Annotated in this window: 200 protein-coding genes, 6 tRNA genes and 1 riboswitch (2 of these 207 only partly in view); of the genes, 112 read left to right on the top strand and 94 right to left on the bottom strand. The window is 29.4% G+C overall.

The window, feature by feature from the left end:
* Positions 1 to 1,363 carry the 5' portion of a M28 family metallopeptidase gene (locus tag VJY38_RS04305; protein WP_353679436.1) on the bottom strand. The gene continues 224 nt to the left of window position 1, outside the view, so 1,363 of the gene's 1,587 nt are visible here — the first part of the coding sequence; its start codon is at positions 1,361 to 1,363; its stop codon lies off the left edge, out of view.
* 134 nt (positions 1,364 to 1,497) lie between these two features.
* Between VJY38_RS04305 and VJY38_RS04300 the strand changes: the two genes are divergently transcribed.
* Positions 1,498 to 1,899 carry a PEGA domain-containing protein gene (locus VJY38_RS04300; RefSeq protein ID WP_353679435.1) on the top strand — a complete coding sequence of 134 codons (402 nt, stop codon included), beginning with the start codon at positions 1,498 to 1,500 and terminating at the stop codon, positions 1,897 to 1,899.
* 34 nt (positions 1,900 to 1,933) lie between these two features.
* Here VJY38_RS04300 and VJY38_RS04295 read toward each other — a convergent pair whose 3' ends face one another.
* Complete coding sequence (locus VJY38_RS04295; RefSeq protein ID WP_353679434.1) at positions 1,934 to 2,827, bottom strand: carbohydrate kinase family protein; 894 nt, start codon at positions 2,825 to 2,827, stop codon at positions 1,934 to 1,936.
* Positions 2,828 to 2,899: 72 nt separating this feature from the next.
* On the opposite strand from VJY38_RS04295, the gene VJY38_RS04290 reads away from it, so the two are divergent.
* From VJY38_RS04290 to VJY38_RS04235, 12 genes are all read left to right on the top strand, one after another.
* Positions 2,900 to 4,735 (top strand): HAMP domain-containing sensor histidine kinase, encoded by a 1,836-nt coding sequence (locus tag VJY38_RS04290; RefSeq protein ID WP_353679433.1) that lies wholly within the window; start codon positions 2,900 to 2,902, stop codon positions 4,733 to 4,735.
* Positions 4,736 to 6,064 (top strand): sigma-54-dependent transcriptional regulator, encoded by a 1,329-nt coding sequence (locus VJY38_RS04285; RefSeq protein WP_353679432.1) that lies wholly within the window; start codon positions 4,736 to 4,738, stop codon positions 6,062 to 6,064.
* Between the two features lie 148 nt (positions 6,065 to 6,212).
* Complete coding sequence (locus VJY38_RS04280) at positions 6,213 to 6,986, top strand: MotA/TolQ/ExbB proton channel family protein (RefSeq protein ID WP_353679431.1); 774 nt, start codon at positions 6,213 to 6,215, stop codon at positions 6,984 to 6,986.
* Between the two features lie 9 nt (positions 6,987 to 6,995).
* Positions 6,996 to 7,460, top strand: a complete 465-nt coding sequence (locus VJY38_RS04275; protein WP_353679430.1) for an ExbD/TolR family protein — start codon at positions 6,996 to 6,998, stop codon at positions 7,458 to 7,460.
* 100 nt (positions 7,461 to 7,560) lie between these two features.
* Positions 7,561 to 7,965 carry an ExbD/TolR family protein gene (locus tag VJY38_RS04270; RefSeq protein ID WP_434968558.1) on the top strand — a complete coding sequence of 135 codons (405 nt, stop codon included), beginning with the start codon at positions 7,561 to 7,563 and terminating at the stop codon, positions 7,963 to 7,965.
* A gap of 12 nt (positions 7,966 to 7,977) precedes the next feature.
* The gene (locus tag VJY38_RS04265; protein WP_353679428.1) at positions 7,978 to 8,721 is read left to right on the top strand and encodes an energy transducer TonB; all 744 of its coding nucleotides are present in this window, start codon (positions 7,978 to 7,980) and stop codon (positions 8,719 to 8,721) included.
* Position 8,722: 1 nt separating this feature from the next.
* Positions 8,723 to 8,914: a hypothetical protein gene (locus tag VJY38_RS04260; RefSeq protein ID WP_353679427.1), complete on the top strand. Its 192-nt coding sequence runs from the start codon at positions 8,723 to 8,725 to the stop codon at positions 8,912 to 8,914.
* Positions 8,907 to 9,764, top strand: a complete 858-nt coding sequence (locus tag VJY38_RS04255; RefSeq protein ID WP_353679426.1) for a PstS family phosphate ABC transporter substrate-binding protein — start codon at positions 8,907 to 8,909, stop codon at positions 9,762 to 9,764. The genes VJY38_RS04260 and VJY38_RS04255 overlap by 8 nt, the downstream gene beginning before the upstream one ends.
* Positions 9,765 to 9,778: 14 nt before the next feature.
* Positions 9,779 to 11,167, top strand: coding sequence for a tetratricopeptide repeat protein (locus VJY38_RS04250; RefSeq protein WP_353679425.1), 1,389 nt, complete (start codon positions 9,779 to 9,781; stop codon positions 11,165 to 11,167).
* A 139-nt stretch (positions 11,168 to 11,306) separates the two neighbouring features.
* Positions 11,307 to 11,882 carry an inorganic diphosphatase gene (locus VJY38_RS04245; RefSeq protein WP_353679424.1) on the top strand — a complete coding sequence of 192 codons (576 nt, stop codon included), beginning with the start codon at positions 11,307 to 11,309 and terminating at the stop codon, positions 11,880 to 11,882.
* 60 nt (positions 11,883 to 11,942) lie between these two features.
* On the top strand, positions 11,943 to 12,317 hold the full coding sequence (locus VJY38_RS04240; RefSeq protein WP_353679423.1) for a hypothetical protein: 375 nt from the start codon (positions 11,943 to 11,945) through the stop codon (positions 12,315 to 12,317).
* 71 nt (positions 12,318 to 12,388) lie between these two features.
* The gene (locus tag VJY38_RS04235; protein WP_353679422.1) at positions 12,389 to 12,586 is read left to right on the top strand and encodes a hypothetical protein; all 198 of its coding nucleotides are present in this window, start codon (positions 12,389 to 12,391) and stop codon (positions 12,584 to 12,586) included.
* A 99-nt stretch (positions 12,587 to 12,685) separates the two neighbouring features.
* Here VJY38_RS04235 and VJY38_RS04230 read toward each other — a convergent pair whose 3' ends face one another.
* Complete coding sequence (locus VJY38_RS04230) at positions 12,686 to 14,095, bottom strand: APC family permease (protein ID WP_353679421.1); 1,410 nt, start codon at positions 14,093 to 14,095, stop codon at positions 12,686 to 12,688.
* Positions 14,096 to 14,311: 216 nt separating this feature from the next.
* On the opposite strand from VJY38_RS04230, the gene VJY38_RS04225 reads away from it, so the two are divergent.
* Together VJY38_RS04225 and VJY38_RS04220 are read left to right on the top strand one after the other, a co-directional pair.
* A complete protein-coding gene (locus VJY38_RS04225; protein ID WP_353679420.1) occupies positions 14,312 to 16,552 on the top strand; it encodes an inorganic phosphate transporter in 2,241 nt (746 codons plus the stop codon).
* A gap of 5 nt (positions 16,553 to 16,557) precedes the next feature.
* Positions 16,558 to 18,063, top strand: coding sequence for a dicarboxylate/amino acid:cation symporter (locus tag VJY38_RS04220; protein WP_353679419.1), 1,506 nt, complete (start codon positions 16,558 to 16,560; stop codon positions 18,061 to 18,063).
* A 6-nt stretch (positions 18,064 to 18,069) separates the two neighbouring features.
* Here the strand turns inward: VJY38_RS04220 and VJY38_RS04215 are convergent, their stop codons facing one another.
* The 8 genes from VJY38_RS04215 to VJY38_RS04180 form a co-directional block, all read right to left on the bottom strand.
* On the bottom strand, positions 18,070 to 18,792 hold the full coding sequence (locus VJY38_RS04215; RefSeq protein ID WP_353679418.1) for a DUF3108 domain-containing protein: 723 nt from the start codon (positions 18,790 to 18,792) through the stop codon (positions 18,070 to 18,072).
* A 110-nt stretch (positions 18,793 to 18,902) separates the two neighbouring features.
* Positions 18,903 to 19,940 carry a glycosyltransferase family 9 protein gene (locus VJY38_RS04210; protein WP_353679417.1) on the bottom strand — a complete coding sequence of 346 codons (1,038 nt, stop codon included), beginning with the start codon at positions 19,938 to 19,940 and terminating at the stop codon, positions 18,903 to 18,905.
* Positions 19,937 to 20,545, bottom strand: a complete 609-nt coding sequence (locus VJY38_RS04205) for a DNA-3-methyladenine glycosylase (RefSeq protein WP_353679416.1) — start codon at positions 20,543 to 20,545, stop codon at positions 19,937 to 19,939. Before VJY38_RS04205 ends, VJY38_RS04210 begins: the two co-directional genes overlap by 4 nt.
* 237 nt (positions 20,546 to 20,782) lie before the next feature.
* Positions 20,783 to 21,439 (bottom strand): tetratricopeptide repeat protein, encoded by a 657-nt coding sequence (locus VJY38_RS04200; protein ID WP_353679415.1) that lies wholly within the window; start codon positions 21,437 to 21,439, stop codon positions 20,783 to 20,785.
* The gene (locus VJY38_RS04195) at positions 21,440 to 22,909 is read right to left on the bottom strand and encodes a cellulose synthase family protein (RefSeq protein ID WP_353679414.1); all 1,470 of its coding nucleotides are present in this window, start codon (positions 22,907 to 22,909) and stop codon (positions 21,440 to 21,442) included.
* Between the two features lie 17 nt (positions 22,910 to 22,926).
* Positions 22,927 to 23,430 carry an LptE family protein gene (locus tag VJY38_RS04190; protein ID WP_353679413.1) on the bottom strand — a complete coding sequence of 168 codons (504 nt, stop codon included), beginning with the start codon at positions 23,428 to 23,430 and terminating at the stop codon, positions 22,927 to 22,929.
* Entirely contained in the window at positions 23,420 to 24,517 is a 1,098-nt protein-coding gene (locus VJY38_RS04185; RefSeq protein WP_353679412.1) for a sigma-54 interaction domain-containing protein, read from the bottom strand. The genes VJY38_RS04190 and VJY38_RS04185 overlap by 11 nt, the downstream gene beginning before the upstream one ends.
* Before the next feature lie 80 nt (positions 24,518 to 24,597).
* Positions 24,598 to 25,368, bottom strand: a complete 771-nt coding sequence (locus tag VJY38_RS04180) for an MBL fold metallo-hydrolase (protein WP_353679411.1) — start codon at positions 25,366 to 25,368, stop codon at positions 24,598 to 24,600.
* A 150-nt stretch (positions 25,369 to 25,518) separates the two neighbouring features.
* On the opposite strand from VJY38_RS04180, the gene VJY38_RS04175 reads away from it, so the two are divergent.
* On the top strand, positions 25,519 to 25,935 hold the full coding sequence (locus VJY38_RS04175) for an ATP-binding protein (protein ID WP_353679410.1): 417 nt from the start codon (positions 25,519 to 25,521) through the stop codon (positions 25,933 to 25,935).
* A gap of 6 nt (positions 25,936 to 25,941) precedes the next feature.
* Positions 25,942 to 27,492, top strand: a complete 1,551-nt coding sequence (locus VJY38_RS04170; RefSeq protein WP_353679409.1) for a tetratricopeptide repeat protein — start codon at positions 25,942 to 25,944, stop codon at positions 27,490 to 27,492.
* On the opposite strand, the gene VJY38_RS04165 is transcribed toward VJY38_RS04170, so the two are convergent.
* On the bottom strand, positions 27,489 to 28,571 hold the full coding sequence (locus tag VJY38_RS04165; RefSeq protein ID WP_353679408.1) for a PP2C family protein-serine/threonine phosphatase: 1,083 nt from the start codon (positions 28,569 to 28,571) through the stop codon (positions 27,489 to 27,491). The two genes, VJY38_RS04170 and VJY38_RS04165, sit on opposite strands and share 4 nt — an antisense overlap.
* A 130-nt stretch (positions 28,572 to 28,701) precedes the next feature.
* On the opposite strand from VJY38_RS04165, the gene VJY38_RS04160 reads away from it, so the two are divergent.
* From VJY38_RS04160 to VJY38_RS04140, 5 genes are read left to right on the top strand one after another with little or no spacing between them, the layout of a single operon-like run.
* Positions 28,702 to 29,457 (top strand): cytochrome c biogenesis protein, encoded by a 756-nt coding sequence (locus VJY38_RS04160; RefSeq protein ID WP_353679938.1) that lies wholly within the window; start codon positions 28,702 to 28,704, stop codon positions 29,455 to 29,457.
* 8 nt (positions 29,458 to 29,465) lie between these two features.
* Positions 29,466 to 29,615 carry a CcmD family protein gene (locus VJY38_RS04155; protein WP_353679407.1) on the top strand — a complete coding sequence of 50 codons (150 nt, stop codon included), beginning with the start codon at positions 29,466 to 29,468 and terminating at the stop codon, positions 29,613 to 29,615.
* Between the two features lie 4 nt (positions 29,616 to 29,619).
* Positions 29,620 to 30,009 (top strand): cytochrome c maturation protein CcmE domain-containing protein, encoded by a 390-nt coding sequence (locus VJY38_RS04150; protein ID WP_353679406.1) that lies wholly within the window; start codon positions 29,620 to 29,622, stop codon positions 30,007 to 30,009.
* Between the two features lie 18 nt (positions 30,010 to 30,027).
* On the top strand, positions 30,028 to 32,415 hold the full coding sequence (locus VJY38_RS04145; protein ID WP_353679405.1) for a heme lyase CcmF/NrfE family subunit: 2,388 nt from the start codon (positions 30,028 to 30,030) through the stop codon (positions 32,413 to 32,415).
* On the top strand, positions 32,415 to 33,074 hold the full coding sequence (locus VJY38_RS04140; RefSeq protein WP_353679404.1) for an SPOR domain-containing protein: 660 nt from the start codon (positions 32,415 to 32,417) through the stop codon (positions 33,072 to 33,074). The genes VJY38_RS04145 and VJY38_RS04140 overlap by 1 nt, the downstream gene beginning before the upstream one ends.
* 4 nt (positions 33,075 to 33,078) lie before the next feature.
* Here VJY38_RS04140 and VJY38_RS04135 read toward each other — a convergent pair whose 3' ends face one another.
* The 11 genes from VJY38_RS04135 to VJY38_RS04085 form a co-directional block, all read right to left on the bottom strand.
* Positions 33,079 to 33,612, bottom strand: coding sequence for an LOG family protein (locus VJY38_RS04135; protein ID WP_353679403.1), 534 nt, complete (start codon positions 33,610 to 33,612; stop codon positions 33,079 to 33,081).
* The gene (locus tag VJY38_RS04130; RefSeq protein WP_353679402.1) at positions 33,612 to 34,430 is read right to left on the bottom strand and encodes a phospholipase C/P1 nuclease family protein; all 819 of its coding nucleotides are present in this window, start codon (positions 34,428 to 34,430) and stop codon (positions 33,612 to 33,614) included. The genes VJY38_RS04135 and VJY38_RS04130 overlap by 1 nt, the downstream gene beginning before the upstream one ends.
* 2 nt (positions 34,431 to 34,432) lie before the next feature.
* Positions 34,433 to 34,852 carry a secondary thiamine-phosphate synthase enzyme YjbQ gene (locus VJY38_RS04125; protein WP_353679401.1) on the bottom strand — a complete coding sequence of 140 codons (420 nt, stop codon included), beginning with the start codon at positions 34,850 to 34,852 and terminating at the stop codon, positions 34,433 to 34,435.
* A gap of 135 nt (positions 34,853 to 34,987) precedes the next feature.
* Complete coding sequence (locus tag VJY38_RS04120) at positions 34,988 to 35,266, bottom strand: hypothetical protein (protein WP_353679400.1); 279 nt, start codon at positions 35,264 to 35,266, stop codon at positions 34,988 to 34,990.
* Between the two features lie 25 nt (positions 35,267 to 35,291).
* Positions 35,292 to 36,119, bottom strand: a complete 828-nt coding sequence (locus VJY38_RS04115) for a M48 family metalloprotease (protein ID WP_353679399.1) — start codon at positions 36,117 to 36,119, stop codon at positions 35,292 to 35,294.
* A 10-nt stretch (positions 36,120 to 36,129) separates the two neighbouring features.
* Positions 36,130 to 37,137, bottom strand: coding sequence for a FecCD family ABC transporter permease (locus VJY38_RS04110; RefSeq protein WP_353679398.1), 1,008 nt, complete (start codon positions 37,135 to 37,137; stop codon positions 36,130 to 36,132).
* On the bottom strand, positions 37,116 to 38,099 hold the full coding sequence (gene obgE, locus VJY38_RS04105; protein WP_353679397.1) for a GTPase ObgE: 984 nt from the start codon (positions 38,097 to 38,099) through the stop codon (positions 37,116 to 37,118). Before obgE ends, VJY38_RS04110 begins: the two co-directional genes overlap by 22 nt.
* Positions 38,100 to 38,101: 2 nt before the next feature.
* A complete protein-coding gene (locus tag VJY38_RS04100; protein ID WP_353679396.1) occupies positions 38,102 to 39,754 on the bottom strand; it encodes a DUF8457 domain-containing protein in 1,653 nt (550 codons plus the stop codon).
* 121 nt (positions 39,755 to 39,875) lie between these two features.
* Entirely contained in the window at positions 39,876 to 40,643 is a 768-nt protein-coding gene (locus tag VJY38_RS04095) for a succinate dehydrogenase/fumarate reductase iron-sulfur subunit (protein ID WP_353679395.1), read from the bottom strand.
* 23 nt (positions 40,644 to 40,666) lie between these two features.
* Positions 40,667 to 42,574, bottom strand: a complete 1,908-nt coding sequence (locus VJY38_RS04090; RefSeq protein WP_353679937.1) for a fumarate reductase/succinate dehydrogenase flavoprotein subunit — start codon at positions 42,572 to 42,574, stop codon at positions 40,667 to 40,669.
* Positions 42,575 to 42,576: 2 nt separating this feature from the next.
* Positions 42,577 to 43,245 (bottom strand): succinate dehydrogenase cytochrome b subunit, encoded by a 669-nt coding sequence (locus tag VJY38_RS04085; protein WP_353679394.1) that lies wholly within the window; start codon positions 43,243 to 43,245, stop codon positions 42,577 to 42,579.
* 203 nt (positions 43,246 to 43,448) lie between these two features.
* A riboswitch (cobalamin riboswitch) is annotated at positions 43,449 to 43,644 on the top strand.
* Between the two features lie 116 nt (positions 43,645 to 43,760).
* Here VJY38_RS04085 and VJY38_RS04080 point away from each other — a divergent pair.
* Complete coding sequence (locus tag VJY38_RS04080) at positions 43,761 to 45,683, top strand: TonB-dependent receptor plug domain-containing protein (RefSeq protein ID WP_353679393.1); 1,923 nt, start codon at positions 43,761 to 43,763, stop codon at positions 45,681 to 45,683.
* A gap of 51 nt (positions 45,684 to 45,734) precedes the next feature.
* Here VJY38_RS04080 and VJY38_RS04075 read toward each other — a convergent pair whose 3' ends face one another.
* On the bottom strand, positions 45,735 to 46,310 hold the full coding sequence (locus VJY38_RS04075) for a pseudouridine synthase (RefSeq protein ID WP_353679392.1): 576 nt from the start codon (positions 46,308 to 46,310) through the stop codon (positions 45,735 to 45,737).
* Between the two features lie 119 nt (positions 46,311 to 46,429).
* Here VJY38_RS04075 and VJY38_RS04070 point away from each other — a divergent pair, with 119 nt between their 5' ends.
* From VJY38_RS04070 to VJY38_RS04020, 11 genes are all read left to right on the top strand, one after another.
* Complete coding sequence (locus VJY38_RS04070; protein ID WP_353679391.1) at positions 46,430 to 47,941, top strand: cytochrome c3 family protein; 1,512 nt, start codon at positions 46,430 to 46,432, stop codon at positions 47,939 to 47,941.
* 169 nt (positions 47,942 to 48,110) lie between these two features.
* On the top strand, positions 48,111 to 49,157 hold the full coding sequence (locus VJY38_RS04065; protein ID WP_353679390.1) for a S1 family peptidase: 1,047 nt from the start codon (positions 48,111 to 48,113) through the stop codon (positions 49,155 to 49,157).
* A 39-nt stretch (positions 49,158 to 49,196) separates the two neighbouring features.
* Positions 49,197 to 49,706 (top strand): DinB family protein, encoded by a 510-nt coding sequence (locus VJY38_RS04060; RefSeq protein ID WP_353679389.1) that lies wholly within the window; start codon positions 49,197 to 49,199, stop codon positions 49,704 to 49,706.
* 116 nt (positions 49,707 to 49,822) lie between these two features.
* The gene (locus VJY38_RS04055; protein ID WP_353679388.1) at positions 49,823 to 50,197 is read left to right on the top strand and encodes a DUF2752 domain-containing protein; all 375 of its coding nucleotides are present in this window, start codon (positions 49,823 to 49,825) and stop codon (positions 50,195 to 50,197) included.
* Positions 50,194 to 50,544, top strand: coding sequence for a TM2 domain-containing protein (locus tag VJY38_RS04050; RefSeq protein WP_353679387.1), 351 nt, complete (start codon positions 50,194 to 50,196; stop codon positions 50,542 to 50,544). The genes VJY38_RS04055 and VJY38_RS04050 overlap by 4 nt, the downstream gene beginning before the upstream one ends.
* A 150-nt stretch (positions 50,545 to 50,694) precedes the next feature.
* Positions 50,695 to 50,907, top strand: coding sequence for a cold-shock protein (locus VJY38_RS04045; RefSeq protein ID WP_353679386.1), 213 nt, complete (start codon positions 50,695 to 50,697; stop codon positions 50,905 to 50,907).
* A 264-nt stretch (positions 50,908 to 51,171) separates the two neighbouring features.
* Positions 51,172 to 52,029, top strand: a complete 858-nt coding sequence (epsC, locus tag VJY38_RS04040; protein ID WP_353679385.1) for a serine O-acetyltransferase EpsC — start codon at positions 51,172 to 51,174, stop codon at positions 52,027 to 52,029.
* Between the two features lie 12 nt (positions 52,030 to 52,041).
* Positions 52,042 to 52,953 carry a cysteine synthase A gene (cysK, locus tag VJY38_RS04035; protein WP_353679384.1) on the top strand — a complete coding sequence of 304 codons (912 nt, stop codon included), beginning with the start codon at positions 52,042 to 52,044 and terminating at the stop codon, positions 52,951 to 52,953.
* A gap of 94 nt (positions 52,954 to 53,047) precedes the next feature.
* The gene (locus VJY38_RS04030; RefSeq protein WP_353679383.1) at positions 53,048 to 53,170 is read left to right on the top strand and encodes a hypothetical protein; all 123 of its coding nucleotides are present in this window, start codon (positions 53,048 to 53,050) and stop codon (positions 53,168 to 53,170) included.
* A 93-nt stretch (positions 53,171 to 53,263) separates the two neighbouring features.
* Complete coding sequence (locus VJY38_RS04025) at positions 53,264 to 55,045, top strand: KUP/HAK/KT family potassium transporter (protein WP_353679936.1); 1,782 nt, start codon at positions 53,264 to 53,266, stop codon at positions 55,043 to 55,045.
* A 121-nt stretch (positions 55,046 to 55,166) separates the two neighbouring features.
* The gene (locus VJY38_RS04020; RefSeq protein ID WP_353679382.1) at positions 55,167 to 55,619 is read left to right on the top strand and encodes a hypothetical protein; all 453 of its coding nucleotides are present in this window, start codon (positions 55,167 to 55,169) and stop codon (positions 55,617 to 55,619) included.
* Here the strand turns inward: VJY38_RS04020 and VJY38_RS04015 are convergent.
* Positions 55,612 to 56,430: an SDR family oxidoreductase gene (locus VJY38_RS04015; RefSeq protein WP_353679381.1), complete on the bottom strand. Its 819-nt coding sequence runs from the start codon at positions 56,428 to 56,430 to the stop codon at positions 55,612 to 55,614. The genes VJY38_RS04020 and VJY38_RS04015 overlap by 8 nt on opposite strands.
* A 408-nt stretch (positions 56,431 to 56,838) precedes the next feature.
* Here VJY38_RS04015 and VJY38_RS04010 point away from each other — a divergent pair, with 408 nt between their 5' ends.
* Positions 56,839 to 57,345: a sigma factor-like helix-turn-helix DNA-binding protein gene (locus tag VJY38_RS04010; RefSeq protein WP_353679380.1), complete on the top strand. Its 507-nt coding sequence runs from the start codon at positions 56,839 to 56,841 to the stop codon at positions 57,343 to 57,345.
* The gene (locus VJY38_RS04005; protein ID WP_353679379.1) at positions 57,336 to 57,812 is read left to right on the top strand and encodes an anti-sigma factor; all 477 of its coding nucleotides are present in this window, start codon (positions 57,336 to 57,338) and stop codon (positions 57,810 to 57,812) included. Before VJY38_RS04010 ends, VJY38_RS04005 begins: the two co-directional genes overlap by 10 nt.
* Positions 57,813 to 58,167: 355 nt before the next feature.
* On the opposite strand, the gene VJY38_RS04000 is transcribed toward VJY38_RS04005, so the two are convergent.
* A complete protein-coding gene (locus tag VJY38_RS04000; protein WP_353679378.1) occupies positions 58,168 to 58,653 on the bottom strand; it encodes a YybH family protein in 486 nt (161 codons plus the stop codon).
* A 130-nt stretch (positions 58,654 to 58,783) separates the two neighbouring features.
* On the opposite strand from VJY38_RS04000, the gene VJY38_RS03995 reads away from it, so the two are divergent.
* On the top strand, positions 58,784 to 59,242 hold the full coding sequence (locus tag VJY38_RS03995) for an NYN domain-containing protein (protein ID WP_353679377.1): 459 nt from the start codon (positions 58,784 to 58,786) through the stop codon (positions 59,240 to 59,242).
* A gap of 4 nt (positions 59,243 to 59,246) precedes the next feature.
* Here the strand turns inward: VJY38_RS03995 and VJY38_RS03990 are convergent, their stop codons facing one another.
* A complete protein-coding gene (locus VJY38_RS03990) occupies positions 59,247 to 60,548 on the bottom strand; it encodes an SUMF1/EgtB/PvdO family nonheme iron enzyme (protein ID WP_353679376.1) in 1,302 nt (433 codons plus the stop codon).
* A 109-nt stretch (positions 60,549 to 60,657) separates the two neighbouring features.
* Between VJY38_RS03990 and priA the strand changes: the two genes are divergently transcribed.
* The gene (gene priA / locus VJY38_RS03985) at positions 60,658 to 63,120 is read left to right on the top strand and encodes a primosomal protein N' (RefSeq protein WP_353679375.1); all 2,463 of its coding nucleotides are present in this window, start codon (positions 60,658 to 60,660) and stop codon (positions 63,118 to 63,120) included.
* A gap of 58 nt (positions 63,121 to 63,178) precedes the next feature.
* Here priA and VJY38_RS03980 read toward each other — a convergent pair whose 3' ends face one another.
* On the bottom strand, positions 63,179 to 64,003 hold the full coding sequence (locus VJY38_RS03980; protein ID WP_353679374.1) for a YIP1 family protein: 825 nt from the start codon (positions 64,001 to 64,003) through the stop codon (positions 63,179 to 63,181).
* 210 nt (positions 64,004 to 64,213) lie between these two features.
* Between VJY38_RS03980 and VJY38_RS03975 the strand changes: the two genes are divergently transcribed.
* From VJY38_RS03975 to VJY38_RS03945, 7 genes are all read left to right on the top strand, one after another.
* Complete coding sequence (locus VJY38_RS03975) at positions 64,214 to 65,155, top strand: CPBP family glutamic-type intramembrane protease (protein ID WP_353679373.1); 942 nt, start codon at positions 64,214 to 64,216, stop codon at positions 65,153 to 65,155.
* Entirely contained in the window at positions 65,152 to 65,514 is a 363-nt protein-coding gene (locus VJY38_RS03970; RefSeq protein ID WP_353679372.1) for a putative signal transducing protein, read from the top strand. The genes VJY38_RS03975 and VJY38_RS03970 overlap by 4 nt, the downstream gene beginning before the upstream one ends.
* Complete coding sequence (locus tag VJY38_RS03965) at positions 65,498 to 66,328, top strand: phosphatidate cytidylyltransferase (RefSeq protein ID WP_353679371.1); 831 nt, start codon at positions 65,498 to 65,500, stop codon at positions 66,326 to 66,328. The genes VJY38_RS03970 and VJY38_RS03965 overlap by 17 nt, the downstream gene beginning before the upstream one ends.
* Positions 66,329 to 66,359: 31 nt before the next feature.
* The gene (locus tag VJY38_RS03960) at positions 66,360 to 67,436 is read left to right on the top strand and encodes an alpha/beta hydrolase family protein (RefSeq protein ID WP_353679370.1); all 1,077 of its coding nucleotides are present in this window, start codon (positions 66,360 to 66,362) and stop codon (positions 67,434 to 67,436) included.
* Positions 67,437 to 67,925: 489 nt separating this feature from the next.
* Positions 67,926 to 72,488: a glutamate synthase large subunit gene (gene gltB, locus VJY38_RS03955; protein WP_353679369.1), complete on the top strand. Its 4,563-nt coding sequence runs from the start codon at positions 67,926 to 67,928 to the stop codon at positions 72,486 to 72,488.
* Entirely contained in the window at positions 72,481 to 73,911 is a 1,431-nt protein-coding gene (locus VJY38_RS03950; RefSeq protein ID WP_353679368.1) for a glutamate synthase subunit beta, read from the top strand. Before gltB ends, VJY38_RS03950 begins: the two co-directional genes overlap by 8 nt.
* A gap of 199 nt (positions 73,912 to 74,110) precedes the next feature.
* On the top strand, positions 74,111 to 80,347 hold the full coding sequence (locus tag VJY38_RS03945; RefSeq protein ID WP_353679367.1) for a lamin tail domain-containing protein: 6,237 nt from the start codon (positions 74,111 to 74,113) through the stop codon (positions 80,345 to 80,347).
* A gap of 41 nt (positions 80,348 to 80,388) precedes the next feature.
* Here the strand turns inward: VJY38_RS03945 and VJY38_RS03940 are convergent, their stop codons facing one another.
* The 17 genes from VJY38_RS03940 to VJY38_RS03860 all read right to left on the bottom strand — a co-directional run bounded on the left by VJY38_RS03940 (position 80,389) and on the right by VJY38_RS03860 (position 100,740).
* Positions 80,389 to 80,802, bottom strand: coding sequence for an acyl-CoA thioesterase (locus VJY38_RS03940; protein ID WP_353679366.1), 414 nt, complete (start codon positions 80,800 to 80,802; stop codon positions 80,389 to 80,391).
* 20 nt (positions 80,803 to 80,822) lie between these two features.
* Positions 80,823 to 83,609 carry a tetratricopeptide repeat protein gene (locus VJY38_RS03935; RefSeq protein ID WP_353679365.1) on the bottom strand — a complete coding sequence of 929 codons (2,787 nt, stop codon included), beginning with the start codon at positions 83,607 to 83,609 and terminating at the stop codon, positions 80,823 to 80,825.
* Positions 83,610 to 83,817: 208 nt separating this feature from the next.
* Positions 83,818 to 86,160, bottom strand: a complete 2,343-nt coding sequence (locus VJY38_RS03930) for a hybrid sensor histidine kinase/response regulator (protein WP_353679364.1) — start codon at positions 86,158 to 86,160, stop codon at positions 83,818 to 83,820.
* Positions 86,161 to 86,168: 8 nt separating this feature from the next.
* Entirely contained in the window at positions 86,169 to 88,115 is a 1,947-nt protein-coding gene (locus VJY38_RS03925) for a response regulator (RefSeq protein ID WP_353679363.1), read from the bottom strand.
* 23 nt (positions 88,116 to 88,138) lie between these two features.
* Complete coding sequence (locus VJY38_RS03920; protein WP_353679362.1) at positions 88,139 to 88,570, bottom strand: response regulator; 432 nt, start codon at positions 88,568 to 88,570, stop codon at positions 88,139 to 88,141.
* The gene (locus VJY38_RS03915) at positions 88,545 to 90,146 is read right to left on the bottom strand and encodes an ATP-binding protein (protein WP_353679361.1); all 1,602 of its coding nucleotides are present in this window, start codon (positions 90,144 to 90,146) and stop codon (positions 88,545 to 88,547) included. The genes VJY38_RS03920 and VJY38_RS03915 overlap by 26 nt, the downstream gene beginning before the upstream one ends.
* Positions 90,147 to 90,152: 6 nt before the next feature.
* Positions 90,153 to 90,743, bottom strand: coding sequence for a hypothetical protein (locus VJY38_RS03910; RefSeq protein ID WP_353679360.1), 591 nt, complete (start codon positions 90,741 to 90,743; stop codon positions 90,153 to 90,155).
* Positions 90,722 to 91,144 carry an ATP-binding protein gene (locus VJY38_RS03905; RefSeq protein ID WP_353679359.1) on the bottom strand — a complete coding sequence of 141 codons (423 nt, stop codon included), beginning with the start codon at positions 91,142 to 91,144 and terminating at the stop codon, positions 90,722 to 90,724. The genes VJY38_RS03910 and VJY38_RS03905 overlap by 22 nt, the downstream gene beginning before the upstream one ends.
* Positions 91,134 to 91,505: an STAS domain-containing protein gene (locus VJY38_RS03900; RefSeq protein ID WP_353679358.1), complete on the bottom strand. Its 372-nt coding sequence runs from the start codon at positions 91,503 to 91,505 to the stop codon at positions 91,134 to 91,136. Before VJY38_RS03900 ends, VJY38_RS03905 begins: the two co-directional genes overlap by 11 nt.
* Positions 91,502 to 91,906, bottom strand: a complete 405-nt coding sequence (locus tag VJY38_RS03895; protein WP_353679357.1) for an STAS domain-containing protein — start codon at positions 91,904 to 91,906, stop codon at positions 91,502 to 91,504. The genes VJY38_RS03900 and VJY38_RS03895 overlap by 4 nt, the downstream gene beginning before the upstream one ends.
* Positions 91,907 to 92,099: 193 nt before the next feature.
* Complete coding sequence (locus tag VJY38_RS03890; protein WP_353679356.1) at positions 92,100 to 93,599, bottom strand: MBOAT family O-acyltransferase; 1,500 nt, start codon at positions 93,597 to 93,599, stop codon at positions 92,100 to 92,102.
* Between the two features lie 12 nt (positions 93,600 to 93,611).
* On the bottom strand, positions 93,612 to 93,845 hold the full coding sequence (locus VJY38_RS03885; protein WP_353679355.1) for an acyl carrier protein: 234 nt from the start codon (positions 93,843 to 93,845) through the stop codon (positions 93,612 to 93,614).
* On the bottom strand, positions 93,845 to 95,578 hold the full coding sequence (locus tag VJY38_RS03880) for an AMP-binding protein (protein WP_353679354.1): 1,734 nt from the start codon (positions 95,576 to 95,578) through the stop codon (positions 93,845 to 93,847). Before VJY38_RS03880 ends, VJY38_RS03885 begins: the two co-directional genes overlap by 1 nt.
* Before the next feature lie 11 nt (positions 95,579 to 95,589).
* Complete coding sequence (locus VJY38_RS03875; RefSeq protein WP_353679353.1) at positions 95,590 to 96,981, bottom strand: SGNH/GDSL hydrolase family protein; 1,392 nt, start codon at positions 96,979 to 96,981, stop codon at positions 95,590 to 95,592.
* A gap of 17 nt (positions 96,982 to 96,998) precedes the next feature.
* Complete coding sequence (locus tag VJY38_RS03870; protein WP_353679352.1) at positions 96,999 to 97,709, bottom strand: GDSL-type esterase/lipase family protein; 711 nt, start codon at positions 97,707 to 97,709, stop codon at positions 96,999 to 97,001.
* Between the two features lie 25 nt (positions 97,710 to 97,734).
* Positions 97,735 to 99,396: a hypothetical protein gene (locus VJY38_RS03865; RefSeq protein ID WP_353679351.1), complete on the bottom strand. Its 1,662-nt coding sequence runs from the start codon at positions 99,394 to 99,396 to the stop codon at positions 97,735 to 97,737.
* 87 nt (positions 99,397 to 99,483) lie between these two features.
* Entirely contained in the window at positions 99,484 to 100,740 is a 1,257-nt protein-coding gene (locus tag VJY38_RS03860) for a toxin-antitoxin system YwqK family antitoxin (protein ID WP_353679350.1), read from the bottom strand.
* Positions 100,741 to 100,837: 97 nt separating this feature from the next.
* On the opposite strand from VJY38_RS03860, the gene VJY38_RS03855 reads away from it, so the two are divergent.
* Positions 100,838 to 101,665 carry a peptidoglycan DD-metalloendopeptidase family protein gene (locus tag VJY38_RS03855; protein ID WP_353679349.1) on the top strand — a complete coding sequence of 276 codons (828 nt, stop codon included), beginning with the start codon at positions 100,838 to 100,840 and terminating at the stop codon, positions 101,663 to 101,665.
* 13 nt (positions 101,666 to 101,678) lie between these two features.
* Here the strand turns inward: VJY38_RS03855 and VJY38_RS03850 are convergent, their stop codons facing one another.
* Entirely contained in the window at positions 101,679 to 102,323 is a 645-nt protein-coding gene (locus VJY38_RS03850; RefSeq protein ID WP_353679348.1) for an HAD family hydrolase, read from the bottom strand.
* A gap of 157 nt (positions 102,324 to 102,480) precedes the next feature.
* Here VJY38_RS03850 and VJY38_RS03845 point away from each other — a divergent pair, with 157 nt between their 5' ends.
* From VJY38_RS03845 to VJY38_RS03815, 7 genes are all read left to right on the top strand, one after another.
* Entirely contained in the window at positions 102,481 to 105,564 is a 3,084-nt protein-coding gene (locus tag VJY38_RS03845; RefSeq protein ID WP_353679347.1) for a ligand-binding sensor domain-containing protein, read from the top strand.
* Positions 105,565 to 105,650: 86 nt separating this feature from the next.
* Complete coding sequence (locus VJY38_RS03840) at positions 105,651 to 107,249, top strand: sodium:solute symporter family protein (RefSeq protein ID WP_353679346.1); 1,599 nt, start codon at positions 105,651 to 105,653, stop codon at positions 107,247 to 107,249.
* Complete coding sequence (locus tag VJY38_RS03835) at positions 107,246 to 107,545, top strand: hypothetical protein (protein ID WP_353679345.1); 300 nt, start codon at positions 107,246 to 107,248, stop codon at positions 107,543 to 107,545. The genes VJY38_RS03840 and VJY38_RS03835 overlap by 4 nt, the downstream gene beginning before the upstream one ends.
* A 346-nt stretch (positions 107,546 to 107,891) precedes the next feature.
* Complete coding sequence (locus tag VJY38_RS03830; protein WP_353679344.1) at positions 107,892 to 111,119, top strand: alpha-mannosidase; 3,228 nt, start codon at positions 107,892 to 107,894, stop codon at positions 111,117 to 111,119.
* Between the two features lie 25 nt (positions 111,120 to 111,144).
* On the top strand, positions 111,145 to 112,794 hold the full coding sequence (locus tag VJY38_RS03825; RefSeq protein ID WP_353679343.1) for an amidase: 1,650 nt from the start codon (positions 111,145 to 111,147) through the stop codon (positions 112,792 to 112,794).
* 139 nt (positions 112,795 to 112,933) lie between these two features.
* Positions 112,934 to 113,683, top strand: a complete 750-nt coding sequence (locus VJY38_RS03820) for a cytidylate kinase-like family protein (RefSeq protein WP_353679342.1) — start codon at positions 112,934 to 112,936, stop codon at positions 113,681 to 113,683.
* Between the two features lie 74 nt (positions 113,684 to 113,757).
* A complete protein-coding gene (locus tag VJY38_RS03815) occupies positions 113,758 to 114,222 on the top strand; it encodes a YbhB/YbcL family Raf kinase inhibitor-like protein (protein ID WP_353679341.1) in 465 nt (154 codons plus the stop codon).
* Between the two features lie 10 nt (positions 114,223 to 114,232).
* Here VJY38_RS03815 and rfbA read toward each other — a convergent pair whose 3' ends face one another.
* The 5 genes from rfbA to sucC all read right to left on the bottom strand — a co-directional run bounded on the left by rfbA (position 114,233) and on the right by sucC (position 119,186).
* Entirely contained in the window at positions 114,233 to 115,096 is an 864-nt protein-coding gene (gene rfbA, locus VJY38_RS03810) for a glucose-1-phosphate thymidylyltransferase RfbA (protein ID WP_353679340.1), read from the bottom strand.
* A gap of 45 nt (positions 115,097 to 115,141) precedes the next feature.
* Positions 115,142 to 116,161, bottom strand: a complete 1,020-nt coding sequence (gene cydB, locus VJY38_RS03805) for a cytochrome d ubiquinol oxidase subunit II (RefSeq protein WP_353679339.1) — start codon at positions 116,159 to 116,161, stop codon at positions 115,142 to 115,144.
* The gene (locus VJY38_RS03800) at positions 116,158 to 117,492 is read right to left on the bottom strand and encodes a cytochrome ubiquinol oxidase subunit I (RefSeq protein ID WP_353679338.1); all 1,335 of its coding nucleotides are present in this window, start codon (positions 117,490 to 117,492) and stop codon (positions 116,158 to 116,160) included. The genes cydB and VJY38_RS03800 overlap by 4 nt, the downstream gene beginning before the upstream one ends.
* Positions 117,493 to 117,534: 42 nt before the next feature.
* On the bottom strand, positions 117,535 to 117,906 hold the full coding sequence (locus VJY38_RS03795; protein ID WP_353679337.1) for a hypothetical protein: 372 nt from the start codon (positions 117,904 to 117,906) through the stop codon (positions 117,535 to 117,537).
* 62 nt (positions 117,907 to 117,968) lie between these two features.
* A complete protein-coding gene (gene sucC, locus VJY38_RS03790) occupies positions 117,969 to 119,186 on the bottom strand; it encodes an ADP-forming succinate--CoA ligase subunit beta (RefSeq protein WP_353679336.1) in 1,218 nt (405 codons plus the stop codon).
* A 126-nt stretch (positions 119,187 to 119,312) separates the two neighbouring features.
* Here sucC and VJY38_RS03785 point away from each other — a divergent pair, with 126 nt between their 5' ends.
* Positions 119,313 to 119,570: a hypothetical protein gene (locus tag VJY38_RS03785; RefSeq protein ID WP_353679335.1), complete on the top strand. Its 258-nt coding sequence runs from the start codon at positions 119,313 to 119,315 to the stop codon at positions 119,568 to 119,570.
* A 200-nt stretch (positions 119,571 to 119,770) separates the two neighbouring features.
* The gene (locus tag VJY38_RS03780; protein WP_353679334.1) at positions 119,771 to 120,400 is read left to right on the top strand and encodes a YceI family protein; all 630 of its coding nucleotides are present in this window, start codon (positions 119,771 to 119,773) and stop codon (positions 120,398 to 120,400) included.
* Between the two features lie 208 nt (positions 120,401 to 120,608).
* Here VJY38_RS03780 and VJY38_RS03775 read toward each other — a convergent pair whose 3' ends face one another.
* The 9 genes from VJY38_RS03775 to VJY38_RS03735 form a co-directional block, all read right to left on the bottom strand.
* On the bottom strand, positions 120,609 to 121,772 hold the full coding sequence (locus tag VJY38_RS03775) for an HD domain-containing phosphohydrolase (protein ID WP_353679333.1): 1,164 nt from the start codon (positions 121,770 to 121,772) through the stop codon (positions 120,609 to 120,611).
* On the bottom strand, positions 121,741 to 122,922 hold the full coding sequence (locus VJY38_RS03770; protein WP_353679332.1) for an HDOD domain-containing protein: 1,182 nt from the start codon (positions 122,920 to 122,922) through the stop codon (positions 121,741 to 121,743). The genes VJY38_RS03775 and VJY38_RS03770 overlap by 32 nt, the downstream gene beginning before the upstream one ends.
* On the bottom strand, positions 122,912 to 124,513 hold the full coding sequence (locus VJY38_RS03765) for a two-component system sensor histidine kinase NtrB (RefSeq protein WP_353679331.1): 1,602 nt from the start codon (positions 124,511 to 124,513) through the stop codon (positions 122,912 to 122,914). The genes VJY38_RS03770 and VJY38_RS03765 overlap by 11 nt, the downstream gene beginning before the upstream one ends.
* A 224-nt stretch (positions 124,514 to 124,737) precedes the next feature.
* Positions 124,738 to 125,904 carry an HDOD domain-containing protein gene (locus VJY38_RS03760; RefSeq protein ID WP_353679330.1) on the bottom strand — a complete coding sequence of 389 codons (1,167 nt, stop codon included), beginning with the start codon at positions 125,902 to 125,904 and terminating at the stop codon, positions 124,738 to 124,740.
* 198 nt (positions 125,905 to 126,102) lie between these two features.
* A complete protein-coding gene (locus VJY38_RS03755) occupies positions 126,103 to 126,762 on the bottom strand; it encodes a LolA family protein (protein ID WP_353679329.1) in 660 nt (219 codons plus the stop codon).
* Between the two features lie 9 nt (positions 126,763 to 126,771).
* On the bottom strand, positions 126,772 to 127,608 hold the full coding sequence (locus VJY38_RS03750; RefSeq protein ID WP_353679328.1) for an ABC transporter permease: 837 nt from the start codon (positions 127,606 to 127,608) through the stop codon (positions 126,772 to 126,774).
* Positions 127,605 to 128,528 (bottom strand): ABC transporter ATP-binding protein, encoded by a 924-nt coding sequence (locus VJY38_RS03745; RefSeq protein WP_353679327.1) that lies wholly within the window; start codon positions 128,526 to 128,528, stop codon positions 127,605 to 127,607. Before VJY38_RS03745 ends, VJY38_RS03750 begins: the two co-directional genes overlap by 4 nt.
* 16 nt (positions 128,529 to 128,544) lie before the next feature.
* Positions 128,545 to 130,341: an MFS transporter gene (locus VJY38_RS03740; RefSeq protein WP_353679326.1), complete on the bottom strand. Its 1,797-nt coding sequence runs from the start codon at positions 130,339 to 130,341 to the stop codon at positions 128,545 to 128,547.
* The gene (locus VJY38_RS03735; RefSeq protein WP_353679325.1) at positions 130,338 to 131,258 is read right to left on the bottom strand and encodes an N-acetylglucosamine kinase; all 921 of its coding nucleotides are present in this window, start codon (positions 131,256 to 131,258) and stop codon (positions 130,338 to 130,340) included. Before VJY38_RS03735 ends, VJY38_RS03740 begins: the two co-directional genes overlap by 4 nt.
* A 232-nt stretch (positions 131,259 to 131,490) precedes the next feature.
* On the opposite strand from VJY38_RS03735, the gene VJY38_RS03730 reads away from it, so the two are divergent.
* The 10 genes from VJY38_RS03730 (at position 131,491) to VJY38_RS03685 (ending at position 145,267) form a co-directional block, all read left to right on the top strand.
* Complete coding sequence (locus VJY38_RS03730; RefSeq protein ID WP_353679324.1) at positions 131,491 to 131,964, top strand: aminoacyl-tRNA deacylase; 474 nt, start codon at positions 131,491 to 131,493, stop codon at positions 131,962 to 131,964.
* A 27-nt stretch (positions 131,965 to 131,991) separates the two neighbouring features.
* The gene (locus VJY38_RS03725; RefSeq protein ID WP_353679323.1) at positions 131,992 to 132,429 is read left to right on the top strand and encodes a lipocalin-like domain-containing protein; all 438 of its coding nucleotides are present in this window, start codon (positions 131,992 to 131,994) and stop codon (positions 132,427 to 132,429) included.
* 157 nt (positions 132,430 to 132,586) lie between these two features.
* Entirely contained in the window at positions 132,587 to 135,952 is a 3,366-nt protein-coding gene (mfd, locus tag VJY38_RS03720) for a transcription-repair coupling factor (protein ID WP_353679322.1), read from the top strand.
* Positions 135,953 to 136,125: 173 nt separating this feature from the next.
* Positions 136,126 to 137,070 (top strand): serine hydrolase domain-containing protein, encoded by a 945-nt coding sequence (locus tag VJY38_RS03715; RefSeq protein WP_353679321.1) that lies wholly within the window; start codon positions 136,126 to 136,128, stop codon positions 137,068 to 137,070.
* The gene (locus VJY38_RS03710) at positions 137,070 to 138,206 is read left to right on the top strand and encodes a sensor histidine kinase (RefSeq protein WP_353679320.1); all 1,137 of its coding nucleotides are present in this window, start codon (positions 137,070 to 137,072) and stop codon (positions 138,204 to 138,206) included. The genes VJY38_RS03715 and VJY38_RS03710 overlap by 1 nt, the downstream gene beginning before the upstream one ends.
* Positions 138,190 to 139,242, top strand: a complete 1,053-nt coding sequence (locus VJY38_RS03705) for a histidine kinase (protein ID WP_353679319.1) — start codon at positions 138,190 to 138,192, stop codon at positions 139,240 to 139,242. The genes VJY38_RS03710 and VJY38_RS03705 overlap by 17 nt, the downstream gene beginning before the upstream one ends.
* Complete coding sequence (locus tag VJY38_RS03700; protein ID WP_353679318.1) at positions 139,243 to 140,040, top strand: LytR/AlgR family response regulator transcription factor; 798 nt, start codon at positions 139,243 to 139,245, stop codon at positions 140,038 to 140,040.
* Between the two features lie 151 nt (positions 140,041 to 140,191).
* Complete coding sequence (locus VJY38_RS03695) at positions 140,192 to 143,767, top strand: pectinesterase family protein (RefSeq protein ID WP_353679317.1); 3,576 nt, start codon at positions 140,192 to 140,194, stop codon at positions 143,765 to 143,767.
* A gap of 85 nt (positions 143,768 to 143,852) precedes the next feature.
* On the top strand, positions 143,853 to 144,809 hold the full coding sequence (locus VJY38_RS03690; RefSeq protein ID WP_353679316.1) for an alpha/beta hydrolase fold domain-containing protein: 957 nt from the start codon (positions 143,853 to 143,855) through the stop codon (positions 144,807 to 144,809).
* 83 nt (positions 144,810 to 144,892) lie between these two features.
* Positions 144,893 to 145,267: a hypothetical protein gene (locus VJY38_RS03685; RefSeq protein WP_353679315.1), complete on the top strand. Its 375-nt coding sequence runs from the start codon at positions 144,893 to 144,895 to the stop codon at positions 145,265 to 145,267.
* Here the strand turns inward: VJY38_RS03685 and VJY38_RS03680 are convergent.
* The 17 genes from VJY38_RS03680 to VJY38_RS03600 form a co-directional block, all read right to left on the bottom strand.
* Positions 145,264 to 145,764, bottom strand: coding sequence for a hypothetical protein (locus tag VJY38_RS03680; RefSeq protein WP_353679314.1), 501 nt, complete (start codon positions 145,762 to 145,764; stop codon positions 145,264 to 145,266). The genes VJY38_RS03685 and VJY38_RS03680 overlap by 4 nt on opposite strands.
* Positions 145,765 to 145,863: 99 nt before the next feature.
* Positions 145,864 to 146,256 carry a M67 family metallopeptidase gene (locus tag VJY38_RS03675; RefSeq protein WP_353679313.1) on the bottom strand — a complete coding sequence of 131 codons (393 nt, stop codon included), beginning with the start codon at positions 146,254 to 146,256 and terminating at the stop codon, positions 145,864 to 145,866.
* Positions 146,257 to 146,258: 2 nt separating this feature from the next.
* On the bottom strand, positions 146,259 to 146,486 hold the full coding sequence (locus VJY38_RS03670) for a sulfurtransferase TusA family protein (protein WP_353679312.1): 228 nt from the start codon (positions 146,484 to 146,486) through the stop codon (positions 146,259 to 146,261).
* A complete protein-coding gene (locus tag VJY38_RS03665; protein ID WP_353679311.1) occupies positions 146,483 to 146,962 on the bottom strand; it encodes a DsrE/DsrF/DrsH-like family protein in 480 nt (159 codons plus the stop codon). Before VJY38_RS03665 ends, VJY38_RS03670 begins: the two co-directional genes overlap by 4 nt.
* Positions 146,963 to 146,973: 11 nt before the next feature.
* Positions 146,974 to 147,777 carry a HesA/MoeB/ThiF family protein gene (locus tag VJY38_RS03660; RefSeq protein WP_353679310.1) on the bottom strand — a complete coding sequence of 268 codons (804 nt, stop codon included), beginning with the start codon at positions 147,775 to 147,777 and terminating at the stop codon, positions 146,974 to 146,976.
* A gap of 14 nt (positions 147,778 to 147,791) precedes the next feature.
* A complete protein-coding gene (locus tag VJY38_RS03655) occupies positions 147,792 to 149,027 on the bottom strand; it encodes an O-acetylhomoserine aminocarboxypropyltransferase/cysteine synthase family protein (protein WP_353679309.1) in 1,236 nt (411 codons plus the stop codon).
* On the bottom strand, positions 149,017 to 149,235 hold the full coding sequence (gene thiS / locus VJY38_RS03650; protein WP_353679308.1) for a sulfur carrier protein ThiS: 219 nt from the start codon (positions 149,233 to 149,235) through the stop codon (positions 149,017 to 149,019). The genes VJY38_RS03655 and thiS overlap by 11 nt, the downstream gene beginning before the upstream one ends.
* Positions 149,236 to 149,250: 15 nt before the next feature.
* Positions 149,251 to 150,174, bottom strand: a complete 924-nt coding sequence (gene cysK / locus VJY38_RS03645) for a cysteine synthase A (RefSeq protein WP_353679307.1) — start codon at positions 150,172 to 150,174, stop codon at positions 149,251 to 149,253.
* A gap of 11 nt (positions 150,175 to 150,185) precedes the next feature.
* The gene (locus VJY38_RS03640) at positions 150,186 to 150,422 is read right to left on the bottom strand and encodes a sulfurtransferase TusA family protein (protein WP_353679306.1); all 237 of its coding nucleotides are present in this window, start codon (positions 150,420 to 150,422) and stop codon (positions 150,186 to 150,188) included.
* Positions 150,415 to 152,631, bottom strand: coding sequence for a nitrite/sulfite reductase (locus tag VJY38_RS03635; RefSeq protein ID WP_353679305.1), 2,217 nt, complete (start codon positions 152,629 to 152,631; stop codon positions 150,415 to 150,417). Before VJY38_RS03635 ends, VJY38_RS03640 begins: the two co-directional genes overlap by 8 nt.
* On the bottom strand, positions 152,628 to 153,980 hold the full coding sequence (gene cobA / locus VJY38_RS03630) for a uroporphyrinogen-III C-methyltransferase (protein WP_353679304.1): 1,353 nt from the start codon (positions 153,978 to 153,980) through the stop codon (positions 152,628 to 152,630). The genes VJY38_RS03635 and cobA overlap by 4 nt, the downstream gene beginning before the upstream one ends.
* A 20-nt stretch (positions 153,981 to 154,000) precedes the next feature.
* Positions 154,001 to 155,353 (bottom strand): sulfate adenylyltransferase subunit 1, encoded by a 1,353-nt coding sequence (locus VJY38_RS03625; RefSeq protein WP_353679303.1) that lies wholly within the window; start codon positions 155,351 to 155,353, stop codon positions 154,001 to 154,003.
* Between the two features lie 115 nt (positions 155,354 to 155,468).
* On the bottom strand, positions 155,469 to 156,350 hold the full coding sequence (gene cysD / locus VJY38_RS03620; RefSeq protein ID WP_353679302.1) for a sulfate adenylyltransferase subunit CysD: 882 nt from the start codon (positions 156,348 to 156,350) through the stop codon (positions 155,469 to 155,471).
* A gap of 11 nt (positions 156,351 to 156,361) precedes the next feature.
* Positions 156,362 to 157,063, bottom strand: coding sequence for a phosphoadenylyl-sulfate reductase (locus VJY38_RS03615; RefSeq protein ID WP_353679301.1), 702 nt, complete (start codon positions 157,061 to 157,063; stop codon positions 156,362 to 156,364).
* Positions 157,064 to 157,070: 7 nt separating this feature from the next.
* Complete coding sequence (locus VJY38_RS03610) at positions 157,071 to 157,301, bottom strand: DUF2061 domain-containing protein (protein WP_321535888.1); 231 nt, start codon at positions 157,299 to 157,301, stop codon at positions 157,071 to 157,073.
* Positions 157,302 to 157,977: 676 nt separating this feature from the next.
* A complete protein-coding gene (locus VJY38_RS03605; protein WP_353679300.1) occupies positions 157,978 to 158,409 on the bottom strand; it encodes a copper chaperone PCu(A)C in 432 nt (143 codons plus the stop codon).
* Between the two features lie 90 nt (positions 158,410 to 158,499).
* Entirely contained in the window at positions 158,500 to 159,099 is a 600-nt protein-coding gene (locus VJY38_RS03600; protein WP_353679299.1) for an SCO family protein, read from the bottom strand.
* Positions 159,100 to 159,391: 292 nt separating this feature from the next.
* Between VJY38_RS03600 and VJY38_RS03595 the strand changes: the two genes are divergently transcribed.
* From VJY38_RS03595 to VJY38_RS03575, 5 genes are all read left to right on the top strand, one after another.
* A complete protein-coding gene (locus VJY38_RS03595) occupies positions 159,392 to 160,285 on the top strand; it encodes a cation diffusion facilitator family transporter (protein WP_353679298.1) in 894 nt (297 codons plus the stop codon).
* 85 nt (positions 160,286 to 160,370) lie between these two features.
* Positions 160,371 to 163,043: a pyruvate dehydrogenase (acetyl-transferring), homodimeric type gene (gene aceE / locus VJY38_RS03590; protein ID WP_353679297.1), complete on the top strand. Its 2,673-nt coding sequence runs from the start codon at positions 160,371 to 160,373 to the stop codon at positions 163,041 to 163,043.
* A 30-nt stretch (positions 163,044 to 163,073) separates the two neighbouring features.
* Positions 163,074 to 164,396, top strand: a complete 1,323-nt coding sequence (locus tag VJY38_RS03585; protein ID WP_353679296.1) for a 2-oxo acid dehydrogenase subunit E2 — start codon at positions 163,074 to 163,076, stop codon at positions 164,394 to 164,396.
* Between the two features lie 138 nt (positions 164,397 to 164,534).
* Entirely contained in the window at positions 164,535 to 165,950 is a 1,416-nt protein-coding gene (lpdA, locus tag VJY38_RS03580) for a dihydrolipoyl dehydrogenase (RefSeq protein ID WP_353679295.1), read from the top strand.
* Positions 165,951 to 165,983: 33 nt separating this feature from the next.
* A complete protein-coding gene (locus VJY38_RS03575) occupies positions 165,984 to 167,150 on the top strand; it encodes a tetratricopeptide repeat protein (protein WP_353679294.1) in 1,167 nt (388 codons plus the stop codon).
* Position 167,151: 1 nt separating this feature from the next.
* On the opposite strand, the gene porQ is transcribed toward VJY38_RS03575, so the two are convergent.
* Positions 167,152 to 168,081, bottom strand: a complete 930-nt coding sequence (gene porQ / locus VJY38_RS03570; protein WP_353679293.1) for a type IX secretion system protein PorQ — start codon at positions 168,079 to 168,081, stop codon at positions 167,152 to 167,154.
* A 156-nt stretch (positions 168,082 to 168,237) separates the two neighbouring features.
* On the opposite strand from porQ, the gene htpX reads away from it, so the two are divergent.
* From htpX to VJY38_RS03535, 7 genes are all read left to right on the top strand, one after another.
* Positions 168,238 to 169,092, top strand: a complete 855-nt coding sequence (gene htpX, locus VJY38_RS03565) for a zinc metalloprotease HtpX (RefSeq protein ID WP_353679292.1) — start codon at positions 168,238 to 168,240, stop codon at positions 169,090 to 169,092.
* A 46-nt stretch (positions 169,093 to 169,138) separates the two neighbouring features.
* Positions 169,139 to 169,723, top strand: coding sequence for a hypothetical protein (locus tag VJY38_RS03560; RefSeq protein ID WP_353679291.1), 585 nt, complete (start codon positions 169,139 to 169,141; stop codon positions 169,721 to 169,723).
* Positions 169,724 to 169,791: 68 nt separating this feature from the next.
* Positions 169,792 to 170,565, top strand: coding sequence for an outer membrane protein assembly factor BamD (locus VJY38_RS03555; protein ID WP_353679290.1), 774 nt, complete (start codon positions 169,792 to 169,794; stop codon positions 170,563 to 170,565).
* On the top strand, positions 170,540 to 171,016 hold the full coding sequence (locus VJY38_RS03550; RefSeq protein ID WP_353679289.1) for an acyl-CoA thioesterase: 477 nt from the start codon (positions 170,540 to 170,542) through the stop codon (positions 171,014 to 171,016). The genes VJY38_RS03555 and VJY38_RS03550 overlap by 26 nt, the downstream gene beginning before the upstream one ends.
* Entirely contained in the window at positions 171,006 to 173,087 is a 2,082-nt protein-coding gene (locus tag VJY38_RS03545; RefSeq protein WP_353679288.1) for an FG-GAP repeat domain-containing protein, read from the top strand. Before VJY38_RS03550 ends, VJY38_RS03545 begins: the two co-directional genes overlap by 11 nt.
* On the top strand, positions 173,087 to 174,721 hold the full coding sequence (locus VJY38_RS03540) for an MXAN_6640 family putative metalloprotease (RefSeq protein ID WP_353679287.1): 1,635 nt from the start codon (positions 173,087 to 173,089) through the stop codon (positions 174,719 to 174,721). Before VJY38_RS03545 ends, VJY38_RS03540 begins: the two co-directional genes overlap by 1 nt.
* Positions 174,714 to 175,352, top strand: coding sequence for an ABC transporter ATP-binding protein (locus tag VJY38_RS03535; protein WP_353679286.1), 639 nt, complete (start codon positions 174,714 to 174,716; stop codon positions 175,350 to 175,352). The genes VJY38_RS03540 and VJY38_RS03535 overlap by 8 nt, the downstream gene beginning before the upstream one ends.
* A gap of 41 nt (positions 175,353 to 175,393) precedes the next feature.
* On the opposite strand, the gene VJY38_RS03530 is transcribed toward VJY38_RS03535, so the two are convergent.
* Genes VJY38_RS03530 through metH form a run of 6 tightly spaced genes read right to left on the bottom strand, consistent with a single transcriptional unit; the run spans position 175,394 to position 184,208 of the window.
* Positions 175,394 to 175,858, bottom strand: coding sequence for a NanQ anomerase/TabA/YiaL family protein (locus VJY38_RS03530; RefSeq protein WP_353679285.1), 465 nt, complete (start codon positions 175,856 to 175,858; stop codon positions 175,394 to 175,396).
* Positions 175,859 to 175,900: 42 nt separating this feature from the next.
* A complete protein-coding gene (locus tag VJY38_RS03525) occupies positions 175,901 to 176,440 on the bottom strand; it encodes an outer membrane protein (RefSeq protein WP_353679284.1) in 540 nt (179 codons plus the stop codon).
* Positions 176,441 to 176,459: 19 nt separating this feature from the next.
* Complete coding sequence (locus VJY38_RS03520; RefSeq protein ID WP_353679283.1) at positions 176,460 to 178,322, bottom strand: CocE/NonD family hydrolase; 1,863 nt, start codon at positions 178,320 to 178,322, stop codon at positions 176,460 to 176,462.
* A complete protein-coding gene (locus VJY38_RS03515) occupies positions 178,319 to 179,065 on the bottom strand; it encodes a nucleotidyltransferase family protein (RefSeq protein ID WP_353679282.1) in 747 nt (248 codons plus the stop codon). Before VJY38_RS03515 ends, VJY38_RS03520 begins: the two co-directional genes overlap by 4 nt.
* Positions 179,062 to 180,507, bottom strand: a complete 1,446-nt coding sequence (locus VJY38_RS03510) for a RapZ C-terminal domain-containing protein (RefSeq protein WP_353679281.1) — start codon at positions 180,505 to 180,507, stop codon at positions 179,062 to 179,064. Before VJY38_RS03510 ends, VJY38_RS03515 begins: the two co-directional genes overlap by 4 nt.
* Positions 180,507 to 184,208: a methionine synthase gene (gene metH / locus VJY38_RS03505; RefSeq protein WP_353679280.1), complete on the bottom strand. Its 3,702-nt coding sequence runs from the start codon at positions 184,206 to 184,208 to the stop codon at positions 180,507 to 180,509. The genes VJY38_RS03510 and metH overlap by 1 nt, the downstream gene beginning before the upstream one ends.
* Positions 184,209 to 184,317: 109 nt before the next feature.
* Between metH and rfaD the strand changes: the two genes are divergently transcribed.
* Genes rfaD through VJY38_RS03490 form a run of 3 tightly spaced genes read left to right on the top strand, consistent with a single transcriptional unit; the run spans position 184,318 to position 186,164 of the window.
* A complete protein-coding gene (gene rfaD / locus VJY38_RS03500; protein WP_353679279.1) occupies positions 184,318 to 185,301 on the top strand; it encodes an ADP-glyceromanno-heptose 6-epimerase in 984 nt (327 codons plus the stop codon).
* 23 nt (positions 185,302 to 185,324) lie between these two features.
* A complete protein-coding gene (locus VJY38_RS03495; RefSeq protein WP_353679278.1) occupies positions 185,325 to 185,672 on the top strand; it encodes a four helix bundle protein in 348 nt (115 codons plus the stop codon).
* 33 nt (positions 185,673 to 185,705) lie between these two features.
* Complete coding sequence (locus tag VJY38_RS03490; protein WP_353679277.1) at positions 185,706 to 186,164, top strand: NUDIX hydrolase; 459 nt, start codon at positions 185,706 to 185,708, stop codon at positions 186,162 to 186,164.
* Positions 186,165 to 186,210: 46 nt separating this feature from the next.
* On the opposite strand, the gene VJY38_RS03485 is transcribed toward VJY38_RS03490, so the two are convergent.
* Positions 186,211 to 187,008 carry an alpha/beta fold hydrolase gene (locus VJY38_RS03485; RefSeq protein ID WP_353679276.1) on the bottom strand — a complete coding sequence of 266 codons (798 nt, stop codon included), beginning with the start codon at positions 187,006 to 187,008 and terminating at the stop codon, positions 186,211 to 186,213.
* Positions 187,009 to 187,072: 64 nt separating this feature from the next.
* On the opposite strand from VJY38_RS03485, the gene VJY38_RS03480 reads away from it, so the two are divergent.
* From VJY38_RS03480 to VJY38_RS03460, 5 genes are all read left to right on the top strand, one after another.
* On the top strand, positions 187,073 to 189,508 hold the full coding sequence (locus tag VJY38_RS03480; RefSeq protein ID WP_353679275.1) for a sigma 54-interacting transcriptional regulator: 2,436 nt from the start codon (positions 187,073 to 187,075) through the stop codon (positions 189,506 to 189,508).
* A gap of 155 nt (positions 189,509 to 189,663) precedes the next feature.
* Positions 189,664 to 190,680, top strand: a complete 1,017-nt coding sequence (locus tag VJY38_RS03475; protein ID WP_353679274.1) for a hypothetical protein — start codon at positions 189,664 to 189,666, stop codon at positions 190,678 to 190,680.
* Positions 190,681 to 190,715: 35 nt separating this feature from the next.
* A complete protein-coding gene (locus VJY38_RS03470) occupies positions 190,716 to 191,636 on the top strand; it encodes a hypothetical protein (RefSeq protein WP_353679273.1) in 921 nt (306 codons plus the stop codon).
* Between the two features lie 88 nt (positions 191,637 to 191,724).
* A complete protein-coding gene (locus tag VJY38_RS03465; RefSeq protein WP_353679272.1) occupies positions 191,725 to 193,617 on the top strand; it encodes a hypothetical protein in 1,893 nt (630 codons plus the stop codon).
* An 11-nt stretch (positions 193,618 to 193,628) separates the two neighbouring features.
* Complete coding sequence (locus tag VJY38_RS03460) at positions 193,629 to 194,312, top strand: FecR family protein (RefSeq protein ID WP_353679271.1); 684 nt, start codon at positions 193,629 to 193,631, stop codon at positions 194,310 to 194,312.
* A 238-nt stretch (positions 194,313 to 194,550) separates the two neighbouring features.
* On the opposite strand, the gene VJY38_RS03455 is transcribed toward VJY38_RS03460, so the two are convergent.
* The 4 genes from VJY38_RS03455 to VJY38_RS03440 all read right to left on the bottom strand — a co-directional run bounded on the left by VJY38_RS03455 (position 194,551) and on the right by VJY38_RS03440 (position 195,697).
* On the bottom strand, positions 194,551 to 194,856 hold the full coding sequence (locus tag VJY38_RS03455) for a GIY-YIG nuclease family protein (protein ID WP_353679935.1): 306 nt from the start codon (positions 194,854 to 194,856) through the stop codon (positions 194,551 to 194,553).
* Between the two features lie 20 nt (positions 194,857 to 194,876).
* A tRNA-Cys gene (locus tag VJY38_RS03450) sits at positions 194,877 to 194,950 on the bottom strand.
* A gap of 69 nt (positions 194,951 to 195,019) precedes the next feature.
* Positions 195,020 to 195,092 (bottom strand) — tRNA-Gly (locus VJY38_RS03445).
* An 83-nt stretch (positions 195,093 to 195,175) separates the two neighbouring features.
* Positions 195,176 to 195,697, bottom strand: a complete 522-nt coding sequence (locus tag VJY38_RS03440; RefSeq protein ID WP_353679270.1) for a DUF2179 domain-containing protein — start codon at positions 195,695 to 195,697, stop codon at positions 195,176 to 195,178.
* A 69-nt stretch (positions 195,698 to 195,766) separates the two neighbouring features.
* On the opposite strand from VJY38_RS03440, the gene VJY38_RS03435 reads away from it, so the two are divergent.
* The 7 genes from VJY38_RS03435 (at position 195,767) to VJY38_RS03405 (ending at position 200,411) form a co-directional block, all read left to right on the top strand.
* Positions 195,767 to 196,405, top strand: a complete 639-nt coding sequence (locus VJY38_RS03435) for a protein-L-isoaspartate(D-aspartate) O-methyltransferase (protein ID WP_353679269.1) — start codon at positions 195,767 to 195,769, stop codon at positions 196,403 to 196,405.
* Entirely contained in the window at positions 196,390 to 197,322 is a 933-nt protein-coding gene (miaA, locus tag VJY38_RS03430) for a tRNA (adenosine(37)-N6)-dimethylallyltransferase MiaA (RefSeq protein WP_353679268.1), read from the top strand. Before VJY38_RS03435 ends, miaA begins: the two co-directional genes overlap by 16 nt.
* Before the next feature lie 100 nt (positions 197,323 to 197,422).
* Positions 197,423 to 198,524, top strand: a protein-coding gene (gene prfB / locus VJY38_RS03425) for a peptide chain release factor 2 (protein WP_353679267.1) whose coding sequence is annotated in 2 segments (ribosomal slippage) — positions 197,423 to 197,491 and positions 197,493 to 198,524 — 1,101 coding nt in all. Because the reading frame shifts where the segments join, the coding sequence is not laid out codon by codon here.
* Positions 198,525 to 198,556: 32 nt separating this feature from the next.
* Positions 198,557 to 198,874, top strand: coding sequence for a Crp/Fnr family transcriptional regulator (locus VJY38_RS03420; RefSeq protein WP_353679266.1), 318 nt, complete (start codon positions 198,557 to 198,559; stop codon positions 198,872 to 198,874).
* Between the two features lie 12 nt (positions 198,875 to 198,886).
* Positions 198,887 to 199,300 (top strand): secondary thiamine-phosphate synthase enzyme YjbQ, encoded by a 414-nt coding sequence (locus VJY38_RS03415; protein ID WP_353679265.1) that lies wholly within the window; start codon positions 198,887 to 198,889, stop codon positions 199,298 to 199,300.
* A gap of 3 nt (positions 199,301 to 199,303) precedes the next feature.
* A complete protein-coding gene (locus VJY38_RS03410) occupies positions 199,304 to 200,080 on the top strand; it encodes a glycosyltransferase family 2 protein (protein ID WP_353679264.1) in 777 nt (258 codons plus the stop codon).
* Positions 200,052 to 200,411 carry an MGMT family protein gene (locus tag VJY38_RS03405; protein WP_353679263.1) on the top strand — a complete coding sequence of 120 codons (360 nt, stop codon included), beginning with the start codon at positions 200,052 to 200,054 and terminating at the stop codon, positions 200,409 to 200,411. The genes VJY38_RS03410 and VJY38_RS03405 overlap by 29 nt, the downstream gene beginning before the upstream one ends.
* On the opposite strand, the gene VJY38_RS03400 is transcribed toward VJY38_RS03405, so the two are convergent.
* Complete coding sequence (locus VJY38_RS03400) at positions 200,388 to 201,284, bottom strand: toast rack family protein (RefSeq protein ID WP_353679262.1); 897 nt, start codon at positions 201,282 to 201,284, stop codon at positions 200,388 to 200,390. The two genes, VJY38_RS03405 and VJY38_RS03400, sit on opposite strands and share 24 nt — an antisense overlap.
* 11 nt (positions 201,285 to 201,295) lie before the next feature.
* The gene (locus VJY38_RS03395; RefSeq protein ID WP_353679261.1) at positions 201,296 to 201,724 is read right to left on the bottom strand and encodes a PspC domain-containing protein; all 429 of its coding nucleotides are present in this window, start codon (positions 201,722 to 201,724) and stop codon (positions 201,296 to 201,298) included.
* Between the two features lie 109 nt (positions 201,725 to 201,833).
* On the opposite strand from VJY38_RS03395, the gene VJY38_RS03390 reads away from it, so the two are divergent.
* The 9 genes from VJY38_RS03390 to VJY38_RS03350 all read left to right on the top strand — a co-directional run bounded on the left by VJY38_RS03390 (position 201,834) and on the right by VJY38_RS03350 (position 217,357).
* Positions 201,834 to 203,477: an NAD+ synthase gene (locus tag VJY38_RS03390; RefSeq protein ID WP_353679260.1), complete on the top strand. Its 1,644-nt coding sequence runs from the start codon at positions 201,834 to 201,836 to the stop codon at positions 203,475 to 203,477.
* A 35-nt stretch (positions 203,478 to 203,512) separates the two neighbouring features.
* The gene (locus VJY38_RS03385) at positions 203,513 to 205,267 is read left to right on the top strand and encodes a protein-disulfide reductase DsbD family protein (protein WP_353679259.1); all 1,755 of its coding nucleotides are present in this window, start codon (positions 203,513 to 203,515) and stop codon (positions 205,265 to 205,267) included.
* Positions 205,268 to 205,346: 79 nt separating this feature from the next.
* Positions 205,347 to 207,188, top strand: coding sequence for a 2-oxoacid:acceptor oxidoreductase subunit alpha (locus VJY38_RS03380; RefSeq protein ID WP_353679258.1), 1,842 nt, complete (start codon positions 205,347 to 205,349; stop codon positions 207,186 to 207,188).
* Entirely contained in the window at positions 207,178 to 208,218 is a 1,041-nt protein-coding gene (locus VJY38_RS03375) for a 2-oxoacid:ferredoxin oxidoreductase subunit beta (RefSeq protein ID WP_353679257.1), read from the top strand. The genes VJY38_RS03380 and VJY38_RS03375 overlap by 11 nt, the downstream gene beginning before the upstream one ends.
* A gap of 106 nt (positions 208,219 to 208,324) precedes the next feature.
* On the top strand, positions 208,325 to 209,311 hold the full coding sequence (locus VJY38_RS03370) for a DHH family phosphoesterase (RefSeq protein WP_353679256.1): 987 nt from the start codon (positions 208,325 to 208,327) through the stop codon (positions 209,309 to 209,311).
* 2 nt (positions 209,312 to 209,313) lie between these two features.
* Complete coding sequence (locus tag VJY38_RS03365; protein WP_353679255.1) at positions 209,314 to 210,810, top strand: leucyl aminopeptidase; 1,497 nt, start codon at positions 209,314 to 209,316, stop codon at positions 210,808 to 210,810.
* A 148-nt stretch (positions 210,811 to 210,958) separates the two neighbouring features.
* Positions 210,959 to 213,121 carry an Ig-like domain-containing protein gene (locus VJY38_RS03360; RefSeq protein WP_353679254.1) on the top strand — a complete coding sequence of 721 codons (2,163 nt, stop codon included), beginning with the start codon at positions 210,959 to 210,961 and terminating at the stop codon, positions 213,119 to 213,121.
* A gap of 160 nt (positions 213,122 to 213,281) precedes the next feature.
* A complete protein-coding gene (locus VJY38_RS03355) occupies positions 213,282 to 215,867 on the top strand; it encodes a M14 family metallopeptidase (RefSeq protein ID WP_353679253.1) in 2,586 nt (861 codons plus the stop codon).
* Between the two features lie 38 nt (positions 215,868 to 215,905).
* Positions 215,906 to 217,357 (top strand): cyclic nucleotide-binding domain-containing protein, encoded by a 1,452-nt coding sequence (locus VJY38_RS03350; RefSeq protein ID WP_353679252.1) that lies wholly within the window; start codon positions 215,906 to 215,908, stop codon positions 217,355 to 217,357.
* A 25-nt stretch (positions 217,358 to 217,382) separates the two neighbouring features.
* Here VJY38_RS03350 and VJY38_RS03345 read toward each other — a convergent pair whose 3' ends face one another.
* Genes VJY38_RS03345 through VJY38_RS03335 form a run of 3 tightly spaced genes read right to left on the bottom strand, consistent with a single transcriptional unit; the run spans position 217,383 to position 220,491 of the window.
* Positions 217,383 to 218,063, bottom strand: coding sequence for an ABC transporter ATP-binding protein (locus VJY38_RS03345; protein WP_353679251.1), 681 nt, complete (start codon positions 218,061 to 218,063; stop codon positions 217,383 to 217,385).
* A 1-nt stretch (position 218,064) separates the two neighbouring features.
* A complete protein-coding gene (locus tag VJY38_RS03340) occupies positions 218,065 to 219,294 on the bottom strand; it encodes an FtsX-like permease family protein (RefSeq protein ID WP_353679250.1) in 1,230 nt (409 codons plus the stop codon).
* Positions 219,295 to 219,297: 3 nt separating this feature from the next.
* A complete protein-coding gene (locus VJY38_RS03335; RefSeq protein ID WP_353679249.1) occupies positions 219,298 to 220,491 on the bottom strand; it encodes an ABC transporter permease in 1,194 nt (397 codons plus the stop codon).
* Positions 220,492 to 220,725: 234 nt separating this feature from the next.
* On the opposite strand from VJY38_RS03335, the gene VJY38_RS03330 reads away from it, so the two are divergent.
* From VJY38_RS03330 to pstA, 11 genes are all read left to right on the top strand, one after another.
* Positions 220,726 to 220,803 (top strand) — tRNA-Pro (locus VJY38_RS03330).
* Positions 220,804 to 220,862: 59 nt separating this feature from the next.
* Positions 220,863 to 220,939 (top strand) — tRNA-Arg (locus VJY38_RS03325).
* A 35-nt stretch (positions 220,940 to 220,974) separates the two neighbouring features.
* Positions 220,975 to 221,050 (top strand) — tRNA-His (locus VJY38_RS03320).
* 14 nt (positions 221,051 to 221,064) lie between these two features.
* Positions 221,065 to 221,136 (top strand) — tRNA-Glu (locus tag VJY38_RS03315).
* 574 nt (positions 221,137 to 221,710) lie between these two features.
* The gene (locus VJY38_RS03310) at positions 221,711 to 222,502 is read left to right on the top strand and encodes a lysophospholipid acyltransferase family protein (protein ID WP_353679248.1); all 792 of its coding nucleotides are present in this window, start codon (positions 221,711 to 221,713) and stop codon (positions 222,500 to 222,502) included.
* Between the two features lie 209 nt (positions 222,503 to 222,711).
* Positions 222,712 to 225,501, top strand: a complete 2,790-nt coding sequence (locus tag VJY38_RS03305) for a TonB-dependent receptor (protein ID WP_353679247.1) — start codon at positions 222,712 to 222,714, stop codon at positions 225,499 to 225,501.
* A gap of 11 nt (positions 225,502 to 225,512) precedes the next feature.
* Positions 225,513 to 227,153 carry a beta-helix domain-containing protein gene (locus VJY38_RS03300; RefSeq protein ID WP_353679246.1) on the top strand — a complete coding sequence of 547 codons (1,641 nt, stop codon included), beginning with the start codon at positions 225,513 to 225,515 and terminating at the stop codon, positions 227,151 to 227,153.
* A 171-nt stretch (positions 227,154 to 227,324) separates the two neighbouring features.
* The gene (locus tag VJY38_RS03295; RefSeq protein WP_353679245.1) at positions 227,325 to 228,359 is read left to right on the top strand and encodes a hypothetical protein; all 1,035 of its coding nucleotides are present in this window, start codon (positions 227,325 to 227,327) and stop codon (positions 228,357 to 228,359) included.
* A 23-nt stretch (positions 228,360 to 228,382) separates the two neighbouring features.
* Positions 228,383 to 229,438, top strand: coding sequence for a phosphate ABC transporter substrate-binding protein PstS (pstS, locus tag VJY38_RS03290; protein ID WP_353679244.1), 1,056 nt, complete (start codon positions 228,383 to 228,385; stop codon positions 229,436 to 229,438).
* Positions 229,439 to 229,440: 2 nt separating this feature from the next.
* Positions 229,441 to 230,436, top strand: a complete 996-nt coding sequence (pstC, locus tag VJY38_RS03285) for a phosphate ABC transporter permease subunit PstC (protein ID WP_353679243.1) — start codon at positions 229,441 to 229,443, stop codon at positions 230,434 to 230,436.
* Positions 230,421 to 230,686, top strand: the 5' portion of a protein-coding gene (gene pstA, locus VJY38_RS03280) for a phosphate ABC transporter permease PstA (RefSeq protein ID WP_353679242.1). The gene runs 601 nt beyond the window's last position; the window shows 266 of its 867 coding nt (coding positions 1–266); the start codon lies at positions 230,421 to 230,423; its stop codon lies off the right edge, out of view. Before pstC ends, pstA begins: the two co-directional genes overlap by 16 nt.

Here is a 230,686-nt window from a genome sequence, read left to right as displayed (position 1 = left end):
AAAAATTATAATGATCGGAACGGAAATAACCGCCGCTTTCAGGATTGGGATCTGGTTTTACTATTTTGCCAAGTTTCTGTGCTTCCTCTTTAATGTAATTATCGAGTTCTGTTTGTCCATATCCTAAAATAGATATGTCTTTAGTACGACCAAAAATATTTAAGCCATCAAGATTGATAGCAGCAATAATTTTATTAAGCGGAATAATTGGATTTTTGACATAATACTCTGAACCAAGCAGTCCCTGTTCTTCTGCAGCAAGAGAAAGAATTGCAATTGATCTTTTAGGTTTGGGATTTAATTTTGAAAATGCTTCTGCAATCTGTAAAATACCAGCCACACCACTTGCATTATCTCTTGCACCGTTAAAAATATTATCACCTTTTAATGATTGATCGTAACCTAAGTGGTCCCAGTGAGCCATATAGAAAATATATTCATCAGATAATTCAGTACCAGGGAGAACTCCAAGTACATTTCTGGTTTTAATGTGTTCAATTTTATTTTTGATTGTAAAAGATGTTGTTAATCCTAAAGATTTTGCTTTGAAATTTCTGCTTGCAGCTTTTTTTAATTCATCATCTAAATTTAAGCCTGCCAGATTAAAAATTTGTTTTGCTTTTTCAAATGTAATCCAGCCTTCAAATTTGCAGCGTGAAAAGTTTTTATCTTTTTCTTCAATGAAATATTGAGGTCCTACTCTTCCATTCTTTACAACTTCCCAGGGATAACTTGCAGCATCTGTTTCGTGAATAATGAAAACTCCAGCAGCTCCCTGACGAGCAGCTTCTTCATATTTATATGTCCATCGACCATAGTATGTCATTGCTTTTCCATTAAACAAAGTAGTATCTTTTGTTGCAAAGCCCGGATCGTTAACCATTACGATTACTATCTTATCTTTCACATCAATATCTTTAAAATCATTCCAGTTATATTCAGGGGCATTAATTCCATAACCTGCAAATATTATTTCTGTTGGTTCTATTTTAATTTCTTCTGCTACTCTCCTTGTTATTGCTACAAAATCATCAGCATATTTAAGTTCCACTTTACCATTTCTACCCTGAATGTTTATTTTAGGATTGACTGATGGAGTTAATTCTACAAGATTAATTTCTTGTATAAATTTTTTCCCATCTGCAGGTTTTAATCCAATTTTCTTGTATTGTTCAATTAAATAATTTATTGTTTTTTCTTCACCTTCGTGACCGGGAGAGCGACCCAGAAATTCATCAGAAGCTAATACTTTGATATGATTTACAAGATTATTTTCGTTGATTAAATTTCTTGCATCTTCGAAATTATTTTGTGAACATGCAATAATGAAAAATAATAATGAAAGTATACTTTTGAGTTTCATAATATTTATCATCCATTTTATTTTTGTAAAAGTTAATATATGAGAACAGGTATAGATTTCAAAGGATTGTAATTATTTTTAATGACAATTAATTATTTGTGAATTATATTCGATAATAAAACAAAAAAGGTTTGATGATGAGAAAATTTCTTTATTATTCGGTTATATTAATTATTGCTTTATTAATAGAATCATGTGCGACTGTAATCAATACTACGACACAAAATATCGAAATAAAAACAAATCCATCAAATGCCAAAATTATTATTGATGGGAAAAAGTTTGGTACAACTCCACAATTAGTAAATCTTGAACGAGGTTCTAATCATGTTATTAAACTTGAACTTGAAGGATATGATACTTATGAAACTCAAATCACAAGAAAAATTTCTATCTGGTTCTGGGGAAACGCATTCAATGGATTTTTACCGGGAATGCTGATCGATATGTTCACAGGCTCAATGTATAATTTATTACCTGAAGCTATAAATGTTGAATTACAACAGCTCAAAACTGAACCAGCTAAGAAAAGATAATTAACTTTATTACAGACAGAATTTGTTCATTAAGTTAATAACTTGAAAATATTTTTCTATATTTATCATAAATTGAATCTTCAACTGGAATTGCTCCTTCAATCATACATATTTCTGTAGCGAATTCATTTGCTAATTTATTAATAGAATTAATATCCATATCTACTAAATAACCAATGCAAAGAATTGCAGCGAATGCATCTCCAGCTCCAACTGTATCAACAATATTTTTTGTTTCTGTTTTGTATTTGCTCATTGCTTTTTTATTATAAAGTATTGCACCATCACTTCCAAGTGTTATACTCAACAAATCGATATTAAATTTATTCGCTATTATTTCTATTGCAATATTATCATTAGTGTTTATATCAAGGATTTTTTTAATTTTTTCGAACTCTTGATAATTAATCTTTACAACATTACTTGCGGTAAGTGCTTCTAATATCATTTCTTCTGTAAAGAAATCATGACGTAAATTCAGATCGCAAAAATATTTTATATGTCTTCCCAAAAGTGATTTGATTGTTTTTCTTGATATTTCGCTGCGTTGAGAAAGTGTTCCGAAGTATAAAATATCTGTGTTGTGTTCTATTACTTCTAAAGCTTTTTCGTTTAATGTAAGATAATCATAGGAGCATTCAGAAGAAATTGTGAAATGAGGAATTTTATTTTCATCTAAATAAACTTGTACTGTGCCTGTAGGATGTTTTTCATCAACTATAATTAAATCTGTATTGAAACCTATCGAATTAAGATAATTCAATATTTCTTTTCCATTATCATCACTACCAACACTTGAAATAAAATTAGCTTTACCAAGAATTTTCCAGATGTGATAAATAAAATTAAAAGGTGCACCACCAAGACGTTTTTTATCTGGATAAATATCATATAAAATTTCTCCAATGGCGGTAACATTTAGCATCATGAAATTAAAATCTATGTTTTATTATGTTGAGTTTTTAACTAATTTAATTTAGTAAAATTACTTGTTTCTACAATGATTAAACTTTATACATCCAGTTTACGTGCAAAAATATTTTTAGGATTTACTGTAATCTTACTTATTATGTTTCTGGCTGCGATCTGGAGCATATATAATTTTTATAGACTGAATGAGTCTATAAATCTAACAATGCAAGAAAATTATTCGAGCATAATAGCTGCTGATAATATTGGCAAAGCTTTAGATGATCAACTGCATGGATTAACTTTAATGTACAACCAGAATTTTGAAGAAGGCGAAAAGTTATTCGAAAAAAGTAAAGAGGATTTTTTTTACTGGTATGATAAAGCACGTAAATCTGCCTATACACAAGAAGAAAAAAATATTCTTGATTCTTTAAATTATGAATACGATAACTTTCTTAAATATTTATATAACAATATAGATTATAAAATTTATATCAATAAAAAGGGAAAAGCTTTCAATATAGAATTTGTAACCATTGTTAATCAAATAAAGGATATAAAGAAAAAAAGTAATAAGATTCTGGAAATAAACCATCAGCTTCTAAATAAAGCAGTTGACAATACAAAAACAATTACACAAACAGCTACTTTTTTTATTGTTGTGATACTATTGGGGGCAATATTTATCAGCATTGTTTTTAGCACGAAATTCTCGAATTATGTTGTACGACCTTTAAACAAATTACGTAAATCTGTAGAACACATAAGCGAAGGAAATTTCAACGAGAAAATTGAAATTGATGAAAATAGTGATGAGATTAATAGTCTTGCAGAAGAATTTAATAAAATGAGCGAGAAACTTCAGAAGTATGAACAACTTAATCTAAGTAAAATATTGTTTGAAAAGAAAAAATCAGAATTAGTTATTGAAAGTATGAATGAACCAGTTTTAATGGTAGATGAAAATTTGAATGTACTTCTTACTAATAAATCATTTAATGAAATTTTTAAGGATGTATTAAATGACAAATCAAAATTAAATAAACTCTTGAATTTATCTGGTTTAGAGAATAAAGCAGAAAATCAGGATCAGGATATATATCATGATAAGGAAATTGTTGTAGTAAAAGACAAAGATGGTTCCCGTAAATATTTTAAAATGATTGAAGCTTCGCTTAACATTCCGGAAAAAGAAATGAAGGGAACTGTTTATGTATTTAATGATATTACAAAATATCAAGAACTTGATAAGATGAAATCTGAATTTGTTGCAAAAGTATCTCACGAACTTAAGACTCCTTTAACTTCAATGGGAATGGCAATTGGAATTATTGAAGATGGGGTTGCGGGAGAACTAACTGATAAACAAAAAGAACTTATAACTTCGATTAAAGAAGATTATGAAAGATTAAATAAATTGGTTTATGAAATTTTAGAACTAACAAAGCTCGAAGCAAATAGAAATAGAATAAAGTTTGAAAATTTTGAAGCAAGGAAATTATTAGAACATGTTTTTAAGAAATTTGAACCCATTGCTAAAGAAAAAAATATCGAACTTAAGGTTTCTGATTTTTCTGAAGGCGCTATGATTAAAGGAAGTTATGATCATATGATAAGTGCAATTGAAAATCTTATTTATAATTCAATAAAATTTACCCCTAATAATGGGAAAATTTCTGTAGAACAAAAAGTAGAGAATGGAAAAATAAACATAATAATATCTGATACTGGAATAGGAATTAGTCCTGAAAATCTTAAGAAAATTTTTGATAAATTCATTCAAATTGATGATATATCTCCCGGTAGTTTAGGCTTGGGATTATCGATAGCTAAAGAAATAATAGAAATACATGATGGAGAAATTAAAGCCTTCAGTCAATTAGGTAAAGGAAGCACTTTTCAAATAATAATACCGGCTGCATAAATGAATAAAGGAAGAATTTTAGTTATTGATGATGAACCGAATATACTTAAGATGATAGAACTTTCATTAAGTTCTGCAGGATACATACCAGAAGTATATCTGAATGCTGAAGACGGAATTAATAGAGCAAAAGAAGTCTTTTTTGATTTATCATTTGTTGACTTAAAGATGCAACCCATTAATGGCATTCAAGTTTTAGAAGCTCTAAAAAAAATTTCTCCCGATACAACAATAGTTCTTATGACAGCATATGGTTCAATCGAAACGGCTGTAGAAGCAATTAAAAAAGGTGCATACGATTATATTACAAAACCTTTTACCCATAAGGAATTTTTACATATTGTTGATAGAGTTTTTGAACATCATAAAATGTCCCGTAAAATTGAAGGTTTTAAAAGCTATTTGGAAGAAGATTATGAAAGCAATGAAATTATTACGAATACAGAGTCAGTTAAAGAAACATTAAAAATTGCACAGGAAGTTGCTGATAGCGATATACCTATTCTTATTGAAGGTGAAAGTGGAACAGGTAAAGAAATATTAGCTAAGTATATTCATTCTAAAAGTTCACGCAGATCAAATCCATTTGTTGCTGTTAATTGTTCTGCAATCCCAGAGAATCTTTTTGAAAGCGAAATGTTTGGTCATGTTAAGGGGGCTTTTACAAATGCATTGAAAGATAGAATAGGAAGAATAGAATTTGCAGATACAGGAACTTTATTTTTTGATGAAGTTGGAGATATACCAAAATTAATGCAGGTTAAATTGCTCAGGTTTCTTCAAAGTATGGAATATGAAAGAGTTGGTGAAAGTATAACACGTAAAGCCGATGTAAGAATTATTTCTGCAACAAATAAAAAAGTTGATGAAGAATTAAAATCGGGAAACTTAAGAGAAGATTTCTATTACCGTATTGCAGGAGTAAAATTATATTTACCCCCATTAAGAGAAAGAAAAGGGGATATTCCTCTTCTTCTTAACTATTTTTTGAAAAAATATTCAAAATCAAAAGAATATAAAATAAATAATGAGTTAATTGATTATCTGGTTGAATATGACTGGCCTGGTAACATTCGAGAGTTTGAAACTCTTGTTAAGAGACTTATAGTATTTGCTAAAGATAATGTTTTAAGGATAGAATACTTACCAGTAGAAATATTAAATTTTATACCTCAAAAGCAAAAAAAGGAAATTCTTACAATAGAAGAATTAGAAAAACAGCATATTAAGGATGTCTTAAAAATTGCTTCTAGTATGAAAGAAGCAGCTCAAATATTGGGAATTTCCGAGACAACCCTCTGGCGAAAAAAGAAATTATATAATCTCTAAGCCTTCATTTCAAATTGAAATTTCAGATCCTTTCAAAATGAAATCCTTTGTTAATTAATTTCAATAATAAATTAAAAAAACAATGATTTTTCTTTAGGCATGAATGTTGAACTTTATGTTCAAACATTAAATATAGGAGTGATAATAAATGAAACAATCTGCATTTATTGTAATACTTTTTATAATTGCTTTAGCAATTTCAGTATCAATTTATGAATATGGTTTAGGTAACGCAGCAAATTTTAAAGATGGAAGCAATCGAGAAGTCCCACAAAATTTAATGGGACAAGTTTATACAGGTGGTCCCCTGGTTGCACTTTTAATTACGCTATCAATTATGGATTTTGCGATTATTATTGAAAGAATGCTATCCCTGAGAAAGGCTGCTGGTAGAAGAAGTGTTCCAAAATTTTTCAAAGAAGTTTTAGAAAAAGTAAGGGCAGGAGATTTAACCGAAGCAATACAATTGTGTGATGAACAAAGAGGATCTGTAGCTAATGTTATTAAAGTTGCTCTAACAAGATATTATGAACTTACATCTGAAAAAACAATAACAGATTCAGAAAAACAACTAATTGAAGTTCAACGCTCTATTGAAGAAGCATTAATGTTAGAAACTCCTTTACTTGAAAAAAATCTAATAGCTCTTTCAACTATTGCATCAATAGCAACTATGGTTGGATTATTAGGTACAGTTATCGGGATGATTCGTTCATTTAGAGCATTAGCACATGCCGGAGCTCCAGATGCTATTCAATTGGCAACGGGAATTTCGGAAGCTTTGATTAATACTGCAGGAGGTTTATTCGTTGCAATTTTAGGGATAGTAGCTTACAACTTTTTCGTAAATAAAGTAGATAATTTTACTTATCAGATAGATGAGGCAACATATAATATAATGCAAGTATTTAAAGCGAAATGAGGTTAAATTATGCCACGAATAAAGAAAGGAAGAATTCCTGTAAAAATAGATATGACTCCTATGGTTGATGTTGCATTTTTACTATTAACTTTTTTTATGCTTACAACTCAATTTAGACCACCTGAAGAAGTTGAAATACAATTGCCATTATCTCACTCAGAAATTAAGTTGCCAGAATCAAATACAATGACACTTATCATTAGCGATAGTTCAAAAATATATCTTGGTTTTGATTCTGCTTATATGATGGAAAATATGTTTGGACAGCAAAATCGCAATCGTCAGGCTGTGGAAGTAAATCTGGAAACTTTGCCAGACCTATTAATAAAAGCAAGAATTTCAAATCCTAAGTTGAGAACTATTGTTAAAGGAGATGCAAATGCTGAATATGGAATAGTTTCAGATATAATGGATATATTGAAAAAAACTCAGATAACACGATTTGCTATGGTCACAAATTTTAAAACAAATTAAAGGAGATAACATGGCAGGAGTTGATGTAGGCGGAGGTGAAAGTAGCAAGAAAAAGCACGGGAAGAAAAAGTCTAAGAAAAGAATAAGCATAAGAATAGATATGACGCCAATGGTTGATGTTGCTTTTTTATTACTAACTTTTTTTATGCTTACTACTGTTTTTAGAAAACCACAAACATTGGAATTAAACTTACCACCTAAAGATGTTGATGTAAAAATAGCAGAGTCAAATTTAATGACTTTAAGAGTAGATGAAAACATGAATATTTATTGGAATATGGGAATTGAAGTTCCCAGGAAAATTAAGTTCGAAGATTTAAGAAAATTTCTTATCGAAAAAGCAAAAGAAAATCCAAAACTTGTTGTTCTAATTAAAATAGACAGGAAAAGTAAATACCATGCAATGATAGATATAATTGATGAATTAAATCTTGCAAACCTTACACGATTTTCTTTGGCACCAATGACGGAAATAGATAAAAAAGAAATGGCAAGAGCGTCTTAAAGGAGATTGGTTATGACAAATACAATTTCAGTCAAAAACAATATTTATGGTGCATTTGAATTAAAAAAATTATATCCAAGGAATTTTTCTATTGGTTTAATTATAGCTGTTGTTCTTCATATAATAATAATTACGTCTTACTATTTTTATCTTTCAATGAGTAAAGAAGAAGAAAATGTACCTACAGTTAGAATATTAAAATATAGCGAGTTGGGTCCACCACCTTCGATAACAAATGATGTACCTCAACAAATATCTGTAGTCCCTGGTTCAACAGCCGCTCCAACGGTTGGTATTCCTGTCCCCGTTCCAGAAGACGAAGCTCCACCAGAACAAACAATTGCAACACAACAAGAATTAAGTCAACAATCTTCACCTGCATTAACAGAAGGACTTGGAACTGGAGTAACACAGATAACTCAAGATATCAAAATAGAAGAAGAAAAAGAGGAAGAGCCCGATATAAATGCTTTTGTAGCAGTAGAAAAATTACCAGAAATGGTAGTTTCTGCACAACCCGTATATCCCGATATAGCACGAAGAGCAGGCATAACAGGTAAAGTTTATGTAAAAGTTTTGATCGATAAAGAAGGGAAACCTAAAAAAGCAGTTATAATAAAATCTGATGCAGAAGTTTTTAATGAAGCAGCAATTGAAGCCGCTATGAAATGTGCATTTACTCCTGCTTTACAGAATAATAAACCTGTATCTGTGTGGATAGTCATACCATATAAATTTACTCTACAAGGTCAATAAAATGAATAATGTTTTTACTTATATTTCGTATTCAATGGGTACACTCTTCATAGTTTTGGGATTAGCAATAATATTTACAAATATTGCTCCTAATTACTTGCCTGAACAATTTAAAATTATGATGGGAATAGTTTTGTTGATGTATGGTGTATTTAGATTGGTTTCTACAAAATTGAGAAATAAAAATGGTTAATGTTTCACTTAAATATGGATTAATTTTATTATTGTTAATTGGCTGTGAAAAAGAACCTAATGAAACTCCAACTAAAGGATATTTGAAATGTTATGTTGATGAATCTCTTTTTAATTTAATTAAAGAGGAAGCTGAATTATTTATGAGTTTGTATCCAGACACAAAAATAGATCTTGTTTCTGTTAAAGCAAGAGAAGGGATAGTTGCACTGCTGAATAAAGAGACAGAAATATTTATTGGTTCGCGTCAATTTAATGATGAAGAAAAAAAGTTTATTGAAAAAACAAAATTTGATGTTGAGTTATACAAGTTTTGTTATGATGGTATTGCGATTATAAGTAATAAAAACTCACATTTAGATAAAATTTATTTGCCAGATTTGAAAGAGATTTTAAATTCTCCAACCCCAAGAATGAAAATTGTAATGCCCGATAAAAATTCAGGAGTATATGAATACATAACAACAAATTTAGTTAAGGAAGAATATTTAAAAAATGTTGAAATAGTCCCCGGTGAATATGATGTTATTAAAAAAGTTATTAATTCTCAAAATACTATTGGTTTTGTTGGATTGAATACTCTAAAAGGAATCGATAATATAAAGATTTTGAAAGTTGGAGTATGGGATAATAATATTAATGGTATTAATTATTATTTACCATATAATGCTTATTTAGTAAATGGCACATACCCACTTTATCGTACAACATATATTTTACTTAGTGAAGTTGGATTAGGTGTAGCTTCAGGTTTCACTTCATTTCTTACTGGCAATGATGGACAAAAATTGGTTATGAAAAATGATCTTGGTCCTGCAACAGTTCCTGTTAAGTTAATTCAAATAAATTAATTCTGGTGAAAAAGATGTTGAGATATAACATTTTTATTTCTTTCTTATTTTTTGCTTACTTTAACTTGAATGCACAGGATGCTTTATCGGATGCACAAAAGCTTATTGAAAAAAAACAATATGAAGAAGCATTTTTAATAGCAAAAAATTTATTGAATAAAGATTCTGCAAACACAGCATTAAAAATTTTAATACAGCTGCAATATGCAAATTATATCAATAAAGATGTTTATGAAAATCTCGGTGATGCTTATTCGAAACTGAACATTAATGAATTAGCATTAACGAATTATGAAAAGGCAGAAGCGATTGATTCATTAAATGTTCAACTTAAATTTAAAATTGCAGAATTGTTTTATAAAGAAAAAAGATTTAAAGAAGCTATTAACAAATATTTAAAAATAATTCTAATTGAGCCCAAGAATGCTAAAGCATATTTAGCAGTAGCTACAATTTTCTACCAGGCTAAATTTTATACGGATGCCTTTATAATGTTCGAAAAGTATTTGAGTTTAGAAAAATCATTAGATGCATATCAAAAAATTATTACTGCTTTGCTTGAAATTAAAAACTATGAAAAGGCTTATAACTATGCATTACAAGCTTTAAATTATTATCCAAATGACGATGCAATAAAGAAAAACTTGGCTTTGGCTTCGTATGCTCTGAAAAAATATGATGAATCAGCTAAATATTATATGTCTTTGCCTGATTCTTTAATGAGAATAGATGATTATGAAAATGCAGCTCGTTCTCTCGCTCAAATTAAGCAGGATTCTTTGGCAATTAGATATTTTGAAAAAGTAATCGAATTAGATAGCACACGTTCTAATGTTTACTTGGAATTGGCTAATGTTTCTTTTAGAAATCATAATTATTCACAAGCAGTTAAGTACTACAAAGCAATAACTAATTACGACGAGAAAAATGAATTTGCTTATCGATTCCTGGGATTTTCTTATTACCAGTTAAAAGATTATGAAGAAGCTCGCAAGACATTATTAAAAGCATCGGCTTTAAATGATACTATTGTCAATACTTATTTTTATTTGGCACAAACATATAAAAATTTAGACTCTCTTAATCAAGCTGTAGAACAATATAAGAAAGTTATAATGCTGGCTAATGATAAAGAAAAAATGTATAAGGATCAGTTATTAGAAGCAAATTATTTTATAGGTCAAAGGGCATTTTTAAATAAAAATTATGCAGTGGCTATTCAATATCTACAAAAAGTACTTGAATTTAAACCAAATGATGTGGGTACACTTGAGATGCTTGGATTAAGTTATCATCAACTTGGTAAAATTGAAAACGCAATACGAATTTATAAAAGAGTAAAACAACTGAATCCAAATAGTGAAGTTGCAAAAAAAGGTCTAAGAATGTTAAGTGCAGATTAAAACTAATTTAAGAGATGTAAATGAACGATAAAAGTATTAAAAAGCCTCCCAAATTTGGATTGGAATTATTGAAACTGTTGTTTATTATGTTGATACTTTTAGTTATACTATATTTAGTAAAAATAATTTTATAGTGAAAATGAAAAATCAGAAAGATAAATTTTCTTTTACACCAACACATTTCAATCCATGGCATCATGTTGAGTTTGGAGATGATGCCCCTGAGTTTGTCAATGCAATAATTGAAATACCACAGGGCTCAAAAGGTAAATATGAACTTGATAAGAAAAGTGGTTTATTGAAATTAGATAGAGTTCTTTTCTCCGCAGTTTATTATCCAGCAAATTATGGATTTATTCCTCAAACAATAAGTGATGATGGCGATCCACTGGATATTCTTGTTTTATCTTCAATTGATGTAGACCCTCTTTGTATCATTGAAGCAAAAGTAATTGGACTGATGAGAATGGTTGATGATAATGAAAAAGATGATAAAATAATATCAGTTGCAAAAAATGATATATCACTTAATTACATTAATGAATTAAAAGATCTGCCACCACATACAACCATTCAGCTAAAAAGATTTTTTGAAGATTATAAAAAACTCGAACACAAACATGTAATAGTTGAAAAGTTTTTTGGTAAAAAAGAAGCATACAAAATAGTTAACAATTCTATTGCACGATATAGAGAAGAATTTAAAATAAAGTAAAATTTATTGAAGGTTAGTTTTTAGTGACCTAATAAGATTAAAATAAAAATGTCACTGGGTGTGAAAACAAAAATTTATAATAAGTTTTTACAAATTGTAGTGTGCATAGTTATTTCTCTAATCCAGATCTTTAGTGTTGAATTAAATATTCAGAGAAATCATTATTTTCAAGTTACCAATAATTCGAAGGAATTTTGTAACAGAACTAACAATGAATTAGATACAAAAATAGTTCTAAATGCAAAAGATGAAGTTGTTAAGATTTTAGATAATATTTCTCATAAAACAAAATTAACAAACTTTATAAATTCTTCTTTAGAAAATTTATTTTCTGAAATTAGAACCATTGCAATCCTCTGTAATCAACCTTTTCTTTCATCTTATCTTCTTGAACAATCTGAATTAATTTTACGAGCCCCGCCTTTCACCTTTTAATTACTTACTTCTTAATAAAAAATAATTGTATTTCTGCTGATTAATTTCTCAATTAAAACAAAGGGGAAGCAATGAAAATTTATTCTTTATTACCTAATTTTTTGAAAGGGAATGCATTATATTCTTATAGCAAAACATATATTTCAAGAAGAACATTAATAATATTACTTACGATTAAATTAATTATGAAAATTTATTTATTTCTTTTAGGTCTTTATTTAATTGTCAAATTTGGAGAGTTTATAACTGTAATTATTTTAGGTAAGTAATAAATTTTACAATAAAAAAATTATTAACTGTTCAAATCATTCGCAGGAAATTTCTGAACGCATATGAAAGTAAACTGAGTATTAATATTTATATTAATCTCAAGTATTTTTTGATTTGTATTTCCAGAATAAATAAAATGGGATTCCGCTTGATATTAAAACTAATCCCATCATTGCATCATCTGTATCAGATATTATAGAATTTATAAGGAAAAGTAGAGCTGCTACAACAAAGATTATAGGAGTAAATGGATAACCCCAAATTTTGTATGGTCTTTTTTCGTCTGGCATTTTCTTTCTTAATACAATTACACCATAAGCACCTAACATATAAAATAACCAGGATGCAAACATTACGTAATCAGTGATAGTATCAAAAGAGCCTGATAGAACAAGCATACATGACCATATTCCCTGTATTACTAATGCAATATGTGGAGTCCCAAAAGTAGGATGGACTTTACCCAAACTTTTGAAAAATAATTCAGCTCTTGCCATTGCAAAAGGCACACGTGCAGTTGCAAGAATACTTCCATTAAGTGCACCGAATGTTGAAATAATTACAATCAATGAAATTATTGAGCCACCTTTAGTGCCAAATATTTTTTCTGCTGCTGTTGCTGCTACCAGAGGAGATTTTGCCATTTCATTTATTGGAAGTACATAAAGATAGGCAATGTTTATAAGAACATAGACAAAGATTACTATTAAAACACCGAACAATAAACCCAGTGGAACATTTCGTTGTGCATTTTTCACTTCACCTGAGACAAATGTTAAATTGTTCCATGCATCATAAGCCCAGAATGCTCCTGCAAAGGCAAGTCCAATTAAACTAAAAAGATTTTTTGAAGTTGATTCTGGTAAGGTAAAATTTGAATACACATTTGAGAAACTACCATTGCCATATAGAAATAAAAGAAATGCAAATATGATTATTACAAAAATTTTTATATAAGTTAGAATTGTTTGAACAGCTCCACCAAATATTACACCTGCATAGTTTATAGAAGTCAAAATTATTATTGAAAAAATTGCAACAGATTTAGTACCAAAATCCACAAATGGATAAATCTTTCCAACTAAAGGAAAGTAGAAATAAAAATTCTGCCATGCTTCTGGAAGTTGAAATAATTTTATGAAATAACCAATATATTCAGCAAATACATATGCAATTGCAGCCTGGCTACCTGTTTGTATTACAGATAATATTGACCAACCATAAATATAAGCAGTAAAATCTCCATACATTTTTCTAAAATAAACATATTGACCACCAGTAGCCTCTATCATTCCAGAAATTTCTGCATTAACAAATGCACCAATTAAAGTTATTAGACCAGCTGCTATCCATATTAAAATTAATAATTCTGGAGAACCTAATTGTTCTGCCATTGTTGCTGGTTTTCTAAAAATTCCAGAACCAATCATCGAGCCAGCAACAATCATTATTGATGCTGTAAGACTGAGTCCTCGTACTAATTCTGTCTTTCTGCTTTTCGAAGCCATAATTTTAGAAGTTTATCTAAAAAGATAATTGAATGATAATGAAATCTCAAATTTGTTTTTTAATTTGTTAAGAAATAATTCGGATTTGATAAAAAATTTATTTTCATTTTGGACAGTGATTAACTTTTGTTAGATTTCCATAAAAAAATTTTTGGTACTAACCTTTTTTAACCTCAATAAGAATATGATGTTCATATTTTTTATGGAGATATATTAGTGGAAACATATCTATTCTTTCTGTTCATATTAATAATTCTTGCTATTTCAGATTTAATGGTAGGTGTTGCCAATGATGCTGTAAATTTTATTAACTCAGCAGTTGGTTCTAAAGTATCTACAAGAAAAGTTATCCTTTCTTTTGCAACTGTTGGAATTTTATTTGGTGCTCTATTTTCTAGTGGAATGATGGAAGTTGCAAGAAAGGGGATTTTTAATCCTTCAATGTTTACTTTCCCCAATTTAATGATTGTGTTTTTAGCAGTAATGTTTGTCGATGTTCTATTTCTTGATTTTTATAATACATTTGGATTACCTACTTCAACTACTGTTTCGATGGTTTCTTCTCTGTTTGGTGCAAGTGTATTTATGTCACTAATTAAAATTCATGAAGCTAATAGTAGTATAGATAATATTGTGAATTATATTAATGTCGTTAAGGTTACTGGTATCTTTTCGGCTATTTTTCTTTCAGTTTTAATTTCATTTACTGCAGGCTCAATAATTCAATTTCTTTCAAGATTGATTTTTACATTTAACTACGAAAAAAGATTAAAACGTTATGGTGCTATCTGGGGTTCTCTGGCGTTAACTTCTATTGTTTATTTTATTTTTGTTAAAGGAATTAAAGGAGCATCCTTTCTCTCTGATGATATAATAAAATGGGTTCTACAAAATTCAATTATTGTGCTTACAATTAGTTTTGTTTTTTGGGCATTAATACTTGAGATGGTTATATTATTTACTAATATAAATATTCTTAAACCAATTGTATTAATAGGTACATCATCTTTAGCTTTGTCTTTTGCTGCAAATGATCTTGTTAATTTTATTGGCGTACCACTTGCTGGATTGAGTTCTTATAAATTAGCATCTAATAGCACAAATCCTTTTACTATGACAATGGAAGGCTTATTAGAACCAGCTAAAACAAATCCATTGCTTTTATTAGCTGCTGGTTTAATAATGGCTTTAACTATCTGGAAAAGTAAAAAAGCACAAACTGTTACAAGAACTGAAATTAATCTCGGTCGACAATTCGACGGTTATGAAAAATTTGATTCATCACCAATAGCTCGCTCGATTGTAAGAGTTAGTTTTTTGTTTGGTAAAAAAGTAAAAAGTATAATTCCTAAAAAGATTTATAAAAAAATTGATAAAAGATTTGATTCAGATAATGTTGAATATACTGGGCATAATAAAAAAGAGAAACCTGCTTTCGATTTGATTCGTGCTACTGTTAATTTAATGGTATCAAGTTGTTTAATCTCTTTAGGCACTGCATATACATTACCACTTTCAACAACCTATGTTACATTTATGGTTGCAATGGGGACTTCCTTTGCAGATAGATCTTGGGGTAGAGAAAGTGCTGTTTATCGTGTTAGTGGTGTTATTACTGTAATAGCTGGATGGGTATTGACAGCTTTTATTGCTTTTTTAATGGCAGGTATTTTAACATTGATTTTTTATTATGGTAAACTTGCTGCTGTAATAGGAACAAGTATTTTAACAATTTACATATTTATTAGAACTGCTTTGATTCATAAAGAGGCTGATAAGAAAATTCAAAAGAAAGAACTGGTATTCAGTGGTGATGGAGTTGCATTAATACCAGAATCAATACTCGAAGATGTTATGCATTGTTTAAATCAAACAATTAATATTTACGAAGATATTTATTCTGGTCTTACTAATGAAAAAAGAAAACAATTGAAAAAAGCAATTAAAGAATCTCAAGAACTTGAAGAGCATAGTGAACTTGTAATAAGAAAGTTACTCAATTCTATTCATTATTTAGAAAATGGTTATGATGAAGATATAGATTTTGGTAAGGCTATTTCATCTTTTAGAGAAATTTCTAATTCTTTAATTGAGATTTCTGAAATATCTTTTAATCACGTTGATAATAATCACTCTGGCTTTGTAAAAGAACAAAAAGAAGATTTTAAACATCTAAGAAATAACTTAATTGATTTGATAAATACTGCAACAAAAAAAATTAATAAAGAAGATTCACGAAAAATAGATGATATCGAAGATAATGTTAAGGATATCAAAAAGTTCATAAAAAAGATAAGTAAAAATCAGCTTTCTCTCTTAAAAAATGGAACTGTGAAACCTCGTACAAATCTTCTCTTCTTGAATTTATTATTCAAAACTGAAAACATAGCTGATAATGTATTAACTATCATGAATTTTAGTAGATTTATAACTGAATCAAAGAAAATGATTAAGTAATATTAATGAAGATAAAATTTCCAAAACTCCATAACCAGATTGTTATTGGATTAATACTTGGAGCTATATTTGGCTCACTCTTTAAGGTTAATACTCATCGACTTGAAATCAAGTATATTCAAAATGGTGAACAAACAATTTTAGTAGCAGAAAACTGGGTTAATTTAATTTTCGTTGTTGATAATGACTCAATAAAATTCAATCCCAATCAACAACTTGAGATAATCAATTATTTTAATAAGATAAAGGAGAGAAATCCTGTTGTTGTTTTAGAAAAATTTTATTCTGTTGAAGAAAACAAGTATGAAGAATTCAAAAAGTGCGAAAATATTTTATCGATTAATAAGCAGCAAACTATTGCTCAATCGATTAAATGGATAGGAGAAATTTTTATAAAATTACTAAATATGATTGCAGTTCCTTTGGTTTTAGCATCTTTAATAGTTGGAGCTGCAAGTTTAGGAGATATAAAAAAGTTTGCACGCATAGGTGCAAAAACTATAATATTATATATACTAACAACTATCATTGCAATCACACTTGGTTTAATAGCTGCAAATATAATTCGTCCTGGTGAAATCATGGGGACGCAAACAAAACAAAGATTAATGTCGATTTATGATTATGATATAAAATCAAAAATACATGCTGATCTGGATTTTAGTTTATCAAAAATGCTTACCGATATAGTTCCGAGAAATCCAGTATATGCAATAGCAAATTCAGAGATGCTCCAGATTGTTTTTTTTGCTGTAATCTTTGGTATGGCACTTACTCTAATAAAGAAAGAAAAAGCAGAATCTGTAGTTAATTTTTTTGATGGTTTAAGTGAAGTGATGATTAAGCTTGTAGATATAGTAATGATGATAGCTCCTATTGGAGTTTTTGCTCTTATATCGGCAACAGTTTCAGAATTTGGTTTTGATATTTTGCAAACTTTGATATGGTATTCTATAACAGTTTTATTAGGATTGATTATTCATGCATTTGGTATATATTCGATTATCTTAAAATCATTTTCAAAAATTAGCATCAAAGATTTTTATAAAAACATTAAACGTGTTCAAATTGTTGCTTTTACAACCAGCTCGAGTGCTGCTACTTTACCTGTTAATATGGAAGTATGTCAGGATAATCTTAAAATCTCAAAAAGCATTACAAGTTTTGTATTGCCACTTGGTGCAACAATAAATATGGATGGTACTGCATTATATCAAGGTGTGGCTTCAGTTTTTATTGCACAGGTTTTTGGTATGGATTTATCAATTGTTCAGCAATTAACAATAATTTTTACAGCAGTTCTTGCATCAATAGGAACAGCACCAATTCCAGGAGTAGGAATTATAATGTTAATTGTTATTTTGAAATCTGTAGGAATTCCTGAAGAAGGAATTGCACTTATTATGGGAGTAGATAGAATACTGGATATGTGCAGAACTGTGGTTAATGTAACTGGTGATGCAGTGGTCGCTTCGGTTGTGGCAACATCTGAAAAAGAAATTAATATTTAATGAATATTATTTTACTTTTGATATCAATTTACCATTCAAACCTTCGTATGCAATTAATTCTGCATCAATAGAACCAATCAAAACTTTTGTCTTTACTTTCACTGGCACTTTAAGTTCATCGTCTGTTAACCAGACAATAATTGAACCTTCACTTTTGAATAAACCTCCTTCTTTAACTATGGGTTCGAGTATTAAACACTTAAATGTCCCTGCAGAAACACTCACAACTTCTCTTCCACGAAAAACTACTTCCAGGGGATATACTTTATCTTTATAAAAATTTTCAAGAAGTATTTTATCATTAACTTTCATTTTAGAGTAATCGAAAGTACGTGCGAGATAAAATGCAGATACAATATCATTAACATACTTGGGAATATCATATGTCCCTTCAGTTGTAATTGCTTTCCCTTTTCTTTGGTCAAAAAAAGCAGAAAAATCTCTTGAGTATTTTCCCTCTCGAATATGTTGCTCAAATCGCCAGGGGAAAATACCTTCTACATCAATGTAGGTTTCGTATCTATCTCGTACCTTGTAAAATAAATCAAAAGTAGGTACCGAGCTAACTTTGAATACTACATTATATACATCTCTACCAGCAATTTTAATTATTTTAGGAATTGAGAATTCTGCAACTCCAGCTGTAATAAATCCATATTTAACATCAAATATTAATTTTTCTCCCTGTCGAAAAGCTTTATTTTCAATTTTTCTAAAACTTTCATTCAAAAAAAATCCACTGGAAAAGATTAACAATAGAATTATAAAGGGATATAAAAAATGAAATCCCAAATATTTTTTATCTAAAACAACTTTTAGTTTTTTTAAAGTGAGTAATATCATTTCTCTTTTTCTATATCTGTAAGAATATTTTTAACTGATTTGAAAACCTCGTTAATATCAATAGTGTTCATACAATTTATTTTTTCTGACATTTTATTTGATTCATGACAGTTAATTTTTGGTTTAAAAATTATTTTTCGATTAGTATAAGGTCCCCATCTTTCTTCGGAACATTCTGTGATGTTGGGATAAAAACCAATCACAAATTTTCCAAGAGCAGAAGCAATATGTATTGGTCCAGTCGAATTTGCGATTAATAATTTACATTGATCAATAAGTGCAATAAGTTCTGACAATTCTAACTCGCCTGAAATGTTTTTTGTTTTCTCGTTTACAACAAGTGACTGGCATAGTTCCTTTTCATTTATATTTCCTGTGATTAAAATCTCAACATCAAGTTCATCAGAAATTTTTTTTACTAATTCTTTCATTTTGTTAATTGGCAAATCTACCGAACTTCCACCACTACCAGGATGAATGATTATTATACTTTTTTTAATGTTAACATTTTTATTTGCTAAAAATATCTTAATCTTTTCTTGACTTTCTTTTGCTGGATATAAATTAAAAGTAACATTATCACGATTTATTTTTTCATCTATTCCAATTTTTTTAAGAAGGTGAACATTATATTCAAGTTCATGAAATTTTGCATCTTTGCGATGTTCATAAAGTTTTTTATTAAACAAAAAAGAATACCATCTATAACCAGTTCCAATTCTAATTTTAATTCCAGAAAAAAATAAAATTAGTGCAATACGAAATGTAGGATGGGCAACAATGCATGTATCATATTTATTTTTAAGTTGTTTTATGTTTTCAAAGATCAGTGGTTTACCTTTGTTCTCTTTTAAAGTTATAATATTATCAATGCAGGGATTATTTTGTGCAAGAGCTTTTGTATACTCACGAAGTAAAAAACTGATTTTTGAATTTGGATAATGTTTTTTAATAATTGAACATAATGGAAGAGTGAGAACAACATCTCCAATTCGATCTGTACGAACAATAAGAATATTTTCTGGTTCATTCATGTTTTAGATACAAAAGGATTATCTTTAATAAAATAACGCCATGGTAAATCTACAGATTTTTTTATTCCTATCCTTTTAGAAACTCCAATTTGTTCATCTTTTAATATTGGTTGTTCTAAAATGTAGATTTCATTTTCTGTAAGTAGAATTCCATTTTCTTTTCTACCAATATTAAATGCTTGACAAATTTTTGCAGGACCATTTGTTAGATTAATTAATTCTTTATGAGTTATATTTTTTTTGCCATAGCGATTCATCGCCATAATGTCAATTCCTTGAAGTGGTTCTAATGCACGAAGAAGAACTGCAGTGCCTTCGTCTGGTTGACCTGTAACAACATTAGAACAAAAGTGCATTCCATAAGTAAAATAAACATAGAGCTTTCCTCCACCTTGAAACATAATTTCATTTCGTTTGGTTTTGCCATTAAATGAATGGGCTGCTTCATCAATCCTGCCATCATAAGCTTCTACTTCAACAATTTTTCCGATTAAGTATTTTTTATTAATTCTTCGAACAAATAATTTCCCCAATAATTCTTTTGCAACTGTATGAACATCTCTTATATAAAATTGTACTGGAAGCTTCGGATAGATATTTATCATAGTTTACAGAAAAATTATTGTGAGTTGTAAAAATATATGTTTACAAACTAATGTGAAAAATTATCTGATTTAAAAGAAAAAATATCAAATTCAATTCTCGATGAATCATTATTCAATTAAATATTTATGTTACTTTAATTTTTAGGTTAGTCATTAATTTCTATATTTATTTTTGAAAATTAGAACAAAAGTTGAGTATGAACTTAAGGTAATGTTATTACTTTTTTTGTAAGACTTTCAAACTAAGCCAGTGTCAATTATTTCGCTTATTTCTTTAATCTTGTTTTTATAATAATCAGTTTTTTCGGGATGAATTTTTATTAGTTCTTTATAGATAGAAATTGCTTCTTTATAATTTTTTTGTGATTCATAAATTTTTGCAAGTGTTTCGGATATGATTTTTTTCCCTTTATATTCTGGAATTTCTATTTCAGTTTGTGAATCAATTTCGGGAACATAATTTATTCTTGCCTTACTTAATTGTTCTGCTAATACTTCCAGACGATCTTCAATTGAATCAACATAGCTTGATTTTTCTTCTTCCCAGATAGCTTTCTTTTTTACATCTTTTAATGAATCTCTTTCTTCAACAATTTCTTTTATAACCTGTATATAATGTTCTCTGGTTTCATTAGAATTGATGAATGAGTTTCCTTTATTGATTAATTCAATTGCTTCTTTTTCGTTACCAGTATATGCTTTAGCAATAGCAAGAATAAAATATGCAGAAGGATAATCAGGATATTGTTTTGTTCCATTTTCTAAAATTTTTATAGCTTCTAAGATTGAACCTTCTTCAATTAGAATAGATGCAACACGTGCAAAGAGTGGTGAACTGGGATTAAATTCATAAATTAATTTTATCTTATCATTTGTAAAATTTTTTTTAATCACTCAATTTATCTGCCGTTTTTTTAAGAATGCCTGTCTAAGCGACAAAATTGAAACACTTGCAAATCCAGTAAAAAACATTAATTGGAATGGAAGTGCAGCAATTTCCATAAAATAGATTGAAGCAATTACTCCAATAAGACAATAAATAGCCAGGATGAGTTCAACATAAGTGGAAGCCTGAATTTTTATGTTTTTTAAATATTTATTTTTTATAACAGTATCTTTTTTACTTTCGACTCTGAATTTAGGTGTTCTTACAAATTCACTTTTTCTATTCAATAATCCTTCTATAACAGCCCGTGTATTATTAAGAGCTAAGCCCATACTTCCAGCCATAAATAGTGGGAATAAAGCAATTCTTTTTCTCCAATCTGGATGCACATCTTTTTGTGAAAACATATAGAATAAGAAAGAACCTATGAAAGCGATAACAAAAACTGCCATTATGTTAAAGAAACTCCAGTATGGTCCAGCATTTTTTATAAATATTAAAGGTACATTTAATATTCCAGCAAGAAGAATAAATGGGAAAACGATATTGTTTGTTAAATGAAATGTCGAATGAATTTTTAATTTCAGTGGGATATTTGATTTCCATACTAATGGAAGAATTTTTTTAGCAGTTTCAATTGCTCCTTTAGTCCATCTAAATTGTTGAGCTTTAAGAGCATTCATTTCAGCAGGAAGTTCTGCTGGTGTGGTAAAATCCCTTAAGAAGACAAATTTCCATCCTTTTAGTTGAGCACGATAACTAAGGTCTAAATCTTCAGTTAAAGTATCACCTTCCCAATTACCAGCATCTTCAATACAGTCCTTACGCCATACGCCACCTGTTCCATTGAAGTTAATAAAAAATCCAGCTTTATTTCTTACGGTTTGCTCAATTACAAAATGACCATCAAGTGCTAAGGCTTGAATTTTTGTAAGCAGAGAATAATCTTCATTCAAATGTTCCCAGCGAGTTTGAACCATACCGACTTTATCATCATAGAAATAACGAAGTGTATTTTTAAGAAAATCTCTTTTAGGAATAAAATCCGCATCAAAAATAGCAATGTATTTTCCTTTTGCTGTTTTTAATCCTTCTTTAAGTGCACCAGCTTTAAATCCTTCTCGATTTGAACGACGAATATGTTTAATATCAAATCCTTCTTCCTGTTTTTGTTTTACTAATCTTGCTACTACATCTACAGTCTCATCAGTTGAATCGTCAAGCACCTGAATTTCCATTTTGTCTTTTGGATAATCTATCTGACAAACAGCGTTTATTAATCTTTCAACAACATAAACTTCGTTATAAAGTGGAAGTTGTATTGTGACCATTTCCTCGGGAATACTTTCTTTAGCAATGTGACTTTTTCTTCTATACTTTTGATGATAGTAAATCATAATAAATCCGTGACTTCCAAAGAAAAGAAGAATTGTTAAAGAAAAGATGTATGCAAACAAAATTATTTCATCAATTGCCATAGTTGTAACCTCTTATTTTACCAGTTAGAAACGACGCCAAGAAGAATATCTTCTGTAATTTTATCAATTGTTTCATCAATTGCGGTTTTGCGGAGATTGATAATATTAGAAGCATCTATTTTATAATCTGTGTAATTAGAAAAGTCTCTTTCAAATATTGTCTGACGTTTTACTAAATCTTTATAAATAACACGAACATTAATTGTAATTCTTTGTGTTGTAATTGTTTCGTTGCCCGAAATAACTGCAGGTGCATCTGAAAGAGAAGTTATTGTTCCTTCTATAAGACAATCAGAGTTAGATTTATCTGTCACCTGCAATGTATTATCATTAATAAATTTTTGAATTAATTGATTTGTAAATTTATTGCTTAAGTCTGGCTCTCCTGAACCACTTCTATCAATAAAAGTTGTAATTGCAATAGTTTTTAAATGTGGTGGAACCGAAGCACCTGTAAAAGAATACCTACAACTTGTCAAACCTATTAATAATAATAGTATATATATTTTTTTAAATACCATATTCTTTCAATTTTCTATACAGAGTTCTTTCACTAATATTGAGAAGTTTCGCAGCTTCTCTTTTATTATTATGTGTAAACTTCATAGCATTAATTATTGCTCTTTTTTCAAGTTCATTAAGAGGAAGAATTTCATCATTTTGAAAATTTATGGGTCTATAATTTACATCTTGATTATGATTCAATGCAATTTGTTTTAAATCCATTAAGTCCTTTTTTATTTCAATTAAAGCTCTATAAATCATTTCTCTATCTAAGGCTTCTGGCGAACGATTCAGATGAACAGGTAAATTTCGAATTTCTTCTTTTTTAAATTCAAGTAATGGATAAATAGAGTCGGCATCTATTATACCATCTTTGTTAAGTGCAACTGCTGTTTCAATTACATTTTTTAGTTCTCGGATATTACCAGGCCAGTGATAATTTATTAAAATTTCTTCTGCATCTTTGGTAAGTTTTGGTAAAGGTATATTGTTGTGTTCCGAGAAGTTTTTTAAGAATTGATTTGCTAATTCAATTATATCTGCTTTTCTATTTCTAAGTGGAGGAATGTTTAGAGTTACGGCTTTTAATCGAAAATATAAATCGCTTCTAAATTTTTTTGAATCTACTTCTTGCTGGAGATCTTTATTAGTAGCTGCAATAATTCGAACATCAACTTTTGTTACGGTTTCGCCCCCGATTCTCATAAATTCTTTTGTTTCGAGTACTCTTAAAAGCTTGACCTGTGTAGTTAAAGGCATTTCTGCAATCTCATCAAGAAAGAGAGTTCCACCATCGGCAATTTCAAAATATCCCTTTCTATCTTCTATTGCACCAGTAAAAGCTCCTTTTTTATGACCAAATAATTCACTCTCTAAAATTCCTTCGGGAATTGCACCACAGTTAACACTAACAAGAACTTTATTAGCTCTTTTACTGAAGCCGTGAATAGCTCTTGCAAATACTTCTTTACCTACACCGCTCTCACCTGTTATGAGAACAGTAATATCAGATTGAGCTACCTGCATTGTTATATCAATCAAATCTCTAATTTCTTTTGATTTTCCAATAATACCAAACTTCTTTTGAAATTCTTCTATGCTCATAAATAAATTCTAATTAACCATTTAAAAATAAGGTTTTACAATTAAATAATTGCAGAAATAAAAAATCATCAACTTAATAACTAAAGCTTAAATTCCAGACCATCTGAGCAAACGATTATTTTGCTTTTGTCTTTTGATGGCAAATTACGGTACCATTTGTTTAAATCTTTTTCTTGAGGTTCGTCGATATGAGTCAAAAATATTTTTCTGGGTTTAATTTTTTTAAAAGCTTCGTAAATATCATCCGTAGCTATGTGCATTGTTTCTGTTATCATAAAATCTGGTTTTGCATTTTCGAACAGGTATAAATCATTGCTGGTACCAATATCAGAACTATAGAATATTTTTTTATTCTCGATTTCAAAAAGAAAACTTGATGATACAAATATTTCAGATGGATAATTTGAAAGAAATTCTTTCTGTTGAATATGCGAATTATGTCGAGCAGTAAAATTTAGATTATTATTTATTCTGATTTTTTCATCGAAGTCAAAGCCAATTATATCAAGCTCAAAACCTAAATTTTCTTTAAACATGTAAACAGAATCAATTAAGTTGTTTAGTGGCTGAATTAAATTTTTGTGTGTATAAATTGTTAAGATTTTTGTTCTACCAATTAATTTCATTTGAGTAATTAATGCTCCTATTCCAGTAAAGTGGTCGGCATGATAATGTGAAAACAAAATTGCATCTATGGAATTGTAATCTATTTTACATTTTAAAAGTGCTTTTGAAATACCATCTCCTGCATCTATTAATAGATTATATTTTTTTGATTTAATTAAAAATGATGAATGAAATCTTCGCAGACTTGTTCTGCCAGAACTGGTTCCAATAAAAACTATTTTCATAGAACTCTCACAATTTAGTTTTGATCCCTATAAAAATATGTTATAAAGATTTTATCTTGAATAAAAATAATAAATTAATTCCTGTTTACAATTTCTTTATACTGATATAACACTTTTTTATATTAATATTGAACAAAATAAAAAACTTATGTGAATGAAATAGAAATTAACATAACAAGCGATTATGATGAAGTTGAAAAGGTAAGCGAAACCGTTACAAAATTTCTTTCCGACGAGGGAGTAGAAGAATTAATCCGTAATGCCTTCAATATTTGTCTAACGGAAGCCTTAAATAATGTTATTAAACATGCTTATAAAGGGGAAAATGGAAAGTTAATATGTGTTAAAGTTTTTAAAGATAAAGAATTTGTAGAGGTAAATATTATTGATGAAGGACTTCCAAGAGAAAATCTCGAAATAAAGAATCTGGATTTTAATCCAGAGGATCTGGATAGTTTACCAGAAAGTGGTATGGGATTATATATAATTCAGCAATTGATGGATGAACTTGATTACTTTTCAGTAAATGGCAAAAATTATTTCATATTAAAAAAATGGCTTATATAATTTTTAATGAAAACTAATTCTCTTCTCTTATTAATCACGTTATTAAGTATATTAACTGGATCTGTTAATGCACAGTATTATACACAGTACGATACTTTAAGAAGTCAGGCATTTAAATCAAATCAAACACGAAGAACTTATTTTAAAGCCAAATATCCTTCCTATTCATTGCTTGCAGGATATTTACTTGTAACAGAAGCAAATAGAGGTGATCCTTTTGCTCAACATGAGCTGGGTTTGAGATATTTGCTTGGTCAGGGTTTTCCGCCAGATACAGTAAAAGCAATTTACTGGATTAGAAAAGCTGTAGATCAAAATCTTCCTGTAGCAAAATTTAATTATGGTATTCTTTTATATAATGGAATCGGTGTTCCATGGAATCCATTTGAAGCTTATCTTAATTTTAAGAGTGCAGCAAATGCTGGTTTACCAGAAGCTGAATTTGCTTATGGTTTGATGTTGGTTGATAATTTAATCGTAAATAAAAATTATAACAAAGCTTATCAACTTTTTCAAAGTTCTGCTAAAAAAGGTTATCTGCCTGCTAAAGAAGCAATTGAACAGATGAAAAAAAGTGGCTTTACTTTTTATGAAGATACAACACAAACAAAATCTCAAACTGTAGAGGTTAATGAAGATTCTCGTTTAATAAGTTCTGAGTGGGATTTAGAATATTATAATTTTGATGATGATAGTACAAAGGAAGAAAATGTTGATATAAGTAAATTGCTTGATGGCAAGGTAAAAGATTTGAAAAAATATTTTGGAATTGATGAAGCAAAAGAAAATTTGAATTTAGCTGATACAACAGGAAAAGGAATTTTACTTTTTGCTGCAGAAAACGGAAGTCCAGAAGCAATTTATGTAATTGGATTGTGTTATGAAAAAGGATTTATGTTTGAAAAAAATTTAATTAAAGCATCGACTAACTATTTACATGCATATCGTTTGGGTTCTTATAAAGCTGGTGAAAGACTTTTTAAGATGATTGCAGATGAAAATTTTGGTAATGTACTTAAAGAAAATGTAAATAGGAAAAATACTGATGCAATGTATGTTACTGCAGGTCTTGCAGCACTTGGTTTATTAAATTTAATATCGGATCAGGAAGCACTTGAACTTCTGAAAAATGCAGCCTTACAGAATCATCTGCTTTCGATAATTGAATTAGGTTTATGTTATAGCTCAGGTTCGCTGGTTAAAAAGGATCTTAAGAAAGCTATTGAATACTGGGAAATTGCCAGAAGACTGAGTAGCAAAGAAGCATTAATTCGAATTGCATTTGCACAAATTGTCGATACAACATTTAGAAATAATGTTGAAGAACAAATTAATATTCTAAAAAATGCTGCAGAAGAAGGCTCGGTGCTTGCAGAAACTTATCTGGGTTATTGTTATGAAAAAGGGATTGGTGTAAAAGAAGAAAAAGGAATTGCTGCAAAATTATATAGACGAGCAGCTCAAAGAGGAAACCAAACAGCTTTTAATTCTCTTAAAAAAATGTATGATGAGTTAAGACCTTCAGATGAAGAATTTCAACTACTTGATGTTGATTAAGTTCGTTTCATAATAACTAATGTTAAGTCGTCATTTTGAATTGCATTCCCACGGAATAGATAGAGTGAGTTAAGTATTGCATTTTTTATTTCTTCAGGGGATTTTTCAACATTATTTTGAATTACTTTTTTCAAATTTTCTAAACCGAACATATTTTTAAAAATATTCATACTTTCTAAAATCCCATCTGAATAGAAAACTATAATGTCATTGACTTCAGGTGTTATTTGATGAGTTTCTATTATTTTTTCAAATAAACCTTTATCGTTCATTCCAATTGCAATTCCAGATGGACTGATATCAATAAATTCTTTGCTGTTATGTTTATAATAAATTGCAGGAGGGTGACCAGCTCGCACAATATTAATTTTACCATCATTTTCAATTGAAGCAATTATTATAGTCAGAAAAAATTCACGGCTCAATTTTTTAGAAAAGTATTTTTTAAGATTTATAATTATTTCTTTTACATCAGAAAATGAATCAAGTAGAAAATAGATAATGGATTGCACTCGAACCATATGAAGAGCAGCAGCCATTCCTTTACCTGAAATATCACCTACAATTACATAAGTTTTATCATTTTTTTGGATGATATCAAAATAATCTCCTCCCACTTCTCGAGCTGGTTCGTAAAAAGTTGCTACTTTGTAATTATTAATTTGTGTGGAAAAATCTGGAATTAAATCGAATTGAATTTTTCTTGCTACTTCAAGTTCACTTTTTGCAGTTAATTTATCGGCAAGTTCAAATGCTAAAAGTAGATTGAGAATTAAAAATGAGCAAAGCAGATATAATGAATTTGGTTCTGAATAGCTGATTATAAAAAAGAATAAAGCTATTAAGTAAAAAATTCTTCTTGCTGGAGAAAGTCTCAATATAAATGCATTAAATAGACTTCGGGCAAAGATAAATCCTTTTATAATTTTATTTTTTGATGGGTCGGGTTTGGGTATATCACTCTTAAAGAATTCGTAAACTTCATTAGCTTCTTGCTTGATTAGTTTTTCTATTTCCTGATAACTTAAATCACTTGTATAAAGATCAAATAGCCTTTTTATAGGATTTCTATCAGTCAAATGTTTTCCTCTTTTATCTTTATTTCTTTAGACGATTAAATATAAGGTAAGTGCCATTTTTTTGAATAATAAATTAAAGTTAATTCTTTGGAAATCATAATCTACTTTTATATTTTTCGAGAAAAACTAACTGAAATGCTGTCTAATTATCCTAAATAATGAATACTTTATCAATAAATTAAGTGTAAATATGGTCTGGAAAATAATATTATTCTTATTGATGTCTTTTGTTATAATTGCTGGAATTTCATTTCCAATAGTGCCTCAACCTCAACACTGGTATGAGTTTCCCAACATTCCTGGACTTGAAGAAAAAGCAAAAATTATTTTCTTTCATGTTCCAACAGCATGGATTTCTGTTATTGCTTTTTTAATGGCAATGATTTATGGAATAAAATATTTACGAAATAAAAATCTGGATGATGATGCAAAATCATCATCTGCATTACAACTGGGAATGATATTTTGTATTTTAGCAACAGTTACTGGATCGATTTGGGCTAAATTTACATGGGGAGCTTTCTGGCACTGGGATCCAAGAGAAACAAGCATTTTTATACTTCTTCTCATTTATGGTTCTCTACTGGCTTTACGCTCGGCAATTGAGAACGAAGATAAAAGAGCAAGGCTTTCGGCTGTATATTCTATTATCGCTTTTTTAACTGTTCCTTTCTTTATTTTTATTATGCCAAGAATAATGACGGGCTTACATCCAGGTTCGGCTAATGATGATACTGCGGGTCCAGTAGTAGATTTTAAAATGAATGCAAACATGCAACTAATATTTTATTTATCTTTAATTTCTTTTACAATTTTATACTGGTGGCTCTGGAAAATTCGTTATAAAACTTTAATAATTATCGAAAATATTTCTAAAAAATTTTAAGAGGTAAAATGGAAAACGGATTAATAAATTTCTTAGAACAAAATTCAATATATATTGTGATGTGTATTGTTCTTGTTATCTGGCTTGGAATATTTCTTTTCTTACTTAACACAGATAAAAAACTCAAAGCAATTGAAAAAGAATTTAAGGAGAAGTAACGCTATGAAAAATAAATATATTTTTGGCGGTGCTATTATTGTCATATTTTTAGGTTTCATGATTTATCTTTTTACTCAAACAAATGTTCAATACGAAAATAATTTTGTAAAGGTTATTCAATCTGGTAAAACTGTAAAAGCCACTGGTACCTGGCTTAGAGAAAGGAATTATGAATACGATAATCAGAATAAAATATTTTCTTTTTATATAAAAGATGATAATGGAAATATAATGAAGGTAGTTTATCATGGTATGATTCCAAATAATTTTGAATCTTCAACAAGTGTTGTTGTTACTGGAAAATATTCGAATGGAGTTTTTCAAGCGACTGATATATTAACTAAATGTCCTTCCAAATATCAGGAACAAGCAGCTCAAAAAGCCAGATCTTAATTAAAGTCAGGAGAAAGTATGATTGGAAATATATTTTTAACTCTTGCATTGTTAGCAGGAGTTTTTACTATTTTAATGTATTATCTAACTTACAAAGGTTTTCAAAATACATTAGGATATGCAAGAATTAGTTATCACATTACTGCGGTCATGGTTATGGCTGCAAGTGCATTGCTTTTGCATGCAATTTTAACTCATCAGTATCAATACAAATATGTATATGATTATAGTAGTAGTGATTTACCTACTGGATTATTAATTTCTACATTTTATGCTGGTCAGGAAGGAAGTTTTCTCCTTTGGGCGCTTTTCTCAGTTATAATTGGTTTGATACTACTGGATTATACATCAAAACGGGGAGATCTTGAGCCAAGAGTAATGATGGTGTATTCAATATCGATCACATTTCTTTTGATTATGTTAAATCCTCTTCTAAAATCACCATTTAATTATATCTGGGCTGAACCGACATTTGTTGACATGAAACATATTAATACAGCTTATTTGACTTTACCAGCATTGCAAAATTTTATATTTAGTGATCCCCAATCAAACAAACATTTTATTCAAATCAGTAAAGAATTGTATACTATTTTACTGGCAAATAATATTGCTCTTGATAATTTTATTATTCAGGGGAAAGGATTAAATCCACTTCTTCAAAATTTCTGGATGCAAATTCATCCACCGATGTTGTTTACAGGATTTGCAATGTCTTCTGTTTCTTATGCATTTGCAATAGCAGCATTGATTAAAAATGAATACAAAGATTGGATTAAACAAGCTTTGCCCTGGGTATTAACTGGAATGATGGTTTTGGGGTTAGGTATAATGCTTGGAGGTTACTGGGCTTATGGTGTTCTGGGATGGGGGGGTTATTGGGGCTGGGATCCCGTTGAAAATTCATCTCTGGTTCCATGGCTAATTGGTATTGCTTCTATTCATACAATGCTGGTTCAAAAGAAAAGTCAGGATAGAGATGGAAGTAGCCGATTTGTTAAGACAAATTTAATTTTATGCATAATGACTTATGTTCTTGTAGTTTACAGTACATTTCTCACACGTAGTGGAATACTGGGAGATGCTTCTGTTCATTCATTTGTTGATCCTGGAATGACTGTATATCTTTTTCTTATCATCTTTTTAGTTCTTTTTATATTAATTGGAATTGGACTGATTATTTATAGATGGAAATATTTAACTCAACATTTTACATTTGAAGAAAATGTCTTATCGAGAGAATTAGCTTTATTTACAGGCTCTGTTGCTTTAATCGCATCTGCAGTTATTGTGCTCGTTGGGACAAGTGCACCTATCTTTGGTCAGACAGTTGAGGTTGAATTCTATAACGAACTTAATTTACCTATTGCAATTATAATTGGTTTATTAAATGGCTTAAGTCTCATTCTAAAATGGAAATTTACGGAAAGTAATCAGCTATGGAAGAATTCTCGTTTTGCTTTTATCTCATCATTAGTGTTGACAGCAATAATTTTTGCGTTTAGCGGTGTTAATAATTTTATGCTTGTACTTTTAAATTTTTCATCGGCATTTGCTCTTTTTGTTAATGGTGAAATTGCATTATCAATTCTAAGAGGTAAAAGAAAACATCTTGGTGCTTACGTTGCACATATGGGAATTTCATTATTTCTTGTAGGAGTGGTTGCAACAGGTGGATATTCTAAACATCAACAGGTTGATTTAGTTAAAGGTGAGAAAGTTAATCTGTTTGGTTATGAGCTTACTTTCACAGGCTATCAACCAATTGAAGGTGGAAAGAAATATGCATTTAATGTTTCTATTAAAAAAGGAAATTCTATTAAAACTGTTGCCCCTGTTATGTACATTGCAGAATTTAATAATAGTTTAATGCGTGAACCAGATATATTAGAAGGTATAACAAAAGATTTTTATGTAGCACCAATTTCATATGATGAAACAAATGCAACTACTAATCCTTCGGTTAAACTTAAAAAAGGGGAAAAGTATAGTTATAAAAATGTAGAAGTAACATTTGAAAATTTTGTTTTGCCAGAAGATATGAGTGCTATGATGAGTGGAGGTAAATTCAAAATTGGTGTTAATCTTAAATTAAAATATAATGGTAAAACAGAAATTATTGAACCATATATGGAAACAACTAATGAAGGACCAAAGTTTTATCCTGCTGAATCTAAAGAAGCTGATTTAAAAGTATTTATAAATAATATGAATGCTTCTGATGGTATGGTTGAATTAACTTTTAGTTCTTTATCACATAATAATGAACAAATTCCACCAAAAGAAGTTTTGACTGTTGAAGCAAGTGTAAAACCATTTATTAGTCTTGTGTGGATTGGTGTTGTAGTTATGGTTTTAGGTTTTGTTATTTCAGCTTATCGGAGATCAAAAGAATCTCTTGTATAATGAAGTATATAATTTTATTCTTACTAATAATTAAAGTTAGTGCATACTCTCAGAGTATTGATATTGCAAACGCATTAAAAGAAATTGAAAAAGGCAATATTGTGAAAGCTGAGAGTATGCTTATTAAATTAAAACAGAATTCTCCAGATAATCCATCTACATTATTTCTTGATGCAATTCTCACTAAAAATGGCGAAGATGCATTAAATAAATATTTCTTCCTTTATAATAAATTTCCTGATTATGAGCATTCAGATGAAATTTTGTACAGAATATATTTGTATTATTATTCATTAGGACTATATAAAACTGCAGAAAATTATCTAACAGAATTAAAGAAAAAGTTTCCTGCATCAAATTTAGTCAAGACTAAAGTTCAGGAAAATTTTGATGAAATTTCAAAAGGAGAAATTATAGATACTATAAAATATACTATTCAAGTAGGAGCTTTTTTAATTTTAGATAATGCTAAAAAGTTAAGTAGTATGTTAAGTGGTAAAGGTTATTTTACTGAAATAACTAACAAAGAAATTGGTGGAAGTCTACTGAATATTGTTAATTGCGGAAAGTTTTTAAGTGAAGAAGAAGCAAACGAAGTATTAAAAGAATTAGAACAAAAATTTAATATTAGAGGACGGATAGTTAAGATAGAGAATTAATCATTCAGTCTTTTAATTTATCAATTATAAAATCTGCACATTCATTAATATCATCAAAGCATTTTACGAGACCAGTTTTTCTTTTTTCTCTTTTAATTTGTTCTTCCATTAAATGAACAATTTCTTTCCACAAAGTACCATGACAGGCAAAAGGTTTTTCGTTCAGTAATTTCTTATTCATAAGTTCCCATACAATTGCGAGTTCAACAAGTGTTCCAGTTCCACCATTCAAAACTATGTATGCATTACCATACTCAATTAATTTATTCAGTCTTTCAAAAAGTGTGTTGCATCTAATTTCTTTAGTGAGATATTTACTTGGTCTGGCATTATAAACTGCGAGAGTAATTCCTAATGCTTCAGCACCTTTTTCAGTTGCCCCTTTTGATACTGCATCCATAATTCCCTGAAATCCACCTGTACAAACATTTAAACCATTTTCAGCTAATTTCTTGCCCAGTTTGTATGCTAATTCGTATTCTTCATCTCCAGGAGATGGAATTGAACTACCAAAAACTGTAACGTATTTTTTTCTCATTAGTAATTTATTTTTGGTTTTCCTGCTTCTATCCAGGCTGAATAAATCAAAGATGCAAGTGAATAAGATGCTTGCTCAAACTTATCGATAGTTAAATATTTTGTTCTGTACCATAAAATTCTGTAGTAATCAGATTCATACTTTCCTTTGTTATACTGTAATGCAAATTTATCAGCTGTTAACAAAATATCAATCTCAAAATTTGATTCCGTCAAATAATTAAATACAAACTCTGTGACGTTAGTTATGTAAGTCGGTGTAATTAATTTCAGATTTTGTTCTATGCTTTCAAGATTTTTATCAATCATTTCTATTTCATATCTAAAGTGAATTCCTTTTTGATTTGTAAGCTGACCATTATAATTCATAGTTGTATGCAAAGGTTGATGCCCATCGGCTACGTAATGTGCAAGATCAGATGTATATAATAATATTTTATCTTTATCCTGTTCTTTAAATGCATTTACAAGATTTGAATATGTTGTAATAGTTGCCCAGGGTAAAATACCCTGTGCAGTTACAATGCTATCGCCGTAGATTTTCTTTAAAGAATCCAATGAGAAAATCATTTCACCATTTAAGAATTCTTTATAATAATCAATATCTATAAAATGTTTTTGAGGTTCAGATGGATCATTCTTTTTACGATAGTCTGGATCAACCGAATGTTCAATTATTTTTGATTTAAAATCTTCGGAGAAAGTAATTTCATTTTGTAGAAGATTTAATGCGTGTTTGGTAATTAATTTATGACCGTTATCACCCCAACCATAATTAAAAATTACTGGGATGATGAAAAGTAAAAGGAATTTCTTCATGATTATTGTCCTATGAATTGAGCAATAATATTTCTTCTGCGTGGTCTGTTATCAAAATCTACAAGTACGATTTGTTGCCACGTACCAAGTAGAAGTTTTGAATCAATAAATGGAATTTGTAAAGAACTTCCCTGGAGTGATGCACGAATGTGGGCATATCCGTTGTTATCATGCCAGGTTTCATTATGATGATAGTTATAATTTGAAGGTGCAATTTTTTCAAAAAATTCTGGATAATCTTTTAATAGACCAGGTTCATATTCAATTGTAGTAATTCCAGAAGTTGAGCCTGGTGCAAAAACAAGGACATTCCCTTCTTTCATTCCTGTTTCATTTAAACGGGATTGAATTTCCGAAGTTATATCAACTATATCATTGAATCCTTTGGTATTTACTGTAAATGTGAATGTTCTAATTTGCATAATTAATTAAATTAATTATTAATTCTATTCATAAATTTACAAAAATAATTTGAGCTAAAAACAGAAAAGTTATTTATTTCTGTTTGTTGTTCAAGAAGAATTTTTAATAAAATTTTTTATTGGGATTAATATTATCTATTTTTTCTTTTTTCTTGTAAGTGCAAAACCACCAAAGCCACCGACTATAGAGATATAAAATCCAAAGTCGTACCACCAGCCATTATTATTGATTTCGTAAACTCTTACTCTATTATCGAATAAACCCCACACGAGTGATACAGGAGCAATCCAGCCATGCCATATACCAGTAAAAAAGCCTGCTTGATGTTTCTGATTATATTGTCCACCACCTGGTATACATGATGTAAGTGATATTATTAATACAAATAGAACTGCTAAAATTAATTTTTTCATTTTCTTTCTCTTTTTATTAATAAAGTTAATTAATTTTTTCTAAGATATTTTTCTTATACTCATTTCTAAAAATTCTGCTCGATTCACTTTTATAATTGATAATTTCTATCCCTAAAGCTTTTAATCTTGATTCAGTTGTTTTTATTCTATTTACTGGATCGGGATGAGTTGATAAAAATGTAGCGATCGTAGAACTTTGTTTTGAAACCAATCCATCATCACGTAATTTCTCAAAGAAGAATTTTACTGCACCAGGATAAAATCTTGTGGACTGTAAGTATTTAATTGAGTATTCATCACTTTCATCTTCGTTAGCTCTACTATTTGCAAGAAGTGCTAATCCTGAAAATAAATTTGCTACAAGTTCTGCAACTTGCGTAGGATTTTCTCCGAGTGCAATACTTAATATTATAGAAATTCCGTATGAAGCTGTAATTCTTTGAGTAGCATGACGCCTTTCAACATGAGCAATTTCATGAGCTAAAACACCTGCAAGTGCATCTTCGGAATCAAGATACTTAAGTAAACCTGTATATAAATAAATATAACCACCTGGAATTGCAAATGCGTTTAATATACTATCGTTCTTTATTATTTCTATTTGATAGTTATATACTTTATTTTTTTTGATTTCGGGAGATTTCAAAATTTCACGAAAAATATTTTTATCAATATAATCTTTTACTTCCTGATTTTCGTAAATGGGATATTCTTTGGTATTTTTTCTTATTTCTGCATCAAATTGTTTCCCTAAATTTACTTCGTCTGAATCGGTGAAAATATTAATGCCAGTTGAACAGGATATAAATATTATTGAAATAAATAAAATAATTAGTTGTTTAGTTTTTATCATAATCACTGATTTAATTTGTGATACTGAACTTTTTTTTCAAAAGATATATGAAAATGGGAGCTCCTATTAATGCAGTTATTGCTCCTACAGGTAATTCAGCAGGAGATATTATTGTTCGAGCAATAGTATCTGCTACTACAAGATAAGATGCACCTATAAAAAAAGATGAAGTGAAAATTATACGATTATCGTTACCAAATAAAATTCTGCAGATATGGGGGATTAATAATCCAACAAAACCAATTATTCCACTTATTGATACAAGTGTACCTATCATTATACTTGTTAATATGTAAGAAGTATTTCTTATAAGATTTGTATTTATTCCAAGTTGTTTTGCGTAATCAGAACCGAGACTCATTACATTAAATTTATTCGAAAGAATAATTAAGATTGTGGAAGTGATAATAGTAATAGGCATCACGAAAATTAAATTATTTTTATCTGCAAGTGATAGATTACCAATTAACCAGAAAATTGTGGTTTTTAATGAATCATTTAATATAGTCATCATTAATAGAATTAAAGCAGAAAAGAATGATCCAACCATAATTCCAGAGAGTAATAGAACATTTGGTTCGAGTTCACCGAATCTTTTTCCTAAAATAAAAACGATAAACATAACACACAAAGCTCCAACAAAAGCAAGTAACTGAGTACCAGGAAAAGATAAGCCTAAATAAAAAGAAATAATTGCTCCAAATGTACCACCACTTGAAATCCCGAGTATATAAGGTTCTGCCAGTGGATTCATCAATAAAGATTGAAATACAGCACCAGCAAGTGATAAACCACCTCCAACTAATACCGCAAATAATATTCTTGGAAGTCTAATATCAAAAATGATTTTGGATAAATAGTTATCCTCATTAGAAAAAATAATTGAAAGAATCTGGAAAGGATTAATATTTACACTTCCTATTGATAAACAAATCAATGAAATAATTAGAAGTACTATGAACAATATAAAAATCCTTAATAGAAAACCTGTAACAGTTAATCTTGTAATTGTCTCCATAATTCATCCAGAAGTTCTTGAATGCCAAAACCACTTACAGCAGAAAAAACAACAACCGGAACGTTATCGGCAAATTTCTTTTTTTGGAGTTTTTCAATAGTATCTTTATCAACTAAATCTGCTTTTGATAAACCAATTATTCTTTTTTTTCTGCTCAGCATTTTGGAATATTGGTTAAGTTCGCTTATTAAAGTTTTATAATCCTTCTCGTGATTTTCTGAAGTAATATCAATCATAATCAGCAATATTTTTGTTCTTTCGATATGGCGTAAAAATTTTAAGCCTAATCCTTTACCTTTATGTGCACCTTCAATTATTCCAGGGATATCTGCTACTGTAAAACTTTGAAAGTCTTTGTATCTAACAATACCAAGATTTGGTTCGAGAGTAGTGAAGGGATAATCTGCAATTTTAGGTTTAGCTTCTGATATAGCAGATATTAAAGTTGATTTACCAGCATTAGGAAATCCAACCAAACCTACATCTGCAATGAGTTTTAATTCTAAGATTAAATTTTTTTCTTCACCTTCTTTACCGGGCTCAGCATATCTGGGAGCTTGATTTGTAGGTGTTGCAAAATAGCTATTTCCTTTGCCGCCTTTACCACCTTTTGCAGCAATAAAAGTTTTACCATCTTCATCAAGATCGCAAAGTACTTTTTCTGTTTCTGCATCTTTTATTACAGTACCAACAGGAACTCTTATAAAAACATCTTTCCCATTTTTACCATCTTTAAGAGAAGAGCCACCGTGTTGCCCATTTTCGGCAATATATTTTCGTTTATATCGAACATCGAGTAATGTATTTAAATTCTTGTCGGCAACAAAAATTACATTCCCTCCATTCCCTCCATTACCGCCAGCGGGGCCACCTTTAGGTACATACTTTTCTCTTCTGAATGCAACTGCTCCGTTGCCTCCTTTACCGGCTTTAACATAAATTTTTGCGTAATCAATAAACATATTTATTGCGAGCTCTTAAAATGTTCAGAAATAATTGATTTGAATAATTCGGCTTCTTTTGATTTGGGATTAAGATTTCGATTTGCTAATTCTTTGTCGATTATTCGATAAGCATCTTCTAATGAATGGCATTTGGCAATTAATTCAAGCACATTTGAAAAATCTTCTATATCATAATCAAAAATTGCTTCTATAATTTTGGTTACTTCTTTATCGTCGAGTAATTCATTAACATTCAGTGATTTTTCTTTTTCTTCAATTGATGAATTTGTTTTGTTATCCAAAGAATCTTTCTCTATGCTTTCTTGATTATATTTTTCTTTTTCTAATTCATCGATGTGTTCTTCTTTTGCCATTTTAAAGATTGAACTTAGAGTCTCACCTTCTTCATCAGATAAATTTTTATCTTCTTTCTGTTTATTATCTTCAATTTCTAATTCATCAGTCTCATCGTCAGATAATTTTTCATCATCAAATTCTTCTAATGAACTTTCATCTTCCTGTATAAAATTTTCTTTGTTTAATGATTCTGTTGATAAGGTTATTTCTTCATCGGTTTCTTCGCTCTCTTCTATTGGTTCAATTTCGTTATCCTTATCTACTCTTATTCTAAACTTTTGAGGTTTATGTGAAATTGAAATTTCATCTTCTTCTTTTTCATTATTTTGTTCTATGATGTCTGAGCTTTCTTTTTCTTCTGGTTCGGAATATAATTCTTCAATTAAATTTTCTGTTTCTTCAACAGATTCTTCGAAGTTAGCTTTTGATTCTTCTAAATTATTTTCAATAACATTCTCATCTGGAACATTCAAATTTATTTCTTCTTGTGCATCTACATTATTATCAACAGTTTCAAAATCAATTTGTTTTTCTTCTTGCGTTAATTCTTCTTGTTCTTCAACAAGTGAAGAATCAAATACTTTTTGAATATCAATAATACTGCATTTAGCATTTATATCGTTCCCAAAAGCAACTTTAATCTTTCTTAAATGTTGATCTAATTTTTTTTCTTCAAGAAATAATATAATTGCTTGAAGAGGAATTTTATTTTTATGAAGCTCACCAATATTAAAGAAGTCTGCCATAGAATTTAAAGCAGTATTTAAAATGCTTTTTGAATTTGTTTCCAGACCAGCTTTATCTATTTTATTTAGTAGTTCATCAAATTCCTGAAAGTTAAGCGAAAGAATTTTCTTTGTATTTATGTAGGATAAAAGAATTTTTTTTAGATAATTATAATAGTAGACATAATTCAAAATTTGTTTTATTTCAGAAGAGGTTCTATGATCACCCTCGTCAAAAATAAATTTTTTGAGAGTCCACATTGGTCTGGATAAATAATTAATATTAAATGAAGTTGCGTGTAGAATTAATTTAGAGACATATTCAAGTGATAGTCTTTTCCGTTTTTTAATTTCTTCATTTATAAGCGAGAAATAATAAGATATTTTTTCACCAGAATAATCGAATACTGAATCTTTAAGAAGTTTTTGTCTATCTTCAAAAATGATATAATCTATTTCAGCAGAGATATAATTCAAAATAGCAGGATGAAGGTCTATACTGGAAAGTTGTTCGAAAGTAAATGATGGACCAAGTTTATTCACTTTGTTAAGATTAAAGTCATAAATAAATTTTATTTCTCTTTCGAACATGGAATGAATAACCAAAAGTTATAAAAATAATTTTTTCAGGAGGATATTTTCAAAAATTCAATTTATTGACAATCAATTATACCAAAAAGGATAAAAAAAATCCCGACTTAAGCTGTCGGGATTATTCAACTTCTTCGGTTTTCAATTTTGCAACTAAATAGTCACGATTCATGCGTGCAATATTAAGAATGGAGATGCCTTTAGGGCATTCTGCTTCGCAGGCATAAGTATTTGAACATGCACCAAATCCAAGTTCATCCATTTTTTTAACCATAGTCTGAACTCTAATGTAACGTTCTGGTTGTCCTTGTGGTAAAAGTGCAAGATGAGAAATTTTTGCACTTACAAATAACATTGCCGATGCATTTTTACAAGCTGCAACACAGGCACCACATCCAATACAGGTTGCAGCATCCATTGCTTCAGAAGCAATGTCTTTAGGTATTGGGATTGCATTTCCATCTGGGGCACTTCCTGTATTAACAGAAATAAAACCACCTGCTTCCATAATTCTATCGAGAGCAGATCGATCTACTATTAAATCTTTGATAACAGGAAATGCTCTGGCTCTGAATGGCTCAACCCAGATTGTATCTCCATCTTTAAAATTTCTCATATGAAGCTGGCAGGTTGCAATTCTTGGAATAGGGCCATGAGGATGTCCATTGATTACAATACCACATGTTCCACAAATTCCTTCTCTACAATCGCTTTCAAATGCAATGGGTTCTAAATTTTTGCTTTCGAGTTCATTATTCAATTCATCTAACATTTCAAGAAATGAAGCATCGGGTGAAACAGAAACTTTATATTCTACAAAACTGCCAGCAGAATTAGGGCCAGGTTGTCGCCAGATTTTTAGAGTTAAGTTCAATTTTTTATTGTTCATTTTTTATCCTCATAATTTTCTTGCTATTTATAACTACGAGTTGCTAACTGAACAGTTTCAAATACAAGTGGTTCTTTGTGTAATTCCCACTTCCCAATTTCTTTAAATTCCCATGCAGCGACATAAGCATATTCTTCATCATTTCGCAGAGCTTCTCCTTCTTCTGTTTGATACTCAACTCTAAAGTGAGCACCACAGGATTCATTACGATGTAGAGCATCAATTGCCATTAATTCTCCTAGTTCAAGATAATCTGCAACTCGTCCAGCTCGTTCAAGACATTGATTAAGATCATTTGCACTTCCAACCACATTAACATTTTTCCAGAATTCTTCTCTAAGTTCTCTTATTTCATTAATTGCTTCTTTTAGACCCTGTTCGCTTCTTGCCATGCCAACTTTATTCCACATTATTCTTCCTAATTGTTTGTGAATACTATCAACAGTTCTTTTTCCTTTTACAGAGAGAAGTTTGTGAGTAAAATCTTCGATTTCTTTTTTAAACTTATCAAATTCTGGATGATCAATATTAATGAGTGAAGGTTTTTCAGTTGCAAGATAATTACCAATAGTATATGGAAGTATAAAATATCCATCTGCAAGTCCTTGCATTAATGCACTTGCTCCTAAACGATTTGCACCATGATCTGAAAAGTTTGCCTCACCTGCAACAAAAAGTCCAGGTATTGTACTCATCAAATTATAATCAACCCAAAGTCCACCCATTGTATAATGCGGAGCTGGATAAATTTTCATTGGAACTTCATATGGATCTTCTCCAGTAATTGTCTTGTACATTTCAAACAAATTTCCATATCGTTCTTCAATAACTTTTCTTCCAAGTCTATTTATTGCATCTCTAAAATCGAGATAAACAGCTTCCTGACCCTGAGCCCCACGACCTTCGTCAACAACTTCTTTTGCAGCACGTGATGAGATATCACGAGGACTCAGATTTCCATAAGTTGGATATTTTCTTTCGAGGAAATAATCTCTTTCTTCTTCGGGTATATCATTTGGATGTCTCATATCACCTTTTATTTTTGAAACCCAGATTCTTCCATCGTTGCGTAAACTTTCACTCATCAATGTAAGTTTAGATTGTACTTCGCCATGCAGAGGTATACATGTAGGATGAATTTGAGTAAAGCATGGATTTGCAAAAGCAGCTCCTCTTTTATGTGCTCTCCAGATTGCTGTAGCATTACAGTTCATAGCATTAGTTGATAAAAAGAAAACATTGGAATATCCACCTGTAGCAAGTATAACTGCATGAGCAGAATATTTTTCGAATTCACCTGTAACAAGATTTCTAACTATTATCCCACGAGCAATTCCATCAATTACAACAAGATCAACCATTTCTCGTCTTGCATAAAGTTTTACTTTTCCGAGCTTAATTTGTCTATTCATAGCTGAATAAGCACCCAGCAAAAGTTGTTGACCTGTTTGGCCTTTTGCATAAAAAGTTCTTGAAACAAGAGCACCACCAAAAGATCGATTATCGAGCATTCCTCCATATTCACGAGCAAATGGAACACCTTGAGCTACGCATTGGTCAATAATATTTCCACTTACTTCAGCAAGTCGATAAACATTTGCCTCTCGTGAGCGAAAATCGCCACCTTTTATTGTATCATAAAAAAGTCTATAAACAGAATCACCATCGTTTTGATAATTTTTAGCAGCATTGATTCCACCTTGAGCAGCAATACTGTGTGCTCTTCGAGCACTATCGTGGTATGTAAAAACTTTTACATTATATCCCAGTTCGCCAAGTGATGCAGCAGCCGATGCACCTGCAAGTCCAGTTCCTACAATAATAATGTCATATTTTCTTTTATTAGCTGGACTAACCAGCTTCATATTAAATTTATGATTTTCCCATTTATCTTTAAGTGGACCAGCAGGAACTTTTGAATCTAATGTAATCATTAATTACCTCCATAGAAAAATAAAAAGTAAATTGGAATTGATACAAAACCAATAACCATAATTAAAGTATAAATCACACCAAGCATTTTAATAACAGGAAAATATTTTTTATTGTTCCAGCCAAAAGTTTGAAAAGCACTTTGAAAACCATGCATTAAATGAAAACCCATTATAATTAGTGCAACTATGTAAAAGAAAGAGTAAACTGGACTTTGAAAAGCTTCTACTACTATTTGATAATAATTATGACTTTGTGCAAGAGGATGTCCTAAATTAAATGATATCCAGAATGTTCTTAAATGAATAACAAGAAAAATAAAAATAATACTACCACTCCATATCATAGTTCGAGAAAAAATATCTGTATTTTCAGAAGTAGCATTAATTTTGTACTTAATTGGTCTTGCTCTTCTGTTTTCAAACCAAAGCTTTACCCCATCATAAATATGAAAGATAAAGATTAGTGCTAAAATAATTTCGATTATTCTTACTATTGGTTTTATTATATCAAGATTTTTTACAACTGTGTTGAATAGCTGGGGGCCACCATAAAGTGAAAGATTATTGATGAGATGAATAATAAGAAAAATCATAATGCAAACCCCTGTTACAGCCATAATAATTTTTTTACCAATAGAAGACTTTAATGCATTTAAAAACCAGTTCATTAAAATTCTCCTATATTTTGAATTTATTAGCTTTTGAGGGAAGATTTAATTGGAAGAGAAATATATTCCTATCAGGAATAATCAAGTTTGCACCATAAATTTAATATGCATTTATTAAGATAAGTTTATTAAATATCTTTTTCAATTATATATTAGTAATAAATTCTGTTGCACAGTTTTAAAATTTTTTTAACTTTGCAAATGCATTCTTAAAAATTTGCGGTGTCCGTAAGGACTTAATAGGGAAACCGGTGGTAAGCTTGAAGCTTAGAATCCGGTGCTGCCCCGCAACTGTGAGAGATTTAATGTCGTTTAAAATTTTGCCACTGCCTGTTTAAAGGTGGGAAGGCTTTAAACGATATCTCGAGCCAGGAGACCTGCCGCAAATTTCGAATTAAATCAACCTTCGCGGGTGAGGTTTGATTTACGAAGTTACAAATCGTATTTCATTCAAACTCATCAACCCACGAAGTTACATCTTTAATTTTTTATTAAACAAAAAAGGAGTAACTTCAATGAAAAAATTTTTATTTATAACTGTTTCAATTCTTCTTAATAATTTATTACTGTCACAATCAGATACTCTTAAAACAACTTTATCTGAAGTTGTTGTAACTGCTAATAGAACTCAAACACCTTATTATTCTCTTGCAAGTTCTGTTACAATTATTACAGCAGAAGAGATTTCAAAAAAGCATTATAATAGTGTTGTTGAGGTACTTAGAGAAGTGCCGGGACTAATCATAGTTCAACAAGGAGGTTATGGGAAAATTGCAAACCTTTTTATGCGTGGTGCTAATTCAAATCATACACTTGTTTTTATTGATGGTTTTAAAGTTAATGATGCTTCTTCTCCAAACAATGCTTTTGATTTTTCTATCCTTAATATAGATGATATTGAAAAAATTGAAATAGTTCGTGGTCCTCAAAGTACTTTATATGGTTCAGATGCAATTGCGGGTGTTATTAATTTTATTACTAAAGGATCGCAGAAAAAAAAGTATTATTCTCTTTCGATTGAAGGGGGAACTCATTCTTTCTATAAAGGGAATCTCTCTTTTCAAGGAAATTATAAATTAATTGATTATTATTTATCTGCTTCGGGAACTGGAAGCAAAGGAATTTCGGCAAGTAATGCAAAATATGGTAATAATGAAACAGATGGATTTAATAATAATGCTATAACTTCAAAGATAAATTTGAATTTACTTTCTAATTTAAAATTGAATTTTATGTACAAGTATTCTAAACTAAAAACTGATTTAGACCAGAACGAAAAACAAGGCGACGATCCTAATTTTAAATATGATGTTGAAGAACAGATATTTAAAAGTCAATTAACTTCAAATTTGTTTGATAATAAATGGGAACAATTTTTTTCTGCTTCGTACTTTAAAAGATTGAGTAATGCAAATGATGAAACAGATGATATTAGACCTTTTACTTCTTCAAGCAGTAATAATCATGCTGAAAGAATTAAATTCGATTGGCAAAACAATTTTAATTTTATAAAAAATAATTTAATTACTCTTGGAATTGAAACAGAGTTAGAAAAAGCAAATACAAGTTATAAAAGTAATTCTGAATGGGGTCCATATGAAAGTATTTTCCCAGAAAAATCAATTCGAACTACAGGACTTTATTTGCAGGATCAATTAAACTTTTCCAATTCACTTTTTGCATCAGTAGGATTTAGAATTGATAAAAACGAAAAATATGGTACTGTTACAACTTTTAGAATAGCACCTGCTTATTACTTGAATTCAACTAATACAAAGATTAAAGCAAGTTATGGAACAGGTTTCAAGGCTCCATCACTTTTTAATTTATATGATCCACTTTTTGGTAATCCCGAATTAAAACCAGAAAAAAGTAAAGGCTGGGAGTTAGGCATAGAACAATTTTTTATAAATGGAAAAATTTCTCTTGGTATAACTTATTTTAATCTTGATTTAGAAGATATGTTTGGATACGATGCTAATTATAAAACAATTAATATTGCTAAAGCTGCATCGAAGGGATTTGAATTTTATTCTACATTAACAAATATTAATGGTTTATTCATAAATGCTAATTATACTTATAACTATACAAAAGATAAATATGAAGGAAGCGTTGATTTTAATAAACCATTACTGAGAAGACCAGAGCATCAATTTTATTTATATCTTGGTTATCAAATAAATGATGAAATAACATTTAATACATCATTAAAATATGTTGGAAAACGAGATGACAAAGATTTTTCTTTTTATCCTGCTAAACGAATTACAATGAGTGATTATTCGATTGTAAATCTATCCCTTACCTATAAACTATTTAGTTATCTGGAAATTTATGGACGTGTGGAAAATTTATTTAATAAAGATTATGAAGAAGTTCTTTATTATGGTACTCTGGGCAGGACTTTCTACATTGGCTGTAATGTAAAGCTGTAAAATTTGAATATAATATTTACGATCCCCTGCTATAATTTTATTAGCAGGGGATTATTTATAAAGTCCACTAATTTCCATTTTAGTTAATTCTCTAACTTCTCCAGGTTTCAAATCTCCAAGTAAAATATTTTTTATTCTTACTCTAATTAGTCGAAGAGTAGGTAATCCAACAGAAGCTGTCATTTTTCTAACCTGTCTATTTTTACCTTCAACAATTGTTATACTTAGCCATGATGTAGGAATTGTTTTTCTAAATCGAATGGGAGGAACTCTTTCGGGAAAATCAGGCGTGTTAATTACTTTTACTTTTGCAGGTAATGTTTTTCTTCCTTGAATTATAACACCTTCCCTTAGTTTCTGAAGAGATTCTTCTGTTGGGATACCTTCAACCTGAACATAATATTCTCTCTCGTGTTTGTTTAAAGGATTCAATAAATAATCTGTGAGCAATTTGTCATTTGTTAAAATTAATAAACCTTCACTATCCATATCTAATCTTCCAACCGGATAAACATCTTTAGGAAAATTATAAAGAGATTTTAATGTTTTTCTCCCTTCTTTATCTGTAAATTGCGATAGTACTCCATATGGTTTATGGATGATATAATATTTTAAGGCTTTTTTCATTGTGTAATTTAGATAATCTTTACTTAAAAATAATTTGAAAAAACATATTATTTAATTTTTTCTAAAATATTCATTTCTTAATTTAAGTGTATACAATGATAATTTTATAGAGAACAGATATGAAAATAAAATTACCACATTCAACACAAAACTGGATTTCTCTTGTAGGGGCAACTATTGCTCTAATAAGTTTTTTTATGATTGTATTTCTTTTTGTAGTAAGTTCTATTTTTGGAAAAGATAATTCATATCTGGGTTTAATAATATACATTGCTTTACCAGCTGTATTAATTTTTGGTCTGATATTAATACCAGTTGGTATGTGGAGGAAAACAGTTAAAGATAAAAAAAAGAAGATAGGTGCTGAGAAAGATTGGCCTGTAATTGATTTAAATGATATACGTCATAGAAATGCATTTATGATTTTTTCAATAGGGACTTCAATTTTTCTATTAGCATCAGCTGTCGGAGGTTACGAAGCATTTCACTTTACAGAATCTGTAGAATTCTGTGGAAAATTGTGTCATAGTGTTATGAAACCTGAATACACAGCATATCAAAACTCGCCACATGCAAGAGTAGCTTGTGTGGAATGTCATGTTGGAACAGGTGCAAGCTGGTATGTTCGTTCTAAATTATCAGGGTTATATCAGGTTTATGCTGTAACATTAGGAACAGTTCCTAAACCAATAGAAACACCAATTAAAAATTTACGACCGGCAAGAGAAACTTGCGAGGAATGTCACTGGCCACAAAAGTTTTATGCAAGAAAATTGAGATTCGAAAAACATTATTTGAATGATATAAACAATACTGAATGGGATATAACTTTGACTATGAAAATTGGATCTCAAATAAGTGCTTTCGGTCTCGAAGAAGGAATTCACTGGCATATAAATCCAAATGTTAAAATCGAATATAAAGCATCAGATTCTAAAAGAGAAAATATTCCCTGGGTTAGATATACAAATTTAAAGACTGGAGAAGTATTTGTTTATGAAAACAAGAATAATACATCAAAAAAAATAAATTTAGATTCACTCGAAACTCGTGTAATGGATTGTATGGATTGTCATAATCGACCTTCGCATAATTATAAACCACCAGCAATTTTTATTAATAATGCTATTACTGCTGGGAAAATTCCTAAAGATTTACCACAAATAAAATTTGTTGCAATGGATATTCTCGGAAAAGATTTTTCTTCGACAAATTCTGCAATGCAAGAAATTGCAAATTATATTTATACATTTTATAAAGATAATTATCCTGAAATTTATCAGTATAAAAGATTTTTAATTGATAAAGCAATTTCAGGCATTCAAGAAGAATTTAAGAAAAATATTTTTCCAGAGATGAAAGTAAGATGGGATGTATATCCAAATAATATTGGTCATCTGGAATTTAAGGGTTGTTTTAGGTGTCATAATGATAATCATGTTTCAAAAGAAGGGAGAATAATTAAAAAAGATTGTAATTTGTGTCATACAATTAATTCTCAGGGAACAAAAGAGAACCTTCAAATTACTTCAGTTAATACAGAACTTGAATTTAAGCATCCGGGGAATGACGTTGGTGATAAATGGAAAAGTATGTTATGTGTTGATTGCCATACTGGATTGAATCCTTAAGTATTGATGATGGCATTAAAAGAATTTTTATATAGAAAAAATTATCAAAACTTTTATAATATTTTTTATAATTCATTTTTAATTTTTAAAATGATAATAGAAAATAGACTATTATTTTTCTTTTGTATTCTTTATTATCACTAAAGATAATCTAAATTTCTTGGTAAAAGTGAGAATAAAACTCACAAATATTATAATCATTATATCTATTGCATTTATTTTGGATGCATGTTCTTCGGATGTACTTTATAAAAATTCACCATCTAATATTATAGATGGGAAATATGATAGTGAATTTCCGTTTAAAAATTCATCGAAGCAATTAGAAGAGATTAGTAATTGTATTCGATTAATTAATAGTATAGCTTTTTATACAAGTTATATTTTCGATTTAAGTTCGCATATAACAATTGAAAAAGTAAAAACGATAGAATTTGAAAAAGTAGCCAATCAAAAAGTATATTTTAATAGAACAGCTTCTGGAACTGCTACTTTAATTTATAAGGATAATGATAAAGTACTTTTTTTGACGGTTGCTCATGTAGTATCTTTTGAAGATACAATTATTTCTTATTTTTTTAATCCAGATGGAACAACTTCAGATTATATACAGAGTATTTCAATAAAAACACGTCAGACAAATTATATTCCCGATTTACCTTCGGGGGGTGAACTTGATATTATACTTTTGGATAAAAATATTGATATTGCTCTACTTGGGAAAAAATTATCTTATAACGAAGTTATTGGTGCTTCTGTTTTTAATTATCCATGGGGAAAATCATCTGAACTTGAATGGGGGAATTTTGTTTATGTTTTTGGTTATCCGATGAATTTGAAAATGATATCTAAAGCCCTTGTAAGTATTTCGAGTAAAGAAAAAAATACATTTTTAATTGATGCTGTTTTTAATCGTGGTTCCAGTGGTGGTATTGTGCTGGCAATTCGGGATGGAGTTCCAAACTTTGAACTCGTGGGATTAATAAAGTCTGTGCCAGCAGATTTTCAATATACAATTCATCCTTTAACTAAAGACAGAAATTTAGATTTTAATCCTATGGTGCCATATAAAGGTGATCTTTATGTAGAAAAAGAACAAATATTAAGAACAGGGATTACAAAGGTAATTTGTATAGAAGCAATTCGTAATTATATTGAATTTCATAAATCGTATTTATTTAGCAAGGGCTATTATATTAATATAACTTCAAAATGAAATTAAAAATGATATTATAATAAAATGAAAGGTTAGGTTATGAAACCAGGTGAAAATGAATATGCACAGTACTACAAATCGTATGTAGATTTAATTTCATCTGAAAATATAATTGAAGTCCTTGAAAAACAATTGAATGAAACAGAAGAGTTTTTCAAGAGTATTGATGAAGAAAAATCAAACTATCGTTATGCAGAAAATAAATGGAGCATAAAAGAAGTTCTGGGTCATCTTGTAGATAGTGAAAGAATATTTGCCTGCAGAGCATTAAGAGTATCTCGAAGCGATCCAAATCAACTCGTAACATTTGATGAAAATTTATTTATACAGGAATCTAATTATTCATCAATATCTTTTAAAGATATACTGGATGAATTTATATTGCTAAGAAAATCTACAATTATGATGTTTAAAGGAATGACAGATGAAATGATGTTACGCAAAGGTATTATTAATGGAATAGATATTACAGTAAGAGCAATAGCGTATATTATTGCAGGGCACACACTTCATCATTTAAATGTAATTAAAGAACGGTACCTTAATTAAGAAAATTATTTTTGTTTTGAGTAATAAAAGAAAAAACCTTATTGAACTTCAAGCGACTAATGTTGTGAGAATAAAAATTGTTTAATAGAATATTTTTTTACTAATTCTTTTTATTAATGGCACAGATTAAATTAATTGGTTTTGATATAAAGTATAAGAGTAGAATAACAAAGTATTTAAATGCATTTAATTTTATAATTAAAAAAATAGAATGGGAAGCAATAGCCTGGATTATGGGATTTATATTTTTAATGCTAATAAATCCTTATGCTGAACAAACATTTACACTTTGTCCACTCAATAATATGGGGATTACATATTGTCCCGGTTGTGGTTTAGGAAGATCAATATCTTTTATTTTTCATTTTGATTTTTCAAATTCATTTAAGTCACATCCACTGGGTCTTATAGCATTAATTATCATTTTACATAGAATCATAATGCTAGTTATGAAAACTTATAATAACTTTAAACTTAGGGAGTCTATATGATAAACATTTACGAATTAATGCCAGAAATTATGGGAGAAGAACAAATTTATATTTCAAATCTCCTGAAAGACTATGATGATAAAAAGGCACAACAATTTATTAATATCTATCGTGCTCGCAGAAAAGATCCCCAGACAATTTTACTTGTAACACTGGTAGGATTTCTTGGGATTGCGGGTATACAAAGATTTTTAACAGATCAGATAGGTTTAGGAATTTTATATCTCTTAACTTGTGGCATTTGTTTTATAGGTACAATATTAGATCTTGTTAATTACAAAAGAATTGCTTTTGAATATAATCAGAAACAAGCCGCTCAAATAGCTTTTATGTTGAAGGGGATGTAATAAATAATATTTTTTGTTTTACAAAATTTATTTATTAACTTGTAATAGTAGAGCAGATACTTTGATAAATTTTATTGCCGGGGGCATTAAAATCTATTTAAGTTTTCTGCTTCTCAAGTAGTAAGTAACATTTTTAAAGGAGTTTTTTCAATGGCAGAGCGTGAAAGCGGAACCGTAAAATGGTTTAATGCTGCAAAAGGTTACGGTTTTATTGAGCGCAATCAAGGTGGTGATGTTTTCGTTCATTTCTCTTCGATTCAGGCGGACGGATACAAAAGCCTTGAAAAAGGTCAAAAAGTGGAGTTCACTGTTGGTGAAGGACCAAAAGGACCTCAAGCTCAAGATGTAAAAGTTGTGAAATAATATAATTTTATTATTTGCAACAACTGAGCGGCTTTACAAGCCGCTTTTTTATTATGTTGAACTTTTCTTTTAAAGAGTGCATTTTTGTTAATGAAATTATTAATTTTTTATAAAAGTGAATTTATTAATTAAAAATATTTCGTTTAAGAATAAAGTCCAATTTGTTGCACGCGATTGCATCTGTTGTTGCTTCTCTAATTTTTCCTTCTAATTCTTTTCTTAGTTAAATAGTTTATAAAAAAGAATTTTATTAAAGGTGAAACCATGAAATCTATAGATAGGAATAAACTGAATAATTTTGCAAAGGAATTATTATCTAAAAGACAAACTCACTTTTGCAATTCTTCTCTTAAAACAGAAGCAATTGAATATCTAAATGGGTTGATTGATTTTCTTTTTCCACATTTTTCTAATAAAGTCTATTTTAATCAAGAAGATATTATTTCAAAACTTCAGCTTTTGAAAAGAGATTTAATTCAACTTATAAAATTATTAAATGGAATGGCTCCACCTAACATTGAAGAGATAGCAGATAACTTTATATCAAAACTGCCAGATATTCATCATATGCTCTGGGCTGATGCTGAATTTATTTACCAGGGAGATCCTGCTGCCGAAAGTGTAGATGAAGTTATTTTAGCTTATCCAGGATTTATGGCTATTCTTATTTACAGAGTAGCTCATGAACTTTATTTATTGAAAGTACCTATTATTCCAAGAATCCTTACTGAACATGCTCACCAGATTACCGGAATTGATATACATCCTGGAGCTACAATTGATTCACCATTCTTTATTGATCATGGTACTGGAATTGTAATTGGAGAGACTACCATCATAGGGAAAAATGTAAAACTATATCAGGGTGTTACTCTTGGAGCACTAAGTGTTGATAAAAGTCTATCGCAACAAAAAAGACATCCAACAATTGAGGATGATGTTGTGATATATTCTCAGGCTGTAATACTGGGTGGAAATACAGTGATTGGAAAGAATAGTATTATCGGGGGTAATTCATGGGTTACTCAAAGTATACCACCAAATTCAATTGTATATAATAAAAGTGAAGTACGTGTAAGAAGAACAAAAGAATTTGAAAACACAATCGATTTTGTCATTTAAAAAGGAGTTATAATGAAAGCACTAAATGTTCTCGATTTAATTGGTAATACACCACATTTAAGAATAAACAAACTATTTGGTAACAACCAAGAAGTATGGATTAAATTAGAAAGAGCAAATCCAGGTGGAAGTATCAAAGACCGAATTGCTCTTTCGATGATAGAAGATGCCGAGAAAAAAGGCATATTAAAACCTGATAGCATAATTGTTGAACCAACATCGGGAAATACAGGAATTGGATTAGCAATGGTAGCTGCTATTAAAGGCTATAAATTAATTTTAGTTATGCCAGAATCAATGTCGATTGAAAGAAGAAAAATCATGGCTGCATATGGAGCTGAATTTGAACTCACACCTCGTGAACTCGGTATGAAAGGTGCAATAGAGAAAGCTAAAGAAATGGCAGCGAATAATCCCAGGGTGTGGATTCCTCAACAATTTGAAAATGAAGCAAACGTAAAAATTCATATTGAAACAACAGCACAGGAAATATTAAATGATTTCCCGGATGGATTTGATTATTTTATTACAGGTGTTGGAACTGGTGGTCATATAACAGGCGTAGCAAAGGTACTCAAAGAAAAATTTCCTTACTTAAAAGTATTTGCGGTTGAACCTGCTGCTTCACCTGTTATATCTGGAGGAGCACCAGGACCACATCCAATCCAGGGAATTGGGGCTGGATTTATACCTGCAATTTTTGATATGAATTTGATTGATGGTGTAATTCAGATAACCAAAGATGAAGCATTTGAATTCGCTAGAAGAGCTGCTAAGGAAGAAGGTCTATTTGCTGGAATTTCAACCGGGGCAGCTCTTGCCGCAGTTAATAAAAAATTGATGGATATACCTTCAGGGAAAAAAATACTTACTTTTAATTACGATACAGGAGAACGCTATTTATCGATTGATGATTTGTTTTAGTATTGTCCATAAAATAAAATATTAATTTGTTTTTTTTTATATAAAATGCTATGTATTGCAGTGCTTTTTTAAAAATTTTTTAAAAAGGGTTACTATGGATAAAATTCAAGATAAAAAGAAATTTCAGGATATAACTTTTTATTTTTTAATGGGCATATTAGGTATAAGTATTTTATATGTAATTGGTTATCTTATTTATGATATGCTTTTTGGTTAATTATATTGAGTAATTTATTTACAATAAAAAAATCTTCCATTGGTGAATAGTAACTCCAAAAAACTTAAAGAGAGCTTAGAAATTCTTAAAGCAATGGGACTTGTATTTGGAGATATTGGTACAAGTCCCATTTATACTTTAACCGTAATATTTATTATCACGCCACCTACATTTCAAAATGTCCTTGGGATTCTATCACTTGTTTTCTGGACATTAATAATTCTTGTTACAATTGAGTATACTTTTTTAGCAATGAGTCTTAGTTCTAAAGGTGAAGGTGGTATAATTGTTTTAAAAGAGATACTCCGTAGTTCAATTAAAAGAGGGCGTTCGATTGTTTTTATTACTTTTCTTGGATATGTAGGCGTCTCATTATTGATGGGCGATGGAGTTATAACACCTGCAATAAGTATACTTTCAGCAGTTGAAGGCTTAGAATTAATACCTGGAATAGGTCACATTGAACAAAGTACTATTGTACTTATTACAATTATCATTACATTATTTCTATTTTCTGTACAGTCAAGAGGAACGGATAAAGTAGCAGCTTCTTTTGGACCTATAATGCTTTTATGGTTTTTATCTCTTTTTCTCTCAGGAGCTATATCTTTATTTAAAAATCCTCAAGTTCTTACTGCGATAAGTCCTTATTATGCTATTGAATTTATGACACATAATGGAATTACAGGATTCTTTGTTTTATCAGAAGTTATTCTGTGTGCAACTGGTGGAGAAGCAATTTATGCTGATATGGGGCATTTAGGACGAGAACCTATTAGAAGAGCATGGTACATTGTATTTTTCGCTCTTGTTATAAATTATTTTGGACAGGGAGCATTTCTTTTAGAACATGTCGGGAAATATAATAATTTCAATATTCTATTTACTATGATTAAATCGCAAGCTCAGTTTTTATATATACCTTTTTTAATTCTTACATTGATGGCAACAATAATTGCTTCTCAAGCAATGATCTCTGCAATGTTTTCGCTGGTTTATCAAGGTATTCGTACTTATATCTTTCCTTTGATGCGTGTTAAGTATACTTCAACGCATTTAAAATCACAAATTTATATTGCTGCTGTTAATTGGATTTTACTGGTTGCAGTAATTTTAATGATTTTGATTTTCCGTAAATCACAAAACTTAGCAGCAGCTTATGGTTTTGCTGTTACAATGACAATGGCAATCAGCACATTCTTCATGATATGGATTTTTTATAGATTTAAGATAAAATGGAAAGTGGCAATTGCTTTATTTGTTTTTACAGTTAATTTAATTTTTCTTGTTGCAGTCATATTCAAAATTCCACATGGTGGTTACTGGTCAATAATTATTGCTCTTATACCTTTATTAACTATTAGAATTTGGACAGGTGGAAATAGAGCTGTGCATAAAGCATTTAGAGCACTCCCAATCGATACTTTTATTACGAGTTTTGATCAACTCTATGCAACAGGTAATGTATTGCCTGGTACAGCATTGTTCTTTACTAAAGATCTTGATACAATTCCTCCCTATATGGTTCATTGCACAATTAGTAGTAATATTATTTATGAACATAATATTTTAATTTCAATAGCAACAATGGATAAACCTTTTGGTATGCAAAAACTATTCGAGCCTGAAATAACAGAAGGATTATCTGGACTTGAAGTTCAAATAGGATATCAAGAAAAAGTGGATGTTATGAAAGTTTTAAAAGAACTTCAAATTGAACCAAAAGTTATGTTCTATGGTGTTGATGATGTTCATACTAAAAAAGCTACTTTGAAGATATTTTCACTAATTAAAAGAATTACTCCAAATTTTGTTCAGTTCTTGGACCTTCCTTATCAAAAACTGCACGGTGTAATAACCCGCATTGAAATTTGATTTGTGTTGAAGTTAATTCTAAAATGTTGTAAAATTTATTATGTGATTATAGTTCTTTTAAGATACTTTGATCTTGAGTTAGAGTAAGAGTATTTTATATAAATATTTTGAAGAGGTTGCTATGAAAAACAAATTGTGTTTTTTAGCAACATTTCTCTTCTTCTTCCAGGGTTTGCTTTATTCTCAAGATATTTCTCTCTGCCAGTTTATTGGAAAAAATTCTCAGGAAGTTATAAAAAAATTTGGTAAGCCATTACATCACGACAAATCAAATCCTTATATGGAATGCATTTATTATCAAACAAAAAATTCAAGAATGGCTTTTATAGCAGATAAAGAAGGAGTGTATCAAATTCAAGTTGATTTTATGTATAATTCAGAAAAAGAAGCTAAAAATGCTCTTAGCAATTTTCTTACTGAATGTGGAAAACAAAATATGAAAATTGATACTCTAAATGTTGGCGACTTTAAAATTCAAGGTCCAGGTGTAAGAATGAATTTAACATTATTTGAAAATGCTTACTCTAAAAAGTATGAGATAAAATTCAAAGCAGATCGTTCAACAATTAAGTAATATTATCTAAGCCGACCATTTTAGCACTAATATTCCAGAATTCAGTAAGTAGAAATTCGTTATAAGTGTCAGGATGAGTTTTTTCAATTCTTTTATCAATAAAATATTCGCCACTGATATTTTCAACTTCTGGTGAAATTGCTAAGTATACGGGTGTTTCTGCCCCCTTTTTAACAGATGCCCCTGAAATATTAAAACCAGCTCTCAACAATTTTGTTGAAATCACTCCAGGATGAAGTGCATTTACTGTAATTTTTGTTTCATTTAAATATTCTGCAAGTTTTTTTGTAAATAAAATATTAGCAAATTTTGATACTGCATATGCATTGTAAGGAGAAAAATATTTTTCACCATTTAAATTTTCTAAATCAAAATCTGCACTTTGATGTGCAATTGAACTTACATTAATTATTCTCCCCTGTGAACTGAATTTTATTAAATCAATTAAAAGATTTGTTAATAAAAAGTGAGAAAGATGGTTAACCTGAAAAGTTGTTTCATAGCCATCTTCTGTAATTATTTTTTTATTCATATAAACGCCAGCGTTGTTTATTAATACATCTATACAATCAAATTTATTCTTGAGTTTTAATGCCATTTCTTTAACTTCCTTAAATGAAGTGAAATCTGCAACATATTCTTCTAATTTTGAATTATTTGTCAATTCATTTATTTCTTTTGCTGTTTGATTAACTTTTGAGATATTTCTTCCATGTAAAATTATTCTGTGACCTAATCTGGCAAGTTCAATTGCAACTTGTTTTCCAATTCCATCAGTAGAACCAGTTATTAAAATAGTTTTTTGCTCCATGATTCTTTTAAATATTTTTTTATAACCTGAAACAAATTTAAATCATAATTCAATTTATAACCATAAATTCTTTACTTGAAGGATAAAATTTTTATTCATATCATAACATACGAAGGATATGTTTACCATTGCATAATAAAACTGTTATTTTTAATTATTGAGAAAGTTTATTAGAATACCAATATGAATGAATCAAATCAAATTATCTGCAAGATTCTAATAGAAATAAATCACTTATATACTTTTATAAATGAATGGAAAGCATTAAATAATTAATTTCTTTTTTATTGATTTTATTGATAATATTAAGCAATATGCATATACGTTGTGAATTAAAATTATAAATGTATTCGCAATAATTTAAAGTTTATGAAAAAGTATAATTGGTAATTATTACAAATAGATTAAATGAAATTATTTTCTGAAAACACAAACTATGTAAATTATCTTATCGAACTTTCGCAAGCAGGTAGAAAGAGTGCATTTTTTGATTTATGCGAAATAAATTTGAAGAATGTATTTACTGTAATTTACTATTTAACTTTAGATTATGAGTTAAGCAAAAAGATTGCTGTTAAAACATTTCTTCAAGCATGGGAAAATATTAAATATTATGATTACAAGATTTCCTTTGCTTTGTGGATAAAAGATATTGCCATAAAGTTTGCTATTCAGCACGTTAATCGTTTAGTGATTCCCAATAAAGAAATTGAACTTACAGATGATAAATTGAAAAACTTAGAATTACTTATTATGAATCTGGACTATGAAAGAAGAATTATATTTATATTACATGATCTCGAAGGATATACTTATGAAGAAATTGCAAACTATCTTGAAACCGATACAATTGACGATATAAAAGCAAAATTAATAGAAACAAGAAATTATATAATTAGTAAAATATGCAAATAACCTGCGGAGAAGTAAAAATATTTCTTCATGATTTTGTTGATGAATTGCTTGATGATCAAACTAAAAAGTTAGTTAATAATCATATACAAAAATGCGAAAGCTGTGGTGATATGTATTTAAGACTAATTTTGTTTTTTGATTTGCTGAAAGAAATCCCAGATAAAGTAGAACCTCCTGAAGAAGTAATTGAAATGTTATCCAATGAACTATTGAATAAATCACTTAGAGAAGTTCAATTGACGAGTGAAAAATCAAAATTAAGAGAACAGAAACTCAGGCGTGAACAATTAAAACAGGATAGGAAACTAAAAACTTTACGTGGTCCAGTGAGAAAAAGTATTATTACTCGTTCTTTTTCAGCAGCTTTTGATAAAAGTTTATTGGATAAGAAATATACTAAAAGGTTAGGTTTAATTTTATTGTTGCTAATAATATTAATTGCTGTGATTAGTTATTTTTTTAAATGATCTATCAACATTAAACACAAGTGGAAAAACCATTTTTTTATTGACAATAAAAGTTAATAGCACAATTCTTATCTCCACTCAAAAATCTAAAGTTGTTGTTAATGTTCCTGTTATATGTAAGCTACAGATTTTTTCTAATTCAAAAGTTTATTTATCAAAAACAAAAAAAGATAAATTTATTAATCTGATTATGAAGTTATTCTTAATTTTTCATTTATATTTAATCAAGTTAATAGGAGTTTAAGTTTGCAATAAGATAAAACAGTAGTGCTAAAATTTTCGTAGAATATTGACTAATATGAAAGTGTAACTAAATTATCGATATAAAAAACTTGTGTAAGAATTGAATGGCAATTTAATTGTAAGTAAAAGTAGGTAAACTTATGGATCTATAAATTTTCCAGCCTTCATTTTTTTCTTTCTTAAGAATCTTAATGCTCCTTTCTGAATAAATTGGATTCATCTTTTTTTCTATAGGATCTGGCATTAAGAAAGAACCATTTATAATTACATAAGCTAAATTATTTTCTACTGTTAACTCTTCAATTTTTATTTCCCATTTGCCTTCTGGATACTCGTTTTTAAACTGATAAAGTTCATTAGTTAAATTATCCACTCCATTTACATCTTCTGAATCTGGAGCCATACCTTTATAATGTTCATCGATCAAAGTAACGGCTGTTTCAATATCGCCAGAATTATAAGCTGTATAGAAATGTTCAATTAATTTTTGGATAGCTTCTTCTTCAACAGTTTTTGAAATTCTTTTTTCTGTTTCTGGAACTTCTTTTGTACATCCAGAAATGAATAGTATAATTAATAAGAGTGAAAAATATTTCATACTAATAATTCTTTTTTTACTACTGCAATATTAATAATTCCAGCAAAGAAGTAAAAAAATAATTATTACTTTCTTGTTCCCATTTTAAATGAATTATTGTAAATTCATATGAGTTTAAAATTCAAAAATTATGAATCATTATATTATTGATGGGAATAATTTAATAGGAAGTATACCAGAATTAAATGAACAACACAAAAAGGATAAACTAAGAAGTCGAGAAGATCTGGTGGTTATTTTGAATAATTATTTTTCGAATAAAAAATTTACAGTATCATTGCATTTTGATGGTTTTGAGAATATTCCTTTAAGATTGGTAAAAGGTAAAATTTATTATTCGAAAAATAGACAGGCTGATGAATTGATTAGAAAAGAAATAGATAACGCAAAATCAAAAAGATTGTTGACTATCATAACATCAGATTTATCTCTGCAGGAATATGCTAAAGTCAATGGATGCAATTATATGACTTCAAAAGAATTTTATAATATGATAAATAATAATGACATTATTGACGAAGAAGAACGAAGAATACAAGAATTAAAAAATTTGAATGAAGAATTCAGAAATATGTTCTGTAAAGAATAAAATTTTATTTTCCACTTCTCACAACACGCAATCCAACATTTGAACCTCTTGCAAATACTTCATAATAATTTCTGTAATAAACTCTATTGAAAAATGCATCATCTGTCCAGCTCCCACCTCTTAATATATGTGAAGTGCCAGATGAAGGTCCAGCTGGATTAGTAGAAGGAGAATTAGAGTAATAGTTTTCATCATAATAATCCCAGCAAAATTCCCAGACATTTCCACTCATATCGTGAATGCCCAGTTCATTTGGAATTTTTAATCCCACTGGATGTGGACTATTACCAGAATTATTATAATACCAGGCTACATCAGAGATATTAGAACTGCCGCTGTATTTAGTATTTCCGCTCAATAAACCTCCACGAGCTGCAAATTCCCATTCAGCTTCAGTTGGAAGACGATAACCGTTGGCATTGAAGTCACACACTATTTTTCCTTCTTCATATTTGTAACACTGCTGAAGACCTTCAAGAAAACTTCGCTGGTTGCAGAATTCAATTGCATCATTCCAAGAAATTGATTCTACAGGATTTTCTTCATTCCAGAATTTAGATGGATTGTTTCCCATTGTTTCGAGCCAGTTTCGTTGTGTTATTTCATATTTTGATATATAAAATGAATTTAATGAAACATTATGAGCTGGCTTTTCATTGAAATTTCCATCTCCGAATGTATCGCCCATTATAAAATTTCCGCCAGCTACATAAATCATTTGTAGTTCTGTAAGCTTATTCATTTTTATTTCATAGCCAGAAGTTTTTTGTGGATCTAAAAAAATTACCTCCTTTTTTATTGAGTAACCTTCTTTTATTACAAGAAAAATATTATTACCTGAAGGAACATTATCGAAATGAAATATTCCGCCAGATCCAGTTGTGATTTTTTTTGTATAATTTTCAATTTGTATTGAAGCTCCTTCAATCCCTTCACTTGAATTCTCATCAATTACTTTTCCTGAAATTGAAATCAACATTTTTAATGTAATTTGAATTGTTGTAGTGTCATTGTATTTTACTATGGCAGTTGTTGTGTTTTTTAAATAACCATCTTTTTCTGCAAATATTTTATAAATGCCTGCGTTGATATTATTAAATTCAAATTTTCCATATTGATTTGTAATGGACACAAAAGTTTCTGGCTCTGTAGTTATTTTAACACCTTCTATTGGATTACCATATAAATCACTAACTATTCCTGTTAATTGTGTATTGATTAGAGTTTCGGTTGGACTGGATTCTTTTTTTGAACAACTTAAAAAAAATAATGAAGATGCGATTGTTAATAATATAATTCTTTTCATAAGAAAGCCTTTATGATTGTTCAAAGATAAAGATATTTTCTTAATATTTTTGCAGGATAAATCAGTTTCATTAAATTGTAAATAAATAATTAAAATAAATGCCAATAAAATGTATGCTCAAGTAGTATTCCCTTTACCTTTTCGAAATGCATTTACTTATTCAATACCTGAAGAGTTTGTGGATTTAGTTAAAGTAGGTGTTCGTGTTGTTGTTCCTTTCGGGAAAAGAATTCTTACAGGATTTGTAATAGGAATAAATCAAACAACAGAATTAAAAGATAAAATTAAATCTATTAGAGATGTGCTGGATGATTATCCAGTGTTTGATGAGAATTCATTGAAATTTTATGAGTGGATTTCTGAATATTACATAAGTTCATTAGGAGAAGCACTTAAAAATTCCATCCCTTATGGTACCGAAGTAGAATCTAAACGAATAGTAGTTGCAGATAGAGATTATTGTGCTGAACTTCTCACAAAAGAAAAAAAGCAAAACTCAATTAAAGCAAAACTATTAAACATATTATCACAAAAAGAAGTAATAAAAATTTCACAACTTCAAAAAGAACTTAAGAATAAAAATCTATATACATTACTTAGAAATCTTGAAAAATTAGGAGCTGTATCCATACTGAATGAGCTGGAAGGTGCAAAAGTTAAAGTAAAAAAAGTAAAATGTGTAAAATTGAAAAAAAGTATTGATGAAATTTATGAGTACTTTCCAGAGTTAGAAAAAAAATCTCCTAAACAAGTTGTGATTTTACTTGAATTGATATCATCCAGAGATGAAGTTTTATTGAGTGAACTTTTGAAAAAAACAAAAACAAGTTCAGCTTCAGTAGAAAGTCTTGTAAAAAAAGGTTTAGTTGAAATTTATGAAAAAGAAGTGGAGAGAACATATAAAGAAACTTATCAGGAAGAGATAAAAGAAATTACATTAACAGAGACTCAACAAAATGTAATCAATAGAATTTCTGAAGCATTGGAACAGGATAAATTCGAAACATTTTTATTATATGGCATTACAGGAAGTGGTAAAACACAAATTTATATCGAATTAGCAAAAAGAGCTGTTGCTAAAGGAAAGAGTGTGATAATACTTGTTCCAGAAATTTCTTTAACACCTCAAATAACTTCAAGATTTATAAATTATTTTGGCAATAATGTCGCAGTATTTCATAGTAAAATGTCTCTTGGAGAAAGATATGATACCTGGCGAGGTATAATTTCTGAAAAGTACAAAATTGTGATTGGACCCCGTTCTGCATTATTTGCTCCATTAAAAAATATTGGTTTGATTGTGGTTGATGAAGAACACGATCAGAGTTATAAACAACAGGATATTTCTCCTAAATATCACGCCAGAGATGCTGCAATTATGAGAGCAAAATTTAATAATTGTCCAATAATATTAGGCTCAGCTACACCTTCAGTTGAAAGTATGTATAATGCTCTAAATGGCAAATATCATTTGCTGGAATTACCTCAAAGAATAGATAAAGCACAACTTCCAATTATAAAGTTAGTGGATATTGGAATTGAACAAAAGAAGAAAAGAATGGAGAGTATATTTTCAAAAACACTTCTTGATGAAATAAATAATAGAATTTCAAAAAAAGAAAGTATAATTATTTTACAAAATCGGAGAGGATTTGCAACGCAAGTTTATTGTAATGATTGTGGTGAAGTAATTTTATGTCCAGATTGTTCAGTGTCGATGGTTCATCATATTAATAAAAATATATTAAAATGCCATTATTGTGGAATAGAACTCCCTGTTCCAAAAGCCTGTCCTGTTTGTGGTTCTTTATCATTAAAATTTTTTGGTACTGGAACTCAGCGTGTAGAAGATGAACTCGCATTTTATTTTCCTGAATTAAAAATAGAAAGAGTAGATTCTGATGCAATTGATAAAAAAGGAAAACTTGGTGAGATACTTAATAGTTTCAGGAAAGGTGAAATTAATATGCTGGTTGGTACACAAATGGTATCGAAAGGATTGGATTTTTCTAATGTAACTCTTGTAGGAGTAATTTCTGCAGAAACAACTCTATGGCTTCCAGATTTTAGAGCAGATGAAAGAACTTTTCAATTATTAACTCAGGTTGCAGGAAGAGCAGGTAGAAGTGAAAAGCAAGGTGAAGTAATAATTCAAACACAAAATTCAAAAAATTTTGTTCTCCAAAAAGTTATACAAAATGATTATAAAGGATTTTATGAAAAAGAAATTCAGCTTAGACAAAAAGGAGAATATCCACCTTTTACAAGATTAGGTTTGATTGAAATAAAAGATCAAAATGAAAATCGGGCAAAAGCAGCAATTACAGAATTTGCAAGTTATTTGAAAAAATATGAAAAGGGATTAAAAATATCTCCACCTACCGAAGCAGTAATTTATAAATTAAAAGGTTTCTATCGATACCAGATTTTAATAAAGAGTTTTAAGAAAACAGATCCTTCAGGAAAACTTCTTAGAAATGCTATTTTGAACTCGTATATTGAATTTAATCAGAAATCAAAATTTAAAGATGTAAAATTAATAATCGATATTGATCCTCAGAGTATAATATAATGTGCTCTTTGTAGTTTTAGGTTTGTTAGTTACAAAGAGCACATATTTATTATTTTATTTACATACTAAGAGAACTAAGGAAAGGTACTGCTTTAGCTAAAAAGAAGAAAAGTAACCCAAAGCCAATCCACAGACAATATATTAAAATAAAATACTTTCCTAATGATTCCGATTTAAACATTTTTCCGAAGCCAATACTTACGAGTGCATAAAACCAGATTGAAAAAATATCAAGTTTAGAAAGTATGAAATGTGAAATTGATGATCTCTCTGTTTCAATAAATGCACCCACGCTGGTAGATGTATAAAATTTATCAGTTGCAAATGCTAATATTACCATTACAATTATCTGAATAATTAAAACATAATATGGTAATCCATAAGATGTCATAGCATCTTTGTATGTTCCATTCCCCTTTAAAATTAATTTTACAAATAAGTAAAAAACTCCTGATACTATAAAAAAGGTAATAAAAGTAATAATTGTAATTCCAATTGCATTGATAATATAATTTGCAATTCCCCCTCTTTCCATTCTTTCACGAATTGTTTCGAGTTGAGCTTCTTTTTGAGATTCTGTCATCTGACCTTTTTCTACGGCATTGTTAAGATTTTTTTCAAATTGTTCCATCTGTTTTTGAATTACTGAAGCTTTAATTACTGGATTACTCATCATTAAAATGTTTGATAGAATAGCAGCTATTATGAAAATAAATAAAGGAATTAACCAATCACTAACCTTTGAACCTAAAACACTTATTTTGGAGAAAGTATTTATAGGTTCTGTAAATACCCCCACTAACTTATCAGTATGATTTAATTCGATTTCTTCCGGTTCGACCGGAGTTGCATCAGGTAATTGCTGGTTATTATTTGTTCCCATTAAATATACTCCTCCTAAATTATGGAATGAAGAATGATTGCTAAAATTAAATAAAAAATAATTCAAGTTATAGAAAATTTTTTATAAGAATTTGTTTTTCTAAGAATTGTAAAACACATATTTAAATGCATTTTTTATTCTAATAAATTGATAATTTATTCTTAATTTATAAGAGAGAAAATTCTAATTTCAAAATAATAGTGTAATGATATGAATGATGAATACAATTCACAAAAACCTGAATTAGAAAAACCAGTAATAAACATTACTCCAGTAACAGCAGCATTTCTTGGTTTAGCTTTGGTGTTTGTTTTATATCAATTCGGTGGTGCTATATTAACTTTATTGATTTTTGGACTTGATTTTGAAAAAGCTGATATTAATGCTGTTAGACTTCTTACTATGGGAGGACAAATTCTTTTAATTCTTGTTCCATCTCTTCTTCTCAGTAAATATATTTATGTTGATGTTACATCTATATTGCGTATAAGATTTCCTTCAAAAAAAGAAATACTTGTTTTTGTAATAGGTCTAATACTTTTAATTCCATTACTTCAGAATTTTTTATATGTTCAAAATTATTTGATAGAAAAAATTGCAGAAAACAACTATTTAATAAAATCAATAAAAAATGTTATAGATCAGCTGGATAAACTTTTAGAATCAACTTATACTAATTTGATAATTGCACATTCATTTATTGAAGGATTGTTCATAATCTTAATTGTAGCTGTAGTTCCAGCAGTCTGCGAAGAAGTTTTTTTCAGAGGCTATGTTCAATCAAGTTTTGAATATAAATTTAAGCCCTTCTGGAGTGCACTATTAACAGCTGTTTTTTTTAGTATATATCATTTTAATCCATATGGATTGATCCCACTGATATTACTCGGTACTTATTTAGGATTTTCTGCGTATATGAGTAATTCAATCTTTATTCCAATGATACTTCATTTCACGAATAATTTTTTAGCTATTACTGCTTTTTTTGTTTTTGGAAGCGAAGATTTAATAAGTTCCAAAGTTAAACCTGAAGGTGAAATAATACCTAATCTTGTAAGTTTTGTTTTATTGTCTATCTTGTTTATATCTTTTATTTATTATGTAATCAAGAATTATCAAAAATTTCAAACAGTGAAACAGGAGGGAGAATGATTTGTCCAAATTGTGAGTATGAGTATATAGATGGTATTAAAGTTTGTCCTGATTGTGGTACTCAATTAATACCTCAAGAAGATTTTGAAGGTAATCTTGTTCATCCATCAGATTGGATAGTTGTGTATATATGTTCAGAATATTATGAAGCTGAAATGCTTAAGACAAATCTTGAAAGTGCAGATATTGAAACATTAATCCTATCGCAGAAAGATAAAAATTTTCCTGCAGTAGGAAATTTATCCCTCATAAAACTTCTTGTTAAAAAAACAGACCAGGAAAATGCTCTTGAAATAATAACTGATATTAATAATAGAAATTCAAATAGCGGGGGAGCTGAAAATGGTGAAAATGAGTAATCTCTCCACAAGAATCATAGTTGCTCTTTTTGGAATTCCTTTAATAATTATTCTTGCAATGGCTGGTAAATTTCCTTTTTTAGTTTTTGTTTTTTTTGTGGGATTACTTTCATTTTTTGAATTTGTAAACATTTTAAAAAAGAAAAGAATTTATCCAAATTTATTTGTTGGTGGTATTTCTGTTTTTGCAATAATTCTAAATAGTTACTGGAATTTTATTGAAGATGAGTTTTTATTTTTGATTATTGTTGCTTTAATTTTACTCACAGAGCTTTTTAGAAAGAAAGAATCACCAATAGCAAATTTAGGAGCAACTTTAATAGGTGTTTTTTATATTGGATTTTTTTCTGCTTCAATAGAAAAAATTAGAGAATTTTACAGAGAAACATTATTTAATTATGATCAAGGTGGTTATTTAATTATATCAATATTAGCTTCTATATGGATATGCGATACTGCTGCATACTTTATAGGGAGTGCATTTGGTAAACATAAAATGTTTCCTCGTATTAGTCCAAACAAAAGCTGGGAAGGAGCTCTTGCAGGTTTTATTTTTTCTATTTTGACAATGATTGTAGCAAAATCATTTTTTCTTGATCTCATAACTACAGGTAACGCAATAGTTGTTGGTTTAATAATTGGAATATTTGGTCAGGCTGGCGATTTTGTTGAAAGTATGATTAAACGTGATGCAAATGTTAAAGATTCATCATCAATTGTTCCTGGTCATGGTGGTATATTCGATCGTTTTGATTCACTAATATTTAGTGCCCCTATTATTTATCTCTATTTATATTACTTTGCACAAATATGAAATAAAATTTATTAAATATTAGGATTTAAAAATGAAAAGCTCCGTAAGATTTTTAGCCTTAATATTTATTTTATTGCCTGCAATTACCTTCTCACAAAATTTTGAATTACTACAAAAAGAGATCAGTGAATTAAAAAAATCTAAGGATATTTTTAATCATAGATTAGATTTATTAGAAAAACAAATTGATGACATACTCTGGTATCATAAAGTGGGTGACGTTGCTTTTATAGATAAAGTTTATCTTACGGGTCCTCCTTTAGCAAAAGAAAAAAATCCAACTGCTCAGGGAGCAGGCAATCCAGTAAAATTCTGGGCTTATGTTTTTATTCCAAAAGGAATTGATTATTCAAAAAAATATCCATTAATAGTATTGCCTCATGGTGGAGTTCATGCAAATTTTACTACATATTATACTCATATAATTCGTGAATTAATGTATCAGAAATATATTGTTGTTGCAGCTGATTATCGTGGTAGTACAGGTTATGGAAAATCTTTTTATGAAAAAATTGATTATGGTGGACTTGAAATTGAAGATGTTGATGCAAGTAGACAATTTATGATTGATAATTATGAATTTGTTGATGCTAATCGTGTTGGAATTGTTGGTTGGAGTCATGGAGGTTTAATTGCTTTAATGTGTGTATTTAATCATCCAGAAAATTATAAAGTATGCTTTGCTGGAGTGCCTGTAAGCGATTTGATTGCTCGCATGGGCTATAAAGACGATGAGTACAGAAAATTATTTTCTGCAGATTATCATATTGGAAAAACAGCAGATGAAGATGTAAATGAATATAAAAGAAGGTCTCCTGCATGGAATGCTCACAAACTTCAAACTCCACTTTTGATTCACACTAATACGAATGATGAAGATGTTAATGTTTTAGAAGTTGAACATCTTATAAAATCACTGAAAGCCGAAAACAAAAAATTTGAGTATGAAATATTTCAAAATTTATCGGGTGGACATTCATTTGATAGAATGGATACAAAAACTGCAAGAGAAATACGTGTTAAGATTTATAAGTTTTTAGATAAATATCTTAATCCATCTGTAAAGATTAATAATATTCAGGATATTAATAAAGCAGCATATAGATAATAAACGCTTATGTAAAACTAGAATATCTAAAAAGTGGTGTAATATTGAATTTATACAGTTATTTTATTTAAATAATTTCAATGGAATAAACTTAAAGAAACAAATAAAAAAATTAAAAAAGGATTGAAATTCCTATTATAATTTTTTACATTTGTAAAAAATTATAACCTAAAAAGATTATTCTAAAAGAATAACTTCTTTTACAAATGCATGCCAAAAGCTGCTAAGGGCTAAAAAATTTAAGATAAATTTTAAAAATAGATGAATTTTGTTTATAATATAAATGAAGAATCTTAGCATAAATAAAAAATATATTAGTAAACTTCTTTTATGTAGGTACATTCCTAGAGTTAATGTGAAAATTAATATTCTGAAAATGAATTTGATTATACATATCCATAACTGTAAAATTTAATTTTCATCATTAAGTCTACCTTTCTTAATTGAACCAATTTAATTTGTTAATGATTGAAGTAAAGGAGAGTAAGAATGGGAAATAACAATTTTAATATCAGAAAAGCTAATGGTAGTTTAATAGCTAATGGGTTATATGATCCAAGATTTGAACATGATAGTTGTGGTGTTGGATTTGTAGCTAAACTTGATGGAAATCCAACTCACAAAATAGTAACTGATTCAATATCTGTTCTTATTAACTTAGAACATAGAGGTGCTACAGGTGGTGATAAATCAACTGGCGATGGTGCTGGAATAATGATTCAAATTCCAGATAAGTTTTTTAGAAAAGAAGTTACTAATATAAAATTACCTAATATTGGCGATTATGCTGCTGGAATGGTTTTTCTTCCTGTGGATAAAAAGATTTCTGATAAATGTAAAGAAATTGTTGAGAAAATTACCATAGAAGAAGGATGTGATGTTTTAGGATGGAGAAAAGTACCCGTCGATAATTCAATAATAGGAGAGTTAGCAAGAAAAACAGAACCTCAGATTTATCAATTATTTATTCATCGTGGCAATGTATCAAGAGATGCATTTGAAAGAAAACTTTATGTAATAAGAAGATTGGTTGAAAAAGAAGTTGAATCACTTAAAGAAGATGCAAGCCAGTTTTATATTGCAAGTTTATCTACAAATAGAATAGTTTACAAAGGATTACTTTCTGCAAGTCAACTTACAACTTATTATCCTGATCTTTCTGATGAAGATTTAGTTTCAAGTTTTGGTGTGGTTCATCAGAGATATAGTACAAATACATTACCAACATGGAATCTTGCACAACCTTTTAGATTTATTGCTCACAATGGAGAAATAAATACTCTCAGTGGTAATATTAATCGCATGAGAGCTCGTGAGCCATTATTAAAATCTGATTTGTTTGGAGATGATATTGAAAAAATAAAACCAATTATAGTTGAATCAGGAAGTGATTCAGCAATATTTGATAACGTACTTGAATTACTTGTGCTTGCAGGTCGTTCACTTCCTCATGCAATGATGATGATGGTTCCAGAAGCATATGGACCTAAAATTCAGATGAGTGAAGATAAACGTGCTTTTTATGAATTTCATTCATCAATAATGGAACCCTGGGATGGTCCGGCTGCAATCGTCTTTTGTGATTCAAGATTTCTTGGAGGAATTTTAGATAGAAATGGATTAAGACCTGCTCGTTACTCAATTACAAGAAATGGTCTTGTTGTACTTGCATCTGAAAGCGGTGTGCTTGATCTGTCTCCTGAAGATATAATTAAAAAAAGCCGATTATCTCCAGGTAAAATGCTTTTGGTTGATTTTGCACAAAATCGAGTTGTGCCAGATAAAGAAATTAAAGCTAAAATATCAAGACAAAAACCATATAGAAGATGGATTAAAGATAATATAATTACACTAAGAGGATTATATAATCCATCATCGGCACCAAAAGAAAAAGAAGATGTTTTAATTAAAAAACAAAAAATATTTGGATATACTGATGAAGAACTTAAATTAATAATAACCCCAATGGCATCAAGAGGTCAAGAAGCTGTTGGAGCGATGGGAAACGATACACCACTAGCTATATTATCTAATAAGCCAAATCTACTTTTTTATTATTTCAAGCAAAGATTTGCTCAGGTTACTAATCCACCTATCGATCCTCTAAGAGAAGAACTCGTAATGTCTTTAGAAAGTTTTGCTGGCGGCGAAGGAAATTTATTGGAAGAATCTCCAATAAACTTTCGTGGTTTTAAATTTTCTCACCCCGTTCTTACTACAGACGATTTAATTAAAATTGAACAGTCTAATCATCCTTCTATAAAAGTTGGCAAAATAGATATTTTATTTGATAAACATGCAGGAGATGATGCATTAGAAAAAGCACTTGAATCTATTTTTAATGAAGCAGAAAAACTTGTTAATGAAGGGACATCTTTAATTATTTTGACTGATAGAAACGTTGATGAAAATAAAGTACCAATACCATCATTGCTTGCAGTTGCAGGCTTACATCATCATTTAATCAGGAAAGGATTGAGAACAAAAACAAGTATTATTATTGATTCTGGCGAAGTAAGAGAAGTAATGAACTTTGCTCTTCTTGTAAGTTATGGAGCAGATGCTATTTGTCCTTATCTTGCACTTAATACAGTTAGATACCTTGCAGAAAATAATTTGCTTGAGCAAAACTTAAAACCAGAAGAAGCAATTGATTCTTATATAATTGCAGTTAAAAAAGGCTTACTTAAGACAATGAGTCGCCTTGGTATATCTACACTTCATAGTTACTTTGCAGCTCAAACTTTTGAAGCAATAGGAATTGGTAAAGAAGTAATTGATAAATATTTTACAGGAACTATCTCTCGACTTGGTGGTATTGGTCTATATGAAATACAAAAAGAAGCAATTATGAGACACAATTTAGGTTATCCTGAACACGGAATTACAGATAATTTACTTGAAGCTGGTGGTGAATATAGTATTAGAGTGGGTGGTGAAAAACATTTCTGGAATCATGATTCAATTTCAAAATTACAACTTGCTACAAGAACTAATGATTACGAAGTATTTAAAGAATACACTAAAATTGTGAATGAAGGTGAAAATAGTCCTGTTGCTATTCGAAGAATGCTCAAATTCAAAAAAAGAAATCCAATTCCAATAGAAGAAGTAGAACCCATTGAAAGTATAATTAAAAGATTTGTAGTCTCTGCAATGTCTTTTGGTTCTATAAGTAAAGAAGCTCATGAAACTATTGCAATTGCAATGAATAGATTGGGTTCAAGAAGTAATTCTGGTGAAGGTGGCGAAGATATGTCAAGGAATAAAGTTGATGAAAACGGAGATACAGCAAGATCTAAAGTTAAACAGGTTGCTTCTGGAAGATTTGGTGTTACTCCTGAATATCTATTAAGTGCAGATGAATTACAGATTAAAATAGCTCAGGGTGCTAAACCAGGAGAAGGAGGACAATTACCAGGTCATAAAGTGACACCAGAAATTGCAAAAGTACGACATACAATACCTGGTGTAACATTAATTTCGCCTCCACCACATCACGATATTTATTCGATTGAAGATCTGGCTCAATTAATTTATGATTTGAAATGCGTTAATCCTAATGCTAAAGTTTCTGTGAAACTAGTATCTGAATCTGGTGTTGGAACCGTAGCAGCTGGTGTAGCCAAAGCTAAAGCAGATATTGTTTTAATCTCGGGTTACGAAGGTGGAACTGGTGCTTCCCCTTTGACTTCAATTAAACATACAGGAATTCCATGGGAAATTGGACTCGCAGAAACTCATCAAACATTGATTCATAATAATTTGAGAGATAAAATACGTGTTCAGGTTGATGGTCAATTGAAAACTGGTAGAGATGTTGTTATTGCTGCTTTACTTGGTGCAGAGGAATTTGGCTTTGCAACTTCAGTGCTTATAACAATAGGTTGTGTGATGTTAAGAAAATGTCATCAAAATACCTGCTCAGTTGGAGTTGCAACTCAGGATCCATTGTTACGTTCAAGATTTTCTGGTAAACCAGAATACATTGAAAGATTTTTTAAATTCCTTGCTCAGGATGTAAGAGAAATTATGGCTGAGTTAGGTTTTAGAACTATTGATGAAATGGTTGGTCATACAGAAATTCTTGAATTTGATCCACCAGCAGAACTATGGAAAGCAAAAAAATTCGATTTAAATCCTCTCTTAAACTCAATGGTTGATACTGCAGGAAAGTGCTGTATGGTAAATGTGCCTAATCAGGTAGAAGTTTTTGATGATCAATTATTGGAATTAATTAAACCAGCTTTAGAAGAACAACAACCTGTTGAGATTGAAATGCCAATAAGAAATATACATCGTACTGTTGGTGCAAGAATTAGTGGCGAAATAGTTAAAAGATATGGTGCTAAAGGATTACCTGATGATACTATTAAACTTAATTTTAAAGGTTCAGCAGGACAAAGTTTTGGTGCATTTTTAGCTCCAGGAATTACAATGAAAATTGAAGGTGATGTTAATGATTATATGGGTAAAGGTATTTCTGGTGGAAGAATTATAATTGTTCCACCGGAAAACGCTGGTTTCACTCCTCATGAAAATATAATTTGTGGTAATGTTGCTTTGTATGGTGCTACAGGTGGCGAAGTCTATATTAATGGTAAAGCAGGTGAAAGATTTGCTGTAAGAAATAGCGGTGCTAAAGCTGTCGTTGAAGGAGTTGGTGACCATGGATGTGAGTATATGACTGGCGGAGTTGTAGTATGTATAGGTTCAACCGGTAAAAATTTTGCAGCAGGAATGAGTGGTGGTATTGCATATGTATTTGATGAGAATCAAATGTTTGATACAAGATGTAATCTCGATATGGTTGACCTTGAAAGTGTTTGGAATAAACAGGATATAATCTTCCTTCGTTCTATGATTGAGAAACATTATTTCTTTACCAATAGTCCGAGAGCTAAAATGATTCTCGAAAAATGGGAATCGAGTCTTCCTATGTTTGTTAAAGTAATGCCAATCGATTATCGTAAATCACTTGAAAGAATGAAATTAAGTGAACATGCAGATGTTGAAACGGTATCAGCAACAGAGGAGGTATATAATGGCTAAGGTAACAGGATTTTTAGAATACGAAAGAGAAAATCCATCAAAATTACCTGTTCAGGAAAGAATAAAAAATTTCCGTGAATTTGAAATTCCTTTGCCAGAAGATAAAGTAGTTTTACAAGCTGCAAGATGTATGGATTGTAGTATACCTTATTGTCATTCTTATGGATGTCCATGTAATAATAGAATTCCTGACTGGAATGATATGGTTTATAAGAACCACTGGAAAAGGGCATTAGATTTACTTCATTCTACTATAAATTTCCCTGAATTTACTGGAAGAGTATGTCCTGCTCCATGTGAACATGCCTGTACATTATCAATAAATCAAAAACCAGTATCAATTAAACATATTGAATTACAAATTGTGGAAAAAGGATGGCGAGAAGGATGGATTAAACCTCAAGTAGCTCCTTTTAAAACAGGTAAAAGAATTGCAGTAATTGGTTCTGGTCCGGCTGGACTTGCAGCTGCTCAACAACTGGCACGAAAAGGTCATGATGTCATTGTTTTTGAAAAAAGCGATAGAATAGGAGGTATTTTAAGATATGGAATTCCAGACTTTAAATTAGAAAAATGGATTATTGATCGAAGACTTGAACAAATGAAAGCTGAAGGTGTTGTCTTCGAAACTGGAGTTAATGTTGGCGTCGATATTTCAGCTAATTACTTAAACCGTACTTTTGATGCTATAGTTATTGCAGCAGGTGCAACCATTCCAAGAGATTTAAATATACCTGGTAGAGAATTAAATGGAATTTATTTTGCAATGGATTACTTAACTCAGCAAAATAAAATTAATGCAGGAGATTATATCCCTGAGGATAAAATTATAAGTGCTAAAGATAAACATGTTGTTGTTATTGGCGGTGGTGATACAGGTTCGGATTGCGTTGGTACTGCAAGAAGACAGGGAGCAAAAAGTATTGTACAGGTGGAAATTTTACCTAAACCACCTGAAACAAGAACTCCTTATAATTTATGGCCAACATGGCCTAAAATTCTGTTTACTTCTACTTCTCACGAAGAAGGATGTGAAAGATTGTGGTCTCTATCTGCAAAATGTTTTGAAGGCGAAAATGGAAATGTAAAAGAAATAACCTTTAGCGAACTTAAGTGGACTGAACCCGATAAATATGGTAGAGCTAGTTTCGAAGAAATACCAAATTCGAATATAAAAATTAAAGCAGACCTTGTTTTACTCGCTATGGGATTTTTGCATGTTGAACATGGAAGTCTTGTAAAAGATCTAAATTTAAAAACTGATAACCGTGGTAATATTGTAGTGGACAACAACTATCAAACTTCTGTAAAGAAATTTTTTGCTACTGGAGATTCTATCATTGGAGCTTCGCTTGTTGTTAGAGCTATAAGTTATGGTAGAAAAGTAGCAGATGCAGTTGATAATTATTTACGAAATATCTAAATCTAGCAACTCATTTATTAAAATGGATAACACTCATAATAGATTTTTATTTACTAAAAATCTTGTGTTATCCATCTCGCTATACCATAAAAAATTATAACCAAAATATTATCCGCACAGACCAGCCATAAAATTTTTATTCATTCAACAAGAATATTTTTTTATTTTTCTGCAGGGCATTAATAAATTCACACAAATAATGAAAGGTATCTCTTTTTTATTTTTATTATTCCTGCCAGTATATATTTTATCTCAAAGCGATTCACCTTTAAAATTTAGCGAAGTGATGTTTTATCCTTCAGAACAAAATGGCGAGTTTGTAGAAATTTTTAACACATCGTTAACAGATACTATTGATCTTACTGGTTACAAATTCAAATACTATACTTCTTCAAATAATAATATTGTACCATTTATTGGTGGGACAAAATTAGCACCACAAAAATTTGCAGTAATTCTGCAAGGAAATTATGATTTCAATAATGGAATTTATAAATCATTAATTCCTACTGATGTAATTATATTGAAAATTAGTTCTAATAATTTTGGCTCTTCTGGAATGGCTAATACAACCAGCAGAACAATTAATTTAATTAATCCAGCAGGACAAATAGTTGATAGTTACACTTACTCTGCGGATAATTCTTCTGGTATTTCAGATGAAAAAATTATTTTGAATAAAGACAATTCTTCAAACTGGCAAAATTCACTTAGAATTAATGGAACACCTGGTTTTAAAAATTCAGTATCGCCAGCAGATTATGACTTACAAATTAAATTTCACAAAATTGAACCACTGATTCCACGAGCAGAAGATTCATTAAAAATTACTTTTATAGTTTTGAATAAAGGTAGATTAGTTGCCAACAATTTTTCAGTCAATATTTTTAATGATATTAATTATGATTCTACAGAACAAGCAGAAGAAAATATTTTTTATCAAGACTTTACTGAATTATACAGCGGAGATTCTCTTGTAATTCAAAAATCGATTTATGTAGAAGTCCCAACCAATTACTTATTTATAGCAAGTGTAAATTTTTTGAACGATGAAGTTTTCACAAATAATAGAGCAATTGCCAATGTAACAGTCTTAGAAAAATTAGCTTTGTATAATGATATTGTTATTAACGAAATTATGTATGCACCACAAAATGATGAACCTGAATGGATTGAACTTTATAATCGTTCTAATAGAAAAATAAATTTGAAAAACTGGAAAGTAGGTGATAATTCAACTCTGACAAATATTTCAAATAATGAATGTTTAATCCAACCAGGAGAGTATTTAATTCTTACAAGAGATTCATCTATAATTAATTTTTATTCATCTGTCCAAAGATTAATATTATGTTCTCTTCCTACATTGAATAATAATGGAGATGTAGTTGTTATTAAAGATATTTATAATAACGCAATTGATAGTGTAAGATATTTTCCAGATTGGGGAGGAAGTGGTGGAAAATCTCTTGAAAGAAAAAGTGTTGATTTACTGAGTAATGAAAAAAATAACTGGGGAACTTCCGTAAGCAAATACAGAGCTACTCCTTGCAAAATAAATTCTATTTCCGAAAAGGATTATGATTTAAGTGTTATATCTTTTCTATCTAAATCGAACTATGCTGAAGTTGATAAAAAATTAGAATTGAATGTAATTATTAAAAATAATGGAAGAAAAGTAGCAGAAAATTTTGAAGTGGAATTATACAAAGACTTAAATCTGAATGGTGTAGTTGATGAAGTTTTATATGATAAAACAATAATAACCAATTTAATTAATAATCAGGAAGTTCAGGTTACTTTTTTAGTTAATGATGTTGTTTATGGAAATAACCAGTTTATCTTGCATATAAATTTTGCTAACGATGAATTTGATGAGAATAATTATAAAATATTTAGTATAAATGGTGTAATAATAAATGAAGAAAAAAATGATTTGGTCGTAAATGAAATAATGTATGCTCCAATATCACCTGAACCAGAATGGATCGAAATTTATAATAGAAGTAATAAACTAATTAATCTTAAAGGCTATAAAGTTGGAGATAAAACAAATAGTAATGTAATTATTAAAGAAGATAAAATTATAAAGCCGAATGAATTTTATGTTGTAGCTAAAGATTCAATAATAACTTCGCTTTATGATAATATCGATAATTTAATTATAAGTAACTTCCCTGTTTTGAATAATAACGAAGGTGTCATTGTAATAACCGATTCCTTAAATAGAGTTATTGACTCTGTAAGTTATAAATCAAATTGGGGAGGAAAGGGAGGCAAATCGCTCGAAAGAATAGATGCGGAATTATCATCACTTGATTCTTCTAATTGGAAAAGTCCTATCAACTTAAAAGGAACACCAGGCAAAAAGAATTCTGTAACTCCATTTAATTATGATATTCAGATTTTGTGTGATAATGTAGAACAGATTAATTCAACAGTAGATGATACAACAGTTCTAAAATTTATTATTTATAACAAGGGAAAAAATATTGCAAATAATTTTGTGCTTCTCTTATATGAAGATGTCAATTGCACTTCATTGATTAACGAAATGTATTTAATTAATAGATATGAGTATGCATACTTAAGTCCAGGTGATTCAATGATCTTTTATTTTAAAACAAAAGAATATAATGTTGGAGAAAAATGTTTAATAGCAAAAGTGATTTTTGATGAAGATGAATATGATTCAAATAATATTGTTTACTTGAAATACAATATTCAGGAAAAACCACCAGAGTATAATGATGTTGTTATTAATGAGATAATGTTTGCTCCTGATAATGATGAACCAGAATGGATTGAATTATTTAATAGATCAAATAGAATAATAAACTTGAAAAATTGGAAAGTTGGAGATAGTATTACTCTTTCTGAAATTACTACAAATGATTATCAGCTTGAACCTAAAGAGTATCTGATTATAAGCAGAGAGTCATCGATAAACAATTTTTATTCAGGCATAGATAATTTGTTGATTGCTAATTTACCAGTATTTAATAATAATGGAGATAATGTTGTAGTAAAAGATTCAAATTATAGAACTATAGATAGTATGAAATATTATTCAAGCTGGGGAACTAAGAGTGGAATTTCTCTTGAAAGAGTAAACACCGATTCCAGCAGTATATCTAAAAACAACTGGAAGAACTCTATAAGCAATTTTCAAGCAACTCCTGGAAAAATAAATTCGGTATCACCTAAGAATTATGATGTTGAGATTAACTTTTTTGGTAGCATAACTAATTTTGTAGAGCTTGGGGAAAATGCAACATTAAAGTGTATAGTTAAAAATACTGGAAATCAAAAAGCAGAAAATGTTGAATTATTATTGTTCAAAGATGAAAATAAGAATGGAATTTTAGATGAAAGTTATTTAGATAAAAAAATAATAGAAATTGAACCGCATAATTTTATAGATATAGAATTTAGTGTGAGTAAAATTACAGAAGGGAACAATAATTTTATTTTGAGAGCAAATTATTCTCAGGATGAATACCTGGAGAATAACATTGCATATTGTATGATTAATGGAGTTATAATAAATGTTGAAAAATATGATATTGTTATTAACGAAATAATGTATGCTCCAGATTCCCCAGAACCAGAATGGATTGAGCTCTATAATAGAAGTAATAAGTTGATTAATTTAATGGGATATAAAATTGGTAATAGCAAAACAAAAAGTATTATTACAAACCAAGAATTAATCTTTAGACCTGATAGTTATATTGTAGTTTCAAGGGACTCGAGCATATTTTCAATTTATCCAGAAATTCAAAACGTAGTAGTCTGTTCATTCCCATTATTAAATAATTATGCAGATGTGATAATTATAAGTGATTCATTAAATAGAACAATTGATTCTGTCTACTACAAATCTCTCTGGGGCGATGGAAACGGAAATTCACTTGAAAGAATTGATTATGAAAAATCAAGCACGGATTCAACTAACTGGAAAAGTGCATTCAATAGAAGTACTCCCTGTTCTATTAATTCAGTTTCTAAAAGAAATTATGATCTTGCAATTATTAATTATGATTTAGAACCTGCAGTGCCATCAATCAATGATAATATAAAATTAATTTTATATGTAAAAAATTATGGTAGATATTCAGCAGATGGGATTTTGAAAATATTTAAATCAGAAAGTAATTTATTAATTAAACAGCTAACTCTTCCTTCCATACAGGCAGATAGTAGCACTGCGGTGATTGTTGATGATGTTGTAACTGACTTTATTTCGAAGATTAAATTAGAAGTTACATTAGAAAATAATTTAGATGATGTTTTATCAAACAATACTCTTGATATAAATATTTATCCTAAATATTCTCCCAATTCGATATTAATAAATGAAATAATGTATTATCCAGAAAATGGAGAACCAGAATGGATAGAAATTTTTAATGCTTCCGATTATGATATTGATTTAGAAGGATGGTCTATAAAAGATGTTTTAAAAAGCTCTGTCCAAACAAAAATTAAAAATGGAGTTATTACCAGGAAATCATTTGCTGTAATTTCAAAAGATTCTTCTATTATAAATTATCATAAGAATATTCCTTCCAGTTTAATTGTAAATCCATTTGCGAATTTAAATAATGATGAAGATGGTGTTGTTATAAAAGATTTTTATGGATTTACTATTGATTCAGTTTATTATGATAAAAGTTATGGCGGTTTATATGGAAAATCATTAGAACGAAAATCTCTTTCAGTATCGTCAATAGAAAAAAATAATTGGGGCTCGTCAAGTGATCTGGAATTAAGTACACCTGGCAGAATAAATAGCATATATAGAAAAGTTTACGATTTGATATTGAAAAACATTTTTGTTGAACCACAAAATCCTTATGCTGGTGAAAAAGTTAATATAATTACAAGGATATTTAATAATTCTTTGATCTCTGCCTTAAATTTTAGTGTGAAAATTTATTACTGGAATAAAAACCAGTATGAATTTTTTGATGAATTATCTGGTAACAATTTATTGCCAAACGACTCACTTGATTTAAAGTCTGATAAGAAATTAGAATTATCAAATGATGTAAAGATATTTTGCAAAATAATATTTAATGAAGATGAAGATACACTGAACAATTTTTTAGAAAAGCAAATTAGAATACAAAGCTTTCCCAGATCAGTTATGATAAATGAAATTATGTATAATCCTTTTGATGACGAATCTGAATGGATTGAAATTGTGAATGTTTCTGATGCCTCAATAAACTTAAAAGAATGGATGATTGCAGATATATTTCCTGAAAAAACAAAATCTGTAATTACAAACAAAGATGATTATTTATTGCCTAATGAATATGCTATCATAACAAATGATACATCAAAATTTGCATTTAAAATACAGGCAAAAATTTATCAAGCTAAATTTGGTGCTTTAAATAATTCTGGGGATGGAATTGTAATTTATGATTATAATGGCAGAACTATTGATAGTGTGTTTTATAATTCTAATTGGGGAAATCAAAAAGGATATTCGCTCGAACGAAAATCTTTTTCTGCTTCTACAGATAGTACAAATTGGTTTTTATCGATAAGTAAAAGTGGAGCTACTCCTGGATTGGAAAACTCAGTTATAAAAATTTTGTCCTATGAAAAGAATTCTATAGTTATTAACGAAATAATGTATGAACCAGGTGAGAGCAATTCAGAATTTATTGAATTATTTAATACTACAGATGATACGGTTCAAATTGGTGGAATGAAATTATATGTTAATAACAATAAATTGAATTTAGTCTCACACTATTTCAAACTTATTCCTGGAGCTTTTTTTGTTGTTGCAAACGATTCATCAATATTTGTGAATTATGAATTAAAAGATTATGAAAATGTTTTCATAAATAAATCTTTATCATTACCTAATACTGGGGCTAAAATAATATTAAAAGATTTTTATGGAGCTATAATTGATTCTTTAAATTATATGCCTGACTGGCATAATCGAAATTTTATTTCTGTAAAAAATAAATCGCTTGAAAGAATCAATCCCTATCTTAATTCAGATGACAATACTAATTGGAGTACATCGGTCTCGAATGAAGGTGCTACACCACTAAAAAAGAATTCACTTTTTACAGAGATTCTGAATAATAAATCAAAAGTTACAATTTATCCCAATCCCTTTTCACCTGATAATGATGGTTACGAAGATTTTACGATAATTAATTTTGATTTGCCTTATAAAATATCTCAGGCAAGAATTCGGTTATTTGATAGTCAGGGAAGATTGGTTAGAACAATAAAATATAATATGCCTTCTGCATCTCATAATTCTTTTATTTATGATGGTCTTGATGATTCAGGGAGACCATTGAGAGTCGGCATTTATGTTTTGTTGATTGAAATAATTAGTGATAATGGAGTAACAGAAGTTATAAAAACACCATTAGTCATAGCAAGGAAATTATAAAATGATTTTTGAACAATTATTAAAAAGGCTTTGAAAATAAATTAATCGTTAAGATTTTGTAAGTGAGAATTAAGCTTATTAAAAAGCTCATCTGGCATTTCTATTTTTTTGAAAGTATTCTTTGATACACATACATGAACAGTTTTTGCAGTAGCAACTTCAACTTTTTTGTTGTTGAATATTTTATAACTTAGTTCAAAAGATGATCTTTTTAGTTTTGTAACTTCAATGTTAATTGTTAGAGTTTCACCATATTTTATTGGTAAATGATAATCAGCTTCGGCATGCAGAATTGGTAAAACAAAATCTTTATCGAGAAAATAATTTCTTTTTAATCTTAAACCTGCAATGAAATCTTCATAAGCTGAATGGATATACTTAAAAATATTTCCATAAAAAATAATTCCAGCTGGATCTGCATCAAAAAATCGAGTTTTAATTTTTGTAGAAAACATTTTTGCTCTCGCAATAATTTTTAATAAACATTCCAGTAGATTGATAATTGAGATGAGAAATATCTGTAACTGGCTTCATCACGTGAAGTACTTCCCATTCCAATTTTTCCACTTACTAAAAAATATTTAAATAGTTGATAGTAAAATTCAACATGTGCTTCCAGTGCAAGAAATTTATTTCTTGGAATTATTCCTACTTTTCCACCTAATATGATTTTAAGTTCATCTTTATTTTCTAAATCGTGATCTACCCAAATGCTATGAGATTCAAAATTTTGTGGTGAATAATAATAATCTTTTTTTAATTTGTAATTCGTATAGTAATATTCATAGCCAAGAGATAAATCTTTATACAAAGATTTGCCTATTCTTAAAGATAAATCATTCCCTTCATTTTCATCTGAAACAGTAATATATTGAAATGCTCCTTTAAGAATAAGTCCATTGTGATGTCTGTACAATCCTTCAAAACGATACAAAGATGAGTAATAACGAAGGTCAATTAAATAAGGTGAATAAAGAATTAAAGCTGCATCAGAATTCTGATAAACAAATGCTACTGAAAGTGTATCTTTTTTTTCAAATCTTATAAAAGCATCTCTTTCATTTCTTGCTCTAAAGCTTTGTGCATTAGTTGTTCCAAATCCAGCTCCAGCATTTAGATATTTTGACAATCTAAATAATAAATGACCTTTAAGAGTTCTAAATATTTTTATTCCTGTAAAATTATATGAAGAAATTAAATCCTGATTTAGGCTCTGTGCATTTGCATATAATTGAGATTGTGAGAATGTAATTCCAATTGTAAAAAAGTTAGTTGTCCCTAAATCTATTCGTGAACCGATAGACCAAATTCTAAAACTTAGATTATCACTGTAAAATTGTGAAAATGGTGCAAGTCCAACATAATTTGGGAATGTTTCAAGTATTGCTGCTAATCCAGTAGGAGGCAGCCATTTTTTTCTAAGTTTAATCATTTCTGTTTGTGTTGAATCGAGCTGCCAGTTTTCCAGTAAATTATTATAAATTACTCTTGCAGAATCATGTTCTCCTAATTTTGCAAATGAATCTCCTAAGTACATTTGAGCTTCAAAATCTGTAGAATCTTGTTTTACTAAATTTTTGAATTCCTTTAGTGCATTTAAAGAATCACCCATTGCATAATAAACTTTAGCTCTTTGCATTGCAGCATCGTAATTATAATTTATTTCAAGCACTTCATTATAAGTTTGTAGAGCTTTATTATATTCTTTTGCACAAAACAGAACATCACCATATTCTTTAAGTATTAGAACATTAGGTTCAGCTTTAGAAAGATAATCTTCATAATAAGGAAGAGCTCCTTTGCAATCTTCAGCAATAACTTTTTTGCGTCCTTCTTCGAGAATTGCATAGAGCTTTTCTTCTTCTTCTCTCATTTTTTGCCAGTCAATATTTGACTGGAGTTTAATTACTTCATCATTTGCTGGATTAATTTCTTTAGCCTTATCTGCATACTTCTGAGCTGCATCATAATCTTTTTTTATAAGCATTAATGAGCCCATTGCTATATTTGCTTCAAGATTGTTAGGTCTTTCTTTAAGAACATTTTCTAAGTATTTCTCAGCCTCGTTCAGGTCTCTGTTTATCCATACAGAAACTTGAGCTCGAAAAAGTTGATAATCTAAATTATCTGGATAGTCTTTTAAAAGTTTATCTGTAATTTCAATTGCTTTATCAAATTCACGATTCCAGGCTAATATCTTTGCATATTTAAAAACTAAATCACTATCTCTTTCATCAGGAAATTTTTCAAAATATTTATTTAGAAGAACCATTGCACTATCATAATATTGAAGATTCTCGTAATTCTGAGCAGCTATTTTAATAGCTTCTTTATCGTATTCATTTATTTTTAGTTTTTCTTTTGCTTCCTGTAATCTTTCGAGAAAAGTTTTTTCTCTAAGTGTTGCAACAAGTTCCCATTTATCTTTGTATCGCTGATCTTCTGAATGTGTAAGAGATAATATTTGAAGTTGTTGATATGCTTCTTCAATTCTTTTTGCATTTATTAATTCATCTACCAGTTTAAATCTTGTTTCTGCATCAGAAGGATTTCTTTTTAATAATCTATAATATCTATCGATTGGATATTCTTTTTCAAAAGCACGTGGACTTTGGAGTGTTGCATATTCTTGTTTTGTAACCATATCCAGACCATCCTGTGCTTCTTTAAAGAAAGGCTTTATCTTAAGTGATGTTTCAAAAGCTTTTTTTGCAATTGAGTATTTTGCTAACCACATTGTAAAATAACCATAACGACTCCAGAGACGCCAATCTTCAGGATAACGTTCTACATATTTTTTTAAAATCTTTTCGCCTTTAGCAATACTCCCAGTTTTTGCAAGTATTTCGGTATAACGAATTATTTCATCAGCAGAAGCATTTTCATCACGTTTGAGGTATTCATCATACCAGCTTTCTGCTTTATCCCATATTTCCATCCATCGATATGATTTACCAATTTCCAGGTAATTAATCGGGTTATCTGGATTAATTGCAATTTCTCTTAAATGTCCTTCAATTTTTTTATTCAGCAAAGCATACCAGGTTTCCTCTACTTTTCGAAGATTGTTTTCATATTCTTTTCTTTTTGTAGTATTTTTTTCGAGTGCAATTGCCCTGCGATAATCAAGCACAGCGTTGTAATATTGTTTTCTTTTTTCAAAACAAATTGCACGAAGATTATATCCTTCTGCCTGTTGGGGTAATGCAGATATATATTTATTCAATTGATCAATAGCATCTCCATATCTTCCTGCTTGCATATGGGAAAGAGCATACTTTTTGAGTTGCTCAATTTCAGAATTTTGTGGAAATACTTGAGATATGAGTAAAAAGAATATAATTACAAAAAAAAGGTTTGCATCTTTTTTATACATCAAAATGGATTATAGTGTGTTTTTGTTAAGTCAAAGTTATTAAAATTCTTCTAAAAATTATAATTGTAGATTCTGTAGCAATAATATAAAAATATCAACTGTTTAGAAAAGTTAATGTAAATGTTGTTCCAATATTCTTTTTGCTCTTCACATTAATTTCGATATTATTTAATTCACAATATTTTTTGACAAGAGATAAGCCAAGTCCTGTACCATCAAATCTTCTTGTATAACCAGATTCTTCCTGTGTAAAAGGTTCGAATATATTTTGTAGAAAAGATTCATTAATTCCAATGCCACTGTCTTCCACTTCAATTTGTAAATTATTTTTTTGTGCTCTTAGTAATCTTATTTCTACAAAACCAGTTTTAGTATATTTAATTGCATTATCAACTAAGTTTATCAGTGTTTGATAAACAGAATATTCATCGCAATTTACTGTTGTGTGATCGGTTAGTTTTTTAACTCTTAAATCTAATTTTTTGCTATCTGCTTTTAATTTTACTTCTTTGTAAGCTTTTAAAATAACATCATTAAATAAATCGACAGGTTTAATAATCATTTCATAAGCACCTGCTTGAAGTTCCGAAGCATTTAATATCATATCAATTGTTCTAATTATTCTTGAACCTGCATTAGCGATGCCATCAAATATCTCTGAATATTCTTCTTTTTTCTCACTACAAACTTCATCTCGTATAAGTTCGGTATAACTCATTATAGCATTTAATGGTGTTCTTATTTCGTGAGAGATTTGTGCCAGAAAGTTAGATTTCAACTTATCTGCTTCTTCTGCTTTATTCTTAGCTAAAATTAAATCTTCAAGAATTTTTTTCCGTTCTGTAATATCATCAATAACAATAATAAAATTTACTATTTGATTCTTTGTGTTATATACAGGAGAAATTACTATATAAGACCAGAAAAAATCCCCATTTTTCTTCAAGCATTTTAATTCACCTTCCCAATTTTTTATATCTGGTAGTTTTTTCCAGTAGTCGCAAATATCAGTATCAGATTTTATTTTTATTAATTGTATAAAGTTGCTACCAAGAATTTCATCTTTATTATAACCTGTTGTAGTGAATAATTTTTTATTTGCAAATATTATTTTGCCTTCCAGATCAGTCATTATTATTATTGTTGAACTTTGTTCTATAGCTTGAATTAATTTGTTCCTTTCTTCTTCATAAGAAATCTTTTCTGTGATATCACGTATAATACCTAAACCTTCTATTAAATTACCTTGCTCATCAAGTTTAGGCATTAACTTATCTTCTATCCAGTGAATAGTATTGGTTGAATAGTTTTTAATTCTATAACAATAGCTAACAGTTTTTTTGTTGTTATAAAATTCATTATAAAAATTTTTAATAATTTCTTTATCTTCATCAATAACAGCTTCGAACCATGAAATGGGTCTTTTCATTAACTCATCACTGCTTAGTCCAATAATATTTAAAACTTGTGGACTTACGAAATCAATTTTAACTTCTTCGGAATTAGCTTCTGGTTTTATCCTGTAAATTACTTCATTAATTCCTTCAATAAGAGATTTATATCTTTCTTTACTTTCATTTAATTCATTAATGGTATTTTTTAATTCAGTTATATCGGTTGCTGTAGCAATCACAGCACCTTCTTCAAATTCATGCAGAAAACCTGCTGTAAAGTGAATCCATTTTACTTTTCCGCTTTTAGTAACAATTCTGAATTCATAAGATTGTGGAATTGATTCTCCTTTTAATCGAGCTAAGCCTCTTTGTTTTACAAGTTCTTTTTCTTCTGGATGAACCAAATCCCAGAATTTAATTTTTAGTAATTCTTCACGTGAATATTCGGTTAGTTCGCTGCATTTATCGTTTGTATAAATAAAATGTTCACCTTTATAAATAAAAACTGAGGAAGGACTTGTATTTGTTAGTATTTTAAATCTTTCATCACTTAGATTTAGTTTTTTTCTTAATAACTTTTTTAATCTTATTTCTTCGTTTAAAAGTTTATTTAATTCTTCGTTTTTAGCTTTAAGTTCTTCAATTAATTTTTTATTTAATAATTCCTGCTGATGTGTTTTTATAGCATTTTCAATAGTCTGAGGGAGTCTTAATGCATAGTTATCTTTTTTAGTAACATAATCATAAGCTCCAGCTTTTAAAGCCTCTACGGCATCTTCTTCTTTACCAAAACCTGTTATTACAATTATTGGTATATCTATATTGTTGCTTTTACAATTCTTAATCACATCGATAGCGTTCATATCAGGCATAGTTAGGTCAACCAGTAATAAATCATATTTTTCTTTCGTTAGTAATTCTATGCCTTGTTTAGAAAGAGGAGTATGAAATAATTTAATATGGGTTGCATTATTTTTAAGGGATTCTTTTAAATATTCATAATCGAGTATATTGTGTTCAATGTAGAGTACTTTAGTTTCCATAAAAGTTCTTAATTGTTTTTGTATGTGTATTTATATATAGTTTCTATAAGCTCGGTTCTCATTATTGGTTTTTTAAGATAATCTGTAAAGCCAGCATCAATAAATTTTTCTCGATCATCTGTCATACCATAAGCTGTAATTGCAATAACTGGAGTGTTTTTATATTTAGGAAATGATTTGATTCTTTTAAAAGCTTCTACTCCATCAATACCTGATCCTAAATGAATATCCATGAGAATCAAATCGTATGACTTAAGTTCGGCTTTTGCAATAGCTTCGAGTCCATCTATTGCTTCATCTACAATAAAGTACTCGGATAAATACTTTTTAAATAACATTCTATTGCCAGGATTATCTTCAACTAATAAAATTTCCGGGTTGGTTGATTTTTTTTCATATGGCTCTTCAACTATAGTAATTTTTCTTTTTTCGACTTCTGATTTTATTTCTTCTTCTTTAGCTACTGTCGGGAAAATAAGTGTTATCATAGTTCCTTTATTTAACTGACTTTGTATTTTAATTTCTACACCTATTAAATCAAGAAGTTGTTTTGCAATGGTGAGTCCAATTCCAAGTCCTTCATAAGTTCTAGTTAGTCCTTCGCTAACCTGTCTAAATGGTTCAAATATATGTTCTATCTTTTCTGACTGAATACCAATACCAGTATCTACAATATTAATTACTGGATGAGTGAAGCTGTTAATTTTTTCTGTTCTTACACTTAATAAAATACCACCTTCGTTTGTAAATTTAATTGAGTTGTCGAGGATTATTGATAAAACTTTTTTTGTTATTTCATAATCAGAATGAATTGAAATTTTATGAGATTCAAACTTTGTAATAAATTTTAATCCTTTTTTTTCTGCTTCTTTAGAATATTGATTTATTAAATCCTTCAGTAATTCAGTTAAATTGATGCTTTCATATTTTATTTCTATTCTTTTTTTCTCGAGTTCGACCAGCGAAAGAATATTATTCAGAGTTTGATTTAATCTTTGACCGGCTTCGTGTATATATTTTGCATATTCTTTTAATTCGGGTTCTGTAATTTCATTCATAAGTTCTTCTGAAAATCCTAATATTGATATTAAAGGTGTTCTGAGCTCGTGATTAATATTAGAAAGGAAATATGATTTTATTTTATTCATCTCCTCAGCTGCTTCTTTAGCTCTCTGGAGTTCTCGTTCTTTCTTTTTTCTTTCTGAAATATTTGATTGAATTGAGATAAATCCTATTAATTTGTTATTAGCATCGTATATAGAACTTATCATATTCTTTATTTCTATTAAATCTCCTTTTTTAGTTCTATTAATCATTTCAATTACGAAGTGGTCTTTGGATTTTATATTATTCCAGAACTCTGAATAAAAATTTTTGTCGTATAAGCCACTTTTCAAAATTCTTGGTGTTGTTTTATTAATTACTTCTTCAATTTTCCAGCCATAAATATCTTCAAAAGCTTTATTAGCATACAGTATTATCCCATCAGGATTAGTATAAAAAATTACTTCGTGCACATTTTCTACTGCTCTTTTGAATTGAATGAGTTCTTTTTCTAATTTTTCTTTTTCGAGTGTTTCGGTTACTAGTTTTATTGCTCGTTTAACTGCAGGGATAAGTTTTTCAATTTTATCTTTTAAAACATAATCCATTGCACCAAGTTGGAGGCATTGAATAGCTTTTTCTTCGTTAATAGTTCCCGAGCAAAATATGAAAGGTATATTTTTATTCCTTTTCTTTAATTCTACTAATGCTTTTATACCTTCGAAATGTGGAACTGTGTAATCACTTATAACTATATTAAAATCTAATTTATCAAGTAATTCGAGATATGATTCTTTGTTCTTTGCTCTTATTATTTCTACATTCAAGTCACTTGTTGTTAATATGTTTTCTATTAGTAAGGCATCATTGTCATCATCTTCAAGAAGAAGAATTTTAATTTTATTTTCCATCTCTACCCTCGTTATAAAATTGATTAATTGTAAGAGAGTGGAAGTTCATTTATTTCAAGCCAGAAATTTCCAATAGATTTTAATGTATTAATAAATTCATCAAAGTTTGTTGGTTTAACAACAAAAGCATTTGCACCCAGCATGTAACATTTTTCTAAATCTGATTTTTCTTTTGATGATGAAAACATTACAACAGGAATAAACTTAAGTGCATTATTTGATTTAATTGTTTTTAGAATTTCAAATCCATTTATTTTTGGCATTTTGACATCAAGCAGAATAAGGGATGGTATTATAAAATTCTCATTGGAATTTTTTGAATTTAGATACTCGAGAGCCTTTTCGCTGTCATTGAATATTTTTACTTCATACTTTTTTGTAATTTCATCTAAAGCTTCGAGCATTAAGAAGGTATCGTTTGGGTTATCGTCAATTATTAAGATTGTTTTTTTCATTAATGTATTCTATTGGTAATGTAAAATAAAATTTAGCACCTTCGTTAATTTTGGCTTCTGCCCAAATTTTTCCGCCATGTTTTTCAATTATTTTTTTTGTAATGGCGAGTCCAATTCCTGTTCCCTCAAATTCCTCGTCAATGTGGAGTCTTTGAAATACATTAAATAATTTATCAATGTATTTCATATCGAAGCCAATACCATTATCTTCTATGTAAAAAGTATAAAAATTTTTATTCTTTTTAAAACCAATATTAATGCACGGATTACTGCATTTGCTTGTATATTTTATTGCATTTGAAATTAAATTCTGCCAGACTTGCTGTATTAAAATGTAATCAGCATAAATTCTTGGTAATGTTTGTATGTTAATTTGAATGTTTCTTTTTTCAATATCATCTTTAAAAAATGTTAATAATGATCGAAGAATCTCATTCAAATCAACTTCAGTTAATTTAAGTGATGCTCTACCAATTCTTGAAAAATTTAATAAGTCTTCAATTAATTGAGACATTCGTTTTGCAGTTGTAGTAATAATATTAAAATATTGAGCAGCTTTATCTTCAAAAGTATATTTTTTTGATAGCAGTTCAATAAATCCAATAATATGTCGTAGTGGTGCTCTTAAATCGTGTGATATAGAGTAGCTGAAAGATTCTAATTCTTTATTAGCTTCGAGTAGCTTTTGAGTTCTTTCTATTACTTTTTGTTCAAGTTCCTCATTTAATTTTTTTATGGCTTCTTCTGCTTTTATTCTTTCAGAAATATCTCTGAAAATAATTACACCTCCCAGTACTTTGTTTTCTGCAATTAAAGGTGTAGCATTATATTCTACAGAGAAACAAGTGCCATCTTTTCTCCAGAAAACTTCATTTGAAACTAAAATAGAATTTTTATTTTGAATGGATTTTAATATTGGACATTCTTCAGCAGGATATTCAGATAAATCTTTTTTATGATGGTGAATTAATAGGTGCATATTATTACTTATTAATTCATTTTCGTCATATCCTAATAGTTCAAGACAGGTATTGTTAACATAAATTGCGTTTGAATTCATATCAACTACATAGACTCCTTCGCCCATGTTATTTAAAATTGAGTCTAATAGTTTTGAAGAATAAATAATCTCAGATGTTTTTTCTTCAATTATTCTCTTTAGTTCATCTACATTATTAGCACTTATAATGTACATTAATTTTTCTTTTTCTGAATCAACAAACTTTTTTAAGGATGGGATTTTATGTTTATCAATCAAAAGGGAAGCAATCTGATATTCATTATTATTTTTTTTAATAATCCTTGAATCATCAAAGAAATAATTAAGTTTTTCCATGTCAAAACATTTTGGGAACTGGATATTTAAAGAATAGAAATTATTAATATCTTCTAATGTTATGATTAATTTTTTATTAATATATTTTTTGTAAATACTGCGTGTAATCTCAGAAATTACGACACAAATTTTTGCTGCTTTTTTAACAGAAAATCCTAAGTCAGTTAGTAGAACAAAGAATTTTTCACGTGCATCAATTATTGAATAGTTACTATCAATATTTAATTCTATCAGTTTCATTTTTCATTATATTTTAATCGCAAGGCAAGCTGCATCATCAGTATTTTTGTAATATTTATTTATTACATAATTACAAATATCTTTTGAAGAATAATTATTATTAAAAATCACTGGATTGAACTCAAAGAAGCTGTGAATCCCATCAGTGCATGCAATAAGAATCTTATGATCAGTAAAATTGAATTCGTTTAATGTAAGTTTTGGTAAAATGTAGCCAATTATTCCTTCGGTGTTATTTAAATGAATTTTATTATTATTAAAAATTTTTACCTTTATGTTACCGATATTAATATAATTTATTCTTTTTTCATGTTTGATTAATTTCATGAAAAAGCCAACAAGTTCGAAATGGTTCTTAGCTTTTAAATGAATTTGCTCTATTAATTCAATGATATTATCATCGTAGTTTTTTGTTATAAAATCTTTACAAAACTCGGCTTGTTCATAAGCTCGTTTTCCATGTCCTGCTATGTCAATTAATGAAAAAAATAATCCTTCTTTATTATTTAAGATAATACATGTGTCACCGCTTACATTCATTTCAGGATGTGGTTTGATTATAAAATAGTAATCAATTAGTGATTTGACTTTTCCCATTTTATAATTTTAACTGTTGTTCCTTTGTTTAATATTGATTTAATGACAAATTCATCAACCATTCTTTTTACTCCTGGTAAACCAATACCAAGACTTTTTCCTGTAGAATACCCTTGTTGCAATGCTAATTCTGTATTTTCAATGCCAGGACCTTTATCTTTTGCAATTATTTCGATGCCCTTCTCTTTTCCCTTTGTAATTTTATTTAATGTTATTTCGCCAAAAGATGCATATTTAATAATATTGGTAGCTAATTCAGCTGAAATAATTGCACATTCGTTGCTATACTTTTTTTTAAATCCAAGTTTTAAACAATATTTTAATGTTTCTTGAATAACTTCCTGGTACGAATTATCATTGTTAATTTTAATGTTGAATATCTTTTTTCTTTTAATTTTCATAATCTTGATTAATAATTAGAACAGCTTCATCAAAACACGTAGCAATTGGAATATTTAGATCTTCATCAATTAAATGAACAAGTGCAGAGACTGAAGATGAATTCATACCAATCACTATCCCTTTTTTACCCAGAACTTTAATCGCATCAATAATATTTTTAAATAAGTGTAGCATACTCAAGTCGATAAAATTAGTTGCAGATACATCTAATATTACACCTTTAATATTCATTGATGCAGTTTTTTCAAGAATTTCTTTTTTAATTATTTCATATTGATCATCAGTTATTACATTAGGTAATGTTACATTTAAATAATTGTTAATTACATTACTTGTAATCAATTTTTTTTGTGTTATCATTTTTGGTCAGATATAATTTTTAAGTTTAGCTTTTTGAATGCAAAATCAAGAGCTTCTTTGATAGTTGATTTTGTAATTATACCACTTAAATCAATGCCCAGATTTACTATTGTTTGTGCTACTGAAGGTGAAATACCTGATATTACACTTTCGCAGCCCATTAATTTTGTGGCTTTTGTTATTTTAATTAAGTGATTGGCTACAGCACTATCAACAGTAACAACACCAATTATGTCTATGATTAATACTTTTGATTGAGTCGACTCAATTTTATCAAGCACCGCATCCATTATAAGCTGTGTTCTTTGAGAATCAAGAATTCCCCAGATAGGGCAGAAGAGAATTCCTTCCCATATAATAGAGATTGGAATATTCATTATTTCATTATTTTTTTCTGCCATAAAGCCCCCGAAAGTTTATTGTTTTATTTTTAATACAACATAAATAATTGTAAAAATAATTACAATCTAAAATATTCACAGTGTGACTTTAGTTTACTTAAATATAGATGAGAATGAAAAAAGATTTGCAGGAATATTTATGTTTAGATGATGCTTAAATGCCAATGACTTCGTAGTTTATAATTCCACTAAATCAGAATTGGAAATAAATGAATGGTTGAATATCTGCAGTTTTAAATTGTGCAGCAATCCAGATAGCAATTACCAGAATTATGATTTTCCCGATAGCGGGAGTTTTTGCAAATTGATTTATAATCATGTTCTCTAATTTTGATGGCATAAAGTGGAATAAATAACCCAGGAAAATTAAACCAGAGATTAATGGCAATCTTTCAATAAACTGGATGAATACTTCACCATGAAAGAATGTAAATATTTGTGAGAACATATCAAATACAGTTTGAATATCGCTACTTCTAAAAATCATAAATGAAATTGCAACAAGATGAAAGGTAATAATTGTTTGAATGATGGTGAGAAATTTAGTGTTATTAATCTTTAGTAAATTATAAAATTTTGTTTTTGGTTTTTGAATTAGAAGTGCAAAAGACATCATAAATCCATGCATAGCACCCCAGTAGATGTAATTCCAGCCTGCACCATGCCATAAACCACAAATCAAAAAAGTAATAAAGATACCAATCATATTTCCATAAACTCTTAAGTTTCTGTATTTCATTTGAAGAGGTCTGAATAAATAATCAAGTAACCACTTTGAAAGTGAAATGTGCCATCTACGCCAGAAGTTAGCAATACTTGTTGCTTTAAATGGATAGTTGAAGTTTTCCATTAATCTGAAACCAAACATTAATGAAATTCCAATTGCCATATCGGAGTAACCAGAAAAATCACAATAGACTTGAAGAACATATCCATAAATAGCGAGAAGGTTTTCTATGCCAGTATATCTCAATGGGAAATCAAAAACACGATCAACAAAATTGATACTTATATAATCTGCAATTACTACTTTTTTAAATAAACCAAGAATTATTAGAAATATTGCTCTGCCGAGATCTTCTTTTGAAATAAATGGTTCTTTATCTATTTGTGGTAAGAAATCAGAAGCACGATCGATTGGTCCAGCCAATATATTTGGGAAGAAAAATACATAAACACAAAAATCTCTAAAACTGTTTGTAGGTTTTAATGTATCAAAGTAAATATCAAAAACATAGTTTAGAGATTTAAATGTGTAGAAAGAAATTCCGATTGGAAGAAAAATATCAAGAGGTTCAAATTGCGAATTAGTTATATCATGAAATATTTGTAAAATAAAATTGGTGTATTTGAAGTAACTAAGAATTCCAAGATTAATAATTAAAGCCAGAAGAAGATATAATTTTTTCAGAGAAAATTTTTCTGTTGATGCAATCCATTTACCAGATAGAAAATTTACTGCAGCAGAAACAATAAGAATTCCAGCATAATATCCTGCAGATTTATAATAAAAATAAAATGAGAAAAGGATTAACCAGGCAAGTCTTAGAGTTTTATTTTTTATAAAAAGATTATAGATAAGAAGAAAGAAGAAAAAGAGAATTAGGAATAAGCTTGTACTGAAAATAAGAGGAGAGTCAGGAATAAATTTTAATTGTTCGTAAATTTTATAGAGGTCAAAATTAAACAGCATAATTAATCAATATTATTTACCTAATTTAGAATCAAGAAGTTTTTGTAAATCGCCAACGCATCTTAAGCGAAGCAATTCATAACTTTTGAATTTAACTTTGAAATGTTCTTCGATTGCAAGAATAATATTAATGTGATTTAGTGAATCCCATCCCGGAACTTCTGGTGCAGTGGTTTCATCTTTAATATCGAAATCATCGAGGTTAAGTTGTTTTAATATTACCTGTTTTAATTCTGGTGAAATCATTATCTACTCCAAACTTGTGGATCTGTTTTGCTTAATAATCTTTCTTTGTTTGTTTTGCGGCTCGGTTTACCAGATGAACTTTTAATTAACCATCTTGGTGGAACTAAATAAACTTTATGAATAGCAATGTCAATACTCATACCGGCTTTTAAAATATTCATTCTAATTTTGTTCTTTTCTTCGTCTGTTTGAGCATTTGTTTCTGCAACAACACTTACGAATTCCGTTCCTAAGTCTGGATCTTCTTCACCAAAAGCAATTACTCTTCCCGGTATTACTCCTTCGACATAATTGACTGCGTCTTCAATATCTTCTGGATAAATATTTTTTCCAGCTACAATTATAATATCTTTTTTTCTTCCAATAATAAAATACTCATCATTATATCTAAATCCATAATCTCCTGTAAAATACCAGCCATCTTGAACAACTTCTGCAGTTTTTTCTGGATAGTTTCTATAGCCATCAAATTGAGAAATAGATTTTACAGCAACTTCGCCAACAAATCCATCGGGAATATCATTTCTATTGTCATCAACAATTCTTGCCTGACATCCATCAATTAATTTTCCTGATGAAACACATATTCTTACTACAGAATTATTGTCTGCAAATTTTACTATTCCTTTCGATAACTCATTTCTATCTACAGCTAATTCTGTAATTGGTTTACCTGGCTCTGTAACTGTTACTCCAAGTGTAGCTTCTGCCATTCCGTAAAGACAAGCGAGTGCAAGAGGATTAAATCCATATTTCTGAAATCTTTTTACAAATTTTTCATGGCTATCGTGACGAATAGGTTCAGCTGCATTTACAATAATTCTTAAACTCGAAAGATCAATTCCTTCCAATTCTTCTTCATCAATTTTATCTGCTAAAACATTGTAAGCAAAATTTGGTAAGAATGACATTGTTGCTTTTTCTTTTGTAATTGCTTCAAGCAAGATTACTGGAGCTAAAACCCATTCAAAAGGATTAAGTTGAACAGTTGTAATTCCATAAGCAAGAGGAATATGAAAGGCAGCTATTAATCCAAAATCGTGATAAAGAGGTAGCCAGCTACAGGCTTTATCATTTTCAGAAAGTTTAAAAGCTTTTCCTAAATTTAATACATGATTTAGTACAGCTCGATGTGAAAGCACAACAGGCTTTTGTAACCCTGTTGTTCCAGATGAGTGTTGAAGAAACGCAGGATCTTCTGGTTTAATTTGATTTATAATTCCTTTAATCTCTTCTTCAAGTTTTTCATCTAATGAATTTGATAAATCCCATTCAAGCGGGAAATGAACTGCTTTAATTGTGCTTTTGGGATTTTCTATTAATGGTCGAATCATTGGATCGAGTTCTTTTTCTGTTAAAATATAATCGAGTCCAGAACGTTGTGACATTCCTTCAAGTCCCTGTCTGAATTTTTCGGGATGAAGTCGAGGATTTGGATAAGCTAAAATTGCAGGCAATGCACCTATTCTTGAAATACCAAGATAGAGAGGATAGAACAATGGATTATGTCGAATGATGATTGCACAAACTTCACCTGGTTTAATTCCAAGCTTTAATAGTTCCTGCGAAAATTTTTTTGCTGTTTGAATTAAATTATGATATGTCCAGCGATAAGGTTCTTGACCGGCTACCCAGTGAATAATGGCTTCACGCTCAGGATTTCTTTCGGAATTTAATTCCCATCTTTTCCAGAGTGTATTTGCTTCTTCGATATTGAAATAAAAATCAGTCATATATTTATACTTTATTTGTATTCATTCATTAGTGATTCAATAAAGAGTTGTGCTATTTTAGCTGCCCCCAGGTCATTGAAATGAACATAATCTTTATATGCTAAAGGTGGATTTGAATTAACCCATTTAGACATTGAATTTTCTCCTCCCATAGCTTCGAACATATTCCAGAATGCAATATTATTTTTCATTGCTATATTTTTTTGTGCTTCGAGTAATTTTAACACAGCAGGATCAGTTACAAAATTTGAACCTCTCTTCATTGCTTTATCGTGTACACTAATCATTATTATACTTGCTTTAGGATATGTTGACTTGAAGAGATTAATAACTTTTGTCATTTCTCTTTCATACCAATTATAATCTTTAGTTAATGAACCTAAAATGTTCAAACCAAATTCTAGTATTATTAAATTATAATCACGATACTTAGAAAAATCTTTCATAACTGCAGGTGAAATTTGATTTATATCAACTCCAGAGTTTCCTCTGAGTGGAAAATTATCTACAAAAATTCCCGATTCATTTTCGAGACTAACACCATAAACATATGCTTGTTCAGCAACAGGAAATTCGATTCTTATGGATTGAGCTTTGCCTTCTGGTTTAAGAATTAATTCTTGAATGTTTGTGCCAGTTTTTAATTGTGCAGATTGTTTTGGTTTCCCATCAAATGAATAAAAGATCTGGGAACTTTTTGCGTGAGAATAGTAAAGTTTAACAATTGAAAAATCTTTAAGCGATTTTCTAATTTTTGTTGTTTCGTATTGTACCCATGAATTGCCTTTTGGAATGGCTACTTCACCACTAATTCCAAATGGTAATTTTTTAGGATTGTTTGTGTAAATTGATGCACTTTCCCAGTTATCTGAGTATGTATGTTTTGTTGTAGTTCTAAATGTAATATCCTGTGATACAATACCAAGCCATCCAACAGCATTCCCACCATATTTTTTTTGAAGAGCTTCGCGTATATCTGCTGAAATTAAATCACCTTCAATAATTGAATCGCCATAATGTGCTATTCTTACAGGTTTTGATTTTATGTTTTTTAATGCATCAAAAAAATAGGAGAGTTGTTGAGTGTTTCCAGTAATTTTAGTTTTTTGTCCCTGTATTGCTAAAATATCATTTGATATATAAAAAGATTTGAAAAAGTTAATTAAGTAGCTTAGTGAGTTACCAATCAATAAATCTGCTTTTAAAGGTTGATGGTATTTAAATTCTTTTTTTAGAAAACTATTATCAGAATTTTCTTTTTTAATATCAGAAAAAATGTCTACTGTTTTAATTTTAAAGCCAGCAATTTCATAATCAATTTTAATAAAGGAAATGGCATACAAAATAATGATGGTTAATCCAATAACGATTAAAGGTTCTTTAATTTTATTTTCATTATTCATTTTGTTACCCATGCGATTTATAATTTATATTTTGATAAAACTTTTTCAACTTCTTCAGCCCACAACTTATAACCTTCAGCATTGAGATGAATTCCATCCCATGTTAATTCTGGTCGTAAAAATTTATCGCTTGTTGCTAATTTAGAAGTTATATCAATGAAATCAAGATTATTTTTTCTGGCATATTCAAATAACAATTTATTTAATTTATCAATTTCTCTGTTTCTGCTACCATTTACTTCAGGAGTACCACCCCAATCTTTTGCATAATCTTTTGCAGCATAAGTTGTTGATTGAATTACAGGAATAATACCTCTGGATTTTAGTGTTGAAACAATTTTTACATAGTTATTAAAAATTTCTTCAACTGGAGTCCAATTATAAATATCATTTAAACCTCCCATAATAAAAACAATTTTTGGTTTAAGTTTAATAACATAATCCAGTCTTGCAATAAATCCTGGAAGAATATCACCTGGAATAGCACGAGCAACAACATTTGTTCTACCCAGTAGTTCAGACCAGTTTGTTCCAGCAGTTAAAGAATTACCGAGCATTACAATATCAGCTTGCTTTGTTTTATAGATATCGAACATTGCGGTTTGCAAAGTGTAATTTGGATTTGCTTTATATCTTACGGTGTCATTTTTTTGTTGAGAGTATAAATAATTTATGTATGAAAAGTAAGTTATTAAAATCAGGCAAAGAATTTTATATGGTATTCTCATTTATCATTAACTTCAATTAATATGATTAAGATGATTTCTCAGTTTGCTGTTGTAAGTTTAAAAGCTGTTTTTCATATTCAGAGATTTTATACTTTAGATTATTTTCCATAGCAATTAATTCTGTAATCTTGGTGGTATATTCTTCTTTTCTTATTTCTTCGTTAGCTCTTTCTGTTTTTAGATTTCTCAATTCTTCTTTTAAGGTGCTGATTTGATTTTTTAGATTATCTAATTCTTCCTGACTTTCAATTATATCCTGTGCAAGTTTATATTTACTCTCATCGAGTGTGGAATAATTTTCGTTTGCTGTTTTTAATAGTTGTTTGATTTCTTTTTCAAGAGAGTCTTTTTTACTCATTAAAACATGAATCTCAGACTTTAATTCATTCAGAAAAGATTTTTGTTTTGTGATATAATCTTTGAGATTTATTATTTCTTCATTCAAATCTTTTTGTTGTTCTTTAAGCATTAATATAGATTCTTCAATGGAATTTTTTTCTTTAAGGAGAACTTTTATGTTTCCATCATATTCAGCTATTCTGGATTCTTTTTCGAGTAGAACTTTTTCTTTTTCATTGATCTCTCTTTCTTTACTGAGTATATCCTGCTTAATAAGATTTAATTTGTTCTGAGAAGAATTAATTTCTTCGGTAAATTTTAAGAGTGCCTGTGAAATATTGTTTTCTATTTGTAATAGAGATTTTTCAATTTCATATTTTCTTTTTTCGTATTCTTCTATTTCCTGTTTTTGTTTGGAAATATTTTCGATTAAATTTTCTTCTTCTTTTTTAAGAATCAGTAATCTTTCCTGTAATTCATTTTTAAAATGTTCATAATTTCTTATCTCATTAATAATTTCATTTTTTTTCTCGTTTAATTCCTTTATTTCTTTTTCTAAAATTTCTGCTTGCTCTTTATTGAAGTTAATTTTGATTTCATATTCATCATGTTGTTTTTCGATATTACGAATTTCTTCTAATAATGCGTCTCTGTTGAATATAAATTCGGTATAAATTTTTTCTTTTTCGGATAGTTGATTAATGAGTGTGCTAAGGCTTTGTTCAAGATTGGTTTTAATTTCTTCGGATACTGATATTTTTTCTTCAAGTTTTTGCAGTATTGAATTTCTTTGACTTTCTTCTTCTTTTAATTGCTCGATTTTATTAATGAGTTCGTTACGGATCTCAGTTAATTTAATTAACTCTTCATCCTGTTCAATATTTGGTTTATCGTATTGTTCTTCTTTTTGTATTTTGAATTGATTGAATTCGTTTTGAAGTTCTAAATATTCTTCATTTAATTGCTGGTATGCCTTTTTGAGTTGTTCATATTCATCTAAAATATCTCTCTTTTCTTCTGAAATTTCACTAAGGTCTACATACTGTAAAGAAGTGCTGGCTTCAAGAGTAGATTTTTTTTCTTCCAGTTCTTTTATTTGTTCATTAAGTTGATTTAGTTGAATATTTTTTTCATTGATATCATCTTCAATAATTAATGCATTGTTTTTTAATTCGTCGATTCTATTCTTTAATTCTTCTAATTCTTTTTTTGCCTGTTCAATTTGTGAATTAAGTTCTGTAAGACTGGAATATTTTTGAACATAAGCGTGGAGGGTATTTTTTAGTTCATCATTTTCTTCTTTTAATTTTTCAAGGTCCATTTTAATTTTCGACGAAAATATTGGCATTAAAATGCTCCCTCCATGATTAATTTAATTTATTTAATTAAAGATAATAAACTTTATTAAAAATAGCTTTTATTTTTATCGAAAAACTTAATGTGAATTAACTATTTCTCCATCTTTATAAACTGTCTCTTTAATAACAATTCCATCTTCGTTATAACTATAACATTTTCCATTTAATAAATTGTTTTTGTAAATCAAAAAATCTGAAATTATTCCATTCTGATAATACCACTTCGAAATGCCTTCTTTTAATCCGTTTCTATAATTCTCTTCAGCTTTTATTTTTCCATTTTTATAATAAGTAATTACTGTTCCATCGAGTTTGCCATTTTTAAAATATCTTTCTGATTTGAGTTCACCAGTTTCATAAAAAGTTTTCGATTTACCTTCGAGTATGTTATCGCTATAGTTATCTTCTGAAATTTTAATTCCTTTATTATTGAATTTTACTGATAAACCATTTTTAAGATCATTTTTAAAATTTGTGATTTCTGAAATTATTCCATTATCGTAATAAAACTTACACTCACCATCTAATTTATCATCAATATAATTTAAAATTGATTTTACAAAGCCATTTTTATAGTAATAAACAATTCTACCATTTTTCTTTCCTTCTTTGAAATTAAGCTCGGCTTTTAATGTTCCTTCGTCGTAATATTCATCAAAACTTTCTTCTATTTTATCGAATTTACCACCGATATCATATCTTACACGTTTTACTATTTGTCCATTTGAATAAGTATCGATTACTTTTATTGAACCATCAGGATAATAAAAATATGAGTTGCCATCTAATTGATTGTTTTTAAAATTTGCTTCGAGAGCTAAAGCTCCAAATTCGTAATAAACTTTACTTACACCTTCTAACTTATCATCAACATAATTTCTTTCAACTTCGAGTTGACCATTTTCATAAAATATTTTTGAAATGCCATTTAATTTGCCATTGCGATAACTCCAGATAGCCTGAAGTGCACCACTTTTATAATAAGTTTTACTTAATCCCTCCTGAACATCGTTAACATAATTTGGTTCTGCCCATAATTCACCTGTTTCGTAATACCACCTTGATATTCCCTCTAATTTACCATTGTGATAATTCCACTCCATACTTTTTGTACCATCTTCAAAATACCAGGTAGAAATTCCTTCTTCTTTACCATTAACAAAATTCCATTCTTTCCATAGTTTACCACTTTCATAATATTCTCTGTAGATACCATGTTTAACTCCATTAACGTAAGTGGTTTCGGATTTTAATTTCCCATTTTTATAATATTCTCTTTTTATTTCCTGTGGGTAAATTGTGAGTAGTGAAATAAATATTATTATTAAAAACATTTTTATCATAATTCAGTATACTTTTTTACTAATTATATAAAAGATTTTATACATTTGTAAAGGATTGATTACTAAACTTCAAATAAAAAGTAATTTTATGAAACATCAAAAGTTTTCTTATATATTTATTTTCTTTTTGGCTATATCGAATATATTATCTCAAGAAATAAAATTTTATGGTGAAGCAAAAGCTGGTGGAATAATTATTGGGCAGGGCAAAAATATAAAAGCAGCAAGACTTAATGAAAAGCCTTTAATAGTTGATAAGTCTGGTACTTTTATATTTGGATTCGATAGAAATGCAAAGGGAAGTTTTACTCTTAATATAAAATTGACAAATAAAAAAACTTTAAAATATGAATATGAGATAGAAAAGAGAGATTACGGAGAGCAAAGTTTGGTAATTCAAAAAAAATATATCCGACCGCCTAAAAGGGAACTAAAGAGAATTAAAAATGAAACCAGGATAATTAAAACAGCTCGTAAAAAAATTGGGAAAGTAAAAACTGCTTTATACTCTGCTGGTTTTAGCTATCCACTCGATTCAATTAAAGTTACAGGAAATTTTGGAGTTCAAAGAATTCTTAATAATGAACCGCATAATATTCATAATGGAGTGGACTTTGAGGGTGCAGAAGGTGATTCTGTTTATGCAATTACAGATGGAATAGTAAGATTAGCTGGAGAAAATTTTTATTATAATGGAAATTTTGTTTTGCTTGATCATGGTCAGGGATTAAGTAGTATTTATTTACATTTAAGTAAAATTTTTGTTAAGAAGAATCAAAAAGTTAAAAAGGGAGAATTAATAGGATTGGTTGGTTCAACCGGAAGATCTACAAGTCCTCATCTTCATCTTGGAGTTCAATGGTTTAATAAAAGAATTGATCCTATGAGTTTGTTTGATATAAAAGAATTGAATTAAAATGAGTGTATAATTAGTCAAACTCAATTAATTCTAAAATATTATTAATAACTTTTACACCGCTTTTTATTAGAATATCTTTACTTTGATGACCTTCTGCAACTAATATACAATCTGCACCTATTTCTGTGGCAACTTCATAATCATGAAGTGTATCACCTATCATTAACGTTTCGCCTTTTCCATTTTTAAGTTTTTTCATCAAATCTATTCCAAGATGTAATTTGCTTGCTGCATAAATATTATCCAATCCTACAATGTATTTGAAGTATTTTCTCAGACTAAAATAATCTACCATTTCTTCGAGTGTATGCTGAGAATAAGCTGAAAGTATTGATTGCTCGATTCCTGAATCTTTAATTTTTTTTAGTACAATTTCAATCCCATTGTAAAGTGAGCATTCATATTTTCTTTTTTCATATTCTTCAATCCAGATTTTACCAATTTCTTCGAAGGATTCTTTATTAAAATCAAAACCTAATTTTTCATAATAGTTTTTAACAGGAATTGTAAAAAGTTCTCTGTAACTGTTTTTTGTGAGAGTGTTAAGATTTCTTTCTTTAAGTATATTGTTGATGATATTCAAGCTTAAGTCTATGTCATTTAATATTGTACCGTTCCAGTCCCAGATAATATGTTTATAATTTTTAATTAACATGTTTATTTAAATTTTTTTGTGGATATTAAAATTTAATTAAAATATTTTTAAAAATAACATTAAACAATTTTATAATTACTACGATAATAATTGAGGGAAGTTATATAAAAAATTAATGCATACCATTAAAATAAAGATATATTATTTATTAGTTTTTTTGCTCTCCGAAATTTTATATTCTCAGGTTTTAGATACCTCGAAATTATTTACACAATATGTTGTAGATCAATGGACTACAAAAGAAGGCTTACCTCAAAATTCTGCTTATAGTATAATTCAAACAAAAGATGGTTTTATTTGGTTTGGTACAGAAGAAGGTTTTGTTAAGTTTGATGGAATTAGGTTTACTATTTATAATCCAGATAATATTGAGGAAATGAAGAATTCACTTGTTGTAAATATAATTGAAGATAGTAAAGGAAATTTATGGGTTGGTACATTCGATGGCTTACTGAAGTATTCAGAGAAAGAAATAAAACTATATACATCAAAAGATGGTCTTATGAATAGTATGATAAGATCACTGTATGAAGATGAGTATGGAAGAATATGGGTGGGGACATCAACAGGATTAAATTATTTTGAAAATAATAAAATAAAGAAATTTAATGAGGCATCATTTCTTGATAATCAAATTATCTATAGAATTATTGGAAATAAAAATGGTAAAATTTATTTAGCCACTCAAAATTCTGGTGTTGTAATTATTGACTATTCTAAAAAGAATAATTTTGTAATCACAGTAGTTGACAAAAATAAAGGGTTATCAAGTAATTATGTTCGTGCTTTACATTTGAGTAATAATGGATTGTTAGTGGGTACTGATAAAGGATTGGATTTAATTGTTAATGCTCAAGTAAAAAATTATAATTTAAAAAACGCTCTTTATGGTTTGCAGATAATGGATATTATTGAAGATGAAAGCAAAATTCTATATCTGGCTACACAAAAAGGAATTTGTAGAATTGTTAATAATAAAATTGATTTTTATACATTCCAAAATAATTTGGAAAATAATTTAATACTTGACCTATTTATCGATAAGGAAGAAAACTTGTGGGTAGGAAGTTATAATAATGGATTATATAGAATTCGTGATGGTAATTTTACAACATACTCCTTAGAAGAAGGATTAAAAGAAAGATTTATAAGAGCAATAACACAAAATTCAAAAGGCATCTGGGTTGCTTCCTCAAGTGGATACATATCACTTATTAATAATAAAGAAATAAAAAATTTCTTCCTTAACAGAAATGATAATTCAATAGTACAAACAATGTATGCTTTGGGTGATAGCATCTGGATTGGTACGAGAACTGGTTTATATCTTTTCTATAACAATAGAACAAAAAAATATTGTGATTTCTCAATAGCATCAATATTTCGTGATTCAAAGAATAGATTATTGATTGGAAGTGGTGATAGAGGATTATTTGAATTAAAAGCAGGGAAATTAATTAGTCTTAGTAAAGATGATAAATCTTCAAGATTGGGAATTAGATTTATTACAGAAAATATTAATAATACATACTATTTCGGTACAGTTGGTCAGGGATTAATAAAGTATGATGGAAATAATTATACTTATTATACAGAAGAAGATGGTCTTCCAAGCAATTTAATTTATTCTGTTTATTCTGATCTCAAAGGTAATTTATGGATGACAGCAAGTGGTGGTGGTATTGTTCATTATGATGGTAAAAAGTTTACGAAAATCACAAAAAGAAATGGATTGCCAACAAATGAAATACAAACAATAACAGAGGATAATTTGGGGAATTTCTGGTGTGGTTATAATAATGGGATTTTCAAAGTTTCAAAATCCAATTTAGAAAAATTTGTTAAGGGAAAGGTTGATACTATACATGTAGAAATTTTTAATACAAATGATGGAATGAAAAACTCTGAATGTAATGGTGGTTATATGTGGACTACTTTTAAAGATAATACTGGCAAAATATGGTTTGCTACTATTGATGGGGTTACTTTTGTTAATCCAGCTAAATTGAAATATAGTAGTTTTATTCCACCTGTTCATGTTACACGTGTTTTGGCTGATTTTCAACCTGTTGAATTAAAACCAATTATTAAAACAACTGCTGGGATTAATATACTTCGCTTTGATTACATTGCACCTTCTTTTATTGAACCAAGAAAATTAAAATATAGATATATACTTGAAGGATTTGAAAATAAATGGCATGAATTTTCTAATAGAAGATTTGTAATTTACTATAATCTTGAACCTGGAGAATATAAGTTCAGAGTAAAAGTATCTAATTATTATAATCAATGGAACAATAAAGAAGCTACTGTAAAAGTTATAATACCACCTTATTTTTATCAAACAACTATTTTTAAGATTTTCGCACCATTATTTTTTATTGGACTTGTATTTGTAATAATAAAATGGAAATTAAGTAAGCAAGAAGCATTAAATGAAAAGCTTGAGAATTTAGTAAGAAAAAGAACAGAAGAATTAAATGATGAAATAATTAAAAGAGAAAAAGCACAAAATGAATTAAAAGAATATGCAGCTGAACTTGAAAAAGTAAACAGTACAAAAGATAAGTTCATATCCATACTTTCTCACGATTTAAGAAATCCTATAAATTCTATATCATCAATTTCAGAATTTCTACACAATAATAGAAAAGAACTTACAGATGAAGAATTAGATGATATGTTATTACAAATTAGAAATTCTTCGTTAACTCTTTATAATTTAATTGAGAACCTTCTGGAGTGGTCTCGTATTCAAACAAAAAAATTAGAATATGTATTTCATAATTTTGATATTACTGAAAGCATAAAAAATTCAATTTCGGTTGTAGACATTTTTGCTAAACAAAAGGGAATAAATATAACTTGTAATTGCAAGGATGGTATAATTGTTCTTGCAGATAAAACATCGATAGAATCTGTTTTAATGAATTTGTTATCAAATGCAATTAAATTTTCTTATCCCAAAGGTGACATTTTAGTAAAAGTAAAAGAAAATGAAAATTATGCTGAAGTAACAATTCAAGATTTTGGAATTGGAATTGATCAAGAAGATATTAATAAAATATTTTCTCTTGATTCAAAATTTACTAAGCTTGGAACAACAGGCGAAAAAGGGACTGGTCTGGGATTGATACTATGTAAAGAACATATTATTAAAAATGGTGGAAAACTCTGGATCGAAAGCCAATTAAATAAAGGAACAACTGTCTATTTCACTATTCCTTTAGCAAAATGAACACAGAAAATTTTTATTGACTTCAATATAATCTCTCCATAATTTCATGTTAATCTATTTGAAAACTGACATTAACAGGAGTCTATATGGTTCAATTTCAATTCCTTGATTGGTTCTGGGTTATTGCATTTCTTTTAGTAACTATTAGTCTGGGAGTAGCATTTTATAGACTTGGTAAACGTTCTGAGGCAGATTTTTTTCTTGCAGGGAGAGGATTACCATGGTGGTTGCCAGCTTCTTCTGTTTATGCTACTCATACTGCTACAGATACTCCAATCTGGGTTACAGGTGTAATATACAAATATGGAGTTGCAGGACTCTGGTATACTTTCTTTTCTGCCTGGTGTGCAATTAGTGCTTTTGTTTCCACAAGAATTTTTAGACGCTCGCTTGCTTATACTCAAGCAGAATGGAATACCTTGAGATTTCATGGACTTGGAGCTGAAATGTTAAGAGGTTGGATTTCTGGCTGGCAGGTTTTTATGAATATGTTTATTCTTGGCTGGGTTGGAATTGCAATGGGAAAAGTTTGTAATTACTTATTTGGTTGGGAATTATGGATAGGTCTTGTTGTTTTTTCTTCTTTGTGTGCTATTTATGTATTAGCTGCTGGTTATTGGGGTGTGATAATGGCAGATTTTCAACAGGGTATTATTGCATTTTTAATGATCTTGTTAGTATCAATTTGGGGAATTATTGCTGCTGGAGGTCCATTCGAAATTCAAAACAAATTAATTGCTATGGGCCAATCGTGGAGACTTAATCCATTTGCTTTTACTGGCTGGTTCGAAGGTGATTTCCCGGTTGCATGGTTTATAACAATGATGATTATTGCTATTCTTGGTGGATTTGGAATGGGAACAAGTATAGATTGGTATGTCGAAGCTCAAAGAATTCAAAGTGCTAAATCTGTAAGAGATGCAAGTTATAGTATATGGTGGGGAACTGCACTTGTGCTTACTCGAAATGCTATATGGGCTGCAGCTGTTCTGGCTTTTTTTGTTATGTTTCCTAATATTTCATCTCAAGCAGAATATGAACTTGGCTGGTTGAGATTAGGATTTGAATCCTTACCAACTGGATTAATTGGATTTTTCTTTGCAGCTTTAATTGCAATTCATGTTTCAACAATAGCTTCTCATCTTAATCTTGGTGCAATGTATTTTACACGAGATCTTTATTTACATTATTTCAAACCAACTGCTTCAGAAAAAGAACTTGTTTGGGTCGGAAGAATTGCTACTCTAATTTTATTACTTGGCTCTTTCTTCTATGGTTTAATGATGGAAGATATAACCTCATGGCTAATTTTTGCATTATGGCTTATGGCTGCAGGAATATGGTTACCTAATATTTTACAGGTTGTCTGGTGGCGTTTTAATGCATGGGGTTATTTATCTGCCTGGATAGCTAATCTCGGTTTAAGCTGGCTGGTTGTTTGGATTTTACCTCATTGGGGTGTTTTACCTCATTTAGCAGACTATCAACAATTCTGGCTTTTAATGATTCTTGGAGCAATTATTTTTATTCCGGTTACTCTTTTAACCAAACCAGAACCAATGGAACATCTTGTAAAATATTATGTTCAGGCAAGACCTATTGGATGGTGGGGACCGGTTAAAAGAGAAGCACAAAGACTTGGTCTATTAGTTCATATTGAAAATAATAGTGGAGGTAATAAATGAGTTTTATAAGAAGAAAATGGACACCATGGGAAGCTGATGAATGGCATAAAGAAGATTGGTTTGCTGTTATTTTATCACCAATCTGTTATATTCTTTTAATGATTGGAACAGTAGGAAGCTTTTTGTTGAATTTATGGGGTTTTGTAACTTTGATTATTGGTGCATTCTTAACATGGCTAATGCACTGGATTATTGATCCAAAATTAAAAGTGATTTCAGGTGAATATGAAAAAAAACAACATGAATATTTAGAACAATTAGAGCGTCAAGCACGCTGGGAGGAATTAAATGGATAAAGGTTTAGCTATGGTAATTGGGATGTCAATAGCATATGTAGCATCTTTTCTTGGACTGATTTTAGCGTGGTACTCTCATAATAAACATTCTAAAAAGGGTGAAAAATGATTTCTCTAATTGATAATTTACAGAGAATTGGTAGTCCCATCTTGGGTATAATATTTCCCGCATTAATTTTAGGACTATCAATTTTTTTAACATGGTTACTTTATAAAAAATTTTCTAAATAAATTTAATTAACACAGATAACTCAGGTAAAATGATTTTGATGATATTAATCCTGGTTATCTGTGTTTATTATTTTAAAACACTAAATACACATAACAAATTTTGTTGAGAGATACTATGAATAAGAAAATATTTTTCCTGTTAATATTTTTTCATTCAGTTCTATTTGCACAAAGTAAAATTGATCTTTTAATTAATGCTCTTGATTCATTAAGCGAAGTATCATTCGATAACTGGAAATATTCTACTGATTTTTCGTTAACACCTGAACAGTTATCCCAAATTGATTTTAATGACTCCAGCTGGAAAACTGCTAAGCTTAATGAACGCCTTCAGCTTGATTCATGCTGGTTTAGAAAAATTATTGTTATCCCATCTTTTATTGCAGGAACACCTGTTAAAGGAAGAATTAAATTTTTTAATTCTGTTGATGACTTCAGTTACATGTGGATTAATGGTCAATTCAAAGGAAAATTTCCATGGGACGGTGAAGTTTTATTAACTGACAATGCAATTCCAGAAGAAAAATATGTTATACTAATAAAAGCTATTAATACAGGTGGTCCACTTAGATTAATTAGAGCAAAGTTAGATTTTGAAATTCAGACTTCTACACAAAAACTTATGAAGAATCTTTCCTTAAGTTTTAAAGTAGCCCGCAAACTTTTGAGCTTCGATACTTATCAAACAAATGCAAGAGTTAAAACCGATCCTAAAATTGACCTCTCAAAATTTGACAAAAAAGAAAAACAGAAATTAAATACACTTCTTCAAAATCTTGCATCTGAAATTGATTTAAGCGGTTTGAATAATGGCGATACATTAAGATTCATAAATTCTGTTAATAAAGTATTGAAGAAATTAGAACCAGTAAAAAAATTTGTTAAAAATTTTACTTTACAATTTGCTTCAAATGCACACATCGATGCTGCATGGCTATGGAGGAAAAAAGAAACAGAAGAAGTTTGCAAAAGAACATTTTCTGCAGTTATGAATATGTTTAATGCACGACCAGATTTTACTTACACACAAAGTCAAGCTGCATTTTATAACTGGATGAAGAAAGATTATCCAGACTTATTTGATCAAATAAAAAATTATGTTAAGAAAGGAAGATGGGAAATTTCTGGCGGTATGTGGGTTGAACCAGATTGCAATTTGCCCAGCGGTGATTCATGGATACGACAAATATTGTATGGTCAAAAATTCTTTCAAGATAATTTTGGAATTAAAGCACGAATTGGCTGGAATCCAGATTCTTTTGGTTATAATTGGAATCTACCTCAATTTATGTTACTGGGTGGATTGGATGCATTCATTACTCAAAAAATTGGCTGGAACGATACAAATGTTTTTCCTTATAGATTGTTCTGGTGGCAAGCACCTGATGGTTCAAAAATACTTACTTATTTCCCATTCGATTATGTTAATACAATTGATAATCCTTTTCAGTTAGTTGATTGGTTACGACAATTTGAAGCAAATACTGGTTTCACAAAATTACTCGTATTATTTGGTGTTGGAGATCATGGTGGAGGACCTTCTCTTGAAATGATGGCAAGAATTGATGAATTAAAAAATTTATTTGTGTTTCCTAATATTGAATTTAATACTGCTCAAAATTATATCGACTGGTTGAGAAAACATGATCTATCTAAACTTCCAATCTGGAATGATGAACTTTATCTCGAATATCATCGGGGCACAGCAACCACTCAATCAAATATTAAAATGTGGAATCGCAAAAGTGAAGTATTGCTAACCAATGCAGAAAAATTTTCTTCTATCTCTCAATTATTAACTAAAAAAGATTATCATCCATTAATTAAAGAAGCGTGGAAAAATGTATTGTTCAATCAATTTCATGATATTCTTCCTGGTTCAGGTATACGAGAAATTTATATTGATGCAGAAAATGATTATAAAGAATCTTATAAACTTGGCAATTTTGTTCTGAAGAATTCTCTAAAAGATATTGCTAAGAAAATTAATACTTCTATTGTAACTGAAGGTAAAGCATTAATTGTATTTAATCCTCTTAGCTGGGAAAGAACTGATATTGTAAAATTTCAACTTAATGAAGGTGATTTTAATGGTTATGAAATTTTTGATTTGAATGGTAATAAAATTCCATCTCAAACAATTCAGAAAGATTTGTTAACACGAGAGATTTTGTTTATTGCACAAAATATACCTGCGCTTGGTTATAGAACATTTGTTTTAAAACAATCTGATTTGAATAAAAACAAAGATGAAGTGAAAATTGAAAAAGACATTTATAAAATAGAAAATGAGCTATTCCATATAAAACTTAATCCAGAAACTGGATGGATAAAAAGTATTTATGATAAAAGATTTAATAAAGAATTACTTGCAGACGAAGGAAATAAACTTCAAATTCTTGAAGATAAACCATCAGCATGGGATGCCTGGAATATTGGTTTAACTGGAATTGAGTATCCATCTAAATTTAGAAAAGCTGAACTGGTAGAAAATGGTCCTGTAAGAAAAGTATTAAGATGCTATAGGGATTATTTGAAACCTGGAGTTGTTAAAGAATTTCCTACTGAAGATTTTCCAAATTCATTTTTTGTTCAGGATATTATTTTATATGATGGAATGGATAGAATTGATTTTAAAACCAGTATTGAATGGTGGGAAAATAAAACAATGCTAAAAGTTTCATTCCCATTTAATGTTTACGATACTTTAGCTACTTATGAAATTCCTTTTGGATTTATTAAACGATCAACAACTTTGAAAGCTCAATGGGATAAAGGGAAATGGGAAGTTAATGCTCAGAAATGGGCTGATTTATCAGATGATAATTTTGGTATTAGTTTATTGAATCGCTCAAAATATGGATATGATACAAAAGGAAATATTATGCGATTATCTTTGCTTCGTTCTCCTCAATGGCCGGACCCAACAGCAGATAGAGGAAATCATTCATTTGAATATTCACTTTATCCTCATGAAAAAAGAGTTGAACAGAGCGAAACAGTTTTCAAAGGATATGAATTTAATTATCCACTTCTTTGTATTGCAGAAGATTTGCATTCGGGCGATTTACCAGAAACACATTCATTTATTCAAATAAATCCTGAGAATGCAATTTTAACTTCAATGAAACAATCAGAAGAAGATGCAAATGCATTTTTAATTACAATCTACGAATCTACTGGAAAAGATAGTGAAGTAGAATTAAGCTTACCTTTTAATCCATCTCGAGTTTATGAATCAAATATACTCGAGGAAAATTTGAAAGAAATTCAGTTTACAAAAAATACTATCAGATTTTCTTTGAAAAAGAATTCTATAAAAATTTTGAAAGTTATTTTATAACATTAAAATCATAAGGTCTAAAACCATGAAGTTAGTCTTAAAGGTTTTTATTCTGTTATTATTTTATGGCATACTTCAAAGCATAAATGCTCAAGAAAAGATCACAAAAGAAAATGTAGTTAATGCAGAAAAAATAATTGGGCTTGAATTTACAGATGCAGAACGAGATTCGATGCTTGATGCTTTGAATGAACAATTAGCAAATTATTTAAATATTCGTAAAATCAAAATTGATAATAGTATCCCTCCAGCAATTCAATTTAATCCTGTTCCTGCTGGTTTCAAAATTAACAATGTACAACAACAAATTTCCTTTAATGATTATAGTTATACTAAGCTTCCAGAAAATCCTGATGATTTAGCTTACTATTCAATTGGTGAGCTGGCATATTTAATAAAAACAAGAAAAATCACTTCAACTCAACTTACAAAATTCTTTTTAGAACGATTAAAAAAATTTGGGCCGAAGTTATATAGCGTAGTAACCTTAACAGAAGAACGAGCACTTGAAGAAGCAAAAAAAGCTGATGAAGAAATTGCTCAGGGGAAATATAGAGGGATGTTACATGGTATACCTTATGGAGTGAAAGATTTGTTATCAACAAAAAAATACAAAACCACATGGGGAGCTGAACCATATCAGGATCAAATAATTGACGAAGATGCAACTGTGATAAAAAAATTACACGATGCTGGTGCTGTTTTGGTAGCAAAACTTTCATTAGGTGCATTAGCGTGGGGAGATGTTTGGTTTGGTGGAATGACAAGAAATCCATGGGATACAACAAAAGGTTCCAGTGGTTCTTCAGCTGGTTCAGCAGCTTCGGTTTCTGCAGGTTTAATTCCATTTGCAATTGGATCAGAAACCTGGGGATCAATTGTTTCTCCTTCAACTGTATGTGGTGTAACAGGTTTAAGACCTACGTATGGTAGAGTTAGCCGAACAGGTGCTATGGCTTTAAGCTGGTCGATGGATAAATTAGGAATTATTTGCAGATATGCAGAAGACCTTGCTATTGTGTTTGATGCAATAAGAGGAACTGATAATATTGATCCAACAATTTATGATGCAGCTTTTAATTATAAACCAGAAATTGATATTAAAAAAATTCGAGTTGGTTATTTGAAAAATGATTTTGATAGTAATTATCCATTTCATAAAAATGATTCAATTGCTCTTTTGAAATTAAAGGAACTTGGCGTAGAATTAATTCCTGTTGAATTACCGGAAATTTCTACAGAAGATTTAGCAATAATACTTGTTGCAGAGGCTGCTGCTGCATTTGATGAGCTTACTCGTTCAAATAAAGATGATTTATTAAAAAGACAAATTAAAAATGCATGGCCTAATGTATTTCGTGCGTCTCGATTTATACCTGCTGTAGAATATATTAATGCTAATCGAATTAGATTTATGTTAATTCAAGAGATGAAAAAAATTTTTGATAAAGTTGATATATACATTGCACCATCATGGAAAGGAAATAATTTACTTACTACAAACTTAACTGGACATCCTTGCGTTGTTGTACCTAATGGATTCATTGATAAAGGAACACCAACAAGTTTTACATTTATTGCTAATCTATTTGATGAAGAAAGATTAATAGCTTTCGCAAAATTTTTTCAAGATGTAACAAACTTCCATAAAAAACATCCACCATTATTTAAATAATTTTATAAGACTCTCCCTCTTATTTTCTAAAAATTTTTTTGAGGGAGAGTTTTTAAACCATTCACATTATTCAATCTTTTTATTACATTTATTTCAGTTGTTTTCCTCTCCTCCATATTCAAAATACTTTGGAGGTTTTATGAAAGTCCTGGGCGCATACGAAAAAGCTCGTCTCTATATCGAGAAACATTATGAAGCTTCTGAAGAAGCAAAAGAACAAAAAAGAAAACTTAATCCCGGTCCAACAATTACACTTTCACGACAAACAGGAATAGGAGCTGTTGCTATTTGTGAAAAATTGATTGAGTATTTAAATGCGCGAGCAATTGAAGGTTATAATGACTGGACATATTTTGATAGAGAGTTGATAGAAAAAATTATGGCAGATCACAACTTACCAGATCATTTCAGAAAATTTATTGATGAAGAGAAACCACCTAAGATCGAAACCTGGTTTGGAGAAATTCTCGGGATTAATCCTAATAAGATTTTACTACTACATAAAATTTCTCAAACCATTTTAAAACTGGCAGATTATGGAAACGTTATTATTGTAGGTAGAGGTGCAAACATTATTACAGCAAAAAAACCAAATACATTTCATGTGCGACTTGTTGCACCTTTAAATTATAGAATCGAAAATGCTTGTAGATTATATAATATTGATTATAAAACTGCTGCAGATTTTATTAAAGGAGAAGATGAAGCTCGTAAGAATTATATATGGAAATATTTTCATAAAGATATTGAAGATCCACTTCTTTATCATGTTGTTATTAATACTAATTATTTGAAAACGGAAGAAGTTGCAGAAATGATTGCTCATTGTGTAATAAGAAAGTTCCCCAAATTTTTTGCTAAAAATGTTGTTGAAGTAATAAATGAATAATAATTATGAAACTCAGAAAGAACAGTTTTGCATTTTTGATTTTCATATTAATTTTTATAAATGGAGAGAATAAAATGAGTTTTAAGATTACATCTTCTGCTTTTAAAGATGGCGAGATGATACCATCAAAATATACATGTGATGGTGAAAATATTTCTCCTCCATTGAGCTGGAGTGGTATTCCTGAAGGCATTAAATCACTTGCATTAATAAATGATGATCCAGATGCTCCAATTGGTGATTGGGTACACTGGATTGTTTTTAATATTCCACCTGAGGTTAATGAATTTAAAGAAGCAGCATCGAACAAAAATTTATTGCCAAAAGGAGCTATTGAAGGATTAAATGATTGGCATCGAAAAGGTTATGGTGGTCCATGCCCACCTTCTGGAGTTCATAGATACTTTTTCAAACTTTATGCTCTGGATATAGTTTTATCATTAAAAGAAGGTGCAACCAAAAAACAATTACTCGATGCAATGAAAGGACATATAAAAGCAACTGCACAACTTGTTGGTAAGTATCAGAGAAAGAGATAATTTTTAAAAATTATTCATCCAGAATTTTTTCGAGATAATCTCTATAAAGTGATTTAGGAATATTTTCCACTACTTTTTTAAACTCTGATTTTGAAATAAATCCTTTTTGATAAGCAATTTCTTCGAGACATGCTACCTTTAGTCCCTGTCGATCTTCAATAACACCAAAAAATTGAGAAGCTTTTAATAATGCTTCTGGTGTTCCAGTATCAAGCCAAGCAACTCCTCTTCCAATTTTTTCAACATGCAATTCACCTAAATCTAAATAGGCTTTATTAACATCAGTAATTTCTAATTCACCTCTGCTTGATGGTTTTAAATTTTTTGCAATATTAACAACTTTGTTATCATAAACATACAGACCTGGTACTGCATAATTTGATTTTGGATTTTTAGGTTTTTCTTCGATGCTGATAGCTTTACCATTTTGATCAAATTCAACTATTCCATAACGATGGGGATCGTTTACCTGATATGCAAATATTGTTGCTCCTTTTTTATTGTGATTTAATGCTTTATAAAAGAAATCAAGTTTTCCATAAAAAATATTATCGCCTAAAATTAATGTAACAGAATCCTGAGCTATAAATTTTTCTCCAATAATAAATGATTCTGCTATTCCATTTGGAGCAACTTGAATTTCATAACTAATTTTTAATCCTAAATGTGATCCATCTTCGAAAAGTTTTTGATATAAAGGTATAGTTTCTGGATTTGATATGATTAATATTTCTCTTATACCACCAAGCATTAAAACCGAAATAGGATAATAGATTAATGGTTTATCATAAATTAATGTTAATTGTTTACTATAAACTTTTGAAATTGGATACATTCTTGTTCCCGAACCACCTGCAAGTACAATTCCTTTCATTTGATCCTCGTTATATTGAATGTTTTTAAAAAAATGATTTACATGCTAATAGCTATCTTTAGTTATAACAACTTTTCCCTTAAATATTCTGTAGATAAATATTGTATAAGCTATAACTACAGGCATTCCAATGATTGCAATAATTAGCATAGTTTTTAATGTGTATTGTGAAGAAGAAGCATTATAAGCATTTAAACTATAATTTAGATTAATGCTTGATGGAACCAATCTTGGATATAAACTTAATGCACTTAATGAAAATGCAGAAAATATTATTAGTGAAGAAGCAATAAAACTTTTAAAGTATTGTTGACTCTTCAAGCCCAAAGGAATATATACTATGGACAGAAGTAATAATAAAAATAAAATCCAGAATAAAGGATTTTCTGTTATATTCTCGAATAAGAATCCTGAATAGAAAAATGTAAGAAATGTTGCTACTAAATAAAGAATAATAAATGCCATCCAGCAAGAAGTTGCCCATTTAGTCATTCTTTGAAGTTGTGTCTCTTCGGTTTTCAATGTCATATAGATTGCACCGTGCATTATAAAAAGAACTACTCCTGTTAATCCTATAACAATTGCATATGGATTTAGCAAACTAAAAAAAGATCCATGGAAAATTTTATTTTCATCAATTGGAATCCCTTTTAATATATTTCCATAAGCAACACTCAGTAATAAAGCTGCAAATAGACTTCCTAGACCAAAAGCATAGTCCCATACTTTTTTAAATGTAATAGAATCTACTTTCCCTCTAAATTCAAAAGAAACAGCACGAAAAATAAGAGCAGTTAATAATAGCATTAAAGCAATATAAAAAGAGCTAAAAACTGTTGCATATACAATTGGGAATGCAGCAAATAATGCACCACCTGCTGTTATAAGCCATACTTCATTTCCATCCCACACTGGACCAATTGCATTTAAATTAATTTTTTTCTCACTTTCGTCTTTTGTAAAAAGATGAAGAATACCAACTCCAAGATCAAAGCCATCTAAGATTGCATATCCAGCAATTAAAATTGCAATTAATATAAACCAGATTGTATTGAGGTCTATCATATCAGAGCCTCCTGTGAATTTAATGGTTCAGGTCCATGTTTCATCTTTTTAATTAATACATAAAGAAAGAGTGAAAAGAGAAATAAATAAATTATACCAAATAAAATTATGGAAAATAAAATTTCACCAGATGATACAGTAATTGAAGCAGCATCGCTGGTTTTTAATAATTTATATACAATCCAGGGTTGTCTTCCAACTTCAGCTGCTATCCAGCCTAACTCGCATGCAATTACAGGTAAAGGTATTGACCAGACATAAATTTTAAGAAGTCTGGTTTTATTCCACAATTTTTTCTTCCATAAATAGTAAGTGCCAAGCGCAGTAATTAAAATAAAATAAATTCCCAGTAAAACCATATTATGATAAGAAACAAAAGTTAAAAAGAGTGGTGGTATTTCATCATCAGGAAATTCATTAATACCTTTTATTTTAGCGTTGATATCTCCAAATGCTAACCAGCTTAGTAAGCCCGGAATTTCAATTGGTACTTTTAATTCAGGAGGGTTATCGAATGGTATAGCAAAAATAGCTATTGGTGCTTTAGATTTTGATGTGTATAAACCTTGAATAGCAGCAAATTTTTCTGGTTGTGTACGTGCAACCTGCTGTCCATGTTCATGTCCAGAAGGGAATAATTGAAGTACAGAAACAATAAATCCAAAGATCAAAGCTAATTTTAATGATTTTTTTGCAGCATCAGTTTCTTTATTATTTAATATGAGGTATGCAGAAATTCCAATCATTAAGAAAGCGCCAGAGATTAATGAAGCTAAAAATGTATGAAAAAATCTTGGTAATGTTGAAGGATTAAAAACTGCTGCCCAGAAATCTATAAGTTCTGCTCTACCATTTTTAATTACATAACCTGCTGGAGTTTGTTGCCATGAATTTGCTACCAGTATCCAGAATGCAGAAATTGTTGCACCTATTGCAACCATTAGAATTGAAAACCAATGAACACCTTTAGAAACTTTATTCCTTCCAAATATGTAGAGTCCTAAAAAAGTTGATTCAAGAAAAAAAGCAAAAATACCTTCGGCAGCAAGTGGAGCTCCAAATACATCGCCAACAAATTTTGAATATTCAGCCCAATTGGTGCCGAATTGAAATTCCATTACAATACCAGTTGCAACTCCCATAGCGAATATTAGTCCAAGTATTTTTCCAAAAAAGTTTCCAAGCATTACATAAGTTTCATCATTTCTTTTCCATCCAATTGCTTCAATAATCACAAGTAGCCAGGCAAGTCCAATACTCAATGGGGGAAATATAAAATGGAATCCTACAGTTAAAGCAAATTGTATGCGTGCAAGTAGAACTGGATCCATATTAATTCTCCTGCATCAATTAAATTATGGTTTATATTACGATTAATTATTATGAAAGTCAGTTGTTTTAATTTTTTCTGATAGAAATTTGATTACTGTATCAACAATTTTCTTTGCATTCTTTTTATTGTATAAAAATAATTCATCTTTCTTAAAGATTTTTCCAAGTGATTTTACTGCTTCTGTTATTATGTAAGTTATGTTATTATCATGAATTACTAAATCGATGGGAAGCATAAACAGAGTATCAAAAATAGAAGCTTCTACTATTTTTATGAATTGTGAATAATTTAGTTCTTCAAGTTTTAATCCTACTGGTATTAATCCACTTCGTTGCCTGTGCTTCAATTCGATTTTCATTTTTTCAACCAGTATCGACATAAAAGCTTCGATTGTAATTCTAATTTCAATCATGAAATTGTTTCCAGATTTTAATTACTAAGTTTTTATTACTGCATAAACTTTACTTTATTCAGTTAATTTTTTCCAAGCACAGCAGTTACTTTATATGCAGCATCTTTTAAAGATGATGCTACTTCAAAATTTAAACCTGAGTTTTCAAGAAGTTCTTTTGCCAGCTCTGCATTTGTTCCGTCAAGTCGAATTACAACTGGAATTTTTACATTAATTTCTTTTACTGCTTCAATGATGCCTTGAGCTACTCTATCGCATCGAACAATACCACCAAATATGTTAATCAATATTGCTTTAACATTTGGATCTGAAAGAATTATTTTAAATCCATTTGCAACTGTTTCTTTGTTTGCTGTTCCGCCAACATCAAGAAAATTTGCAGGTTCGCCTCCTGCTAATTTGATGATGTCCATAGTTGCCATTGCAAGTCCAGCACCATTAACCATGCATCCCACATTACCATCAAGTTTAATATAATTTAAATTGTATTTCGAAGCTTCAATTTCTAAAGGTTCTTCCTCATTAAGATCTCGAAGTGCAACTATTTCAGGATGACGGAATAATGCATTGTCGTCAAAATTCATTTTTGCATCTAATGCAATAACTCTATCATCATTAGTAATAATCAGTGGATTAATTTCAAGAAGTGATGCATCGGTTTCTTCATATGCTTTATATAAGTTCATTATAAATGGAATAAAATTTTTATATGCAGTTCCATTAAGTCCCAATCCAAATGCAAGTTCCCTTGCTTGATAAGGTTGTAAACCAATGAATGGATCAATCCATATTTTTAGAATTTTTTCTGGAGTTTCTGCTGCTACAGTTTCAATTTCAACCCCACCTTCAGTTGAAGCCATAATAACATTTTTTGAAACACTCCTATCGAGTAAAATTCCAAGATATAATTCCTTTTTGTAATCGAGTCCTTCGGCTATAAAAATTGTTTTTACTACTTTTCCTTCTGGTCCTGTTTGATGAGTTACAATTAAATTACCGAGCATTTTTGAAGCATATTCTTTTGCTTTTTCTACAGAAGTAGTGAATTTAACACCACCTTCTAATATTAATTCATCTTTATTATTAACATTATAAATTTTTCCTTTACCTCGCCCACCTGCATGTATTTGTGATTTAACAACAAATTGATTTATTCCTCGTGATTGCAACTCTGATATTGCATTGTCAAAGTTGGAAATATCATTAATTGCAATTCCATCCTGTACTGGGACATTGAATTTTTTTAAGATTTCTTTTGCTTGATATTCGTGAATTTTCATATTGATACCTTTAAATAGTCTACTGAATAAGCTAATTACTAAACAAAAATTAATTTATTTTATTTATAGATTCAATTTATGAATTATAAAGGAGAAAATATTGTTTTATTGCAAACTGGAGGGGAAATGAATAAAAAACAAAAAATAGTAGTAATGATTGCAATTGAATTAATATTTGTAACATTTTTAGTATGGTTAATTAGCGGGGGTGATATTTTTACGAAGACTCAAGTATTAATAGAAACAAAAGATGAATTATTTGGATGGACAGAAAAAAAATGGGTTAACAAATTTGTTCTGGGACTTGATTTAACTCTTTTAATAAGCGGGATAATAACTATAGTAAGCATTGTGTTTATATACTTATTTAGAAATAAAAATTAGGGTTGCTTTTAGAATTATATATTTACCTGCAATTTTTTATATATCAATTAAATTAATTCCATTTTTATGGATATTCCCTTTGAAATGTTATTCTCTACTAAATTATTTTGATGGTGAATTATTTATATATCATCAGTATAATTTTCAATGAACTTTAGTTATAATCGTAATGTTTGTGATATAAAATCGAGATTAGGGAAATGACTAAATATATATTAGTTTGTTTTTTGACAGCCCATTTAGTTTTAGCACAAAGTTTTAATGTAAAGAAAAGTGGTCAAGTAACTTTTGATTTTTATGATAAAGCAGGTAGAAATTATGCTACTTTTTATAGTACAACTCCCCTCGAAGATATCACAGGAACAGCAAATGGAATTAGCGGTATAGTTACCTTTAATACATCTGATTTTGCAAATACATTAAAAGGAGAAATTACAGTTGAAGTTGAATCAATAAATACAGGGATTGAACTCAGAAATCAGCATCTTAGAAGTAAAAACTGGCTTAACTCAAAAAAATATCCTTATATAAAATTTGTAGTCAAATCTGTTAACAATGTAAAACAAATATCTGGTAACAAATTAACATTTGATGTAATCGGGAATTTTACATTACATGGAGTAACAAAAGAAATTATAGCAAATGCCGAAGCAATTTATCTTGAAGAAAATGAGGAAACTAAAAAGAGGGCAGAGGGCGATTTGCTTGGTATTAGAGGTAAATTTTTTATCATGCTTTCTGATTTTAATATTGATAATCAAATAATTGGTAGTAAAGTTGCTGAAAAGATAAACATAGAAATTAATATGATTGGAGTAAGGACTAAATAAAATTATTTAATCACTATCCACTACATAATGAGTATAATTGATACTTATAAATTAGCAAATTTATATAGAATGAATTTTACATGAATAAATGATAAATCATATTCTCTCTTATATTTACTCTTGAATTATTTAGTTACGATTGAATTTCTTCTAAAAAATAGCAAGGGGATATAAAGTATTATTGTTACTATTAAATGTAGTTTATGAGTTAGTTATTATTACTATTATTCTCATTATCTTCCAAATAAACCAGTATTTTAATTGGTGTAATAATTTTCCCATATTTTGAAAAATTAAGTAATCGTAATAAAGATGCCTGAGAAATTTCTGCCCCTTTTGTAATTAATACTTTACCAAATTCATCTTTAATATCATCTGCGAGTATTACACCGGGTTTTAGATCTTCCAATTCAACTGATAACAATGTTAGTCCATCGTAAATACCAGCTAATTCTGTGTCTAAAGCTGTTAAGATATCGGGGTCATACTTTGTGTTTTTTTTCATCAATTCTAAAGCTTCTTGCTCAGTTTTACCAGTGCTTGTAAGAAAGTCGAAGTCAATTAGTGCATTTAAGATTTTTGCAGCAACCATATATTCATCTTTAAATGGGGAAGTAAATGTATGTTCGTTTAAAAATTGATGTGCAATAATTTCAGCCACTGTTTCTAATCTTGGAATATTTTCTAATAATTTTTTCCCAATTTTTGGATGAGATTCGAATAATTTTTGTTCTTCTTCAGTGAGATTCATTCCTTTATATTTTTTTTCGAGTATACCTGGAGGAATTGCAATACAACCTATTTGAGATAGTAAAACTGCTATCTCAACTTCCCAGATTTTTTTAACACTTAATTTTAAAGCAATGTTTTTAGCCATTTGTTTTAATTTTATAACCTTATTGAAAATCTGGGGATTAGTTAGTGAAAGAATATCAACAAGTAAATTAATACTTCCTTTAAGAGTTTTTTCTAATAATTCCTTTTCTGCAGTGATGAGTCTATATTGTTCAATAGCAGTTTTAACACTTTTTATTAGAATATCAGTATTGCAAGGTTTTGTTAAAAATCTAAAAACATTACCTTCATTAACAGCTTCTATAGCAATATTAATTTCCGCATATCCTGTAAGCATAATTCTTACAGTATCAGGTGTGAGATTTTTTACAATTTTAAGAAATTCATTGCCGTCCATATTTGGCATTTTATAATCAGAAATTACAACGGCAAAATTATTCTGCTTTTCAATTAATGAAATACCTTCATCAGCACTTTGAGCAGTAAAAATATTGAAATGCATACCAAGACTTCTTCTAAATCCTGCAAGTGCATTCTCGTCATCATCAACCAATAGGATTTTTTCCTGGAATCTCATCTTTGTTCCCCTCTTTTGTATTTATTAATTCAACAATTGATTCTATTGAATCAAATTTTTCGAGTATAGAAAAATCTATTCCTTCAATATTTGCCAGTCTATTACTAATTTGTACAGCAGTAGTGATATTAAAATTATTTAGTTCAAGAGTGGAGTGATGAAGGAGAACAGCATTAATAATTGAATTAGGATATCCCCAGAGAGATAATGCATATGCTCCAATTTCAGAGTGTGTAGCTCCAAGAAACTTCTTAATTTCATTTTCGTTATTTATAATATCTAAAACATTTAATAATGTTTTATCCTGATTACTCATATTTAATATAATTAATTTGCCTATATCGTGAAGCATGCCAGCAATATATGCATGTTCAGATAATTCTCGATTACGTGTCAAGTAAAAAGTTAATCTTTGTGAAATAGTACTTACTACTAAACTATGATTCCATAATGATTCTATAAATTCTTTTAAAGCGTTGCTCATCTCCAAATACGGAAATACTTTTGTAAAGAGTATAATTGACTTGATTATATTTAAGCCAAGGATATTAATAGCTTGATTCAAATCTTTGATCTTTGTGGGGAAACCAAAAAAAGCAGAATTTACGAGCTGAAATATTTTAGCTGTTAAGCCAATATCTTTTGATATTAAATTAACTATTCTGTTGATAGACACATTTGGTGAATAAATTTCGCATTCGAGTTTATAATATATTTCTGGAAATGAAGGAATGCCATCTTCACCAGTTAACTTAATTATTGTTTTTTCATTATTTATTAATGACCTTATGAGAATAGGAATTTCTATTTTTTCTTTTATGATTTCAATATTACATGGTTTAGTTAAATATTGATGAGCAACACTATAATCATAAACTGAATATTTAGCACTTGGATTACCTGAAAGTAGTACTCTAATAGTTTTAGGATATTCTTTTTTTACTTTTCTTAATAATTCACTGCCTGATATACCAGGGATAAATAAATCTGTGATACAGACATCAACATTTTCATGTTGAATAATTTTTAATGCATCAGCAGAATTACTTGCATAAAATCCATTCCATTTATCTCTTAAATTATACATAGACCTTTTAAAACCATTTAATATGTCTATATCATCATCTACAAATAGTATGTTAATTTGCATTAATATTTCCCTCTGTGTTGATTGGCAACCTGATTGTAAAAGTAGTACCCACACCATATTCTGAGTCTACAAATATTTTACCATGATGTTTATTGACTATTATATTATAACAAATAGATAATCCCTGTCCAGTTCCTTTACCAACTTGTTTTGTAGTAAAAAATGGATCAAATATTTTTCTGAGATTTTCCTTTTTTATTCCAATTCCTGTATCTGAAATGGAGATTTCAATTTCATAACCTATTTTTTTTGTTGTTATAGTAATTACACCTTTGTCAACATGTAATTTTTCAATCTTTTCTTCAATTGCATCAATACTATTTAAGAGCATATTGAGAATTACCTGATTAATTTCATCAATGCAACAAAATATGTTTGGTAGATATGGATCTAAATCCATTTTTAAATCGGCAATGTATTTCCATCTGTTTCTACAGATATTTGTTGTTACTTCAATACTATGATTAATATTGTGTAGAGATTTTGATTTTACTGGTGGATGAGCAAAATCTCTCATTGAAGTAATTATTTGACTTACACGTTGAATTCCAATGTGAGTTTGTTCAATTGCTTCGGGTATTTCTTCAAGTAAATATTTCAAATCCAGTACTTTTTGTGTTTCATCTATTTCGTCTTTTATTTTTTTATCGTTGATGTTATTTAGAAGATTGTTAATCTTTGTTATATATTCATTTAGAGAATAAAAAGCTGTATCAAGAAATTTTACATTATCTCCTACGTATTGAAGTGGTGTATTTATTTCATGTGCTACACCTGCAGCTAATTGTCCTATTGATTCTAATTTTTGTGATAGAGTTAATTGTGTTTCAATATTTATTAACTCTGTTTTATCTTTAAAAGTAAATACCACACCGCCTATTTCATTTGAGTTAGTCTCTAATTTGTTTGATCTGACATTTAATATTTTTCTATTTCCATTGCTGGTATTAATTATAATTTGTTTGTTGTTTAATTTGCAAATATTGTCACAATATGTATTAAAACATTTCAGAAACTCGCTGCTATCGTCATCAATTATGGTTTTCATTATTTCATATAATTTTTCCCCGATAAGTTTTTTTTCTTCTATTTCCAGAATATTTTGCATTGATTTGTTTGTGAAAACAATTTTCCCTTCTGAATCTACAGATATTACACCATCTTCAATCGATTCTAATATTGTCTTTAGTAATTCTTTCTCGGCAGTTAACGCTACATTAATTCTTACGATTTCTTCGTTTGTTTTTTTAAGCTGATAAGTTTTTTCGACTATGATTTTCTTAAACCGCTGTTCAATCTTTTTTGAAAATTTCTTTTTAAGGTGCATGAATATTATTAACAGGATGGTAATTATAGAAAGAATAATAAAACATGTTAAACTTATTGTTGCTTTTAAAGAAGTTCCTGCTTCTATTATTGAATCATTCTTTATTAAATAATTAAGGTTATGATAACTGATTAAATTGGCATATATAAATTCTGTTATATTAGAATAAAATGTATTAATTATATACATCCCATGATTGGGAGCTATAGTGTAGTGGATATTAAAAAGTAAAAGCAAGAAAGAAATCATATAACTGCTTTTCAATTGATTCACCTTTTTGATAAAAGTATTTTGAAAATTATAATTCTAATTTTATTATCGTAGATAAACAGTCAAATTTTATATATTCTGATTTTGAGCCACTGAGATGTGGAGACAGAAATGCGGCTAAAATAACAGGGAAATATTATATTTCTTTTATTTGTGTTTATTCTAATGATATATTTTTAAAAAAGAACTTCAAACCGCATATTATTTTTAAATAAATTCTATTGTAAGCTTTCCAGTGTTTTAGTAAGACTCAAATATTCAATTAATGCTTCTTTTGAAATAAAAGTATCATATAAAACAGAATCAATTCCTTCGATATTAGCTAATTTGTGGCTGATTTGTATTATGTTTGAAACAGAAAAATCATTAACAATAGTTGAAGAATGATGTAATAAAGCAGCATCTACAATAGAACGTGGAAAGCCCCATAAAGCTAAAGCATAAGCTCCAATTTCAGTGTGACTTACTCCATAAAAACTTTTTTCTAAATCATCATCACTAAAAGCATTGTTTCTGGAAATTTTTAGTTCTTTAATATAATTCGGTTCAATATTTATAAGAATTATTTTTCCAATGTCATGAAGAATTCCCGCAATATATGCTTGTTCAGCTAAATCTCGGTTGCCAGTAAAGTAGAAAATAATTTTTTGTGAAATACTGCTAACAAGAATGCTATGATTCCAGATTGCTTCAATTATTTCTTTTAATTCTCCTTTCTTTTCTAAATGGGCAAAGACTTTTGTATAAATCACAATTGATTTAATAACATTTAATCCAAGAATATTAACTGCTTGATAAAAGTCTGTAATTTTTGCTGGTATTCCATAATAAGCAGAGTTTACTAATTGAAAAATTTTGGTAGTAAGAGAAATGTCTTTTGAAATTAAATTTACAACTTTATGAATAGAAACTTCGGGTGAAAATAATTCTTTTTCTAATTTGAAATAAATTTCGGGTAAAGTAGGAATCCCATCTTCACTATTAAGTTTAGAAATCAATTTATCATTTTTTATTAAATTTTTTAGAATCAATAAAGGTTCAAGCTTTTCTTTTAAAAGTTTATCTTCTATTGGACATTTAATTACTTGATGTAATAAATTAAATGTTCGAATGGATAACTTTTCACTAAAATCTTCCGATAATAAAATTCTTATAGTCTTTGGAAAGCTTCTTTTTATTTTGGTTAATAAATCTAAACTATTAAAAGAAGTTGAGTCGAATTGAATTAAGCATACATCTATATCATTATTTTTTAATGTATTTAATGCTTCCTGAGAATCACTTGCAAAATATATTTCATATTGTTCACCAAGTATATCCGATAAGCTCTGATATCTATTTTGTTCATTATTGAGTTTATCAACGAATAATAACTTAAATTTCATGTTCTATACCTCTGTGTTTGAATATTTTAAAGAGTAATGGTAGTATTCTCTATGTATTATCGAAACAATAGTTAATAATTTAAATGGTAATAATTATAATCTAAGAATAATGATGAGTGTGAAAGATTCAATGGGTAAGAGTAATCATTGGATTATTTTCAAAAGTTGAAGTAAATAATAATAAGATTGAACGAAGCATTAATCAGAAGATTTTTGATTGTCAAAAATTTCATCTGGTAAGTTTTTATTGATTTTGTAGTTCTTGTAATTAATAATAATGTTGCCACTTGGGGGTTCTCGTAAATTTCTTCTTTCAAAATTTTTGTTTTGATTATTCTCTGAAGAAGTACTTTGACCAAAAATAAATTTTACAGATGAAGGTAAGAAAAGATTATAATCATAGAATAATTCAATTAAAAATGTTCCGCCTCTCTTGCTTACAGTTTCTATTTTATTAATAACTTTTTTACTATTATCTATCCATAATGTAGCAAGTATAATATCTGATGTATCACTTATTGGGATTACTTTAATTACATCTATTTTATTTTTATCTGTGTGCATATAAATGCTTGTAAAATTTTTCTGATTTAAAAATATTGTATGAAAATTAATCCCTTGTTTGGGTAGCATAACAAAGCTATCGGATTTAATTTTGAATTTATCTGGCTTTTTATAGAAGATCTTAACTTTTGAGTCATGGATTTTAATTGTGTTTAAATTAAATTTTATTTCAGCATCAACCTCATAATCATTAATTTGTTCAAATTTTTGTTTAAGCTCATTTAATATTCTGGTTGCATCTTTTGATTGAGCGTAAAGAGAAGTAAAAAGGAATATAAAAAGAATTATTTTCATGGTCTTTCCTTAACTTAAAATATCTTTTTTTAAGAAAATTATTGTTGTTAGTAGAAAAAATCCCAGCGAATAAATTATTAGTATAAAAGCCGAATTTAAAATTTCCTTGAAATCAATTGTTTCGTTAAAAAATTTATCCCATTGTGTCATATGGGTTGTAAAAAAATATGGTTGTATTCTATTAAAAAATTCAATTGGTAAAGCTGATAGAACAAGTAAAATAATTATAACAGCCATTGATGCAACTATCGGTCCAATAGCATTTTCTACTAACGAAGAAAATAAAAATGATAATGAAAAGACAGTTACCATACTGAGTATTGCATAAGAGTAAGAATAAAAGAATCTCCATAAAATATCATTTGATGCAAAAATTATTAATTTACCTCTGAATGCAATTAGTTCCCCTGTACCAAAAAATAAAATACTTATTCCTAAGCTTAACAAAGCTAACCATAGGATAAGTGAAATCACATAAATAATTCCAGCTATGTACTTGGATAAAATTATTTGAAATCTTGATATGGGTCGTGTTAGAAGCATTCGATAAGTTCCTGCAGTTGCTTCGCCAGCTAAAATATCACCTCCGACAAGTACAATGAGAAAGGGGATATGGATAAAGAGTGAAGATAAAACCAGATAAGCAATTAAATATCCATTAAATAGATTCCCAATGAAAATGAAAGAATCTTGAAAACCACGTGTTAAAATTTTTATATAATTATCCTTATTAGCATAGAGAGAAATCTGGATTATAGGAATTATGATACCAATTGCAATAAATCCTATATAAGTTCTCCACTTTTTATAAATTTTTATAAGCTCGATATAAATCAAATCTTTCACTTAGTATTTCCTTCGGTGATTTTAAGAAAATAATCTTCAAGGGAACGGATTGGTACTACAGCACTTACTTCCAGTGAATTATCAACTAAATATTTGTTGAGAGATGAAATTTCATTATGCAACATTTCAAATGTAAGAGAATTTTTATCAATTGATTTTAGATGATTAACCCAGTTAGATGAGTTAATTACATTAAGAGCTTTATCAATATTATTAACTTCAAATGTTACTAAAACTTTTCCAGATTTTAATAATTCATCTACTTTACCTTCGACCTGAGCAGAACCTTTATTAATAATTATCATTCGATTTGCGATTAATTCTACTTCTCTTAAAATGTGTGATGAAAGAAAGATTGTTTTACCTTTTAGTTTACTGAGATTAACAATTAAATCTCGTATTTCTTTCATACCCTGAGGGTCAAGACCGGTTGTTGGTTCATCAAGAATTATTAACTCCGGGTCATGTAATAAAGCTTGTGCAATACCAAGTCGTTGTTTCATCCCATGCGAAAAAGTTTTGACCTTGCTATTAAATCTTTCTGATAGTCCAACTAAATCGAGCATTTCCATAATTTTATTTTTAGTAATTTCAACGCCACTTAATTTCCCAAGTATTTCTAAATTCTTATATGCAGTTAAATAAAGATAGAAGTCAGGTTTTTCAACTATAGCTCCTACTTTTTTTAAAATTTCTTTTTTGTGAGTGTGAAGATTTAAACCAAAAATTTTGATTGTGCCAGAGTTTGGTTTAATAAGAGATAATAGCATTCTAATAGTTGTGCTTTTTCCAGCTCCATTTGGTCCTAAGAATCCAAATACATCGCCTTTATAAACATTTAGATCAAGATTATTTACTGCAACAATCTTTCCAAATTTTTTTGTTAGACCACGTACTTCAATTATTTTTTCTTCGTTCAAGTTAATTTCATCCTAATTATAAAGTATTATCTCGTTTTCCGAAAGACGGATTAATTTTAATATACTTTGCAAGAATAAAAGAAGGAATTGTAGCAATACAAACCCATATAAAGAAATGTCTATAACCAAAAGCTTCTTGAATCATTCCACTGAACATACCGGGAATCATCATTCCTAATGCCATAAATCCAGTTGATATAGCATAATGAGAAGTTTTGTATTCACCTTCTGAAATATAAATCATAAACATCATATATGCTGTAAATCCAAGTCCATAACCAAATTGTTCAATTGAAACGCAAGTATAAATTATCCATAAGTTTGTTGGTTGAACATACGATAAATAAACATAAAGTAAATCAGGCAAGTTCAGAGCAATTAACATTGGCATTAGCATCGACTTTAATCCTTTTTTTGAAATTAAAAATCCACCTAAAATGCCACCTGTAATTAAAGCAATCATTCCAATTGTGCCATATATAAGTCCAACATCGGATGTGGATAAACCTAAACCACCTGATTCTCGAGAATCGAGCATAAATGGAGAAACTAATTTCACTAATTGTGCTTCACCGAGTCGATACAATAATAAAAATCCTATTATTAAAAGAATTTTTTCTTTTTCGAAGAATCTAAAGAAAGCTCTAAAAAACTCTTTAATAACTGTTGATCGTTTTTCTTGAAGTATTGATTTATCGTCAGTTGGTTTTGGTAAAATAAAATTATGATAGATAAAAAATATGAAGTAAAGAATTGCAATCAGTATAAATGGAATAATCCATGCAACTGGAATTTTTTCAGATTGAATTTTTAAGATAGTTTCATACTTATTCTGTATTAAAGGGTCGATTTGAATTACAGCATAAGCAGGTTTATTCCAATTTTTAGAATTAAATGTAATTGTTTTTCCAGTTAAGATCGAAAACCCTGAAGAGTTATTTTCAAAGTTTAATGTTACAATATAATTTTTATCTTCATCAGGTTTCTTTGAAAGATGAAAAGAAATTAATCCAACATTACCAACTAATTCTTTAATGTTTGATGTATCGGGTATAATTAAATTTTCTTTTGAGAAGCCATTAATTATATTAAACTTTTGAGCAAAACTTAAGAAGAAATTAACAGTCTCTCTGGTTTGTGGATGTGTACTTATTTCAATTACAGAAGGCTTTGCAATTATTCTTAAACTTCCTTCTAAAGGGATTATTTTTGATGAATCAACTTTTATTGTATTCTCAAAAAATTTTTCTGGTTTAGCAATTATCTTAACTTCTGCTGGCGATAACGAGAGAGTTGATTCTATATATCCGGCAAGTATAACAAGAAGTCCCTGACCAGCAATCATAGCAATTCGATAAAATGTACTTCTTATGCCAACAAAAAAAGATTGTTTCGATTCAGATAGTGAAAGCATATAAAAACCATCGGCAGCTATATCGTGAGTAGCAGAACTAAATGCAATAAGCCAGAAGAAAGCTAAGGTGAATTGAAAAAAATCCGGGACAGGAATTGTTAAAGCGACTCCAGCTAAACCAGCTCCAATTAATAATTGCATGATAATTATCCAGAATCGCTTTGTCTTAAAAATATCTACAAATGGACTCCATAATGGTTTTATTACCCAGGGAAGGTAAAGCCAGCTTGTATAAAGTGCTATATCGGAATTAGAAACTCCCAGTCGTTTATACATAATTACAGAAACAGTAATAACGATTACATAAGGCAATCCTTCTGCAAAATATAAAGTTGGAATCCATGCCCAAGGAGATTTTGTTTTTTCTTTTTTATCCTTAATAGTTTTTTTGATAATCATTTTTTCATTTTGTTTTGGTTGAACAAATTTTTAGCAATTAAAGCAGCTCCAAATTCAGGAGGATATTTTGCATTTATTATTTTAATATCACTAAAATGTTTTTTAATCTTATCTTTAATCAATTTAGAATAGAAATTATTTGTTGATACTAAACTTCCAACAAGACTTACATTAAAGCCATTTGGAAAAATATTTTTTGCTGCATTAATATGTAGAATTATTTCATTGCTTTCTTCTTCAAGAATTGATAATGAAATTTTATCATTTAATTCTGCTGCTTTGATAACAAAAGGTGCAAAATTTTGTATTTCGATTTTATTGTTATATAAATTACTAATAAGTTCATCACGGTTATTAATAGAAAATTCTTTTTTAAGAATATCAGTTAATATTGTTTTACCATTTCTTCCATCAAAGGATTTGATTGCTGCTCGAAGTCCTTTTTGTCCAATTGAATAACCGCTACCTTCATCACCTATTAATCTTCCGTTGCCACCAACAATTAATGAATCTGAATTTTTGTTTTTAAGATAAAGAATTGAACCAGTACCGATTATTAAAATAGCCCCTTCTTTTCCATTAAATACTGCTTCGTGAGCAATTTCAATATCACTTGTAATTTTAAATTCAGGTAATTTTATTTTTCTTCTGTTAGATTCTTTGATAATTGCATTATTTAATTTTTCTGAATTTTCTTTTCTTCCACAACCTGCAACTCCAATAACGCAATAAGATAATTCTTTAAGATTGCATGTATTTTCAATCAGATTTAATATTGTTTGAGCAGATTTTTCATACCCAACAATTAAGGGATTGGAAGCTTCTCCCTCGCTGCTTGAAATAATATTTAAATTATCATCAACACAAATACATTTTGTTTTTGTACCACCACCATCTACACCCAGGAATAATTTCATTAATACAATAAAATTTTATTTCTAAGATATATAAAAATTAAAAAGAATAAAAAGTTTATTATTAATTAATTCATAAAATTTGATTTTAATTGAATTCTTTGATAATTGTTGCTAATTTTTGTTGCACACTTATTATTGTGATACTTAATACGGTTCTACTAAATAAAGTTTGATATATTGAATTGCCTGGTGTTCTTTGTTACATGATTGATAAATAAAAGAGGAGGGTGAAATGCCTTCAAAAAAATTAAAAGATTTCCTCGATCAGAATAACATTAAATATGTAACCATCAGACATTCACTTGCCTACACATCGCAGGAAATTGCTGCATCTGCTCATATAAAAGGAAAAAATTTGGCAAAGACAGTTTTAGTTAAGATCAATGGTAAAATGGCTATGGCGGTTCTACCTGCAACTCATAAAGTTGATTTTGACTTACTTAAAAAAGCAGTAGGTTATGAGAATATTAGACTTGCTAATGAACAGGAATTCCTTGATAGGTTTCCTGAATGCGAAGTTGGTGCAATGCCTCCTTTTGGTAATCTTTATAACATGGAAGTTTATGTTGACGAAGCATTATCAGAAGATAAAGAAATAGCTTTTAATGCAGGTACTCATGTAGAGTTAATTCAAATGTCGTACGAAGATTTTGAAAGACTTGTTCAACCAAAGAAAATTAAATTTGCTTTTTTGTCTAAATTATAATTTAATTAACAAGTGAAAGGAGGTAAAATGAAAACGAAAAAATTATTTACAATTTTATTTTCAATATTAATATTAATTGTAGCGGGATGTGATAAGGAAGAAAATCCTACAGGACCTGAGAATGATATTGTAGGTACCTGGGTATTGACAAAAGTAATATTACCGGATTACGGAAATATGGAAGTAAATCCTCAGCCATTGGGATTACAAATGACTTTGAAAGTAAATAGTGATAAAACTTTTGAAATGACAGTAGTAGATCCCGATGGTACAGAAACAGATAAAGGAACCTGGAGTATTTCAAATGGGAAAATAACTATTAAAAGTAATACCGGTGAAACATTAGTATTTGATTATGAGTTGACAGGTAATCAGTTAAAAATTACAATGCAATTCGATGTTTCAGAATTTGGATTGTCTGGTATGGGTCAAACAAGAGTAATAATGGTATTTACAAAACAATAAAATTCAATTTCTTATTATTTTTGCACTTAAAAAATTAGGGACACAGAATAAATTCTATTTTGTGTAAGATTAATTATCCATTTAGCTTTCTGTGTTCCCTTTCTTTTCTCCCTTCATTTAGAAGGATGAGAAATAGTTTACTTTTTAAAAAACAACCATGAAAAAGTATTACGAAATATTTAATAAAAAGCCATACTTTTTTGAATTACTCGAGCAAAAATTTAATGAATTGAACCAATCTTCACGGTTATTCATATCTAACTTTGTTGGTTCTTCAAAAAATTTTTTTATAAGTAATATCTATCAAAGAGAAAAACAAATCCTAATTTTATGTGATTCATTACAATTATTGAACGAAACAAAAGTTGAACTGGAATTACTTGGATTAGAAAATAAAATTATTGCAATTGACGATTTAAACCTTGAATCGGTACAGGAAAAATTAACTGATATAACCAGAAAAGAAAATTTTATTTTAATATCTACTTATGAACTCCTTACACAAAAGTTTCCTTCGAATAGTTCATTAAAAAATAATACTACTTATATAACTACAGGCAGCAGTATCTCTTACAATGAGATGATTGAGTATTTAAACTTGCTTAATTATAATCAAGATAGATTTGTTGACGAACAGGGGGATTATTCAATTCGTGGTTCAATAATTGATTTCTGGTCATACAGCGAAAAGCATCCCTGCCGAATCGAATTTGATGGAGATTTTATTGAATCAATAAGACACTTTGATCCCGAAAGCCAGAGATCGACAGATAAAGTTGATTCAGTTACATTAGCTCCAGTTTTAAACGATGGCTCATCTTTTTCAGATGATATTTTTTCGTATCTCAATAATCCAATTATCTTTGCTTCCGAAATTAAATTGATAGAATTACAGAATTCCTTGCTGAACAATAATAAATTTCAGGAAGTTATTGAAGATAATGATCTTGATGAAGAATTAAAGGAAGAGCTTTTTGATTTTGAATTAATTAGTAATAAAGAAAAATCTTATATAAAAAAAGTTTATGCAGAAAATATTTTTTCTATTGAAACTCTCTATAATAAAAATGCACGATGGATAATTGAAGATACATTAAATACTCATTCAGAAAGAATTGATTTAGAACTTTCCGAACCACCAGCCATAAATTCTAACTTTGAATTATTATTTACCATCATACAAAATTATGTTAATAAAGATTATAGAATAATCATAACAGTTGAAAATGATTTACAAAATAAAAGATTAATTGAATTACTATCTGATTTAAACGACGAGCTGGCAAAATATATTGAAGAAGGTAAAGTCAAAATAATCTCTCTTCCAATAAAGGCTGGATTTATTTCAAAGAAAGATCAAATAGTTGTTTTAACAGATTATCAAATTTTTAATAAACCTTATAGATCAAAGATTTCATCTATTAAGAATTTTAAAAAGTCCAGAACAAAAGATTTTGCTTCGATAAAAAAAGGGGATTTTGTTGTTCATGAAATTTATGGAATAGGTCAATATGCAGGACTTGAAACTATTAAAATTGGGAATGTTGAACAGGAATCAATAAAAATTTTGTATGCTGATGGTGATGTAGTTTATGTTAATCTTAATTATCTCTCTTTAGTCAAAAAATTTTCATCGAAAGATAATCTTCAACCAAAACTTACAAAGCTTGGCAGTGGTGAATGGACACGTACCAAGAAAAAAGTAAAATCAAAAATAAAAGATGCTGCACGTGAATTAATTACATTATATGCAAAAAGAAAATTAACAAGTGGCTTTGCATTTAGTCCAGATACAATATGGCAAAAAGAACTTGAAGCATCATTCTTTTATGAAGACACACCAGACCAGGTGCGTGTAACTGAAGAAGTAAAAAAAGATATGGAAAGTGAAAATCCAATGGATAGACTTGTTTGTGGTGATGTTGGTTTTGGTAAAACTGAAATAGCAGTTCGGGCTGCATTCAAAGCAGTGAATGACAGTAAACAGGTTGCTCTTCTTGTTCCAACAACAATCCTTGCCGAACAACATTACAATACTTTTAAAGATAGACTTGCACAATTTCCAGTAAGAATTGAAATGCTTTCGAGATTTCGTTCACAAAAGGAACAAAAAGAAATAGTTGAAAAACTTGGTAAAGGAGAAATAGATATTATAATTGGTACTCATAGATTACTTTCGAATGATGTTAAATTTAAAGATCTTGGACTTCTTATAATTGATGAAGAGCATCGATTTGGTGTAATGGCAAAAGAAAAACTTCGTTCATTAAAAGCAAATGTCGATACATTAACTTTAACTGCAACACCAATTCCAAGAACATTAAATCTTTCACTCTTAGGTGCTCGTGATTTATCAATTATAGCAACACCACCACCAAATCGTCAACCAATTTACACAAAGGTAGATATTTTTGATATACATAAAATTCGTCAATGGATTTTATTTGAAGTAAATAGAGGTGGTCAGGTTTATTTTATACACGATAGAATTCAATCAATTGATAAAATTGCTGCTTATCTTCAAAAGCATATACCAGAGGTTAGAATTTCTGTTGCACATGGACAAATGAAAGCATCACAATTAGAAAAAGTAATTCATGATTTCTTGAATAAACAATATGATGTTTTGATTTCAACAAAAATAATTGAATCGGGAATTGATATTCCAAGTGTTAATACAATAATTATTAATCGTGCAGATAGATTTGGATTAGCTGAACTTCATCAATTAAGAGGAAGAGTGGGGAGAAGTGATAAACAGGCTTATGCTTATCTTCTTGTCCCTTCAATTGATATGGTGACAAAAAAAGCTGTCAAAAGATTGCAAGCAATTGAAGAGTACACCGATTTAGGTGAAGGTTTTAATATTTCAATGAGAGATCTTGAAATTCGAGGAGCTGGTAATTTACTTGGAACAGAACAGAGTGGATTTATTGATTCTGTTGGATTTGATTTATACTTAAAAATGGTTGACGAAGCTGTCGAAGAACTTCGTCAAAGTGAATTTAAAGAAATATTTAAAGACCTTCCAAAACAAATCGAAAGATCTGAACCAACTATTGATACTTACTTCGAAATTGGTATACCACAAAATTATATGCCAGATCAATCAGATCGACTGAGTTTTTACACTGCTCTTTTTTCAATGCTGAAAATTGAAGAGGCTTATGAACTCAAAGAAGAGATGATAGATAGATTTGGAAAACTTCCCCAGATGGTTGAAAGATTAATTCTGGTTGCAATACTTCGATATTATGCTTCTTTTATTTTGCTTGAAAGAATAGTTATTCAAAAAAATAAATCCACATTAATTTTACCAAAGGGAAATCGTGAAGAGTTTTATCAAACAAAGTTTATTAAGTTATTGAATTATATTTATGAAAATTATTCTAAGAATGTAAAATTTGTACAACAGAACGATACATTAAAACTCGAAATTACAAATGAACATAGTGAACCAGAAAAAATTTTAGAATATCTAATTGATTTTTGCAGAAAACTACATCAAATTATTTTTGATTGAAGAGTAAATTAAGTTATAGAATTAAGTGTAAGTTTGTAGTTGAATGATATTGATGAAATAAAAAATCTTATAATCGTTTAAAGCACAAAGTGATGTTGAAAATTTTATACAAAATATTTTTTCTATTAGTCTTTGTTAATCCACTCATTATTAAATTACAAAACTATAACAATATGGCAGATAAAAACTTTAATAAATTAATTGAAATGGATTCATTTTTAATTAATTATAATAAATCCAATCCCGTAACTCATAGTTTAATTATTTATAAAGACAATAAACTGATATTTGAAAAATATTATAATGGATTTAATGAGAATAAATTAAGCAACCTGAAATCTGTTACCAAAAGTATAACTTCTTTATTAATTGGAATTGCCATCGATAAAAGATTAATAAAAAATGAGAATCAAAAATTAATAGATATTATGCCTGAACTATATAATGGAAATATTGATGAAAGAAAAAAAGAGATTACAATTCGTCATTTGTTGACAATGAGTGCTGGATTTGAATGGAATAACTTTGGAGGTAAATGGAGAACGGGGTGGGACAATTCTAAAAATCAAAATAAATATTTAATTGAAAAAGTACCTTTTAAAAATAATCCTGGAGAAGTCTGGAATTATAATAGTGGTCTTTCTCATCTTTTATCTGGAATAATTAAAAAAGTTTCTGGTGTTAATACATTAGAATTTGCAAGAAAAAATTTATTTGATCCTTTAGACATTAAAAATATTAAATGGGAAAAGTCATCTGATGGAAACGAAAAAGGAAATTCTGAATTATGGTTAAGACCAAAAGACCTTGCAAAAATTGGTTTAATGATTTTAAATGAAGGGAAATGGAATAATAAAAAAATTATAAGTAAAAGCTGGATTGATAAATCAACTAAAAAATATTTTGATGGTTTTCCACAAATTGGTGGTTATGGATATCATTGGCACACAAGAAAATTTGGGAAATACAACTCATATCTCGCTGCAGGATGGGGAGGGCAATTTTTAATTGTTATTCCAGCCAAGAATTTAGTTGTAGTAAATACATCGAAGTGGAATGTTCCAAAATCAACATATATTATTTTTGATGTCATCGAAAAATATTTAATCAATCTGTAATGAATTTATATTTTTTCAACGAAATTTATTTTAATAAAAAAAGTGGGTATTATCATCTACAGCTCACACTTTTTTTTATTCTCTCATTAATTGCTCTTGCTGTTGCATTTCAACATTATTTTATTATTGAACCTAATTCAAAACAACATTTCAGTTTATTCTGGCATATCCCTTTCAATCTCTTTTACTGGTTATTCTGGTTTTTTGTAGCTCCATTAATTTATTTACTGGTTCAAAAGTATGATAAGAATAATTTCAAAGATTTTTTAATTCTTTACATCGTTGTTCCACTCTTTTTTGTAAGCATTCATCAAATTATTTCTGCGGTTATAATCAATCTTGCTTTAAATTATCTTGATTTACAAACTTTGATTTATAGAAGAATCCTGCGAAATCAATGGTTATGGGTTGATATTGTAATTTATTTTATCATAGAAATAGGAATTTATATTGTAGAAAGTCTGGAGAAAAATAAAAAAGAAGAAATTACGTTGTCGAAGCTAAAACATAGTATAACTGAATCACAAATAAATATATTGAGAAATCATATTCATCCACATTTTTTATTTAATACGTTTAATACTTTATCTACTTTGATATTAAAGGGTGATGAAAGTAAAGCATTGAAGTTAATTAAGAGCATAAAAGAATTGCTGGCAAAATCTCTTCGTGAAAATAATAATTCATTAATCCCGCTTTATGAAGAGTTAGATCTTGTTATCAATTATCTCGAAATAGAAAAATTAAGATTTGGAGAAAGACTTAATTATAAAATTAATTATGAGAAAATTAATAATGTGTTTGTACCAAATTTTATACTTCAGCCTTTGGTTGAAAATTCGATACGACACGGAATTGCTAAACAAAATATAAATGGATTAATAGTAATTAACATATCACAAAACAATGAACATTTAAATATTGTTGTAGAAGATAATGGACTTGATGTAGATATGGATAATATATTTTCAGAAAAAGGTCTTGGATTGAAAATAATTAGAAGACAGCTTGAGTATTTTTTTGATAAAGATTTTCAATTCAATTTTAGCAGGTCTGAACTCGGAGGTTTGAAGGTCTTAATTAAATTTCCTGTTATAATATCACAATTAAAAGATGCTAATGCAACAAATAAATGATTTAAAGAAAATAATTGATTTAAAGATATTTCTCCCATTTTTCATTTTGTTGAATTTTATTGCTTTAATAAATTCATTACAAACATATTTTATTTATCACAAAACGATTAATCCTTTTATTCTCCTTTTATTAACCAAGTTAATTTATAACTGGTATTTCATAATCATTGCTTTTGTTGTTTTAATTCTTGTAAGATTACATTTAAAGAGTAATAGACTTAAAATAATAAGTAATGTAGTTATTACTACTTTGATAATTTGTATTCATCAAGCATTGTTATATGGTGTGGAATCATACTTTTTGATAAAGAAAAGCTATAGTAACTTTTATCAGGTAATTTTTTATAATCCACTGGTGTGGCTCGATATTGTAATGGTGATATTTTTTTATCTGGGATTTTATCTTATAAAATATAAAAATCAAGTAAAGGAAAATGAATTAAAGAGTTATCAGTTAAAAGAGAAACTTTCATTAACAAAATTACATGAGTTAAAAAGTAAAATTAATCCAGATTTTTTGCATAATGCACTGGATAAAATTGCCGAGTTTATTAAACACCACAAAACAAAAGATGCCGATAATTTATTGAATGCCACAAGTGATTTTCTAAGAACAACTTTATATCATGAAAGAAGTTATTCTTCCTTAAATCAAGAAATTAATTTTATTGAAAAGTTCTTAATAGTAAAAAGAATAATTACAGGTAGAAAATTGTTTTTAAAGAAAAATGTGAGTGAAGTTTATAATGATCTTTTAATACCATCTTTTTCTTTGCTCTATGCTATAGAAAATCTTGTGAATATTGATGAAGAAATTATCATAGAAATAATTTCAAAAATTGATAGAAATGATTTGATGGTTCTTATAAATTTCAAAACTGAAAATCCCGAAGAAGATTTTGAGCAAAAATTATATGATTTTATAAAAAACAATAACAACATCTATTTAGTTGATAATGACGATAGTTATTCATTAATATTAAGAATTCCATTAATTAAAGAAAATCAACTTGATGAAATTTTAGAAGGTGATTAATTGAAAATAAGAACAATTATAATTGATGATGAACCACATGCAAGAGAAGGTTTAAGAATTCGTTTACAGGAATATGATAGTATTGAAATAATTGAAGAATGTTCTTCTGGAGTTGAAGCAATTGAAAAAATAAATGCTTTGTCTCCAGACCTTATTTTTCTTGATATTCAAATGCCTGAAATGAATGGTTTTGAAGTTTTAAAAAATATTAAGAGTGAAAAAACTCCAGTTGTAATTTTTATTACTGCTTACGATAAATATGCACTTAAAGCATTTGAATTCCATGCAGTTGATTATCTTCTGAAGCCTATTGATAATGTTCGTTTAAAAAATGCACTGGATTATGCCATTAATCATATTCATAATCGTAATGCGAAATATTATTCAGAAAAATTAAAAGCTATTGCAGATGAATATTTAAGTCTAATTTCTGCTCGGGAAAAATTTAAAGCTGAAGAAAAGTTTCTAAATAAAATTCTGGTTAAAAATAAAAATGTAATAAAAGTAATTTCAGTTCCAGATATTTATTGGTTCGAAGCTCATGGTGACTATGTATACATTCATTGTAATTCTGAAAAATATATTTTACTTGATTCTTTATCTGCACTCGAGAAAAAATTAAATCCCGATATGTTTATAAGAATTCATCGTTCATCTATAGTTAATATTGAACAGGTTGAAAAATTAAAACCGAATGAACACGGAGATTTTGAAGTATTTCTGAAAAATGGAACAAAGTTGAAATTAAGCAGAACTTATAAAGAAAATTTCCAGAAAATTTTTGGAAACAAAATATAGCAACAACTTAGCCCTTCTTTTTTGCAACTCATAGAAAATAATTTCATCTGATAGAAATTTTATTTTATCTACCAGCAGACTAATGTAACTTTACCTTAGTACTATTCGTGCAGATAAAAATAGAAACAATAATCTCAGAACTGGAGGCATCATGAAAAAAATATTAACAGTGTTAATTATTTTATTATTAGCTTTTCAGGCTTACTCACAAAATAGAGCCTTTGTTGAGTGGAAATGTGTTCCACCAGATAGCCAGAATGTTTCTGTTGTGCAGGGGAATTTGATTGGATTTCCACAAATTGGTTCGAAAAATTTTGTTGTAAGAAGTTATTCAGGTACAAATGCTGGTCCACTTGGTACAAATCAAAGATGGTGGCCATTTGATGGCACCAATCCAATTTCATGGGGAAATGAAACAGGTCAGGTCGATTCACGTTATGTTCAGTTTTCATTAATGCCAAAGACTGGAAATAGCTTTCATGCAGATTCAATTTCATTATGGCTTGGTGGCGGTGGAACGAGTTATATGCGTGTAAATATTTGGTATTCAATTGGTTCTTCATTTATTAATGCACAAAAGTTAAATACTAATCCGCTTGTACTTGGGAATAATAATGATTCATTATATGTTTTTAAAATCAATGCACAGGTTAATGATGGAGATACACTTTTTGTAAGAATTTATCCCTGGTATGAAAGTTCACCTTCAACATCAAAATACCTTTATATTCAGGATGTAAAAATATGGGGTACAACAAAAGGAAAAACTTATCAAGCTTCTGCCACCTGGCCTTTAACTAATCCAGCTGATGGAGGAACTGGATTTTCAGTTATTACAACTGGACAGATTACAGCACAAGATGAATTTTTCAAGAATACTGAAATTAATCAATATACAGGTCCAAATAACAGTCAAAGAATTAGAATGGCAGGTACAAACAATACCTGGCCTGCTGGTTTAACTGATCAAATAGATTCTGTTTATGTTCAGTTTTCTGTTGCTCCTAAATCTGGCTATACTTTATATGTCAATAAAATATCGCTTGATATGGGTGCAAAAAGTTCGAGTACTTTTAAAGCCAATTTGTGGATTTCAACAAAAGAAGATTTTAGCAATGCAATTAAATTAAATTATCAAACAAGTGACCAATCAGGTCATAATTATCTTAATGCAACTGCATTAGAGCATTTTGAATTTGATGAGAATATAATTGTTAAATCAGGTGAAAAATTTTACTTGAGAATCTATCCATGGCACGAGAGTTCTACTGTTTCAACAGGAAAATATTTGTGTTTACAGAATATTGTAATTGCAGGCGAAGTAGAAGGAAGTCCAGTATTATCAAAAGTTATCTGGCCATATGAAGATGGAGAAGAATTTATAACAACTGGTCCAGTTCTGGGAGAACCTGTTAAATATAGTTCAACTATGAAATTTTATGGAACAACACAATTACCAGATTTAAATGGAAATAATTTGAAATGCGGTGCTATACAAACAGTATCTAAAACCTGGTATGCTGAACCAAATCCAACTGATACATTATATTTTCAATATACAGCTAAACCAAAATTTGGTGGCACTTTTTATGTTGATTCTATTTCACTTTACATGGGGGGCTGGTTCTCAAGTAATCTTAGAGCAGCTGTTTATTATTCAAAAGATTCAACATTCTCTACAAAAAATTTATTGATTAATGATACATCACTTGTTGGAAATAAAGTAAGTAAATATGGAGCTAAATTAGAAGAAACAATTAATACTGGAGAAAAATTTTATCTTAGAATTTATCCACATAATACAAAAGCTGAAGGATGGGCAAAATTAATTGCAGTTGATAGTGTTCAAATTATGGGAACTGTCCTGGGTGTTACAGCAGATCCACCTGTAGTAATAACGAATCAGGTTACAGATATTTCAACTACATTTGCAACTTGCGGTGGAAATATTCCCAATGATGGTGGTGCTATTGTTACATTGAGAGGAGTATGCTGGAATACAACCGGCAATCCAACAATTCAGGATAATAAAACGGAAGATGGTGGTGGTTCCGGTTCATTTGTAAGCAAAATAACAGGATTAAATCCCGGAACAAAATATTTTGTTCGTGCTTATGCTATAAATGAAGCAGGCATTTCTTATGGAGAACAGGTAGAATTCGTAACACTGGATTCATTATCTGTTCCTGTTGTTAAAACAAATCCAATTACGAATATCCTGGCTAAAACAGCAACAAGTGGTGGCGAAGTTCTAAGCTGGGGTGGTGATACAGTAATTGTTAGAGGCATATGCTGGAATAAAACAGGTAATCCAACGATTAATGATTTCAGAACTGAAAATGGTAAAGGACTCGGGAAATTTACCAGCATTTTATATCCTTTAGAACCAAATACTACTTATTATGTTCGTGCTTACGCAATCAATAGTAAAGGAGCCGGTTATGGTGAAGAACTTTCATTTACAACACAACAGTTAGCACCGGCAGTGACTAAAATTGTAGCAAAAGATGGTAGTGGTGATTATACTTCTGTTCAGGCAGCATTTAATGATGTGCCAGATTATTATACGGGTCCCTATACAATTTTTGTGAAGAAAGGAATTTATTATGAAAAACTTTTACTGTCTGCTTCTAAAACTAATGTAATATTAAAAGGGGAAGACCGAGATAGTACAATTTTAAATTATGATGATTATGCCGGGAAAAATAATTTAGGTACTTCAGGTTCTTACAGCGTTGCCATTGATGCAGACGATTTTACTGCAATGAACATAACATTCCAGAATACAATTAAAAATGATGGATCGCATGGTGGTAATGAACAGGCTGTTGCATTGAGAGTAAATGGCGATCGTCAACAATATTTTAATTGTAGATTGCTTGGTTATCAGGATACTTATTATACCTGGGGTGGTAGAGGTGCAGGAAGAATTTATATGAAGAATTGTTACATCGAAGGATCTGTTGATTTTATCTTTGGAAGAGATATTGTTGTATTTGATTCTTGTGAAATTCACATTAACAGAGAAGGTGGAACTCTAACTGCAGCAAGTACAGATGCAGAATCTAAATTTGGTTATGTTTTTAGAGATTGTAAGATTACTGCTGACTCAATAGGTTTTGATGGTAGAAGAATTACATCATTTGTACTGGGAAGACCATGGCAAGCTAAACCAAGAACAGTATTTATAAATTGTTATGAACCTGCTTCTCTAAATCCTGCTGGATGGTCAACCTGGAATGTTACCCCAGCTCTTTATGCAGAATATAAATGTTATGGACCAGGTTCAGACATTTCAAAAAGATTAACTTCTATTTCAAGACAATTAACAGATGAGGAAGCGAAAGAATATACACTTCAAAATATTTTCTCTAAAAATACAAATCCAAATTTTGGGTATGATTGGATGCCAGATGTTATAACTGCAGTAGAAGAATCTGAAGCAAATACTAAAGTAATTCCAGAGAATTATTCCTTATCACAAAATTATCCCAATCCATTTAATCCAACCACAACAATAAATTATACTCTTCCAAAAGTCACAAAAGTACAGTTGTTTATTTTTAATGTTTTAGGAGAACGAGTTACTACACTGGTTAATGAAATTCAAAATCCTGGTTATTATAAAATTCAATTTGATGCATCCAGACTTTCAAGTGGAGTATATTTTTATCAAATTATCACCGATGATTTTGTAATGACAAAGAAAATGATTCTATTGAAATAAGGAAGTGCGTTTTAAGTAATATTTAATTCAGGGCTATTCAATACAATAATTTTGAATAGCCCTATAAAATTATTATGAGGTTGAAATGAAAATAAAAGTATTATTCATGTTTTTATTACCAGCTTTAATTTATTCTCAAGATAATATTATACGAGATACTTCATTTACAATTAATTCGGCTTATGAAAAAATTAAAGAAGAATTTCCTTTTGCAAAACCTGCAACAGTAAATAAAGAAATCACAATAAAAAGTAATATTATCTATTATCAAGAAGGTAAGAGAAATTTGCACCTTGATTTATTTTTTCCAGAATCATTAAATAAAAAAATGCCATGTATTATAATTATTCATGGTGGTGGATGGCGTTCGGGTCACAAAGAAATGGAATGGGCAATAGCTTCTAATATTGCATCTAAAAATTTTGTTACTGCTACAATTGAATATAGACTTTCAACAGAAGCTTTGTATCCAGCTGCAGTGTTGGACATCAAAAATGCAATTTTATGGATTAAAGAGAATTCAGAAAAATTTAATATTGATACAAATAAAATTATTTTAATGGGACAATCAGCTGGTGGACAATTAGCAGCTCTTGCCGGTGTAACCTGTGGAATAAAAAAATTTGAACCAGTATCGAAAAAACATTCTACAAAAATCATGGCTATTATTGATATAGATGGTGTGCTTGATATGACCACTCCTTCTGAAAGTGGAAAAGATACAATTCCATCTAAACCATCTGCTGCTAAAATGTGGCTTGGCTTTACTTACAAAGAAAAACCAGAAATCTGGAAAGAAGCTTCTCCATTAACTTATATAAGTAAAAATACTCCACCAATGCTATTTATAAACAGTTCAATTCCAAGATTTCATGCTGGTAGAGATGAAGCTATAGAAATATTAAAACAATATAATATTTATTCCGAAGTGCACACATTAGAAAATACTCCCCATACTTTCTGGCTTTTTAATCCATGGCAGGAAAAAGTTATAAATATAATTGTGAGTTTTGTTAATAAAATTTCGCAGGAAGCAAAATAGTTAAACATTTTTTTGATTCAGATCATAAGTGATGATTAAAGAAAAATTTTTGACATTCGATAATTAAGAAAAAAGATAGAAGTATGGAGCCAATTAAAAACGAAAATTTCTTTCTGAGAGCATTATTTCAGCAAATACATAACGATAAAGATTATTTAATTAAAAGTACTTATCCAAAAGATACAGCTGAAATTTCTAATACTGCAAAAGTTTTTGATAAGTTAGATAAGTTTTTAAATCTTGGCAAATCGAATAGACTTGATATTGATGATTTGAATGATAAAGAAAAAGAAGAATTTATGAAGATGCTTGCAGAGTTATTAAAAAGGGGCATTGTTGGATATGAAATTCTTGAAGTAAATGGAAGACCTGAGAAACATTACATCGTAAATCAAATTGGTAACGAAAGAATTTATGGTGCAAAACTTTATAAGAGAAAAGGATATTATAATGACTAAGCAATTACATTAATCAGAGTACCGGGATCTCTTGGTATGTTAATTCGATAAGCTTTATTAATTCTTCTTTCCATGTAAGATAGATTTTTTTGATAATTATCTGGTTGTATTAACATCCCATCAATAATAATATAAAATCCCTTTTCGTTTTTTGATTCTTCAGCTTTTTTAAATTCTTCTTTGCTAAAATTAAATGAAGAAAACTGCTTCTTTTCTTTTTTACTGGATACTTTTTTAGTTTCATTAAAAATATTTTTAGTCTCCAGTAACTGTGCTACGGGAGTATTTTCCTGGAATCTTAATTCATTAAGATGTTTTTCTTTATCAAGATTTTCAGTAACTACGGTAAATTTTTTATCATCAGAAAAGTTCTTAAGAAGTGAATTGTATTCAGATTCTTTTTTGACTTCGTGTATGTGTTTAATACTTGCAGAATTAATCTTTGCTTCGAGATATTCACCAACAGGCTGTATGATATATTGATTATTGATTGTCATCTAAATCTTTAATTTTGGTTGCATAATAAGTTAATTGAGAAATATTATCAAGAATTTTTTTAAAGAAATTTATACCAATGGATTAATAATTAAAATTGGTTACACAATTTCAATTAATTCTTCTGTCACATTTTTTTCTTTATCAATAGAGAAACATTTTAGTTTATCTTCCGATACCGAATATATTAAGTATTTAATAGATGTATCGTTAGCAAGTCGAATATCTTCCTTTGACATTCTTGCAGGTGAAGCCGGATGCGAATGATAAACAGCAATTAAATTAGCTCCTTTTTGCCGTGCATATTTTACAGCCTGAAATTGTTCCTTTGGATCGAAAGTAAAATGTTCATTTGATTTATCGATGTTTGTCATTTTAATTATATCAATTACATTTTCATCGTTTCCAACCAGATAACCGCATGCTTCAAGTGGATAATCGTTTTTACTATGTTCAATTATTTTATTGTATATGGCTTGAGGTATTTTAATCATAATTAACCCTTTTCAATTTTTACCAGGTAAATATCATCCTGAATATTTTTTATTTCTAAAACTTTATTTCCCTGTTCAATAACAGTTTTTGGAACATTTTCAAGTGGTTCTCCTTCTTTTAGAACAACTTCAAGTATATCACCTTTACTAAGTTTTTCGAGTTCAAGTTTAGTTTTTACAAATGTCATGGGGCAATGTTCTTTTGTTATATCTAATTTAAAAGTTTTCATATGAATAAAATTTCACCTCCTTCAGAAAGATTTAAGAATTTTGCAACTCCAAGGATTTCTTTAACTTCTGGTATAAAGTCATCTTTTTTTAATCCAAGAATATTTATTGACATTTCGCATGCATATAAATTTACATTTAGTTGAATTGCAGCATTTATTAATTCTTCTAACGTTGCAACATTTCTTTTTCTCATTAAATTTGTCATTAGTTTTGGACTTAATCCTGCAAAGTTCAATCTACTCAAAGGTAAATTTTTAAATCCACCCATCAAAAAATTAAATGTTCTTGCAAGTAAGCCTTTACCAATTGCATTGCGATGTTTTATTTTTTTAATCACATTCAGACCCCAGAAAGTAAAAAACATATTTACATCGTAATTTACAGCTGCAGCGCCAGAAGCTATTGTAAAGGCTGCAATTGCCTTATCAAAATCTCCGCTAAAAAGTACTATAGAAATTTTCTTTTTATCTGCCATAACAATTCTCCTTATAATTTTAGTTCACAAACGGGCTGTTCATAATCCTGCAGCTCTTTAATAGTTGGGTTTTTTCCACATACAGGGCAATTTTCGTTTCTCTTTAATTTAATTTCCCGGAATTGAGTAGTAAGAGCATTAAATGTAAGTAGTTTATTAGTTAATAAATCTCCTTTTTGAAGAATATATTTTAATGCTTCAACAGCCTGGATTGTACCTATTACACCAGCAACTGCTCCAAGAATACCAGCTTCGCTGCAGGTTGGTACAACTCCTTTTGGAGGTGGTTCTTTGAAAATGCATCTATAGCACATATTGCCGGGAGTATAAGTAAATGTTTGACCTTCGAATCTCAAGATACCTGCATGAGAAAAAGGTTTATTATTCATTACACATGCATCATTAACTAAGAATTTTGTAGGAAAGTTATCTGTTCCATCAATTATAAAATCATAATCTTTAATAATCTCAACAATATTTTTTGAAGTAAGTCTTTCATTGTATGTAATAACGTTTACGTCGGGATTAAGCTGTTGAATTTTAGATTTAGCCGAATCAACTTTTGGAATATTTATGTCTGGAGTAAAATGAATGATTTGTCGTTGAAGATTGCTTAAATCTACAACATCGCTATCGATTATACCTAATGTACCTATTCCGGCTGCGGCAAGATAGAGCAAAACAGGAGAACCTAAACCTCCGGCTCCAATAACAAGTACTTTTGATTCGAGTAATTTTTTTTGTCCTTCGCCGCCAACTTCTTTTAGAATTATATTTCTGCTATATCTGATAATTTGTTCTTCACTAAAATTCATTTGTGAATCTCCTATTAAATTTTTTCTAATGCTTGATTAAAATCTTCAATTATGTCATTAATATTTTCTAATCCAACAGAAACTCTAATCATTTTTTCGTTTACACCAGCTAAGTTTTTTTCTTCTTGTGTACAATTAAGATAAATTGTAGAATCTGGATGAATTACCAATGTACGTGTATCACCAATATTAGCTAAGTTTTTAGCAAGCTTTAGATTATTAATGAAATTAAAACATTCTTCTTTTGAGTTAAGAAAGAATGTTAATAGTCCACTAAATTTATTATTGAATTGCTGTCTACCAGTTTCATGAAATTTATGAACTTGGAGTCCTGGATAATTTACATCAACTACTTTTTGATTTGATTTCAAAAACTCAGCAAGCTTTAATGCATTTTCACAATGTTTATCCATTCTAAGAGGTAAAGTTTCAATACCAATTAAATTAAGAAATGCACTAAATGGAGAAGGTGCAAATCCTATATTTTGATAGATCTTTGACCTTGCAGTAGCTAAAAAAGCAAAGTTACCTGCTTTTGAACTCATTTCTTTTATTTTTTCATTGGTAGATTTTTTCCAATCATAATTTCCTGTGTCTATTAATATGCCGCCAATTGTTGTACCATTACCAGAAATATATTTGGTTGTTGAGTGAACAATAATATCTGCTCCGAAATATTTTGCACGCCATAAGTAAGGTGTAGGTACAGTATTATCAACAATAACCGGAATATTATGTTCATGTGCAATTTTAGAAATTGTTTTTAAATCGGGTATTTCAAGTTTAGGATTACTGATTGATTCAAAGAAAATTAGTTTGGTTTTTTTATTAATAAGTTTTTTCCACGAATCAATATCGTTAATATTTACGTAATGAACTTTTACTCCATATTTTTTCATTATCTCATTAAAGAATAAATATGTTCCCCCGAATAAACAATCTGAAGAAATTATTTCATCTTCCTGTTCGGTAAGAGTAAAGAATACAGTAGCAATAGCAGACATACCCGAAGCAGTTGCAATTGAACCAATTCCTTCTTCGAGTGCATTCATTCTGAGTTCGAATGCTGTAACTGTAGGATTTGAAATTCTCGAGTATACATAGCCAAATTTTTTTCCTTCGAATACTTCGCTTAAGTCTTCAGCTGTCTTATAAGCAAATGAAGCACTTCCATAAATTGGGAAAAAAGTTGCACCAAATTTTTCTTCTTGAGCAAATCCCGAATGGATTGCTTTTGTTTCAAATTCCATTGTTTCCACCACCCATGAAATATAAAAATTCAATTGTATCAGAATTTTGTAATTCTATTTTATCGTAATCTTTGCGATCAATTATTTCACCATTTAATTCAACAGATACCATTTCGGGCATCTGAACATCTTTTAATTTGAGTAATTCACTAACTGTTAGTTTTTCTTTATTGATAATTTCTTTTTTTCCATTGATAGTTAATTCCATAATCTCCTCCTTAAATTAAGATGTAAAAAATGAGATTGATAAATATCTTTCTCCAGTATCTGGAAAAATTACAACAATTAATTTGTCTTTATTTTCTTTTCTATTTGCAACTTGAAGAGCTGCATACATAGCAGCACCACTTGAAATTCCTACAAGTATCCCTTCTTCTTTTATAATTCTTTTAGCCATATTTAATGCATCTTCGTTTTTTACTTTTATGATTTCATCAATAATATTGACATTCAATACTTCTGGTATAAATCCAGCTCCAATTCCCTGAATCATATGTGGACCGGGTTTATCACCTGAAAGAACAGCTGAACTATATGGTTCGACTGCAATAGTTTTTAATTCTGGCTTTCTTTGTTTTAATACTTCAGAAACACCGGTTATAGTGCCTCCGGTTCCAACACCAGCAATAAAAATATCAATCTTTCCATCTGTATCATTCCAGATTTCTTCTGCAGTAGTTTTTCTGTGTATTTCTGGATTAGCAGGATTCTTGAATTGATAAGGCATAAAGGAATTTTTTGTGTTCTTTAATATTTCTTCTGCTTTATCAATTGAACCCTGCATTCCTTTTTCTGCTGGTGTAAGAATAACTTCTGCTCCAAATAATTCAAGTAATTTTTTTCTTTCAATGCTCATAGATTCAGGCATAGTTATGATTACTTTATATCCTTTTGCAGCTGCTACGAAAGCGAGTGCTAATCCAGTATTACCTGAAGTTGGTTCAACAATTATAGTATCTTTATTGATTAAACCTTTTTGTTCGGCATCTTCGATCATCGAAACACCAATTCTATCTTTAACAGAAGCACATGGATTAAACGATTCTAATTTTGCTACGACAGTTGCTTCTGAGTCTTTAGTTATTTTATTAATTTTAACCAGAGGTGTATTGCCGATTAATTTTGTTATGTCTTCTGCAATTCTCATGTTTTTCTCTTTTATTTCTTAACAAAAATTTTCCAGAAATGTTCATTTAGTTTTTCCTGTAATAAAATTTGGTGTCCATCCTGTTTTAATGATTGCGGGACATTTTTTATTGGTTCCCCATTATCTAAAATAACTTCGAGAATTTGGCCACTTTGCATAGTTTCGAGCTTAAGTTTTGTTTTAACATAATTAAAAGGGCATTGAACACCTTTAAGATCTAAAGTTTCATCAGGTTTAATATCAGTCATTGTTATCCTCCGTAATTTTTGCACATTCCATAATTTTTAAGTTTGGCAATAATCGCATATAAGATTTATCAGAATCTTTTACAAATTCTTTTGTATAGTTGAGTATTTCAATTGCATTAATTTCGTTATCTGATGAATATTTCCAGATGAAATATTTTTCTTTAATATCAGACCAATCGTTGCATAACCAGTGTTTTATGTTAATTCTTTCTACAAACTCATTGAGTATTTCATCTTCAGAAGTTGGTTCAATTCCTTCAAGATATACATACATCTTAGCACATTTGAGTATTGAATCCAGGCATTTTTCTTTTACAGCAGACCAGTTTTTAGCTTTAATATCATCTTCGGCTTCATAAATATTTCTAATTGAATCATAAAGATTTATTGCCATGATGTCGAGAAGACTTCCAGCACACTCACCACGTGATTCAGCTTCCATTTTGAATTCTGATTCAATACCTGGTTCATGGAAATAATCGTAATTATCTTTTTCAACAGTTGAATTTTTTATTAATAATTTTCTGAAAGTGTCAATTCCAATTCTATCGACAAATTCATAAAATTTTTCACCATCTAATTTTTGTTCATTCCATAATTGAACAATATCTTTAACAAATAAGTGCGCATTTAATGCAGGTATTTTACCAATTACCTGTCCAATTCTATTACTCTGATAAAAAACATTTCCTCCAAGCAATACAACATAATGTGGCGAAAGTTTTCCATCGACTTTAAGCGATGCACCAAAAAATCCAATATCACCAATATGATGTTGACCACATGAATTTGGACATCCTGAAATATGAATACGCAATCCATGAAGTTCATCAATGTTTTTACCAATATGTTCTGCAAAATTGTATGGATGAGTAACAGCAAGGCGACAGGAAAATGCACCCGGGCATGAGACAATTTCTTGCATTGCCTCAGTTTCTTCTCCAATAAATTTATTTTCTTTTAAGAAGTGAAATGCATCTTTTAAGAATTTTTCTTCGATCCAGGGTATTAATAATTTTTGTGTTGGAGTAATTCTTACATAACCTGCACCGTATGAATCTGAGAAATTGGCTATTATGTTTAATTTCTCTGCATTTAAATTTCCAAGTGGTGGTTTTACAAAAAGTGCAAAGTAACCATCTTGCTTTTGTTTAATTGTATATTTTTTAATAAAAGTATTCCAGAGAGCATCTTTTTCAAAATCATAATTTGAATATAATGGCAATTTAATTCTTGAGGTATTTATGGGACCATCACTGCGACCATTTTTTGTTGGAGCAGGTAATGGAAAATCCTGAACATATTTTTCGAGTTCATTATTTATTCTTCTAAAATTTTTAAGTGAAATAAATTCTTTTATAACCAGATCTTTGAAATTTTCAAAACCAATTCTGGCAATTAAAAATTTCATTCTTGCACGGTTTCTATTTTTTCTTTCTTCAGTTCCATATTTATGGAACACTCTTAAAATAGCTTCAGCTAGTGGATAAAAATCTGATACCGATACAAAATCAAAGAGAGGATAAGCTGTCATAGGTACCGAACCGAGTCCACCACCAACATAAACTTTAAATCCATACTGTAAGTCATTACCATTTTTTTGTATTTGTGCAATGCAACCAATATCATGAATTCTTGAATAAGCTAAATCCTGTTCACTTTCCGAGAAAGTAATTTTAAATTTTCTTGGTAGTGTAGAAGAAAGTGGATGTCGTAAAAAATATCTTGTGCAAAATATAGCATAAGGAAGAACATCAAAATATTCTTCTGGATTAATTCCCGATAAATATGAAGAAGTTATATTTCGTACACTATTACCGCATGCTTCTTTTGCTGTAATACCAACATCTGCAAGTAGACGTAATATTGTAGGGATGTCGTCAATTTTTATAAAATGTAATTGAATATCCTGTCGTGTTGTTAAATGTGCATGTTGTGAACCAACATATTTTTCAACAATTGAAGCAATTTGTCTTAGTTGTTCTGAGAGAATAAAACCACTCGGAATTTTAATTCTTTGCATGTGGATTCCCTCGCCATGATGCCTTACACCATAAGTTCCAAAAGTAAGACGATATCCTTTAAATCTTTCAGGGTGGATTTCCTGGTTTTTTAATTTGTGGATTATCTCTTCATATTCATTAATTTCACTATAAACATCAAATCCACTATTAATGTCTATTTGTTCCCAAATTTTTATTTGTGTCATAATAACACCCTTTCTTTTTTTAATAAATCATTACTTGAAGTTTCGGTTGAAAGGTAATTTAATTCATTAAATCCAGCTTCGTAATGTGGGAGTATATTTGAGTATTTAATTACTTCACCGAATATTAAAACAGCAGGAGAAGTTGCTTCTTTAGAAAGTGCAATTAGATTTTCAAGATTGCCAGTAAAAACTTTTTGATTGCTGCTTGCAGCATTTGAGACAATAGCAACAGGTAAATTTTTATCGATGCCTGAATTAATTGCATAATGATAAATATTTTCAACCTGTGTTAAACCCATCAAAACAATTGTAGTATGATTTTTTCTTTTTAATAGTTCTATCCAAGAACTGTCAAAAGCTCCACCACTAACGTGTCCAGTAACAACTGAAACTGAATTTGCGAATCCTCTTGAAGTAGGTGGTATTCCAGCTGCTAATGGTGCAGCAAAAGCCGAAGAGATACCGGGAATAATTTCAACATCGATATTGTTATTTATTAAAAATTCTGCTTCTTCTGCACCTCTACCGAATATAAAAGGATCTCCATTTTTTAATCTGCCCACTTTCATTCCTTTTAATGCAAATTCCAGTAATAAATTATTAATTTCATCTTGTGATAAAGAGTGTTTTCCTTTGCATTTCCCTACATAAATTTTTTTTGTTTTCTTAGGAAGTATGTCTAATATTTCATCATCAATAAGATGATCATAAAAAACTATATCGAGATATTGTAAAGTTTTAAATGCTTTTATTGTTAAAAAGTCAACTCCTCCAATACCGCAACCAATGATATAAACTTTTCCAAATAAACGTAATGTTTCTTTTTTGGTTTCTTCAATTTCAATTTTTGAATTAATCCTTTCATATAATTTTTTCTCTGCAAATTCTCCGAGTCTATCAGGTAATAATTGTTTTATTTTATCTCTAACTATTTGAGTTAAAGTTGGACTGGCACCATCACTTGATACGGCTATTTTTAAATTTTTATACAAAAGTAAAGATGAAAAGTAAAAATCACATTCTTCAGGTACATCAACTGTATTGACAAGAATAAATCTTTCTTTCTTAATTTCATTGATTATATTTTTTACTTCATCATTTCCAGTTGCATTTATAATTATATTGAAATTATCTGCATCACTCTTTTCAAATTTCTTTTGCTTGTATGGAATATTGAAATATTTTAATTCTTCACAAACTTTCTCTGCTATAATAAAGAATTCAATTTCGTTTTCTATTAATACTTTAGCTTTTTGAAAAGCTACATTACCACCGCCAATCAGTAAAATTTTTGGATTTCTTAATAAAATTGGCAATGAATTTATTTTATATTTATTTATCTTTTCCATGAGAACTACCTTTAATAGGTTTAGTAAATTGGTTTTATTTCCCAGTGGGGGAAATATTTTTTAATTAATTCATATAATTCTCTTTCGAAGCCAGAATAATCTGGAGTAACCAATTCTTCTTTTTCTTCAAGAGCTTCTATGATAATTCCACCACCAGCTATATCATATTCGTCAACAATTACAAATCTTCCAGTTGATTTAATTTTGCTGAACAGGTCAAAGCTGATTGGTTTATCTGTTCTAAATATAATTTGAGCTACTTCATTTCTATGAACTTCTTCTCTATAATTTTCTTTTTCTAATGTAGAAGCATTCATGACAGATTTAATAGCTTCAATGCTTACACCAGCCTTATTAGTTCCAATTTTTAGTTTGTATTTTTTATGAATACTAAGATTGTTTTTCCCCATCCAGAAAATATTGGCGATAAAACGATTAGTGGTATATGGCAATTGCTGATCTATTCTGCAAATTAAATCGCCCGGTTTAACATAAATTTGAGTTGTTAATGTTAATCCAATTGCTTGTTCTGCTATTGCAAATAATGGAGCTTCTTTACCAAATATTTCAATTGATTTTACTATAGATTTCTTTTGAGATGGCAGAAAAATAATTTCGTCTCCAACATTAATAGTACCTGAATTGATTGTACCAGCGATTATTCTGCGGTTATCTCCATTTTCTGTAAATTTATAAACACCCTGTACAAACATTCTGAAATCATTTTCTTCATCTTCTTTTTCTTTTTCAAATGAATCGATTAATTCAAGAATAGTTTTACCTTTATACCAGGACATTTTATTTGAATGCTCGATCAAATTTAAACCGTGGAATGCTGATATAGGAACATATTCGACAGGATTAATATTTATTTCATTAAGATATTTTGAATAATCATTTTTAATTTGATTAAATCTGGATTCGCTGAAATCAACTAAGTCCATTTTATTTACTGCTACAATAATCTGATTAATACCAAGTAATGAAAGCATATATGCATGACGCTTCGTATTTTCTGCAATACCTTCGTGTGCATCAATTAATAAAATTGCTGCTTCGGCTCGTGCTGCACCACTGATCATATTTTTCAAAAATTCGATATGACCTGGTGCATCAATAATTATATATTCTCTTTTTTTCGTTTTAAAGAATATTCTTGCTGTATCAATTGTAATTCCCTGTGTTTGTTCATCTACCAAAGCATCAAGAAGAAAAGCATACTCAAATGGTTTTGCATTTAATTCGCAAGTTTTTTTAATCTGTTCTAATTTACCAACAGGTAATGAGTTTGTATCTGCAAGTAATCGACCAATTAAAGTGCTTTTCCCATGATCTACATGACCAACCACAACAATATTCATTCTTTCTTTCATATTAGATCCCCATTAATTTCAAATTCTTATTATTTGATAAAAATGATTCAATTAAAAATTTTTTTATATGTTGATAAAATCAATAAATAAAAAATCTTAATAGATAAACAATATTTTACATATAGCCTTCTCTTCTCAATTCTTCTAATGTTCCACCTCCGTCTTTATCCTGTGCTCTTCCAGATCTTTCTGCTATATTTTTTAGTTTACCACTTTTTAATTCTTCAATAATTTCTTTTACATTTTTTGCAGTAGAATCTATAGGAAAAGTGCACGGATAGCATCCAAGCGATCGATATCTTTTTCCGTTGCCATTATCAAAATAAAGTGATACTACAGGAATATTTTCTCTATCTATATATTCCCAGATATTTAATTCTGTCCAATCTAGTAATGGATGAATTCTTACATGAGTTTTAGGTGCAAATTCAGTTTTAAATTGATTCCACAATTCAGGTGGCTGATCACCAATATCCCAATCACTATTTTTGTCTCTTGGAGAAAAATATCGTTCTTTAGAACGACTTCCTTCTTCGTCGGCTCTTACACCAACAATTACTCCAGTATAAGCTTCTTTATCTTGGTCTTCAACGAATACACCCAGTTCGTGATCAAGTCTATATCTGGGAAATTGTCCAGATAATGTATTTTTCAAAGCTTCAGTTTTTAGAAGTTTGCAGCAAGTAATTCTATCAACATTGCCATCCGGGAAAGTCTGTTTTGTTTTAAGTGCTTCTTTGTTTTGTCCAACTATCAATTTTAGTTTTAATTCTCTTGCAAGTTTATTTCTGTATTCAATCATTTCAGGAATTTTAAAAGAAGTATCTATATGTATTAGTGGAAAAGGTACATGACCAAAAAAAGCTTTTCTTGCAAGATGTAGAAGTACGGTGCTATCTTTTCCAATAGACCATAACATGGCTAAATGTTTAAATTCTCTATATGCTTCTCTGAAAATATAAATGCTGTGAGCTTCTAATTTATCCAGGTAATCCATATCAAACTCCTTTAATGTTTAATGTGTAAACCGCATTCTTTAGTTTCGGGATGTTCCCACCACCATCTACCGGCTCGAATATCTTCGCCCGGCAGTGTTGCTCTTGTACATGGTTCACATCCAATGCTTGTATAATTTTTATCATAAAGACTGTTGTATGGTATGTTATATTTTTTAATATAATCCCATACTTCTTTTTCTGTCCAATTAATTAATGGATTAACTTTTATAATCCTGAATTCCGGATCGTATTCAACTAATTCCATATTTTGTCGTGTTATAGATTGTTCTTTTCTTAATCCTGTTATCCATACTTTTTTATTTCTTAATGCACGTTTTAGTGGTTGAATTTTTCTTACATGACAACATTTTTTTCTGTTTTCGATACTGCGATAAAAAAGATTTATTCCATCTCTATTAACCATCCTTTCAACTAAACGAGGATTTGGGAAATAAATTTTTATCGGTATATTATATCTTTCTATTGTTCTTTCGATTAAATTATAAGTTTCATTAGGCAACCTGCCTGTATCGAGTGTAAATATTTTGATTTTTGAATTTAGTGATGCAAGCATATGTGTGATAACCTGATCTTCAATACTCAGACTTGTAGAAAAAACTGCTTTATTTCCAAATTTCTTTGAAATAAGTTTTAATACTTCCAAAGCATCTTTGTCATATAATTGATTTTTTATTTTTTCAAGTATTTTCATGACTACCTCAAATATGATATTCTGGTTCTGACTTTTGTTCTTTCCCGAATTTTATTTTATTCCAGATTCTTTCATGTAAATAATAAAGTATAATTTTTGTGAAGATTTCTATTCCACCAATTGATAAAGCAATTTTATAATCACCGGTTAATAAATACGAAATTATGGTTGTATCAATACTTCCAGTTAATCGCCAGGTTATAGATTTTATTATACTTCTATAATGCTTGTCATGCATTCTTATTATCCTGCTAATGAATAATACTAAAGTTTTAAATTATACTTATAAAGTGTTAAGAATATTTAGTGAAATTTTATTTATAGCTAGAGGAAGAAATTAACAGCAGCAACACATAGAGGGGGTACAGATACAGTAGATAGATGAATTGAAGGATGATAAATATGAATGAATGGATTTTATTGAATTTAAGTTATTAGTTAACTTAATCTTCGATCTCTTTTTTCTTAATGTTTTCATTTTTCAACCCTTTCTTTATTTAATAAAAAAGCCCTTCGTCTGTGAAGGGCTTTTACGTGTTAGTATAAAAAACTTATTGTGCCTTCACAGACCTCTCTTGAGATTAATACACATACAACAATTAATATTTATATTAAGTTTTATCATGCCTGTTCTTTTTACTTTGTTGCAAATATAAATTTAATAAGATTATAAGTCAAGTTATTTTTTCAATAACCAATATAATTTCTCTTATCTGTTAATTATAAAATCTAAGTTGTATTGAAAATATTTTTATAAAAATTTTATTTACAAACTCAGGGCTTCAATATTCTTACGTGGAAATTTTTTCATTTCGCTTTGGTATTGATATATAAACATTAGAAAATAAATTTGATTGATGCTTGGATCGTAAATTTTTAATTATAACTGAGATTTCTTTTAATTATTATTACTTCTAATGTTTATGTCCCATTCCCTGGATTTGCATTTCCTGGGCAGTAGCTTTTACTTTCAATTTGCCAGCTTGTTTGAAATATAATGTAAACTCTTCCTGAGTTCCTTTCTTAATATCCTTTTTCAACTTAATAACCATTATATGATGAGCTCTTGGTTTTAGCTCAAATGTTGATTTTTCTGGTATAATAATGAATGGTACTTCTCGCATTCCCATCATTTCGCCCTGATGATATGTTTCATGAATTTCTACGCGATCTGCAAAGCCACATTCAACTTTGTAGAGTGTGTCTGCAATATTACCAGTATTTTCAATTTTCATAAATAGTGCAGTTGATTGACCTTCGGCACTAATTCTCATCCAGGGTTCTTTAATCTTAATTTTATTCCCCTGAGATGAAAAAAACATCAAGAAAATTAAAAGTAGATTCATATTTATTTCTATTTATTTTTTTGAATTAATAATATCTTATAAATTATATAACAATTCGGTTTTATTATAAAAACAGATTTCCTAAAAGAATTAGTTCAAAAGGTATTTTATATCATTAACTATTTCATTAATATCTGCTATACTTCCAGTATAGTTTTTTCTTAGCTGTCCTTTTTGATCAATTAAAGAGATACGATCTGTGTGTATAAAATAATAAGATAGATTTCCTTTCTCATCGTATGAAGAATCTATCGGTATAGCATTGATATCAAATTTTAAAAGAACTTCTTTTGTGCTTTGTTCGTTGCCGCTTAATAAACTCCAGCGATTGAAATTAATGTCTCTTATCTCAGCATACTTTTTTAAGACATATGGAGTATCACGATTGGGATCAAATGTAATTACAACAAAATGGACTTTATCTAATTCATCTTTGCTCAATTTAGATTCAACTAACTGCATATTATGAGTTGTCATTGGACAAATATCAGGACAGTGCGTATAAATCATTGTCACTAAAGTGACTTTTCCTTTAATCATCTCAGGAAAAATTACTTTAATGCTATCTTCATTCAAAAATTCGTTTTGAGTTCTCGATATATCCTGCTTGATAGGAAAATTTTCATTACATCCTGTAATGTATATGAGAGTTAAGATAACAAAAAAGATATATTTAATTTGTTTTTGCATAATAAGAAGATTTTATCATTTGGTTTATTAAATTTCTCATAGTAACTAACTTTGTTTACAAATGTTTATTGTTATTCGTTATATTATAAAACTATTATGATTTCTAATTAGTTCAAAAATATTACTGCTTATTTTATGATGAAAATTAGTTTACTGTAATTAATGCTTAGTTCGATAGATTTTCTATCGATCATAAAGACGTATTAAAAGTATGTGAATTAGTCAGGTAATTTTCTTATAAATTGTATAATTTACAGTGGGCTTAAAACAATTTTGTAACAATTATTATTCAATGCAAAGTAATTATTTAAATAATCTGAATAAAAAAAGAAGAGTAGCTTTAAATTCAATTATTGCAGCAATTTTTATTACAACTTTTAAAATTATCATAGGAATATCTACTGGAAGTCTTGGTGTTTTATCAGAAGCACTCCATTCTGGTCTGGATATGATTGCAGCAATAATAACTTTCTTTGCAGTGAAATACTCAGATAAGCCAGCAGACGATGGTCATAATTATGGTCATGGTAAAATAGAAAATTATTCTGCATTAATTGAAACCTTATTATTATTTGTTACATGCTTATGGATAATTTTTGAAGCATTGAGAAGAATTATTACAAGAGATGTTGAAATTGATATAAATATCTGGGCTTATATTGTAATTATTGTTTCTATAATTATTGATTATACACGTTCAACAGCTCTTAAGAAAGCTGCAATTGAATTTAATAGTCAAGCTCTGGAAGCAGATGCACTCCATTTTTCAACAGATATTTTGAGTTCAATGGTTGTTTTAGCTGGTTTAGTTGGAGCTTCTTTTGATTTTTACTATGCAGATGCAATAGCAGGATTGATCATTTCTTTTATTGTAATTAAAATAAGTTATCAAATTGGGAAAAAATCTTTTGATGCATTAATTGATAAAGCTCCAATTGGTTTAAAAGAAGAAATCGGGGAAATTGTAAGTACAATACCAGAAGTAATAATTTCTCATGATATCAAGGTAAGGGAATCTGGACCTTACAAATTTGTTGATTTGAATATACATGTGAATAAATCTTTGACAATTGAACAAGCCCACGAAATTTCTCATAAAGTAGAAGAAGCAATTAAAAATAAAATAAAAAATATTGAAGTCATGGTTCATACAGAACCAGATGATGAACGATCCCCTTTAAATTAAAGCGTAAAAATTATATTATAATGAACTTTGATTTCAAACTTCCTGTTAAAATTTTTAAACTTTCTTACAAATATGGAGTTTTAAGATGAATAAAGATTATATTATTAATAATGATAAAGATATTGAATTAAAAGAATGGTTAGAATCCCTACAATATGTTTTGGAAACTGAGGGACCAGAGAGGGTAAAGGAATTATTGCATAATCTCGATACTTATGCACATGAAAAAGGTGTCGAAATTCCTTTTACAGCAAATACACCTTATATAAACACTATCCCAAAAGAAAAACAACCACCTTTCCCTGGAAGCAGAGAAATAGAAAGACGAATTAAAAGCCTTATACGATGGAATGCTATGGCAATGGTTGTAAGAGCAAATAAAGAAGAACCAGGTATTGGTGGTCATATTTCAACTTATGCATCTCTTGCAACTTTATATGAAATTGGATTTAATCACTTTTTCCGTGGTAAAGATGGAAATCACGAAGGCGATATAATTTATTTTCAGGGACATGCATCTCCTGGTGTTTATGCTCGTGCTTTTCTTGAAGGAAGATTAACAAAAGAACAACTTGAAAATTTTAGAAGAGAATTAAAACCTGGCGGTGGTCTATCTTCTTATCCTCATCCTTGGTTAATGCCAGATTTCTGGGAGTTTCCAACAGTTTCAATGGGCTTGGGACCAATTCAAGCAATTTATCGTGCTCGGTTTATTCGTTATCTGGAAGATAGAGGACTAAAAAAACCTTCTGATCAAAAAGTATGGGCTTTTATTGGTGATGGCGAAACCGATGAACCTGAAACTCTTGGTGCAATTACTCTTGCTGCAAGAGAAAAACTGGATAACTTAATTTTTGTAATTAATTGTAATCTTCAAAGACTGGATGGTCCTGTAAGAGGTAATGGAAATATTATTCAGGAACTCGAAGCAATTTTTCGTGGGGCAGGCTGGAATGTTATTAAAGTGATTTGGGGAAGTGATTGGGATCCACTCCTTGAAGAAGATAAATCAGGTTTGCTAATAAAAAGAATGAATGAATCAATTGATGGTGAATCACAAAATTTTGTAACACGTGGTGGTAAATATGTTCGCGAACATTTCTTCGGAAAATATCCAGAATTATTAAAACTTGTTGAGCATTATTCTGATGAACAATTAGCAAAAATGAAACGTGGTGGACACGATCCAGAAAAAGTTTATGCTGCTTATAAAGCTGCTGTTGAACATAAAGGAGCTCCTACAGTTATTCTTGCTAAAACTGTGAAAGGTTATGGTTTAGGTGAAGCAGGCGAAGGCAAAAATATTACTCATCAACAGAAAAAATTAAATGAAGAAGAGTTAAGAGAATTTAGAACGAAATTTGCTATCCCAATTAGTGATGAAGATGTGGTTAATGCTCCTTTCTATAAACCACCAGAAAATTCTCCAGAAATACAATACCTCAAAGAAAGAAGAAAACAACTTGGTGGTTATATACCTAAAAGAGTAGTAAAAGCACCTCCACTTAAAACACCTTCAGAAGAATTATTTGAAGAATTTTATAAAGGTACAGAAGACCATGAAGTTTCTACTACAATGGTTTATGTAAGAATTCTTGCCAAACTTTTGAAGGACAAAGAAATTGGTCATCTAATTGTTCCTATTGTTCCTGATGAAGCTCGTACTTTTGGTATGGAAGCTTTGTTCAGACAGGTTGGAATTTATTCACATGTGGGACAATTATATGAACCTGTTGATAAAGATAGTTTATTGTATTATAAAGAAGCAAAAAATGGTCAAATATTAGAAGAAGGGATTACAGAAGCTGGTGCAATGTCTTCGTTTATAGCTGCTGGAACAGCTTATGCAATTCATGGAATTAATACGATACCTTTCTTTTCTTTTTATTCAATGTTTGGTTTTCAAAGAGTAGGAGATTTAATCTGGGCAGCAGGTGACATGCGTTGCCGTGGATTTTTACTTGGAGCTACTGCAGGTAGAACAACACTTGCTGGCGAAGGTTTACAACATCAGGATGGACACAGTCATCTTCTGGCTTATCCTATTCCAAATCTTGTTGCTTATGATCCTGCATTTGCTTATGAACTTGCAGTTATAATTAGAGATGGAATTTATAGGATGTATGAAAAACAAGAAGATATTTTTTATTACATAACTATAATGAATGAAAATTATCCTCAACCTCCAATGCCAGAAAATGTTAAGGATGGAATCTTAAAAGGTATGTATAAATTTAGAAAAAGTAATTTGAGTGATCAGAAATTAAAAGCTCATTTACTTGGAAGTGGAACAATTCTTAACGAAGCAATTAAAGCAGCTGACATTCTTGAAACAAATTATAAAGTATCTACAGATGTTTGGAGTGTTACAAGTTATAAAAATCTACATCTCGATGCTCAGGAAACTGAAAGATGGAATATGATGCATCCAGATAAAGAACCAAAACTACCATATATATCTGAAATAACTAAAGGAGAAACAGGTGTATTTGTAGCTGCTTCGGATTATGTTCAGATTATTAAAGATGCGATGGCTAAATGGCTTCCTGGGCCATTGCATTCACTTGGTACTTATGGTTTTGGTAGAAGTGACAGTCGTGCTGCTTTGCGTGACTTTTTTGAAGTAGATGCAAAACATATTGTTTATGCTACTTTATATTCTTTATTTAAAGAGAAGAAAATTAAACTGGATGTTTTAAAGAAAGCTCAAAAGGATTTGGGAATTTATCCAGATAAGCCTAACCCGGCAAAATCATAAGTAAACTTCTAACAAAATTGGAAATGAAAAATGATAGTCGATTTTAAATTACCTCATCTCGGTGAAAATATTCACACTGCAGATATAATTAAAGTTCTGGTCAAAGAAGGAGACAGAGTAGAACTAGATCAAATTATAATTGAAATAGAAACAGATAAAGCTACTATAGAAGTACCTTCGGAAGTAAGTGGTATTGTAAAAAAAGTTCATGTTAAAGAAGGTACGAAAGCCAATGTTGGAGATCCGATTATATCTGTTGAAACTCAAAATGAAGAACCCGCCAAAGTCGAAGAGAAACTTGAAGAAGTTCAACAGGCTAATATAGAAACTGTAACAAAAGAAGAATCGCAGACTTATGAAAAAATAACTGCAGAAAGTGTGCAATCACCTGTTATAGAAAACCATTCACATATGCCTAAAGTGATTGAAATTCCGAGAGATATAGTAAGTACAATTGTTCCAGCATCACCTTCGGTAAGAAGATTTGCTCGAGAAATTGGTGTTGATATTACTAAAGTAAGAGGAACTGGTCCAAAAGGAAGAATATTGATTGAAGATGTAAAAGCATATGCCAAAACATTAAATGAACAGATTCAGAAAGGAACTGTAGCAAGAATTTCAGGTGAACCATTACCGGATTTTTCAAAATGGGGTGAAGTTGAACGTCAACCGATGAGTAATATTCGTCGTAAAACTGCCGAGCATCTTTCATATGCATGGACTACAATTCCACATGTAACTCAATCAGATAAAGCTGATATTACTGAATTGGAAAAATTACGCAAACAATATTCTCAAAAAGTTGAAGCTGCTGGAGGAAAATTAACCATAACATCTATTCTTCTTAAAGTTGTTGCATCTGCACTTAAGGTTTTTCCTCAATTTAATTCAAGTATTGATATGGAAAAAAATGAAATAATTTATAAAAAATATATTAACATTGGAGTGGCTGTAGATACTGATCGTGGTTTACTTGTTCCTGTTATAAGAGATGTCGATAAAAAAAATATTACTCAATTGAGCATAGAATTAACAGAAATCTCTAAGAAGGCACGAGATAAAAAATTATCTCTCGAAGAAATGCAGGGTGGATGTTTTACTATTTCAAATCTTGGTGGTATTGGTGGAACTTATTTTACTCCAATTGTAAATTCACCAGAAGTTGCAATTCTCGGAGTTTCTAAATCAGTAATAGAACCTGTTTATATTGATGGTGAATTCAAACCAAGATTAATGATGCCACTATCACTTTCTTACGATCATAGAATTATTGATGGTGCAGATGGTATTAGATTTTTAAGATGGATTGTTAATGCCCTTGAAAATCCTTTTCTACTTTCATTAGAAGGATAATTTTTGTTGTTACAAATACATTAAAAAGTATTTATCAAAATATTACTGGTAGTCCTATCGGGATTACCATTTTTTATGTTAATACCTGTTTATAAATTTTTATATTTGTGTAATTAATAACAAATTAAATGAGGAAAAATGTCAATCAAAACTCAATTGGCAATTATTGGAGCAGGTCCCGGTGGTTATGCAGCAGCATTTTATGCCGCCGATTTAGGAATGCAGGTTACTTTAATAGATATGGAAAAAAATCCAGGTGGAGTTTGTCTTTATCGTGGCTGTATTCCTTCGAAAGCTTTACTTCATGTTGCTAAATTAATTAACGAAGCAGAAGAAGCTGATAAATTTGGAATTAATTTTGGTAAACCAGAAATTGACATTAATAAACTTCGCGAATTTAAAAATAATGTTGTCAATAAATTAACTGGAGGTCTGGGACAATTAGGTAAACAAAGAAAAGTAAATTACATAAATGGCAAAGCAACATTTTTGAATTCAAATACATTATCAGTTGCAAAACTCGATGGTTCATCTGAAACCGTTGAATTTGAAAAAGCTATAATTGCAACAGGTTCTATACCTGCAAGAATTCCAAATTTATCAATAAACTCAAACCGAGTTATGGATTCTACAGCTGCTCTTGAATTGAGTGATATTCCAGAAAGATTACTTGTAATAGGTGGTGGATACATAGGATTAGAATTAAGTACTGTTTATTCTGCTTTGGGGAGTAAAGTAACAGTCGTGGAAATGTTACCAGGTTTATTACCAGGAGCAGATAGAGATCTTGTGGCTGTACTGGAAAGAAAACTGAAAACAAAATTAAATATATATGTAGAAACTAAAGTAACAGAAATAACCGAAGTTAATGATGGAATAAAAGTAAAACTTGAAGGTAAAAATGTTACGGAACCTGAAATGATATTCGATAAAGTATTAATTTCTATTGGAAGAAAACCAGTTACAGATGGTTTTGGTTTAGAGAATACAAAAGTTAAAGTAAATGAAAAAGGCTTTATTGTAGTGGATAAGCAACTAAGGACAGACGATCCAAATATTTATGCAATTGGTGATGTAGTTGGAAATCCGATGCTTGCACACAAAGCTTCTGCCGAAGGAAAAGTTGCTGTTGAGGCAATTCTCGGCAAAAAATCTGTATTTGAACCCAATGCAATTCCAGCTGTTGTTTTCACAGATCCGGAAATTGCATGGGCTGGAATTACAGAAACAGAAGCTCAAAGCAAAGGGATTAAATATGAAGTCGCAAAATTTCCATGGGGTGCAAGTGGTAGAGCAACAACATTAGATCGAAATGATGGTTTGACTAAGTTAATAATCGAACCAGAAACAGAAAGAATAATAGGCATTGGACTTGTTGGAGTAAATGCTGGCGATTTGATATCCGAAGGCACACTTGCAATCGAAATGGGGGCAACAGTTAAAGATCTCGAATTAACAATTCATCCACATCCAACTTTATCGGAAACAATGATGTTTGCTGCAGAGGTTTTTTATGGCCATGCAACCGATTTGTATAGACCTAAAAGAAAATAGGAGAGAACAAAGTTATTATTTATTTGTTTAATAATGCCAAAAAAAATTATTAATCATATGAAATTCAAAATCATTTTCTTCGTTTTTATTTCTTCAATACTTTTTGGACAGAACTACGATTGGGCACGCCACGATTCTCTAATTAAAGCATGTATAAATCAAATTTATGGAATTGAATTTGATAAAGCCGAAAAAACCATTGATATAGTAATTAAGGAATATCCTACACACCCATCAGGAAAATTTTTCAAAGCTATGATTACCTGGTGGAGAATACTTCTTGATCTGGAAGATGAAAGTCTTGATAAAAAATTTTATGCCCAGCTTCAAGAAGTAATTGATATGTGCGATAAAATCCTTGAGAAGAATAACAAAAATATAGATGCTATTTTCTTTAAAGGTGGTGCAATTGGTTTTAGAGGTAGATTACTTGGAATTCGTGAAAACTGGATTAAATCTGCTCTCGATGGAAAAGAAGGTCTGGAACTGGTATATAAAGCATACAAGGCGGATCCTAAAAATATTGATGTTCAACTTGGTTTTGGAATTTATCATTATTATGCAGAAGTAATTCCCCAAAGATATCCTGCTGTAAAACCTTTTATGGTCTTTTTCCCCCAGGGAGATAAAAAGAAAGGTTTGAGAGAATTAGAAAATGTTGCCTGGAACGGTAGATATGCTAGAATCGAAGCAAGATATTTTTTAATGACACTTAATTTTATGTTTGAAAATAATATGCAGGAAGCAAGAAAATGGGGAAGATTATTGCTTAAAGATTTCCCTAATAATCCTAACTTTCAGAAGTATTATGGATTAACCTATGTAAAAGAAAATGATTATCGAACAGCAGCAAAAATTTTCAGGGATATATATAAAAAATGTGAAAAAGGCTTACCCGGATATAATTTAAGATATAAAAGAGAAGCAAGTTATTATCTGGGTATGGACTATAAAATTAGAGATAAAGTTGACTCAGCTGCATATTACTTTGAAATATGTGAAAAACTCTCTCGCCAGCTTGATAAAAAAACCGAATCTGGATATTTGATTAATACAGTATTATACCTGGCTATGCTTTATGATCAGATGGGACAAAGAGAAAAAGCAATAAAATATTATAACGAAGTTTTACGTTTGAGAGATAGAAGCAATTCACATGAATTGGCAAGAAAATATCTTAAAACACCTTATCGAAAATAGTTTATAATTTAGTGGAAATACCAAATCGATGAAGAGAACCAATTGAACCCATCGATGAGTATGCATAATCTATAATGTAACTTGAAACATTAAAACCAAAACCAAGATTGAATCCTGCTAAACCAGCTGTAGTTCCAATTTTTAATTCCTTCCTTTTTTCGCTATCGTAACCAATTCTTAACTTAAAACTTTGACCGAGTTTAATTTCGCTACCAAAAGTAATTTGACTAAATCTCGAAAAAAAACTATTCTGTTTTTCATTAAGATTATTGAAAGACCAATAAAATCTAATTGGTACTCTTTCTAATTGTTTTGAAAATCCTAAACGAATATCAAGTGGTAAATCTTCCTTTATATTTGCATAAGATTTAATTTGAGAGCCCAGATTTAATATTGAAAATCCAAAGTTCCATAGTTTATCTGGAATTTCGTAATGCAAACCTAAATCAAAAGCAGCACCTGTTGATGAATAATTTTCTATTCCTGAATAAATGAATTTAAAATTAATTCCATAATAAAAATTGTAGTCAAGTTTATTTGCATAGCCAATGCCCAATGCTAAATCGCTAGCACTAAAGTGACCTGTTTTTAATCCTGATGGATCAGCTTTTGTAAAATCTCCATAATTAATATACTTTATTGATGCGGTAAATTTTCCTATGTTTTCATACTCTTTTGAAAAAACTAATGCAGCAGCATTGATATCAATTAAGTGTTTTAAAAAAGAAAATGAAATTTGTTTATCTTCAATTAAATTTATTCCGGCTGGATTATAAAAAATTACATTGGGATCGTCATTGTTTGCAACAAAGCTACCAGCAAGTGAGGCAGCACGTGGACTTAAATCCAATTCTAAAAATTTATATATAGATTGAGAAAAAGAAATCCCTGTTGCTAATAGAAATATTAATATTATTTTTGTTTTAATCATATTAATTAATTTTTGTTATACGATTTTAAAGATAATCGACTATAAAGGCAAGGTAATAAATTACTTTTTGAATCTTCAGGAACATTTAATAATCTCATTGTGTTAGAAGCAAGAAATTAAAGTATCAAATAGAAGTAGAAAAATAGAGGAGACAATATGAATAGTGTAAAAACTGTAATATTAATGACCACAATGATGGTTTTATTCATTCTGATAGGAAATTTAATTGGTGGTCAATCTGGAATGATGATAGCTTTTATATTTTCACTCGCAATAAATTTTGGTTCTTACTGGTTTTCTGATAAAATTGTTCTTGCAATGTATAGAGCTCAAGAAGTTACAAGAAAAGAATTTCCTGAACTTTTTAATATTGTAGAAAAACTATCAATGAAAGCAAATTTACCAATGCCAAGAGTTTATATTATAGACAATCCTACACCAAATGCGTTTGCAACCGGTCGAAATCCACAAAATAGTGCCGTTGCAGTTACAACTGGTATTATGAGAATTCTTAATAGTGATGAACTTGAAGGAGTAATTGCTCACGAACTTTCACACATCAAAAATAGAGATATTTTGGTAAGTACAATTGCTGCTACACTGGCTGGAACTATAACATTCATTGCACGAATGGCAGGTTGGGCTGCAATGTTTGGTGGTGGACACAGAGATGATAGAGATAATGGAAATATATTTTATGAATTAGCATTAATTATTTTAGCTCCAATAGCAGCAATGTTAATTCAACTTGCAATATCTCGATCTCGAGAATTTATGGCAGATGAAAGTGGAGCACTTATTTCTGGTAAACCACTTGGATTGGCTTCTGCTTTAAATAAATTATCAAAGGCAAACGAAACTCTTCCAATGCATAATGCTAACGAAGCTTCGGCTCATATGTTCATTGTAAATCCTTTGAGTGGAAAATCTTTATTAAAATTATTTTCGACACACCCGCCAATTGAAGAAAGAATTGAAAGATTACAGGAAATAGCAAAAGGTCGAAGATAAAATAATAGCTTGTTCTTATATTTATATACGGAATATTTATAAGGAAATGAAAAATATCATTCGGTATCTAATTATTTTTGTGTTTATTTTATTTTCTGATTTGTTATCGCAAACAAATCTTGATATTTATCAGAAATTAATTTCTCAATCAATTAAACAAATTGATTCTCTGGTCAGTGAGAAAGTTGTAAATTTAGAAATAATTTTACCTTCATCTTATTTATCATTAAAACCATATATTATCAATTCTTTTTCAAATAATGGTTTTATCATAACTGATAACTCAAATAGTAATTTTCTAATTTATTCTTTAAATGATTTATCTGTAGATTATCAGAATTTAGAATCAAAAAATTTTTTTGGTGATGATAAGCTGATTAGAAAAGTATCAATTGGAGGTCAGTTAATATATATTAGTAATAATGTTCTGAATAACTCATTTAGTATTAAACAAAATTATGTTGATACAATAAAATTAAGCGACTTAGAATACTTTGAGAATAAATTATATCCTTTTACACAGGGTAAAATTCCTGAGCAACCTTTATTAAAAAATCTTATTCAACCTGTTATAATTGTAGGTGTATTGATATCAACTGTGATTTTGTTTTTTACTGTAAGAAGTAAATAATTAATGTTTTTTTACCATCTGGGTTTTAATTATTTTTGTATTAATTTAATTCTAATTTTGGGGTTATTTTGATAAGAAATGTTTTGACTTATTTTATTCTTCTAATTTTTTTAGTTGCTTGTTCAGGATCTATTGATACTTCCAAACTAACACCAGAAGAATATTTTAAATATGCAATGGAACTTTATAACAAAGAAGATTATCAGCAAGCTGCAATAGAGTTTCAAAATATTTTAATGCAGTTTCCCGGCAGTACAGTTAATGACGATGCTCAATATTATCTTGGTATGACTTATTTTAATGAAGAACAATATTTGTTGGCTGCTTATGAATTCAGTAAATTAATTCAAAATTATGCAACAAGTCCTTTTGTACCGGATGCTCAATTTATGTTAGCTGAATCGTATTATAAATTATCTCCACCATATCAGCTCGACCAATCTTATACAAAAAAAGCAATTGAAGAATTTCAGGCTTTTATCGATATTTTTCCATCAAATCCAAAAGTTGAAGAAGCCGAAAGAAAAATCAAAGAATTAAATGATAAATTAGCTCGTAAAGAATATCAGAGTGCACTTATTTATGAAAAAATGGAATATGATAAAGCAGCAATGAAATACTATGATTATGTTGTTGAAACTTATCACGATACTAAATATGCACCACTTGCTTTGTATAATAAAATTAAAATTGAAGTAAGAAAAGGAATGATTAACGAAGCTTTGGCGGATATAAATCTTTTTTTGAGCAGATATCCCAACGATGACAATGCAAATGAAATTAGAAATCTTGAAATAGAATTAATTAACAAACATAATGAGCTTACAACAGAGAAAAAGTAAAAGAGTACAGGATTCAATAGTTACAATGACAGAGCTTGTATTGCCCAATCATACAAACCAGCTCGGGAAATTATTGGGTGGTCAATTGATGCAATGGATTGATATTTGTGCTGCTCTGTCTGCTTCCAAACATTCTCAAAGGGTTTGTGTTACTGCATCTGTAGATAGAATTGATTTTCATCATCCAATAAAAGTGGGAGATGTAGTTACTATTACCGCTTGGGTTAATCGTGCATTTAGAACATCAATGGAAGTTGAAGTTAATGTTTATGCAGAATCTCATATAGAGGGTACAAGAATTCATACAAATTCTGCATTTTTGACTTTTGTTAGCGTAGATGAAAATGGCAAACCAGTAGAAACTTTTGAAATAATTCCTGAAACAGAGGATGAGAAACGAAGATTTGAAGAGGCATTGCAGAGGAGACAAAAAAGACTTAATGCTCAGTAATATTATCTTAGTACTTCTTTCCCTGTCAGTTAGTATTTATGCTCAAATTCCATTGAATGGTTTTTGTAGATTTCGTGAATTTTCTACAAAAATCAATTCATCAAAAATTTTTGGTGTAGATATTAATAATGATGGCTGGAGAGACATTGTTTCTTTACCAGCAGATAGAAAAAATTATAACATACAATTTTGGAGTAAAGAAAAATTCTCGAACCCTGTTGAAAAAAATATCAATTTCTTCCTTTATGATCTGAAATTAAAAAACCCACAGTCAAAAGAAACTAAAAGATTTGTATTCCTTTCAAGAAAGGATAGACTTTTTGGTTTACTATCATTCTCATCTTCTGGTAACATAAATATAATATCAAAAACCAAGCTGAACGGATTTGCTTCTAATTTCGATTTGAGTGATATTGATAATGATGGCAGTAGTGAAACTTTAGTATCTGGAACTGGATTTGAAGGCTTATCAATTTTTTATGATTATAAAAAAACATTATTAGAAAAAAAGATATTAACTGGACGCATCTTTTCCTATGCATCATTTATCGATCTGGATTATGATAGTTACACTGATATTGTAGCAGTTGACTTATTTACAAACTCATTTGTATTTCTTTATAATAATGGAGTTGGAGATTTCAAGCAAAATCGAGTTCTAAAGGTGAGTGAAAATATTGAGCAATTAAAAGTTGCAGATGTTAACTCTGATGGATTTAACGATTTAATTTATGTTTATAATAATAAGTTTGTAATTTATAAAGGTGATTCTGTCTCTTCATTTATAAAAAAAGAAATTTTAAACTGTCCTTCAAAACCAGATAAATATTATATATTTGATTTTAATGCAGATGGTTACAACGATATCGCTTTTATTAATAAAAGCGAAGGAAGTCTCTACATTACATTTGCCAAGAATACCGAATCTTTTTATGAGCCAGTTTTATATTTGAAAAGAAATGAAATTATTGATTTCGATGCCTATGTTGATAGAGGCGGAAGAAAGCTTGTTGTTTTAGATACATCAGGAAAAGTTTATTTAATTGACAAAGCTTTTTCATTGGGAGATGGATTATCCATAACTCTTCAATCAAAACCTACTGTGCTCGGAATTTTTAATTATATGTATGAAACAATGCAGGGACTTTATTTTGTAGACGAAGAAAGTACTACTTTAAATATTTTACTTGGAAGAAGAGATTATTATGTCGAAAAATATTATAGATATCCACTTTCATATAATCCTCAAAAAATAATTGTTGAAGAAACAAAAAAAGAACAAATAACATTTTATTGTTATTCAAATTCTTTAATAGAAATACTTAGTGTTAATTTTGAAAATAATAAATTATCAAGAAGAATTTTGTATGCTAAAGGTTCAATACTGGAATTAAAAGTTTCTAATAATAGATTAACAAATACACAAATAATTTACATTATAAGTAAGAAGAATAATAAATTATTTTTTGAGTCATATGAATTTAGAGATTTTAGATATGTTAATACGGATTTTGTTGAGATTTCTGGGAATATTGAATCGGCTACACTTTCTTTTAACTTAGGTAAAGAAATTTATTACTCGTCAAGATTTAATAATGTTCTATATCTTAATAAAATTCAAATTAATAATACTGTAGAAAATCCAGTTAATCTTACTACTTTAAGTTTAGATGACGTAAAAAATTATTCAACAGAAGTAAAGAGTATTAGTAGCCAAAATGAAAAAGATAAACCTATTTTTGTAATACTTGGTCATACTAGTTATTCAGAATTAATTGTTTTGCATAAAGGTCATTTAAAAACAATAAATTTCGAGAATTATTTTATAGCAAAAAATTATATTCGATTTTATGAATCAAATAACTATGGTAATTTATTTTTGTACGATAATCAGAGAGGGAAAATCAAAAAAGTAGTATTTGATAAAAATTATCTTAATTACAGAACGGGAGATATTTTTGATTCTAAAACAATCAATGATTATTTTATTCAACAAATTAAAAACAAGCAAGAATTAATAGTTTATACAGATTCTTCTGATAATCTTATCAAATTTAATTATGTGCGATAATGAAAAAAATAATTTTACTTCTAAACTTATTACTCTTAAATGTAGGCTTATTGGCTCAAAATCTTGATTCTCTTTTTTATGAATTTTTAAGAATAAAGGGAATCGAATCCGATAGGAGATATGTAACAACAATTTCTGATAGCAATTATATTAAATGTGGCTTCGGGATTGTAAGTTCTGTCCGATTAAATTATGATAAATTTACACCAAAGCAAAAAATTATTCTATCACAATTTTTTACTCGTCCAACTACAGACGCAAGTTTTGTTACACGTTCAGGTTTATTCAGAATTCATTTTAATAAGGCTGGAATTCATTCCCCTAAATATGATTTAAATGAGTTGGCAAGAGCAATCGACTCAGCATATAATTATGAAGTAAATATCTTAAAATATCCACCTCCACCAAAAGATTTTGGTGAAGGGGGAGATGATAAATATGATATTTATATTCAAAATCTTACTGGTGGTTTATATGGCTACACAGAAAATGAGACAGAAATTGGAAATAGAATTTATACAAGTTATATAGTTATTGATAATGATTTTTCAGATACATATACAAAAGGTATTGATGGAGCTAAAGTTTCTGTAGCTCACGAACTACATCACGCAATTCAAATTGGGAATTATATTTTAAGAAATGAAGATCAATTTTTCCACGAATTGACTTCAACAGCAATGGAAGAATTTGTTTTCGATAGTATTAATGATTATTACTCTTATATGCCATCGTTTTTTAATAATCCACAACGTGCTTTTGCTTATAATGATGGATATAATCTTGCAATCTGGGATATCTTTTTGAAAGAAAGATTCGGTTTCGATATCATAAAAAGGAGCTGGGAATTATTCAGAAATGAAAGAGCTCTAAATGCAATGGCTGATGCAATATCTGAGTACGGTTCATCTTTTAAAAATGAATTTGCATTATTTGGTCAATGGATTTTCTTTACAAATTATCGTACAGTTCCAAATAAATATTTTGAAGAAGCAGAAAATTATCCTTTAATTAAGCCTTCTCTAATTATGGAATTTATACAACCAACCACAACAGTTGAAATAAATTCTGAACCTGTTTCATCAAATTATCTTGTCTTTATTAATAATTCAGAAGCTGTTCCTGATACTTTTGTAGCAATAATTGCAAACACAGATATTACACAGGGAGTAGATAGTCCGGGCAGCAAACTTAATCTAAAGTACATTTTGTCGAATCAAAATTTTAAAGGAGAGAAAAAAATCATAGATAATTATTATTCAAAAATAGAATGTGATAACCCTTTTCTATTGACAGAATCAAATATTTTAAATAATAGATTGATTAATGAAGGACAAATTAGTACAACTGATATTGCTTATGCTTTCCCTCAGCCTTTTATGTATTCTAAAGATGATTTTATTTATTTCCCTGCAGAAAGGACAAAATCTGGCTATGCAGAATTGTATGTTTATTCAGTTAATATGGATTTAATTTATTCAGGTGAGCATAAAATTTTTTCTTCTGATAAAACTGTCATTAAATGGAATGCACTAAATAATGATATGAAAAAATTAGCATCAGGTATATATTTCTATTTTGTTAAATCTGGTGACATTCTTAATAAAGGAAAATTTGTAGTAATTAATGATTAATTATTCTTTACATATCGAGCATCTTGTTAAATATTTTGGTAGAAGATTAGTCTTTAATGAGATAAATGAATCATTCAAGGCTGGAAATATTTATGGAGTGGCTGGACCCAATGGCTCTGGTAAATCTACATTTGTAAAAATAATTGCAAATTTAATTTCGCCAACACGAGGTAGAGTTATTCATAAAATAGATGATAGAATAATTGTTAATGAGCAGCTCCACAATTATATTGGTTTTGTTTCTCCATATCTTTTTCTTTATGATGAATTTACAGCCGAAGAAAATTTGATTCACTTTTCTAAAATTCGTGGAATCCCTTTTCATAAAGATTATGCAGATTATTTATTATCGGAGTTCAATTTGTATGATAGAAAAAATGATCTGGTAAAAGGATATTCATCTGGAATGAAACAAAGATTGAAATTCATTTTTGCTCTATTACATAAACCACCATTAATAATTCTTGATGAACCTACATCCAATCTCGATAATTTTGGTAAAGATAAAGTATATGAAATAATTTTAAAAGAAGGTAAAGAAAATCTTGTGCTAATTGCTTCAAATGAAGAAGCGGATCTTAATTTATGTAGTTATGTTATAAATCTGGAAGAATATAAAAATAACAGATGACACAGTATTGATTTTACTTGCTGTGCCATCTGTGTTATGCATTAATTATTATTATCTTCTACTTTTACTTTCACCACTACTTTTTTAACAGGTGTAGATAAATTGACTGCAATACCAGGCATATGAACATCGGAAGGAAAGAATAAAGCAAAATATCCTTCTTCTGCAATTAAAAAATTTCCGTTCCCTTTTAAGAACATTACATCTTTTTCCTGATTATATTCTTCTGTAACGATCATTTTAATGGAATTGGAATAGCCCATTTTTTCTTTACCAGAAACTATGTATTGAATGTCAATATATTTTTTATGAGCTTCCCATTTACCAGCAGTAATGGGTTTTGTATCATAATTCTGAATTACAGCATAGATATTATCTCCATCAATTTCATATTTGCCAGCATCTAAATTTGTGAAATCTGTATTTAATAAATATTCAAAAGCCTTTTGAATTCTATTTCCAAGATTAAAATAAAGATGAGCATTTTTTAGTTGATCATAAATCATAATTGCTCCTAAAATTGAATTTCTTAATTACAAATTATGAAATTATAATTCAAATAAAACACCCACAGTAATAATGTAGAAATTATTTTTGAGTTCCTTAACGCCGGGCAGTCTATCTAATTTCAAATTAAGGAAAACATAACGAATATCTCCTGTTAGTATTAAGTTTCCCAAACCAAACTCAGCTCCAAGTCCAAGATGGTAACCAAATTCACTTTTAGTTTGATCTTTGAGTCCTAAAGAATTCAAAGTACTGGAATAATCTATTTTAGTATTATACCATCCTGCACCAACAGTACCATAAAGAAGTGGAAAGAAGTACAATAATCCACTAACCATTACTGGATACATTTTGGTTTTAACAGCTCCATTCTCATAATCTTCACTTCGATAATTAATTGCAGCTTCTACAGCAAAGCTATGAGCTAAATAAATTCTTCCCATGGCACCTAATAGCATCGAGCCTTCTGCATCTTCAGATTTGTGATAGCCTAATTGTGGACCAATTGCAATTGACTGAGCATTTAATTCTAAAGCTAAAATTAGATTAACAATAAATATAACTATAATTTTCTTCGACATAATTCCTCCTAATGATATGTTATTTAATTGTAAAGAACTTTATTGATGAAGGATAATTTTTTGAAAAATAAACTCTGTGAGTTGCTTTTTGAAAATCATTTTTATCTGCCGAATAAATATCAACAAATTTTTGTGGGTTGCGATCAAAGAATGGGAAAAAACTACTTTGTATTTGTACCATAATTTTATGACCTTTTAGAAAAGTATGGTCAATGTCATTAAGTTTTATTTTAATATTGGTAATTTTATTTGGAACAAATGGTTCAGGTTTTTCATAACTGTTTCTAAATTTACCTCTTAGAATTTCATATCTTATTAATCTTTGATAACCACCATATTCTACATTGTTTGGATTTGTTTCTGGATTTTCTTCTCCATCTGGATAAACATCAATGATCTTTACAATCCAATCTGCATCTGTACCTGTCGTTGAAACATATAAGTCAGCATAAATTGGTCCAACAATTGTGAAATCCTGTTCTAATGGTTCAGTTTCAAAAACCAGAACATCTGGACGCGAAGCAGCAAATCTTTGATCTTCGCTCATGTAAGTTCTTAAATACATTTGTTTAGAGTCGTGAAACTTAGCTGTATATGGTACAGGTTTATCTGGATCGCTAATGAACTCGTTGTATAAAGTTTTTTTGTTGGCAGGTTTTTCCCAGTTTAGTTTTCCATTTGAAGATAGATATAAAAATTTTGTTTCTACATTTTCAGGTGGCCATTTTTCATAGCTAATCCAGGTATTGCTGCCTGTTCTATATGTTATTACTTCTGGAATATTTAATTGTCCTTCGTTCTTCAGATAATATTTAAAAAATGGCGTTAGAATATTTTTGCTATAATATTCACTGGTGTTTTCTGGAAAAATAAAGTCACCAAACATATTACCATTACTTCTTGCCCAACCTCCGTGACTCCATGGACCTAAGACTAAATGGGTTTTATTTTCAGGATTTTTTTCTTCAATTGATTTATAGATATTTAATGGCCCATATAAATCTTCTGAATCGTACCAGCCACCTACAATTAAAACTGCTGGCTTTACATTTTTAAAATGTGGTAAGTTATTTCTTGCTTTCCAGAAATCATCATAAGTTCCATGTTTAATTATTGAATTCCAGAATGGCAGTTTATTATGAAAAAATTTTTCGTTTATATTTTTTATTGGTCCAAGTTTTAAGAAAAAATTATACATATCTGGAGAATCATAAGGATCTATTGTTTTCCATTTTGTTTTTAAACTATCTCTTGGTTGATCAAATGTTTTAAAAAAATTAAAAGACATTGCAAGTGTAAGAGCTCCATTATGATGCATATCATCTCCAATGAACCAATCTGCAATAGGAGCCTGTGGCGATACTGCTTTTAATGCCGGATGCGAATCAATTAAACTCATTGCAGCATAAAAGCCTGGATAAGAGATGCCCCAAATTCCAACATTACCATTGTTGTGTTTAATATTTTTGATTAGCCAGTCAATTGTATCATAAGTATCTGTAGTTTCATCAATATCATTTTTACTTTTTTTAATTGGAATATATGGACGCATATTTTCAAATTCTCCTTCGCTCATAAATTTTCCTCGTACATCCTGATATACAAAAATGTAACCATCTCGTGCAAATTCTTCGTTTGGTCCTAATGTTTGTGGATAATTATTTTCACCATAGGGAGATACTGTATAAGGTGTTCGAACCATCAAAAATGGATAATCTTTAGTAGTATCTTTTGGAATATAAACTGAAGTAAAAAGCTTAACACCATCTCGCATTTCAATTCTATATTCTTTCTTGATATAATTTTCTTTGATCCACTCTATGCCCTGAGCATTAATTAAGCTATAAATAAAAATTAATAACAAGAATAATTTTTTCTTCATATCAATTCCTTTATAAAATTAGTTTTTGTTATAAATTTTTCTGCTTCTATTAAGTTTTCTTTTTTACCTAAATCGAAAAAGAAATTATTATTATGCTCATAAAATGAAATTTTGTATTTAGATGCTAATGTAAGATAAAAATCAATAATTGAAAAAACATCTTTATCTGGAAAATTTTTGAAAACAATAGGAGTTACTGTATGTATGCCACTAAAAGCATATTTCGAAATGGGGCCAGAAGGGTTGCGAACAATTTTTACTTCACCTGTTTTTATGTTTTCCCAGCCGCATAAATAGTTTTCGCTATCAAACAAAAAATATCTTGATGAATTTCGTTTTTGAACTGCAATTGTGATAACAGAATTTTGTGACTTATGATATTCATAAAATTCTTTCAAATTAATGTTGCTTATAATATCTACATTGTGAATTAAAAATGGTTGGTTATCATCAAAAAACCAGGATGCTTTTTTTAATCCGCCTCCTGTATCAAGAAGAAGTTCTCTTTCATCGGATATTTTTATTTCAATGTTGAAATAGTTATTCTTTTCAAGAAATTTTATTATTTGATCTGCATAATGATGAACATTAATTATAATTTCTTTGAAATCATATTTGATTAATCTTTTAATTATTATTTCAATTAATGGGATTCCATTTAATTCAATTAATGCTTTTGGTTTGAAATCTGTTAGTGGTTTCAGTCTTGTTCCCAAACCTGCAGCAAGTATAAAAGCTTTCATGCAATAAATTTATTTTTATTTAATTGTGTATGTGTAACTTCTATTGTTACATCATATTTAGAAGAAAGATATTCTGCTAATTTTTCTGCAAAGTAAACTGAACGATGTTGACCACCAGTACATCCAAAATTAATCATTAAATCTGTCCATCCTTTTGCAATATAGTTTTCTATTGATTGAGAAACTATCTTAATTGTATTATTCAAGAACATTTTAGCTTCGGGCATATTATCTAACAATTCTTTTACTTCTTTATTTTTTCCATTCAGGTTTTTGAATTTTTCGATTTTTCCCGGATTTGGTATGGCTCTACAATCAAAAACATAACCACCACCATTACCGGTTGGATCAACTGGAATTTTACCTCTGTAAGAAAAACTATTAATTCTTACAGTTAATTTATTGTGATTCGATTTATTTACTTTGAATAATTTTAGTTCATCTAATTTGATTAATTGTTCAAGTATAGAAAACAATTCCGGAATCTTTATCTGTGTTTTGAATTTTTTCAAAATTTGTTCGAGACTTTTAATTGCATAAGGAATGCTTTGAATAAAATGAGATTTACCTTCGAACAATCCTCTATAGCCATAAGCTCCAAGCATTTGCAATAATCTAATTAAAACAAATCCATCATAATATTTTAAGAACTCTTTATAATTAATTTTGATGAGTTTGCTGATATAATTCAGGTAATGTTCAAGAAGTTCCTTTTGTAAGTTTTCTGGTATATCTGCTTTTGAATCGAAAAGTAATGAAGCTATATCATATTGTAGAGCACCTTTTCGTCCTCCCTGATAGTCGATAAAATAAAGCTCGCTATCTTTAATCATAATATTACGAGAGTTAAAATCTCTGTACATAAAATAATTTGAATCAGCTGAAAGAAGAAATTTAGTTAGTGTTTTGAAATCATCTTCGAGCAGTTGTTCATCGAAGTTAATATCAAATGCTTTTGCGAAATAATATTTGAAGTAATTTAAATCCCACATAATTGATTGCTTATCAAAAGCAGGACGGGGATAACAAATAGAAAAATCAAGATTAACACGAGCTTTAATTTGAAATTTGGCGAGTTCTTCTACAGCTTTTTTATAAAAGGGAATAACCTCTAGCGGGAATTCTCGTTTTTTTCTTTTTGTTATTAAAAATGAATATAATGTTGTATCTCCTAAATCTTCAAGTAAATAAATTCCTTTAGACAATCTTGATGAATAAATTTCAGGAACATTTAATTTATTTTTAGAAAAATGTTTAGTAAGATAAATGAATGCTTTATTTTCTTTTTTGTTTTCGTTGAACACACCAATAGCTGTTTTATCTGCACTTATAATTCTAAAATATTTTCTATTGGAACCAGAACCAGTAATTTGTGTGAATGTAACAGGTTTTTGGTTAGACCATTTTTTAAAGAGATTTTCAAGTTCGAGTTTGTAGTTCATTAATTCCTCTCTTCATAATCATTGTAATTTAATATTGGACGTAACCACTTTTCGACTTCTTTTAAGCTAATGCCTTTCCGTCTCTGATAATCCTGAACCTGATCTTTTCCAATCTTACCTACATTAAAATATTTTGCTTGTGGATGAGCAATATATAAGCCGCACACAGATGCAGCAGGATACATTGCAAGACTTTCTGTAAGTTTTATATTAATATTTTTTTCCACATTTAGAATTTTCCAGATTGTAATTTTTTCTGAATGGTCTGGTTGAGCAGGATAACCTGGTGCTGGACGAATGCCCTGATATTTTTCTTGTATTAAATCTTCGTTAGATAAATTTTCATCTGGAGCATAGCCCCATAATTCTTTTCTAACTTTTTCGTGTAGCAATTCTGCAAAAGCTTCTGCCAATCGATCTGCAATTGCTTTGACCATTATTACATTATACTCATCGTTTTCCTTATTAAATTTTTCTATAATATTTTCAATCCCTATTCCAGCTGTAACTGCAAATAGACCAATATAATCATTAACATTACTCTCTTTTGGTGCAATAAAATCTGCAAGTGCTAAATTTGGTAGTCCCTTTGATTTTAGTATTTGTTGTCTAAGTGTATGTAAGATTGCAAGAATTCCTTTGCGGGATTCATCAGTATAAATTTCAATATCGTCTTCAAAAGAATTTGCGGGGAATAATCCTACAATACCATTTGCTTTTAATAATTTATTATGAATTATATTATTAAGCAGTTTATTGGCATCTTCAAAAATTTTCTTTGCTTCTTTTCCATAAGAAGGATTTTCAAAAATTTCGGGATAATGTCCTTTTAATTCCCAGACCTGAAAGAATGGTGTCCAGTCAATATAATTTTTAATCTCTTCGAGTGGATAATCGTTGAAAATTGTTATTCCTAATTTATTTGGGGTTTTAACTTTGTAATTATTCCAGTCGAGTAATAATTTATTTTTTCTTGCATCTTCAATTGAAATAAAATCTTTATCTGATTGTTTTTTGTAATGAATTTCTCTCAATCTTTCATATTCTTTTCGGATTTCTTCTGCAAACTTATCTTTTATTTCTTTGTTTAGAAGATTGCTAACAACTCCAACACTTCGAGAAGCATCGAGTACGTGAATTGTAGGATTTGAATAATTAGGTGCAATTTTAACTGCTGTGTGAACACGTGAAGTTGTAGCACCTCCAATAAGTAAAGGAATTTTTAGTCCTAATCTTTCCATTTCTTTTGCAACGTGAACCATTTCATCAAGAGATGGAGTTATTAAACCACTTAAGCCAATTATATCAACATTTTTTTCAACTGCTGTAGATAAAATTTTATCTGATGGCACCATAACACCTAAATCAATTACATTATAATTATTACAGCTTAGTACAACTGCAACAATATTTTTTCCTATATCGTGGACATCACCTTTTACGGTAGCAAGTAATATTGTTCCAGCTGCTCTATTCTCGTTCGATTTTTTTTGATATTGTTCAATAAAAGGAATTAAGTATGCAACTGCTTTTTTCATTACTCTTGCACTTTTTACAACCTGGGGTAAGAACATTTTTCCAGAGCCAAATAAATCGCCAACTATATTCATACCATCCATTAGTGGTCCTTCAATAATTTCAAGTGGGTTTGTATATTTTTGTCTGGCTTCTTCAATATCTTGTTCGATATACTCTGTTATTCCATTAATGATTGAGTGTTTTAATCTTTCTTCTACAGAAGTATTTCTCCAGCTATCGCTAATAATTTCTTTTTTAGAGTCTTTACTTACTGAGTTTGCATATTCAACTAATCTTTCTGTTGCATCGGGTCTACGATTAAATAAAACATCTTCAACTAATTCCAGTAAATCTTTAGGGATTTCTTCATAGACAGTTAATTGACCTGCATTGACAATTCCCATATCCATTCCAGCTTCTATAGCATGATAGAGAAAAACTGAATGAATAGCTTCTCGTATAATATCATTTCCTCTAAAAGAAAATGAGATATTACTTACACCACCACTAACTTTACAGAGTGGTAGATTCTTTTTAATCCATCTTGTAGCTTCAATAAAATTAATTGCGTATTGATTATGTTCTTCAATTCCAGTAGCAATTGCAAAAATATTTGGATCAAATATTATATCCTGTGGTGGAAATCCAACTTCTTTAGTTAAAATTTCATAAGCTCTTTTGCATATATTAATTTTTCTTTCAAAGGTGTCTGCCTGACCAGCTTCGTCGAAAGCCATAACAATTACAGCTGCACCATATCTTAAAATTTTTTTTGCTCTTTCCTTAAAAATTTCTTCTCCTTCTTTTAATGAAATTGAATTTACAACGCCTTTTCCCTGAAGACATTTTAATCCTGCTTCAATAACACTCCATTTTGAAGAATCTATTACAATAGGAACTCTTGCAATATCTGGTTCCGAAGCAATATACTTTAAGAATTTTGTCATTGCTTCTTCTGAATTTATCATTGCTTCGTCCATGTTTACATCAATCATTTGTGCACCATTTTCAACCTGTTCTCTTGCAACAGATAATGCTTCTTCAAATTTATTCTCTTTTATCAGTCGTGCAAATTTTTTGGAACCTGTAACATTTGTTCGTTCACCAATATTTACAAAATTTGTATCGGGACGAAAAATTAAGGGTTCTAAACCACTTAATCTTAAGTAAGGTTTTATTTCAGGTATTTTTCTTGGTGGATACTTTTTTGCTATTTCGGCAAATGCTTTAATATGTTCTGGTGTAGTTCCACAACAACCACCAATTATATTAAAAAATCCTTCGCGAGCAAATTCTTCCAGTACATAAGCCATTGATTCTGGTGATTCATCATATTCACCAAATTCATTTGGTAAACCTGCATTTGGATATAAACTTACAAAAACATTTGCAATCTCAGATAATTCGGCAATAAACGAACGCATCTGCTTTGGACCAAGTGAACAATTAAGACCTACACTCAACAAATTTTTAGTGTGAGAAATTGAAATCCAGAAAGCTTCTACTGTTTGACCGGAAAGTGTTCTTCCACTCATGTCTACAATTGTTCCTGAAATCATAATCGGGATTTGTATTTGCAAATCATCACATAATTCCATTATACCAAAAAGAGCTGCTTTAGCATTGAGTGTATCAAAAATTGTTTCAAGAAGTAGAATATCAACACCACCATCAATTAATCCTTTAGCCTGTTCTTTATATGCATTTTTGATTTCATCGAATGTAATTGCACGATAACCGGGATCGTTTACATCTGGGGATATAGAAAGTGTTTTATTTGTGGGACCTAAGGCACCTGCAACAAATCTTGGTTTATCTGGTGTTTTAATTGAAAATTCTCTGGCAGCCTCTTTTGCGAGACGTGCAGCTTCATAATTAATTTCATAAATTAAATTTTCTGTTTTATAATCTGATTGAGATATTGATGTAGCATTGAATGTGTTTGTTTCAATAATATCTGCACCTGCTTCAAGATATGCACGATGAATTTCTTTAATGATATCCGGTCTGGTAAGTACAAGGATATCATTATTTCCCTTTAGTTCAACCGGATGATTTTTGAATCTATCACCTTTAAAATCATCGTCTTTCAATTTATATTTTTGAATCATGGTTCCCATTGCTCCATCGAGAACCATGATTCTTTCACTTAAAATCTTTTTTAGTATTTCAAGATTGTTCATAAAATCCTTTCAAATCTATTTAGAAATAACAATGCAATGTAAGAATATTTTCATTAATCAATGATTATGATTAATTTTCGTTTAAATATAATAAATAAATGAGAAGTTTATGATAGTAGTTACCGGTGGCGCTGGGTTTATTGGAAGCGCAGTGGTGTGGAAACTAAATAAAATGGGCATCGATAATATCATCATAGTTGATGAGCTGGGAAGTGATGATAAATGGAAAAATTTGTGTGGACTTAAATTCGAGGATTATTATCATAAGAATAAATTTATTGATTTAGTAAGAGTTAATAGCGTCCCTTTTAATATTGATGCAATAATTCATCTCGGTGCTTGCTCATCCACAACAGAAAGAAATGCAGATTATTTGATGGATAATAATTTTAGATACTCTAAGGATCTTGCTATTTACTCCATAAAAAATAATATAAGATTTATTTATGCATCTTCTGCTGCTACTTATGGCGATGGATCAAATGGATATAATGATGATGAATCACAACTTGAAAAACTTAGACCACTGAATATGTATGGTTATTCAAAACATATTTTCGATTTGTGGTTAAAAAGAAATAATTTGCTTAATAAAGTTGTTGGATTGAAATATTTCAATGTTTATGGGCCCAATGAATACCACAAAGGTGATATGAGAAGTGTTGTTCACAAAGCATTTGAGCAGGTTAGAGATACTGGTAAAGTAAAACTCTTTAAATCATATAAAAGTGATTATAAAGATGGTGAACAAAAAAGAGATTTTATTTATGTAAAAGATGCAGTGGATATCACTTTGTTTTTTTTGGAGCACAGAGATAAAAATGGAATTTATAATGTTGGTACAGGAAATGCTCAAACCTGGATAGAACTTGTTACAGCATTATTTAATGCTATGAATAAACCTGTTAATATTGAATTTGTTGAAATGCCCGATGAAATTAAAGATAAATACCAGTATTTCACAGAAGCGAATTTAAAAAAATTAAGAGCAGCTGGTTACAATAAACCTATTATGAATGTACAGCAAGGTGTTAGTGATTATGTTAAAAATTATCTTTTGAAAAATCCATACCTTGATAATAGTGTGGATTAATATAAAATATAGCTGGAGTATAATTGACACAAGAATTTTCAAAAGGTGAGTTTAGAAAAAGACTTTACTTTTTTACTCTAAAATTAATTGAATTTATTGATCAGCTACCAAAGGACAATGTTTCTCAAAGAATTGGTGATGAACTTTTTAGCAGTGGAACGAGTGTAATAAGTAATTACATTGAGGCAACAGCTGCAACTACAAAAAAAGATTTGAATAATTATACGATTGCATCATTAAAATTTGCAAATGAATGTAAATTATGGCTTGCACTTGTAAGAGATAGTAAAAGAGCAAATCCAGATAAAGTTAAATGGTTTTTAGATGAGCTCGATGAAATTTCTTCAATACTTGCAGAAACAATTTCATAAAATTTGTATTTATCTTTTCTAAAGGAATTAATTATGCAACTCGCTACATTATGTTATGTAATTGATGATGATAAAACATTGATGATGCATCGTGTCAAGAAAAAGAATGATATGCACGAAGGAAAGTGGAATGGACTTGGCGGAAAATTTGAACACGGAGAAACACCAGAAGAATGTGTTATTCGCGAAGTAAAAGAAGAATCTGGCTTATTAATTAAAAATCCTAAGTTGCATGGTTTTATCACATTCCCGATGTTCGATGGTAAAAAGGATTGGTATGTTTTTCTTTTTACAGCAAAAGAATTCGAAGGTAATTTAATTGATTCTAAAGAAGGAATACTTAAATGGATTCCCAATGATAAACTTTTAGAACTTAATTTGTGGGAAGGGGATAAAATTTTTATCCCCTGGCTATTTCAGGATAAATTTTTTAGTGCAAAGTTTATTTATGAAGATGGAATCTTAAAAAATTATGAAGTTAAATTTTATTAATTCTTCTTTAAGAATAAATTCAATCATTCGTAAATATTTATCTAACTTAAACTTGTAACCTTCTTTTTAGAAATCCTTTTATTAAATCATTTACAGCACCTGGATTTTCAATAGGTGACATATGACCAGCTCTTGGAATTATTGCAAATTCCGAATCTGGAATTTTTTCAGACATTTTACGCATAACATCAGGTGGAGTTAATTTATCGAATGAACCACATAATATAAGTGTTGGAATTTTAATCAATGGCAGAAATTCAGTAGTATCTGTTCTACTCATAATTGCTATTATTGCACCTTTAACACCAGTAGGATTGTGATTGAATGATTTGTTTAATACTGAAAGATAAAGATCTTTTTCTTCTTCAATTGTAATATCAGCAAAGCAATTTGGGACAAAATTTTCTACGAACTTTTTTAATCCTTCTGTATTTATTGTATTTATATTTGATGAACGCCTCAATTTCCCTGCATTGTCATCTGCTTCTGATCTTGTATCACATAAAATTAATGCACTAAAATTTTCTTGTTTTCTTTCGATTGCTCTTAAAGCAATATAACCTCCCATTGATAATCCACATAAAACAGGCTTTTGTAATTTTAATTCATCTATTATTGAGAATAAATCATCTACATAGAATTCCATAGTGTACTGTCCATCGCCAACATAACTTTCGCCAAGTCCTCTTACATCATAAGCAACACAATAATATTCATCTTTTAAAGCTTCAATTTGATTATTCCACATCGTGTGATCAAAAGGGAAACCATGAACAAAAATAATTGATTGCTTTGATGGTTCCCCAAAAGTGTTAACCGATAGACCATTTACTGTAAGTTTCATAACAATACCTTTGAATTATTTTTTGTAAATTAAAAATACATATATGTAAAAAGTTATATTTATTATGAATAAGTTACAAAAAATTCTTTTTTATGAACATCATTTAAGAAAATTGGTAATTGTACTGGGAATTCTTTTAGTTGTAATAATTAGTTCTGTATCGAACTGGATTAATTACACTACAGAAAATTTATTCCGAATTTTTGCTGGCGAAAAAAATGTTGATAGTTCAATAGTAATTATTCATATAGATAATAATGATATTGAACAATTGGGTGGCTGGCCTTTAAAGAGAAGTTATTATGCTTTGTTAATTAATAAACTGACGCAATTTAATGTTAAAAAAATTGGGTTAGAAGTTCTTCTCTCGGATAAATTAGCTTTTCAGTCAATTTATGATGATTTATTGAAAGAAGAACTATTAAAATCAAATAAAGTTGTTCTTTCTTCCATTATAACTAATAAAAATAAAGAAGGAGAATATTTTGGAAAGGACACTTTAATTTATTCAAATCCCAAAAATGATTTGCCTCAATTGTCATCTGGACACCTCAATTATATTTTAAAAAATGGAATATTTGTTCCTTCTGTAATCTACATTAATAAAAATAAAGAAGTTGCTTTTGCAGTAAAACTGGCTGACAAAGAATTTGAGAGAAAGAATGAATTACTCAAGATTAATTTTTATACATCATGGAGAAAATTTAAAAACTTTACACTTCTTGAATTTTTCAATCTAATTGATAATGAAACTGCATCAAGATATTTCAATAACAAAATTGTTTTGATTGGTGTAAGCGATCCTTCAATTGCAAAAACTTTTTCTACATTTTATGATGACGAATTACCAGGTGTGGGTTTTCATGCAATTGTTCTTGATAATTTGATTACTAATAGAACTATTAAATATCAATCAAGCATTTTTATTGCTGTAATTTTTCTTTTGATTCTATATGTAACTTCTCAAATAAAGTTTAAAGTCAGTCACACCAAAGCAATAATAATTGTTATTATAGCTTATCTGATTACATCATTTATTCTATTTAATAATTATTTTATAGAAAATTATTACTCATTAGTAATAGCACCAGCGTTGTTATTATTAATTAACGAAGGTTTTATTTACGTTCTTAAAAACAAATTAAAGATTGAAGAAACATCAAATGAATTATTACTGCTAAAAAATATTTTGATTACAAAAGAACAATTATTATCAGATTTAATAAAAGAAAATGAAAAAAATAAAAATGAGGATTTAATTGGTAGAATAGAAAAACTTAAAGAAGAAATAGAACAATTGAAAAAATATAGCGATGAAGTTGAAGAAAGTTATACAGAAAACGAAGTAAAAATTTTCGAGGGAATTGTTTATAGAAGTAAAGAGATGGAAGATGTTGTTAAATTAATTACAAAAATTGCACCTTCCGATGCTACAGTTTTAATTTTGGGTGAAAGTGGAAGTGGAAAGGAATTGGTTGCTCGTGCAATTCATAATTTGAGTAATAGAAAAGAGAAAAATTTTGTAGCAGTAAATTGTGCAGCATTGCCAGAGTCTCTCCTTGAAAGTGAATTGTTTGGTCATGTTAAAGGTGCATTTACTAATGCCTATTCTGATAAAAAAGGAAGATTTGAAATTGCAGATGGTGGAACAATTTTTCTGGATGAGATTGCAGAAACAAGTGAGAATTTTCAAGCTAAGCTTCTAAGAGTTATTCAATTTGGAGATTTTGAGAAAGTTGGTTCAACCGAAACAAAACATGTTGATGTAAGAATTATTGCAGCAACAAATAAAAATTTAGATGAAATGGTGAGACTTAAAAAATTCAGAGAAGATCTTTTTTATAGATTGAATGTTTTAAGGATTGAAATACCACCTTTAAGAAAACGAAAAAATGATATAGAAGTACTTGCAAACTATTTTGCCCAAAAAGAAGATAGCTCATTAAAAATTTCTAAGGGAGTTATAGAAAATTTAATAAGAAATGAATGGAAAGGAAATGTTAGAGAACTGGAATCTGTAATCAAAAGAATGGTAATATTTGCAAAATCTGAAAATAGAAATATAATTACCTTGAAAGATTTGCCATCAGAATATTATAATATCGAAAAAGATGATTTTGAGAATATACTTCTTAATGCATTGCGAGAAAAAAAATTTTCCCATTCATCCATAAATCAAACAGCTGAAGAATTCAATTTGAGTAGAACAATAGTATCTGAAAATTTTCGTGGTATCTTTTTTAAGACTTATGTGAATTCAAATTATAACCTTGAAGAAACTGTTAAAACTTTAGCATCAACTGATGATAAACTGGTTCTTGATAAGGTTAAAGCTAAAGTATCAATGTATCTGGAAAATATAAAAAAGGATTTAGTAAAATTTGATAATTCTGATTTTACATTTATTAAATCAAAGATGAAATCAAAGTATAAAAATTTACCTGTAAGGTATCATACATATTTTGATGAGATAATAAAACATTATCTTGCCGAAAAATAGAATTAAAACGACGGAGTTAATTTTTTCCAGGCATTTTGTTATAAATTCCAGGCATTTGATGTTGTGAAATTATTTGAAAATATGCTAAAAAAGAAATTTTATACTTGGCACAGAAAATGAACCTCCTTGTGAAACACAAAAATATGGAGGAAAATATGAATCGCTTAATTTCTCATCTTCTTAACTTATCAATGCTGGCAATTATTATTTTTTCATTAATAGCCTGCGATGATAAAAACCTTATTACAGAACCAGAGAGTTCAAACTTAAAATCGGCTTTAGAAAAAATTACTTATTCTGACGAAGCTCTAAATTCATTCATTCCTAATTATAATGAAGAACAGGCACTTAGCTTGGTTAGTAGTCAGCTTGGCAAAACATTATATCCAATAAAAGTTGGACATGTAGTAAATCTTAAAGAACGCACTTTACAAATTGATTATGGAACTGATACAGCTCTTGGTCTTCTTACATTAAAATTTGAAGGTGATTTGATTATAATTGGCTCATTTACTGATAACAACAAAAGCATTCCTGATACAGTAGTTAAAAAACCATTTACATCTATTATAACCAGAAAAATTAAATATGCAAGAATTGATAGTACTGGCGATAATCTTGTTGATTGGAAAGTTGTTGGCTCTTCTTTACCAGCAGGCGGTACAGAAACAAGTAACATAGAAATTACAAAAGTTACTTTAAAAACTTTAGATGGTAAAACTGTTACTATAACTTCTCCTAATGACTTCTTCTTTGATTTTGGAAGAGGCTATGGATTATTAAGAGATACATCTAATACTAATATGCATAATTCTGGTAATGGAAAACATGGAAAAGTTAAAATGAATGATTTAATGCCATTTTTAGGTAGAAAACAACCAGTCACAGTTACAGTTGAAGTAAAAAGTATTTATGAAAAACCTGATTTTCTTACATTAACACATGGTGCTATGGTTAATGCAGGAATGTATAGAACTAAAGAAAAATTTGAATTGAAAGACACACAATTTGATGGAACTTATTACATTCGAACATATGAAAAAACATGGGTTACTCATTTGCATCCAGGATTTATGCATGCAGTAATAAATTTATTACCTGATAATTCAATTACAGATACAGATTTTCAGGTTGAAGAAAAAACATGGGGAATTCCTTACGCAGTTAAATAAAAAGGAGGCGGATTAACTTCCGCCTTTTAATAAATATGAATAACTTAAAAAAAATATCGTCTTATATTTTTATTTCACTTTTAATCTGGAGTTGCGGAGAACCAGCTCCTACCGAACTTTTATCGGATGAAAATTCAGTTACATCAAATGTACAGATCGAAACGATATCAAATGATGCGGATGCAAGTATAAATTCTTATGGATATGATTCTACAGGTATAATCAATCCATTTCTTAAAAAAAGTACAATAATTAACATTACTGGTGTAAGAAATTCAAGTATGGGAACTATTCAAAACGAAGGTTATTATTATGCAATTTTTAATGATAAAGATAAACCAGTAATGGTAAAAGGAAAAAAACTGATTGGGTTTAAGTCAAAAAATTTTAACTCTGTTAGATTCAATAATTATGAAGCTATTCCGATCCCTAATAAGATTTCTTATATGGATAGAATGATGGTGAGAGATACAGTACTGGGTATTAAGTATTTTGCTAATCAACGTATGATGCGACACAATGGTCAAATGCATAATTTCCCATTTTTATCTAAAGTAAATTTTAAAGCATTTGTGAACAAAAATTCTTTTGTTCAATTCGATATTGAAACACCAGATGAAATTGTTGGAAAAATTACATTTGAAGGAAGCAGAGCAAGAAAAAATCTCTATCTAACACTGGAATGGAATGCACTCCCGAATGATAATGTTGAAATTGTGATTGCTCGAATTAAACAAAATACTAATGAAACAGAACCACTAATTAAAATTAGACATAATAACAATGGTAAAATTAAAATACCTTTCAGTGTAATTGAACAACTTGTGGCTTTGCAGGATAAAAAAATTATTATAAGCTTTATTCGTAAAATTGAAAAAGAACTTAACTTTAACTTGCTTGATGATACATTTATTACAGCACAAAGCATTCATAATATTAAAATCGATATTCCATAAAAAAATATTTTTTTTATTTATAATATTAAGTTTATTCTGGAATATATATTCATTTGCTCAACTTTCACTTGATTATTATGGGAATGTTATGACTGATTTTAATTCACATTTTAGATTAAATAGTCTGGAAAGCAATGTTTCTAACTACAGTTTATCGAAAGATATGGAGCTTTCTTCAACATTTGAAGGTGTTATCGATTCGAAATTGAGTAGCAATCTTTATGCTTTGTCTTTCTCAAAGAAATTGAATAATCATTACTTTTATTTGAGATATACTCCTGGTATCATTCAACGTTTTATTATTAAAAGTGGTTTGAATGTTCAACTTCCTGATAGTATTGCTGAGTTGAAAACAGAAATTAATTTTGAAGAGAAATATGGATTGGGATACTCATGGAAAATTTCTTCTTCCTTTACATTAGGTTTTTCGTTTAGATATTTTGTACAGGAATTTATAGAAGAAAAACCAGTATTATTTTATACTGATTCTGTTAATTACATTTCAATTAAAAATGAAGTAACACAAAACAATTATTGGCGTGGTGATATTGGAATTACTTATACACCAAATCGAAATTTTATTATAACATTATTCTCAAATAACCTATTCTTAACTGAAGAAACTCTTCAAAATGATTTAATAAAAAATTATTCTTTGAAAAGGAATAAAAGTTTAACATCAGAAATACTTATTTCACCATTTCAGCATCTTAATCTTTCAGGTGGATTTGAAACTACAGGTTCATTTTATGCGGGAATCAATTACTCTAAAAAATTATTTAATGGTTCTCTTACATTGGGTGGTTTATTATTTCACGACAAATACCAGCAACCTTATTTTGCAGGATTTTTAAGTTCTATAAATTATTCTACTAATCTATTTAGTATAACTTTAAGTGGCATTAAATATTTTACTGATAGATCTCGAACGAGTTCAATTGATAAGATGATTAATTATGGAATTCATAATATTACAAATAATATTTACAGCCACGATAGAGTATATCTTACAGTTAATTTTGCACTGGGGTTTATTAAAGAAAAGCAGGTGAAGTTTATTGATCTTGACATTAAGAATGAAATTTATCCAACATTGCATGACCTTTATTTACAAAAACCAATAGCAGTAGGAAAAGTTGTAAATCTTACAAATAAAAAATTAGAAATAAGACCTTCAACTTTATTGAAAAATGTAAATGATGAAATTGTTTATTCACCAGCTGTTACTATTCTACCATACGATACTATTGATGTACCATTTTATACTTTTGTAAACAAGACAAATTTTATGAAAAGAGAAATAGCTCAGGCAGAATTTTATGTAAGTGTCGATGATTTAGAACCAGATGATAAAATTCAAAAATCAATTTTAGTTAATGATAAAAACAGCTGGGATGGTAATGTATCTAATTTGATGTACTTTGTGAGAGACGATTTTGAATTTTCTCGAAATTATTCTACACAAATATTGAAAGAATATAATTCTGAATTAAAATCAATTGACCTGAATCTTGAGAACTTTTATAAAACCAGAATATTATTTGAAAATTTCATAAAAGAGATGAACTATGTTTCTGATCCCCGTGCAAGTGTTGAGCATGTGCAATTTCCTAATGAGACAATAAAATTAAAAGGTGGTGATTGTGATGATTTAAGTGTTTGTTTTGCATCGCTACTTGAAAGTATTGGAATACAAACAGCTTTTGTTGATTATAAAAATGAGGATGGAATCAGTCACGTAAATTTATTGGTAAATACAAATCTTTCACCTGAACAAATGGATTTAATAACCAACAATGATAAAAAAGTTGTAATTAGAAAAAATGCTGAAGATAAAGATGAAATCTGGATTCCACTTGAAACTACATCTTTGAAAAATTTTGAAACAGCATGGTCGTTAGCTGCTGAAAAATTTAATAAAGAAGCTCTTGAAGAATCTGGTTTATTTAATGGTAAAGTAACAATAATAGATGTACAATAGAGAGGTGATATATGAAAAAGATAATTTTTATTCTATTAGTTTTATCAATTTCAATAAATTGTCAATCATTTACAGTAGAAAAAATAAATGGCGATGTAAAAGCATTAATTGGATACAGTGAAGAATGGATAAAAGTTAAAGAAGGTCAAATCTTAAAAGGAAGTGATTTAATTGCAACAGGTGATAAATCTTATGTGATATTAAATAATAATGGGAGTCGTTTCATTCTTCAAAGTAATTCAGCTCTGGGAATAAATAATATTAAAAAGATATCCATTAATGAATTACTTTTAGCTCTGGCAATGGAAGAAATTAGAAATTTACCAAAGAATAAGGAGAATGACACACGGCGTAATACTGCAGTCTATGGAGAAAAAGTAGGAAGTAGTTCAACAATTAAAAATAGTTTAAGTGATTTAGGGATTAAGAAATTGAATGGTGCAAAACATTTAGTTAAAAATGGTTATAAAGAATCTGGTATTTTACTTGCAAAAGAGACATTTCGTAAATATCCAGATACTAAATCAAAAATAGAAGATAGACTATTTTTTGTTGATGTTATGATTGATATTGGAATACTCAACGAAGCTCTAACTGAATTAGATGATATTAAGGAAAAGTGTTCTAAAGAAAGTCAAATAGAAAAAGTAGAAGAACGATATGAAAAGATAAAAGAAATACTCAGTAAAAAATAAGAGATTTACTTTAGTGTAATTCTCGTAAACAATATTAAGTTTTAGAAGAAATGATCAATTAATAAAAACAAGTTCAAGAGGGATCTCTCCGAGTAGATTTAAAAAAATCATTATTATGTTCCCAGAATCTGTTCCCGATGGGATGGATTTTTCAGAGATAAGTTTTCTGTAGAAAACAATATAGCGTCTTTGAGCGATCTGAGAAACGTAAATAAATTACATGGGGATTAAAACTAAGTTAAAGGCGGTCGGATTCGCCCGCCGAAGGCGGGTTGCAGACCTTCGATTGGATAATGGAATTAAGAAAAGTTCGTCCTTGACCAGATTTAAGAAATTTTTCTCTTAAGAGAGCATCATGTTTTGAAGAGAAAGTTTCGAAGTAAATAAGTTCAAGAGGGATGCGTCTGCGAGTGGATTTAACAAGGCCATTATTATGTTCCTTGAGTCTGCTCCCAAAGGGATGGATTCCCAGGGATAAATTTTCAGTAAAACCAATATACCGTTTATTATCTTTAAGAGACCTTAGAACATAAACAAAAAATATGGGGATTAAAACTAAGTTAGAGGCGGCGGTCGGATTCGAACCGACGAATAAAGGTTTTGCAGACCTTCGCCTTAGACCACTTGGCTACACCGCCCTCTGTTAATGATTCGAAATGTACAGTATTTACAAAAAAGAAATCCCGAATAGTATCGGGATTAGTTAGAGCGGGAAACGGGACTCGAACCCGCGACATCAACCTTGGCAAGGTTGCGCTCTACCAACTGAGCTATTCCCGCATTTCCAATCTCTTAAGAACAATTAATTTTCGTTTGTAAATATAATACTATGACTAATTCTTAGCAATAATATATTTATTTTTCTATACCCTGGGACCATGTATATATCCTCGATAAGGACGGGAATGTTGTACTGTGATAAAAGCTCGTTTGTCTATTGATTCTACAAGTCTTAAAACCTCTTCTAAATGTTTTCTTTTTATTATAACCAAAATAATCGAAATCTCTCCGACTTTCCCTTCACCTGGTAATTTTGTAACGCCAAAATTTTTTTCTCTTAGCTTGCTTACAATTTCATCTGTATGATGAAGTGATACTATACTAACCTGTGAAAATCCAATTGCTACTTTTTGTTCTAATGTTACTCCTAATATGTTCCCGATAGCAAAACCTAAAGCATAACCAATTAAATTAATTGTATTGTCTAAATGTCTTACTATGTAACTCATTGCCGTAATCCAGATAAGTACTTCAAAAAAACCTACAAATGCAGCATGATATTTTTTTGCCTGCACAACTAACATTGTCCTGAATGTACCTATTGTAACATCACATATACGCATGAGCATAATAATTAATGCACCAAAAATAGTTTCTAATGTCATTAATAAACCCGATATATTTGTTAATTAACTCTTATTTTTATATACCAAAATTAATAATTTATTTTAGAAATGTTTGAAGAAGATAGATTAGAATTAGTTAATAGTTTAAGAAAAAAAGGGATTACAGATGAGCGTGTACTTGATGCAATGCTTAAAGTAGAACGCCATTTATTTGTTCCCGAAGCTGTTCGACATCATGCTTATAAAGATATTGCTCTTCCAATTGGATATGGACAGACTATTTCGCAACCATATACTGTAGCAATAATGACACAAGCATTAAAAGTTCAACCAGGTCATAAGGTTTTAGAAATTGGTACAGGCTCTGGATATCAAGCTGCAATATTATATGAAATGGGGGCAAAGGTTTTTACTATTGAAAGAAATTATGAACTTTATAATAGAGCACTTAAAATTTTTGATGAATTGAATTTAAGAATAGCAGCACGCTGTAGTGATGGAACTATTGGTTGGGAAGAATTTTCTCCTTACGATAGAATTATTGTTACAGCTGGAAGTCCCTCAATTCCCAAAAACTTAAAAAAACAACTTGCTATTGATGGAATATTAGTTATACCAGTTGGCGATCGTCAAACACAGGTTTTAAAAATTCTTACAAAAATTTCTGAAGAAGAATTTCGAGTTAATGAAATCCCTTATTTTGCATTTGTACCCCTGGTTGGAAAAGAAGGATGGAACGGAAAGTAATTGTTATAGTTGGACCAACCTGCTCTGGTAAAACTAAGGTTGCAATTAACCTTGCTCTTAATTTAAATACAGAAATAATTTCGGCTGATAGTAGACAGATTTATAAATATTTATCTATTGGTACAGCAAAACCTTCACAAAAAGAATTAATGATAGTAAAACATCATTTTATTGACTTATTAAATCCCGATGAAGATTACAATGTTAGTAGATATGAAGAAGATGCATTAAAAGTTATTGAGAATTTATTATCTCAAAATAAAATACCTATTGTTGCTGGTGGCTCTGGATTATATGTTAAAGCAATTGTCGATGGAATATTTAATGATGTAGATGTAGATGAAGAATTTCGCAGAGAACTGAAAGAAAAAAGAGAAAAATATGGCAACGAATTTTTGTATAATATGTTGAAAGATGTTGATCCTATTAGTGCATCAAAAATGTTACCTCAAAATTGGAAAAGAGTTATGAGAGCACTCGAAGTTTATCATTTAACTGGTAAACCAATCTGGCATTTCCATAAAGAATATAAAAGAAATGTAGATTATGATTTTTTACAATTTGGTTTGCTGTGGAATAGAGAAACTCTCTATAAAAATATTGAAAGTAGAGTAGACGAGATGATAAATGCTGGATTGGTTGAAGAAGTTAAAAATATTTTATCTTCAGGTTTTACAAAAAATTTAAATGCACTTAATACGGTTGGATATAAAGAAATAATTTCATATCTGGAAAATGAAATTACACTTGATGAAGCAATATCACTTATTAAAAGAAACACCAGAAGATTTGCTAAACGTCAGATGACATGGTTCAGAAAAGATAAACGAATTAAATGGATAAATGTTAATAGTTCTGAAGAATTAGATAATATTCATAATTTAATATTAGAAGAAGCTTCACTAAAAATTTCATAAATATTATATATTTTCTTGCACCACATCATATCAAAATAAATGATAAATTTGTAAGTATAAATTTTGATTTATTAATACATTTTTAAAAAAAGGAGAAAAGATGTTTGAAGAACAATTAAAATTGCTTAACGAAATGGAAGAGAAAATAAAAAACTTGAGAGGTTATCTTTAAATTGGATGAAAAAGAAAAACAAATTTTAGAAATACAAAAAAAGTCAGAAGCACCTGATTTCTGGAACGATCAAAAAAATGCTCAGGCTTTATTGCAAAAAGCAAAATCTCTTCAGGTTTGGGTGGATTCATGGAATGAACTCGATAAAAAAGAAAAACATCTTAGAGAATTTATCGAACTTGCTCAATCAGAAAATGATGAATCTCTGGCAGCAGAAATAGAAAAAGAACTTGCAGAGATTCAAAAAAGCTACTCAGAGCTTGAATTAAAAAGCATGCTTAGTGGTAAAGATGATGATAAAAATTGCATATTAACAATTCATTCTGGAGCTGGTGGAACTGAAGCTCAGGATTGGGCAGAAATGTTGATGAGAATGTATTTACGATGGGGTGAACAAAATGGTTATAAAATGACTTTAATCGATTATCTCGAAGGTGAAGGTGCTGGAATTAAAAGTGTTACTATTGAGGTTGAAGGTCCATTTGCTTATGGTTATTTAAAAGCAGAAAATGGAGTGCATAGACTTGTTCGAATTTCTCCATTTGATGCTAATAAAAGAAGACATACATCTTTTGCTTCTGTTTTTGTAATCCCCGAAGTTGATGATACAATCGAAATAGAAATTAATCCAGCTGATTTAAGAATCGATACATTTCGATCTGGTGGTAAAGGTGGACAAAATGTAAATAAAGTTGAAACTGCTGTAAGAATTACACATATTCCAACTGGAATTGTTGTGTCCTGTCAAACTGAACGTTCACAATTGCAAAATAAAACAAATGCAATGAAATTACTTAAAGCAAAACTTTATCAACTTGAATTAGAAAAACAACAGGCAGAATTGAGTGAATATGAAAAAAATAAACTAAAGATTGAATGGGGAAGTCAAATTCGTTCTTATGTTTTTCATCCATATAATCTTGTAAAAGATCATAGAACTGGTTATGAAACATCCGATACACAGGCAGTAATGGACGGAGATATTAATAACTTCATAAAAGAATATCTTCTTAAGTTCTCACAAAATTAAAGGACTATTTCATGTCTCGTCTAAGAAGTTTTATGAAAGGTGAACTGATAGCAAACGAAGGAGAAAAAGCAAATAAACTTTTTGTACTTGTTGATGGTAAAGTTGGAATTTATAAAAATGGGATTAAGATTAGAGAGTTTGATAAAGAAGGAACTATTCTTGGTGAGATGAGCTTAATATTGAAAAAACCAAGAACAGCATCAATACTGGCAATAACTGATGTAGAACTCATCGAAGTTGAAGGTGAAATTGAAGATATAATTAAGCAATATCCTGATATATCCTATAAACTTATCTATAGTCTTGCAGAAAGACTTGCAAAACTAACCGATGAAATTTCTCAACAATAAGAGAGTTGTTTTATGAAAAGTTATACTGAATATTTATGGTTTAATACAGCTAAAAGAAGAGAATATATAAATATAACTTCTGATGTCGAAAAAGCATTAAAGAAAAGTGGTATTAAAGAAGGAATGGTGTTAGTATCTGCTATGCATATTACAGCTGGAGTTTATGTTAATGACGCAGAAAGTGGTTTAATTCAAGATATTGATGAATGGCTCGAAAAACTTGCCCCCTTTAATCCAAACTATCGACATCATAGAACAGGTGAAGATAATGGAGATGCTCACCTTAAAAGTTTATTGATTCATCACGAAGTTATAATTCCAGTTACAGATGGTAAACTTGATTTTGGTCCATGGCAACAGGTTTATTATGCAGAATTTGATGGACAGAGAAGAAAAAGAGTAATTATTAAAATTATTGGAGAGTAATTATTGAATAATAAAAGAAAAAAGCTCTCCGTTATTATTATTACTTATAACGAAGAAAAAAATATTCAGGATTGTCTTGAAAGTGTAAAATGGGCAGATGAAATTGTGATTGTGGATGCAGAAAGCAATGACTCAACAATTGAAATTGCTAAAAAATATACAGATAATATTTTCATTCGCAAATGGGAAGGATATTCTTCTCAACGAAAGTTCTCTCTGGAAAAAGCAAATAATGAATGGGTTTTAAGTCTCGATGCAGATGAAAGAGTTTCAAATAAATTAAAAAATGAAATTGAATTTATTTTATCAAACGATAATGATTTTAATGGTTATTTTATTCCACGTCTTAATTTTTTTAATCACAAAGAAATTAAAACCTGTTTCTGGTATCCTGATTATCAATTAAGATTATTCAAAAAAAATTTTGCAGGTGTTATAGATAGAAAAGTGCATGAAGGTTTTGAAGTAACTGGAAAAATTGGTTATTTGAAGAGTGATATAATTCATAAAGCACATCAAAATTTTAACGATACTTTTCGTAAAATAAATATTTATTCACATCTGCAAGCACAAGAAAAGATTAATTCAAAAAAAGTAAAAGCAAGAGATTTAATATTGCATCCTTTGGCTGCATTTTTAAACCATTTTATTTCAAGAAAAGGATACAAAGATGGAATCTATGGTTTAATGGTCTCTTTAATACACATGATGACAAATATGATGACATATATGAAAATATGGGAATTGCAAAATGTCGAAAATAAAGATGAAAGAAAGTGAAAAAGATTTTTTTGATAGAGTGTATAAAATAGTAGCAAAAATTCCAGAAGGAAAAGTAACTACGTATGGTGCTATTGCAGAAGCATGCGGCATTCGTTCAGCTGCAAGAACTGTTGGATGGGCTTTAAATAGTGCAAAAAATAGTAATTTACCCTGTCATAGAGTTGTAAATCGTTTTGGTGCTTTAACAGGAAGATTACATTTTGGCGACCCTGATTTAATGGAAGAACTTTTACGAGCCGAAGGAATCGAGTTTGATGAAAATAAATGTGTAAATATGAAAAAACATTTCTGGCAACCCGAAAAGTTAGTATCTGATAATTTTGAATGATGATACTCCTCCATTTATTCTAATGGATATCTTTTTCTGGGCATTTTCATAATCTGGTGTTTCATATAAATCTGAATCAACTTTCTTTAGACCATCTAAATCTCTGCTCATAAGTACCATATCACCTTCGAGACGACACCCAGAATTTTTAGGAACATAAATTTTAATTTTTGCAGCTCCTATATCAATATCAACATCAGTTGAATCGTATTTATCTCCTAATTTCAAAATTACATTTGATGCACCTGTGTTTAATTGAATATTACGAACTCTGTAATGAGATAAATCCAGTTTTGCTTTGGCAGCACCAAAATTCAGGTCGATATCCCATACTGGTTTTTCATTTAAATTAATTAAGAGATTATTTTTTACTTTGTTAATTGGAAAATTAAAAGTGTTTTTTTCGAGTCTTAAATCAATATAACAAGAACTATCTGTCTTGCTTGTTTCAAAATCGTAATCTGCCCAGCTTCCATAACTGTTACATAAAATTAATTTATCTGTGGTTTCTGCAATTTCAAAATAACCAGCACCCGATTTAAAATCTAATTCAGCATATTTTATAGAATCATTATAATCTTCTGCATAAGTCTGGTAAACTTGATTATAATCATTTGTCCAGTCGAAATTAGAAAATGTATTTGAAACTATACCAAAAAGCATCACGGCTAAATAAATTCCAGTAAGCGAACTCAGTATTGGCTTTGCAATAGTATTTTTGAATATTATTAATCCACCCCAGAGAATGAAAATCAATGGCCAGATGTCCCAAACAAAAGAGAAATCTGTATTAATAAAATTATATTTAGTTAAAAGGAATAATGAGCCTATTGTAATTAAAAAGAAACCCCATGACAATTGCTTACTTTTCATTTCACACCTCATTATTTAGATACTGAATTCCATATTAAAAGAACTCCGATTATGATTAATGTTATTGGTATAATATCTTCAAAACAAAATGAAGGAATAAATCTTTCGGCTAAGAACAGTAAACCAATGATTATTAGAATAATTCCAATAACAGTTCTGCCTTTCCCATTTTTTCTGGATTCAAAAATTGTCTGAGATTGTTGTGGTTCTTGATTATCTTTTTTTTCTTCTTGATTGATGTTATACGCAAGTTCTAATGGTTCTTCTGGGATAATAATCCAGAGAATTATATAAAGTAAAATCCCAATTCCATTAATTAGAGTAATCAAAACAAAAATTACTCTCATAAGAATTGGATCTAATCCAAAATACTCAGCTAAGCCACCTGCTACGCCACCGAGTACTCTAAATTTTCTCGAACGATATAATTTTTTTGGCATATCAACCTCCAGCAAAAATTAGTCTGATTATTAAGACGCATTAATATAGAAAAGGTTTGAATTCTTATATATACTTACTAATTTTCTTTAAACAAAAAAAATAATTTTTATGAAAATAGCTATCTGTCAATACAATAACATAATTGGAGATATCAAAGGTAATACAAAAAAAATTCTTAAAGGATATCAAAAAGGAATTAATGATGGAGTTGATATTGTAATTTTTCCCGAATTATTTCTTTGTGGTTATCCACCACTTGATTTAGTTGAAAAAAGAGAATTCAGAGAAGCAATAAGAAATGCTACCGAAGAAATTGCTAAACAGACAACAGATGTTGGACTTATTTTTGGAACCATAACAGAAGATTACGAAGAATTAATTGGAACAGGTGTTTACAACTCAGCTGTGTTATGCTACAATGGAAAGATTCAATTTGTTCAGAGTAAATCATTAATTCCCAATTATGATGTATTTGACGAAGTTAGATACTTTGAACCTGCAAAAGAAGTAAATATTCATGAGTTTAAGAATGAAAAACTTGGCATATCAATTTGTGAAGACATCTGGAATGATGAAGACTACTGGAAAAAACGTCGATATCCAGTCGATCCTGTTCAAAAGCAAGTAGAACTTGGAGCAACTCTTTTAATAAATATTTCTGCAAGTCCTTATGCATATGGGAAAAGAAAACTTCGTTATAATATGCTGAGTGTTCTTACAAGAACAGATAAATTACCACTTGTTTATGTTTGTTATGTTGGTGCACAAACAGAATTAATTTTTGATGGTGCAAGTATGTGTTTTGATTCAAATGGAAGATTGTGCATGCTGGGGAAAGCTTTTCAGGAAGATTATTTTGTTTTTGATACTAAAAAGAATTATAATGAAATTAACCATGTTGAAGATATTTTTGAAGAAGAAGCACTAAATGCATTGATTCTGGGAATTAGAGATTATGCACGTAAAACTGGTTTTGAAAAAGCATTGGTTGGATTAAGTGGTGGTATCGATTCTGCTTTGGTAACTTATTTAGCTGTTCAGGCACTCGGCAAAGAAAATGTTCATGTTGTTTTAATGCCTTCAGAATTTTCAAGTAAAGGAAGTATAGAAGATTCTGAGAAACTTATTCGAAATTTAGGCATCTCATCAGAGAAAATTTCAATACAATCTGTATTTAATGAAATTCTACGAGTGCTTAATAGTTCTTTTAGAGGAAAGCAGCCAGATTTAACTGAAGAAAATATTCAGGCAAGAATAAGAGGAATGTTTTTGATGGCATTATCTAATAAGCATGGTTATCTACTTTGTGCAACTGGAAATAAATCGGAACTTGCAACTGGTTATGCTACGTTGTATGGTGATATGTGTGGAGCACTTGCAGTAATTGGAGATGTTTATAAAACTCAGGTTTATAAAATTGTGAATTACATAAATCGTGACAAAGAGATTATTCCAAAGGAAATAATAAATAAAGCTCCTTCCGCAGAGTTAAGACCAAATCAAAAAGATCAGGATACGCTCCCACCTTACGATTTACTCGATAAAATTTTAAAAATGTATCTCGAAGAACAAAAAGAATTTAAAGAAATTTCAGAAGCAATTGGAGAACCTGAAACTGTTTTGAAAGTATTAAATATGGTAGATCGAAATGAATTTAAAAGAAAGCAAGCAGCACCTGTGCTCAGAATATCAACAAAAGCTTTTGGATATGGAAGAAGATATCCTATAGTTCAGGGCTGGAGAAAGTTATAAATCTTAAATTAACATTATTAACTCAAAGGTAGTATATGTTAAAGCAAATATTGTTTCTAATTTTTTTTGTTTTAGCAGGAATTAATTATTCTCAATTTAATTCCAGCGATATTGTAACAATTGAATTAATAAGCGGGCAGGATAATGCTCATCAGAATTCTAATTTCAAATTTGCTATAAAAGTGTCGATAAAAAATTCATGGCATATAAATTCAGATAAACCAAACGAAGATTTCTTAATCCCAACTCGAGTTATTTCACTTGATAATAAATTTCCACTGGCTAATGTTTATTTCCCAAAACCAAAAGAATTAAAATTTAGTTTTTCAGAAAAACCAGTCTCTGTATTTGATGGTGAAATTTTTATTGCTGGATTAATTCGAATTGATCCAGATATTCCACTGGGCACATATAAAATTCCAATTCATTTAAATTACCAGGCATGTAATAACGAAAGTTGTATGCCGCCAGCAAAAGTTATTGATACTCTCCAAATCAATATTGTTAGTAATTCAATAAAAGTAAATGAAATTAATGAAAGCATTTTTAATAAAATTAATTTTGAAGAAAGCAATGCAAATAAAAATAATGATAATTCAATTGGTTCTTTACTTGAATCAAATGGAATAGTTTTAAGTTTGCTATTTATATTTCTGGGAGGATTGGCTCTTAATTTAACTCCCTGTGTTTATCCTTTAATTCCAATTACAATTGGATATTTTGGAGGTCAGAGCGAAGGAAGAACAAGTAGATTGTTATTATTAGGTTCTCTTTACATTTTAGGAATGGCAATAACTTATTCAATAATTGGAGTTATAACATCTTTAAGTGGAGCAGTATTTGGAACGCTTCTTCAAAAACCTATTGTAATGATTGCTATTTCATTATTGTTTGTTGTTTTATCGTTGAGCCAGTTTGGTGTGTATGAATTCAGACTTCCTGATAAATGGGTGATGAAAGCTGGTGGTGCAAAGGCTGGTTTATTTGGTTCACTCTTTATGGGATTAACTATGGGTATAGTTGCTGCTCCGTGTATTGGTCCATTTGTACTTGGTCTTGTAACGTATGTGGCTGCAAAGGGAGATCCATATTATGGATTCTTAATGTTTTTTGTTCTGGCTCTTGGATTGGGAACTCCATATCTGTTACTTGCAATATTTTCTGGTAAAATCAAAAAGTTACCTCGAGCTGGCGATTGGATGGAAGGTGTAAAACATATTTTTGGATTTTTATTACTTGGTATGGCTATTTACTTTATACAGCCTCTTTTCTCCAAGGATATTAATGTTTACTTCTTACCAGCTTTTGGTATTATTGCTGCTTTGTATCTTTTAATAATTGATAGAATGGGGAATAAGGTTTTCAGTTTTAAATTGTTCAAAATAATTTTTTCATTGATTGTTATAGGAATTTCTATTTATTCAATTATGCCTGCAGAAAAATTATCTCCAAACTGGAGGGAGTATACAGAAGAAGATTTTCAAGAAGCACTTTTGAACAAACAAAAAATTGTTATTGATTTTTATGCCGATTGGTGTATTCCCTGTAAAGAATTAGATGCACTTACTTTTTCTGATAAAAGAGTAATTAATGAACTGAAAAACTATATAACTTTTAAGGTTGATATGACACAAACACTTTCAGAAAAAAATGATATAATTCGTAAAAAGTTTAATATTGTAGGTATGCCAACTGTTTTAATTATTGATTCTAAAGGAAATGAAGTTGAAAGGCTTACAGGTTTTGTTAATTCTGATGAATTTCTTAAAAAACTTCAAAGAGTTAAATAAATTTCGGGTATTTTATTTATTAATTTATTTTATATTTTTAAACAGATAAAAAGTATAATTATTTAATTAAGAGAAAAAAATGGCAAAGGTAATTCAAATAGTTGAAGATGTAACAGTAAGATTTGCTGGTGACTCTGGCGATGGAATGCAGTTAACCGGCTCTCAATTTACTGATACTACAGCAGTAGTAGGTAATGATTTAAGTACACTTCCAGATTTCCCTGCTGAAATTCGAGCCCCTGCTGGCTCACTTTCTGGTGTAAGTGGATTTCAATTACATTTTAGCAGTAAAGATATTCAAACTCCAGGTGATACACCTGATGTTCTTGTAGCAATGAATCCGGCTGCACTAAAAGTTAATCTTAAGGATTTAAAACCAAATGCAACTATAATAATAAATTCCAGTGCATTTGATTCAAAAAATCTTAGATTAGCAAATTATGAAACCAATCCACTCGAGGATGGTTCACTTTCAGGATATAATGTTATTCCTGTTCCACTCACACAACTTACAATGTCTGCTCTGGAAGATTTAAATTTATCGACTAAAGAAAAAGAAAGATGTAAAAACTTTTTTGCATTAGGATTGATGTACTGGATGTTTAATCGTCCCATTGATATTACAATGAGATGGATTGAAACAAAATTTAAAAATAGGCCAGAGTTAGTCGAAGCAAATAAAAGAGCATTACAGGCAGGTTATAATTATGGCGATACTACCGAAATTTTCACAACAAGATATGAAATAAAAGCTGCTAAACTTCCTAAAGGAATTTATCGTAATATTTCAGGTAACGAAGCAACAGCTCTGGGATTCGTTACAGCATCCTTAAAAAGTGGTTTAAAACTATTTCTTGGTTCTTATCCTATTACACCAGCATCAGAAATTTTACAGGAACTGAGCAAATATAAAGAATATGATGTAATAACATTTCAGGCTGAAGATGAAATATCTGGAATCTCTGCTGCTATTGGTGCAGCATTTGCAGGAGCACTGGCTATTACAACAACATCTGGTCCAGGTTTTTCACTTAAAACAGAAGCACTTGGTTTAGCTGTAATGACTGAACTTCCACTTGTTGTTGTTGATGTTCAAAGAAGTGGTCCAAGTACAGGAATGCCTACAAAAACTGAACAGGCAGATTTACTTCAAGCAATGTTTGGTAGACATGGAGAAGCTCCTTTAGTAGTCTTAGCTGCTCAAAGTCCAGCAGATTGTTTCTATATGGCTATCGAAGCTTCAAAAATTGCAATCGAACATATGACACCAGTTATATTGTTAACTGATGGTTATTTAGCCTTTGGTTCAGAACCACTCCGAATTCCAAAATTTGAAGAATTGCCCGAAATAAAAGTTAATTTTAGAACCGATCCAACAAACTTTTATCCATATCAGCGAGATGAAAATTTAGTTCGTCCATGGGCTATACCAGGTACACCTGGACTGGAACATCGTATTGGTGGTCTTGAGAAAAGAAATATTTATGGAAATATTAGCTATGAACCTGAAAATCATGAAGAGATGGTTCGTGTAAGAAAACAAAAAGTTGATAATGTTCAAAAAGTAATTCCAGATTTGGTAGTTGAAGGAGAACAGGAAGGGGAACTTTTAGTTCTAAGTTGGGGTAGCACATATGGTGCAATTAAAGAAGCAATCGAAAATATTAAATCGAAAGGTTATAAAGCTTCGCAGGCTCATTTACGTTATATAAATCCATTCCCTAAAAATTTAGGAGATGTTTTAAATAGATTTAAAAAGATTTTGATTCCTGAACTTAATATGGGTCATTTAGCGTTTATTATAAGAAGCAAATTTTTGAAAGATGTAATACAATTAAATAAAGTTCAAGGACGTCCATTCAAGGTATCAGAAATTGAAAATAAGATTATCGAGGTCTTAGGAGGAAAAAATGGAAAATAAAATAGATGAAATAAAAACTCAGGTTAAGTATACTGCAAAAGATTTTGCATCGGATGTTGATGTAAAATGGTGTCCGGGTTGCGGTGATTATTCAATACTTGCCCAAACTCAAAGAACATCTCCGGATTTTGGAGAACTTAAAGAAAATATTGTTTGGATTTCAGGAATTGGTTGTTCAAGCCGATTTCCATATTATATGGGAACTTATGGTTTCCACGGAATTCATGGTAGAGCGGCGGCAATAGCAACTGGAGTAAAACTTGTAAATCCAAAATTACAGGTCTGGATTGCTACCGGCGATGGTGATATGTTGAGTATTGGTGGTAATCACTTTATTCATGCATGTAGAAAAAATATTAATCTGAAAATCGTATTATTTAATAATCAAATTTATGGTTTAACAAAAGGTCAATATTCTCCTACTTCAGAAAAAGGGAAAATTACAAAATCATCACCTTATGGAACAGTTGAGTTTCCTTTTAATGCAATAAAACTTGCTGATGCTGCAGGTGCAACTTTTATTGCACGAACTATTGACCGCGAAACCAAACATATGCAGGAAATGCTTTTAAGAGCTTCTAAACATGTTGGACTTGCATTTATAGAAGTATACCAAAACTGCGTGATTTTTAATGATGGAGCTTTCTCTCATCTTACAGATAAAGAAACTAAAGCCGATAATCTTCTCGTACTTGAACATGGTAAACCACTGGTATTTGGTGCTAATAAAGATAAAGGAATTAAACTCGATGGATTAAATCCTGTTGTAATTAACCTTAATGATGGAGTTCATTCAATTAATGATTGCTGGGTACATGATGAATTTGATGCTAATCCAACACGTGGTTTCATTCTTTCAAGATTTACAGATATTCCTGGTTTACCTACTCCTATTGGTGTTTTCCGTCAATTCAATAAACCTACATTCGATGGAGATTATATGAAGCAAATTGAAGAGGTGAAATCTAAAAAAGGCAAAGGTACGTATGAAAAATTGATGTTCAACAATAATATCTGGGAAGTAAATTAAATATTTAATAAAAACCAAAGAATTTTAAGGGGCGAAGTATTTACTTCGCCTTTTTATTTTTTTCTGGTATGCATATCTTTACTTTTCAAAATTATTATAAAATATTATGAATAATTACAATGTTCTTAAAGAAATAATTTTAAATAATAATTCTTTTATTTTAACAACTCACGTCAATCCAGATGCTGATGCAATCGGTTCTGAATTGGCTCTTTATTTAGTTCTAAAACAACTCAATAGAAAAGTACACGTAATAAATCATAGTGCCACTCCATATAATCTGGAATTTCTTGACGAAGAAAATGTAATACAAAAATTCAATTTTGAATTACACGAGAAAATTTTTAATGAAACTGATGTATTAATTTTTGTTGACTTAAACCGTGTAAATAGAGTTGTTAAACTGGAAGATTGTGTCAAAAACTTTAAAGGTATTAAAATTTGTATAGACCATCACCAGGATCCGGAAAATTTTTTCGATTATATTTTTGGCGGAACTGAATATTCTGCTACTGGTGAAATTATTTATGATTTTATAAAAGAAACATCAATTGTAAATATTGATTACAAAATTGCATATCAACTCTATGCAGCAATTATGACCGACACCGGTTCATTTCGTTATGAACGAACCACACCAAAATTGCATAAAATTGTTGCCGAACTTCTTGAAACAGGTGTAAATCCTACAGAAGTCTATGAAAAAATTTATAACCAGTTCAACTTTGAGAGAATTAAACTATTAGGGAAAGCATTAAATTCCATTGAGCTGGATTCTTCTAAAAAAATTGCTTATATGACAATTACTCTACAAGATCAATTATTTTATAATACAACTGAAGATGACATAGATGGATTTGTTTCTTATTGTCTTTCGATTAAAGGTGTATTAATTGGAATTTTATTTTATGAAATGAATGATGGAGTAAAGATTAGTTTTAGATCCAAAGGCGATATTAATGTAAATAAACTTGCAGAAGAATTTGGTGGTGGTGGTCATATTAATGCATCTGGTTCTCGACTCTATAATGTTCAACTGAATGAAATAAAAGATAAAGTTATTGCTGCTGCACAAAATTATATTAAGGAGTAAAAATGCTTTTTAAACTAAAATTCAAATCAGAAGGCGATTACATAAGTTTCAAAGAAAATTCTTCTCTAATTAAATTTTTTGTAGATAGTGATCAACTAAAAAATCAGCTTGATAATTTTTTTGAATCGCTGGGACTTAAGATAAGTGAACTTCAAAAAAATAATTTCCTTGATAAAAAAAATGATGTACTGACATATTATAATAATGAAGGAGAACCTTCAATAATTTTTTTAAAGAAAGTAAAATTAGATAAAGAATTTAATTGTGATTTTTTTAGAAATTATTTTGCAGGACTGATTCCATCACTGGTAAATAAAAAACTAAAAGAACTTCATATAGTTACACCAATCCTTGAACCATTCAAAAATTATTTTGATAGTATAGATTATCTTATACAAACAATACTGGAAGGAATTGCTTTAGGGAATTATACATTTGATAAATATAAAAGTGATAAAAAAAATCCAGAAGACTTATTAGTTAGTATACATTTTACAGATTCAGCAATTGTTAAAAGAATAATTGAGAGTTCTGAAAAAATAATGTCTGCTGTTTATTTTGCTCGTGATTTAGTTAATGAACCTTCCGCAGTTTTAACTCCATTAGAATTTGCAAGAAGAACAAAATTGGAACTTCAGAAATATGGTTTAAGTGTGAAAATATTTGATGAGAAAGAATTAAAGAAAAGAAAGATGAATGCAATTCTAACTGTAGGAAAAGGGAGTAAAAATAAGCCGTGTATGATTGTAATTCATTATAAACCTGAAATTAAAACCAGAAGAAAAATTGTACTTGTAGGAAAAGGTGTAACATACGATTCAGGTGGATTATCAATAAAACCAACGGGTAGTATGATTGATATGAAAGCAGATATGTCCGGTGGTGCTCTTGTGGTTGGTGTAATAAAAGCAGCAGCACAATTAAAAATGCCTGTTGAATTAATTGGTATAATCCCAGCAGTTGAAAATATGCCAGGAGGAAATTCTTATAAACCTGGTGATGTAATTATTTCAGCTTCGGGAAAAAGCATTGAAGTAAAAGATACAGATGCAGAAGGAAGAATTATTCTGGCAGATGCACTTTATTATGCATCTCAACAAAAACCTGATGAAATTATTGACTTTGCTACTTTAACCGGAGCTTGTGCTGTTGCACTTGGTGAAATAGCAGCTGGATTGTTTACTTCTTATGATGAACTTGCTGAAAGGTTACTAAAAGCTGGATTTAAAACATACGAAAGACTATGGCGTATGCCTTTCTGGAATGATTATAAATCAATGATAAAAAGTGAAATAGCAGATGTAGCTAATCTTGGTCCTCGCTGGGGTGGTGCAATTACAGCTGGAAAATTTTTAGAACATTTTGTAGATGAAAAAATTCCCTGGGCTCATATTGATATTGCAGGTCCTGCAATAAAACATAGAGCAAATAACTATACTCATAAATACGATACTGCTTTTGGTGTACGACTAATGATTGAATATTTAAGAAGCTTATAAATTCTTTTGAAATAATTTATCTTATTAATAATTTTTTATCATTATAATAATTCCTGCCATACAATAAATTGCCAAATTTAAAAGCTCTTTTTCAAATAAATTTGGCATTCTAATTGACTAATTACTATTAAAAATAGTTGGAGTCAAAATGAAGTTTTATACAATACTCTTTGCTTTTTTATTTTTTAGTGTTATAAATGCTCAGAATAACAGAATAAGATACAACAATCAGGATTTATTTCTAAGTGGAACCAATTTGGCATGGTTAAGTTTTGCTCGCGATATTGGTACTGGAAGTACTGACTTCAATACTTTTGCAGATATTTTTCTTACAATTCATGAAAATGGAGGTAATGTTGTTCGCTGGTGGCTTCATACCGATGGTACAGCAACTCCCCAATTTGATAATTCAGGTTATGTAGTTGGTCCTGGTGTAACTACAATATCGGATTTGAAAAAAGTACTTGACCTTGCGTGGGAAAGAGAAATTGGAGTCATTCTCACTCTGTGGTCTTTTGATATGCTTCGTTCCAATAAATCTGCAACAGTTTTAGAAAGAAATAGAAAATTATTACTTGATACAAATTATACTCGCTCGTACATTAATAATTCTTTAATACCAATGGTTGATTCTTTAAAAGGTCATCCAGCAATTGTTGCCTGGGAAATATTTAATGAACCTGAGGGGATGAGTAATGAATATGGCTGGCCAGAAATTCAACATGTACCAATGTCTGCAATTCAAAGATTTGTGAATTTATGTGCAGGTGCAATTCATCGAACAGATCCAGCAGCAAAAGTTACAAATGGCTCCTGGCATATACAAGTATTAACAGATATTACTCCACCGCAATTGACTAAGTTAAGTGCAGAATATGCTTATATGAGTGACATTGATAAGAAAGATATGGAAAATCGTTTTTATAAAAAATATGGTTTTTATTTGACAGCGGATCAAATTATAAAGCATTATGAGAAAGTAATGAGTATTCAAAATTATAACTATTATACTGATGAAAGATTAATTGCTACTGGGGGTGATAAAGATGGTAAACTGGATTTTTATACATTTCACTATTATGACTGGGCAGGAAAAAATTATTCACCATTTCATAGACCTGCAAGTATATGGGCTCTCGATAAACCTCTTGTAGTGGCTGAATTTCATGTTAAAGAAACTTTTGGCGTTCCTAAAGATTATCTCTATGTAACTCTTTATAATTATGGATATGCTGGTGCACTTGCATGGTCATGGACAGATAATCAAGTAACAAATGTAAATGATATTTTAAAGAATCTTAAATTTATGTGGGATAATTATAAAAATGATGTGGACATAATTGGTATTGGAGGAGATTGGCCAGTTGTTACTTTAACAAATCCAGCTAATAATTCACAATTTCCTGAAGGTGCATCAATTCAAGTTGAAGCCACTGCTTATGATAATGATGGTTCAATTGCACTTGTAGAATTTTTTGCGAACGATACACTTAAAATAGGTGAAGATTCAACCGAACCTTATTCTATTACATGGTCAAATGTAAAATCCGGAATTTATAAATTAACAGCAGTTGCTATAGATAATCAGGGCCATAAAAGAACATCTAACAAAGTTGAGATTACTGTAGGTACACCACAATTTATAAGATTAGAAGCAGAGGCAGCTTCAAAACAGGGAAATGGTATTACTGTTATTGCAGATAAAAGTGCCAGTAAAGGATTTTGCGTTGATGCAAGAACTCAAACCGGAACAATTACATGGACACTTCAAAATGTTCCAGTAGCAGGTAAATATGAAATTAGATTTGGATATAAACTTGCATACGATACACCAAAAGGGCAATATATAAATGTAAATGGTGTTAGAGTAGCTGAATTAATGTTTGATGGTCCTACAAATGTTTGGCTGGAAAAAGAATTAATGGTTGATCTTGTACAGGGAAAAAATACAATTCAGATGGAGCTCTTCTGGGGCTGGATGCAAATTGATTATTTAGCAGTACCAAGTATATTGGTAACCAGTGTAGAAACTATAACAGGTATTCCAAATTCTTTCTCTTTGAGTCAAAATTATCCCAATCCTTTTAATCCATCTACAGTTATAGATTATCAAATACCTGTTCAAAGCAAAGTTGATTTAAAGGTATATGATATTCTTGGAAGAGAAGTAGCAGTTCTTGTTGATGAAATTCAAAACCCAGGAAATTATAGAGTTACATTCAATGCAAGTAATCTATCAAGCGGAGTTTATTATTATAGATTGAAAGCAAATAATTATTCTGAATCAAAGAAAATGATTCTGTTGAAATAAAATTTATGGGCTGAAGGGAAATATCATAAAATCCTTCAGCCCTTTTTCATATTACTCATCTATTCATTCCTGGAAATTCACTTCGAAATTTTTTTATGTCATTTATAAAATCATTTTCATAAATTCATTTTGCATAATTCAGTTATCAATGAGGTTAATAATGAAAAAGCTAATTCTACAGGCAATACTTATTATTACTTCTCTTTGTTATGCACAACATTTGAAATCACCCGAAGAATTTCTTGGATTTAAAGTAGGTGAAGATTATAAAATTGCAAATTATGAAACAATTCAAAGTTACTTCAAACATCTTGCTCAATTTTCAAATAAAATAATTTATCAGGAAATCGGGAAAACTTCTCTTAGACGAGATATGTTTATGGCTGTAATAAGTTCAGAAGAAAATATTAAAAATGTAAATAAGTATAGAGCAATTATCAAAAAACTTTCTGACCCCAGAAAAATTAATGATGAAGAAGCTAAGTTACTTGCTAAAGAAGGAAAAATCATTATTCTGGTAACATGTAATATTCATTCTACAGAAATTGCATCTTCACAGATGTCAATGGAATTAGCATATAATCTAATTACTTCTAAATCGCAACCAGAAATTATTAATGCATTGAATAATGTGATTTTTATTTTAATGCCTTCAATAAATCCAGATGGTACATCAATGATTGTTGATTGGTATTACAAAAATTTGAATACCGAATACGATGGAGCACAAATGCCATGGTTGTATCATGTGTACTCGGGACACGATAATAATCGTGATTGGTTTATGTTTAATTTACCTGAAACAAGAAATGTAATTAAAGTAGCTTATCATGATTGGATTCCACAAATATGGCTCGATGAACATCAGATGGGAAGTAATGGTGCAAGATTATTTTTAGTACCATACAGAGATCCTATAAATCCAAATGTTAATCCATTAATCTGGAGATGGCAAAGTGTTATAGGAAGTCTAACAGCAACTTATCTTGAAAAACTTGGTTTTAATGGAATAATCAGTCATGCATTATTCGAAGCATGGTGGGAAGGTCCTGCAAGTGATTGTGGATTGTGGCATAATCAAATAGCATTGCTATCCGAAATGGCAAGTTGCAATATTGCAAGTCCAATTTATATTGACCCATCTGAAGTAAAAGTTACAAATGAAATAACTACTTACGATGTAAGAATAAATTACCCTAATCCATGGCGTGGTGGATGGTGGAGATTAAGAGATATTGTTAATTATGAATTAGCATTAACAGAAGCACTTATTAAAATATCTTCGGATTATAAAGAAGAATTGTTACTTAATTTTTATAATATGGCAAAAACAGCAATCGAGAAAGGGAAAACAGAAAAACCTTTTGCATATATAATCCCGCGTGAACAAAATGATCCTGTTACAACATCAAAAATGATAGAAATTCTTCAGCTCGGTGGCGTTGAAGTTAATTTTGTTGATAAAGAATTTCGTATCGATAATGTTATTTATCCTGCAAATAGTTATGTAATTTATTTAGCTCAACCAAATGGTAGATATGTTAAAGATTTATTTGAAGAACAAAATTATCCTGATCTAAGAAAATCAAAAAATGAAAATCCTATTGTACCTTATGATGTAGCTGGATGGACACTCCCTTATTTAATGGGAGTGAAATTCTATCAAGTAGATAAACCTTTTGAAATTAATTCTCAAATAATAACTGAACCATTATATCAAGTAGGAAAGATTAATGGAAAACAGGGGAAATATTTTATTGCAAGAGCTGGACTTAATGTAAATTCAACATTAATAAATCGACTGCATAAAAATAATATACCAGTTTACTGGAATGTTGAAAAATTATTAATAAATGGAAATACTTATAATCAAGGCTCTGTAGTTGTTGAGATATCTGAAAAGTCAAAAGAAATAATAGAAAAAGCTGCAAATAACTTACACATACAATTTGATATTGTAGATAATATTGCTAAAGAAAAATTAAAAGAGATTAAAAAAGTTAATGTTGCATTATATCAACCATGGACAGCAAATATGGACGAAGGCTGGACAAGATTATTACTCGAGAATTATGAATTCAATTTTGTTACAATTCATAATAAAGATTTTAAGGATAAGAATCTCAAACAGAAGTATGATGTAATTATTATTCCAGATATGACTGGAGAAGTAATAAAAAATGGAAAACCAGGTGGAGAAGCAGCAAGATTTTATAGACCCAAACCACCAGAATATGATAGTGGGATTGGGAAAGTTGGTCTGGAAAATTTAAAGAAATTTGTAGAAAATGATGGTGGCTATTTAATAACTCTGGGAGAAGCTTGCAATTTTGCAATCGAAGATTTGCAATTGCGTGTAACAAATGTACTTAAAAATCTTAAAAGTAATGAATTCTTTTGCCCTGGCTCATTATTGAAAATTCAAGTAGATAATTCAAATCCAATCGGTTTTGGTTTGGAAGAAGAAACTGTTGCATATGTTAGTGATAATATTGCATTTAATACAACAATACCATTTGGTGTTTATGATAGAAATATTGTTGTACGTTTTCCTGATAAAGATTTATTGAAATCTGGCTTTTTACTTGGTGAAGAAAATTTATATAAAAAAGCAGCAATTGTAGATTTAAAACAGAAGAAAGGTCATGTAATTTTAATGGGGATAAAAGTGCAGAATCGCCATTGGACTTTTGGTACATTTAAATTACTTTTTAATGCAATACACTCAGCAGGACTTCGATCATAAATTTTTTATAATTAGAAAAATATTCGAAAGGACATTGAATGAAGAGTAAAAATATTCAATTAATTGTTTTAGCAATTATTTTTTGTTTAACAGGAACTTTAATAATTACTGATACTTTCCTTGTAACTAAAAGTGATTATAAAATTTATCCCGTTGATTATGTTTTCATGGTAGTTATAAATATTTTGTTCTGGTATTCTTTTGCTTATTTATTCAATTATGCTATTAACTATTTTATCTGGGGGAAAATATTTAAAATCACAGTCGGTAAAATTAATCTGGAGTGGATTAAAGAAATAGTCTCTTCGCTTATATATACTGTTGCAACTGCAATTTTAATAAAAAATATTTTCTGGATTCAATTAAATCTATTCTGGTTTATAGTCTATTTATTACTGTTTCTTGTAATCATTGCATTAAGACCTAAATTACTTTCTGTCTTTCCAAAAGAAGCATTTGCTCGTGTTAAACCTTTTAATGTCGGTGATTGGATTTCTATAAAAAATAGAGATGGTAATGTTTTGTTGCTTGGAAAAGTACAAAATATTTCTCGTGGCTTTGTATTGATGAAAAATGAAAATAATAATCTTGTCTTTATACCTATGAGTTTTTTTGCTAATTCAATTATAGAGAATTATACATCAGATAACGACTATTCAAAATTCAGCACTAAAATTTGCATTGATCACAGTGTTCCAGTCGAGAGAGTAAAAAGAATTTTGTTATCTGCACTTGAACAAATATTTCAGGAGTATAAAATTACAGATGCACCTGAACCGCAGGTATTGATAAACGATGTGAATGAAAACGGAATTGTTTATGAATTAATTTACTGGATAAAACAGTGGACAGAAGTAAATCCAAAAGAATTTAATGATGTGATATTAAATACTTCATTGAAAAATCTTTATTATGCTGGTATATATCCAGCATATAGAAAGAGTGATATTTATATCGGGAATTATCAATACAAATATTATAATGTAAATTCTGTTGAAGACCGTAAGAAAATACTTAAAAATATTGACTTATTTAGCTTGCTGAAAGAAGATGAACTAAATTCAATAGCAACGAATGTGTATATAAGAACATTTAGAAAAAATGATGTAATTATTGAAGAAGGTAAAGAAGGTGATTCGATGTTTATACTTGTTGAAGGTTTATTAAATGTTTTTGTTAAAAACAATGAAGGTCTTGATGTTTATGTTGGAAATATTTCTGCTGGAGATTTCTTTGGTGAGATGTCTTTATTTACAGGTGAACCACGTTCTGCAACAATTAGAGCCAGAACAGATTGTTTGATATTTGAGATTGATAAAGAAATTATTTCTCCCATCATTCATAATAGAAATCAACTTGTTGAAGAATTTGGAAGAGTAATTGCAGAACGTCAGGCAATTAATATAGACAGAATAGCTGCATCACAAATACATGAAAAGTCGTTAATAAGAGAAATTGTGGATAGAATTAAGAGATTCTTTAACCTTTAGAAAATATTAAATAATAGATTTTAAGTTACACAGTAATAACGCCATCTTTTATTTCATAAACATAATCTCCAAATTCTATAAGTTGTGGATTGTGTGTAACAATTAAAAATGTTAAACCTAAGTTCTTATTTAATTCAACAAACAGGTTGTGAATTATTTCGCCATTTTGAGAATCAAGATTACCTGTTGGTTCATCTGCAAAAATAATTGATGGATTATTTGCAAGAGCTCTTGCAATAGCAACTCTCTGTTGTTCTCCACCAGATAATTCAGAAGGTTTATGATGCATTCTGTCTTTAAGTCCAACTAATTCAAGAAGTTCTTCTGCACGTTTATTTGCTTGTTTTAATGTTGTTCCATTTATCATCATAGGAATTGCAACATTTTCAAGAGCATCAAATTCTGGTAATAGATGATGAAACTGAAATACAAAGCCAATATTTTTATTTCTAAAAGATGATAATTTATCGTCACTCATCTTAAAAATATCTATTCCTTTAATTTTAACTTCGCCACTATCTGGCAAATCAAGTCCACTTAAAATGTGGAGTAAAGTACTTTTACCAGCTCCCGAAGCACCAACTATTAAAGTGATTTTATGTTCTACAATGTTTAAAGAAATTCCTTTAAGTATCTCTAATTTTTTTTCTTTTGTTTTATAAAATGACTTTCTGATGTCTTTTGCTTCGATGATGTAATTATTCATTTCATTCATATTTTATTGAGTCAATTATTATTGTATTTGCTGCTCTTTTTGCTGGATAGAGTGAAGCAATAAATGAAAGAAACATCGACATTAAACTCACAGCTATAACATCTGTAAATTTAATCTTAACAGGCATAGCATTAATAATATATTTTTCTGGATCTAATGGATAAAAATTATATTTAATCTGAAGGTAACAAATTAAGAGTCCAATTGTTAATCCTAAGATTGTACCAATTATTCCTACTAAAATTCCTTCGAACATGAAAATTTTTAAAATCGATTTTTTCTCCAGTCCAATTGAACGAAGTATTCCAATATCTTTCTTTTTCTCCAAGACGGTCATTGTTAAAGAAGCAAAAATATTAAAAGTGGCAACAGCAATTATTAAACTCAGCAATATGTATGCTGACCATCGCTCGATCGTCATTACACTATAAAGGTCTTTATGAAGATCGTACCATGTATTGATAGAAAATAAATTAGCATGCAAAATATTCTGAAGTTCCTTTTTTACTTTTTCTGAGTTCTCAATTTTGTCTAATCGAATTTCGTAACCTGTATAATTATTTTTCAAACCAAATAATCTTTGAGCAGATTTCAATGAAGTAAAAGCATAAGAAACATCATAGTCTCGATTATTTGTTTCGAATAAACCAGTAATTATAAATTTTCTTGTTAATGGTATTGTAAAAGTTGTTATTGTTTTTTCAATATTATAAGCAGAAGTAACATAAATTGTATCACCAATTCGTGCTGAAAGTCGCAATGCAAGTGGTAAACTTAAAATTATTTTATCTTCGTTTGACTTACTTTCAAGATCGAATTTACCGCTAATAATTTTTGTTGGAATCCCCCATTTTTCATTTTTTAATGAAGCTGGAATTCCTTTTACAGTAACTATTTCATAACTTCTTTTATTTAATATAATAGTCTTACCTTCTGCATAGGGATAAAAAGTTTTAATACTTGAAATATTCTTAAGAGATGATTCTAATTCATTAATTTTTGAAAATCCTTTTTCATCAATAACAGAAATACGAATATGTGGATCAAAACTTATCAGTATTGATGTAACCAGTGAACCAAATCCATTGAAAACAGAAAGAACTATAATTAATGCAGCTACACCAATTGCAATCCCTAATGTTGATAGAAAAGAGATTATTGTAATTAAATTTAATTTATGCTTTGCTCTTAAATATCTTTTTGCTATAAATAATTCTACCATACTTTAATCAAATCTTATTGCTGAAATTGGTTGAACTTTTGTTGCAATGTAAGCTGGAAGTAATGAAGCTATGAAAGATATCAATATAGTAATCGTAGAGACAAGTAAATAATTATCAATCGAAATGTACAGTGGTACTTTAGTAACAAAATAAATTTTTTCTGGAAGAGAAATTACATTAAATTTTTCTTGAATAATAGTCAGTATGTAAGCCAGTAAATTTCCAAGTAGTAATCCTGATATTGTTAAATATGCACCATGAATTAGAAATATTTTTAGAATTAATTTTCTATTTGCACCAAGAGAACGAAGAATTCCTATTACATTGGTTCTTTCAAGTATAATCATTAATAATGTACCTACAATATTAAATACAGCAACAAAAATTATTAAGCCAAGAATAATTGGAATTGGTTCTTTTTGAAGTTCAAGCCATGTAAATATGTTTTGATGAATATTAAAAACAGTTTGAACATAATAAGGATAACCAAGATAATCCTGAAGTTTATCAGAAATCATATTTATTTTTGAAATATCATTTAGTTTAATATTGTATCCAGAAATTTCATTTTTCATTCCGAATAATTCCTGAGCAGTAGAAAAATCAACATATGCATTCATATCATCATATTCTGCCATTCCACTTTCATAAATTCCTTTTACAGTAAATTGCATTATTGAAGGTGGATTATCTTGTGTTGGAATTTGATCATGTTTTAATGAGAATATAGTTACTCTATCACCAGGTTTTACGAAGAGTTTTTCTGCCAATTTTTTTCCGAGTATTATTTCATTGTTACTCAAATTTATATCGCCATCAATGATGTATTTTTTTAGAGTGATATCGAGTGATTCCCTTTTTAATCCATTTATTGTAATTCCATCTGTAAATTTTTTCGATTTAATAATAGCTAATTTTGAAATGAATGGATGAATTATTTTAATCTGTGGAAAGTCACGAAGAATATATCTCTCAACATCAATTAAGTCAGGTAAATTTCGTTTTCCAAAAGAAGAAACTTTGATATGATAATTTAGATTAATGATTTTCTCTGAAACTACTTTTTGAAATCCATCGAGTATAGTCAATGCGATTATAACTACACATACGCCAATAGCAATTCCAGAGATTGTTATCAATGATATTGTAGAAATAAATCGAGAATCTTTTTTTGACTTAAGGTACTTTCTTGCCACATAGAATGAGATAAACATAAGACTTAAGTAATAAGTTATTACAAAAATAGGGATAAATGAAATTATAAACTTAATAAAGAATCTGTGAATAAAAATTAAATTTAATTTTCAATTGATAAATAAAAGTAATAAATACAGATCTACATGTTTATTAAATTGACATTTCTTTTCTAAAACTATATTTTTGAAAGCCAAATTATTGAATATAAGTAATTGTTTTTTTGAATTGATAGACGGGGAGTAGCTCAGCCCGGCTAGAGCGCTTGGTTTGGGACCAAGAAGTCGCAGGTTCGAATCCTGTCTCCCCGACCAGATTTGTTCTTTAATTTATTGTAAAGCTACTTGCTCATCATTTTGAAAAATTTTAAAATGCGCCAGTAGCTCAATAGGATAGAGCATCAGCCTTCTAAGCTGAGGGTTAGTGGTTCGAGTCCACTCTGGCGTACCAATCAACCATTATTGTGAATAATAAAAAGTTTAAATGGTGAGCATAGCTCAGTTGGTTAGAGCATCTGGTTGTGGCCCAGAAGGTCATGGGTTCAAGTCCCATTGCTCACCCTCCATTAAATTTTTGGCCCCATCGTCTAACGGTTAGGACATCACTCTTTCAAGGTGAAAATACGGGTTCGATTCCCGTTGGGGTCACAATACCACTCTAAGTAATTCCCCCCAAAAAAAATTATTTACTCTTTCAAGGTGAAAATACGGGTTCTCCCAAAGGGATTCCTATGGAAGATTCCCGTTGGGGTCACCATATCTGAATCTCATAATAATTCCAAGATAAAATAAATCACTCTTTCAAGGTGAAAATAGGGTTCTCCCGAAGGGATTCCTATGGAAGATTCCCGTTGGGGTCACAATACCACTCTAAGTAATTCCCCCAAAAAAATTATTTACTCTTTCAAGGTGAAAAGTACGGGTTCTCCCAGTGGGAGATCTCCCAAAGGAATTCCTAGACATTCCCATTGGGGTTATATAAAAAATTTAATTTTTGTAGAATTAATCACCTATCGAAATGCCTATTAAATCAATTTTTAGATTGGCTTTCTATAAGTAAAATCGTAGAAACTTTTTATTTTGAAAAACAACCTTTCTGCCAGTAGATAATTTTTGTAAACTCGAATTTATTCAATAACATTAATTCAACTTATGCTATAATGTAGTCGATTTTGTTATTTCTCATTTTATATATTAAATATTAAAAAAAATAGTTTTACTTATGAATGAAGTAATAGCTAATAAAGATGAATATAAAACATCTCGTAAAATTTCTAAGAGAATTTTCCCATCACTTTATTTTTATTTCAAACACTTAATTCCAATTGTCTATCGTTGTAACCGTCTTGCCGTAAAAGGAATTTATGATGATGAGGAATGGATTGCATCATCACTTGATATAATGAGAGGACTTGAGAAAAGTGGAATTAACTTTCACATAACGGGCATGAATAATTTAAAGGCAGTTGAAGGTCCCGTTGTTTTTGTATCTAATCACATGAGTATTTTAGAGACTTTTATTTTTCCGTCTATTATTCATCCAGTAAAGAAAATTGTATTTGTAATGAAAGAAGAGTTAGTAAGGTTTCCAGTATTTGGTCCAGTGTCTGCTGCAAGAGATCCAATTTTAGTTTCGAGAAATAATCCAAGAGAAGATTTGATGGCTGTATTAAATCAGGGTAGTGAAAGATTAGCCAGAGGTAAATCCGTTGTAATTTTTCCACAGAGAACAAGAACTCAGTTTTTAAATCCTTCATCATTTAATACACTGGGAATAAAATTAGCCAGACGAAATAATGTTCCAATAATTCCTGTAGCTCTGGTAACAGATGCATGGAGCAATGGAAAATATTTAAAAGATTTTGGGAAAATAGATCCAAAAAGAGAAGTAAAAATTTGTTTTGGTGAACCAATTAAAATTTCTGGCAATGGAAGTGAAGAACATCAAAAAGTAATTGATTTTATAAAAAGTAAATTTGTTGAATGGGGTAGAAACGAATTAATAAGAGAATAATTATTCTTGTTATTTAGCATAATTAAAAAACATAGTAATAGATTCGAGTTATTTAATATTTAGTAAGTATTATAAAACTGCACATCTGAATTTTTATATCCTTTCATATTTAATCACTCTCAAAACTTAACATTTCCTTAACATATCCTTAATAATGAGTTAATATTCATATTCTATGTTTGAGTATGGTAATTAAAGAGGAGGAGAAATTGAAAAAGTTTATTACCAACACAAGCATTCAGTTAATAATAACATTGATTTTTATTCTTACAATAAATTTTCCCAATTATTCTCAGAGTAAAATAAAAGGTTCAATAGGCGGTAAAATTGTTGATGCATCAACGGGAGAACCAATAATTGGAGCTAACATAATTATAGTAAATACAAACTTTGGTGCTGCAAGTGATATTGATGGCAATTATTTAATATCAAATTTAGAACCAGGCACATATGAAATACTAGCAAGTTATATATCCTACACTAAAACCAGAATACAGAATGTAATAGTAAAGAGTGGTGAAAAAACAATAATTAATATTGCATTAACACCAGAAGCAATAAATGTTGACGAAGTTGTAGTAACTGGCAAATTACAAACTTCTTATGAAGCAGCATTACTTAATCTTCAAAAAAATTCTGTTTCGATTAGTGATGGTATAAGTGCAGAACAAATAAAAAAATCTCCTGATGCAACTTCGAGTGATGCTCTCAGAAGAATTACAGGCGTATCAATAATTGATAATAAATTTGTTTTTATTCGTGGAACCAGTGAAAGATATAGTGATGCGATGCTTAATAATTCTTCTTTATCGAGTACAGAACCCGATAAAAAATCATTTGCATTTGATATTATTCCATCAAACTTACTTGATAATACAATAATTTATAAAACTTATACACCAGATAAACCTGGGAATTTTACAGGAGGACTTGTTAATCTTAATACAATTGATTTTCCAGATAAATTAAAGTTCAATATTACACTTACAACTTCTTATACAAATAACATTTCACTTTCTGAGTTTAAAAGTTATAAAGGTGGCTCTTTAGATTTTCTTGGTATTGATGATGGTACAAGAAGTATTCCTTCAACAATACCTGCAGATTTGAGTAAAGGTAATTACTCGGCGGAACAAACAATTCAATTTGCAAAATCATTACCAAATAATTGGTCAACTATAAATAGAACTGCTCCATTAAATAGTGGTTTTATGATATCTCTTGGTGATGGAATTAATCTTTTTGGACCACGCTTTGGTTTTATTACTGCTCTTACATATAAAAATAATTTCAATAAAATTCATCTTGAAAGAAGTGAATATGAATCGAGTGGCGAACCAAGATTTAATTATGCAGGAGAACAAAATACTTACTCAACTTTATGGGGTGGTTTGTTAAACCTGAGTTATAAATTTTCTGATAATCATAAATTTAGTTTTAAAAATACATATAGTCATTCATCCGATGATGAGGTTGCAGAATTAAAAGGAGCACAATATACCGATTCTGGAACGGAACAAGTGTTAACTTCTCTTAGATTTACTTCGCGCGAAGTTTATATTGGACAATTATCTGCAGAACATTTCTTTGCAGATCTAAATAAACTACATATTCAATGGAATTTATATTATTCGTCTTCAAATCGAGATGAACCAGATTATAGAAGAGTAATTTATGCTCGAGATTTAGGAAGTAATAATAAATACGCTGCATTACTGGGACCACAGGTTAATTTGAAAAATGGTGGAAGATTTTATTCAAACCTCGATGAAACTACAAAAGGTTTTAATACGGATTTTTCCATACCTCTTAATTCTTTAAAACTTAAGTTTGGTGTTAGTGTTGAAAATAAGTTTAGAGATTTTAGATCAAGATTAATAGGAACTATAATTAATGCACCCGGTAATGGTTTTACTGATTTTAATTTGTTGTATTTACCAATCAATGAAATATTCTCTCCTGAAAATTATCGTAAAAATGGTTTTTCAATTCAAGAATATTTAAATGGTACAAATAATTATAAAGCAAACCAGAAATACTTTGCCTCATATTTAATGTTAGACCATAGTTTTAACTTATTTGAGAGAGAACTTAAAATTATTTTAGGGGCAAGATTAGAAAATTCAATTCAGGAAATTAATTCAAGAGATATTTCTGATCAGAAAGATTTGTTTATACAATTAAAAAATGTTGATATTCTTCCTTCTATAAATTTTATATATAAAATTACTGACGAGACAAATCTTAGATTAACAGCAACACAAACTGTAAACAGACCTGAATTGCGAGAACTGGCACCTTTTGCATATTTTGATTTTTATACTCAAACATCTGTTCGTGGCAATTCTAATTTACGCAGAGCTTTAATAAGAAATTATGATCTTAGACTTGATACCTATCCTGATGTTGGTGAGTTACTGTCAATTGGAATTTTTTATAAAGATATTAAAGATGCAATAGAACAGGTTGTTGTTACTGGTAGTGCACTTGGTTCAGAAAGAACTTTTATGAATGCAGATATTGCTAAGATTTATGGACTCGAACTTGAAGAAAGATTTTCACTTTCACATATAAGTAAGTTTTTATCTGGGTTTTCAATCAATTCAAATCTTACATTTATAAAATCATCTGTTACAGTAAAAGGTTCAGAATCAACAATTGCAAGAAAAGGGAGACCACTTCAAGGGCAATCTCCATACGTTGTAAATGTTGGTCTGGTTTATAACTCTCAAGAAATGGGTACCACAATAAGCATCTTATATAACCGCATAGGTGAAAGAATAATTGAAGTAGCAACGGATTATGAAGACGACATTGTAGAAAAACCACGTGATATGATTGATATTGTTATAAATAAAGTGATAACAGATAATATAGAATTAAAATTTACTGCTAAAGATATACTCTCAAAAAATAAAGTTTTTATGCAGGGAAATAAAAATGCAAGATTAGACAGTAACAACTCATCTATATCATTTAATATATCTTATAAATTATAAAGGAGGAAAAAATGTTAAAACATATTTTCGGTTTGTTTTTAGTATTAATTTTATCAGTTACATCATTATTTGCACAACTTTCTTCTTATGACGAAGTATTAGAAGGAAATATAAATGCCGATAAAATTCTGGATGCAAATAAAAAATATTTATTAAGAGGTTTCGTAAATGTAAATGAACCTGCAACATTAACAATACCAGCAGGCACAATTATTTATGGAGAAAAATCTTCTAAGGGTACTTTAATTATAAATCGAGGGGCAAAAATTATTGCAATTGGTACACCAGAAAAACCAATTGTTTTTACAAGTCAGGAACCACCAGGTAATAGAGCATCGGGTGATTGGGGTGGAATAATAATAGCAGGCAAGGCTAAAATAAATGTTCCTGGCGGTACGGCTGTTATTGAGGGGGGTACTGGCACGGTTTATGGCGGGGGCGATAATCCGAACGACGACGATAGTAGTGGAGTATTGCGTTATGTAAGAATTGAATTCCCTGGTGTTGCTTACTTACCAGATAATGAAATCAATGGTTTGACACTTGCAGCAGTTGGTCGTAAAACTGTAATAGAATATGTGCAGGTTAGCTATTCAGGAGATGATTCTTTTGAATGGTTTGGGGGAACAGTAAATGCTAAGTACTTAATTGCTTATAAAGGCGTGGATGATGAGTTCGATACAGATTTTGGTTTTAGAGGTAAACTACAGTTTTTACTTGGTTTGAGAGACCCCAACATTGCTGATATAAGTGGTAGCAATGGATTTGAATCTGATAACGACGGAACAGGAACATTGAATGAACCAAGAACTCAACCATTATTTTCAAATGTTACTCTTATTGGACCATTGTCAGATCCTAATTTTAGTGCATTCAATCCAAATTTTAAACGTGGCTTACATTTAAGAAGATCTTCTCTTACTTCACTTTATAATTCAATAGTTATGGGTTATCCAGTTGGTCTCTTGCTTGATGGACAAAATACAGTACAGGGGGCAATTAATAATCAATTACAAATTAGAAATACAATAATTGCAGGAGCACAAACAGGAAAAAATTTGACTACCAATGTTTCTGATTTTGATGTAGTAAGCTGGTTTAATAATCCTGATTTCGGGAATAAAGTTTTTGATAATAGTTCCGATGTTCTTTTGACAGATCCTTTTAATTTGAATTCTCCTAATCCAGTACCATTACAAAATTCTCCAGCTGTTAATGCTGCAAGCTTTGTAAATGAAAGACTACAGGATAATTTCTTCACAAATGTTTCTTACATTGGTGCATTTAATCCAAATGGTGAAAGATGGGATATGAGCTGGACAAATTACGATCCTCAAAATACAGACTATTCACAACCCAACGATATAAAAGATGAGCAGACTATTCCAACTGGTTTTGAACTTTATCAGAATTATCCAAATCCTTTTAATCCTTCAACTACAATTTCATTTACATTACATAAGTCAACATTTGTAAAATTATCAATATATAATGTTCTTGGACAGGAAGTAGCTAATCTTATTAATGAATTTAAAAATCAAGGCACTTATAATATTAAATGGCAACCTGAAAATATTCCTTCGGGAATTTATTATTACACATTGAAAGCCGATGGATATACTATCTCGAAGAAAATGGTGCTTGTAAAATAAGTCTCTCTCCTCTCTCTCAACCCACAGGCGTCTCGTTTCAAACCCGACGAGACGCCTTTTTTATATCTAAAATTTAACATTTTCTTAACATTATAATTATTAATTAGAAAGAATAATTTCTTTAATATTGTTTATTCTAATTTTCTTTTATATAGGGGAGAGAGAGAAGAGATGAAATTTTTTTATACTCCAATAATTATGTTCTTTTTTCCTTTATCTATTATAATTCAAGCCCAAAATCTACCAAAGTTTAGTGGATTAATGTTTGGCGATTACTTTTATAATCTTAGACATCACTCATCTTCAGAAGAAGGAATGAACGCATTTCAATTTAGAAGAATTTTTGTAACTGCTGATTATTTGATATCTGAAAAATTTAATTCAAGATTTAGAATCGAAGCAGATAATATTTCAAATGCTAATTCAAAGAATAATAAAATGAATGTCTGGGTTAAAGATGCATATCTGGAATGGATCGACATTTTTAATGGTTCGAATTTATTTATAGGTGTTTCACCAACTCCAGCTTTTGAAGTTTCTACTAATATCTGGAGCAATCGATTTATTGAAAAAACTATTCTGGATTATAACAGTATAGTTTCGAGTAGAGATATGGGAATTGATCTTAAAGGGAATTTAATGGATAATGGAAAAATTAAATACTGGATTAAAATCGGTAATAATGCTAATAGCGGACCAGAAAGTAATAAGCAAAAAAGATTTTATGGATTACTGGAATTTTATCCATCAAAAAATTTAATTTTTACTACTTATGGCGACTTTACAACAATTTCATCTGTATATGATAATGTTTCAATGACAAACAAAAATACTAATAGCTATGTTCTTGCTCTGTTTTGTAACTTCAAATGCAAAAATTTATCTACCGGGATTGAGTCATTTTTAAGAAATTCAAAAAATGCTTATCGAGAATCTGAGCTATATGAGTTAACAGATTTTAAAACTTATGGTATCTCGTTATGGGCATATTATAATTTAACAAATAAATTTAACCTTATAGGAAGATATGATTATTATGATCCAAATTCACAAATTAATAATGATGATAATGAACTAATAATTTTAGCTATTGATTATAAACCAAATACAAGAGTACACATTTCTCCAAATGTTCAGATTAAAACATACAAGAACGAAGGGAAAAATGATGTAATACCTCGAATAACATTTTTCTGGCAATTTTGAAAAAAATAAAACAGGAGTATAAAATGAAAGTTAGAGTCAAAGCAATTTTAATTGTTTTACTTATATTATTAACTACAGCTTTAGTAAAAGCACAGGTTCAATTAAATGCAGCTGGTGCAACATTCCCTTACGTTATTTATTCTAAATGGTTTGATGAATTTAAGAAACAAACTGGAGTACAAATTAATTATCAATCGATAGGAAGTGGTGGGGGAATTAAACAGGTTATTGAAGGTACGGTTGATTTTGGTGCAAGTGATGGACCAATGAGCGATGAACAATTAAAAGAAGTAAAACAAAAAAGAGGAACAGAAATTATCCATATCCCAACAGTTTTAGGTGCTGTTGTAGTTTGCTATAATTTACCAGGAATTAATAAACCTATAAAATTAGATGGTGCTACTATAGCAGATATATTTTTAGGGAAAATTTATATGTGGAATGATAAAAGAATTGCTGCATTAAATCCCGATCTTAAACTTCCTAATAAAAGTATTATAGTAGCTCATCGCTCAGATGGAAGTGGAACTACATATATTTTTACTAATTATTTATCAAAAGTTAGTAATGAATGGGCTAAAAAAGTGGGTTATAATACGTCTGTTAATTGGCCAGTTGGATTGGGTGGAAAAGGAAACGAAGGTGTTAGCGGTATTATAAAGCAAACTGAAGGGGCAATTGGTTATGTCGAGTTAGCTTATGCAGTTAAAAATAAATTACCTTATGCATTAATTAAAAATAAAGCTGGCAATTTTATAGAAGCAAATTTTAAAACAGTAACAGCTGCATCAGATGGTGCAAGTAAAAATATGCCCGATGATTTAAGAGCTATGATAACAAATGCAGATGGTAAAGACTCTTATCCAATTTCTGGCTTTACTTGGTTATTGGTTTACAAGGATATGAAAGATCAAAGAAAAGCAGAAGCATTGGTTAAATTTTTAAAATGGGCAATGCAAAAGGGTCAATCATTTGCAGAAGATTTATATTATGCACCATTACCTAAATCTATTATTAAATTGAACGAAAAGAAAATTAATTCTCTTACTGTAAATGGAAAACAAATTGTTGTGAAATAAAAATGAAAGAACTATTCGAAAAAGAATCTTATTCTTTGATAAACAATAAACTCAAAAAAAATAGTTTTAATCTTAAAAACAGTAAGAGAATTAATCTTGGAGATTTTATTTACGAAAAATTAACTCTCATTTTTGCAATTATTGTTTTTATGCTTACGGTTTTTATGGGTTATGAAATGTATATTAACTCCAGACTTTCAATATCAAAATTTGGATGGAAATTTTTAACAGAAACAACTTGGGATCCAGTTGCAGAAATTTATGGTGCACTTCCCTCAATATATGGTACATTAGTTTCATCTTTTCTTGCTCTTTTAATTGCTGTACCTTTGAGTATAGGTGTAGCTATTTATTTATCAGAACTGGCTCCTGACTGGTTAGAAAAGCCTTTATCTTTCCTTGTAGAATTATTAGCGGGTATTCCAAGTATTGTTTATGGTTTATGGGGAGTGTTTGTTCTTGTGCCATGGTTACGTTCTGAAGTTCAACCATTTTTATTTGAACATCTTGGATTTCTTCCGTTTTTTAGAGGACCAATGTATGGTTTTAGTATTCTTGCAGCTGCAATAATTTTATCAATAATGGTTCTTCCAATTATTACATCAATTTCAAGAGATATAATGAAGTCTGTTCCCTCTATTCAAAAAGAAGCTGCTCTTGCACTTGGTGCAACAAAATGGGAAGCAACTAAAATAGTTCTTATGAATTCTAAATCTGGAATGTTAGGTGCAACAATGCTTGGACTCGGAAGAGCAATTGGTGAAACTATGGCTGTAACAATGGTTATTGGTAATAGACCATTAATATCATCATCATTATTTGATCCTGCTTATACAATGGCAAGTATAATTGCTAACGAGTTTACTGAAGCAACCTCTGATTTGTATTTAAGTGCTTTGATTGAATTAGCTTTAATTCTTTTTTTTATTACAATTATTATTAATGCTGCAGCACGTATGTTAGTATGGAGTCTGGAGAGAAAATGGAAAAAATCATAAGAAGTTATAAAAGAAAATTAATATATCGAAAGGCGATTAGTTTTTTTGTAATGAGTTTGACTTTTATTGCAGCTTTATTTGCAATTGTACCACTTGTATTTATTTTTTATTACACTGTTTCAAAAGGTATTACACATCTGAATCTTGAATTTTTCATCTCCATGCCTAAACCAGTTGGTGAATCTGGCGGTGGAATGGCAAATGCTATTGTGGGTACATTGATTTTGGTTGGAATTGGTGGAGTGATAGG

The organism is Rosettibacter firmus (assembly GCF_036860695.1).
GTDB lineage: Bacteria > Bacteroidota > Ignavibacteria > Ignavibacteriales > Melioribacteraceae > Rosettibacter > Rosettibacter firmus.
This window is presented reverse-complemented; position numbering and strand designations above follow the sequence as displayed.

What these genes read in the sequence shown, in the direction of transcription:
- obgE (WP_353679397.1), bottom strand. Translation starts at nt 38,099, where the DNA reads ATGTTTATTGATTACGCAAAAATTTATGTTAAAGCCGGTAAAGGAGGC.
- VJY38_RS04300 (WP_353679435.1), top strand. Translation starts at nt 1,498, where the DNA reads ATGATGAGAAAATTTCTTTATTATTCGGTTATATTAATTATTGCTTTA.
- VJY38_RS03800 (WP_353679338.1), bottom strand. Translation starts at nt 117,492, where the DNA reads ATGGATCCAGTTCTACTTGCACGCATACAATTTGCTTTAACTGTAGGA.
- VJY38_RS03860 (WP_353679350.1), bottom strand. Translation starts at nt 100,740, where the DNA reads ATGTTTTTAATAATAATATTTATTTCACTACTCACAATTTACCCACAG.
- lpdA (WP_353679295.1), top strand. Translation starts at nt 164,535, where the DNA reads ATGTCAATCAAAACTCAATTGGCAATTATTGGAGCAGGTCCCGGTGGT.
- VJY38_RS03360 (WP_353679254.1), top strand. Translation starts at nt 210,959, where the DNA reads ATGAAGTTTTATACAATACTCTTTGCTTTTTTATTTTTTAGTGTTATA.
- VJY38_RS03520 (WP_353679283.1), bottom strand. Translation starts at nt 178,322, where the DNA reads ATGAAGAAAAAATTATTCTTGTTATTAATTTTTATTTATAGCTTAATT.
- VJY38_RS03945 (WP_353679367.1), top strand. Translation starts at nt 74,111, where the DNA reads ATGAAAGGTATCTCTTTTTTATTTTTATTATTCCTGCCAGTATATATT.
- VJY38_RS04115 (WP_353679399.1), bottom strand. Translation starts at nt 36,119, where the DNA reads ATGATAAAAACTAAACAACTAATTATTTTATTTATTTCAATAATATTT.
- VJY38_RS03595 (WP_353679298.1), top strand. Translation starts at nt 159,392, where the DNA reads ATGCAAAGTAATTATTTAAATAATCTGAATAAAAAAAGAAGAGTAGCT.
- VJY38_RS04130 (WP_353679402.1), bottom strand. Translation starts at nt 34,430, where the DNA reads ATGAAGAAATTCCTTTTACTTTTCATCATCCCAGTAATTTTTAATTAT.
- VJY38_RS03375 (WP_353679257.1), top strand. Translation starts at nt 207,178, where the DNA reads ATGGAAAATAAAATAGATGAAATAAAAACTCAGGTTAAGTATACTGCA.
- VJY38_RS03390 (WP_353679260.1), top strand. Translation starts at nt 201,834, where the DNA reads ATGAAAATAGCTATCTGTCAATACAATAACATAATTGGAGATATCAAA.
- VJY38_RS03490 (WP_353679277.1), top strand. Translation starts at nt 185,706, where the DNA reads ATGCAACTCGCTACATTATGTTATGTAATTGATGATGATAAAACATTG.
- VJY38_RS03405 (WP_353679263.1), top strand. Translation starts at nt 200,052, where the DNA reads ATGTCGAAAATAAAGATGAAAGAAAGTGAAAAAGATTTTTTTGATAGA.
- VJY38_RS04265 (WP_353679428.1), top strand. Translation starts at nt 7,978, where the DNA reads ATGACAAATACAATTTCAGTCAAAAACAATATTTATGGTGCATTTGAA.
- VJY38_RS03525 (WP_353679284.1), bottom strand. Translation starts at nt 176,440, where the DNA reads ATGTCGAAGAAAATTATAGTTATATTTATTGTTAATCTAATTTTAGCT.
- VJY38_RS03665 (WP_353679311.1), bottom strand. Translation starts at nt 146,962, where the DNA reads ATGGCAGATAAAAAGAAAATTTCTATAGTACTTTTTAGCGGAGATTTT.
- VJY38_RS04110 (WP_353679398.1), bottom strand. Translation starts at nt 37,137, where the DNA reads ATGGAGACAATTACAAGATTAACTGTTACAGGTTTTCTATTAAGGATT.
- VJY38_RS03885 (WP_353679355.1), bottom strand. Translation starts at nt 93,845, where the DNA reads ATGATTTCACCAGAATTAAAACAGGTAATATTAAAACAACTTAACCTC.
- VJY38_RS03435 (WP_353679269.1), top strand. Translation starts at nt 195,767, where the DNA reads ATGTTTGAAGAAGATAGATTAGAATTAGTTAATAGTTTAAGAAAAAAA.
- cobA (WP_353679304.1), bottom strand. Translation starts at nt 153,980, where the DNA reads ATGGAAAAGATAAATAAATATAAAATAAATTCATTGCCAATTTTATTA.
- VJY38_RS04245 (WP_353679424.1), top strand. Translation starts at nt 11,307, where the DNA reads ATGAAAAATCAGAAAGATAAATTTTCTTTTACACCAACACATTTCAAT.
- cysD (WP_353679302.1), bottom strand. Translation starts at nt 156,350, where the DNA reads ATGGATTACCTGGATAAATTAGAAGCTCACAGCATTTATATTTTCAGA.
- VJY38_RS03420 (WP_353679266.1), top strand. Translation starts at nt 198,557, where the DNA reads ATGAAAGGTGAACTGATAGCAAACGAAGGAGAAAAAGCAAATAAACTT.
- VJY38_RS03740 (WP_353679326.1), bottom strand. Translation starts at nt 130,341, where the DNA reads ATGATTATCAAAAAAACTATTAAGGATAAAAAAGAAAAAACAAAATCT.
- VJY38_RS03830 (WP_353679344.1), top strand. Translation starts at nt 107,892, where the DNA reads ATGAATAAGAAAATATTTTTCCTGTTAATATTTTTTCATTCAGTTCTA.
- VJY38_RS03530 (WP_353679285.1), bottom strand. Translation starts at nt 175,858, where the DNA reads ATGATTTATGATCAACTAAAAAATGCTCATCTTTATTTTAATCTTGGA.
- VJY38_RS04210 (WP_353679417.1), bottom strand. Translation starts at nt 19,940, where the DNA reads ATGAATGAACCAGAAAATATTCTTATTGTTCGTACAGATCGAATTGGA.
- VJY38_RS03585 (WP_353679296.1), top strand. Translation starts at nt 163,074, where the DNA reads ATGATAGTCGATTTTAAATTACCTCATCTCGGTGAAAATATTCACACT.
- VJY38_RS03385 (WP_353679259.1), top strand. Translation starts at nt 203,513, where the DNA reads ATGTTAAAGCAAATATTGTTTCTAATTTTTTTTGTTTTAGCAGGAATT.
- VJY38_RS04290 (WP_353679433.1), top strand. Translation starts at nt 2,900, where the DNA reads ATGATTAAACTTTATACATCCAGTTTACGTGCAAAAATATTTTTAGGA.
- VJY38_RS04100 (WP_353679396.1), bottom strand. Translation starts at nt 39,754, where the DNA reads ATGTTCGAAAGAGAAATAAAATTTATTTATGACTTTAATCTTAACAAA.
- VJY38_RS04205 (WP_353679416.1), bottom strand. Translation starts at nt 20,545, where the DNA reads ATGATAAATATCTATCCGAAGCTTCCAGTACAATTTTATATAAGAGAT.
- VJY38_RS03295 (WP_353679245.1), top strand. Translation starts at nt 227,325, where the DNA reads ATGAAATTTTTTTATACTCCAATAATTATGTTCTTTTTTCCTTTATCT.
- mfd (WP_353679322.1), top strand. Translation starts at nt 132,587, where the DNA reads ATGAAAAAGTATTACGAAATATTTAATAAAAAGCCATACTTTTTTGAA.
- VJY38_RS03935 (WP_353679365.1), bottom strand. Translation starts at nt 83,609, where the DNA reads ATGCAAGCAGGAAGATATGGAGATGCTATTGATCAATTGAATAAATAT.
- VJY38_RS03785 (WP_353679335.1), top strand. Translation starts at nt 119,313, where the DNA reads ATGAATAAAAAACAAAAAATAGTAGTAATGATTGCAATTGAATTAATA.
- VJY38_RS04095 (WP_353679395.1), bottom strand. Translation starts at nt 40,643, where the DNA reads ATGAACAATAAAAAATTGAACTTAACTCTAAAAATCTGGCGACAACCT.
- VJY38_RS03540 (WP_353679287.1), top strand. Translation starts at nt 173,087, where the DNA reads ATGAAAAAAATAATTTTACTTCTAAACTTATTACTCTTAAATGTAGGC.
- VJY38_RS03915 (WP_353679361.1), bottom strand. Translation starts at nt 90,146, where the DNA reads ATGAAACTGATAGAATTAAATATTGATAGTAACTATTCAATAATTGAT.
- VJY38_RS03545 (WP_353679288.1), top strand. Translation starts at nt 171,006, where the DNA reads ATGCTCAGTAATATTATCTTAGTACTTCTTTCCCTGTCAGTTAGTATT.
- VJY38_RS03640 (WP_353679306.1), bottom strand. Translation starts at nt 150,422, where the DNA reads ATGACTGATATTAAACCTGATGAAACTTTAGATCTTAAAGGTGTTCAA.
- VJY38_RS03715 (WP_353679321.1), top strand. Translation starts at nt 136,126, where the DNA reads ATGGCAGATAAAAACTTTAATAAATTAATTGAAATGGATTCATTTTTA.
- VJY38_RS03310 (WP_353679248.1), top strand. Translation starts at nt 221,711, where the DNA reads ATGAATGAAGTAATAGCTAATAAAGATGAATATAAAACATCTCGTAAA.
- VJY38_RS03480 (WP_353679275.1), top strand. Translation starts at nt 187,073, where the DNA reads ATGAATAAGTTACAAAAAATTCTTTTTTATGAACATCATTTAAGAAAA.
- VJY38_RS04085 (WP_353679394.1), bottom strand. Translation starts at nt 43,245, where the DNA reads ATGAACTGGTTTTTAAATGCATTAAAGTCTTCTATTGGTAAAAAAATT.
- gltB (WP_353679369.1), top strand. Translation starts at nt 67,926, where the DNA reads ATGGGAAATAACAATTTTAATATCAGAAAAGCTAATGGTAGTTTAATA.
- VJY38_RS03680 (WP_353679314.1), bottom strand. Translation starts at nt 145,764, where the DNA reads ATGACAATCAATAATCAATATATCATACAGCCTGTTGGTGAATATCTC.
- VJY38_RS04250 (WP_353679425.1), top strand. Translation starts at nt 9,779, where the DNA reads ATGTTGAGATATAACATTTTTATTTCTTTCTTATTTTTTGCTTACTTT.
- VJY38_RS03675 (WP_353679313.1), bottom strand. Translation starts at nt 146,256, where the DNA reads ATGATTAAAATACCTCAAGCCATATACAATAAAATAATTGAACATAGT.
- VJY38_RS04140 (WP_353679404.1), top strand. Translation starts at nt 32,415, where the DNA reads ATGAAGTATATAATTTTATTCTTACTAATAATTAAAGTTAGTGCATAC.
- VJY38_RS03760 (WP_353679330.1), bottom strand. Translation starts at nt 125,904, where the DNA reads ATGAAATTTAAGTTATTATTCGTTGATAAACTCAATAATGAACAAAAT.
- VJY38_RS04045 (WP_353679386.1), top strand. Translation starts at nt 50,695, where the DNA reads ATGGCAGAGCGTGAAAGCGGAACCGTAAAATGGTTTAATGCTGCAAAA.
- VJY38_RS03890 (WP_353679356.1), bottom strand. Translation starts at nt 93,599, where the DNA reads ATGCTGTTTAATTTTGACCTCTATAAAATTTACGAACAATTAAAATTT.
- VJY38_RS04020 (WP_353679382.1), top strand. Translation starts at nt 55,167, where the DNA reads ATGAAAAACAAATTGTGTTTTTTAGCAACATTTCTCTTCTTCTTCCAG.
- VJY38_RS03730 (WP_353679324.1), top strand. Translation starts at nt 131,491, where the DNA reads ATGCCTTCAAAAAAATTAAAAGATTTCCTCGATCAGAATAACATTAAA.
- VJY38_RS03510 (WP_353679281.1), bottom strand. Translation starts at nt 180,507, where the DNA reads ATGAACTACAAACTCGAACTTGAAAATCTCTTTAAAAAATGGTCTAAC.
- VJY38_RS03370 (WP_353679256.1), top strand. Translation starts at nt 208,325, where the DNA reads ATGAATAATTACAATGTTCTTAAAGAAATAATTTTAAATAATAATTCT.
- VJY38_RS03550 (WP_353679289.1), top strand. Translation starts at nt 170,540, where the DNA reads ATGAGCTTACAACAGAGAAAAAGTAAAAGAGTACAGGATTCAATAGTT.
- VJY38_RS04010 (WP_353679380.1), top strand. Translation starts at nt 56,839, where the DNA reads ATGAAATTATTTTCTGAAAACACAAACTATGTAAATTATCTTATCGAA.
- VJY38_RS04075 (WP_353679392.1), bottom strand. Translation starts at nt 46,310, where the DNA reads ATGAAAAAAGCCTTAAAATATTATATCATCCATAAACCATATGGAGTA.
- VJY38_RS03780 (WP_353679334.1), top strand. Translation starts at nt 119,771, where the DNA reads ATGACTAAATATATATTAGTTTGTTTTTTGACAGCCCATTTAGTTTTA.
- VJY38_RS04235 (WP_353679422.1), top strand. Translation starts at nt 12,389, where the DNA reads ATGAAAATTTATTCTTTATTACCTAATTTTTTGAAAGGGAATGCATTA.
- priA (WP_353679375.1), top strand. Translation starts at nt 60,658, where the DNA reads ATGTATGCTCAAGTAGTATTCCCTTTACCTTTTCGAAATGCATTTACT.
- VJY38_RS03960 (WP_353679370.1), top strand. Translation starts at nt 66,360, where the DNA reads ATGAAAAGCTCCGTAAGATTTTTAGCCTTAATATTTATTTTATTGCCT.
- VJY38_RS03895 (WP_353679357.1), bottom strand. Translation starts at nt 91,906, where the DNA reads ATGGCAGAAAAAAATAATGAAATAATGAATATTCCAATCTCTATTATA.
- VJY38_RS03855 (WP_353679349.1), top strand. Translation starts at nt 100,838, where the DNA reads ATGAAACATCAAAAGTTTTCTTATATATTTATTTTCTTTTTGGCTATA.
- VJY38_RS03300 (WP_353679246.1), top strand. Translation starts at nt 225,513, where the DNA reads ATGTTAAAACATATTTTCGGTTTGTTTTTAGTATTAATTTTATCAGTT.
- miaA (WP_353679268.1), top strand. Translation starts at nt 196,390, where the DNA reads ATGGAACGGAAAGTAATTGTTATAGTTGGACCAACCTGCTCTGGTAAA.
- VJY38_RS04255 (WP_353679426.1), top strand. Translation starts at nt 8,907, where the DNA reads ATGGTTAATGTTTCACTTAAATATGGATTAATTTTATTATTGTTAATT.
- VJY38_RS03415 (WP_353679265.1), top strand. Translation starts at nt 198,887, where the DNA reads ATGAAAAGTTATACTGAATATTTATGGTTTAATACAGCTAAAAGAAGA.
- VJY38_RS04150 (WP_353679406.1), top strand. Translation starts at nt 29,620, where the DNA reads ATGAAAAATAAATATATTTTTGGCGGTGCTATTATTGTCATATTTTTA.
- VJY38_RS03870 (WP_353679352.1), bottom strand. Translation starts at nt 97,709, where the DNA reads ATGAGAATACCATATAAAATTCTTTGCCTGATTTTAATAACTTACTTT.
- rfaD (WP_353679279.1), top strand. Translation starts at nt 184,318, where the DNA reads ATGATAGTAGTTACCGGTGGCGCTGGGTTTATTGGAAGCGCAGTGGTG.
- VJY38_RS04180 (WP_353679411.1), bottom strand. Translation starts at nt 25,368, where the DNA reads ATGAAAATAGTTTTTATTGGAACCAGTTCTGGCAGAACAAGTCTGCGA.
- VJY38_RS03470 (WP_353679273.1), top strand. Translation starts at nt 190,716, where the DNA reads ATGAATAACTTAAAAAAAATATCGTCTTATATTTTTATTTCACTTTTA.
- VJY38_RS03975 (WP_353679373.1), top strand. Translation starts at nt 64,214, where the DNA reads ATGAATGATGAATACAATTCACAAAAACCTGAATTAGAAAAACCAGTA.
- VJY38_RS03910 (WP_353679360.1), bottom strand. Translation starts at nt 90,743, where the DNA reads ATGGGAAAAGTCAAATCACTAATTGATTACTATTTTATAATCAAACCA.
- VJY38_RS03900 (WP_353679358.1), bottom strand. Translation starts at nt 91,505, where the DNA reads ATGATAACACAAAAAAAATTGATTACAAGTAATGTAATTAACAATTAT.
- VJY38_RS04285 (WP_353679432.1), top strand. Translation starts at nt 4,736, where the DNA reads ATGAATAAAGGAAGAATTTTAGTTATTGATGATGAACCGAATATACTT.
- VJY38_RS03345 (WP_353679251.1), bottom strand. Translation starts at nt 218,063, where the DNA reads ATGAATAATTACATCATCGAAGCAAAAGACATCAGAAAGTCATTTTAT.
- VJY38_RS03615 (WP_353679301.1), bottom strand. Translation starts at nt 157,063, where the DNA reads ATGAAAATACTTGAAAAAATAAAAAATCAATTATATGACAAAGATGCT.
- VJY38_RS03950 (WP_353679368.1), top strand. Translation starts at nt 72,481, where the DNA reads ATGGCTAAGGTAACAGGATTTTTAGAATACGAAAGAGAAAATCCATCA.
- VJY38_RS03725 (WP_353679323.1), top strand. Translation starts at nt 131,992, where the DNA reads ATGAAAACGAAAAAATTATTTACAATTTTATTTTCAATATTAATATTA.
- VJY38_RS03600 (WP_353679299.1), bottom strand. Translation starts at nt 159,099, where the DNA reads ATGCAAAAACAAATTAAATATATCTTTTTTGTTATCTTAACTCTCATA.
- epsC (WP_353679385.1), top strand. Translation starts at nt 51,172, where the DNA reads ATGAAATCTATAGATAGGAATAAACTGAATAATTTTGCAAAGGAATTA.
- VJY38_RS03475 (WP_353679274.1), top strand. Translation starts at nt 189,664, where the DNA reads ATGAATCGCTTAATTTCTCATCTTCTTAACTTATCAATGCTGGCAATT.
- VJY38_RS04220 (WP_353679419.1), top strand. Translation starts at nt 16,558, where the DNA reads ATGAAGATAAAATTTCCAAAACTCCATAACCAGATTGTTATTGGATTA.
- rfbA (WP_353679340.1), bottom strand. Translation starts at nt 115,096, where the DNA reads ATGAAAGGAATTGTACTTGCAGGTGGTTCGGGAACAAGAATGTATCCA.
- VJY38_RS04185 (WP_353679412.1), bottom strand. Translation starts at nt 24,517, where the DNA reads ATGAGCATAGAAGAATTTCAAAAGAAGTTTGGTATTATTGGAAAATCA.
- porQ (WP_353679293.1), bottom strand. Translation starts at nt 168,081, where the DNA reads ATGATTAAAACAAAAATAATATTAATATTTCTATTAGCAACAGGGATT.
- VJY38_RS03460 (WP_353679271.1), top strand. Translation starts at nt 193,629, where the DNA reads ATGAAAAAGATAATTTTTATTCTATTAGTTTTATCAATTTCAATAAAT.
- VJY38_RS04190 (WP_353679413.1), bottom strand. Translation starts at nt 23,430, where the DNA reads ATGGTATTTAAAAAAATATATATACTATTATTATTAATAGGTTTGACA.
- VJY38_RS03695 (WP_353679317.1), top strand. Translation starts at nt 140,192, where the DNA reads ATGAAAAAAATATTAACAGTGTTAATTATTTTATTATTAGCTTTTCAG.
- VJY38_RS04280 (WP_353679431.1), top strand. Translation starts at nt 6,213, where the DNA reads ATGAAACAATCTGCATTTATTGTAATACTTTTTATAATTGCTTTAGCA.
- cysK (WP_353679384.1), top strand. Translation starts at nt 52,042, where the DNA reads ATGAAAGCACTAAATGTTCTCGATTTAATTGGTAATACACCACATTTA.
- VJY38_RS04195 (WP_353679414.1), bottom strand. Translation starts at nt 22,909, where the DNA reads ATGGCAATTGATGAAATAATTTTGTTTGCATACATCTTTTCTTTAACA.
- VJY38_RS03395 (WP_353679261.1), bottom strand. Translation starts at nt 201,724, where the DNA reads ATGCCAAAAAAATTATATCGTTCGAGAAAATTTAGAGTACTCGGTGGC.
- VJY38_RS03875 (WP_353679353.1), bottom strand. Translation starts at nt 96,981, where the DNA reads ATGAATAATGAAAATAAAATTAAAGAACCTTTAATCGTTATTGGATTA.
- VJY38_RS03340 (WP_353679250.1), bottom strand. Translation starts at nt 219,294, where the DNA reads ATGGTAGAATTATTTATAGCAAAAAGATATTTAAGAGCAAAGCATAAA.
- VJY38_RS04080 (WP_353679393.1), top strand. Translation starts at nt 43,761, where the DNA reads ATGAAAAAATTTTTATTTATAACTGTTTCAATTCTTCTTAATAATTTA.
- VJY38_RS03515 (WP_353679282.1), bottom strand. Translation starts at nt 179,065, where the DNA reads ATGAAAGCTTTTATACTTGCTGCAGGTTTGGGAACAAGACTGAAACCA.
- VJY38_RS03690 (WP_353679316.1), top strand. Translation starts at nt 143,853, where the DNA reads ATGAAAATAAAAGTATTATTCATGTTTTTATTACCAGCTTTAATTTAT.
- VJY38_RS03610 (WP_321535888.1), bottom strand. Translation starts at nt 157,301, where the DNA reads ATGCATGACAAGCATTATAGAAGTATAATAAAATCTATAACCTGGCGA.
- VJY38_RS03575 (WP_353679294.1), top strand. Translation starts at nt 165,984, where the DNA reads ATGCCAAAAAAAATTATTAATCATATGAAATTCAAAATCATTTTCTTC.
- VJY38_RS04055 (WP_353679388.1), top strand. Translation starts at nt 49,823, where the DNA reads ATGGCACAGATTAAATTAATTGGTTTTGATATAAAGTATAAGAGTAGA.
- sucC (WP_353679336.1), bottom strand. Translation starts at nt 119,186, where the DNA reads ATGAAAATTCACGAATATCAAGCAAAAGAAATCTTAAAAAAATTCAAT.
- VJY38_RS03560 (WP_353679291.1), top strand. Translation starts at nt 169,139, where the DNA reads ATGAAAAATATCATTCGGTATCTAATTATTTTTGTGTTTATTTTATTT.
- VJY38_RS04015 (WP_353679381.1), bottom strand. Translation starts at nt 56,430, where the DNA reads ATGGAGCAAAAAACTATTTTAATAACTGGTTCTACTGATGGAATTGGA.
- VJY38_RS03775 (WP_353679333.1), bottom strand. Translation starts at nt 121,772, where the DNA reads ATGAGATTCCAGGAAAAAATCCTATTGGTTGATGATGACGAGAATGCA.
- pstC (WP_353679243.1), top strand. Translation starts at nt 229,441, where the DNA reads ATGAAAGAACTATTCGAAAAAGAATCTTATTCTTTGATAAACAATAAA.
- VJY38_RS03815 (WP_353679341.1), top strand. Translation starts at nt 113,758, where the DNA reads ATGAGTTTTAAGATTACATCTTCTGCTTTTAAAGATGGCGAGATGATA.
- VJY38_RS03835 (WP_353679345.1), top strand. Translation starts at nt 107,246, where the DNA reads ATGAGTTTTATAAGAAGAAAATGGACACCATGGGAAGCTGATGAATGG.
- VJY38_RS04275 (WP_353679430.1), top strand. Translation starts at nt 6,996, where the DNA reads ATGCCACGAATAAAGAAAGGAAGAATTCCTGTAAAAATAGATATGACT.
- VJY38_RS04060 (WP_353679389.1), top strand. Translation starts at nt 49,197, where the DNA reads ATGAAACCAGGTGAAAATGAATATGCACAGTACTACAAATCGTATGTA.
- VJY38_RS04270 (WP_434968558.1), top strand. Translation starts at nt 7,561, where the DNA reads ATGACGCCAATGGTTGATGTTGCTTTTTTATTACTAACTTTTTTTATG.
- VJY38_RS03755 (WP_353679329.1), bottom strand. Translation starts at nt 126,762, where the DNA reads ATGAAAATAATTCTTTTTATATTCCTTTTTACTTCTCTTTACGCTCAA.
- VJY38_RS03905 (WP_353679359.1), bottom strand. Translation starts at nt 91,144, where the DNA reads ATGAAAATTAAAAGAAAAAAGATATTCAACATTAAAATTAACAATGAT.
- VJY38_RS03535 (WP_353679286.1), top strand. Translation starts at nt 174,714, where the DNA reads ATGATTAATTATTCTTTACATATCGAGCATCTTGTTAAATATTTTGGT.
- VJY38_RS04260 (WP_353679427.1), top strand. Translation starts at nt 8,723, where the DNA reads ATGAATAATGTTTTTACTTATATTTCGTATTCAATGGGTACACTCTTC.
- pstS (WP_353679244.1), top strand. Translation starts at nt 228,383, where the DNA reads ATGAAAGTTAGAGTCAAAGCAATTTTAATTGTTTTACTTATATTATTA.
- VJY38_RS04030 (WP_353679383.1), top strand. Translation starts at nt 53,048, where the DNA reads ATGGATAAAATTCAAGATAAAAAGAAATTTCAGGATATAACTTTTTAT.
- VJY38_RS03825 (WP_353679343.1), top strand. Translation starts at nt 111,145, where the DNA reads ATGAAGTTAGTCTTAAAGGTTTTTATTCTGTTATTATTTTATGGCATA.
- VJY38_RS03930 (WP_353679364.1), bottom strand. Translation starts at nt 86,160, where the DNA reads ATGGAAACTAAAGTACTCTACATTGAACACAATATACTCGATTATGAA.
- VJY38_RS04050 (WP_353679387.1), top strand. Translation starts at nt 50,194, where the DNA reads ATGATAAACATTTACGAATTAATGCCAGAAATTATGGGAGAAGAACAA.
- htpX (WP_353679292.1), top strand. Translation starts at nt 168,238, where the DNA reads ATGAATAGTGTAAAAACTGTAATATTAATGACCACAATGATGGTTTTA.
- VJY38_RS04295 (WP_353679434.1), bottom strand. Translation starts at nt 2,827, where the DNA reads ATGATGCTAAATGTTACCGCCATTGGAGAAATTTTATATGATATTTAT.
- VJY38_RS03880 (WP_353679354.1), bottom strand. Translation starts at nt 95,578, where the DNA reads ATGACTGATTTTTATTTCAATATCGAAGAAGCAAATACACTCTGGAAA.
- VJY38_RS04000 (WP_353679378.1), bottom strand. Translation starts at nt 58,653, where the DNA reads ATGAAATATTTTTCACTCTTATTAATTATACTATTCATTTCTGGATGT.
- cydB (WP_353679339.1), bottom strand. Translation starts at nt 116,161, where the DNA reads ATGATAGACCTCAATACAATCTGGTTTATATTAATTGCAATTTTAATT.
- VJY38_RS03925 (WP_353679363.1), bottom strand. Translation starts at nt 88,115, where the DNA reads ATGGAAAATAAAATTAAAATTCTTCTTCTTGAAGATGATGACAATGAT.
- VJY38_RS03850 (WP_353679348.1), bottom strand. Translation starts at nt 102,323, where the DNA reads ATGTTAATTAAAAATTATAAACATATTATCTGGGACTGGAACGGTACA.
- VJY38_RS03660 (WP_353679310.1), bottom strand. Translation starts at nt 147,777, where the DNA reads ATGAATTTTAGTGAAGAACAAATTATCAGATATAGCAGAAATATAATT.
- VJY38_RS03625 (WP_353679303.1), bottom strand. Translation starts at nt 155,353, where the DNA reads ATGAAAGAAAGAATGAATATTGTTGTGGTTGGTCATGTAGATCATGGG.
- VJY38_RS03635 (WP_353679305.1), bottom strand. Translation starts at nt 152,631, where the DNA reads ATGACACAAATAAAAATTTGGGAACAAATAGACATTAATAGTGGATTT.
- VJY38_RS03655 (WP_353679309.1), bottom strand. Translation starts at nt 149,027, where the DNA reads ATGGAATTTGAAACAAAAGCAATCCATTCGGGATTTGCTCAAGAAGAA.
- thiS (WP_353679308.1), bottom strand. Translation starts at nt 149,235, where the DNA reads ATGGAATTAACTATCAATGGAAAAAAAGAAATTATCAATAAAGAAAAA.
- VJY38_RS03940 (WP_353679366.1), bottom strand. Translation starts at nt 80,802, where the DNA reads ATGTTTTCTACAAAAATTAAAACTCGATTTTTTGATGCAGATCCAGCT.
- VJY38_RS03350 (WP_353679252.1), top strand. Translation starts at nt 215,906, where the DNA reads ATGAAGAGTAAAAATATTCAATTAATTGTTTTAGCAATTATTTTTTGT.
- metH (WP_353679280.1), bottom strand. Translation starts at nt 184,208, where the DNA reads ATGAACAATCTTGAAATACTAAAAAAGATTTTAAGTGAAAGAATCATG.
- VJY38_RS04155 (WP_353679407.1), top strand. Translation starts at nt 29,466, where the DNA reads ATGGAAAACGGATTAATAAATTTCTTAGAACAAAATTCAATATATATT.
- VJY38_RS03735 (WP_353679325.1), bottom strand. Translation starts at nt 131,258, where the DNA reads ATGAAATTATTCCTGGGTGTAGATGGTGGTGGTACAAAAACAAAATGT.
- VJY38_RS04170 (WP_353679409.1), top strand. Translation starts at nt 25,942, where the DNA reads ATGAAAACTAATTCTCTTCTCTTATTAATCACGTTATTAAGTATATTA.
- VJY38_RS03465 (WP_353679272.1), top strand. Translation starts at nt 191,725, where the DNA reads ATGACTGATTTTAATTCACATTTTAGATTAAATAGTCTGGAAAGCAAT.
- VJY38_RS03980 (WP_353679374.1), bottom strand. Translation starts at nt 64,003, where the DNA reads ATGGGAACAAATAATAACCAGCAATTACCTGATGCAACTCCGGTCGAA.
- VJY38_RS03920 (WP_353679362.1), bottom strand. Translation starts at nt 88,570, where the DNA reads ATGAAAAAAACAATCTTAATAATTGACGATAACCCAAACGATACCTTC.
- VJY38_RS03820 (WP_353679342.1), top strand. Translation starts at nt 112,934, where the DNA reads ATGAAAGTCCTGGGCGCATACGAAAAAGCTCGTCTCTATATCGAGAAA.
- VJY38_RS03400 (WP_353679262.1), bottom strand. Translation starts at nt 201,284, where the DNA reads ATGAAAAGTAAGCAATTGTCATGGGGTTTCTTTTTAATTACAATAGGC.
- VJY38_RS04120 (WP_353679400.1), bottom strand. Translation starts at nt 35,266, where the DNA reads ATGAAAAAATTAATTTTAGCAGTTCTATTTGTATTAATAATATCACTT.
- VJY38_RS04125 (WP_353679401.1), bottom strand. Translation starts at nt 34,852, where the DNA reads ATGCAAATTAGAACATTCACATTTACAGTAAATACCAAAGGATTCAAT.
- VJY38_RS03605 (WP_353679300.1), bottom strand. Translation starts at nt 158,409, where the DNA reads ATGAATCTACTTTTAATTTTCTTGATGTTTTTTTCATCTCAGGGGAAT.
- VJY38_RS03670 (WP_353679312.1), bottom strand. Translation starts at nt 146,486, where the DNA reads ATGAAAACTTTTAAATTAGATATAACAAAAGAACATTGCCCCATGACA.
- VJY38_RS03710 (WP_353679320.1), top strand. Translation starts at nt 137,070, where the DNA reads ATGAATTTATATTTTTTCAACGAAATTTATTTTAATAAAAAAAGTGGG.
- aceE (WP_353679297.1), top strand. Translation starts at nt 160,371, where the DNA reads ATGAATAAAGATTATATTATTAATAATGATAAAGATATTGAATTAAAA.
- VJY38_RS03965 (WP_353679371.1), top strand. Translation starts at nt 65,498, where the DNA reads ATGGTGAAAATGAGTAATCTCTCCACAAGAATCATAGTTGCTCTTTTT.
- VJY38_RS03440 (WP_353679270.1), bottom strand. Translation starts at nt 195,697, where the DNA reads ATGACATTAGAAACTATTTTTGGTGCATTAATTATTATGCTCATGCGT.
- VJY38_RS03990 (WP_353679376.1), bottom strand. Translation starts at nt 60,548, where the DNA reads ATGAAAAGAATTATATTATTAACAATCGCATCTTCATTATTTTTTTTA.
- VJY38_RS03995 (WP_353679377.1), top strand. Translation starts at nt 58,784, where the DNA reads ATGAATCATTATATTATTGATGGGAATAATTTAATAGGAAGTATACCA.
- VJY38_RS03355 (WP_353679253.1), top strand. Translation starts at nt 213,282, where the DNA reads ATGAAAAAGCTAATTCTACAGGCAATACTTATTATTACTTCTCTTTGT.
- cysK (WP_353679307.1), bottom strand. Translation starts at nt 150,174, where the DNA reads ATGAGAATTGCAGAAGACATAACAAAATTAATCGGCAATACACCTCTG.
- VJY38_RS03485 (WP_353679276.1), bottom strand. Translation starts at nt 187,008, where the DNA reads ATGAAACTTACAGTAAATGGTCTATCGGTTAACACTTTTGGGGAACCA.
- VJY38_RS04135 (WP_353679403.1), bottom strand. Translation starts at nt 33,612, where the DNA reads ATGAGAAAAAAATACGTTACAGTTTTTGGTAGTTCAATTCCATCTCCT.
- VJY38_RS03840 (WP_353679346.1), top strand. Translation starts at nt 105,651, where the DNA reads ATGGTTCAATTTCAATTCCTTGATTGGTTCTGGGTTATTGCATTTCTT.
- VJY38_RS03705 (WP_353679319.1), top strand. Translation starts at nt 138,190, where the DNA reads ATGCAACAAATAAATGATTTAAAGAAAATAATTGATTTAAAGATATTT.
- VJY38_RS03795 (WP_353679337.1), bottom strand. Translation starts at nt 117,906, where the DNA reads ATGATTGAAATTAGAATTACAATCGAAGCTTTTATGTCGATACTGGTT.
- VJY38_RS03685 (WP_353679315.1), top strand. Translation starts at nt 144,893, where the DNA reads ATGGAGCCAATTAAAAACGAAAATTTCTTTCTGAGAGCATTATTTCAG.
- VJY38_RS04025 (WP_353679936.1), top strand. Translation starts at nt 53,264, where the DNA reads ATGGGACTTGTATTTGGAGATATTGGTACAAGTCCCATTTATACTTTA.
- VJY38_RS04070 (WP_353679391.1), top strand. Translation starts at nt 46,430, where the DNA reads ATGAAAATAAAATTACCACATTCAACACAAAACTGGATTTCTCTTGTA.
- VJY38_RS03380 (WP_353679258.1), top strand. Translation starts at nt 205,347, where the DNA reads ATGGCAAAGGTAATTCAAATAGTTGAAGATGTAACAGTAAGATTTGCT.
- VJY38_RS04145 (WP_353679405.1), top strand. Translation starts at nt 30,028, where the DNA reads ATGATTGGAAATATATTTTTAACTCTTGCATTGTTAGCAGGAGTTTTT.
- VJY38_RS03365 (WP_353679255.1), top strand. Translation starts at nt 209,314, where the DNA reads ATGCTTTTTAAACTAAAATTCAAATCAGAAGGCGATTACATAAGTTTC.
- VJY38_RS03770 (WP_353679332.1), bottom strand. Translation starts at nt 122,922, where the DNA reads ATGCAAATTAACATACTATTTGTAGATGATGATATAGACATATTAAAT.
- VJY38_RS03970 (WP_353679372.1), top strand. Translation starts at nt 65,152, where the DNA reads ATGATTTGTCCAAATTGTGAGTATGAGTATATAGATGGTATTAAAGTT.
- VJY38_RS04230 (WP_353679421.1), bottom strand. Translation starts at nt 14,095, where the DNA reads ATGGCTTCGAAAAGCAGAAAGACAGAATTAGTACGAGGACTCAGTCTT.
- VJY38_RS03865 (WP_353679351.1), bottom strand. Translation starts at nt 99,396, where the DNA reads ATGCCAATATTTTCGTCGAAAATTAAAATGGACCTTGAAAAATTAAAA.
- VJY38_RS04005 (WP_353679379.1), top strand. Translation starts at nt 57,336, where the DNA reads ATGCAAATAACCTGCGGAGAAGTAAAAATATTTCTTCATGATTTTGTT.